Genomic DNA, 230,686 nt, shown 5'->3' on the forward strand with positions numbered 1-230,686 from the left:
CGGCACGTGGATGACGATCCGAAGCCCGCGCCCCGGATCGTTGGTCAGGACGATCCGGCCGCCGATCTGTTCGATATTCGCGCGGACCACGTCCATGCCGACGCCGCGACCGGACGTGGCGGTGACGGTATCGCGGCTCGAGAGACCAGGTGCGAAAATCAGGTCGAGCTTGCCGGTCGCGCTCATCGCAGCGAGTTCGGCTGGCGTATGCAGATTCTGCTCTGCTGCCTTGGCGACGATTCGCGCGACGTCGATGCCCTGCCCATCGTCCGCGATCTCGATCAGGATCTGGTTACCCGATTGGCGTGCGGAAACGACCAGACGCCCGGTCTCGGGCTTGCCCGCGGCACGGCGTACGAGCGGCGTTTCAATGCCGTGATCGATCGCGTTGCGGATGATATGGCCCAGCGGATCGCGCATCAACTCGATCATCTCGCGGTCGAGTTCGACGTCGGCGCCCTCGATCACGAGGTTCACCGCCTTGCACAGTTCCGCGCTGGTATCGCGCACCATACGCGGCAACGCGGAGAACAGTGCGTCGACCTTCTGCATGCGCGTGCGGGTGACGGTGTCGCGCATGTCGGCGACGGTCAGCGACAGCCGTTCCAGCGCCGCCTCGACCTTCGGATCGACGTCGCTGTCGCGCAGCCGCCGCGCCAGTTCGTTGCGCGCCAGCACCATCTCCGACATGCCGCTCATCATGTGATCGAGCAGATCGACGTTGAGCCGAACGCTGCGGCTGGCGGCCCGGCCGGCTGGCGTTGTCGCAGCAAGGACGGGTGCTGCCGCCGCCAGAGGCTGCGCATCCGGAGCGAGCGCGGCGATCAGCAGGTCCTCCCCCGAATCGTCGAGCGCCGAGCCCGCGTCGATCGCCTCGACGACCTCGGAAATTCGATCGACGATGCCAAGCACCGCGTTGACGAGCGCCGTATCCGGGGTTCGCTTCCCATCGCGAACCGCGGCCAGCACATCCTCCGCCGCATGGCTCAGTCGGGCGAGTCGCGGCAGATCGAGAAAACCGCAGCTTCCTTTGACGGTGTGAACGAAACGGAAGATTGCATCGAGACGGGCGCTGTCGGCGGGCTGCGCCTCCCATGCGACGATTTCGCCGGAGATCGCCCCCAGCGTCTCGCGCGTCTCGGCAATGAATTCCTGTAACAGATCGTCCATGCGTGCCCCGCGTTCGAGGCACCGTCATGCATGGCGGAGGTTAAGGGTGCGTTAGCTCTGACGAATGGCTCGCTTCGTCAGCGCGCGTTGAACACTGCGCCGAAGATCATGATGCCCTCCGCCGGCTCGGACACGATCACCGTACCGCCGGCATCGGTAACCAGCGTGTTGATCATGTAGGCGGCCGCCGCGCGGGGAGTGACATCATGCACGCCCGCGCCATCGACCAAAGTGCGCCGGATCTCCGGATCGAGCACGATGCGGCCACCCTCGATCTTCACGACGATCTCGAGCTGGCCCTCGTTATCCTCGCCGCCGACCTCCATCGTGCCACCACGAACCAGCGATTCGGTCGCGATCAGGACAAGGTTGAGCAAGACCTTCACGGCGGACTTCGGCATCGCTGCGGTCTCGACCGCCCATACGAAGGTGATACGCTTGTTTTCGGCGACCAGGCCCTCGATCGCGCCGCGCGCCTCATGCGTATCGACGAGTTCGCCGAACCCGCCCGCGGCCCCGAAAGCGAGTCGAAAGAATTTTAGCTTGCTGGCGGAAGCGCGTGCGCTGTCGGCCAGCAACTGCATGACGCGCTCGCGCATCGCCGGATCGGTCTCGTCGGCGAGCAGTTCGAGCCCGTTGTTGAGCGCTCCAACCGGCGACAGCAGGTCATGGCACAGGCGCGAACAGAGCAGGCTCGCGAAATCGACCGGGCTGACCGTCATGAAATTCCCCTAATTCTGGAGTGTCTTCTGGCGGTGGTGGGGGCGGTGCGCAAGAGCCGCGCGCGTGCCGTCTTTCACAACGGGCTGGCGCCGTTTTGACCATAGTCGATCGCCTGTTCGACGAATCCGCCAATCTCGACCGATCGCCACGCACGCGCCGCGCCGCCGCCGACGATCACCCAGACCGCGCCGTCGCCCATCGACTGCGCTGCATCACGGGGCGACGGAACGGGAATGCCGGATGGATGCGAATGATAATGACCCATCACCGCCGGCCCCCCGCCTCGCGCCCGTCGATGCGCCGCGAACAACGCGACCGGATCGATCTCAAACGTCCGCGCCGGATCCGCCGCAACGTTGGCACACGCCTCCGCCGCTTCGATCCGCCCTGCCTTCCCGAACAGCAGTCCGCAAACCTCCGCATCGGGCGAAGCCTGCGCCTCCGCCACCAATCGCAGCAGCAATTCGCTTGAAATCGTCACGCTCATCGCCACATCGGTAGAACATGGACCGGGGGGTTTCCATCGTCGAAGCATCGATCACGCCGGCCACCGATGGCTGGAGGCTCGATCGTGCGCTCGCCGAAGTGCTCCCGGACATGTCGCGCGAGCGGTTGAAGACGTTGATCGCCGCGGGCCAGGTGACGCTCGGCGGCAAGGAATGGCGCGATTCGGCGAAGAAGGCCGCGGCGGGCCAGGTGTTCTCGGTCGCGATCCCGCCACCGACGCCGCTGCACAACGAAGCGCAGGATATCCCGCTGGTCGTTGCGTACGAAGACGACGACCTGATCGTGATCGACAAGCCCGCCGGGCTCGTCGTCCATCCCGCGGCGGGCAATTTCGACGGGACGCTCGTCAATGCACTACTCCACCATTGCGCCGGCAATCTGTCGGGCATCGGCGGGGTGGCACGGCCGGGCATCGTCCATCGCATCGACAAGGATACGTCGGGCTTGATGATCGCGGCCAAGACCGACCGCGCGCACGAAGGCCTCGCCAAGCAGTTCCACGACCACAGCATCGACCGCCGCTATAAGGCAATCGTCGGCGGCATCCCGCGTCCGCCAAGCGGGACGGTCAACGCACCGCTCGCGCGCAGTCCGCAGAACCGCAAGAAGATCGCGATCGTCGAGGGCGGCAAGCGCGCGGTAACGCATTTCTCGACGATCACGACGCTGCGTGGTGCGGCGCTCATCGAGTGCCGGCTCGAGACGGGCCGCACGCATCAGGTGCGCGTGCACATGGCGTCGATCGGCCACGCCTTGCTCGGCGACCCGGTCTATGGTAGAACAAAGCAAGCTCAGAAGTCGCTGCTCGAAACGCTCGGTTTCCGTCGGCAGGCCTTGCACGCGGCGCATCTGGGGTTCATTCATCCGGTGAAAAGCATCGCTTTGGCGTTCGAAAGCGAAATGCCCGCAGACATGCAGGAACTGTTCACCCAGCTTCACGTATAGATACTCGATCTCATGCCGCAGCGCGGCAATCGGGATCAACAGAAAGGGATTACAACCATGGCAGCCCGCTCCAACGTTCCAGCGACGATTCCTGCGCTCGGCAGCGAGGCGGGTCTCAATCGCTATCTCGCCGAGATCAAGAAATTCCCGCTCCTGAAACCCGAGCAGGAATACATGCTCGCCAAGCGCTTCCAGGAGCATGGCGACACCGAAGCTGCGGCGCAGCTCGTGACGTCGCATCTTCGTCTCGTGGCGAAGATCGCGATGGGTTATCGTGGCTATGGCCTGCCGACGTCGGAGCTGATCTCCGAGGGCAATATCGGCCTGATGCAGGGCGTGAAGAAGTTCGAACCAGAGCGCGGCTTCCGTCTCGCGACCTATGCGATGTGGTGGATCCGCGCCTCGATCCAGGAATATATCCTGCGCTCGTGGAGCCTCGTAAAGATGGGCACCACCGCGGCGCAGAAGAAGCTGTTCTTCAACTTGCGCCGGATGAAGAGCCGACTCGATGCGTTCGAGGACGGCGATCTGCGCCCCGAACACGTCACCAAGATCGCGACCGATCTGGGCGTCGCCGAGACCGATGTCGTCAGCATGAACCGCCGCATGGCGATGGGCGGCGATACGTCGCTGAACGTGCCGATGCGCGAGGACGGCGAGGGCCAGTGGCAGGATTGGCTGCAGGACGACGCGCCGTTGCAGGACAAGATCGTCGCCGATGCGCAGGAGGCGGACGTTCGCCACTCGATGCTGGTGTCGGCGATGGACGACCTCAACGAGCGTGAGCAGCATATCCTCACCGAGCGCCGCCTGACCGACGATCCGAAGACGCTTGAGGAATTGTCGCAGGTGTATGGCGTTTCCCGCGAGCGGGTGCGGCAGATCGAGGTGCGCGCGTTCGAGAAGCTGCAAAAGGCGATGATGCGCATTGCCGGCGAGAAGCGCCTGCTGGCTGCGTAATATGGCCCGCACCGTCGTCATCGGCGGCGGTGCGGCCGGGATTGCTGCGGCACGGGCTCTGCACGATGCTGGGCGCGATGTCCTGCTAGTCGAGGCGAGCGACCGCCTAGGTGGCCGAGCCAAGAGCCTACCCCTCGCCTCCTTGTTCCCCCGCGAAGGCGGGGGCCCAGACTGGACCCCCGCCTTCGCGGGGGACCATGTCGACGCCGGTTGCGGCTGGCTACATTCCGCCAGGCGCAATCCCTGGACGTCGATAGCAGAGGCCACCGGCTTCACTGTCGATCGCTCCGATGCGAACTGGCGCACCCAGTGGCGCGACCTCGGCTTCTCGTCCGAGGACCAAGCGTCCTCGTCCTCCGCCTACCAAGACTGGAACGAGCGCGCGCTGGCGGATCTGAACGGCCCAGACCGCCCCCTTTCCGACTTCATCGACACCCACGACAAATGGCGCCCGAAGATCGACGCGATCTCCGGCTATGCCAACGGCGCGAACCTCAGCCAGGTCTCGCTCCATGACTGGGCGGCGTACGAAGAAGCCTCGACCGACGACAATTGGACGGTGAAGGAAGGATATGGCACGCTCGTTGCCAGCCACGCCGCCGGTCTGAACATCCGCCTCTCTACCCCGGTAACGCGCATCGACCACAGCGGCCACCGCCTCAAACTCGACACCCCCGCCGGCACGATCGAGGCGGAGCACGTCATCGTCTGCGTTCCCACCACTGTCCTCGCCAAGTCGCAGATCGTGTTCGACCCGCCACGCCCCGAAAAGCACGCCGCCGCAGCCGACCTCCCACTCGGTCTCGCCGACAAGGTGTTCCTCCACGTCGAGCGCCCCGAATGGCCGACCAACGCCCACCTGATCGGCAACCCGTACAGTGCCTGCACCGCCAGCCACCGCCTGTCGCCGTTCGGCTGGCCGATCATAGAGAGCTTCTTCGGCGGCGATTGCGCCGAGATGCTGGAGGATTGCGATGCGGCGCAGTTCGCGATCGACGAGCTGGTCGGCCTGCTCGGCAGCGACTGGCGCAAGCGCTTCACGCCGCTCGCCGCGACCCGCTGGCGCCACGAGCCCTATATCGGCGGCAGCTACAGCCATGCGCGCGTCGGCCGGGCAGGCCAACGTGCCGTCCTCGCCGCCCCGGTCGACAGCCGCATCCATTTCGCGGGCGAGGCGTGCCACCCGTCCGACTTCTCCACCGCACATGGCGCGTACGAAACCGGGGTATCAGCCGCCCGCGCGGTCATTGGCGGGGCCGGGACGATCGCATAAGGAACGCCGATGAGCTTCCTCCGCATCTTCGCCAAGATCGTCTTCACATTCGTGCTGGTCACGGTCGCTTGGGTCGGGCTGTACCGCTTCGTGCCGGTGCCGTTCACCTGGACGATGATGGGCGACCTGATGTCGGGGCGGACCATCACCAAGGACTGGATGCCGTTGTCGGAGATGGATCCCGACATGGCCCGCGCGGCGATCGCCGGGGAGGATTCACGGTTCTGTTCGCATCACGGCTTCGATTTCAAGGCAATGGCGGGGGCTGCGGCGCGCAATGCGCGGGGCGGACGCATCCGCGGCGGATCTACCATCAGCCAGCAGACTGCGAAGAACGCGTTCCTGTTCCAGGGCGGCGGCTATGCGCGCAAGGCGTTCGAGGCGTATTTTACCGTCTTGATCGAGACGCTGTGGCCTAAGCGGCGGATCATGGAGGTGTATCTCAACATCGCCGAGACCGGGATCGGGACATATGGCGCAAACGCCGGCGCGATCCGGTATTTCAACCATGACGCATCGAAGCTGTCGCCGACCGAGGCCGGGCGGATCGCAGCCGTCCTGCCGTTGCCGAAAAAACGCGCCGCGATCGCCCCGCATGGGTTCGTGCGGAAGCACGGGAACACGCTGTCGCGGCGGGTTTCGGTGGTGCGGAACGACGGGTTGGATGGGTGTTTGGGCACATCCTGACCCATTCCGTCACCCCGGACTTGTTCCGGGGTCCACCGTTCCGCAAACTCAGTAGCAGTTGTCACGTGGAAAGGTGGATGCCGGAACAAGCCCGGCATGACGGAGTGTTGGTGCGACCACTCCTCCCGCCATCTTGTTCTCCCGCGAAGGCGAGAGCCCAGTCTGGGTCCCCGCCTTCGCGGGGAACCACGCTAAGAGCAGTTACTGAGTCGACTTCTCGACCGCGTCGCCGGCCTTGTCGGCTGCACTACCGACGCTTTTCGCCGCCGAAGTGATCGCGGCGTCCTTGCTGTTCTGCGCGCCTTGGCGGCTGAACAGATAATAGCCACCGATCAGGACCGCGATCAGCAGCACGATGCCGATCAGCATGCCGCTGCCGCCGCTGCGGCGTTCGATGATCGTGGTGTGGGTGGTCGGCGTTTCGACGATGCGCTCTTCGGCCATTTCACTCTCCCTGATTACCGAAAGAGCGCAACGCCGGCCAAAGAGCGATTGTTCCCGCGCCGAAACGACCTAACCGAAGTGGTTTAAAACGGGAGCTTGAAGCCCGGTGGCAGTTGCAGGCCGCTGGTCATTTTCGACATTTCGCTGCCCGACACCGCATCGGCCTTGGCACGCGCGTCGTTGAACGCCGCCGTCAGCAGGTCCTCGAGCATCTGCTTCTCGCTCACCTGCATCAGCGAATCGTCGATCGCGATGTTGATGATGCGGCCCTTGGCGGAGGCCTTCACCTTGACGAGTCCGCCGCCGGACGCACCCTCGACCTCGATCGTGTCGAGATTGGCCTGCGCCTTTTCGAGTTCGCTCTGGACGTTCTGCGCCATCGCGAGGATTTCATCGATATTCTTCATGCGTTGCTCCTTTGACCGGGCCACGATTCGAGCTGGGCGTCCGGAAACGCAGCCACCGCGGCCCTCATGATGGGGGATTCGAGAATGGCCTGGCGCACCGCGGCGTCGGCGGCGTCCTGCGCCTCGCGCAGCGTCGGCTCGCCGGGGGCGTCGACGATCGACACTTTCCACGCGGTCCGCGTCACCGTCTTCAACAGCGTGTTGAGTTCGGCGAGCGTGTCGGCCGACACCGGGCGACTGCCGCTGAGCGCGAATTCAGGCGGTGCATAGCTGACTACGCGCGCGCCGTGGCGCAACCGCGCGGCAATCGCGAGGCCACCCGATTCGTCGAGCAGATCGACCAGCGCCTCGAAGGTCGGCGGCAGGATCGGACCGGTGGCCGCCGGCTCGGGAGCCTTCGCAGCAGATCCCGCCTTCCAAGGCGGCGCTTCGCCGGACGGGGGCGCAGGCGGCGGCAGAGACGTCGGTGCAGCCGCTGGTGCCGCGCCGCTGGCGATCTGACGCGCCAACTCGCCGGGATCGGGCAACGTCGAGGCGTAGATCGCGCGTAACAGCGCCATCTCCGCCGCCTCGATCGGCAGCGCGGCCTTCGCGACCTCGTCATGGCCCTTGAGGAACAGTTGCCACAGGCGGTGGAGCGCGGGATAGCCGAGCGATGCAGCCCATTCCTCACGCGCCGCGCGTTCCTCCATGGGCTGCGCGGCGTCGGGCGGCGTGCCGACCTTGGTCAGCGTGATGCCGTGCACGGTTTCGAGCAACGAGCGCAACACCGACAGCGGGTCCACGCCGTAATCATATTGTCGACGCATCGAGGCGAGCGCCCCTGCTCCGTCGCCCGCGAGAATCAGCGTCAACAGATCGCGTACCGCGCCACGGTCCGACAGGCCGAGCATCTGGCGCACCGCATCCGCCGTCACGCCGCCGCCTTCGAGGCCGGCATGCGCGATCGCCTGGTCGAGGATCGACAGGCCATCGCGCGCAGAGCCTTCCGCGGCACGGGCGATCAGCATCAGCGCCTCGGGATCGGCGACGACGCCCTCTTCGGTCGAGACCCAGGCGAAATGCTTAGCAAGCTGTTCGGCGGAGATGCGGCGCAAATCGAATCGCTGGCAGCGCGAGAGGACCGTTACCGGGACCTTGTTCACTTCGGTGGTCGCGAACAGGAATTTTACGTGGGGGGGCGGCTCCTCCAGCGTCTTCAGCAGCGCGTTGAACGCGTTCTTCGACAGCATGTGGACTTCGTCGATGATGTAGATCTTGAACCGCGCGGTGACCGCCGAATAGCGCGACGCATCGATGATCTCGCGAACGTCGTCGACGCCGGTGTGGCTGGCGGCGTCCATCTCGATCACGTCGATGTGGCGGCCCTCGGCGATCGCGCGGCAGGGTTCGCAGACGCCGCAGGGGTCGATGGTCGGACCGCCCTCGCCGTCGGGACCGATGCAGTTGAGTGCCTTGGCGATCAGCCGGGCGGTCGAAGTCTTGCCGACGCCGCGGACGCCGGTCATCAGGAAGGCGTGCGCGAGCCGGTCGCGCTTGATCGCGTTGCCGAGCGTCTGGACCATCGCGTCCTGGCCGATCAGCTCGGAAAAGGTCTGCGGCCGGTATTTGCGCGCGAGCACGCGGTAGGCAACGTCCGGGGCTTTGGCCGGCTGCGGGGGTTCGCCCAAGTCGAATGAATCTGACATTGCTGGCTATATAGGCGGTTTGTCGGCGCTGTCGAAGGGGCAGACCTTCGGTAAGCAGCGTCCGGAATCGAAGTGGCCGAAAACCACTCCCTCACCCCGGACTTGTTCCGGGGTCCACCGTTCCGCGTATTCCAGACCATGGAGCGTGCGGCAACGTGGATGCCGGAACGGGCCCGGCATGACGAGAGAGATGGATCATCGATCCAAAACCCGCTTCTTCCGTTCCCTTGCGAACGCGGGAACCAGGGTTGGGGGCGCTACGGATAGTTAGAAGTGGGAAAGTGCGCTGCGGCTAAGCCGCATCGTCAGTCAGCGCTCCCGCGCTGATGGCCGCGCTCACGTTTGCTTGCAAACGTTCGCGGTGGGAGCCGGGACGACCCGTAGCTGAGTCGTTGTGGCTGCTTCCTTCCGGATCTGACCAAGTTGGCGACGACCACGTCCGCCCGACTCCCGCGGCGCATATGGCGGGGTCGGGCGGGATGATCAAGCGTTAGCTTCGATCAGCCTTAGCGGTTGTAGCGGACCGTGCGGCAAACGCGCTGGCGGTGATGGTTGCGATAGACGTTGCGGCAGACCTGGCGCGTGCGGGCGCGGTGACGGTAGCCGGGACGGCGATCGTCGTGGCGAACGACGGTGCGCTCATGGACGACGGTGCGCTGTGCTGATGCTTCGGCGGCGATGCCGACGGGCGCGAGGCCGGTGAGGGCGACGAGACCGGCGGCGGCGAGGGTGAACAACTTCATGATACTACTCCTGTCGGGCGCGAGTGGTGATGCACTCTGCGAACCGGGTTACGAAACTCGAATGCTCTCGTTACGGTTCCGTATCAGCGACGGAAGCAGCGACGAACCGGGCCATAATAGCCACGCTCCATCCGGCATACGACGCGCGACCGGCCGTAACCGCGTGGTCCGCGATAGCCGTAATCGCCGCGGTATCCGCCGCCATAGCCCCGATAGCCGCGGTCGCCGCGATAACCGTGGCGCGGTCCATCCCAGCGGCGGCCCCCACGATCCCCATGCCAGCCGCGCCCGCCGCCACCACGTGGGCCGTCGTAGCCTCGACCGTCACGTTGGCCATCCCAGCCGTGGCGCTGCGCATCGGCGGGCGTTGCTGAAATCAGGGTTCCGGCAGCCAGGGCGCCGGCGGCGAACAATGCGATGATCTTCATGTTCGATACTCCTCTCAAGGCCCCGTACATTGGGGCGATGGAGGGATATTCTGCTCTTCGGCGTGGACGTTCGCTGAACCGGTGGTTGTCTTCTTGTAAGGTTTGTCGACCTACCCCGGAATACGCACCGTCAGGCCGTCGAGCGCATCGGTGAGACGGATCTGGCAAGCAAGCCGGCTGGTTCGTGTCGCGTTCCGGGCGAGATCGAGCATGTCCTCCTCGTCCTCGCTTGCGGGCGGGAGGCGGGCGAAGTCGTCGGGGTCGACGATGACGTGGCAGGTTGCGCAGGAGAGCTGGCCTTCGCAGGTGCCTTCGAGCGGCTGGTTGTCGGCTTGCGCGGCGTCGAGCAGGCGGTCACCGGGGTGCGCGACGATGCTGCTGCTCGAGCCGTCGCGGGCGATGAAGCGGACGATCATGGCCATTGCGCCTTGGCTGCGGCGGCGATCGCCTCGATGGCTTCGCGGAGTTCGATCTCGGTGGTGTAGCGGCCGAAGCCGAGACGGATGCTGGAGCGCGCCTGCGCTTCGGTAAGGCCGATCGCGCGGAGGACGTGGCTGGAGCGGCCCGATCCGCTGGCGCAGGCCGAGCCGGCGGAGAAGGCGATGTCGCGGAGGTCGGACATCAGGCGGTTCACGTCGAGGCCTTCGCGGCGGATGTTGAGGTTGCCGTGGTAGCGGTGTTCGGTGGCGCCGTTGATCGTCCAGCCGGGGCCGAGGCGGTCGAGCGCGAGCGACCGGAGGCGGTCGATGTGGGCGTCGTCCTGATCCTTGCAATCCGTCATGAGGCGCGCGGCGACGCCGAAGCATGCGCAGAGGGCGGGCGAGAGCGTGCCGGAGCGGCCAGCTGCTTCCTGCCCGCCGCCGTGCATCAGCGGAGCGAGGTCGACGCCGTCGCGGATCCAGAGCGCACCGATACCTTTGGGGCCGTAGATCTTGTGCGCAGAGATGGCGATCAGGTCGACGGTGGCGGGGATCGGGACGCGGCCGTAACCCTGCACCGCGTCGCAGAGCATCGACGCGCCGGCCGCATGGGCGATATCGGCAAGCGCGGCGATCGGCTGGATCACGCCGATCTCGTTGTTGACGAGCATCGCCGCGACGAGGCCGGTACCGGATGGGATCGCCGCGCGAGCGGCGGCGAGGTCGATCAGGCCGTCGGTGCCGACTGGGAGGATCGTGACGTGACGCCCCCTCGCCGCTTCGGCCGCGACCGTGTCGAGGACTGCCGCATGTTCGGTCGCAAGCGTGACGATCGGGCCGGTAGTACCCTTGATCGCCCAGTTCAGAGCCTCAGTCGCGCCGCTGGTGAAGGCGACGCGGCCGCCGGGGGGGAGCAGCGGGGCAGCCTGATCGCGGGCGACCTCGACGGCGGCTTTCGCGCGGCGACCTTCGCGGTGCGGCGAATGCGGGTTGGCGTGCTGCGATTCGAGCCAGGGGAGCATCGCGGCGAGTGCTTCGGGTGCGAGCGGGGTGGTCGCCTGGTAGTCGAGATAGGTCATGCCGCCGGCCTTATGGCGGTGGCGATGCGCGTCCAGGCTTCCGCGAAGCTCGCGACGTCTTCGGGTGTCGTGGTCCAGCCAAAGCTGACGCGGACGACTTCGGCGGCGGCTTCGGCGGAATAGCCCATTGCGGCGAGGACGTGGCTGGGACGCATGCTGCCCGACGAACAGGCGCTGCCGGCGGAGACTGCGAACCCGGCCATGTCGAGGCGAATCAGTTGGGCGGCAGAGCTCACGCCCGGCATGCGGTACGAGGCGATCGTGGGGATGCGGGGGGAGTTTTGCGCGACGACCTCACCACCGCCAGCGAGGATTGCGGCGTCGAGCGTGGCGCGCAGATCGGCCGTGCCGGCGAACCAGTCGCGGGGAGCCTCCAACGCGGCGGCGAAACCCAGCGCGCCGGGGAGGTTTTCGGTGCCGCCGCGATAGCCGCGCTCCTGCCCGCCGGTCGGGTCGAGCAGGCCGAGATCGCGGACGAGTAGCGCGCCTATGCCGGGAGGGCCGCCCAATTTGTGCGCGGAGACGATGATGAGGTCGGCGTCGGGGAGCGGGAGCTTGCCGGCGGTTTGGGCGCAGTCGGCTATCCAGAGGCCGGTGGCGGGGTTTTGGAGGACGCCGGTTTCGCTGTTGGCGGACTGGAGCGCGATCGCCTGCGCGCCCTCCCCGTTCGCGATGAGGCCGCCTGCATCGACCTTCAGTATCACCGCCTGTTCCGCAGCCCGGAGGATGGCGTCGTGCTCGACCGCCGCTATATCGATGTCGGGCCGTCCTCGCAGGGCAATTGCCCCGGACTCGCTTGCACCGCTGGTCAGGATCACGTGATGCGGCCACTCTAGCGCGGCGGCGATCCGCTTCCGCGCGTCCTCCAGCGCAGCCCTCGCCGCGCGGCCTTCTGCATGCGGCGAAGACGGGTTCGCCCAGCGTGCCATGCCCTCGCTCACCGCCGCTACAGCCTCCGGGCGCATCGGCGTGGTGGCAGCGTGATCGAGGTAGATACGGGCTTCGGTACGGGGCAGGATCGGTTCCAATTGCGAAAAGGGCCTCGTTCCCTATATAGCGTCGATAATCCGGCACTCCACCCGAGTGCGTATCCCAGCTCGCGAGTGCCTATGCCAGAAGTCATTTTTCCCGGTCCCGAAGGCCGTCTCGAAGGTCGTTTTGCGCCGGGCCCGCGTCCCCGCGCACCCGTCGCGATGATCCTGCACCCGCATCCGTCGGCCGGCGGCACGATGAACAACGCGATCGTGCAGCAGCTCTACAAGACCTTCCAGCGGCGTGGCTTTGCGACGCTGCGGTTCAATTTCCGCGGTGTCGGCAAGAGCCAGGGCGTGTTCGACAACGGCGTCGGCGAACTCTCCGATGCGGCGAGCGCGCTCGACTGGGTGCAGAGCTTCCATCCCGAGGCGCAGACGACCTGGATCGCCGGCGTCAGCTTCGGCGCGTGGATCGGCATGCAGTTGCTGATGCGCCGCCCTGAGATCCGCGGGTTCATCTCGGTGGCACCGCCAGCGAACCTGTACGACTTTACCTTCCTGGCGCCGTGCCCGTCGAGCGGGATCATCATCCAGGGCGAAGGCGATGAGGTCGCAACGCCGGGTGCCACGCAGAAGCTGGTCGACAAGCTCCGCACGCAGAAGCACATCACGATCCATCACGACACGATCCCGAAGGCGAACCACTTCTTCGAGCACGAGATGCCCGAGCTGATGGGGAGCGTGGACAAGTATCTCGACATGCGCCTCGATCCGAACTCGCCGATCAGGTGACGTTACCCTTCTCCCCTCGGTGAGAAGGTGGCGCGCCAGCGTCGGATGAGGGGAGTTGGGGATCGATACGCTCTCCCCAACTCCCCTCTCCCTTCCCCCGCAAGCGCGGCGAGCCCCGTCCCTCTCCCCGCAGGGGCGAGGGAGTCAGAGCGTCCAGATCGCCACGTTGCCCAGCAGCACCGCGGCCATCACCAGCATCAGCACGCCCTTCTTCGTGTCCTGCTTCTTCACGATCAGCACGATCCCGCCGATCAGGCAGGCGAACATTGCCAGCATGGCGATGGCGGGGGCTGCGGCGGCGATGCTTGTGAGGGCGGCGTTCATACCGCTCGATACGCCACCCCGGCCTTGGATTGAAGCGCGTTGACTTCGCGCAACACGCGGCAATAGCTTGATGACCTGGATCGGATACTCGGAGGTGTGATGCTGGCCTTTCTCGCGATGATCGCCGCGCAGACACCGCCGCCGTCCAATTGCCAATACGACAAGCCTGCGATGATGGCGCTCGACGAACGCGCGTTCGACCAGACCATGACCCGTGGCTGGCGCGCGCTTGCCAATGCCGGATGCGATGCGCAGGCGGCAGACCTTATTGCCGAATGGCGCGCCGCTCACCCGGCGAACCCGCGTACTGCCGGACTGTTGCAATGGCACGAAGGCCAGTTGCGCGCGAACGCCGGCCAGACGGCACGTGCAGTAGCGCTGTTCGAGGCCGCGCGGAACCGGCTGAGGAGGATGCGGGGTTCGGCTGGAACCTGTATGTCGACGGCAGCATCGCGTTTCTGCGCCGCGACCTTGCCGGACTCGACATCGCGCGTGCCAAGCTCGCCGCGCTCCCCCGCCCAGCCGGCTATGCCCCGGTCGGTGCCGACGGCAAGCCGCGCGCCTATGCTTGGCCGATGAACCTCAACATCCTCGACGGGTTCGTCGCCTGCTGGAACGGTAGTTACAAACAGGCCTATGCTTGCGCCGGGCCGCCCCGCACCATCGTGGCGCCCAAAAGTTAGATCAGCTCGCCATTGCCCTGGCATAGGCAGCGATGTCGACGTTGCCGCCGGAGAGGATGACGAGCAGGCCGGGTTCGAGCGTCACCTTGCCCGCCAACACCGCGGCTAGCCCGACTGCGCCGCCCGGTTCGATCACAAGGCGTAGTTTCTCCGCTGCCCAGCGCTGCGCCGCCGCGATTTCCGGTTCGCTGACTGCGACGCCGATCGCGTCACGCCGGGAGAGGACATCGAAGGTCAGCGGCGATACGCGCAACGTCTGGAGCGAATCGCAGGCTGTTGGTGGCGGGTTGGGACCGACGGGTTCGATCCACGATGCCTCCAGGGAGCGACGCATGTCGTCCCAGCCCTCGGGCTCGACGACCGTGATCGCGCTGTCCTTCAAGGCCAACGCTATGCCTGCCGAGAGGCCGCCGCCTCCGCATGGGATCACGACTCGGCTTGGCACGCCCATGCCTAGAGCCGCCATTTGCGCCGCCGCCTCGATCCCGGCACTCCCCTGCCCCTCGATGATCCACGGATCGTCGAAGCTCGGCACCAGCGTCGCGCCGCGCGCCTCTGCCAGCCCTGCGGCGATCGTCTCGCGGCTCTCGGTGGCGCGGTCGTAGGTCACCACCTCCGCCCCCAACGCCAGCGTCGACTCGCGCTTCAACCGCGGCGCATCCGATGGCATCACGATGGTCGCCGCAATGCCGAGCCGCTTCGCCGCCCAGGCCACGCCCTGCGCGTGATTGCCCGACGAGAACGCGACGACGCCTTTTTTCCGCGCGGCTTCGTCCAATGCGGTGAGCCGATGCCATGCGCCACGAATCTTGAAGGCGCCGATCGGTTGCAGCGATTCGGCCTTGAAAGCGACCGGTACACCCTTGATTTCGCTTATAAACAGCGGCGTCGGCGGCAGTATCCGCGCGATCTTTTCCGCGGCGTCCCGCACACCCGCCCGCGTCGGTTGTCGCAAAATCGTCACACACCGTCTCCTATCCGCCAAACGCTATTTACATGGGGGGCGCGTAACCCTAGATCGCGCTTCCGCTGCCCCATGGGACTTCCAACCGCAAGGCAGTGTTTTCGTAATTTGTCTCAGGACATTGGAGGTCCCTTGAATTGGTCAAGCATCATATCGCGCTGGGGTTAGCGAAAGCCCATTCGACCGCCGACACCTCCCACATCGGGAGCGGCATCGACATCGCTAAAGGGCGCCCGGTCAATCCGGTAACGCTCGTTCGTCCGCACGCTGCTGCGCGCGCCGCTCGGTTCTTCGTAGAGAAGTTCCCGGGCCGCTCGATGTATGCGGTGAAGGCGAACCCGTCTCCCGAACTCCTGCAGATCCTGTGGGACAACGGCATCACGCATTACGACGTGGCGTCAATCGCCGAAGTGCGCCTGGTCGCGCGGACGCTGCCGGAAGCGACCCTGTGCTTCATGCACCCAGTCAAGGCCGAGGAAGCGATCGCCGAGGCGTATTTCACGCACGGCGTCCGCACCTTCAGCCTCGACAGCCTGGAAGAGCTGGACAAGGTCGTTCGTGCCACCCGCGAAGCCACCGACCTGACACTCTGCGTACGTCTGCGCGTGTCGTCCGAGCATTCGAAGCTGAGCCTCGCGTCGAAGTTCGGCGCGGCGCCGCACGAAGCCAAGGAGTTGCTGTTCGCGGCTCGTCAGGCAGCGGATGCGCTCGGCATCTGCTTCCACGTCGGTTCGCAGGCGATGACCCCGGAGGCCTATTCGAACGCGATGGAGCGCGTCCGTGCGGCGATCGTCGAAGCGGCGGTCACGGTTGACGTGATCGACGTCGGCGGCGGATTCCCGTCGTCCTATCCCGGCATGGAGCCCCCGCCGCTCGAGCATTTCTTCGAGACGATCCACCGTGCGTTCGAATCGCTGCCCGTCAGCTATTCGTCCGAGCTGTGGTGCGAGCCGGGCCGGGCGTTGTGCGCGGAATACTCCTCGATCATCGTGCGCGTCGAGAAGCGTCGCGGGACCGAGCTGTATATCAACGACGGCGCGTATGGCGCGCTGTTCGATGCGGCGCATATCGGCTGGCGTTTCCCGACCGAACTGCTCCGCGAGCCGGACAGCCGGGCGAAGGACATGGAATTCAGCTTCTATGGTCCGACGTGCGACGACATGGATCACATGGCCGGCCCGTTCATGCTGCCCGCGGACACGCAGGCCGGTGATTACATCGAGATCGGCATGCTCGGCGCCTACGGCTCGGCGATGCGGACCGCGTTCAACGGGTTCGGATCGGACGAGACGGTGATCGTCACCGACGAGCCTATGGTGTCGTTGTATGACGAACGCTTCCAGGATCTCGCATCGAACGTCGTCAAGCTGTAACCAACACTAAGTAATCGTTCGCTCTTCGTCTTCCCCTCCCGCTAGCGGGAGGGGACCGAGGGGTGGGCGCGCGTTTTCCACATCCGGAGCGGTCGCGGTGAGCGGGCGCCCACCCCCTAGCCCCCTCCCGCAGGCGGGAGGGGGGATCAGGAGAAATTAGACATGACCGAAGCCCCCTCCGACACCCGCATCGACGCGCAGCGCAAGGCGGAACTCCTTTCGACCACCGTCGAGCATATCGACATCAAGAGCTTCGACGCGCGGCCGATCGTCGATGCGATGAAGAAGATGTCGTTCACCAGCCGCGACCTCGGCCGTGCGACCGACATCTACAACCAGATGCTGGCCGACAAGGACTGCACGATCTTCCTCGTGATCGCAGGCTCGACGAGCGCCGGCGGTTGCATGGATCTGTATGCCGAGCTGCTGCGCAACAACATGATCGACGGCATCGTCGCGACCGGCGCGACGATCGTCGACATGGATTTCTTCGAGGGCCTCGGCCACAAGCATTATCAGGCGCTCGAAGTGCCGCACGACGACGTGCTGCGCTCGCTGATGATCGACCGGATCTACGACACCTATATCGACGAGGAAGAGCTCCAGCACGTCGACCACACGATCTTCGAGATCGCCGAGACGCTGGAGCCGCGCGCCTATTCGAGCCGCGAATTCATCCGCGAGATGGGCAAGTATCTCGTCGAGCACGGCAAGAAGGAGAACAGCCTCGTCAAGCTCGCCTATGAGCATGACGTGCCGATCTTCTGCCCGGCGTTCGTCGACTCGTCCGCCGGCTTCGGCCTGGTCAAGCACCAGGTCGACGCGGTTAAGGCGGGCAAGCCGTACATGGTCCTCGACGCGATCGCCGACTTCCGCGAACTCACCGAGATCAAGATCAAGGCGGGCACCACCGGCCTGCTGATGATCGGCGGCGGCGTGCCGAAGAACTTCATCCAGGACACCGTCGTCTGTGCCGAGATCCTCGGCCACGACGACGTCCAGGTCCACAAGTATGCGGTGCAGATCACGGTTGCCGACGTGCGCGACGGCGCGTGCTCATCGTCGACGCTGCAGGAAGCGGCTTCGTGGGGCAAGGTGAACACGGGCATCGAGCAGATGGTGTTCGCGGAAGCGGGCTCGGTCATGCCGTTGCTGGCGTCGGATGCGTATCACCGCGGCCTGTGGAAGGATCGTCCGGTTCGCAAGTGGGGCGCAAGCTTCGACTGAAACTATGCAATCCTCCCCCGCTAGGGGGAGGTGGCGCGAAGCGACGGAGGGGGAGGCGACGATACCGTCGGTTGCGCTTTCCTCCCCCTCCGTCAGGCAAGTGCCTGCCACCTCCCCCTGGCGGGGGAGGATCAGAGATACCGTTGCCCCTTCCCGGCAATTGATGCAGCCTCCTCCGGATAACCGGGGGAGGCTTTTTCATGCACAGCGATATCCTGCGGCCGATGGTCGTGCTGATCGCGTGGACGCTCGTGATGCTGGGCTGGACGCTCGCGACGCGGTTGCCGGCGATGAAGGCGGCGGGCGTCGACATGGGCAAGCTCGTCGGCACCAAGGCGTCCGACGCGGATCGATCGCTGCCCCCGCACGTGCAGTGGAAGGCGCACAATCATAACCACCTGATGGAGCAGCCGACGCTGTTCTACGCGGTGTGCGCCGTTCTCGCACTCAGCGGCACGGGCGACGGCGTCAACGCCTGGATCGCCTGGGGGTATGTCGGACTGCGGATCGCGCACAGCCTCGTCCAAGCGACCAGCAACCGCGTCAGGGCCCGCTTTCTCCTGTTCATGCTGTCGAGCGTGATGCTCGTCGCATTGACCCTGCACGCCGCACTTGCCGTGTTCTAAGGGCTCCGCGGCCGCGGCGAATAATCACCGGTCGCGTTGCACGCCCTTCCCCGCACGTGGTCCGATCGTCTAGCATGCGGCATGACCTTCGATCGCCGCTCCCTCCTGTCGCTCCCCCTAGCCGCTGGCATCGCGCCCGCCGCGTTCGCGCAAGCCACCGCGCTGCCCGGACCTTCGGACATCCCGGTCTGGCCACCCGCCGAGCATTTTCTGCTCTGGCCAGGTATACCCGCTGGGGCGCCGAACCCGCTTCCTCGACCCAACCCCGAGATCGCGACCCGAGAGAATGGGTATCGCGATATCAAGATGCGCGGCGTTGCGCGGCCTGAGGTCGGTGTGTTCCGACCGCAGCGTCCCGATGGTCGCGCGGTGCTGGTCATGCCCGGCGGCGGCGATTACCTCACGTCGCTGCGCAACGAGGGAATCGATGTCGCGCGCGTCCTGAACGGATTCGGCATCACCGTGTTCGTGTTGAGCTATCGCCTGCCCTGTGAAGGCTGGGCCGACCGCGCCGACGTGCCGCTGGCCGATGCGCAGAGAGCAATGCGACTGATCCGCGCCAATGCCCGCGCTTATCGCATCGACGCTCGCAAGCTTGGCGTGCTCGGGTTTTCCGCGGGTGGCCATCTGGCGGGATCGGTGACGGTCCTCCACGACTACAAAGCATACAGCCCGATCGACGCCGCCGATCGCCATTCCGCGCGCCCTGCCTTTGCCGGACTGATGTATGCGGTGTCCAACGTCGATGCGGGCCGCAGCCACGGCGGGTCGCGCGCCAACCTGCTGGGTCCCGATCCGCTGCCGGCGGTGCAGGCGCGTTACGCGATCGATCGTCAGTTGCGCCCCGGGACGCCGCCGTTGTTCCTGTTACATGCAGAGGACGACAAGACCGTACCGGTTGCGAACACGGTGGATATGCTCGCCGCCGCTCGGCGCGTCGATATTCCAGCCGAGGCGCACTTCCTGCAACATGGCGGACATGGTTTCGGCACGCGCTTGTCGCCGCGGTCACCGGGATCGCTATGGCCGCAATTGTTCGATCGTTGGATGGGTGAATCGGTCGCCGGCTGAGGTACCACGAGGTTGGATCGGGGCGGCCGGGATCCGCCGCGCAGTTCGCACGTTCTCTTTCCATACGGGAGATCGCAGATGACCCAGCCGCACGCCGAACCGCGCACCGTTTTCTATGAAAATGGCGAGGTCGTCATCGATGGGCCAGACGGAGCAATCATCTCGCTGACCCCCGAGGCCGCGCTGAAGACGGCAGGTCGACTCGACGAAGCGGCGCTCGATGCACTGATCGAACGCGCGCGGGACGATACCGCGCGCTGAGGTTTTCAATGCCGCTTGCTTCGGCGGCTAGCGGGTTAGCCTCATGCTCCCGTCGTCACCCTTGATGACCGCAATATCGGTGTAATTGCGGATGCGTGGGTGGTCTACGCCCGGCAAATGCCCCGGCTGGTGGGTTTCGGTCAGAACGAGCACGTCCGCGCCTGCTGCCTCAGCAGAGGCGATACCGGCAGCGGCGTCCTCGAAAACGAGACAGTCGGTTGCTGAAAACCCGAGTCGTTCCGCCGCGAGCAAGAAGCAATCGGGCGCAGGCTTGCCGTTTGCAACGTCTTCGGCAGCGATTATGGTTGCGGGGATCGGCAGTTTGGCGGCCTTCAACCGCACTTCGGCAAGCGCACGGGGGGCAGAGGTCACGATCGTCCAGCGTTCGGGCGGCAGGCTGGCCAGGAACGCAGCCGCGCCCGCGATCGGCTTTATATCGTCGACGTCTTCCATTTCGGCTGCCGTGATCGCTGCGGCCTCCGCGACCGAATCGACGCCGGGGAGGCCGAGGCGGCGGATCGTCTCGACCGACTGCACGCCGTGGATCGTCGGCAGGAAGGTCGCGACGTCGAGGCCGTGGGCGATCGCCCATCTGGTCCAACTGCGCTCGGCGGAGGCGATCGAGGTGAGGATGGTGCCGTCCATGTCGAACAGGAACGCGGCATAGCTGCGGGTCGGGAGGGTCATGGGGGTGCTCGTGATGGGATTTGGGTCGTGGAGCAAGGAAGTTCGGTTGGACGCGCTGCACCACCCCGGCGAAGGCCGGAGCCCAATTGGCATGTCCGAGGTAACGACGCGATACCGCTAATCAAGGTCGTCCCCCAATTGGTCCCCGGCCTTCGCCGGGGTGGTCGTGGTCGCGGCACCCGGAATCGACCACGCAAAGAAAAGGCCGCTCCGGTTTCCCGAAGCGGCCTCTATTCCCACATCTAGCTAAAGCTTAGATGTCGTCGCCAAGTGCGCCCTTGACGCTGCCCTTGACGTTCTGCGCAGTGCCCTTGACTTGTTGCGCCTCGCCTTCGGCTACCAACCGGTCGTTATCGGTCGCCTTGCCGACGGCTTCCTTGACGTTACCTGCGACCTTGTTGCCGGCTGCTGCAACCTTATCGGTGAACTCGCCCATAAAGGCCTCCTTTGTTTCCGCGAACCCGACTGTCGGGCCGCTTGAACTTGCAGAGGTATAACGGTCGTCTTTACCGTGGGTTCCGTGACGTTTGCGTCATGACCCAGTTTGAAAACGGCCGAATCAGATCAGCCCTGCCAGCGGACTCGAGGGATCGGCGTAGCGGCGCTGCCCCATCCGCCCGGCGCGATACGCGAGCCGTCCCGATTCAACCGCGGCCTTCATCGCCGCCGCCATCATCAGCGGGTCCTTCGCCTCTGCGATGGCCGTGTTCATGAGCACGCCGTCGCAACCGAGCTCCATCGCCACCGCCGCATCCGACGCGGTGCCGACGCCAGCGTCGACCAGCACGGGCACCCCTGCCCCCTCGACGATCAGGCGGATCGTCACGCGGTTCTGGATGCCAAGCCCCGAGCCGATCGGCGCGCCCAGCGGCATGATCGCGACTGCGCCGGCGTTCTCCAGTCGCTTGGTGGCGATCGGATCGTCGACGCAATAGACCATCGGCTTGAAGCCCTCGTTCGCCAGGATCTCGGTCGCGCGCAGCGTCTCGACCATGTCGGGATAGAGCGTCTTCGCCTCACCGAGCACTTCGAGCTTCACCAGCTCCCAACCGCCGGCTTCGCGCGCCAGCCGCAGCGTGCGAATCGCCGATTCGGCATCGAAGCAACCGGCGGTGTTGGGGAGATACGTGATCTTCTTCGGATCGATGAAGTCGGTCAGCATCGGCGCGTTGCGATCCGAGACGTTGACGCGGCGGACGGCGACCGTGACGATTTCCGCGCCCGATGCCTCGACCGCAGCGGCGTTCTGCGCGAAATCCTTGTACTTGCCGGTACCGACGATCAGCCGCGACTTGAACGTCCGCCCTGCGACGGTCCAGCTATCCTCATGGTCGCCACCGCCGACGAAATGGACGATCTCAAGGTCGTCACCGTCCTCCACCATCACGTCCGCCAAGGTCGACCGCGGGACAACCTCCATGTTCCGTTCGACCGCGATCTTCTCGGGCACCAGACCCAGTTCGGTCGCGAGGGCTGCAAGGCTCAGCCCGGCGGACACGCGCTTGTGTTCGCCGTTGACGGTGATCGAGACGGTGCCATCGGAATGGGGCATGGGCATATGGTCCACTATATAGCGAAGGCGCGGCTCGACTTGTCGCGAGACGGGCCTGTAAGGAATGGCGTGAGGCGCATATAGAGACCGCTCCGCAGCACCCGCAACCGAAAGGCCACCCTTGCCCGATACGATATTCGTCCTGAACGGCCCCAACCTCAACCTGCTGGGAACGCGCGAGCCGGAAATCTATGGCGACGAGACGCTCGACGACATCGCCGGGATGCTGGAGGATCGCGCTCGCGAACTCGACCTGACGATCGACATGCGCCAGTCGAACCACGAAGGGCACCTCGTCGACTGGATCCAGGAGGCGCAGGCGCGCGGCGCGAAGGCCGTCATTCTTAACGCAGGTGCATTCACGCACACCTCGGTCGCGGTACACGACGCGATCAAGGGCGTGAAGACGCCGGTGATCGAAGTCCATCTTTCCAACCCGCACGCACGCGAATCGTTCAGGCATGTGAGCCTGGTCGGGCAAGCGGCGAAGGGTACGATCGCGGGTTTCGGTGCGCTTTCGTATGTGCTCGCGCTTGAAGCCGTCGCACGGTTCTGACAGGAGGCCCCGCCATGACCGATACACCAGAAACAACAGGCGCAATGCAGGTCGACGTGACCCTGGTGCGCCAGCTCGCCGAACTGCTCGACACCACACAGCTGACCGAGATTGAGGTTGAAGATGGATCGCGCCGCATCCGCGTCGCGCGCAAGGCCGCTCCGGCAGCACCCGTCGCGCATTATGCACAGGCCCCCGCTCCGGTCTCCGCGCCGCTGTCGATCCCGCAGGCCGAGGTCGGCGCGTCCGCTCCCGCGATCAGCGCGAGCGCAGTCAAGTCGCCGATGGTCGGCACCGTCTATCTCGCCGCCAACCCCGAGGCGAAGCCGTTCTCGACCGTCGGCCAGAAGGTCAACGCGGGCGACACGTTGCTGATCATCGAGGCGATGAAGGTGATGAACACGATCGTCGCGCCCTCGGCCGGCACCGTGACCGCGATCCTGGTCGAGAACGGCCAGCCGGTCGAGTTCGACCAGCCCCTCGTAGTCGTCGAATAATGCCGCAAATAAAGAAGCTGCTGATCGCGAACCGCGGCGAGATCGCGCTGCGGATCCACCGCGCCTGCCATGAGATGGGCATCAAGACGGTCGCGGTCCACTCGACCGCCGACGCCGACGCGATGCACGTCCGGCTCGCGGACGAGGCGATCTGCATCGGACCGCCGTCCGCCGCCGACAGCTATCTGAACATCCCGAACATCATCTCGGCCGCAGAAATCAGCGGCGCTGACGCGATCCATCCGGGTTACGGCTTTCTCAGCGAGAACGCACAGTTCGCCGAGATCGTCGAGCTGCACAACATCCTGTTCGTCGGGCCGAAGCCCGAGCACATCCGCACGATGGGCGACAAGGTCCAGGCGAAGCGGACCGCTGGCGCGCTCGGGCTGCCGCTCGTTCCCGGGTCGGACGGCGCGATCAGCGACATCGCCGAGGCGAAGCGGATCGCGGAGGACATCGGCTATCCGGTGATCATCAAGGCGGCGTCGGGCGGCGGCGGGCGCGGGATGAAAGTCGTCAACGATCCCGACGATCTCGAAACGCAGATGCAGCAGGCCGGCAGCGAGGCGAAGGCCGCGTTCGGCGATGCCACCGTCTACATGGAAAAATATCTCGGTAATCCGAGGCACATCGAATTCCAGATCTTCGGCGACGGTAACGGCAACGCGATCCATCTCGGCGAGCGCGACTGCTCGCTCCAGCGCCGCCACCAGAAGGTGCTCGAGGAAGCGCCCTCGCCGATCATCACCGCGGAAGAGCGCGAACGGATGGGTGGGATCGTCGCCAAGGCGATGGCCGACATGAGCTATCGCGGCGCAGGGACGATCGAGTTCCTGTGGGAAGCCGGCGAATTCTACTTCATCGAGATGAACACCCGGCTTCAGGTCGAGCATCCGGTGACCGAGATGATCACCGGGCTGGACCTGGTGCGCGAGCAGATCCGCGTAGCCGAGGGCCATCCGCTGACGCTCCGCCAGGAAGACGTGCAGTTCCGCGGACACGCTATCGAGTGCCGCATCAACGCCGAGGACCCGCGCACCTTCGCGCCGTCGCCGGGATTGGTGAAGGTGTATCACGCGCCGGGCGGGATGCATGTTCGCGTCGATAGCGGGCTGTATGCGGGCTACCGCGTGCCGCCTTATTACGACTCGATGATCGCCAAGCTGATCGTCTACGGGACGACTCGGCAGGGCGCACTCCGCCGGTTGCGGCGAGCGCTCGAGGAGATGGTGATCGAGGGGGTCACGACGACGATTCCCTTGCACCGTGCGCTACTCGACGATCCCGAGTTCCAAGAAGGCGCGTACACGATCAAGTGGCTGGAAGAGTGGCTGGCCAAGCAGGGGGTGTAGACTTCCCCCGTCACCGCGGACTTGTTCCGGGGTCCACGGTCCCGCGAACTCATGTCTATCGAGTGTGCGGAACGGTGGATGCCGGAACAAGCCCGGCATGACGGAGGTGCGTAAAGCACCGTCCTCCCAGCGAAAGCTGGGAGGACGGTGGCAAACGATAATAACGGAGCATTCGTGAAGGCGACGATCTACCACAACCCGCGCTGCTCCAAGTCGCGCGAGGCGCTCGCGCTGCTCCAAGAGGCCGGGGCGGACTTCACGATCGTCGAATATCTGAAAAACCCGCCGACCCGCGCCGAACTCGTCCGCCTCTACGACCGCGCGGGCATGACGCCGCGGCAGGGCCTCCGCATGGCTGAGGACGGCGCCAAGGCGGTGAAGCATGGCGACGCCGAGGCGATCCTAGATGCGATGATGATCGATCCGCTGCTGATCGAACGCCCGCTGGTCGAGACCGACAAGGGCGTCCGGCTCGGCCGCCCGATCGCACGGCTGCACGAAATCCTGTGATTTTGCGCCCTGCCCTCGCATTGCGCACGCACCAACCAAGTGCCGCAATTTCGGGCAGTGAAATCGACGATATTCCGCGGTTGCCCCAGCGCGCCGCGGCTGGCACGCTTGGTGCAAGGCGCCCTTCAGGGCGGACGGCTCGCTCGCATGAGCGAGGGTTTCAACAATCGGGGGCGTACCTGTGAAAAAGATCGAAGCCATCATCAAGCCGTTCAAGCTGGATGAGGTGAAGGAAGCGCTGCACGAGATCGGCGTGAGCGGCATCACCGTGACCGAGGCCAAGGGCTTCGGCCGGCAGAAGGGCCATACCGAACTCTATCGCGGCGCCGAATACGTCGTCGACTTCCTGCCTAAGGTAAAGCTCGAGGTCGTCGTCGAGGACGGCCTGGCGCAGCGCGTCGTCGAGGCGATCGCCGCAGCCGCGCAGACCGGCCGGATCGGCGACGGCAAGATCTTCGTCATCCCGGTCGAGAGCGCGCTCCGTATCCGCACCGGCGAGCGCGACGACGACGCAATCTAGTTTTCTCCCATACATACGGCGTTGACGACGGGTGACGACATCGTCATTTGACGCAGCGCAACATTGTGTGGAAATCCTGTTCCATACAGCAATTAGATTCCCCCGCACTGCGTGGGCAATCTCCTAAACGAAGGGCAAGCATCATGGCGAATTCGGCCTCCGACGTTCTCAATATGATCAAGGACCAGGAGATCGAGTGGGTCGATCTGCGGTTCACCGATCCGAAGGGCAAGTGGCAGCATCTGACGATGGTCGCCAGCCTGATCGGCGAGGACGAACTCACCGACGGTCTCATGTTCGACGGTTCGTCGATCGAGGGCTGGAAGGCGATCAACGAGAGCGACATGACGCTCAAGCCCGATCTCGACGCGATCTATATCGACCCGTTCTCGGCGACGCCGATGATGATCCTGATCTGCGACATCGCCGATCCAGTGACCGGCGAGTTGTACGCACGCGATCCACGTTCGACCGCCAAGCGCGCGGAGGCGTATCTGCTGACCACCGGCGTGGGCGACACCGTCTATGTCGGCCCCGAAGCCGAATTCTTCATGTTCGACGACGTTCGCTTCGAGAACAGCTATTCGACCAGCTACTACAAGATCGACGACATCGAGCTGCCGGGCAATTCGGGTCGCGAATATGAGGGCGGCAACATGGGGCATCGTCCCCGCGCGAAGGGCGGCTATTTCCCGGTCGCGCCGGTCGATTCAGCCGTCGACATCCGCGGCGAGATGGTCTCGACGATGATCGAGATGGGCCTGCCGTGCGACAAGCATCATCACGAAGTCGCGGCCGCACAGCACGAGCTAGGCCTGACCTTCGGCACGCTGACGCAGACCGCGGATCGCATGCAGATCTACAAGTACGTCGTCCACCAGGTCGCACACGCGTACGGCAAGACGGCGACGTTCATGCCGAAGCCCATCAAGGAGGACAACGGCTCGGGGATGCACACGCATTTCTCGATCTGGGAGGGCAAGACCCCGCTGTTCGCCGGCAACGGCTATGCGGGCCTCAGCGACATGTGCCTGTATTTCATCGGCGGCATCATCAAGCACGCCAAGGCGGTCAACGCGTTCACCAACCCGTCGACCAACAGCTACAAGCGCCTCGTCCCCGGTTACGAAGCACCCGTGCTGCTCGCATACTCGGCGCGCAACCGCTCGGCATCGTGCCGCATTCCGTACGGGACCGGCCCCAAGGCGAAGCGCGTCGAAGTGCGTTTCCCCGACGCGCTCGCCAACCCGTATCTCGCTTATGCGGCGCTGATGATGGCCGGCATGGACGGCATCCTCAACAAGATCCATCCTGGCGAAGCGATGGACAAGAACCTGTACGACCTGCCGCCGGCAGAGTTGGCGCAGGTCCCGACCGTCGCGGGTTCGCTCCGCGAGGCGCTCGAATGCCTGCTCGCCGACCACGACTTCCTGCTGAAGGGCGACGTGTTCTCGAAGGACCAGATCGAGAGCTATGTCGAGATCAAGTACGCCGAGGTCGCGCGCTGGGAGATGACGCCTAGCCCGGTTGAGTATGATATGTATTACAGCGGCTGAGCTGCCGTGCCGGCAGCGGTGCGCGAGAGCGCACAGCCGCTGTCGGCCGGCGTCGCGGACCGCGACGACCGACGGCGTGGCTTCGCCACGTCGCTGATTGAGACAAGGGCGCCCGGAGAAATCCGGGCGTCCTTTCTTCTTTCAGGCCAAACGAAATCCCTCCTCCTCGTCCCGGCGAGTTCAAATGGTAGGAGAGATCAGACCAACGCCCCCATTCGTCATTCCCGCGGAGGCGGGAACCCATACTGGCTGACCGCGCGATAGGAGCGCGAGCGGTCGAGGATATGGATCCCCGCCTTCGCGGGGATGACGATGGCGTTTTGGCTCGAGTGCGTCCGCGCCAAGCATGTTTCCCCGCGAAGGCGGGGATCCAGTCTGGGCTCCCGCCTTCGCGGGAGAACTGGAAGGGGTAGCTTCGGTTAACTTCGCGGGTGGGCTCCGATTGATCGACTGCTCCCGCCACCCATATCCCTCCCGAGACCTCCCCGAAAAACCAAGGAACATCCGTGACCGAAGACTGCGGCAACAGCGCCGGACGCGCGATCCCGAGCGGCCGCCTCGCCCGTCTCGGCGTCTTCGGCAAACTCGCAGGCGGTGTCGCCGGCGGCGTCGTAGCAGAAGGCGCCCGCCGTCTCGCAAACGGCGAACGTCCCAAGATCGGCGACCTGCTCCTCACTCCCGCCAACGCTACGCGCGTCGCCGATCAGCTTTCCCATCTCCGCGGCGCGGCGATGAAGTTGGGGCAAATGATCTCGATGGACGCGGGCGACATGCTCCCGCCCGAGCTCGCGACGATCCTCGCGCGCCTCCGCAACAACGCGAACCACATGCCCCCGCAGCAACTCGACCGCGTGCTCGCCGCCGAATGGGGCAAGGACTGGCGCCGCCGCTTCGCGCATTTCCAGGCGCACCCGGTCGCTGCCGCCTCGATCGGCCAAGTCCACCGCGCCCGCCTGCCCGACGGGTCAGAGCTGGCCATCAAGGTCCAGTATCCCGGCGTGAAGGAGAGCATCGAGGCCGACGTCGACAACGTCGCGACGCTGCTCCGCGTGTCAGGCATGCTTCCCAAGTCCCTCGATATCGCGCCGCTGCTTGCCGAGGCGAAGAAGCAGCTTCACGAGGAAGCCGATTACCTCCGCGAGGCGCAGATGCTCGCGCGCTACGGCGACCTGCTCGCCGACCAGCCGCAGTTCGTCGTGCCTATGCTCTATCCCGATCTCACGACGCCGCGCGTTCTCGCGATGAGCTTCGTCACCGGCGTTCCGGTCGAGACTCTGGAGACCGCGCCGCAAGGCGTCCGCGACCGCGTCATGCACGACCTGATCTCGCTCGTGCTGCGCGAACTGTTCGACTGGCGGCTGATGCAGACCGATCCAAACTTCGCCAACTACCGCTGGCAGCCCGAGACCGAAAAGCTCGTCCTGCTCGATTTCGGCGCCGCCCGCCCCCTCCCCACCGAAACCGGCGAAGGCTACCGCCGCCTGCTCACCGCGGCGCTGGCCGGCGACCGCGACGCGGTGCGCGAGGCCGCCATCGCCGCCGGGTTCCTGGGTGAAGCGGCCGTGCTGCAACACCGCGCGCTGGTCGACCGGATGATCGACGTGATCCTCGCCGAACTTGCCAAGCCTGGCCCGTTCGATTTCGGCGACCGCGCGTTCGTCGGAGTCCTGCGCGAACAGGGTACAGAGATCGCGCGCGACCGCGACACCTGGCACCTGCCCCCGATCGATACGCTGTTCGTCCAGCGCAAGATCAGCGGCACTGCCTTGCTCGCCGCGCGCTTGAAAGCCCGCGTCGACATCCGCACTATGGTCGCCGCCTATTGCGACGGCGTGCCATCGTAAAGATCAGCGCAGTTTCAGCGCGCGCTTCACGCCGGACCAGCTGACATATTTGAAGTTCTGTGTGGCGGGCGCGTTGTCGCCGTCCTGCGCGACGAACAGACCCTGAGGGTAGGCGGGGCCGAAGTTGCCGAGCATCAGGTCGACCCCGTCGGTGTCGCTGGTCCCGTCGATGCCGCCCCCGCCGATCCGGAAGCGACCGGCATAGGTGACGCCCGGCAGGCGATAGAGCGTGTAGGCGTTGTCGCCCTGGCTCGACACGACGAGATAGCCACCGTTCCTGCCCGACGGTGCGAGCGCGAGGCCTTCCGCGTCGGCGACCAGCGTCTTGCCGTCGACCTTGGCGATCGCGGTTGCCGTGACCGATGCGGATGGGTCGGCATCGAACCGCCAGAGGCCGAAATCTTCCTCGGCGACGTAGAGCTGACCGGTGCGATCGTCGACGACGCAGCCTTCGGACTGGGTACCCAGCTTCATCGAGCGGACCGTCGTGACCTTGGGCGACGCGCCGGAGAGGTCGATCGCGACCTGGTCGATGCGGCCGTCCTTCAGCACGACGAAGCCGAACAGCGCGTGGTCGCGCGCGCGGGTCCAGAGGCACATGCCGTACGCCTCGCCCGGCCCGACCGGGAAGCGGCCGAGCGGGACCAGCTTTGCCGCCGCGGTATCGAGCGTGAACAGCGAGACATGTGCAGTGGCAATGTCCGCCCGATCGCTCGCGGCTGCGATCACGCGTCCCCCGAGATCACGCAGATCGACGTTGTTGAGCCGCGCGGCCGGGGTAAAGCTCAACCGCTTGCCCGCCAGGCTGTAGACGTGGATCCCCGCCTTCTTGTCGGTGCCGATGACGAGGCTCTTTGCCGGATCAGCTGCGTTGCGCCAGATCGCGGGATCGTCCGCGGCATCGGCCGCGGTATCGACGGGGTCCGTTTCCGCTGACGCAGCGACCATCGGAGCCTCGACCGCCACCGGAGCCGAGGTCGTCGCACATCCCGCGAGCAACAGCGCCGCGAAGGGTAGTACCCGCATCAGAACGTCACCCGCACGCCGCCGGTATAACGCCGCCCGAACGTCTCATGCTCGATCGTGTATGCCGACGATCCGACATAGCGACGGCCCGGACCGTTCAGCAGATTGGCAAAATCGCCGTAGATCTCGACATTGCCGTTGATCGCATAGCGTACCGACGCGTCGAGTTCGTTGTCCTTGGCCCAGTAGAAATCGCCGCCATCCACGCCGCGGACGACGCCACCGATCGTGTCGACCGGGCCGATCGCATCGAGCCATGCCGAGCGGTTCTGATACGAAACGCGGGCCGAGAAGCCGTATTTCTCGTAATAGGCGATCAGATTGTAGATCGCATCCGATGCGCCAGGCAGGCGAACTTTCCGCGAGGGGATCGCGCCCGTTGCAGGCGTGTCGGCCCGGCTCTTGTTGATCGTCGCGTTGAGCTGGACGCCGAAGCCGCCCATCCATTCGGGCAGGCCGAGATCGGCGGTGAAGGGATCAAGCTGCTGCTGGATCGCGCCCTCGATCCCCATGATATAGCCTTTACCGCCATTGATGATGGTCGAATAGACATAGCCCGACCGATCGATCCCGGCGGTGTTGAGGTTCGTCTGGCCATAGGTCCGCGTGGAGTCGAACAGGACATCGGTGACGTCCTTGTAATACGCGCCGATCGACAGGAAACCGCGCGGCATCGTGTAATATTCGACGTAGACATCGACGCCCTTGGCCTTTTCGGGCTTTGCATCGGGATTGCCGCCAGAGATGGTCGCGTTCGCGTCGTTGAAGCTCAGATTAGGGCGCAACTGGTCGTAATCCGGCCGCGCAGCGCCGGTGTTGAACGACAATCGCGCCTTCATCCGGTCGTTGACGTCCCAGTTCACGTGGAGGCTGGGGTAGACGAGCGTCTGGCTCGACTTCACGTCGATCAAGCCGAGCGACGAGAAGGCGCGGGCGTCGTTGCGAATATGCTCGACGCGCGCGCCACCGATGACGCTGCCCCAGTTGGTCGTCGTCGTCGCCATCGCATAGGCAGAATAAACCTTCTCGCCGACATCGTAGAAGTTGGCGTCGGTGGACACGAAGGGGCTGACCGCCTTGGCTTGCTCGACCAGCGCCAGGACCTTGTCCCGATCGAAATACTGGAACTGGTAGCCGAGCGGGATCTCGCCCTGGAACCCGCCCGGCTTGGCGATGGCGGCGTACCCCGTCGCGATGCCGGCAGCGGCGAACTGGGCCGGCGTGCTCAGGTCGATCAGATACTCGTTCGCCGTCTTGGTACGATCGTCGTAGCGGAGACCGGCCGCGAACACCGTCTGCGCACCGAACACCGAGGCCTCGCGGCTGATGTCGAGCTTGGCGGTATAGGCCTCGGTCACATCCTTTGCTTTCAGCGAGCGCAGTCGCGACAGCGTACGCGGGAAGTCCTCGATCGAGGTTACCTGTGCGCCGCGCGAGAAGGTGCCGTCGGCGTTGCGGATGGTGCGGAACAGCTGGACCTTGGCGAGCTGTGGGTCGGTCAAATCATAGCCGACGGTCAGGCGGTTGGCGGCGTTCGCACCGTTCGTGCCGAACGACGGGCTATCATAATTGAGCTGAGCAGGCTGCGAGCGATCGTCGATCGAGCGCGTGAAATTGCCGCGCCATGCGACCTTCCACTCGCCCAATTCGTGATCGCCGCCGACCGTGTTGGTGAACACCGACTGCTTGTATTTGCGCACGGTGAAGTTCGAGTTGAGATCGATCCCGTAGACCGTGCCGAGCAGCGGCGTGTTGCCGGTGCACACATCGGCATAACCGGTCGTGCCAGACGCGGGCCGCGCGTTGACGGTGCAGGCGGCAGTGCCGTTGGGCGTGCGTGACTGCTGGTCGTCGAGATCGAAGATGTAGTTGTTGCGCTGTTCGTCGTCCTCGAACGCGGAATAGATCGTTTCGGCGAACAGCTTGTGGCCGGGCGCCGGGCGCCAGTCGAGCCGGGTCGACAGCGAGTAGTTCTTCCGCGTCAGGCGGTACAGCTTGTTCTCCGTCTCGCGCGCCCATTTGCGGTTCTCGAAGCCCGGGCGGCGATCGCGGTCGACCGCCTCGAAATCGGTCTCGAAATTGTCGGTGACCATGCCGCGGCGATACAGGCTGGCGGACGAGACGATGCCGAACTCGCCGATGCCGGTGTCGATCCGGTCGGAGATGACGAGCGAACCCTCATATTCGGTTTTCTTGCCGAGTTCGACATGGCCGAGACCACCCTTGGCCTGCACCTTCATGCCCGGATAATCGAACGCCGACCGCGTGATGATGTCGACGTTGCCCGCGATCGTCTCGCCGGTCATGTCGGGCGTGACGGCTTTCCGCACGATGATCTGCGAGGCGATAGCCGACGGGATCGAATCGAACCGGGCGTCGCGGCCTTCCGGGCTGACGACGTTGATGCCGTTGATCGACAGCGTGGTCCAGTTGATCGGTGCGCCGCGAAGCGTGATGTAGCGCGCCTGACCCTGGTCGCGCTGGACGCCGACGCCGGGCAGGCGGCTGACTGCCTGGGCGATGTTCTGGTCGGGCAGGCGACCGATCGAATCCGATGCGATGACCGAAACAAGCGAGGGGCTGGTCCGCTGGATCTGGAGCGCAGCGGCTTCGGATTCCGCGATCGGCCGCGAGCCGGAGACGACGATCTCGTCGCCCTCGCCTGCAGTTGCGCCGACATTGGTCGTCATCGCCACGTCGAGCGTCACTACGGCATCGGCAATCGTCACCGTCCGGCGCGCGTCGGGAAAGCCGACGTAACGGATCACGAGTTCGTGCGTGCCCGCAGGGACGCCGACCAGCGAGAACCGCCCGGTACGATCGACCACGGTCGACAGTTCGAGCGCCGGGATCGAGACCGATGCGCCATCGAGATAGTCGCCGCTGCCGGCCTGCGACACGGTGCCGCTGATCGCGCCGGGCGCGCGGGGTGCACCGACCGGCGTTGCAGCGTCGGGACGCGCATGGGCGCTCGCGATGGTCAGCGGGCTCAACGCGCAGCCGGCGAGCAGCACATGCGCGAGGACGCGACCGCGGACGCGGTTCGACAGGTTCGATTTCATGGTATTCCCCCGGGTGGTCCCGGCTTCTTCAGCCGGCTTGGGAGGCGCGGTAGCGGTCGCACATGGCACCGACGTTACTTTTGCATGACAGACGCGTGACAGCGGGATCAACAGAGATCTCCTCACGCGGGCGCGAGAGAAATCTCACATTAAACCAACGTTAAAATCGTCGGACACGGAATTCTTATATTCGTAACGGACGTGCCACGACCGCCGCCTATCGCGCCCTTCAAGGCAAGCACTGCCTCAAAAGGGAACTTCTCGATGTTGAATTCAGCAAGCCTGCGCTTGCGGCTGCTGGCCGGCGCCGCCCTGACGATCGCGATCGCGTCGCCAGTGTTCGCAGCCCCCGCACCGACCGCCGTTAAGGATGCGGCGCCTGCTACGGTAGCCCCGACCGATCCCCAGCCTGCGGCGGACCCAGCGCCCGCCGCGGACCAGACAGGGCTCGGCGAGATCGTCGTCACCGCGACCAAGCGCGAGACGAACCTGCAGAAGACGCCGATCGCGATCAACGTGCTGAGCAGCCAGGCACTGACTGACCGTCACGTCCAGAGCCTGTACGACCTTGCCGATGGTGCCGTGCCAAGCTTGCGCGTGGCGACGTTCGAAGCGCGCCAGTCCGCGCTGACGATCGGTATCCGCGGCATCGTGCCGCTCGACGCGAACCAGCCTGCGCGCGAGCAGGGTGTCGGCGTTTATATCGACGGCGTCTATCTCGGTCGCCAGCACGGCCTGAACGCCGCGCTGTTCGACGTCGACCGGATCGAAGTCCTGAAGGGCCCGCAGGGCACGCTGTTCGGTCGCAACACCGAGGGCGGCGCACTGAGCATCGTCACCAAGGGCCCGAGCGGCAAATGGGGCGGCAGCGCGACCGGCGGGATCGCGAACTACGGCAGCTATAACGGCGCGCTGCATCTCGACCTGCCGGAAACCTACGGCGTGTCGTTGAAACTCGACGGCGTGATTCAGCATCAGGACGCGACCACCAAGAACCCGCTCGCGGACCAGACCGGCTTCAACTATTATCATCGCCGCGGCTTCAAGGCGACGGCGCGTGTCCGCCCGATCTCCGGCATGACCGCCGATTTCAGCTACGATAACGGCTACGACTCGAACAGCCCGTTCTACAGCCAGCTGCTCAACGTGAACCCGAACGGGTGCAAAGCCGGTGCCCAAGCCGCCTCGCCGGCCTGCGCGCTGCCCGGCACCAACTACACGACGCTGACCGGCAACGTGAAGCCGCTGCCGAGCCAGGTCGTCGTCAACGGCAACAGCCGCATGAAGGTGGCCGATATCGGCGTGCCGCAGCAGCCGAGCATCGACAAGACGCACGGCTTCACCTCGAACATTCGCTGGGACGTCGCGCCCGAGATCGAACTCCGCTCGATCACCGCGTGGCGCGGCGTGAATGCGACGCAGTACGACAATAGCGGCGGCTATCACCGCGTCCCCGTCGTCGCCGCGGGCTGCACCGGCACCGCGTGCAACTTCAGCCGCTACAGCCTCGCCGACCTGCACCAGAACCAGTTCAGCCAGGAATTGCAGGCAGTCGGCACGGTCGGCCAGTTCGATTACGTCGCCGGGCTGTATTATTTCAACGAACATATCAGCGACGACGCGGCGACGCCGAACTCGCTGGCGTTCAACTCGACGCTGGGAACGATTTCAGTGCTCGACCCCTGCACCGGCTCGGGCGGATTCGGGTGGCAGGAGGGTTGCCGCTCCATCGACCGTGCCTCCGAAGTGCATTCGAAGAGCTATGCGGGCTACGGCCAGGTCACCTGGAACGCGACCGACCGCGTCCACCTGACCGCAGGCGGGCGCTACACGCGCGACGAGAAGCAGGGCGTGCTGCATTATTCGCGCAACCTGAACTACGACACTGCCACCGCAGCGCAGTTGACCGCGGCCGGCTATGCGCCGCTCGACGCGACCTGGAACCGGTTCAATCCGATGGCGACGCTAGCCTATGACGCCAGCGATTCAGTCCACGTCTATGCGAAATACGCGACCGGCTACCGCGCTGGCGGTGCCAGCTCGCGCACCTCGAACTACCAGACGTTCAACCCGGAAGACGTGAAGTCGTACGAGATCGGCGCAAAGACCGACTTCTGGAACCACCGCGCCCGCCTGAACCTTGCCGGCTACATCATGGACCGCAAGAACAGCCAGGTCGACATCAGCTCGATCCAGACGACCGCGTCGGGCAGCTTCAACAACCTGGTGACGATCAATGCGCCTGGCATCACCAAGATCCGCGGTATCGAGGCCGACCTGACCGTGCAGCCAGTCACCGGCCTGACGCTGGCCGCAGGGTATGCGTACACCTACACCAAGATCCCGCCCGTGCTGATCGCGTCGACCGGCGTGTACCAGGACTTCTACATCGTGTTCACGCCGCGCAACGCCGCCAACGGCTCGATCGATTACACGATGCCGGTCGGTGATATGGACCTGAAGTTCCACCTCGACGGCAACTATTCGCAGGCTACGCAGACCTTCGACCAGTTCGCCACCAAGAACGATCCGGCGTTCATCGCCAACGCCCGCATCGCGCTGGCCAACATCCAGGTCGGTGGCAGCAACGCGGTGACGATCTCGGCGTGGACGCGCAACCTGTTCAACAAGCAGTATGTGTTCCGTCGCGATCCGTCGAACAGCCTGCCGGGCGCACCGACCTCGGCCACGGCCACCTCTGGCAGCATCGGCAACATCCTAGGCGACTACGGCAATTTCAACGCGCCGCGCACCTACGGCATGGAGGCTTCGGTCAGGTTCTGATCGATCGGTAAGACTGCGGGACGACCCGAGCAGGCACCAGCCCGCTCGGGTCGTTTTGCGTTCAGCCCAGCGGCAGGCGGATGACGACGCGTAACCCTGGACCGGCATCTTCGAGCGTCACCGTGCCACGATGCAATCGCACGATCGCGACGACGAGCGACAGGCCAAGCCCATGCCCGGCATCGTGTCGGCTTGCGTCCAGTCGCCCGAACCGTCGTAGCGCGAGTTTCCGTTTGTCATCGGGAATGCCGGGACCATCATCGCGGATGGTGAGCAACGCCGCCCCCGTCGACGGCATCACGTCGATCTCGATCCGCGTGCCGACGGGCGTATGCCGTATCGCGTTTTCAATGAGATTGACGACGAGCTGCCCCAGCAGTTGCCGATCGCCCGTAATGCCGGTCGGAACCGCAGAGACCATGAGCGTTCGCCCGCTATCCGCAACCACCGGCTGCATCATCGCGCAGATCTCGTCCGCGAGCACAGCCAGATCGATCGGCGCGAACGCCGCGCGACGGTCACCGCCCTCGACTTCGGCGATCCGCAACATCGCAGCAAACATCGCCAGGAGTTCGTCGCTCATCGCGATCGCCGCGTCGAGGTCGTCACGTTGCGCCTCCGTCTCCGCCCGTCGCCATGACAAGGCAAGCTGGCTGCGCAGGCGTGCCAATGGCGTGCGAAGATCATGCGCTATATCATTGGAGACGTTGCTGATGCTCGCCATCAAGTCGGCGATGCGATCGAGCATCCGGTTGAACGCGATCGCCTGCTGCGCGAACTCGCCGCCCGATCGGTCGACCGGCACACGGCGCGTCATGTCGCCGTCGATGATCGCATCGACCGTCCGCCGCATCTCGCCGATCCGCCGACTGATGGTCACGACGAAGAACGACAGCCCGCAAACGACGATCAGCAGGATCGACCCGAACCCGATCAGGTAGATGCCGATCCGGGCGGGGACATAGTCGTCGAACGGCTCGGTCTCGGCGACCGTCGTCAGCGTCATGCCGCCACCGAGATCGCGAACCAGGGCGCGCCCGGCGGACAGGCCGATGATCCGATCGCGTCCCCGTAGCGTGGAGAAGCCCAGTGCCAGCCGGCGAGGCAGCCTGATATTGCCGGCTAGGCTCCGGCCATCCGCAGCGAGCAACAGGAAGCCGATATCGCCGGTGTCGCGTTGCCGCATCGCAGAGTCGATCCGACGAACGATATCCGCCGGCTGACGATCGGCTGGTACGCCGCCGACTTCGTCGTTCACCATCAGGATGCGGCGATCGACCAGCCGCTCGACCGTCCTGAGTGTCACCGAATAGATCGCGAAACCGGTGCCGAGCGTTGCCACGAGAAACGCCAGCAGAAAGGCCAACGTCAGCGTGCGCAGCGAGCGAAAGCGCATCAGCCGCGCAACATATAGCCGACGCCGCGTACCGTCATGATCGGGTCCTCGCCTCCCTCGGCGGTCAGCTTCACGCGCAGGTGGCGGACATACACGTCGACGATGTTGGTGGTCGGCGCGAAGTCATAGCCCCAGACCCGCTCGACCAGCATCGTGCGCGTCAGCACCGTATCGGCATTCGCGACGAACTCGCTCAGCAGCTTGAATTCGAGCTTGCCGAGGTCGATCGCGGTGCCGGCCCGCCACGCCCGGAACCGGGTCGGGCTGACGACGATGTCGCCCGCGCTGATCGTATCCGCGCTGCCTGCCGTCCACCCACGCGCACGCACCAGGGCGAGCAGCCGCGCGTTCAGTTCGACCGCCGCGATCGGCTTGACCACGTAATCGTCCGCGCCGGCCTCGAGTCCCTCGACCTTCTCGACCGAACGGCCGAGCGCGCTGAGCATGATAACCGGCAGCGTCATGTTCCCGCTCCGCAACCGTTCGAGGACCGAGATTCCGTCGATCCGGGGCAGCATGCGATCGAGCACAACCGCGTCGAACGGCTGGCTATCGATCGCGGCCAGCGCCTCGCGACCGTCGGGTGCGACCGTGACGACATGATCGAACCCGCGCAGTTCCTCGGCCATGCCTTGCGCGAACACGCCATCGTCTTCGACCAGCAGAATGTTCAGGCTCATTACGAGGTATCGCGCGCGACGAGAACCGGTTTCATTTCCACCGACGGCGCATCCTCGCCGGCGATCCGGGCGAACAGCGCGGCGACCATCGCCCGCGCGCCCGTGGCTACATCCTGTCGGACGGTGGTCAGCCGCGGCACGGTCTGCTCGGCGAACGGGAGATCGTCGAAGCCGGTCACCGTCCGCACTTCGCCGAAAAAGGCGAGCCGCCGACAGCAGCGCGCGATCAGCCGTTCGCCGGCGAGCCGGTTGGCGCGGGATACGGTGCCGGCGTGCACCCCGGCGAACCGCGCCAGTTCCGCGATGTTGCGGATACGCGCGGCGGGCGGAAGGATCGGTTCGCTCATCGACGGACCCTAGCGCGTCATGCTGGGCATGGCGACACCGGCGGCCAGCAGCGCTGAGCCTCAGGCCAGCAGGATCGTGCTGCCGCTAGTCTCGCCCGCCTCCACCGTGCGATGCGCGTCCGCCGCCTGTTCGAGTGGGAAGGTCCGGCCGATTTCCGGCGTGATCGCGCAGCTTTTCACCATCGCGAAAACACGGTCGAGCCCGGCGCGTTTCTCGTCCGGGATCGCATAATAGTCGAACAGCGTCGGCCTGGTGACGAACAGCGATCCATTGCGTGCCAGGATCCCGAGGTTGACGCCGTCGACCACCCCACCCGCATTGCCATAGCTGACGATCAGCCCGCGTCGCGCGGCACTGGCGAGCGACGCCGCCCAGGTCGCACCGCCGACGCCGTCGAGTATGACAGGCACGCCGTCGCCCCCGGTGATTTCACGCACGCGCGCCGCAATGTCCTCGGATTTGTGGAGGATGACGTGATCCGCGCCCGCTTTCCTGGTGCGTGCGGCCTTGTCCTCGTTGCCGACGCTGGCGATCACGGTCGCGCCGATATGCTTCAGCCAGCCAACCAGGATATGGCCGACGCCACCCGCCGCCGCGTGGACCAGAACGGTCTGTCCCGCCTCGACCTTCGCACAGCGCTCGACAAGAAACTCCGCAGTGCAGCCCTTGAGCAGGATCGCCGCAGCGGTGCGATCGTCGAGCCAGTCGGGCAGCGCGAACAGCTCGGCAGCCGGCACGTTGCGCTCAGTAGCATAGGCGCCGCGGGTTGGGCCGAAGGTGCCGACGCGGTCGCCGGGGGCAAAATCGACAACGCCTTCACCCACCGCCATCACCACGCCGACCGCCTCGCTGCCAAGCCCCGACGGCAGGTCGATCGGGTACACGCCGCTGCGGTGATAGGTGTCGATATAGTTCAGGCCGACGACGGTGTTGCGCATCCACACCTCGCCCTTGCCTGGCCCCGGCAGGGTGACGTCGTGCCACTGAATGACGTCCGGACCACCGGTCGTTTCGATTTTCGCCACTCGTGCCATGCCGGCCTCCCGTTGATTCAAGCCCACACCCTATAGAACGCGTTTCGGGTTGCAACCGATCGGCGGCGAGCCCATTCCTGCGCCCGATAAAACGTAGCGACAAGATGCGGAGAGGCACGATGAAAAGCTATCTGAACCAGTATATCGACGGCGCTTGGGTCCCGAGCGAAGGCGGCTCCGTCTATCAGGTGATCGACCCGTCGACCGAACAGCCGTGCACGGAGATCACGCTCGGCACCGCCGCCGACGTCGACAAGGCGGTGGCTGCGGCACGGTCTGCGTTCGAAAGCTGGAGCCAGACCAGCGTGCAGGAGCGTCTCGACGTGCTCGGCCGGATCATAACCGAATACAAGGCGCGGATGCCCGATCTGGCAAAGGCGATGTCGCAGGAGATGGGCGCACCGATGGCACTCGCGTCGATGGCGCAGGCGCCGACGGGGCTCGCGCATTTCTCCGCGACCGCGAAGGCGCTGGCGGCATTCGAATTCTCGGAAGTCATCGGCAAGGCGACCGTCGTGCATGAGCCGCTCGGCGTCGTCGCGATGATCACGCCGTGGAACTGGCCGTTGAACCAGATCTGCGCGAAGGTCGCCCCTGCCCTTGCCGCAGGCGACACCATGATCTTGAAGCCTTCCGAGGAAGCGCCGTCATGCGCAGTGATACTCGCGGAGATCATGGATGCGGCGGGCGTGCCAGCGGGCGTCTTCAATCTCGTCAACGGCGACGGGCCGGGCGTCGGGGCGGCGCTTTGCGCGCACCGCGACGTCGACATGGTCAGCTTCACCGGCTCGACGCGCGCCGGCATCGCCGTTGCTCTGGCCGCGGCGCCGACGGTCAAGCGCGTGCATCAGGAGCTTGGTGGCAAGGCGGCAAACCTCGTGCTCGAGGGCTCGGATCTCGCCACCGTGCTGCCGCCGACGGTCGCGGGCGTGCTCGCCAATTCGGGCCAGAGCTGCATCGCGCCGACGCGGCTGCTAGTGCATGCGAGCCAGGTGGCGGAAGCGACCGTGATCGTGAAGTCGATGATGGAGCAGACCAAGGTCGGCGATCCCGCCGAGATGGGCCAGCATATCGGCCCGGTCGTCAACAAGGCGCAGTTCGACAAGATCCAGGGGCTGATCCAGTCAGCGATCGACGAAGGTGCGACGCTGGTGACCGGCGGCGTCGGGCGTCCGGACGGGCGCAACGCGGGGTATTACATCCAGCCGACGCTGTTCACCGACGTACGGCCGGACATGCGGATCGCGCAGGAGGAAACGTTCGGACCGGTCGCTACGATCACATCGTATGCCGATCAGGACGAGGGCATCCGGATTGCCAATGCGACCGAATACGGATTGTCCGCTACGATTTCAGGTGATCCGGCGGCGGCGGCTAAGGTTGCGCCGAGGCTGCGCGCGGGATTGGTGACGATCAACTCGTGGAGCCCCGACATCGGCGCACCGTTCGGTGGCTACAAGCAATCGGGTAATGGCCGTGAAAACGGGCGGTACGGCCTGACCGACTTCATGGAAGTGAAGACGATCACCGGCCTGCCTGCCTGAATTTCACCCCCCGCGCGGGGGGATAAGCGTAATGACGTTCCGCTCGGTCTACCCGGCGGAACGTCATGAAGTGCGAATTACTTGCCGCGGAGCGTGTTGATCAGCGCGATACCGAGAACGCCGGCGACCGCCGCCGCAGCAAAGGGCCGCTCGCGCGAGAACTGCTGTACGTAACCGATCAGCGGACGGACGTTGCCCTCGACGACGTCCTTGGCCTGGCTGATGGTCTTCTGCACGGTGCCACCGAGCTGATCTGCAACGCCTTCGCTCTGCAACGACTTGTCGCCGACTGCGCCGCCGACGGTTTCCTTGGCCTTGCCGCTGAGGTCGGTCGCCGTGCCGCTGAGGGTGTCGCTGTTCACAGATCGTCTCCTTGAATGGAACCGGCGTCGCTGCCGATGAGCTTGCAGGAACAGGCGTCGGCCTATCTTGTTCCGCGACCGGGCGCAGCGCGTCAGTCGAGGTTCGGGCGCAACCAGCGCTCAGCGGTCGGCAGATCGACGGCCCGCCGCGTTGCGTACTCCTCCAGCTGGTCGCGTCCAACGCGCGCGACGCCGAAATACTCTGCCTGAGGATGCCCGAAATAGAAGCCTGAGACGGCCGCGGTCGGGAACATCGCGAAGCTCTCAGTCAGTTCCAGCCCTGTCGCGGTTTCAGCGTCGAGCAGATCGAACAGGATCGGCTTGAGGCTGTGGTCCGGGCACGCCGGGTAGCCCGGCGCCGGGCGGATACCGCGATACTGTTCCTTGATCATCGCCTCGTTGGTGAGCTGTTCGCCCTCCGCATAGCCCCACAAATCTGTCCGAACATGCTTGTGCAGCCGTTCCGCAAACGCCTCGGCGAAGCGGTCGGCGAGCGCCTTCAGCAGGATGTCGTTATAATCGTCATTGTCCGCTTTGAAGCGGGCGATGTGCGCGTCGATCCCGTGGATGCCGACGGCGAAACCGCCGAACCAGTCGCCCGCGGGATCGACAAAGTCCGCAAGGCACATATTCGCGCGGCCCTCGCGCTTGGCGATCTGCTGGCGCAGCATCGGCAGGCGAACGTCCTCGTGGGGCGCGTCATGATGACGGTTGTGCGTGACAACGACATCGTCGCCCTCGCGGCGCGCAGGCCACAAACCCGCCACGCCACGCGGCGTCAGCCACTTCTCCGAAACGATCGTGTCGAGCATCGCCTGCGCATCCGCATAGAGCGAACTCGCGCTTTCGCCGACGACCTCGTCGGTCAGGATCGCCGGAAAATTCCCGGCCAGTTCCCACGCGCGGAAGAACGGCGTCCAGTCGATATAATCGCGCAGGTCCGACAGGTCCCAGTCCGCGAAGACATGCACACCCGGCTTCAGCGGCGCACCCGGCTTCATCGAGAAGTCCGCTACGAACCCACGCTCGCGAGCGGTTTCCAAGGGCAGCAACGCGCTCTGTCCCTTGTTCGCGCGTGCGATCCGTACGGCCTCATACTCGTCCGCGGTCTTGGTCACGAACTCGTCGCGGATCGTGTCTGATACCAGAGTCGACGCGACACCCACCGCACGGCTGGCATCGAGCACATGCACCACCGGGCCATCATACGCCGGCGCGATCCGCAAAGCCGTATGCACCTTCGACGTCGTCGCGCCGCCGATCAGCAGGGGCATCGTCATCCCGGCGCGCTTCATCTCCTCCGCGACCGTCACCATCTCGTCGAGGGACGGCGTGATCAGCCCCGAAAGCCCGATCATGTCGGCATCATTCTCGTTCGCGGCCGCCAGGATCTTCGACCACGGCACCATCACGCCGAGATCGACCACGTCGAAGCCGTTGCACTGGAGCACCACGCCGACGATGTTCTTGCCGATATCATGCACGTCGCCCTTGACGGTCGCCATGATGATCTTGCCCTTGCCGCGCGCGCCGGGCTCCTTCATCGCCTCGATATACGGCAGCAGATGCGCGACCGCCTTCTTCATCACACGCGCTGACTTCACCACCTGCGGCAGGAACATCTTGCCCGATCCGAACAGGTCGCCGACCACGTTCATGCCGTCCATCAGCGGGCCTTCGATGACCTCGATCGGGCGGCCGTTGTTGCCGTCGATGATCAGCCGCGCTTCCTCGGTATCCTCGACGACGTGGAGGTCGATGCCCTTCACCAGCGCATATTCGAGCCGCTTGTTGACGCTCAGCGAGCGCCATTCCGCCGCGGCCTTCTCGGCGACCACGTCGGTGCCGCGGTAACGTTCGGCGAGCGCGACGAGGCGGTCGCCAGCCTCGGGATCCTTGTTGAGAACGACGTCCTCGACTGCCTGGCGCAGTTCGGGATCGATGTCGTCGTAGATGTCGAGCTGGCCGGCGTTGACGATCGCCATGTCCATGCCCGCGGGGATCGCGTAATACAGGAACACGCTGTGCATCGCGCGGCGGACGGGCTCGTTGCCGCGGAACGAGAAGCTGAAGTTCGACAGCCCGCCCGAAATATGGACGTGCGGACAGCGCGCCTTGATCTCGCGGCACGCCTCGATGAAGTCGACGCCGTAGTTGTTATGCTCCTCGATCCCCGTCGCGACTGCAAACACGTTGGGATCGAAGATGATGTCCTCTGGCGGGAAGCCGATGCCGACGAGCAGCTTGTAGGCGCGCTCGCAGATCTCGACCTTGCGCGCCTTGGTGTCCGCCTGCCCGACCTCGTCGAATGCCATCACGACGACCGCGGCACCGTACGCCATGCACTTGCGGGCTTGCGCGAGAAATTGCTCCTCGCCCTCCTTCATGCTGATCGAATTGACGATCGGCTTGCCGCTGACGCACTTCAGCCCTGCCTCGATCACGCTCCATTTCGAGCTGTCGACCATGAACGGGATACGCGCGATGTCGGGTTCGGCGGCGATCAGCTTCAGGAACGTCGTCATCGCGTGATGCGCGTCGAGCAGCCCCTCGTCCATGTTGACGTCGAGCACCTGCGCGCCGCTCTCGACCTGCTGGCGCGCGACCTCGACCGCGGCGGGGTAGTCGCCCGCCATGATCAGCTTCTTGAAGCGCGCCGAGCCGGTGACGTTGGTGCGCTCGCCGATGTTGACGAAACTGGTGGAGGAGGTGGTGATCATCTGTCGTTCTCTTCTAGCCCCCTCTCCCCTCCGGGGAGAGGGTTGGGGTGAGGGGCAGTTCCGGGCGGCAGCGCTTGTGGCGCCCCTCACCCCGGCCCTCTCCCCAACGGGGAGAGGGAGCAGTATGTTACGCGGCCATCGTGAACGGCTCTAGCCCGGCGAGCTTGGTCCGCACTTCGGGGCTCGCCACGACGCGCGGCTCAAGCCCCCGCACACCGTCAGCCATCGCCTTGATATGCGCCGGGGTCGACCCGCAGCAGCCGCCGAGCACGTTGACCTGCTTGGCCACCGCCCACTCGCCGACCAACCCGGCGGTCGTCGCGGGCTGCTCGTCATATTCGCCGAGTTCGTTGGGCAGGCCCGCATTCGGGTAGATCATGATCAGCGTGTCCGCGATCGCGCTCAACGTCTTGACGTGCGGCCGCAGCTGCTCCGCACCGAACGAACAGTTCAGCCCGATCGTCACCGGCCTGGCATGCCGCACCGCGTGCCAGAACGCCTCGACCGTATGCCCCGACAGGTTGCGCCCCGACAGATCGGTCAGCGTCATCGACAGCATGATCGGCACGTCACGGCCGAGATCGTCACCCGCCTCGATCGCCGCCATGATCCCGGCCTTGGCGTTGAGCGTATCGAACACCGTCTCGATCAGGATGAAGTCGACGCCGACCCCCTCGCCGCCTTCCAGCAGCGCGTCGATCTGCTCGCGGTACACGCCCTTGAGATAATCGAAGTCGATCTCGCGAAAGCCCGGATCGTTGACGTCGGGCGACAGCGACAACGTCTTGTTGGTCGGCCCGATCGCGCCCGCGACGAAGCGCGGACGGCCATCCTTCGCCTCGTATTCGGTCGCGAGCGCGCGGGCGATCCGGGCGGACTCGACGTTGATCTCGCGCACCAGATGCTCGGCGCCGTAATCGGCTTGGCTGATCACGTTCGCGCTGAACGTGTTGGTCGAGACGATGTCCGAGCCCGCGTCGAGATATTCGCGCGTGATCGTTTCGGGGACTTCCGGCTTGGTGATCGCCAGGATGTCGTTGTTGCCCTTCTGGTCGTGGCTCAGGCCGAGATTGCCCGCATAGGCGGCTTCGTCGAGCTTCCAGTTCTGGATCTCGGTCCCGAACGCGCCGTCGGTGATCAGGATGCGCTTGGCGGCTTCCGCGTTGAAACGTTCACGTAGTGTCATCGTCAATCTCCTCCCCTCCCGCAGGCGGGAGGGGTCGGGGGAGGGAAGTGTCGCAAACGAGCCGGTCGGGTTGGGCCAGCCCCTCCCCTAACCCCTCCCGCAAGCGGAAGGGGGATTACGCCGCGGCGACCTTTTCGCTCGGCTTCGCACGCACACCGAGCATGTGGCAGATCGCGTAGGCCAACTCAGCGCGGTTGAGCGTGTAGAAGTGAAAATCCTTCACGCCGCCCGCGTACAGCCGCCGGCACATCTCGGCCGCAATCGTCGCCGCGACGAGCTGCCGTGCGGCGGGGTGATCGTCGAGACCCTCGAACAGTCGGTCCATCCACGCCGGGATCTCCGCGCCACACGCGCCCGCGAACTTCCGCGTCTGCGCGACGTTCGACACCGGCAAAATCCCCGGCAGGATCTGCGCAGTGATCCCCGCCGCCGCGACCCGGTCGCGGAACCGGAAATACGCCTCGGGCGAGAAGAAGAACTGCGTGATCGCGCGCGTCGCGCCCGCATCAAGCTTGCGCTTCAGATTGTCGAGGTCGGCATCATGCCCCCCCGACTCCGGGTGGCACTCGGGGTACGCAGCGACCGAAATCTCGAACGGATGCAGCTTCCGCAAACCGGCGACCAGCGCTGCCGCGTTCTCATATCCGCCCGGATGCGCCTGATAAGGCTGCCCCAGCGTCGGCATGTCGCCGCGAAGCGCCACGATATGCCGCACGCCCGCCGCCCAATATTCCTCGGCAACCTGATCGATCTCAGCCTTGGTCGCCTCGACGCACGTCAGATGCGCAGCGGCATTCATCGACGTCTCGCGCTGGATTCGCGCCACCGTCGCATGTGTCCGCTCGCGCGTCGACCCGCCCGCGCCATAGGTTACCGACACGAAATCGGGACCGAGCGGCTCCAGCGTACGGATCGCCTCCCAGAGCTGCGCCTCCATCTTCTCGCTCTTTGGCGGGAAGAACTCGAAGCTCAGGCCGACGTCGCCCGCCAGATCGGCGAACAGCGGTTCTTCCAGCGCGCGGCGCGCCTCGGCCAATTGGGGGATCGAAATGTTCGTCATGCCGCCTTCACCTCACGCAAGCTCGCACCGATCTTCCGGCCAAGCCATAATTTCACCGTCAACTCACCGCCCTCGAGCGTCTCGACGCGTACCGTCTGCAAGCCCGCCGCCTCGAACCACGTCGCCATCTGCTCGTCCGCGAAACCAAGCCGCGTATGTGCGTCACGCAACCGCAACTCCTCACGGTCGTGGCTCGCAAAGTCGGCGATCAGCAACCGCCCACCGGGAGCCAGCACGCGTGCCGCTTCACGCACCGCCGCGCCCGGCTGCTGCGCAAAATGCAGTACGTGATGCAGGATCGAGACGTCCGCCGCGGCATCCGCCATCGGCAGCGCGTACAGGTCAGCCTGCCGCAATTCGGCGTGCGTCATGTCATGCAATTTCGCACGTGCCAGCCTGAGCATTTCCGAACTGCGATCGATCCCGAGCGCCACCGTCGCCCGACCGCCGAACAACTCGAGCATCCGCCCGGTGCCCGTACCGATATCGATCAACGTCCCCACGGGCGCTTCGCCCAGCACGCGCGCCATAGCCGCCTCGACCTCGCTGTCCGCGACATGCAGCGACCGGATCGCATCCCACTCGTCGGCATGCCCCTCGAACCACGCCGCCGCGCTTGCCGCCCGGTCCGCACGCACCGCCGCGAGCCGCGCCGCATCGGCGACCGCCCAGTGATCCGGCTCCGCCTTCGCCCAGACATCGAGCGCACTCGCGACCGGCTCGACAACGTCCGCAGCCCCCAGCGCGACGAACACCCAGCTTCCCTCCTTGCGGCGTTCGGCAAGCCCGGCATCGCACAGTATCTTCACATGCCGCGAGACGCGCGGCTGGCTCTGCCCGAGCACCTGCGCGAGCTCGCCGACCGACAGCTCCATCCGTCGCAGCAGCGCAAGAATTCGCAACCGTGTCGCGTCCGCCAAAGCACGGAATATTTCGAGCGCCATCGTCATGACCGGTCATATAAAGATTTCTTTATATGAGGTCAACGCGGCCGTCAGCGTCTTTGAAAATCGCCGTACATGTCGGCGGATCGTCGCAACGCGAAAAATCGTGACGGATCGGAAACGCTTCGTCCGCGTTCGATTGCGCTATGGGCCCGGCACCTGCTGGTCCACAAGACGACATCCACGGGAGTAGATACCTATGAAGACGTTCCTGATCCCCGCACTTGCCCTGACCGCCAGCCTCGCAGCCTGCAGCAACAACGCGCAGGACCAGACCGCGCAGGCTGCCAACGCGATCGCCGCCGATGCGAGCGCGACAACCGCCAACGCCGTCGATGACGTCAGCGCCGCCAGCGATCGCGCCCTGGGTTCGGCCGAGCGTTCGCTCGACAATGCCGCCGCTCGCTTCGACAACTCAACCGACAATCTCGACGCCAAGACCGACCGCGCGGGTGACCGGGTCGAAGCCGGTGCGGACCGTGCAGGCGCATCGATCGACAACGGTGCCGACCGCGCCGCCGACGCTACCGGCAACGCGCTGACCCGCGCCGGCAACGCGATCAAGGACTAAGCGTTGACCTGGCGCCCCCACTTTCCCGTCTCTCCAGCGAACGCTTGGGTCTCCCGGTTCGGGTCACTGCGACCCCTGCGAAAAGACACCAGCCCGCGCTGGCAAGGCGGCGTGGTGGTGGGGGCGCTGTTTGCCATCTCCGCGCTCGCGGCCTGCTCGCCCGCGCGCGAACCCGGCGCCGTTACCGCGGACGAAGCGCACCAGTTGAATGAAGCAGCCGCGATGCTCGATGCAAACAGCGTCGACCTGAATTCGGTCGCCGCCGCTCCTGACGATACCAATATACCCTCGAATCAAAGCGACCAGACCCGATGACCCTTCGCCGCCTTGGCTCGACCGATCTGAAGATCGCCCCCCTCGTCCTTGGCGGCAACGTGTTCGGCTGGACCGCCGATCGCACCGCCAGTTTTGCCGTGCTCGACGCGTTCGTCGCCGGCGGGGGCACGATGATAGATACCGCTGACGCCTATTCGGCATGGGTCGACGGCCACAAGGGCGGCGAGTCCGAAAGTATGATCGGCGAATGGCTGAAGGCCAGCGCCAAGCGCGACGACGTGCTGATCGCGACCAAGGTCGGCATGCTCCCCGGCGAAGGTGGCGAGAAACTCGCTCCCGCCCGCATCGCCGCCGCCGCCGAAGCCTCGCTCAAGCGCCTCGGCACCGACCGCATCGATCTTTATTACGCGCACCAGGACGACGAGGACGTTCCGCAGGATGCCGTCCTCGAAGCATTCGGCAAGCTCGTCGACGCGGGTAAAGTTCGCGTCATCGGCGCGTCGAACTTCCATGCGGCGCGCCTGAAATCCGCGGTCGATGCCGCCAAGACGTCGGACCTGCCGCGCTATCACGTTCTTCAGCCCGAATATAACCTCGTCAGCCGCACCAAGTTCGAAGGCGAACTGCAGGATTACTGCGTCACCGAGAATATCGGCGTGTTGCCCTATTATAGTCTCGCCTCCGGCTTCCTGACCGGCAAATACCGCACCAAGGACGACCTGAACCAGAGCGTCCGCGGCGGCCGCATGGGCGAACTGCTCGAAGGCACAGGCAAGACCGTCCTCGATGCAATGGACTCGGTGGTGGAGGCTACCGGCGCGACGCATGCACAGATTGCGCTCGCGTGGCTGATCGCGCAGCCGGGCGTGACGGCCCCGATCGCGAGTGCCACCAGCGTCAAGCAGATCGAAGACCTGTTGCCTGCGATGACGCTGGAACTGACGAAGGACCAACTGGAATCACTGATGGTTGCCGGCGCCTGACTACTTAATCCTCCCCCGCAAGGGGGAGGTGTCGCCGAAGGTGACGGAGGGGGCGGACACGGAACAGAGGTTCGCCGTTCCTCCCCCTCCGTCAGGCGAGCGCCTGCCACCTCCCCCTTGCGGGGGAGGATCAATTAGTCGCCCGCGAACGTCAGCGCCGAGGTCCGCCGCTCCCGCTCATTTATAAGCAGCGCCCGCCCCGCTGGCGCGACGGACCGCTGCGGGCAATCGTTGCGGAAACAGGCGCGACACCCGAGCCCGATCGGCATCGCCCTCCCCGCCAGATCGAACCCGCTCGCCGCCGCCAATACGCCTGCCTGCGCCGCCGCGACGCCGAGGCCGATCGCGAACTCGGCATGCACCGCCCCAAAGCGGCTACCCTGCGGCGTCACCGTCCGTGCCATGGTCAGCCAGCGCGCGCCGTCCTCCAGTTCGACAAGCTGCACCATCAGGCTGCCGGGCCGGTCGAACGCGTGATGCAGTCGCCACAATGGGCAACGCCCGTCAGCCTCGACCAGCGCCGCGCCGCTTGCACCGGGATAGCGCTTCGACGCCTGTCCAGCGCGGTCGATCCGGATCATGAAAAAGGGCAAGCCGCGCGCACCGACGCGCTGCAACGTCGTCAGCCGGTGCGCGACCTGTTCAAAGCCCGCGCCGAACCGGCGTTGCAACAGTTCGATATCATACCCCGTCGTCTCGCACCCGCGCAGGAAGCGGGCATACGGCATCATCAATGCGGCGGCGAAGTACCCGAGCAGATGGCGGCGGTAGAGTCGCTCGGCCGCGCGATCGGTGAACCCCGCGCCTTTCGCCAGCGCATCGATCTCCGCCTTCGCCTCGATCTGGCCGAGTTGGAATGCGACCGCGAACGTGCGCGAGGCGGGGTCGAGCATCTCGCTCAGCTGCAACTGGCGCGCGTGCAGATCGAGACGACGCAACGTGTCGGGCAGCACGTCGGCGGGCAACACCCGGATCGTCAGGCCGTGCTTCGCCCGCAGCCGTTCGGCGATCGCACCGTAGAGATCGCCCGCCCCCAACCGCAACTCGTCGGCCAGCGCTTCGGCCGTGGCGTCGAGGTCGGCGAAGTGATTACGCCAGCGCTCGATCTCGCGCCGAACGAGCGTTACCGGATCGTCACCCGCCTCGACGACCGCGCCGCCACCGATCCGGTCGAACACGCGCGCGAACGCAGCGGCACCGCCCGGCGCGCTGGCGAGCCATTCCTCCACCTCGTTGCGATCGATTTCGAGGTCTGCGAACATCGGGTCGGCCAACCGCCGCCGGATCGCGTCCGCGCCGCCGCCCGGCTCGGCCGCGGTGAGCGACCTTGGATCGAAGTCGAAGCTTTCGGCGAGCTTGATCAGCAAGGTCGCCGAGATCGGCCGCTGGTTGCGCTCGACGAGGTTGAGATAGCTCGGGCTGATCGACAGCATGTCCGCCATCGCCGCCTGGGTCAGCCCCGCCCCGCGCCGCAAGCGACGGATCGCATGCCCCGCCAGCAATTTACGTTCCGCCATCGCTACCCCCCCTGTCACAATGTTTACAGATCGACACACGCAACACAAGACCCGCGGACAGTGCGACCTTGCCACGTTGCGGTCTCGCCTTTCAACGCACCGGCATTGCTGGGTATTGAACGGGCATCGCCTCTCTCGGCACACGGACACTGTAAAGAGAGAGACAAGCCGATTGAGGAGGCAAGACATGCAGACGACCACCGAACAACCCCGCGCTCGCGCCGTCTTTTCGACCAATGATTTCGCGTTGATGAAGGAAGTGCTCGGCGAGATGATCAGCAAGACGTCGATCGACGACGAAAGGCTGACCCGGATGAGTGCGCTGTATCACCGCCTCGGTCGTCTCGGCTAAACCCGTTCAAGAGTTTCCTGGGGAGGAAAGGTACCCGCCGATGGCTCGTCCATCGGGGGGGGGTATTCCTGTTTAAAGGGACGGTGTGCCCCCGCCGCTCGTCATCCTGACGAAAGTCAGGATCCAGGATAACGGGCGCTGAAGCTCGTGGCTCTGGGTCCTGACTTTCGTCAGGATGACGGAGCGGGTGTGCCGGGTACGTCCGTCTACCAGAGCCGCCCCCGTCGACCTTGCACCCGACTAAGCTTCCACAACCCATTGCGAAGCCCACCTTTTCCAACTCCGCCGCCTCGTGTAGGACGGTGGCATGACCAAGACACTGACCGCTCGCATCAAGGACGACATGGTCCTCTACGGCGCCCTCGCTGCCAATCTGGGGATCGGCGTGGCGAAATTCGTCGCCGCCGGGATGACCGGATCGTCGTCGATGCTGACGGAAGGGTTCCACTCGGTGGTCGACAGCGGCAACCAGGTGCTGCTGCTCTACGGCCAGCGCAAGGCGAAGCGTCCTGCCGACGAGGCACATCCGTTCGGTTATGGCCGCGAGCTGTATTTCTGGGCGTTCGTCGTCGCGATCCTGATCTTCGCGATCGGCGCGGGCGTGTCGATCTTCGAAGGGTGGCGACATATCCAGCAGCCCGAGCCACTCACCAGCCCGATCATCAACTACGTCGTGCTCGCGATCTCGTTCGCGCTCGAGGGCAGCAGTTGGACGATCGCGGTGCGCGAATTCTCGAAGTCGAAGGGCGACATGGCCTGGTGGAAGGCTATCCACCGGTCGAAGGATCCTGCCGGGTTCATCGTGCTGTTCGAGGATTCTGCCGCACTCGCGGGTCTCGTCATTGCGGGCGTCGGCATCTGGGCGAGCCATGCGTTCAACGATCCGCGCATCGACGGCGCCGCCTCGATCGCGATCGGCCTGATCCTCGCGCTGGTCGCGGTGCTGCTCGCGCGCGAATCGAAGGGCCTGCTGATCGGCGAGCGCGCGGACCCGGCGGTGATCGCGACGATCCGCAGACTCGTAGCCGCACATCCGGGGATCGTCTCGGTCAATCACGTCCGCACGATCCACACCGCGCCCGAAAGCATCTTCGCCGCGATCAGCGCGGACTTCGACGATTCGGTGACGATGGGCGACGGCGAGACGATGATCGAGGCGATAGAGACCGAGCTGCGCGTTGCCGTCCCGAGGCTCTCCTCGATCTATATCCGACCCGAAAAGCGCGAGAACGCGACGCTTCCTCAAGCTTCCACGGCACCGGCCGGTAATGACGGAACTACCCCCTCAAACTGATCAAAATTATGCTCATCCCTCTGGTAAGGCTCGACATTTCTAAATAATATTGGGGGATGAGACCGCTATTTCGGCTGATAGCCCTGCTCGCCCTGTGCCTTGGATCCGCGCTTCCCGCACAGGCCGCCGTCACGATCACCTTCTGGAGCCATGAACTCGGCAACAGCTTTCCACATGCCTTCATCACCCTGCGCGGGGTGCCCGATGCAGGTGGCGCGCCGGTCGATACGAATGTCGGCTTCACCGCGAAATCGCTGACCCCCGCGCTGCTGTTCGGCCCGGTCGCGGGCAGGCTCGATATCGCCAAGCCGTCCTACGTCGGCAGCAGCGACGCGCAGTTCTCGGTGGTGATGACCGACGCGCAGTACAACGCCGTTCTGCGGCTGGTCCACGCCTGGAGCGAAGGCAAGCCAGACAGCGTCTATCGCCTTTCGGATCACAACTGCGTCACCTTCGTGAAGGAGGCGGCGCGTCTCGTCGGGCTGACCGGGCTGGATCAGCCCAGGCTGATGAAGAAACCGCGCTCGTATCTGAAGGCGGTCGTTGCCGCGAACGTCGGTCGGCTGACCGTCATCGATCTCCACGGCAAAGCCTATCTCGCGGGCCTGCGACCGATCGCGCCCGCGACCGTGATTACCGCGGCAGGTGCTCGATGCATCGTCACGTCCACCGCTCAGCCGCCAGTACCGGTCGTACCCCGCTAAGACGCGGGAACCAGTTCGACCACGTCGAGTACCGATTCGAACCGCGGATATGGCAGCACCACACGCCAGCGGCGCGTGCCGATCCGCTCGATCAGGCCAGCCATGTCGCGGCTGGCATCGCGGCCGTAGCGCATCGGGCGTTTCTCATCGCCCAGTTCCATCGTTCCCAGGAAGATCGCGCGGGAATCGGTATCGGCGAAGATCGTTCCAACAGGTCGCTGCGAACCATCGAGCTTGACGAGACTGACGACATCGCCATCGTCGTTCGCGTCGATCCGGCAGGCGAATGCCGTCGACGCCGCGAACGTCGGGCCGATGCCGCCACGTGCACCGAGCTTGAACGTCCGGCACCGATATGCGCCCGATGGTGGCAGTGCATCGGCTAGCGAGCGGTCCGGATTGAACAACTGAGGCTCCTTCGCGATCTCGCGGGGATCGACTTCGGCAAGCGCATCGACCCACGCCCCGCGCCATCCCCGCAAACGCCCGCGATCGGCGACGGTAGCGACCCGACGCCAGTCCTTCTCGCGAGCGTCCCCGCTACCGCCGTCATGCCGCAACGGAACCGCCGCGCAGGCCGCACCGACGCCACATCCAAGCATCATCATGCAGGCTGCTATTTCCAAAACACGCATTGCTATCGACCCCATCTACACGCCGAAACTACGCCAGTATCCCGCGGAAGAATAACACTTTTCCGTGCTCGATCAGGCTGCCGTCCAGCCGCCGTCCATCGACAGGTTCGCGCCGGTAATCGCCTTGGCTTCGTCGCGACACAGGAACAGCGCGAACGCCGCGACCTGTTCGGGCGTAACGAACTCCTTGGTCGGTTGCGCCGCCAGCAGCACGTCGTTCATCACCTGTTCGCGCGTCATCCCCCGTGCCGCCATCGTGTCGGGGATCTGGTTCTCGACCAGCGGTGTCCAGACATAGCCCGGCGAAATGCAGTTGACGGTGATCCCGTCGGTCGCGGTCTCCAGCGCGATCGTCTTGGTGAGCCCCGCGATCGCGTGCTTGGCCATGACGTAGGCGGACTTGTTCGGACTCGCGACCAGCGAGTGCGCCGACGCGGTCGAGATGATGCGACCCCAGCCCTTCGCGCGCATGTGCGGCACCGCGGCGCGCATCATGTGCCAGGCCGAGGACAGGTTGATCGCGATGATCGCGTTGAACTTGTCGACCGGGAAGTCGGCGATCCCTGCGACATGCTGGATGCCGGCATTGTTGACGACGATATCGACGCTGCCCGTCTCCGCCGCGGCGCGCGCGACCATCGCGGCGATCTCGTCGGGCTTGGTCATGTCGGCGGCATCGTAGAGCGCGGTCGCTCCACTGGTCGTCGCCAGCGCAGCTCGCTCCCGTTCGATAACGCTGGGATCACCAAAGCCGTTGAGCACCACCGCGGCACCTTCGGCGGCGAATGCCTTGGCATAAGCGAGCCCGATTCCAGAGGTGGATCCGGTGATGACCGCGGTCTTGCCCTTCAGGAACATGCACACTCCTTAAGCCTATCGCGCCGCAAGCATCCCGGCCGTGCAACTCTACCGCCACCTTGCGCATTTCGTTCCCAACCAGAAACGAAAAGGGGCATATCATGCGGCTCGACGATTACGATCCGAACATCAACGTCGAGGACCAGCGCGGCTCGGGCGGCGGTGGAGGCGGCTTCGGCGGCGGCGGAGGCCTGCTGATGGGGCTGTTGCCGATGATCGGCAGTCGCTTCGGGTGCGGCGGGATCGTCGTGGTGCTGATCCTGATGGCCGTGTTCGGCGGCATGGGCGGTCTCGGCGGACTGCTCGGCGGTGGGCAGACGTCCGCACCGACGACGCAAAGCGGGGCACCACGCGCCGGCACGGATACCGCGTCAAGCTGCAACCTGACGCCCGAGAGCAAAGCCGCCTGCAACGCGTTCAGCTCGGCGGACAATACGTGGGAGGCGATCTTCCAGAAGAATGGCCAGCGGTTCGAGGCGCCGAAGCTGGTGTTCTTTGACGGCAGTGGCCAGTCTGGCTGTGGCGCGGCGCAGTCGGCGATGGGGCCGTTCTACTGCCCGACCGACCAGGGCATCTACCTCGACACCAGTTTCTTCAGCGAGCTGTCGACTCGGTTCAAGGCCGAGGGCGACTTCGCGCAGGACTATGTGATCGCGCACGAGTTCGGCCATCACATCCAGAAGCTGCTCGGCACCAATGCACAGGTCCAGCAGGCACAGCGTCAGGCTAGCGAGACAGAAGGCAACGCGCTGTCGGTGCGCCTCGAACTACAAGCGGATTGTTACGCCGGCGTGTGGGCGGCGGCGAACAGGTCGCGGCTCGAGACCGGCGATATCCAGGAGGGCATGACCGCCGCACAGGCGATCGGCGACGACACGTTGCAGAAGCAGTCACAGGGTCGCGTGGTACCGGACAGCTTCACGCACGGCACATCGGCACAGCGCCAGTCGTGGCTGAAGCGCGGACTGGACAGCGGCGATCCCGCGCAGTGCGACACGTTCTCGGGTGCTATCTAGCGCCCTCGTCTCGATCCTCCCCCGCCAGGGGGGGGCAGCAGGCATAGCCTGAGGCAGCAGGCATAGCCTGACGGAGGGGGCGGAAAGGGAAACCTTTGTTCCGTGTCTTCCTTCTGCGTCGCCCCCGGCGACACCCCCCCTCTCGGGGGAGGATTGAAAGGCGCTCGCGCTGCCTTATTCGACCGTCACGCCCTTCCAGAACGCATATCGCCCCGCGATCTCGGCCGCCGCCGATTTCGGCGCCGGGTAATACCAGACCGCATCGACGTTCCGCTTCCCGCCGACGACCAGCGTCTTGTAGCTCGCCACGCCCTTCCACGGGCAGTTCGAGTGAGTCACGCTATCTTCCAGCAACGCCGGATCGACGCTGTCCGCAGGAAAGTAATGATTGCCCTCGACGACGACGGTATCCTCCGAACGTGCGATCTCGCGGCCATTCCAACTCGCAACCGGCATGCTGATCTCCTTCAGGCGCGCCCCAGCCCCGCCGCCTCATACGCCTCGGGCTTGAACCCGACCAGCAGCGTCGCACCGGTATCGAGCACAGGCCGCTTGATCATCGACGGTTGCGCCAGCATCAGCGCGGTGGCCTTCGCTGCATCCAGATCCGCGCGATCCGTTTCCGGAAGTTTCCGAAACGTCGTCCCCGCACGGTTGAGCAACACTTCCCAGCCGACCCGACCGATCCATTCGCCGAGATGCGCAGCATCGATCCCGGCTGCCTTGTAGTCGTGAAAGGCATACGCCACGCCGTGCGCGTCCAGCCATGTCCGCGCCTTCTTCATCGTGTCGCAATTCCTGATGCCGTACATCGTGATAGTCATTGCTGCTTCCTTCTGCTTCTCGCTGACTTGCAGATAACCGGCGTTAGTGAGAAGATCGAAATTCTTGCGGAGGCCCGTCATGACACTACCCCAACGCTTGATCCTGCGCGGCTTCAGCCACTGGCGCCCGCTTTTCTGGTCCGCGAGCCTGGCGCTGCTCGTGTCGCCACTATTTGCGATGCGGTTCACGCGAGAGGTCGCCTGGGACCGCTCGGATTTCCTTAGCGCCGCACTGCTGTTGGTTGCCACCGGTGTAGCGATTGAATTGGCCATTCGCGTGATACCCGGACTTGCGTTGCGCGGGATCGCCATCATCGCGGCGATCGCTTGCGCGGTCCTGGTGTGGGCCGATGCTGCGGTCGGCGTCTTTTAACGCCACACCTGCTGCAAACGTCTGGAAGCCGGTGGCGTGACCGGCCTGGGGCGTTTATCGGTGCACCATGACGCATCCATTCTACGCGATCCATAATCACGGGCTGATCCGGGTTGCCGCCGCCACGCCGCGCGCCTCGGTGGGGGATACCGGCGCGAATGCCGAGGCGACAGTCGCCTTGACGCGCGAGGCGGACGCGCGGGACGTCGACCTTGTCGTGTTCCCGGAACTGAACCTTACCTCCTACGCGATCGACGACCTGCATCTCCAGACGGCGCAGCAACGAGCGACGCTTACGGCAATCGCGACGGTGGTCGAGGCGAGTGCGACCTTGCGGCCCGTGTTGCTGGTCGGCGCGGCGCTGGTACGGAACGGGCGGCTGTACAACTGCGCGCTGGCGATCGGTCGGGGCAAGGTCCTCGGCGTAGTGCCGAAGACGTTCCTGCCCAATTACCGCGAGTATTATGAGAAGCGCTGGTTCGCCAGCGGCATCGGAATGACCGGGCTTACGATCGAGCTTGGCGGCAAGGAGGTGCCGTTCGGGACCGACCTGATCTTCGCCGCGCGCGACCTGCCCGGCTTCGTGTTCCATGCCGAGATCTGCGAGGATTACTGGGCTCCTACCCCGCCCTCGACCGCGGGTGCGCTGGCCGGGGCGCTGATCTGCTGCAACCTGTCCGCCTCGAACATCGTCATTGGCAAGGCGCGCGACCGGGCGATGCTGGCGGCGGCACAATCGGCCCGCGCGGTCTGCGCATACGTCTACTCCGCCGCGGGACCGGGCGAGAGCACCACGGAAGTCGCATGGGATGGCCAGGGCCTGATCCACGAACTCGGCCAACAACTCGCGGAATCGGAGCGGTTCGCGACCGAGCCGGATCTGGTGATCGTCGACGTCGACTGCGAACGGATCACACAGGAGCGCCTGCGGACCGGCACGTTCAACGACGCGGCAATATTTGCCGGCAATCCCGAAACACGCTTCCGACGGATCGCCTTCGATCATCCGCTGGTTCGTGAAGAGGGAGCAAACAGTCGAGCAAACGGTCTGGAGCGCGCCGTGCGCCGCTTCCCCTTCGTCCCGAACGATCCGGCGCGGCGGGACGACGATTGCTACGAGGCGTTCAACATCCAGGTGGAGGCGCTGTCGAAGCGGCTCGCCTCCGCGAATGCCGATACGATCGTCATCGGCGTATCGGGCGGGCTCGACTCGACCCACGCGCTGATCGTCGCGGCGAAGGCGATGGACCGGCTCGGACGCCCTCGTACGAACATCTTGGGCTTCACCATGCCGGGCTTCGCGACCGGCGAGGGGACCAAGGCGAACGCCTGGGCGCTGATGCGCACGCTCGGCATCACCGCGGAAGAGATCGATATCCGCCCGGCCGCCACACGGATGCTTGAGGATATCGGCCATCCCTTCAGCGAGGGCGAACCCGTCTACGACATCACCTTCGAAAACGTTCAGGCGGGGCTGCGTACCGATTACCTCTTCCGCCTTGCCAATCAGCGCCGCGGGATCGTGCTCGGCACCGGCGATCTCAGCGAGATGGCGCTCGGCTGGTGCACCTACGGCGTCGGTGACCAGATGAGCCACTACGCGGTCAATGCCGGCGTGCCGAAGACGCTGATACAGTTCCTGATCCGCTGGTGCATCCGCACCAACCAGTATGACGCGGCGACCGACGCCATCCTGGCGACGATCCTTGCGCAGGAGATTTCACCCGAGCTGGTCCCCGCAGGAGCGGATGGCGCGTTGCAGAGCACCGAGTCGATGATCGGCCCCTATGCGCTGAACGATTTCTTCGCGCACTACGTGATCCGCTACGGTCTCGCACCATCGAAGATCGCGTTTCTCGCCTGGCATGCGTGGCGCGATGCGAGCGTCGGCGACTGGCCGGAGGACCTGCCGGCCGACGCACGCGTTGCCTACGACCTGCCGACGATCCGGAAATGGCTCGAGAAATTCCTGTTCCGATTTTTCGCGACGAGCCAGTTCAAGCGATCGGCGATGCCCAACGGACCGAAGGTCTCAGGCGGCGGCGCGTTATCCCCGCGCGGCGATTGGCGTGCGCCTTCGGACGGGATCGCAACCGCTTGGATCGAAGAATTGCGGTCAAGCGTTCCGTAGGGTTAGCCACGCCATCTTGCATAATCTGTGTGTCGGGCGCATTGTGAAAATCCTATGACAGTGGCTCCACCGGATGGATCGCGCGATCGCCGGATCGAGATCCCATCTAACCTTTGGCTGATTCACCCGGCGGGACGCGCGTTGCTCCCGCTTGCGTTGGCGCGCGGGATTTCCGCGAATTCGGTGTCGGTGGCCGGGCTCTGCCTCGGCGGAGCGGCCGCGCTCGCCTATACGCAATGGGGCAATTGGGCGCTCACGCTGGTGGGTCTGGCGCTGTCGATCGGGTGGCTGATCGCCGACGGACTCGACGGCATGGTAGCGCGCGCGACCAAGACGGCGAGCCCGCTTGGCCGGATGCTCGACGGACTGTGCGATCACGGCGTGTTCGCGCTGATCTACATCTCGCTCGCGCTGACGATCGACACGCCGGATGGCTGGATTCTCGCTTTTGCCGCCGGTGGCGCACATGCGGTGCAGTCGAACATGTACGAAGGCGAGCGTTCGCGCTTCCATCGCCGCATCAGGGGCGTGGCGCTCGACGCGCTTCCCGTTCCCACCGGCAACGCGCTCGTCCGCTTCTATGATGGGGTCGCCAGCAGCATCGACCGTATCGCCATGCCATTCGAGCGGACGCTCGGTCAGGCTAGCGATCCGGTCGCGCTGGGCGCCAGTTACGGGGTCCGCGCCGTCGCGCCATTGCGCTTGATGGCCTTGCTTACCGCGAATGTCCGGGTATGGGCGATCTTCGTCGCCTGCTTCGTGGGCAACCCACGCATCTTCTGGTGGTTCGAGATCGTCGCCTTGACGCTCGTCGCCATCGTCGGGCTCGTCTGGCACCGTCGTGTCGAACGTGCTTTCGTCCGTAGCACAATGTCGCGACCGAAGACCGCGTCGCGCATGCATCTTTCGTAAGGAACAGGGTCAGTAATGAATAGCATTCGGATCGCCGTGGTCGGCATCGGCAACTGCGCGAGCTCGCTCGTCCAGGGTCTCGAGCATTATCGCGAGGGGGCAAACGACCAGGTTGGCCTGATGCATTTCGACATGGGCGGCTACAAGCCAAGCGACATCAAGGTCGTCGCGGCCTGGGACGTCGATCGTCGCAAGGTCGGCAAGGACGTGGCCGAGGCGATCTTCGCCAAGCCGAACTGCACCGCAGTGTTCGCACCCAACGTCGGCAACACCGGCACGATCGTGAAGATGGGCAAGAAGCTCGACGGCGTCGCCGAGCACATGGCCGATTTCAAGGACGACCGTACGTTCCTGGTCGCCGACGCGCCCGAGCCGACGCGTGAAGAGGTCATCGCCGAACTGAAGGCGTCGGGCGCCGACGTGCTGATGAACTACCTGCCCGTAGGGTCGCAGGAAGCCACCGAATTCTACGCCGAGTGCGCGATCGAAGCGGGCGTGGCGTTCGTCAACAACATCCCCGTCTTCATCGCGTCGAACCCCGTATGGGCGAAGAAGTTCGAAGACGCCGGCGTCGCGATCATCGGCGACGACATCAAGGCTCAGCTCGGCGCGACGATCGTCCACCGCGTGCTGACCGACCTGTTCGCCAAGCGCGGCGTGAAGCTGGATCGCACGTATCAGCTCAATACCGGCGGCAACACCGACTTCCTCAACATGTCGAACCATCGCCGTCTGGAATCGAAGAAGATCTCGAAGACCGAAGCGGTCCAGTCGGTCGCAGCCGAGCGGATGGACGACGACAACGTGCATATCGGTCCGTCGGACTATGTGCCCTGGCAGAACGACAACAAGGTCTGCTTCCTGCGCATGGAAGGCCAACTGTTCGGCGGCGTGCCGATGAACATCGAACTGCGTCTCTCGGTCGAGGACAGCCCCAACTCGGCGGGTGTCGCGATCGACATGATCCGCTGCGCCAAGATCGCCAAGGATCGCGGCATCGCCGGCGTGATCGACCCTGCCTCGGCGTATTTCTGCAAGCACCCGCGCACGCAGATGACCGACGATCTCGCGCAGATCGAAGTCGAGCGGTTCATCAAGGCCGCCTGACATGATCGACACGGCTGTCATCCTCGCCGCCGGGGAAGGCAGCCGCCTTCGTACGTCCGCCCCGTACAAGCCGCTCTGCGCGGTGGCGGGGCGGCCGTTGATCGCACACGCGCTCGAGGGACTGGCCGAGGCTGGTTTCGCGCGCGCGATCGTGACGGTCAGCTACGGGCGCGAGGCAATCGAGGCGTATCTCGCAAGCCGGCGCTGGCCGCTGGCAGTCGAGACGGTTCTGGCGGACCACCGCAAGCCGAACGGCGTTTCGGTACTCGCGGCGCGTGATGCACTCGCGGGCAGCGAAGCAATCCTCGCGATGTGCGACCACCTCGTCAGCCCAGACCTCTACGCCCGCATGGCGAAAGCCGGTGCTGGCGGCGGCCTCCGTCTCGGTATCGACCGGCGGCTCGGCCACGATTGGGTAGACCCGGAAGACGTGACCTGCGTCGCGACCGCAGGCGATCGCATCGTCGCGATCGGCAAGGGCCTCGAACCACACGACTGCTATGACACCGGCGTGTTCGCGATCGGGCCGGCGCTTTCGGACGCACTGGCAACGCTGGCCAGCCCATCGCTAACGGAAGGCGTCCGCTTGCTAGCCGCGCAGGGCCTGGCTCGCATCGTCGATTGCAGCGACATCGACTGGATCGACGTCGACGACGGCCCCGCACTCGCCAAGGCCGAAGCCTGGATGGCGACCAAGGCAGACGCGGTAGCAGCCTGAGACAGTGTTCTCCTGCGAACGCAGGAGTCCAGGATACCAAACGAAACGCTTCCGGCCCCGGACTCCTGCGTTCGCAGGAGAACACTGCCGAGGCATCCTGACTTTCGTCAGGATGCCGGAGCGGCCGTCAGGATGAAGCCAATTCGACCCGCGGATCGGGCACGTCGAGCGTCGCGCACGTCCCAACCGCCGCGTTCTCGATCACGATCGTCCCCCGCAACTGCCGCGCGAGGCTGCCGATCATCCGCATCCCGAGGCTCTTGCGCGACGCCGTCTTCAGGTCGAAGTCCGCCGGCAATCCGGCCCCGGTATCCGACACCGTCAACACGATCCGCCCCGCCGCACTGCGGATCGTCACCGCAATCGCGCCACCCGCATCGTCATACGCATATTTGATCGCGTTGGTGACGAGCTCGGTAACCAGCAGCCCGACCGGAATAGCCGTATCCGCGCTGATCAGGATCGCATCGATGTCGCACTCGATCCGGTGGTTGGGCGCCTGCTCGGCCAGTCCCGTCGCGATGCCGCACACCAGATCGTTCAGCGCGACGATCCCGACCTGCTCGCCGCGCCAGAGCTGATCGTGCGTCTGCGCGATCGCCGTGATCCGCGCCTGCGCATCGCCGAGCAGCCGCGTGATCCGCGGATCGTCGTCCTCCTGCATCTGCAGGTTGAGCATCGCCGAGACGAGCGCCAAGCTGTTCTTCACACGGTGGCTGGCCTCCCGCGTAAGCAGTTCCTGATGCTCCATCGCGTCGCTCAGCCGCTGTTCGGCCTGCTGCCGCTCGATCGCCACGCCGATCAGGTTGGCGAACCCCTGCATGAACGACAGGTCGGCTGGCTCGAACTTGCCCTCGTCCGGGCTGTCGACCTCGATCACGCCAAACCGCTTGCCCGACGTCTCGACCAATACGTTGATTGCACGGCGGATGTTGTGCTCGGCCATGAACGCGGGCGTGCGAAACCGCTCCTCGTTCTCCAGATGGTTCGAGATCACTGCCTCGCCCGTCTCCAGCGCAAACCCCGCGGGCGACGCGAGATCGATCCGCATCTCGGTCGAGCCCACAACGCCGGGCGCCCAACCAGTCCCCGCACGCACCAGCAAACTATCCTGCTCAGGCCGATATTCGAGGAACTTGCAGTATTTCGACCGCATCCCCTCGGCACACAATTCGGTTGCCCGCTGCAGCATGGGATCCAGATCCCGCGCGCGCAGGGCCTCGATCCCGAAATCGGCGAGGATAGACTGTTGGCGAAGCCGATACTGAAGCTCGCCCGCACCCGGGGGGGCATCACCACCCGGAGATTGCTCGATAACTGTCACGCCTGCTCCGTTCGTCGGAATTACGGGTCTCCCCTACCGGCCTCGGCTAGAGGATCAACAAGGCGGTTGCATGGCGGCCATTGGACCCACCTGCGATGCCGCGATATCTTCGCACACGCGGTCATTCAGCATCAGACCCAGATCCGCGATCCGATCACCTTACCCGTCATCCTGACGAACGTCAGGATGACGGGGTTTTTACCAAACTCACGAAGGCCTGTCCGCCGCAAGTCCGCCGCAGCCCGGCAATCCGGGCTCGCGGCAGGCTCCAGTCGATCAGCGAGTGAGCTTCTTGTACGCCAACCGCGTAGGCCGATCCGCAGCATCGCCCATGCGACGACGCTTGTCCTCTTCGTACGACGCATAATTGCCCTCGAACCACTCGACATGGCTGTCGCCTTCGAACGCCAGGATGTGCGTCGCAAGGCGATCGAGGAAGAAGCGGTCATGGCTGATGACCACCGCGCAACCCGCGAACGTCTCCAGCGCCTCTTCGAGCGCACGCAGCGTCTCGACGTCGAGATCGTTGGTCGGCTCATCGAGCAGGAGGACGTTGCCACCCTCCTTGAGCATCTTGGCCATGTGCACGCGGTTGCGCTCGCCGCCCGACAGCTGGCCGACCTTTTTCTGCTGGTCGGCCCCGCGGAAGTTGAACGCGCCGACATACGCCCGCGTCCCCATCTCCTGCTTGCCGAAGCGGAAGATCTCCAGCTCGTCGGAGATTTCCTGCCAGACGTTCTTGTTCGGATCGAGATCGTCGCGGCTCTGGTCGACGTAACCGAGCTTGACGGTCGAGCCGACCTCGATCGTGCCCTCGTCCGGCGTTTCCTGCCCGGTGATGAGCTTGAACAGGGTCGACTTGCCGGCGCCGTTGGGGCCGATCACGCCGACGATGCCGCCCGGGGGCAGCGTGAAGTCGAGACCGTCGAACAACAGCTTGTCGCCGTACGACTTGGTCAGGCCCTTGGCCTCGATCACCTTGCCGCCGAGACGGGCGGGCAGCTGGATCAGGATCGCGGCCTTACCGGCGACGCGATTCTCCTGCTTCTCCATCAGCTCGTCGAACGCGCGGATACGCGCCTTGGACTTGGTCTGGCGCGCCTTGGGAGTCTGGCGCATCCACGCCAGCTCGTCGGCGATCGCCTTCTGCTTGCCCTGCTCTTCGCGTTCTTCCTGGCTCAGGCGCAGCGCCTTCTTCTCCAGATAGCCCGAATAGTTGCTCTCGTAGGTGTAGTAGCGCCCACGATCGAGCTCGAGCACCCAGTTGACGACGTTGTCGAGGAAGTAGCGGTCATGCGTCACGAGGATGACGTTGCCGGTATATTCCTTGAGGTAGTTTTCCAGCCACGACACGCTTTCGGCGTCGAGATGGTTGGTCGGCTCATCGAGCAGCAGGATCTGCGGCTTTTCCAGCAGTAGCTTGCAGAGCGCGACGCGGCGCTTCTCACCGCCCGAGAGATTGACCACCGACGCGTCGCCCGGCGGGCAGCGCAGTGCCTCCATCGCCTGTTCGAGCTGACTGTCGAGCGCCCAGCCGTCGACCGCGTCGATCTTGGCTTGAAGCTCCCCCATCTCCTCCATCAGCGCGTCGAAGTCGGTGTCGTCCTGCGGATCGCCCATCTCGGCCGAGATCGCGTTGAACCGATCGACCAGATCCGCGACCGGACGGACGCCGTCCTTGACGTTGCCCATCACGTCCTTGGTCGGATCGAGCTGCGGCTCCTGCGCCAGATAGCCGACGTTGACGCCTTCCGCCGCCCAGGCCTCGCCGGTAAAATCGGGATCCATGCCGGCCATGATCTTCATCAGCGTGGACTTGCCCGAGCCGTTCGGGCCGATGATCGCGATCTTCGCCGACGGGATGAACTGCAGGTGGATGTTGTTGAGAACGGGCTTGTTGGCACCGGGGAAGGTCTTCGACAGACCCTTCATGACGTAGGTATACTGGACGGCCATGTGGGTGCCGAGCTCCGTTTTGAATAAGGGCAGGATTTGACGTGCGCAGATAGCGATGCGGCGAGCCGTTGGCAAACGGGGAGCGCCGACATACGCTGCGCCCATGATGAAACGCACCCTGCTCGCGGCGCTGGCCGCTTCCGCCCTCACCTCTCCTCTTGCAGGCCAGCGTACCGCCGCCCCGGCGACCACGGCCGACGCCAAGGTCGCTGCACTCCGTGACAAGGCGCTGACCGACGACACCGCCTACAAGATCGTCGAGGGGATCACGACCGAGGTCGGCCCGCGGATGACCGGCACAGAGGCGGCACCGCGCGCACGCGCCTGGTCGGTCGCCAAGCTGAAGGCGCTCGGGTTCAAGAACGTGCGGATCGAGACCTACCAGCTGCCGGTCTGGTCGCGTGGCACGGAGAGCGGGGACCTGGTCGCACCCTATACGCAGAAGCTGCACCTGGTCGGCCTCGGCAATTCGGGCGCGACGCCGCCGGGCGGGCTGACCCTGCCGATCGTGTATTTCCCCACATACAATGACCTGGCACTCGCCGCCGACGGCAGCCTGAAGGGCAAGATCGCATTCGTGTCGAACGCGATGCAGCCGACCCAGGATGGGTCGAGCTATGGATCGCAGGGCACCGCGCGCTTCGTCGGACCGAACGTTGCCGCCAAGAAGGGCGCAGCGGCGATCGTGATCCGGTCGATCGGCACCGATCACGGGCGCGGGCCACACGCGGGCAACACCAATTTCGAAGCAGGCGTAACGCCGATTCCCGCAGCCGCGCTGTCTGTCGCGGACGCCGAACATGTCGAGCGGCTGGTGAAACTGGGCAAGCCGGTGACGCTGAAGCTGGTACTCGAAGACAAGCAGGTCGGGATGCGGGAGTCGGGCAACGTCGTCGCCGAAGTCCCCGGCACCGATCCCAAGGCGGGCATCGTCCTCGTCGGTGGCCATCTCGACAGCTGGGATCTCGGCACCGGCGCGATCGATGACGGTGCCGGCATCGCGATCACCGCGGCTGCCGCCAAGCTCGTCATGGACAGCGGCCAGCGCCCACGTCGCACCATCCGCGTCGTCTGGTTCGGCGACGAGGAGAGCGGCGGATTCGGCGGGGTCGCCTACGCCAAGGCGCATGCCGGCGAGCGTCACGCGACCGCCGCCGAATCGGATTTCGGCGCCGATCGCGTCTGGCGGTTCGAAAGCAGCCTGCCCGCCGCCGCCAAGCCCATCGAAGATCGTCTAGCCATCGCGCTAGCACCGCTAGGGATCATCCGCGGGGCCGGCACCCCGCACGGCGGCACTGATGTCGGCCCGACGATTGCGACGGGCGTGGCCGGAATCGACCTCAACCAGTCGGGGCTGCGCTACTTCGACTATCATCACACGCCGGAGGATACGCTTGAGCGGATCGACCCCGAACAGCTCCGCCAGAACGTCGCGGCGTGGACCGCGATGATCGCGACTGTGGCCAATGCACCCGAGGAAATCGGGCCAATTGTGCCCCATAAGTGACGAGCTGCAGCAACTGAAACGTCATCGTTCTGCCGCAAACCTTGCGGGGAGATGAATTTAGCGGATTGACCGCCCGCCGAGGTCCGCTATTTGACGTGACTTCGCGACGGCAATCGGGTCGGCCGCGAGTGAAACTATGCTTGGGAGCATTCGAATGAAGAAGATCGTTCTGATCGCTGCTGCCGCCGGCCTGATGTCCGTCGCAGCATGCAGCAAGTCGCCAGAAGCAGCCGCAGTCGAGAACAACGCGGACATGCTGGCTGACAACATGGAAATGCAGGCTGACAACATGGACGCCATGGCGGACAACAGCTCGAACGCAGTCGCTACTGACGTGCTCGAGAATGCAGCTGACAACATGAATGCCGGTGCCGACAACGTCCGTGACGCTGCCGACGAAAAGACCGACAACATGAACTAAAATTCCGTCCGGCGTTCGCGCCCGATAGAGTTTTAATGTCGGAAAGGGCGTTCCTTCGGGAGCGCCCTTTTTCTTTGTGTCTTTTGCTTTGCAGATGCTTGCGCTAACGCAGGCGCCGGTGGGGCCTGTAGCTCAACGGTTAGAGCTGGCCGCTCATAACGGCTAGGTTGCGGGTTCGATTCCTGCCGGGCCCACCAACCCTCCCCTTCGATCGTCACCTGGAACGCGAACGCCCCAGGCGACGATCACGCAGTCAGCCGATCGGCAGGTCGAGCAGCAGTTCGCGGACGTAGCGCACCGGTGGCGAACCGTGGGCTAGCAGCGCATCGTTGTAGCGCTTGAGATCGAACGCCGCGCCCTGACGCTTCCTGGCCTCATCCCGCAGCGCCATATGCTCCGAATAGCCGGTAAAATAGCTCAGCAACTGTGTCGAACCGAGCGACGCGCGGACCCATTTACCCGCCGCCTCACGCTCCTGCTGGAACGCGGTGTGCGTCATCAGCTGCATCGCCTGCTCACGCGTCATGCCTTCGGTGTGGATTCCGATGTCGAGCAACGAGTTCGAGATCGACCGCAGCCGCATTTTCAGCACGGTCAGCTTGAACAGCGGATCGCCGTTCAGATACCCCTCGTCCGCCATCATGCCTTCGGCATACACCGCCCAGCCCTCGACGAACGGCCCTGAGCCGAGCACCGCGCGCAGCGTCGACTGCGTTGCGTTGGCGTGCGCGAGCTGCAGATAATGCCCCGGCATCGCCTCGTGCACCGCCAGGTCGTGGATCATGTAGTCGTTATATTCGCTGAGGAACGACGTCGCCTGCGCCTCGGTCCAGTCGTCGGGGATCGGCGACACGGCGAAGAACGTACCGAGGTTCTTCTCCAGCGGCCCCGGCGAATCGCAGTACGCGACCGCGACGCCCTGCTGGAACTTGGGCATGGTGATGATCTTCACAGGGCTATCGGGCATCCCGACGAGGCCCTTGTCGCGGACGAACGCGGTCGCCTGTGCCAGTGCCTTGGTCGAGGCGTCGATCATGCCGTCGCGTGGCGGACGCTTGGCGTAGGTGAGTTCGAGTGCGGCCTGGATCGCCGCCTGTTGCTGCGCGTCGGACGGCTTGTCGGGGAGCAACAGCGCGCCGGGCTTGGCGCCGAATATCTGGCGCGCGATCGCGTACATCTGCGCGCGCGTATCGACGATCGCAGCCTGTGCGCGACGCTTGATGTCGGTCCGCGTGAGGTCGGATTGCAGCGCGAAGCCGAGCTTCTTGTCGTACAGCGCCGCACCCAGGCGGAAGTCGCCCTTCGCCCCCGGCACGAGCGTCTTGTCGAGCCAGACCTGATGCTCGGCCACCGCCGCCTTCAGCTTGGCCAGCGCCGCGTCGAACCGCTTGGCATCTGCCGCCGACAACTCGCTCTTGTGCGGGGCGAGCATGCTCTCGGCGATGTCGACGATGCCGCTGTTCTGCTTCGCCACCGTCGTCGCGTAGATCGACGGCACGCGGGCGACCACGATGTTGGCGCGCGCCTGCGCCAGCAACGCGGGGAGCGCCGCCATGCGCGCGGTCGCCGCGTTCAGCCGCTGCGGCCAAGGCGCGAAATCACGTGCGGCGAGCGAATAGAGCGAGCTACCGGCGATGTCGTTATAGACCTGCGGGTCCCACGCCCACCCGGCGAGCGCCTCGGTATCCCAGATGTCGTAGCGCAGCGCATTGTCCAGCAACGCCGCATCGACCTGCTCCTCGCGCGACAGGGCTTTCCGGTCGATCCGCTGGAGATCGGCGAGCATCGCCTTCGAGAACGCCTCGCGCTTGGCGCGACCGGCAGCCGACATGTCGGTGACCTGCGCATCGAACCGATGATCGCCGAGTGACGTTGCCGACGACGGATTAAGCTGGGCGAGACCGTCGACATAGCGCTTCGACAGCGCGGCGAACGCGGTGTTCTGAACCTGCGCGGCAGCAGCGGGGACCGGGATGGACGAGACGGGCAGCGCAAGCATCGCGACGCCGAGCAAAAGACGGAAATTACGCATCATGAATTCCTGACGATCAGCGTTGTGGCGCAAGTTGCGCGTTAAGATAAACGGTGACGAGTGCCGCGCGCTTGGCGTCCTCGATCTTGTCGGCGCCGGCCGCGTGGCCGCCTTCGGGGTTCTCATAGTAGAAGAACGGGTCGTCATATTCCTCCAGCCGCGCGGCGAATTTGCGGGCGTGGCCGGGGTGGACACGGTCGTCCTCGGTCGAGGTGTAGATGAACGGCGTCGGGTATTTCACGCCGCGTTTCAGGTTCTGGTAGGGCGAGTATTGCGAGATGAACGCCCAATCCGCCGGCTTGTCCGGGTCGCCATATTCACCGATCCACGACGCGCCCGCGGACAGATGCGAATACCGCTGCATGTCGAGCAGCGGCGACCCCATCACGATCGCACCGTACAGATCGGGCCGCTGTTCCATCGCGACGCCGACCAACAGGCCGCCGTTCGAGCGTCCCGACACCGCGACCTTCCGCTTGGCACTGACTCCAGTCCGCACCAGATCGTCGCCGACCGCGTGGAGATCGTCATACGCCTTTTGCCGGTTTTCGCGCAGCGGCATCTGGTGCCAGCGCGGCCCGTATTCGCCACCGCCACGAATATTGGCGAGCACGAACGCATTGCCTTCCTCGACCCAGAACAGGCCGGCCGGGCCCGAGCGGTAGGGCTGGTCGACGAGATAGGTCGGCGTCTGCCCATTGCGGAACCCGCCATACGCGTGGACCAGCGCGGGCACCGGGCCCGTCGTGCCCTTCTTGCGCACGAGGAAATACGGGATTTTCGTCCCATCCTTCGACGTCGCGAACCGCTGCTCGACCTGCATCTTGGACGCGTCGAACCGCGCAGGCAGCGCGTCGACGGTCACCGGCTTCGCGTTGGGGCGGACCGCATAGAGCGCGGGCGGACTGAGGAAGCTCTCGACCATCGCGAAGGCGACGTCGTCCTTGCCTGCGGTCGCATCGAGGTGGATCGTCGACGCGGTTGGCAGCGCCGCGACGCCTTGCGTCCAGACGCCGTCCGCGCCGCGGGTCAGCGTCACGAGCCGGCCCGAGACGTCGTCGAGCATCTTCACCCACAACACCGATTTGCTCGAATCGACCTGCTCCACTGCCTGCGTCGCGGTCGGCACCAGCACACGCTCGATTGTCGGCGCGCGCCCCGCCAACACGTCGGCGATGCCGTACGCGACCACTGATCCGCTCGGAATACCGCGCCAATCGGACGCGAGCGTCGCGATCAGCCGGCTGTCGAGCACGGTGTTCACCACCGCATCGTCGGGTAAAGGCGACGGCACAAGCCGGCCATCCTCGGCGATATGACTGCGCTTCGAGTGGAAGAAATCGACGTTGCGGGAGACCAGCCCATAGCGCCGGTCGCCCTCGGTGAAGACGTTGGTGTCGATCCCCACATCTTCCGCCGTCGCACTCGTCACAGTGCTGGCCGCCGCGAGCGGCGTGCCACGCTGCCAGTGCTTTACCGTGCGTGGATAGCCGGACTTCGTGAGGCTGCCGGCGCCGAAATCGGTCGCGATGTACAGCGCGTCCGGCCCGGCCCAGTTCAGCCCGGTCTTGAAGCTCGGCACGACGAAACCGTCCGCAACGAACTTGCCCGAGGGGATATCGAACTCGCGCTCCTCGACCGCATCGCCACCGCCGTTCGACAGCGCCACCATGCAGCGATCGTATGATGGCGAGCGGCATGTCGCGCCCTTCCAGACCCAGCTCTTGCCTTCGGTCTTCCCGAGCGCGTCGACGTCGATCAGCGTCCGCCAAACCGGCTTGCCGCTGGTGAACGACGCGAGCGACGCGACTCGCCACAGACCACGCACGTTCGCCTTGTCCTGCCACAGGTTCAGGACCTGATCGCCGAGGATCTGGTCTGGCGTCGCGATCTGGCGGTCGGCCTGCAACAGGTCCAGCGCACGTTGGCGGTACTGCGCATAGCCGGGCTTGGCTTCGAGCGCGGCGAGCGAACGCGCGTTCCACCTCTTCACGGTATCGAGTGCACGCGCGCCGTGGATATCTTCAAGGTACGCGTTCGGATCGGCGGCGGGCGTCTGTGCCAAGGCAGTCGTGGAAAGGGCCAGCAGGGCTAGCAACGCCAGGCGTCTTTGCATCATCACTCTCTTCTCGTTCGATGATGCGACCTTAGGCAGCGCAGCCCGCTCTGCTAACCCCTTCTCTCCAGCCATTCCGCGATCAGTCGGCCTCCAGCGCAAGTAGCGCGAACGTCGCCAGCCAATGCTCGCCCATGTAATCGTCGGCGAGATGCGGCAGCGCCTCGGCCAGATGCGCGTCGGCGATCGCGCGAGCGGCTACCGGATCGGGCAAAGCATCGGCGATCGTCCGCCAGCACCATGCGCGCGACAGGTTCACGCCATCGAGATGCGCGAGGCGGCCGTCCGAACGGTCGCTGACGATTGCGGGAGAGCGCAGGCACGCGGTCGCCGGACCGAACGGATTGGGCAGGAACGCCGCCAGCCACGGCGCGAAATCGCCGCACAGCACGTCCTTCATCAACGCCGCCTCGCACAGCGTTGCCGACAGGAAATCCTCCCCACTCGGCTCGAACGGCCGGCAATCGCGATCGTCGCCATACCAGTCCCGCGCGCGCGTTTCGATCAGAGCTGCGAGTGACACGCCGTGCGTCCGCGCCCAGCGTAGCGCGTGGACGAGCGCGAACGCGGTACAGTCATGCTTCCCGCTCCGCACGGGGTAGGTCAGCTTCGGCAGATACGCCGCAAACCGCGCCGCAAACGCACGCGCCAGCGGCTCGACCGTCGCCGCCCATGGCCGATCGGGACGCAGCGCCAACTCGTCGTGCAGCGCCAGCAGCCATCCCCAGCCATACGGACGCTCGAACCCGCCCGTCATCGGCCGCTCGAGATACGCGATCTCGCCCGCGATCAACGCGGGCACCAGCATCCGGTCCGCCAACGCCTCGACCGCGCCGGCTTGCGCCATGGCCGGATACAGCCGCGCGAGGCGCATCACCTGCCACCAGCCATGTACGCAGCTATGCCAGTCGAAACTGCCGTGGAATACGGGATGCAACGTCTTCGGCAGCGCGAGATCGTCTGGTCCGGCCAATGTCTGGTCGAGCTTATACGGCCACTCCCGCGTCAGGTGCCCCAAGGTCAGTTCGGCAAACCGCGCTGCTGTCGCGCGGTCGAGCGTTTGCGTCATTTCATCATCCCGATATGCCTGTCCGCCACGCATCAACTGCTGTGGTCGGCGATGATCTGCCACGCCGCGCCCCGCCGCTCGAACACCAGCGTCGTCATACCGGATTCGGTGGTCGACGGCCCGGTCAGCGTCCAGCGCGCGAACAGGATCGCGTGGCGCGGATCGATGCCGCGCATCTCCAGGAACGCGAACGACAGCTTGCCCCGCGCATTGCCCGTGCCACGGAAGCTTGGCCGGTATTTGGCGGAGATCGCCTCCTTCCCGCGCAGCAACCCCTTCGGCGTTACGAACACCGCATCATCGGCGTACACGTCCATGAACCGCACGAGATCGCCTGCATTCCATCCGGCGGCGCTGGCCTCCATGCTTTGGCGGATCGCTGTTTCGGCTGGTGCCTGGGCGGGCGCGGCCGTTGCTATCGTCGCCGTTGCAATCGTCACCAGCGCGAGGGCCGGCATCAAGCTTCGCATCATCATTCTCTCGCCATCAGTTCGAGCAACGCCGCCTCGCCCACCGGTTCGGACAGAAGGAACCCCTGGTACAGGCTACATCCGCCCGCGGCGAGCAGTTCGAGTTGCGACGGTCGCTCGACCCCCTCGGCGATCACCGCGAGGCCGAGCGAGCGCGCCATCGTGATCGCGCCCGCCACCACCACGCGGTCCCGCGCGCTGCCGTCGATATCGCGTACCAGCGACTTGTCGATCTTCACGTAATCGAGCGGCAACGACTTCAGATACGCAAGGCTCGAATAGCCCGTCCCGAAATCATCGATCGCGACCCGACACCCTGCCCCACGCAACTCCGCCAGCAACGCCGACGCCGCCGTCAGATCCTCGATCAGCCCGGTCTCGGTAATCTCGACGGTCAGCCGCCCGCGCGGAAACCCGCTCTCGTCGATCCGCGCGAGGAACAGCGCGGCGAAGCCCGGGCGCGTGATATCGGCTGCAGTGAGGTTCAATGATACCCGCAATGTCCCCAGTTCCCCCGGCCATGCCACCGCACGCGCCAGCACGAGCCGCTGGATATGATCGGACAGTGCGATCCCCAGGTCCGCACGGTCGGCGGCATCGAACAGCGCGTCGGCGCCCAGCGGCCCCAGCTTTGGATGGCTCCACCGCGCCAGCGCCTCGACCCCCGTGATCCTGCCGCTCGCGATCTCGACCTGCGGCTGCCAGCGCAGGTCGATCTCGTCGCGCTCGATCGCATGGTGAAGATCGATTGCCAGCGCGTCGATCGGCGCGACTCCGTCGGGCAGCGCGACGTGCAGCACCGATCCGTCGCTCGCCTTCGCCTCCGCCAGCGCTTCGCTCGCCCGGCGCAACAACGCCGCGGCATCATCGCCCGGCTGACGCTGCGCCACGCCGAACCGGCAGCCGAGCACCGCGCGCGTATCCGCCACCGCGAACGGCCGGGCGAGCGCCGCATCGAGCGCGGTGATAGCCGCCGTCACCGCTGCGCCGGACGCTTCGATCACCAGCACGAATTCCGACCCGCCGAGCCGCGCGACCATCGCCTCGACGCCGATCGCCTCGCGCGCGACGGTTTCCGCCCGGCGGACGGCGGCCTCGATCAACCCGTCCACCGCGGGTCGGCCGTGCGCCGCATTGACGATATCGAGCCGCGACAACGCGATCAGTACGACTGCCACCGGCCGGTCCTCGGCGATCCGCCCGACGATCCAGCGCCGCGCTTCGCCCGTCTCCCTGTCATATTGCGACGCACCCGGTATCCCGCGCCGATCGATCGCCCCGCCGGACGCACGCGCAGCATAGCGCCCTGCGAACCGCAACGCCTGGACGAGTTCGCCTTCGCTCGCCGGGCTGGCGAGGAACTGCGTCGCGCCGGCATCGAAAAATTCGCCGATCGCCTCGACATCGCCGCGCGACACCAGCACCAGCAACGCGGCACCATTCGTGGCGACGAACCCGCCCAGCCTGCGCGTCGCCGACAGTCCGTCGTCGAGCGCACCGCGCGCGTCGATCAACGCCACCGCCGCACCGCTCGCCAGGAACCGGCTCTCCAACCCGCCGGCATCGCTCGCAACCGCCGCCTGCCACCCAGCACCCGCACCTGCGTTCGCCAAAATCTCCGCGATCTCATCACGTTGACGGAACGATACCGCGAACAGCGTCGTTGCGATCTGCATGTCTTCCATATCCGTCGCACCTCGCTCGATTGGTGCGAGCCTAGCCGCCGTATCGCCGCGCGCCAATCCAATACCAGCCGATCCGGCCTTGTTAGTGGGACAGTCACGTCTTAGCTCGGAGGGGATGACGATTGCACCGACTCTCGAGCAAAAGCCCTTACGCGATACGCATGGTCGCACGATCAAGTATCTGCGCATCTCGGTAACCGACCGCTGCGACCTGCGCTGTCGCTACTGCATGTCCGAAAAGATGACGTTCCTGCCGCGCAGCAAGCTGCTGAGCCTTGAAGAGATCGCGATCATCGCCGAACGCTTCATTGCGCGCGGCGTGACGAAGATCCGCCTTTCGGGTGGCGAGCCCTTGGTGCGCCGTGACGTCGCCGAACTCGTCCAGCGCCTCGGCCATAACATCGGATCGGGCTTGGAAGAGCTGACGATGACCACCAACGGCACGCGCCTCGCGCAGCATGCCGAGGCGATGGTCGATGCGGGGATCCGCCGCGTCAATGTCAGCATGGACAGCCGCGACCCGGAGAGGTTCCGCTACATCACCCGCCACGGCGACGTGTCGCAAGTGATCGGCGGCATCTACGCGGCGCGTGATGCGGGGCTCGCGATCAAGATCAACATGGTCGCGCTGAAGGGCTTCAACGAGGACGAGATCGCACCGATGCTCGCCTGGTGCCGCGACGAGGGCTTCGACCTGTCGCTGATCGAGACGATGCCGTTGGGCGCGATCGATGAGGATCGCACCGATCGCTTCCTCCCCCTCAACAAAGTGTTCGACGAACTCGGCCAGCAGTTCACGCTCGCCCGCGATGCGCACAAGACCGGCGGCCCGGCCCGCTACTGGAACGTCGACGGTACGCGTACCCGCCTCGGGCTGATCTCGCCGCTGACCGCGAATTTCTGCGAAGGTTGCAACCGGGTACGTCTGACGACCGAAGGCAAGCTCTATATGTGCCTCGGCCACGACGATCAGGTCGACCTGAAGGCTGCGTTACGCGAAGGCGGCACCGCCGGGCTCGACGAAGCGATCGACGCAGGCCTGTTCGCCAAGCCGAAGGCACATGATTTCCGCATCGGCCAGGGCGAAGGTCCTGCGGTCGCACGCCACATGAGCGTCACCGGCGGATGATCCGCTACGAGCGGCGGGCGCTGGTTGCCTCCAACACCCCGCCCGCTCGTGCAGCCGAAGCGGAACTTGCGGACATGGGCGATTGGGTGTCCGTCGAGGAGGCGGACGTCATCATCGCGCTCGGTGGCGATGGCTTCATGCTCCAGACGCTCCACACGATGCTGGAGCGTCGCAAGCCGCCCGTGCCGGTGTTCGGGATGAACCTCGGCACGGTCGGCTTCCTGATGAACGAATGGCGCCACCACGGCCTTACCGACCGTCTGGAGCGCGCGAAACCGTTCAAGGTCATTCCGCTCAGCATGACCGCGCTCGGCGTCGACGGCCGCACGCACACGCTGCCCGCGATCAACGAGGTGTCGTTCCTGCGCGAGACCCGCCAGACCGCCAATCTCGAAGTGACGGTGAACGACCGCATCGTCCTGCCCGAACTCGCCTGCGACGGCATCCTCGTCGCCACCCCGGCGGGCTCGACTGCGTACAACCTGTCCGCGCACGGCCCGATCCTGCCGCTCGGCTCGGGCATGATCGCGCTCACGCCGATCAGCCCGTTCCGCCCGCGGCGCTGGCGTGGCGCGATCCTGCCCGACAAGGCACGGATCGGCATCCGCGTTCTCGATCCCGGCAAGCGCCCGGTTTCCGCCGTCGCCGACCAGCGCGAGATCCGAAACGTCGCGCGCGTCGACATCTGCATGGACCGCGCCCGCGAACTGACGCTGCTGTTCGATCCAGAACACGCGCTCGACGACCGCATCACGATGGAACAGTTCGTCGCCTGAGCGCGGTTTGTCGCAGACTTTTCGTTTTTACGCTGAAACCCGCTTGCATCGTCCGACTGGCCGTTTATAGAGCCGCCTCCGGCAACGTTCCCTGATAGCTCAGCGGTAGAGCTCTCGACTGTTAATCGAGTGGCCGTAGGTTCGAATCCTACTCAGGGAGCCATTTTTCGTAAGCCAAGGCGACGAAAATCACCGACCATACCGGGGTCGGTCTCATATCAAATACCGCGTCGTTGTTACGCGCCGCCACGGCCAGCCATTCGCGTTACCGACTTATGCCGTCCGTTCGCTTATGACGCGTAACGTGGCGCGCCCCTCTGAGCGAAGCGCTGGTTCAGTCATGCCACGAGCCCTTCGGAACCCTGATAACCGGTTGGCGCTGATCGGTAACTGCGGCGGTTCAATCGCCCAAGAAACTTTCGAACGCCACTTGTCGGACATACGTGGCGCATGGTCTTAGGCGAAAAATCGCGGCCGCGGCTGGGCTCTATCCGACGCTGCTGACCGCCCGTGGTGTAGAAGGACAATGCCGATGATCGAACACGCCATGGTTCAGACGATGCGGTGGTTCGGTCCGTCAGACCCGACGTCGCTCGCCGATATCCGCCAGGCGGGGTGCACCGGGATCGTCACCGCGTTGCACGACATCCCCAACGGCACCGCGTGGCCGATCGAGGCCATCATGGCGCGCAAGGCGGTGATCGAGGCGACCGGGCTCACTTGGGCCGTCGTCGAAAGCGTCCCTGTGTCCGAGGCGATCAAGCGCAACACACCCGAACGCGCCGCCGCGATCGCCGCGTATCAGGAGACGATCGTCAATCTCGCTGCCTGCGGGATCACCACCGTCACGTATAATTTCATGCCGCTGCTCGACTGGACGCGGACCGACCTCGCCTATCCAATGCCAGACGGAGCCTTGGCGCTTCGCTACGAGGCGATCGCACTCGCGGCCTATGACCTGTTCATCCTGCAACGCCCCGGCGCCGGCGCCGAGTACGCACCCGACGTGCAGGCTGCAGCGCGCATGCGGTTCGAGGCGATGAGCGAAGCGGAACGCAATACGCTCGAAAACACCATCATCGCCGGGCTTCCAGGCAGCGAGGAGCATTTCACCTCCGTCGATTTCCGCGAGGCCATCGCCGGCTATGCGGGGATCGACGCCGCCGCCTTGCGCGCCAACCTGATCTCGTTTCTCGAAGAGATCTGCCCGGTTGCCGACGCGCACGGCGTCCAGCTCGCGTTGCACCCGGACGATCCGCCGTTCCCGCTGTTCGGCCTTCCGCGGATCGTCAGCACGCAAGACGACATCGACCTGCTGCTGGCCGCCGTCCCGAGCGCCGCGAACGGGCTCTGCTTCTGCACCGGATCGCTCGGCGTACGCGCCGACAATGATCTGCCCGCGATGGTGCGCCGCTTCGGCGAGCGCGTGTATTTCCTCCACCTGCGCAACGTCGAGCGGGACCAGGCCGGCAATTTCCACGAAGCGACGCATCTCGGTGGCAGCACGGACATGGCCGCCGTCATGCAGGCGGTACGCGAGATTTCGGTCCGCCATGGCCGCAGCATCCCGATGCGGCCCGATCACGGCCACCAGATGCTCGACGACCTGAACAAGCGGACCAATCCCGGCTATTCGACGATCGGTCGCCTGCGGGGGCTGGCGGAGTTGCGGGGGCTGGAACTCGGCATCGCCCATGCCGCGACATCGCAATTGCTCCTGCGGCCCGGTTGAGCGTAGCGTGCGGCAACGTTGTTACGGAGCCGTCCCGCATGAAACTCACGATCCTGCCCACGATCGCCCTCGCGTCGGTCGCACTGGCCACCGCTGCCATCGCCCAGACCACCACCGCACCGGCCGGCGGCGACATCCCCGCGAAATTCGTGCCGCCGACGACCGCCCGCGATTACGTGAAGCGCGAAGTGATGATCCCGATGCGCGACGGGACGAAGCTGTACACCGTCATCGTCTATCCCAAGGGCGTCACCAACGCGCCGATCGTGCTCACGCGGACGCCGTACGATGCTAAGAGCCGCGCGAACCGCTCCGACAGTTCGAGCATTCTCGCCACGCTGCCGCTCGCCGACGAGATGTTCGTGAAGGCGGGCTACATCCGAATCTATCAGGACATTCGCGGGAAATACGGCTCGGAAGGCGATTACGTCGTCACACGGCCGGTGATCGGCCCGCTGAACCCTACCAAGGTCGACCACGTCACCGACGCCTACGACACGATCGACTGGCTGGTGAACAAGGCGAACCTGCCCGAGAGCAACGGCCGCGTCGGCATGATCGGCTCGTCCTATGAGGGGTTCACGGTCGCGATGGCGCTGCTCGCCCCACACCCCGCGCTAAAGGTCGCGGCACCCGAGAGCCCGATGATCGACGGCTGGATGGGCGACGACTGGTTCCACTACGGCGCCTTCCGCCTCGCCAACATCGCGTGGCTCGGCAGCCAGACGGGGTACAAGGGCGCTGGGAAGGCACCACCGACCGGCGGCTATGACGATTACGAGAACTTCCGCGACGTGGGCTCGGCCGGCGATTGGGCGAAGAAGTCGGGCTACGACCAATTGCCTTATTGGCAGCGGATGGTTTCGCATCCTGCCTATGACGGCTTCTGGCAGGGTCAGGCGCTCGACAAGCTGCTTGCTGCCAACCCCTCGAACGTGCCGACGATCTGGGAACAGGGCCTGTGGGACCAGGAGGACATGTACGGCGCGATCACCGCGTGGGAGGCGCTGAAAGGCAAGGGGAAGCTCGGCAACAACCATCTCGTCATGGGCCCGTGGCGCCATAGCCAGATCAACCGCGAAGGCCGCAGCCTCGGGCCGTTCCAGTGGAATGGCGACACCGCGCAGCAATTCCGCGAGGACATGCTCCTCCCCTATTTCAACCAGTATCTGAAGGATGGCCCGGTAGTCACGCTGCCCGCCGCGGCGATCTACAACACCGGTGAGAACCACTGGGACAAGTTCGCAACCTGGCCGCTCGCCTGCGAGACTGGGTGCGCCGCGCCGCTCAAGCCGATCTACCTCCAGGAGGGTGGCGCACTCGGGTTCGGCAAGGCGGCGACCGGCGGTGACAGCTATGTCTCCGATCCGTCGAAGCCCGTGCCGCATCTGCCGCGGCCCGTGAACTTCGGCGACGGCCGCTGGGGCGACTGGCTGGTCAGCGACCAGCGCGGCGTCGATGGCCGCCCCGACGTGATGACCTACACCACCGAAGCGCTGACCGCGCCGGTGCGCGTATCGGGCGCGCCGATCGCCGACATCTTTGCGAAGACGACGGGCACCGACGGCGATTTCGTCGTCAAGGTGATCGACGTCTACCCTGCCGAAAACGCGAGCGATCCGAAGATGGGCGGCTATGAACTGCCGATCAGCCTCGACATCTTCCGCGGCCGCTATCGCCAGAGCTTCGCCAAGCCGACCGCGATCCCGGCGGGCAAGGTGCAGGAATACAAGTTCCGCCTGCCGACCGTGAACCACGTGTTCCAGCCGGGCCATAAGATCATGATCCAGGTCCAGTCGAGCCTGTTCCCGCTCTACGATCGCAACCCGCAGACCTTCGTCCCCAACATCTTCCTCGCGAAGAAAGCGGATTACCAGAAGGCGACCGTGACGATCGTCCGCGGCGGGGCGTCGGCGAGTGCGGTGTGGCTCCCGGTCGTTCCGCTCGATCAGTCTGCCGCGCTGGCGAAGTAAGCGCTATCCACGTCTGTCCCGTTCGCCATGACCTAGGTGAACGGGACATCGTAAACGCAGCCGCGATTCCGCATGCAAAACTATTTTTACATGTGAAGTTGGCATATTTTCGGCTAAGGAGCTGCTCGATAAGCTTTCAGGCGGTCGAGAAGGTTCGATATGGTCGATGCAGTGATAGTCCATGCCGGCGACAGCGTCGCGACGCTGTTGCATGACGGCGGTGCCGGCGCCCGTATCGATACGGGCGCCGCGGTCCTGACGCTCGCGCACGACGTGCCGCGCGGCCACAAGATCGCGCTCGCCCCGATCGCCGCCGGCACGGAGGTGATGAAATACGGCTATTCGATCGGTCGAGCGACGGACACCATCGCAGCGGGCGACCATGTCCATAGCCAGAACCTCTCGACAGGACTCGCGGGCACGCTCGATTACGGCTTCGACCCGGCGGACGACTCTCCCGCACTCGCCCCCTCACCTGCTCCAACCGCGACGTTCCGGGGCTTCGTCCGTCCCGATGGCCGGGTGGGTACGCGCAACGAAATCTGGATCCTGCCGACGGTCGGCTGCGTCGCGCGGACCGCCGAACGGATCGCCGCCAAGGCGAGCGCACGCCTCGCCGGCACGATCGACGGCGTCCACGCCTTCAGCCATCCGCACGGCTGTTCGCAGCTAGGCCACGATCTCGACGGCACGCGCCAGATCCTCGCGAGTCTGGCCTGCCATCCCAATGCCGGCGGCGTGCTGATCGTCGGGCTCGGCTGCGAGGAGAACCAGGTCAAGGCGCTGATCGAGGCGATCCCGGCGTGGCGGCGGCCGGCGATCCGGACGCTCACGGCACAGTTGAGCGCCGACGAGGTCGAGGAAGGCATCGCGCTGGTCGAGGAACTCGCCGCGCTGGCGGCGTGCGAGCGACAGGAGGTCGGGCTCGATCGTCTGGTGCTCGGCGTCAAGTGCGGCGGCTCGGACGGGCTGTCGGGGCTGACCGCCAACCCGCTCGTCGGCCGGATGAGCGACCGCGTCGTCGGTGCCGGCGGACGCGTCGTGTTCACCGAGATCCCGGAAATGTTCGGCGCGGAACAGGCGCTGATGAACCGCGCCGCCGACGTCGCGGTGTTCGACGCGATCGTCGGCGTGGTGAACGGCTTCAAACAGTATTTCATCGATCACGGCGAACCGGTCTCGGAAAACCCCTCCCCCGGCAATGTGGTCGGCGGCATCACCACGCTCGAGGAAAAGTCGCTCGGCGCGGTGCAGAAGGCGGGCCGCTCGACGATCGCCGACGTCATCCCCTACGGTGCGCGGGCGCGGATCGCCGGGCTGACGATGCTCGAGGCGCCCGGCAACGACGCGGTATCCTCGACTGCGCTGGCCGCCGCCGGCGCGACCATGATCCTGTTCACCACCGGGCGCGGCACACCGCTCGGTTTTCCCGTGCCGACGATCAAGATCGCCTCGAACAGCGACCTCGCGCAGCGCAAGCCCGGCTGGATCGATTTCGACGCCGGCCAGGTCCTCGACCAGGGCTTCGCCGCCGCCGAGACCGCGCTGGTCGACTGCATCCGGTCGATCGCCTCGGGCGCCGAGACCGCCGCCGAACGCAACGGCGAACGCGAGATCGCCATCTGGAAACGTGGAGTAACGCTGTGACACGACTGACGTACGCGACGCTCGATCGGCTGCCGACGACGATCCCCAGCCCGCTCGGCCGCACGCCGCCTGCGATCGGCATCGTTCATTTCGGGCCGGGCGCGTTCCACCGCGCGCATCAGGCGGCCTATATCGACGCGTTGCTGGCGGAGGATCCGCGCTGGGGGATCGCCGCAGTCTCGATGCGGAGCAAGGCGACCGTCGCCGCGCTCGCCGAGCAGGACGGGCTCTACACGCTCGCGGTGCGCGATGCCGACTCGTCGAACCGGGTGATCGGCGCGCATCGGCAGTTTCTCGGACCCGATGACGCCGCGCAGACGCACGCGCTGCTGGCCGATCCCGCGGTCCGGCTGGTAACCTCGACGGTGACCGAAAAGGGCTATTGCCTGGCTGCCGACGGGACGCTCGATCTGTCGCATGCCGACATCGTCCACGATCTCGCCGGCACCGCGACCCCGCGCAGCCTGATCGGCTGGCTGGTAGCGGGGCTCGACGCGCGACGCACCGGGGGGATCGCACCGTTCGTCCCAATGCCGTGCGACAATCTAGCGAACAACGGCGCCAAGCTTCACGCAGCTTTGGTCGCATTCGCCCGCGCGCGCGCCGCGGGGCTAGCGGACTGGATCGCAGGCGAAGTGCGCGTGCCATCGACGATGGTCGATTCGATCACCCCCGCGTCCGACGCCGCCCTCTACGCCGACGTGGCGGGAACGCTCGGCCTCGAAGACCAGGCGGTCGTGCAACGCGAATCCTTTGCGCAATGGGTGATCGAGGACATCGGCACGCCGCTCGGCCCCGATCTCGCGTCGGTCGGTGCGACGATCACGCGCGACGTCGCCAGCTACGAGAAGGCCAAGCTGCGGATCCTCAACGGTGCACATTCCACGCTGGCCTATGTCGGCCTGCTCCGCGGTGCGACGAGCGTGGCGGATGCGATGCGCGACGAGGATCTCGCCGGGTTCGTCGATGCCATGATCCGCGACGACATCATGCCGATGCTGCCGCCCACCGCCGGGCTCGATCTAGACGCGTATCGCGCCGCCGTGCTGCAGCGATTCCGCAACCCGGTCATCGTCCACCGGCTCGACCAGATCGCGCAGGACGGTTCGCAGAAGCTATCCTACCGGCTGGGCGATACGCTGATCGCCAACCGCCGCGCGGGCCGCATGCCGGCCGGCATCGTCACCGCATTCGGCGCCTGGGTTGCCTTCCTGATGCGCCAAGCACGCGCCGGGACGCCGATTGTCGATCCGGCTGGTGAGCGCCTCGCCGCGGCCGCCAACGACGGCACGCCCGCCGACGTGGTCGCGCGCCTGATCGATGCCGCGCTGGGCTTCCCCCCCGAACTCCGCGGCGACGACGCGGTTCGCGCAGCCGTCGCCGACGCAGCCGAACGCATCACGCGCGGCGACTGGTCCGCGCTGGGAGCGAGGCATGCCGGCTGAGGACGATCACGACGACGCGCCCCCTTCGGCGAACGGCAAGACGACCTACCGCGCGCCCGCGCTGGAAAAGGGGCTCGATATCCTCGAACTCCTCGCCACCGAGCACGCTCCCCTCACCCTGACCGCGATCGTCCAGCGCCTGCAACGATCGACCGGCGAGCTGTTCCGCATGATCCAGGTGCTCGAACAGCGCGGCTTCGTCGAGCAGACGATGGAGGGCTATTCGCTGACCTCGCGTCTGTTCGACATGGGCCTTGGTCGCCCGCCGATCCGCAGTCTGGTGGAAATCGCGCTGCCGGTTATGCGCAGCCTGTCGCTCGAGACCAAGCAATCCTGCCATCTGGTGTTCGCCTCAAGCGGCGACATGGTCGTCGTCGCGCGGATGGAATCGTCCGAACAGCTCGGCTTCTCCGTCCGCGTCGGTCATCGTCGTCCGATCCATCACGCCGCGTCGGGTATCGTCCTGTACGCGTTCCAGTCGGCGGACGTTCGCGCGCAATGGGAGACGCTATTCGTGCCGCGCGCCACGCCGGCCGAACTCGCCGACCTCCACGCCGAAGCGGACGCGACGCGCACGCGCGGACATTTCAACGCACCGAGCAGCTTCACCGAAGGCATCACCGAGCTTTCCGCCCCGATCCTGCGCGGCGACCACGCAGCCGCGGCGCTGGCGATACCGTTCGTGCGGACCAAGGTCGCGCCAATGGCGCTCGACGACGTCGTCCTGCGCCTATGCAGCGCCGCGGCGGCGATCTCGCAGATGCTGTCGCTCAACGACGGCCGTATTTGAGCGAAACTCGAGTCAGAAGTAGGCGGAATATGACGATCAGCGCTCGCAAGACGTAAATGGCAAGCTCCCCAGCACGGCGCGTGCGGTAGACCTCGATCGTCCTGAAACAAGCGTTCCGGTTGTCGGCAGACTTCAAGAAGATTGATGTCGGTGCTCTTCAGGTCGATCGGGAGGCCGAGGCCGGCTAACCGGCTCCCGTCGAGCGATCCTGTTTCCAGAATCGACGAGGATTGCTGCATGATCCTGTTTCCGTATGCCGGTCCGTCGTCGCAGACGCCAGCGTGCCGTCGGTATTACCGTGACGTCGATCCTTCTGCCGACGCCGCTGTGGTTGACGGCGTTCTCCATCTGGCACCCCGGTGCCTGGGCGATCCACACGCGTGCCCCGCGACCATCACGCGGTGTGCGCCCGTCGAAAGGCGCGATCGGTCTGCCCGATATCGGCATGCCGGCGGGGCGATCGACGCGACACCGTCGGCCGCGATCTAAACAAGATCGGACTGGTGCCGCGACATCCAGCGCGACGGTTTCCAGCTCGGTAAGTACCAGGACCTGCTTCACAATCCGGCCAGCGTATCCAGGTCGCCGCAAAGCGTCCTGCGCAACGCCGCGTCGTCCACCGCCTCGACGCGTAACCGCGACCGCGACCGCGACCGCTATCGGCGTTCGAAGTTCGTGCGCGGTAATCGGCAATGACTCGTGCCGCATCAGGCAGCTGCACGTCAGCCGTTCGAGCAGGGCGTCGACCGCGAGCACGAGCAGGCGGACCAGCATCGACCGGGTGGCCGCCTCGGGCGTCGCGGTCCGGCCGCTGACGGTCCGGAACGTCGCTGGCTCGCTAAGCGGTTGCCGATGCGCGGATGTTGGGCAAAAGGCGATGGCGCTGTGCCCGGTTACAGCACCCCCATTGTCTGCTAGTTCAAACATCGATGCGTAGGTTGCTGCCCTTCCTTGCCTGTCTGATGCTCGTCCTGACCGCGTGGGTCGGGGTGGCGCATGCGGCTGAAGTCGGCGGATGCATCGAGACTAGCCAGTACGACGTGGCGTCGGATGTCGATGGCGACGGGGATCAGGTCGCGGCTGACGCCGACAAGGGCTATCCGCACCATCATGGCAGCTGCCACGCGCACCACATGAGTGCGCCGGACGCCGACACGCTTTCCGACACGAGAACCCCGGCCGGCTCGATGCTCGCCTCCGTTGCCGACGCCACGCTCTTCGGCCGCGATGCCGACACCGCTCTGAGACCGCCACAGGCCTGACGCGTCGGTCGGGTGCGCCGTGCGCGCCCGCGTCCACCTCGTCAGGAGCATCCCAATGCATCGCATCATCGCGGCCGTCATCGCCGCAGGGGTCTGCGCATCGCCGCTGCAGGCTCAGACCAGTCCACCGTCCCCGGCGGAACCGGTCCTTACGCTCGCCGAGGCGCTCGCCCGCGCCGGCGCAACCTCGCCATTCCAGGATGCAGCATCTGCTGGAGTCCGCGCCGCCCAGGCGCAGCGCCGCGTTGCCGCGCTTCGACCGAACCCTTTGATCGTCGCCGAGACCGAGAACGTCGCCGGGTCCGGCATTTATCAGGGACTGCGTTCGTCAGAGACGACTGTCGGCCTCGCCCTGCCACTCGAACGCGGCGGCAAGCGCGGCGCCCGGATCGCGCTCGCCGAGGCGCAGATCGGCCGCGCCGGTCTGCAGGCCGACATCGCCCGCGCAGACCTCCGCCTGCGCGTCACGCAGACCTACGTCGTCGCCATTGCCGCGAAGCGCCGCCTCGCCATCGCCCGGGATCAGCTCGGTATCGCCGCAGAGGTCCTTCGCGCCGCCATGGTGCGGGTCCAGGCCGGTCGGGCGTCGCCGCTCGAGGAGCAGCGGGCCGATGTCGCGCGCGTGACCGCCGACAGCGCCTTGGAGCGCGCGGAGCGTTCCGCCGCCGTCGCGTCCGCGAACCTCGCCCGTCTTCTCGGCATACCCGTCGGAACGCTCGACGACGCCTGGTTCCAGCACGTGGATTCGATCCGCCAGTTCCCGGCTCCCGGCGGCGCGAGTACGCTGACCGCCGCCGCCGCGCGCGCCGATCTGGACACGGCCACGGCGCAGGTCCGCCTCGCGCGGAGCCAGCGCGTGCCGGATCTCACGCTCAGTGCCAGCGCCCGCAGGCTGGAGCAGACCAACGACATCGCGGCGGTCTTTGGCGTCTCGATCCCGCTTACCGTGTTCAACGGCGGCCGTTCGGTCGTCGCCGTGGCGGACGCGCAGCGCGACCAGTCGGACGCGCTGCGCCGCATCGCCCTGCTTGATGCCGAACAGGACATAGGGACCGCGCAAGCCGATGCCGCGAACGCTGCCACAACGGCACGCAACGCTGCCGGCCCTGCCCTTGCCGCCGCTCAGGAGGCCGCACGGATCGCGCGCATCGGCTACCGCGAAGGCAAATTCGGCCAGCTCGATCTGCTCGACGCCGAACGAACGCTCCTCGAAACCCGGACGGCCGCGATCGACGCGCTGGCCGCCTATCATGACGCACAGGCCCGCCTCGAGCGACTCACCGCCGACGCGCCTTCGCCCAAGGACACCGATCGATGACCATCATCACGCGGGCGATCGCGCCCTTCGCCATCGCCTTAGCGGTCGCCGGCTGCGGACGCTCGCCCGAACAGGCGACTAATGCCAGCGCCGAAGCGAGTGACGGAAAGGATGGAAGCGCCGGTGATCCCGCCGCCGCCACTCTGTCGGTTCGTCAAATCGCCGATGCCGGTATCGAGGTCACCCGCCCGACGGTGGGGGGCGTGGCAGGCGCCATCGAGCTGCCGGCGACGATCGAGGGCGATCCGCAGCGCGTGCAGATCGTATCCGCCACGATCGGCGGCCGGCTGGTCTCGCTCACTCGAAATCTCGGTCAGTCCGTGGGGCGCGGCCAGACGCTGGCGATCATCGAAAGCCGCGAGGCAGCCTCGCTCAATGCCGAGGTGGAGGCGGCCGGTGCTCGGTCAGCGCTTGCGCAGTCGAACCTTCGCCGCGAGCAGCGGCTCTTCGCAGAACGCGTTTCCCCCGAGCAGGATCTCGTCGCCGCCAGAACCGCCGCGACCGAGGCCAGCATCGCGCTACGTCTCGCGCGGCAGCAACTGTCCGCTACCGGCGGCGGCGGCGGTGCGCTCAACCGCATTGCGGTGCGCTCGCCCATTGCCGGTCAGGTGATCGCCCGGTCCGCCACGCTCGGCCAGCAGATCGCGGCCGATGCCGAGCTTTTCCGCGTCGCCAACCTCGGCAAGGTATCGGTGACGATGTCGCTCGTGCCTGCGGACGCCGGACGCGTAAAGCCTGGCGCACGCGTGGAGGTGACATCCGCCGGCCGCCGTCAGGATGGCCGCGTCACCTTCGTCTCGCCGATCCTCGACGAGACCACGCGCCTGGTCCCCGTGATCGCCACGATCGACAACGCCGGCGGCACGTGGCGCGTCGGCGAGAACGTCGGCGTCTCGGTCCTGCTTCCGGCCGGCGGCGACCGCAGCGTCGCCGTGCCCTCCGCCGCCGTGCAGATGATCGGCGACCGGCCGCACGTGTTCGTCCGCACCGCAACCGGCTTCCGAGCAACGCCGGTGACGCTCGGCCGCACCAATGGCGGTGCGGTCACCGTGACCGCCGGCCTGACCGGCGAGGAGAGCATCGCCTCCACCAACTCGTTCACGCTCAAGGCCGAACTCGGCAAGGGCGCTGCGAAGGACGAGGATTAAGTCATGCCCGTTCGCTCCCCACTGGCCCGTATCGTAACCTTTGCGGTCGAGAAGCGCTGGCTCGTCCTGCTGTTGACGCTCGCAGCATCGCTCGCCGGTGTCTTCGCCATCCAGCACCTGCCGATCGACGCCGTCCCCGACATCACCAACAACCAGGTCCAGATCAACGTCGTCGCGCCTGCCCTCTCGCCAGACCAGATCGAGAAACAGGTCGCGTTCACGGTCGAGACCGCGCTCGCCGGTATTCCCGGTCTCGAATACACGCGGTCGCTCAGCCGCAACGGGTTCGCGCAGGTCACCGCCGTCTTCGACGAGACAACCGACATCTACTTCGCGCGATCGCAGGTGGCGGAACGGCTGCGGACCGCAGAGGCCGATCTGCCCGATGGCGTGACCCCCGAGATGGGGCCGATCGCCACCGGCCTTGGCGACATCTTCATGTGGACGGTCGAATATCGCGAACTCGACCAGGTCAACCACCGGAACGGCGAGCCCGGCCTGCAGAAAGACGGCAGCTACATCACGCCGGAAGGCGATCATCTCGTCAGCGAGCCCGACAAGGCAACCTATCTGCGCACGGTGCAGGACTGGATCGTCACGCCGCAGCTGAAAAGCACCGCGGGTCTCGCTGGCGTCGACAGCCTCGGCGGCTACACCAAGCAATATCTCGTCGTTCCCGACATCCAGCGGATGGCTGCGATGAAGATCACGCTGAACGACCTCGCCACCGCGCTCGAACGCAACAATACGAGCGCGGGCGCGGGCATCGTCGACCGCAACGGCGAAGGTCTAGCCGTCCGCGCCGACGGCCGCATCCGCAACGCCGATGAACTCGCCCGCACCGTCGTCGCGACGCGCGAGAGCGTGCCGATCCTGCTCAGCCAGATCGCCACCGTCCGTACCGGGCAGGCGCTGCGCATGGGGTCGGCATCGGAGAACGGCCACGAAGTCGTGGTCGGCACCGCGGTCATGCGGATCGGTGAGAACAGCCGCACCGTCTCGACCGGCGTGGGCAAGCGGCTGGACCAGATCGGCCGCGCGCTGCCCGTCGATGTCGTGGTGAAGCCAGTGCTTAACCGCACCGAACTGGTCAACGCGACGATCGCAACCGTTGCCGGGAACCTTGCCGAAGGGGCCGTGCTGGTGATCGTCGTCCTGTTCGTGCTGCTCGGCAATTTTCGCGCGGCCTTGATCGCGGCGCTGGTGATCCCGGTAACGATGCTGCTCACCAGCATCGGCATGCTGAAGGCCGGGGTGTCGGCTAACCTCATGAGTCTGGGGGCGCTCGACTTCGGCCTCATCGTCGACGGGGCCGTCATCATCGTCGAGAACGCCCTGCGTCGGTTGGGCGAGGCACAGCATGGCAGGGACGGGCCGCTGTCGCTTCGAGACCGTCTGGACCTGGTCGCCGCGTCGGCACGCGAGATGATCCGGCCATCGGTCTACGGTCAGGCCATCATCATTCTAGTCTACGCCCCGCTGCTGACCTTCACCGGCGTCGAGGGCAAGATGTTCGAACCAATGGCGCTGACTGTGATCATCGCCCTCGTCTTCGCCTTCATACTGTCGATGACGTTCGTGCCTGCCGCGATCGCGATAGGGCTGAGCAGGCCGGTCGACGAACAGGAGAGCCGCATCGTCGGCTGGCTGCGTCGGCGCTATGAGCCGGAGCTGGGCAAGGCGATGCGCCGCCCGAGCGTGACGCTCGGGATCGCGGTCGGCGCGCTGGCGATCGCAGGCGTCGCCTTCGCCACGCTCGGCCAAGAATTCCTGCCACAGCTCGACGAGGGCAACATACTCGTCCAGGCGGTGCGTATTCCCGGCACGTCGGTCGACCAGAGCCAGGCGATGCAGTTCCAGGTCGAGAAGATACTCGCGCGACAGCCCGAGGTCCGCTTCGCCTTCTCGCGCACAGGCACGTCCGAGATCGCAAGCGATCCGATGCCGCCGAACGCCACCGACACCTTCGTCATCCTGAAGCCTAGGGCCGAATGGCCCGACTCGGGCCTCGCCAAGGAGGCGCTGGTCGAACGGATCGAACAGCGGCTCTCGACGCTGCCCGGCAACGCGTACGAGATCACCCAGCCGATTCAAATGCGCTTCAACGAGCTGATCGCCGGCGTGCGCGGCGACATCGCGGTCAAGGTCTACGGCGACGACATCGGCGGCATGAACGCCGCCGCCGACCGCATCGCCGACATCTTGCGCAAGACACGCGGCGCCGTCGATGTCCGCGTCGAGCAGACAGAGGGCCTGCCGATGCTCGACATCCGGCCGAACCGCATGGCGATGTCGCGGATCGGCGTCACGGCGGGGGACGTGCAGGATACTGTTGCGGCGGCGATCGGCGGGCGCGAGGCGGGCCTGATCTTCGAGGGCGACCGCCGCTTCCCGGTCGTGATTCGCTTGTCCGAGGCGTCGCGCTCCGACCTGACCCAAGTGGCGCAGGTGCCGGTGCCGACGTCCGCAGGCGGCTTCGTGCCGCTTTCGACCGTTGCCGACATCGCGGTCGTCGATGGCCCCAACCAGATCAGCCGCGAGAACGGCAGGCGCCATGTCGTCGTCCAGGCGAACGTCCGCGACCGCGACGTCGCCGGTGTTGTGGCCGACGCGCGCGCCGAAATCGATCAACAGGTGAAGATTCCGCCCGGCACCTATGTCGAATGGGGCGGGCAGTTCGAGAACCTCGCTTCCGCACGCGATCGGCTGCTCCTTGTCGTACCTGTCTGCTTCGCGGTCATCATGCTGCTGCTCTACGGTGCGCTCGGCTCGGTCCGCGACGCGGTGATCGTCTTCACCGGCGTGCCGCTCGCGCTGGTCGGCGGCGTGCTCGCGCTCGGGCTGCGCGGCATGCCGTTCTCGGTTTCGGCTGCGGTCGGCTTCATCGCGCTGTCGGGGATCGCCGTGCTCAACGGTCTGGTCATGGTGTCATCGATCCACGCCCTGATGGCAGAGGGCATGGACAGGGCACGCGCGGCGCATGACGGAGCACTCGCCCGACTGCGCCCCGTGGCCATGACGGCGCTGGTCGCCAGCCTCGGCTTCGTACCGATGGCGCTCGGCCACGGAGCCGGCGCCGAGGTGCAGAAGCCGCTGGCGACCGTCGTCATCGGCGGACTGATCTCAGCGACGTTGCTGACGCTCTTCGTCCTGCCGACGCTCTACGCACGGTTCGGCGGATGGAGGCCTCGGACGATATGATCACCCGGGGCCACGATCGATCGGAAAGACACTGAGTCGTTCTCGAAGTTCAAGGTGAACGCGGTGCCGCTCGACGAACGCTACGAACATATCGATGCGTTCCGGCAGCGTTGGCCAACGTTCCTCGCCGCTTAGGCGGACCACAACAGCGGTGTTCCGGAACTCGACAACCGTCCGTAACTGAAGGCCGGCAACCGGCCGCACGTGCCGACAACCGGCACGTGCGGAACGACGGGTGGAAGCGCCTAGTGCTTCACCCGCGCGGCCATCGGGGCGTTGCCCTGATCCGCCGCCACCGAGCTTGCCGAGCGCCCCGCAGCGTCCTTGATCGTGCGGTCGGCACCGGCGGCCAGCAGCATGTCGACCTGCCGCGTGCGGTTGAACAGCGATGCCATCATCAGCGCAGTCTGCCCGGCATTGTTGCGCGTGTCGACGTCGCATCCTGCCTTAAGCAGGCGCGCGGCGATTGCATCCTCGCCCTTGAAGGCGACGCCCATCTGCACAGTATTGCCCTGGTCGCGGTCCGGACGACACGCGTCCGCGCCCTTGGCGATCAGCACGTCGAGTGTGGCCGCCTGCCCGTTATACGCCGCGAGGATCACCGGCGTGAAACCGCGGTCGTCATACGCGTTGATGTCCGCGCCTCCCTTCAGCAGCGGATCGATCATGTCGGTGCGGCCGAGCCGGGCTGCATCGAACAGCAATTGCTGGCGGCGTTCCGGCGATGGCGCGGCAACCGGAGGCAATGCCGGGCGGTTGGCGGTCTCGGCTTGCGGTGCCACGGCGGCGGCGAGCGCCGCGAAGAATATCAGCATCGTCAGTCTCGTTTCTTGAAAGCCGAATTGAAGGGGGCACGGATGACCCCGCGCCCCCTGCCCGCTTTTAGCGACGGGCGGTCTGCGCCGGATTGGCAGCGCGGTACTCCGCAACGGCACGCGACACGTCGGCCATCGGCACGTTGACCGCAGTGGCGAGGCGCGTGCCGAACTCCTGGTCCGCCTGATAGAAATAGCTGACCATGATCGTCTTCGTCCGCGCCGACGTCACGACGTTCAGGTCGCCCGCAAGGTTGGTGACGAGGTCGGTCCGGTCCTGCGCCTTCAACGCACGGTAGAACGTACCCGCCTGGGCGAAATTGTCCGTCCTGGAGACCGGCTTCGCGTCAACCACCGCGTCGACCTTGTACGTCGACTGGCGATAGCCCGCCGCGGTCGTCTTTGCCGCAGTCTGTGCCGGGAAATAGTTCACGTCCGAAGAGCGCGTGCCGTGGTCGAGCTGGCCGTCCTGGTAGTTGTTGACGACCGGCGCACGCGGCCGATTGACCGGCAACTGGAGTGCGTTCGCGCCAAGCCGATAGCGCTGCGTATCGGCGTACGAGAACAGACGTCCCTGCAACATGCGGTCGGGCGACGCCTCGATCCCCGGCACCATGTTCGACGGCGCGAACGCCGACTGCTCGGTCCATTCGAAGAAATTGTCGGGCACCTTGTTCAGCACCATCTCGCCGACTTTCTTGAACGGCACGTCGAGCCATTCCTTGGTATCGTCGAACGGGTTGTACGACAGCTTGGCGAATTCCGACGCCTTCATCGTCTGCACCATCAGGTCCCAGGTGGGGAAATTGCCCTTGGCGATCTCGCCGTACAGGTCGTCGGTCAGGTAGTTCCACGATGCGGTCGCAACCTGCGCGCCGTTGAGGTTCTTGACGCCTTGCCGGCTGATCCAGCGGAATTTGGCGAAGATCGTCTCGCCTGCCACGTTGACCAGCTTGAATGCGTGCACGCCGTTGCCGTCCATCGTCCGGTACGACGCGGGCGTGCCGAGGTTCGAATAGACGTGCGCGAGCATGTTGGTCGCCTCGGGCGTGGCCGAGAAGAAGTCGAACAGGCGGTTCGGATCCTGCTTGTTGGTGATCGGCGAGGGCTTGAGCGAATGGATCATGTCCGGAAACTGGATCGCGTCGCGGATGAAGAAGATCGGCAGGTTGTTGCCGACCAGATCCCAATTACCCTGGTCGGTATAGAATTTGGTCGCGAAACCACGTGGGTCGCGCATGCCCTCAGGGCTGCCTGACGGGTGGATGACGGTCGAGAAGCGGACGAACACCGGGGTCTGCTTGCCCGGTACGAACAGCGAGGCGCTGGTGATGTCGGCGATGCTCGCGGTCGCGGTGAACTGGCCGAGTGCGCCGGTGCCGCGGGCATGGACGACGCGCTCGGGAATGCGCTCGCGGTCGAAGCGGGCGAGCTTCTCGATCAGCGTCGTGTCTTCGAGGACGACCGGACCGAGATCGCCGGCGGCCTTCGAATGACGGTTCTCGCCGATCGGTGCGCCGTTGTCGCGCGTCATCTGCGGCGCGGTGATGCTGCTGGAATTGCCCTTAGCATCGACGGTGCCGGCAACACCGGCCTGTGCGAGGGCGGGTTTACCGGCGCTGACCGGCGCGGCTGCGGTGGTCATCCGGGTCTCCGCCTGTGTGTCGGCTGGCGCTATCGTTTGCGCGGCGACCGGTTGGATCATTGCGCTGGCCGAGGCGGCGGTCAGCAACATGGCCACCAGCATCTGGCGGCTCGTCGAATTCGTCATGAATACCCCTAGTTCTCGCGTGCCGGCAATGCGGCACACCCGCACAGGACGTGCGGCCAGTGCCGTCCCTGAACGAGAAGCCGAACCGGGCGAAACGGGGGATCTTGATGACAGCGATCGACTGAGCCGATTGGACAGGCCACGGAGCTTGCCATCGCTTGGTATTAGGCCCCGTGCCGATCACGGCTTCTCTGAGGCGCGCGCCCGTAGGCGGTCAGACTCTACCGATTGGCATCGCACAAATGAACCGCCGCGTTGGCAGAATGATGCCGTGCAGGTTACCAACCAACCGCGCCGGAAGCATTGGTCCCGAACTAAGTCGTCAGTCGCCTGAAACAGATAAGCGCCGCCGACCTCAAGACACACGCCCCTGAAAGTGGTGCAAAAATGCAACGTCGTTACAGCTGAATGACATGCATTAACATTTTCAGTTGTTAAACGAGGTTCACTATGGCCGTCTGTTGCAAGATGACGGTGCGTGAAACGACACCGCCACGACATTCGCAGGGCTGATCAAAAAGCGTTTCGGCACGCCGAGCATAATCGACGGTCGAGAACGGGAACATCTGGAGAAGGCTTCTGAAGAGCCAGGTTTCTTACGGGGGTTTCAGATGATCAGATACACGACCTCGACCGTCGCATTGGCGGTTGCACTATTATCGGGTTCGGCCGCGTTCGCAGCCGAACGAAATGACCCTCAGGACGCAGCGACGGCGGTTGCGCAGGATACGAGTCCGCAAGCGGTAGCACCCGCCGAGGCCGCACCAGCAAGCGACATTCTCGTCCTCGGTACGCGCCGTACTGACCGTACGCTTGCCAACTCCCCCTCGCCCGTCGACATCATCAGTGCCGCCGACCTGACGACTCAACCCGCGGCGAACATGATCGATGCGCTGAAGAACATCGTCCCGTCGTTCTACGCCGGCCAGAACTCGATCTCCGACGCATCGACCTTCGTGCGGTCGCCATCGCTGCGCGGCCTGTCGGGCGACCAGGTGCTGGTTATGCTCAACGGCAAGCGCTACAATCGTTCGGCATTGGTGCAGGTGTATGGCGGCAGCGACACCGGGTTGGGCCGCGGTGCGCAAGGGCCCGACATCTCGGCGATTCCCTCGCTCGCGATCGGCAATCTCCAGGTGCTGCGCGAAGGCGCCACCGCGCAATATGGCTCGGACGCGATCGCCGGCGTGCTCAACTACGGCCTGCGCGAGGATCAGGGGATCGAACTGGTCGGCCGGGCCGGGCAATATTATGCTGGCGATGGCGAAAGCTACCAGATCGCGGGCAATGCCGGTCTGAAGGGCGACTGGGGCTTCATCAATGCGACCGGCGAATATGTCGACGAGGGACAGACCAGCCGTGGCCGGACCCGGCCATCGGCGGCGAACTTTGCGCAGAACTTCCCGGCGCTCGCGCCGCAGTTGCCCAATTTCCCCGGTCCGGTGCAGATCTGGGGCAATTCGCCCTCGCACGGATTCAAATCGGTACTTAACGCGGCGATCAACGTCACCCCCGACAGCAAGCTCTATTTCTTCGGCAACTTCGCGCAGAGCAAGGGCAACCAGAGCTTCAACTATCGTGCACCGGTGAGCAGCACGGCGGTCGATTCAGCCGGCGTGGTCCGCAATCAGGGTGCGAACGGCGCATTCAACAACACGTTCTTCCTGACTCCCTGCCCGGCTGGCAACGCGACCTGCCCGACTGGCGGTTTCGTGCGGGACGGCAACACCTTCCGTTTCGGCACGCTATATCCCGCCGGTTTCACGCCGCGCTTCGTCGGCAAATCTCAGGAACTCTACGGCGTGCTGGGGTACAAGGGCACCAGCGGCGATTTCAGCTACGACCTGTCGGGTACGCTGGCCCGCAACAAGCTGTCGCTGTCGATGTATGATTCGGCCAACTTCTCCTATGGGCCAGCGACGCAGACGAGCTTCGATTTCGGCGACCTGATCCAGAAGGAAGTGAACTTCAACGCCGACTTCACCTATGCGGCAGACCTCGGACTCGCAGCGCCGCTGACGATCTCGGCCGGCGGCGAATTCCGCAAGGAGACCTACGAGCAGACCGCGGGCGATACGCAGTCCTATGCGGCCGGTCCCTATGCGGTCGCGCAGCGGCTCTACACGCTGACCGCGCCGGGCGTGTACACCGCCTCCGGTTCGACCGCGGCGCAGGGCGTCGGTGCCAGCGGCTATGCCGGCACCAGCCCGGCCACCGCAGGCAAGTTCGACCAGAAGGCCTATGCCGCCTATGTCGGCCTCGAAACCGATCTCACCGAAGCGCTGACGGTCGGCGCCGCGGGCCGGTACGAGCATTACAACACGTTCGGCAGCGCCTGGGTCGGCAAGGTCAACGCGCTCTACAAGTTCGTCGAAGGGTTCTCGGTCCGCGGCAGCTTCGGCACCGGCTTCCACGCGCCGTCGCCGGGCCAGTCGAACGTCTCGATCGTCACGACCTCGTTCAACGGCGGCAACGCGTTCCAGGCGGGCACCTATCCGGTCAACAGCGCGCCCGCGCAATATTACGGCGCCGAACCTCTGACGCCCGAGAAGTCGACCAATTATGGCCTGGGCGTCATCCTGGAACCCGTCCGAGGCCTGACGATCACGGTCGACGGCTACCAGATCGACCTGCGCAACCGCATCGGCCTGACGTCACCCTTCATCGTCACCGCAGCAGCGGTCGCGGCGCAACCGGCACTACAAGCCGTTGGCGTCGACGGCCAGGTGCAGTATTTCACCAATGGCTTCAAGACACGGACGCGTGGCGTCGACGTCGTCGGCACCTACCGCACGAAATTCAGCGATGCGCAGCTGAATTTCTCGCTGGCGTATAATTACAACAAGACCAAGGTCACCGAATACGACGCGCGTGTCATCAATTTCCCCATCCTCATCGATGCGGAGAACCTGGCACCGAAGCACCGTATCGTCTTCAACGCCAATTGGTCGCTGGACAATCTGAGCTTCAACGTCCGAGAGAATTACTACAGTTCGTTCACCGCAGCGCAGGATTACGGTGTCACCAACATCCTTACCAATGGCGTCGTGACCGGGGCGACGCCGAACCAAGTGTTCGGCGGCAAGTTCGTCACCGATCTCGAAGTGAGCTATGTCTTCGCCGAGCATTTCACGCTGTCGATCGGCGCGCAGAACTTTACCGACGAACACCCCGATCGCCTTGCCGCGAACGGAACGGTCCAGATCTATCCCCTCACCGGCGGCACGTCCGACGGTCAGGTCTATCCGCGCGGTGGCGGCCCGTTCGGCTTCAACGGCGGCTTCTATTACACGCGTCTGCGGGTAAAATACTGACGTGAGTGGGGGGTGCGACCGCGCCCCCCACATTTTGTCTTCCGACACGACTTCGCTCGCTATGCTGTTGCCGCGCGACCTTCGCGCTTGACGCCGACATGGTCGGCTCCGACAGTCGAGGTAATGGCGCCGACACCAAACCATCGCTGGCCGAGCGACCTGATGCAGGCCGCGCTCGCGCTGCACGACAACCAGTTGCATGTCGCCGAACCGCTGCTCAAGACCTACCTGAAGCGCGATCCGTTCGATGCGCGGGCGATCCGGATGCTGGCCGAGCTGGCGGGTCGGATCGGGCGGTACAAGGATGCCGAGACGCTGCTGCGTCGTGCAGTCGAACTGGCGCCCGGCTTCACCGCGGCGCGCGCGAACCTTGCGCTCGTCCTGTACCGCCAGAACCGTGCGCCCGAGGCACTGACGCTGCTCGACGCCGTGATCGCCGACGAACCCGACAATCCCGGTCACGCCAATCTCAAGGCCGCGGCACTGGGTCGGCTGGGTGGATTCGAGGACGCAATCGCGCTGTATGAGAAGGTGCTGCACGATGCGCCAAGCCAGCCGCGCGTGTGGCTGAGCTACGGCCATATGTTGAAGACCGTCGGGCGACGCGACGACGGTATCGCCGCGTATCGCCGCGCGCTGTCGCTGCTGCCGACGCTCGGCGATGCGTGGTGGAGCCTCGCCAACCTGAAGACGGTGCGGTTCGACGACGCCGATATCACGGCGATGGAGGCCGCCCTTGCACGCGACGATCTGGACGTCGAAGACCGCTTCCATCTCGATTTCGCCCTCGGCAAGGCGTTCGAGGACCGGCGCGATCCGGTGCGGTCGTTCGCGCATTACGACGCCGGCAACGCGCTGCGCAGGACCCGGATCGTGTACGACGCCGACGAGACCACCGCGTTCGTCGATCGCAGCATTGCGCTGCTGACCTCAGATTTCCTCGGCGCACGCCGCGGCCAGGGGTGCACCGCCGCGGATCCGATCTTCGTCCTGGGCATGCCGCGCGCAGGCTCGACGCTGATCGAACAGATCCTCGCCAGCCACAGTCTGGTCGAGGGCACCACCGAACTCCCGGACATACCTGCGCTCGCCCGCCGCATCGCAGATTATCCGGATGACCTCGCCGCCCTCCCCGCGAACGCCCTGCGCGAGATCGGCGAGGAGTATCTGCGCCGCGCGGCGATCCAGCGCCGCACCGATCGCCCGTTCTTCATCGACAAGCTGCCCAACAACTGGGCGCATCTGCCGCTGATCCACCTCGCACTACCCAATGCCCGGATCATCGACGCCCGCCGCGATCCGCTCGACTGCTGCTTCTCCAACTTCAAGCAGCATTACGCGCGGGGGCAAACCTTCAGTTATGCGCTCGACGATCTCGGCCGCTATTATCGCGACTATGTCCGGCTAATGACGCATGTCGACGCGGTGTTGCCGGGCCGCGTTCACCGCGTCGATCATGAGGCGCTGCTCGAGAATACCGAGGTCGAAGTCCGTGCGTTGCTGGCCGCTTGTGGACTGGAGTTCGAACCCGCCTGCCTTGCCTTCCACGAGACCGAGCGCGCCGTTCGCACCGCCAGTTCCGAACAGGTCCGCCGGCCGATCAACCGCGACGGCGTCGATGCCTGGCGCCCCTATGATCAGTGGCTTGGGCCGCTACGATCGGCACTCGGACTCGCCGCTGTCAACTGACCCGTGACGAAAACGTCACGGATGCGTCATAAAATCTCTTTGCGCCCGAAGCTTCGTTTGACGTTTGTTGCGCCGCAACACAGGTTGCGGGCACAAATCGTCGTGGGGGCAACGAGCATGAACATAATCGATCGTGGCGTAGTGATCGCATCGCTCCTGGCGTCGTCTGCGATCATCATGCCGGCATTCGCGCAGACCGCCCCAACCGCCGCGCCAGCCCCGGACGCAGTTGCGCCACAGGCTGGCGAATATGAAGGCGACATCGTCGTCACGGCGCAGAAGCGCGACCAGAACATCCAGAATGTCCCGATCAGCATCCAGGCGATCGGCACCAAACGGCTCGACGATCTCAACATCTCGAACTTCAACCAATACACGCAGTTGCTACCCTCGGTGTCGTTCCAGACGACGCAGCCCGGGTCGACCGTCGTCTACATGCGCGGCGTCGCGTCGGGTGGCGACGGCAACCATTCGGGCCCGCTGCCCTCGGTCGGCACGTATCTGGACGAGCAGCCAGTCACGACGATCGGCGGTACGCTCGACGTCCATATCTACGATATCGCTCGGATCGAGAGCCTCGCCGGACCGCAGGGCACGCTGTACGGCGCCTCATCCGAAGCCGGCACGATCCGCATCATCACGAACAAGCCCGACACCAGCGGTTTCTACGGCCGCGTCGATGGCGAGGTGAACAGCGTCAAATCGGGCGGCATCGGCAGCAAGATCGAGGGCATGCTCAACATGCCGTTGTCGCAATCCGCCGCGCTGCGCGTCGTCGCATTCTACCAGCGCGATGCCGGCTTCATCGACAACGTCGCCGGGTGCCGCAGCTATCTGCCGGAACCGACCGCGACGTCGTGCAAGTCGGCCAATGGCGGTATCGTCGTCGACAATGCGGCCTTCGTGAAGAAGAACTACAACGATACCGAGACCTATGGTGGCCGCGCGGCGCTCAAGGTCGATCTCGACAGCAACTGGACCGTGACGCCGACCGTGCTGTACCAGGAACAGCGCAACCACGGCACCTATGGCTATGATCCCAAGGTCGGCGATCTCCAGGTCCAGCATTTCTTCCCCGAATTCCGCCGCGATCGCTTCATCCAGGGCGCGCTGACGATCGAGGGCAAGGTCGGCAACTGGGACGTGACCTATGCCGGCGCGTATCTCGACCGGAAGACCTATACGTCGAGCGACTATACCGATTACGCCGAAGCCTATGACTCGGCCTATTCCTCAGTCGGGGGGCTGGCGGGCTATTTCTATTACCAGGACAATGCCGGCCGGACGATCGACCCGCGGCAGAAGATCATCGGCACCGATCATTTCAAGAAGACCAGCCAGGAACTGCGCGTCGCGTCGCCAGTCGAGGACCGGTTCCGGATCGTCGCCGGCGCGTTCTACCAGCGGCAGACCAACGCGATCTTCCAGGATTACCAGATCGCCAATCTCGGCACGGCGGTATCGGTCAACGGCTCGCCGGGCACGTTATGGCTCACTAAGCAGGAGCGCGTCGACAAGGATTACGCGATGTTCGGCGAGGCGAGTTTCGACATCCTGCCGAACCTGACGGCAACCGCCGGCGGCCGCGCCTACATCTACGACAATTCGCTGATCGGCTTCTACGGGTTCGGGCGCAATCCCGCGGTCGATCCGGACGATGGTCGCCCCTTCACCGCAACCCCGTTCAACGCCGCGGGTAGCAGCCAGACCGGCGTCGCGGGTTGCTATCTCGCGAACGGCCAGACCTTGCGCGAAGCGTATCTGAACGGCGGCGACACCTCCACACTTCTGCCGGCGGCGGTATCGGGCTCGCCTTGTACCAATCTGGCGACCTACACCACGACCGGCCTCGTGCCGAAGAAGACGCAGGGACAGGGCGCGACCTACCGCTTCAACCTGACCTTCAAGCCGAGCGATCGGGTCATGGCCTATGCCACCTTCTCGCGCGGCTTTCGGCCGGGCGGGATCAACCGCCGCGGCGACGTTGCGCCGTATGATGCAGACTTCCTGACCAATTATGAGCTGGGCTTGAAGACGACGCTGTTCGATCGTGTCCGGTTCAACGCATCGATCTATCAACAGGCATGGGACAAGTTCCAGTTCTCGTTCCTTGGCTTGAACAGCTTCACGATCATCCAGAACGGGCCGAACGCGCGAATCCGGGGTGCGGAGGCCGATGCCAACGTCTCGCTAGGCGGCTTGTCGCTGACCGCGGCCGCCGCCTACACCGACGCTAAAACGCGCAACGATCTCTGCGCGACACAGACCTGCAGCGGGGACGGCACCGATGTGCTCGCGCCAACGGGCACGCGTTTGCCGATTACACCGCGCTTCAAAGCAAGCGGAACGGCGCGCTACAGTGTCCCCATCGGCACGGCAAAGGCCTATATCCAGGGGCTCGTCGCGCATCAGAGTTCGGCGGCAGCGGATATCCGACTGGCGCAGGCCGCGAGCTTCGGGCGGCTCAAGGCGTACACGACCGCCAACGCCTCCATCGGTGCGGACCTGTCCGGTTATACGCTCGAACTGTTCGTCCAGAATTTGTGGGACGAACGCGCGCAGCTTTCGCGCTTCCAGCAATGCGGAACGTGTTCGCAGCGCACCTACATCGTCAGCAGTACGCCGCGCACGATCGGCCTGCGCGCGGGCGCTAAGTTCTAGTCGAAAATACCACTTGCGGCCAATGGGTCGCAGGCAGATCAGGTACGGGCAGATGCGCCCCTAGGGAAGACGACGATGACACCGATGTTCAAGCTGCTCCTGACAGGCGCCACGTTGATGGCCGCAATCCCTGCAACGGCCCAGACCCAGGCCCAGCCCCGAACCGCCGCCGCCGCCGCCGCCAACGGTCTCGAAATCGCCAAGAAGATGATCGCCTTCCGCAGCGTGCGTGGACCCGGCAACCAGACTCCTCAACTCGCCGCGTATCTGAAGGCGACGCTGGTCGCAGGCGGCTTTGCGGCGGACGACGTGACGATCACCCCGGTCGACGATACCGCCTACCTGATCGCGACCTGGCGCGGCAGCGATCCGGCGCTGAAGCCGATCGTCGTCTCCGGCCATATCGACGTGGTCGAGGCCAAGCCCGCCGATTGGCAGCGCGATCCCTTCACCGCGGTGGTCGAGAACGGCTATCTGTACGGCCGCGGTGCGACCGACATGAAGCTTGACGCCGCGCTCGTGATCGCCACGCTGCTCGACATGAAGAAGGCGGGCTACACCCCCAAGCGCGGCATCGTCCTCGCGCTGTCGGGTGACGAAGAAACGGTGATGAAGACCTCGTCGCTGATCGCCGAAAAACTGAACGCCAGCGAGATGGCGCTCAACATCGACGGCGGTGGCGGGCTGTACGCGGAGAACGGCAAGGCCGAGTATTTCACGATCGGCGCCGCCGAAAAGACCTATGCCGACTTCCAGATGGAGATGACCAACCCGGGCGGCCATTCGTCCGCACCGCGCAAGATCAACGCGATCAACGAGTTGTCGGCGGCGCTCGTGAAGATCGGCGCCTATCGCTTCACGCCGCAGCTGTCGCCGATCACCAAGGGCTATTTCGAGGGCGTCGTACCGCGCCAGACGCCCGAGCTCGGCGCCGCCATGCGCGCGTTCGTCGCCAATCCCGCCGACCCGAAGGCAATCGAGACGCTCGCCGCCAACACGGGGTATGTCGGCCAGATCGGCACGACCTGCGTCACGACGATGGTCAACGGCGGTCACGCGCTGAACGCCCTTCCCCAGCGCGCGACCGCGAACATCAACTGTCGCATCTTCCCGGGCGTGAAGCCTGCGGCAGTGATGGCCGAACTCGCGAAGGTCGCGGCCGACCCCGGCGTCAAGTTCAGCGACGTCACCGAAGGCTCGAACCCGACCGACGCCTCGCCGCTACGCGCCGACCTGACCGGCGCAGTCAAGGCGGCGATGGGCAAGATCCGTCCCGGCGTGCCGGTCTTCCCGAGCATGTCGGCGGGCGCGAGCGATTCGATGTGGTATCGCTCGGTCGGCGTGCCGAGCTACGGCGTCAGCCCGATCTTCATCAAGCAGTCCGACGATTTCAGCCACGGCCTGAACGAACGCACGCCGATCGACAACATTCCGCTCGCAGTCACCTATTATCGCTCGCTTTTCACCGACCTGACACAGTAGCGCCGCGGCCGCAAACCGCAGCAGTGCGCAGTTGAATGCCGACATTTGCGGTTGCGATGCTGGCGCGAAATGCGTGTCGTCGGCGCAGGTGATCGATGCCGCCGACGCGACCGCGGCGATATTCCAGCAAACCGGTCAATCGGCTTGGTGGCGAACGCCATCCGCGACTGGAATCGAGCAGGACCAGGACGTGCTCGTGCGGCGACAGCAACGATGCCGCGTCGGTTTCCGACCGCTTAACGTCCGGCTACCAGCTCGCGAACGTCGTCAGTTGGCTGACGTACGGACGTCCCTCCTTCGGGAGAGGCAGATTGCACGAACTGACCTCGCACCACATTCTCGCCTCTTCTGGAAAGGCTCGAGCTACGGGGCGCCAAGTCGCTAGCGACCAGTTTTGACAGGGCAGCGGGAAAAGCCAGCTTTGACAGCGAGTTTTGCGTTAGCTGACGTCATAAGCGCAGAATCTCTTTTCTCGCCTCGGCCCACGATACCAATGACACCAGCACCGGTTCAAGGGCTCGACCTAGATCAGTCAGCGTATATTCGACCTTTGGTGGAACCACCGGATAAATTGTTCGCGAGATTATCTGCTCGTCCTCGAGCGATCTCAACTGCTGGATCAGCATCTTTTGCGAGACGCCATCAATATCGCGCTTGAGTTCCGATAGTCGCATCGGCCGCGCCGAATAGTAGAGATGTGATAATATCATCATTTTCCAACGACCTTCGATCGACCGGATCGCAGCCTGCATCGTGGCTCCGCAATGACCGCGTATCGTGGAATCGCAGGTTGGACGATCAAGCATAAGACAGGCACCTTTTGGTATGTATGGCACTTTTTCGTAAGTTCTTGCCATTAATTCCAGCGCTCCGATATCCCGGTCACGAACACTGAGGATTATCACATGAAAATTGGTATCATCGGCGCGGGCTATATCGCTCGTGCGGTTGCGGGCGTTGCTACACGCGCCGGCTATGACGTCATGATTTCGAATACCCGGGGGCCGCGGAGTTTGTTTACCGCCGTCAATACCATCGGCTGCAAGGGCGGGACGGTGGACGAGGCTGCGGCGTTCGGCGATGTCGTGCTGGTTGCGATCCCGCTGCATGCCTACGATACGATCCCGGCCGAGCCCTTGATTGGAAAGATCGTGCTCGACGCGGGCAACTACTATCCCGACCGCGATGGCGCGATTGGTGCACTCGACCGCCACGAGATCACAACCAGTGAGATCCTCGCGCAGCGTCTTCCGGCGTCGCATGTGGTCAAGGTGTTCAACGCAGTCATGGCGGGCGACATCGAACGCGATGGAACGCCGACCGGCACGCCCGACCGCCGCGCCTTGCCAATCGCGGGAGACGATGCCGCTGCCAAAAAGGTGATCGTCGGCCTTCTGGATGCGATCGGCTACGATGTCGTAGATGCGGGCGCGTTGTCGGAAGGATGGCGGTTCGAACCCGATACTCCGGTCTATTGCGTGCCCAAGACGGTCAAGACTTTGCTCGAAGGTCTGCAGGCCGCCGTCGGTAGCCCAGGGGTATCCGCATAGCGACCTCCCCCTCCGTTACCTCACTTCCGAGCAGTCAGATCCACCACCTGACAACTTAGCCATCGTGCCTCCATCCATGACGCACTCGCTGTCTTAGTCGACGCTGGTGCGGGAGGCATCTACTCGTGCTAGCTCGGAACCCGGTCAAACGCGGTGTCCAGTCTTCGACCCGTCGCGTTTCCAATCTGCGCTGAGCGCATTTGCGCCACCCTTCCGCAAGATGCGTCAGCGCGGTAACCTTCGCGAGTTCGTCGGGACTGAATGGATCGACATAGAATAGTCGGTGCGGACGATCGATCGTCCACTCGGGCGGTTTTGGGTCATCACCGTTTAGCCCCCCCCTGTCCGCAACGTGCGTACTGCACGACCTGACGATCAAAGCAGTGACTTGCCGTAGATCGTGTACATCTTGTTGACGCGGCCATTGAGCGTTTCGGCGATCGATCGCATTCCCTGATTGTCTTCGAGGATCCAGCCTATTGAGCGGCGATCTGGATGAGACAGTAGCGGCGATCAGGATGAGACTCTGCGGCCGTGACGGGAGCGAGATTGTCGCGGCGCGACAGGCAATGCAAGGCCAACTTTGGTCTTGATCGCCGCTCCGCGACAGACGGTGTCTCAGCTTGATTGTCGCTGGAGGGCTGCGCGGCGTCGGTAGCTCTCGACGTTCATCTCGAAGATGGTGGAATGATGAACGAGGCGATCGACAGCGGCGAGCGTCATGGCGGGGTCAGGGAATACGCGCGACCAGTCGCCGAATGGCTGGTTGGCGGTAATGAGGGTTGATCGGCGTTCGTAGCGGGCGCTAATCAGTTCGAAGAGGACGGAGGTTTCGGCCTGGTCCTTGGTGACGTAGGCGAGATCGTCGAGCACGAGCAGGTGATATTTGTCGAGCTTGGCGATCGCACTTTCGAGGGCGAGCTCACGGCGCGCGATCTGCAGTTTCTGGACGAGATCCGAGGTACGGGTGAACAGGACGCGCCAGCCCGCCTCGATGAGTGCCATGCCGATTGCAGCGGCGAGATGGCTCTTCCCGCCGCCCGGTCCGCCAATCATGATGAGGTTGGCCCCCTTCTCGAGCCAGCTGTCGCCGGCGCAGAGCGCCATGATGTGAGCCTTCGAGATCATCGGCACGTTGGTGAAGTCGAAGGTGTCGAGGGTCTTGCCTGGTGGCAGGCGTGCTTCTGCCAGGTGCCGCTCGATGCGTCGCCGGTCGCGTTCGGCGATCTCATGCTCGGCGAGCGCGGCGAGGAAGCGGGTGGCCGGCCACGCCTCCTTGTCGGCGCGTTCAGCGAACTGGAGCCAGGCCTGCTTGATGGCAGGCAGACGCAGTTCGTTGAGGATGAATGCGAGGCGCTGGGTGTCGACAGCGGGGTTCATGCGGCCGCTCCCGTCAGCAGAGTGTCGTAGACGGCAAGCGAGGGCAATTGCACCGAGACGACCGGCAAGCTGGCCGGGTCTGGTGAGAAGCGTGCTCGTAGCTGCGTGAGGTCTGGCAGGCGCCTGGCGTCCAGATCCGCTGCCAGAACATCTGCCAGCTCTGCTTCGCAACCCCGCTCATGCGCGAGCGAGAGCAACTCGACCATGATCTTGCAGGCGACGCGCTCGGGCAGTTGTTCGATAAGACGGTCGAATGTCCGGCGATACGCTTCGCGCGGAAAGATCTGGTCGCGGTAGACGAGGTTCATCAGCGCCATAGGTTTGCGCCGCAGGCTGTGAATGACGTGCCGGTAGTCGACGACGTGTCCGTGCTTGCCGTCGCTGGGCGTTCGTCCGCGACGGAGCGTCATGAGACGCGTCGCGCCGAGGAAGATATCGAGGCGGTCGTCATACAGGCGGACCCTCAGCCTGTGGCCGATGAGGCGCGACGGGACCGTGTAGAAGACCTTCTTCAGCGTGAAGCTGCTGGTCGAGGTGACGGGGACAATGCTCTCCTCATAGTCGCCGGTGCGAAGCTGCGGGAGCGGCTGCAGCGTTGCGCGCTCGGCATCGATACGAGCCGCGTTGCGTCGGTTCTTGCGCGCGACGATCTCGTCGATGAAGGCGCGATAGGCGGTCAAATCGTCGAAGTCGCCGGATCCGCGCATCAACAGTGCGTCGTTTACGGCATATTTGAGATGGCCGTGGGGGCTTTCGATAGCGCCGTTCTCATGGGCGACACCGCGATTGTTGCGCGTCGGCTCCATCGCATAATGCTCGCAAAGCGCATCATATCGCCGCGTCAGGTCAACTCTGGCGTCAGCGTCGAGATTGCGGAATGCGGCCGACAGGCTGTCACTGCGGTGTAGGCGTGGCGCGCCGCCTACCGCCCACAGGGCGTTCTGCAGTCCCTCGGCCAAGGCGACATAGCTCTCGCCGCCGAGGATGACATGGGCGTGCTCGAAACCCGACCAGACCAACCGGAAGTGATAGAGGAGATGCTTGAGCGGCTCGCCGGCGACCGTGACGGGCACATCGAGGTCGCCCATATCGGTGAAGTCCGACAGGCCCATGTGGCCGGGCTCGTGGGTCTGACGGAAAATGACTTCCTGGTCCTGACCATGCCGCGCACGCCATGTCCGGATGCGCCGCTCCAGGGTCCTCCGGATACCGGGCGACAGATCCGAATGCCGGCGAAGCATCTCCTCAAATATGGCAACGGCCCGCAGGCCGGGAGCCGCCTGGAGAAGTGGGACAATCTCGGTGTCGAAGATCTCTGCCAGCGGGTCTGGTCGGCGCCGACCTCGCGGCTCCGCCTTCTGGGACGGGAGTTTGCCGCCCTTGAGCAGTCGATAGGCGGTCGCCCGGCTGATACCGGCCTTGGCCGCTGCCACGGGCACCGGGTCGCTTTGACGATGTTTCATAAAGAGCCTCGTTTGATGATCGTTGACGTGTCGACCGCTCACCTGCGCTCTTCCCCCAAGGAAAAGCCCAGATGTAGGCCGGTCACGACCACCAAAGCCCTTCGAAAGGGCTTCCGTTTGGGGCTGTCGGCTCCGGGCTACGCCCTACGCCGACAGCCCCAAACGGAGTCTCATCTTGATTGACGCTGCTGTCTCACCTTCATCGCCGCGCAGCACCAGCCAATCTCGGCACGCGCGGCCCCGTATCTCTCGACTGCGGCACGACGGATATATTCGATCATCATGAAAGCCAGCTGGCTTGCCATGCGAGACGACTGCAGGTCCTTGACTACGCCCATCAGCGGCACGCGCATCGTCCGGACCTTCGGACGGCGCAGCCACAGCAACAGCTTCGCCCAGCCGAACGGCAACAGCGATCCGTTCAGCGGCTTGATCGCCTCGTTGAGATCGGGAAGCGTGATCATGAACGCGACCGGCTTGCCGTCCAGTTCGGCGATGCGGATCAGGTCGTTGAACACGATCGGTTTCAACTTTACCCCAACGTCGCGGATCTCGGGCTCGGTAAGCGGTACAAAACCCCAATTCTCGGACCACGCATCATTCAAAATCGCCAGGATGATCGCTGCTTCCTGGACGAAGTTGGATTTGTCGACCTTACGAATGCGGATGCGGCGGTTCGCCTCGCCCGACGTGATGATCCGCTGGACGATCTTCGGAAACGCCTTTGTGATATCAAGGTCATAGGTCAGCAATTGCTTGGTTGCTTGATATCCCGCCCGCTCGATCCAGCCCTGATACGCTGGTCGCGCATGCCCCATCATGATTGTTGGGGAATGATCGAAGCCGTGGACAAGCAGCCCCGGCTCCTCCCAGATCGACATGCTGATAGGGCCGAGAGCATGCGTCATCCCCCGGCTTCGCAACCAGCTCTCCGCCTGAGCGAGAAGGGCGACGAATACGTCTTCACGTTTGGCGTCCATCAGCCCCCATTGACCGACACCTGGTCCGAAGCCGTGCTCGGCCGGCATCGTCAGCGCCAGGGTATCGATGTGCGCCGAGATCCGGCCGACGACGCGATCGTCCTCATATGCCAGGAATAGTTGCGCTTCGGCATGGCTGAACCATCCGTTCTTGGCAGGCGTGATGAGGCCGAGCGCTTCGTTTTTGAGCGGCGGTACCCAGAACGGATCGTCGCGATAAAGGTGAAACGGCAGATCGACGAAGCGCTTTCGATCGTTCTTCGACGTCACGGGCGCAATTTTCAGCTCGGGCAAGAAATGTTCCGATATGTCGGGGCGATGAGGCGGCAAGCGAGAAGACATCCGGCCGGCCAATGTTTCGCGGAACGACCACAGCCCGTTTGATCGTAGAGAACGACCTGCCGATCGATGGCTAGCCCTACATACGGTCTCATGTAGATTTCGCCGGCCGCCGGGCCGCCGTGCAGGACTATCAGCGGCGTGCCACCCGCCTTGCCATAAACCCGGTAGTAGACGGGGCCATTCGGGCCGGGCGCCATTCCTTCACGCTCGGGCCGGGTTCCCATATGCCATAATCTGGCATCCGGATATGATGAGGCCGCTGCTCGTGCCGATGCTGGAATGGCAGCAGCAGCCAGCAACCCCGCGCCAAATTCTCGGCGGTCAATATCGTGCATATCATGTCTCTATTATTCAGGAGCCCAGGATCAGGCGTTTGCGATCTGAGTGAGCTTGAACCCAAGGATAAGGAATACTCCACCGGTTACGCGGTCGAGCCCTTTCGCTACCCGTGCGCTTTTAAGCCAAGGCCTGATAGCTGCGGTTATACTTGCAAGAAGTGTAAACCAAACAAGGGCAATAGCAGCAGCACTACACGCTAGCCAAAAAGCATAGTTACTGCCAACTTCCGCCCGTGGAACAAACTGTGTCAGGAAGGAAACGTAGAACAAACCGACTTTCGGGTTTAGGATATTCGTAGAAAATCCCCGCAACATGGATGATCCATATTTTGGCGAGGGAGACGCTGCGACGTGGCCGGGGACAATCACCGCGCGTGGACGGAACAGGAGTTGCGCGCCCAGCCAAGCAAGATACGCGGCACCGCCCCATTTCAGAGCCAGGAATGCCAGAGGCCAAGCCTGCAACAATGCCGACAGACCCAGCACCGCAGCGCTCCCCCAGCATAGACAGCCGGCCGCAACGCCTACGGCCGTCAAGGCTCCATGGCGACCGCCGTTAGCGAGCGCAGATCGACGGACCATCGCGGTGTCGAGGCCAGGCGCCATGGTCAGCGCCGTCGTCGTAATGACGAACGCGATGATGTTTTCAGCGAACATTGAACGTCTCAAGTTTTGCAGGTTTTTGCGTCGGCACAGGGAAGACGCAGAATTGGAAAGGCGGCGGTCCTGATGTCGATCGCAACAGGTCAAACGGCGGTTGCCGGGTATTTGCGCAACGCTCGATACCGATGGCAGCAGCGCCATGGTGGGCGACCGATCAGGCCGCGTACCCACCGTCGATCGTGTGCATAGCACCGGTCACGAAACCGGCTTCCGGGCCCGCCAGCCACGCAACCATTCTGGCGATTTCAGCAGGCCGGCCGTGACGTTTGACGGCCATGAAACCGTGCATCAGTTCCTTCATCGGCCCATCTTCGGGGTTGAACTCGGTGTCGGTCGGGCCCGGTTGCACGATGTTGATCGTGATGCCGCGTGGCCCGAAATCGCGAGCCAGTCCGCGGGCCATGCCTTGCAACGCGGATTTGCTCAGGGCGTAGGAAGCTGCGCCGGCAAACGGCATCCTGTCGCCGTTCACCGAGCCGATCACGATGATCCGTCCGCCTTCGGGCATATGCCGGGCGGCCTCGACCGCCGCGTGATACGGGGCATGGATGTTGACCCGGAACAGGCGATCGATCGCATCCGGATCCTGGTCCAGTGCATCGCCCACGATGGCGACGCCGGAACTCACCACCAGCACATCAAGGGGCCCGCTCTCGCGCACTCTCGCGATTACCGCGTCATGGTCGGCGCTGTCGGTTAGGATCGCCGTGCTGCCGGTCTCGGCCGAGAGTTGCTCCGCTGCCTGGCGGGACGCGGCATAGGTGAATGTCACCGTCGCGCCGTCCGTCGCAAAACGCCGCACGATCGCTGCGCCGATGCCGCGGCTACCGCCAAGCACGAGAACAGACTTTCCTTGAAACATGACCATCAGGGTTTCCTTGAATTAACGCACCGCAACGCAGCCGTCGAAGCGCCTTGGTGGAGGGCTCCGATCCGACACCAGACCTTGGGGAATCCGGTGCCGGCGTGGCCGATCAGTGCGCGAAGTCGAGCGCTTCGTCGCTCGCATGACGCAGTGCGGGGTTACGCCGCGCATGCGGGACATCAGCGGACCGTCGGGAAACGGTGAGCAAGGCCGCGAGCCGTTCGCCGATCACGACGCAGGGTGCCATGGTGTTGCCGGTCGTCACCCGCGGCATGATCGAGGCGTCGGCTATCCGGAGGTTCGCAATCCCGTAGACGCGGAGTTCGGAGTCTACGACGGACATGCCGTCCGTCCCCATTTTCGCGGTTCCGGATTGATGCCACACGCTCGACGCGGTGCTGCGGACAAACGCACGCAACGCCTCGCCGGTGAGATTGCCCGGCATGATCTCGCGCTTTGCGAACGAGCGTAGAGCCGCCCCGTTGCCGATATCGCGACATAGCTCGACGCTGCGGACAAGTGCCGTCAGATCATCGGGATGCGAGAGCACGTTAGCGTCGATCGCCACGGGATCGCTGGGGTCAGGACCGGTCAGCCGGACGCAACCCCTGCTTTTCGGCCTAACCAGCCCCGGCAGCAACGCCCATGATGCAGCAGGCGGTGTTCCATATTGCTCGAGCGCATCGGGCGCAACGATCGGAACCTCGATCAGGAACGTCTGGATATCCGGCGTGTCGAGCTTATCGTCACTCTTCCAGAAAAACGTGGCCTCACCCAGATTATTGCGCGGCACGATCGGAACCGGAGCCTCCCAGACACAGCCGGCCACCATCACATGGTCCTGGAAGTTGCTGCCGACGCCAGGGAGATGTTCCACGACGTCGATGTCATGCTGCCGCAGCATGGCGGCATCGCCTATGCCGGACTGCATGAGGACCTTGGGCGTGTGGATTGCCCCAAGCGAAAGGATCGTCTCGCTTCGTGCGCGCAACTGCATATGCTCATTCCCGAGCATTACCTCGACACCTGTCGCCCTGCCCCGTTCGACGATAACGCGGTTGACGGTCGCATGCGTCAGCACCGTCAGATTGGGCTGATCCATGACCGGCCCGACGTAACGCTGAAACACTGACGATCGCCGACCGTCTCGAACCGCAAGGTTGCAGAGTGCAGCGCCACCCGCGCCTTCCATCAATGCGCCGTTATGATCGCTGAACGTCGGGATGCCGGCCGCAGCCGCCCCCCTGAGCATGGCGCTCGCAATCGGATGCGCGTTCTGCGCAGGCTCGACCGGGAACAGACCATTTCGGCCACGTCGCTGCCGGTCGGGAGCACCACTCCAGTCCTCAATGCGGCGATAGATATCGAGGACGGCGGCATAATTCCACGCCGGATCGTTCGCTTGGTCAGCGAAGAAGTCCCAATCGTTCGCGTGCCCCCTCGCCCAGATCATGGCATTGACCGACGATCCGCCACCCAGGCCCTTGCCCATGGAAAGTGGCATCGACCGTCCGGCCAGATGGGAACTCGGTTCCGCGACGAAGCCCCAGTCGCGTTCGCTGCCGAGATTGGTCGGCCAAAGCGAGGGCTCGGAAACGCTCGCAGCGTCGTCATCTCCGCCCGCTTCGATCAACAAGACGGAAATATCGAGGTTTTCGGCCAGACGCCGTGCCACGACCGACCCTGAAGATCCTGCGCCGCACACGATGAAATCGTACTCGCTGCACAGGTTGATACGGCGTTCCGCCTGATTGGCACTCACCCGCATGGCAAACGCAGCGGTGCTTTCGCCGTCATGCTTCATGAGCTAATCCAGAAGCAGGTGAAGAGGCGACGGCCAGCGGTTTGTCCGCTACGGGTACCGCCGTGAACGCTGGTCGGTCGGGGCGATCGGACACGCGGGCGGCAGAACGCGCAGCGACCAAGGCTTGCCACTGTGGCAGCAGGCCGAAGCCGGCGAGGCTGTAATTATCCAAGACGCTTACTCGTGAAAAGCGGGGGCGCTCTTAATGCATCCTGGCATATATTGGCCAAGACCTTGATCACCTGTGAAGCGTATAGCTTCAGGTATACTGCGTTCATTGATTTTCTTCCTGATCTATATAGCAGCGCGGAGAAGATCGGCGTTGCGAAAAGGTGATCCTATCTTTTCAGAATAACTAGCCGTTCATCTGCTCGCTGAGGGAAATGGACCTAATCGCTTAGTGGGAGTTAACTTTGGTAATTACGTCTCCGCTCCAATTTCGTCGGATATCGAATCGTCTTGGGCCGGCGGCCGTGCCTCTGGCCAATTGAGCCGATCGAATTTGCGCGATGTGATCGAGGGTCGGCGCGACACGCGAGCGAGCGGCGCAGCGTCGGTCGCGGTGCCGTTGACGCCAAGGCGTACGGCGTACTTAGTGGAACGCTTCGCCAATCGGACACGATCTCTCGGCGCAATCCTCGTTCTCCCCGGCAACGACAGCTGATGCTGTCCAGCGCCGTGATGCCGTTGATGAGCGGGCCGTCGAGCGAATGCTTAAAGGTCAAAAGTGTAGTCCTCTGGAAAACGGGCCAGTCCTGCCCGCTATGTCTCTGCGTCGATGCCGGCCTTAAAGCAGGGTGCGCGCGCTGCGGCTTTCACCTCCCGGGCGAGCTGTCACGAAAATGCTATTCGTTACATCTGGCGAATGATGGTTTTGGTGCTCGCCGAACGCGTCAATATTCGTCGGCGTCACTATTCGTACCCGCATGGCGGCAATGCGACGTATATGGGGCTCCGCGTCAGGCCGGATGGTAGCGCTCACGCAAGGAGCGGTGTCGTGACGGAGTTGATTGCAAAAACCCCGGTAGATACGATGCTAACCGCCGCGACATTCGGCGGACAAGAAACCTCGTCGATCACGCGCGCAGGCGTGCTGGTCGAGCGGCGTCACGTTCCGGCGCTCGAACGTGGTAACGCGGTCCTGAACTTCTACCACATTCTGTCGTGGGAGAATGTGCCGGTCGTCACTGAGCAATCGTATAACGGGCGCCAGGCCACGCGGACGATCAAGGTCCCCGGGACGGTATCGCTTGGCCTTGCGGGTGATCTCGTTCCGGTGCGTTTCCACTCGCCGTTCCAGGTTGTCGCGTGCCTGATCGATCCAGTGCAAATTGCCAAAGTGATGGCGGAACAGGACCGCCCGAGCCGAGAACCCTTGCACCCGCACCTTCTCAGCGAGGACGATGCGCTGGCGACTTTGGTCCGGCTGCTGATGGCGGAAGCAGATATCGACGGTGGTTCCGGACGACTATATGGCGAGTCACTGGCACTCGCCATTACAAGCCGGTTCGTGACGAATGCCCAGAAGCTGCCGCTCGGCCCGGCGGAGGGCGTCGCGCACGCCCTATCCGCGGTACGGCTCCGGCGGGTCGTTGATCTGATGACGTCGGACCTGTCGGACGATCTTTCGCTCGAGACGCTGGCCCAGGAAAGCGGTTACAGCAGCGCGCACTTCCTGCGAATGTTCCGCGCCGCGACCGGCAGCACTCCGCACCGCTACCTGAGGGAGAGGCGCCTCGAATATGCGCGCGACCAACTGGTGTCTGGTCGCGGTTCGATCACGGAGATCGCCCATGCCGCCGGCTTCTCCAGTCACTCGCACCTGACCAAGTTATTTCACGAGCGGTTCGGCGCCACGCCCAGTGAGTTCCGACGGGGTAATTAGCTTTCTTGGATTGCGATGTGCCGCGACGCTCAGCCGACCGACCGCGCGACATTGGACGTGCAACGCCATGACGACGTCGAGGTGGGATCGGAGTTTGCTAGAGCCTTGCGGCGTACGTCGTCCCGGAACCAAACCCATGGCGGGACAGCGATCTTACCGACCGCAGCAGCGGCCGTCCGTTTATCCGCTTTCCCGTAATCCGTCCCCAGTCACCTGTTCTTGAAATAATCGCTCGGAGACAGGAAACCAGAACGGTCGCGTTGAACGATGGCTGCTCTGGCAATCTGAAATATTAACTGAGCGTCTTTGCGCGGTCCGTGCTTTCAACGACACGAGCTTTGGCGCCGTTTACCCACGTTGTTCGCAGCGTCTTCCAGACTCACGCTCCAGTCAGGTCGTTGAGGCGCCCCCGATTTGTTGAAGTTACGCAATTCTCGCTGGCCGATCGAGATCGAGCGCGATCAGTAAACCGGGTTGCATCGACAACCCCTTCGCGGACGTTCAACCCGCGTCTAGCGCTTCCTGACTTCGGCCCTTCGTCAATATCGGCTGATGACGGGGTTTCGCTTCGCCGACCTGGCAGCCAAGCGTGCAGAATTGTTGGACGAATGTCATGATATGCGATCTTCAAGCGTCTAGCCTACTCAATCCATGCCAAGGGCATTCCGGATGATGTAGTGCAGATCCGTCTGGTCGAGCAGCCCTGAAACGTTGACCGCTTGAGGACCATAGGCTGCGATGCGCAGCTGTGTGCCGGTATGTTCCTGCGAGCCTTGCTCGGCCGTGCCGTAACTTACCGTCATGACGCCCCCCTCGCGAGTATTGAGCGCGGCGGTCAGGCCCGGCGCGCGTGCGCCGTTGCCAATGATCTGGCTGGTATGTGCGTGATCGGCGGTGACGATCACCAACGTGTGCCCGTCGGCCTTGGCGAATTCCAGCGCGACCTGCACCGCCTCGTCGAGGTCGACCGTCTCGCCGATCTGGCCGCACGGATTGGCGGCATGGTCTTGCTTGTCGATCGATGCGCCTTCGACCTGGAGGAAGAAGCCCTTGGGTCGGCTCTTGAGCAAAGCGATCGCCTTGCGCGTCATCGTCGCCAGATCGGGAGCCGAGGCGGAACGTGCCGGGTTGGGCTGACAGGTGATGGCGGGCTTGTCGATGTTGCCGTGGTGGCTGGCGCGCGGACCGGTCCAGCGCACCGCCATGTTGCCTTCGGCGAACACCCCGATCAGCGGCTGCGTGTCGTCGGCGCGGGGTACGGCATCGAGCTCGGCGGCATTGCGCACGATGCGATAGCCCCTCGCCTGCGCCTGCTCGAACAGCGTCTTGCCCTTGTACCGGCCTGCCGTTGCCGCCTCGGCGAAGCTTGCCGCGCCGCCGCCCAGCACTAGGTCGGCGCGGGTATCGAGCAGCTGTTCGGTGATCGAACCGGCACCGCCATTCTCAAGCGCGTTTTGCGGGCAGAGCGTGCTCGTCGCGGCCGGCGCGTAGCATTTGCGCTGCACGACATGGGCAATCTGCGCGCCCGGCGTGGCATCCTGGATTTCCGAAGTCGATACATCGCCGGTGGCGAGCCCGGCCGATTTGGCGCGCTCGAGCAGCGTCTTGTGCGGCTTGCCATAGATATCGACGCCGATCGCGCCGTTATAACTCTTGACCCCCGAGGCCCATGCGGTCGCAGAGGCTGCGCTATCGGTCACGTAATTGGGTTTGCCGGTCTCCCGGTCGAGCGAATAATGGGTGTACTGGCCGGTGAAGGGCAGCGCATCGATACCCTTGAAATAGCCGCCGGCGCCCTCGGCATAGTTGCGCGCGATCGTGATTTCGGAATCGCCCATGCCATCGCCGATCAGCAGGATGACGTTGCGCACCTCGCCTTTGGTGGCGAGCGTACGATAGGCCTCCTGCATGTCACCGGGCAGCCGTCGCGCGCCGCCGGGCGCGCGCACATCGCCCCGCGCCGCGCGCGACAGATCGGGTGCTGCCCGCTGGGCAACCGCGGGCTGGACGGACGCGGCGAGCAGCGCGGCAAGCGCGATATGCGAGATCATGGGGATACTCCGGAACTGAATATTACGTGGCAGGCCCCGCCCAGCGGCAGGGCCTGCGGAGGATCAGAGCTGCGCGCGGATGCCCAGGCTGATGCGGCTACCTGAGGATTCGTAGGTCGTCGGGAAGGACGGATCCATCGTATAGCCGGTGGTCTTCGCGTTCCCCACGTTGATGCCTTGCAGCTCGACGCGGAAGTTGCGCGTCACCTGATAGCTGGCGGCGACATCGAACTGACCGTACGCATCGCGGTACACCGGATACATGTTACGCTCGATCCGCTCCACATAGGCGCCCTTGCGGTTGTACGAGACGCGCAACGACAGCGGCCCCTTATCGTAGAAGGCCGTGGCATTGTACGTCTTGTCGGCAAGACCGATCGGCGAGGTATCGATGCCAAGGTCGGATTCACCCGTAAGCGAACTATCGAGGAAGGTGGCGTTGGCGTTGATGCCGAAGCCGTCCGCCCAGTCCGCGACCATCCCGAACGGGATCACCGCGTTCACCTCGATGCCGCTGACCTTGTACGATCCCTCGGCGTTGACGGGCTGGTAGACGTCGAACTCATAGACGCCGTTGATCGAGCCGTTGGCATTGTACACCGTCACATCGGGTACGACGCCGGTCAGCTGGCTCTGCACCACGCCCTTGATCTTCTTCCAGAAATACGACGCTGCCAGAATGCCGCCGCGGGGGAGATATTTCTCGACGCCGACTTCCCACTGATCGGCAAGCGTGGGCTTCAGGCCCGGATTCCCATCGGTGTAGCGGAAATTACCGATGCTGGCGGTTCGCTTGTAAGCGAGATCGGTCAGCGCCGGGCGGATCAGCGTCTGCGAAGCCGCGGCGCGCAGGAATAGGCTGTCGGTCAGCTCGGCATGCGCGTTGAGAGACGGCAGAAACTTCTCATACTTGCCCTCGCTGGACACCGGCGCGGGGGTCAGCCCGGTCGATCCGTTCGGGTTCTGGACCTGGTGGAAACCTTCCGAATGGATGCTGGTGCGCAGATAGCGACCGCCAAAATTGACGAACACCGGCACGGCCAGTTTGAATTCGAGGTCGACCATCGCATACCCGGCGATCGTCTCTTCCTGGACCTTGTAATAGTTCGCGTCGCCGAACGGCGTGACGAACCCGTCGGGCCGAAAGAAGTCGCGCGCATATTCGTTGGAAACCTGCGCCCAGCTAAGGTCGCGTGCCTGATAGCTCTTGCCGCCTGTGATGTCGGTCACGTTCTCAAGCGGGCTGTCGCCCAGCTTGCGGACATTGACATAGGCCGTGCTGCCGCGCGTCGGCCCCTGGATCTTCTCCTCGCCATATTCACGCTCATTGCTCTTGTCGGTGTAGCGACCGCCGAAGTTGAATCGCTTGAGCACCGAAGATTCGAACTGGTAGCTCAAATCGATCTGCGCGGCATATTTGTCGTCCTTGATCTGCTCGCGCGTGGTCTCATAGGCTTCGAACAGATAGGAATTCGGCGCATTGTACATGTCGATCGTACGCGGATTGGCGCTTGGGATCGTCTCGCCGCCATTCTCGGTATAGCGCGTGCGTGACGGGGCGTAGGCGACGTGCTTCAGGTTGGCGAAATCGAGTGACTTCTTGGCGCCGGAATAACCGCCCAGCGCATTGATCTTCCAGTTCCCCGTGGTCCAGTTCATCTCGCCGCCAAACTGGCGATAGTCGGTCTCGTTGATGTATTGCTTGCTCAGGAATTCATGCTGCGTGTTGGTGTACGAGACATCGCGCAGTACGACGATGCCGCTGTCAGCCAGCGTCGTGGCGTCGAATTCGTGGATCGTGTCGAGCGTCGAGTTGCTCGATGCCGCATAGCCGGCAGCGTCATATTCGTCCTCGGTCGTGTCGTATGATCCAAGGAAGGCGTCGAACGCGAGGCTGAAATTGTCACTCGGCTTGTACTGCACCGAGCCCGACAGGCCGAGGCGATCCTGATCGTTCTGATAGACGCGGTCGCCGACCTTATCGAGAAACACGATCTTGTTCTTGTCGGCATTGGTGAAGGCAATGCCGGCGTCGCGCTGCAGCACGGCGATCGCCTGGTTGCGATAGACCGTGCCGGTACGATCGGTCCAGCGCGCGATCGGGCGGAAGTTTATGCCCGAGTTGGAGTCGGTGCGGTTGCTGCGCTGCTGCCTGGCGACCGAGACCAGCACGCCGAAGTCGCCGAAGGTCTTGCTGCCGAGGAACGAGAAGTTGGGGTCGACCTTCTCGGAGATCGAATTGTACGCGCCGTCGGCGCTGCCCACCAGGCGCAGCCCGGGATTATCGAAAGGCCGCGCGGTGCGGATCAGTACCGAGCCGGCGATGCCACCTTCCTCGTCCGCCGCCACCGGGGACTTCTGCACGGTGACGGACTGGATCAGTTCGGAGGCGAAGATGTCGAACTCCACGTCACGTCCGCCGGAGCCCGAGGCGGTCGCCAGCTTGTTGATCGACACGAAGGTGAATTCGCTCGGCAGGCCGCGGATGTTGACGCGCGTGCCAAGGCCTCGTTCGCGCTCGATCGTTACGCCGGGCACGCGCTGCAGCGCTTCAGAGAGGTTCTGCTCGGGGAAGTCGGCGATATCGGTGGCGATGATCGAATCCGAAAAGCCGATCGTGTTGCGCTTCATGTCGATCGCTTCTTCAAGGCTGCGGCGATAACCAGAGACGACGATCTCCTCACCCGTCTCGGTCTCCTCGCCGACTGGCGCCGGTACGGTTTGGGCGGCGGCTGGCGCCACGGATAGTGCTGCGATCGCGGCTCCGAGTAAAAGGTGCGTCATGCGGTCGACATGCTTCAAATTACGGATCATTATTCTGCTTCCCCCGGTACTTATATGTCAGTTGCACTTCCCGAGCTAAGCTCCAGACGTGCGACTTCGCGCCCGAACTGGATGAGTTCGAGATATTGGTAGATATTATTCAGTTAAACGGCAGTTCACCTGCGACGACGCGTTGGCTCTTGCACTATTTCCCAACTATTTATCGAGCAGATCAGATACTGATGCTCGCAAGCGCACGGCAACGGCAAGCATAAGCCTTTCAGGATTTTGCCCTTCTTATCTGTCCGTACAGTGCCGAACGTCGGCAACCAGCCAATATTCAGCACATCGCCTCCAACCACCGTTATCTGGCTGGAGGTTGAATGCGTTAAACTTGTGACGTGCATGTTACGATGCAGCATAAACTGCGCGTTTTCTGTATGCCCGAACCGCTGCGCCGGTTTTCTTGGCAAGCGCGTTCCACCTGTTCGAGACTGATGGCAGGCGCGCTTGTCGCCGTGATCCGCTGGACGGTCGCTGCCTTCAAGACGCCGTCTGGCCAGCAGGTCTCCCCAAGCCGCGACCGCATGTCGCTCGTCTTGATCCGCAAAGGTGATCAACTCGTGATCGCTCACGGCTCGAATGTTGAGATTGACGAGATGGCGCAACGGCAAACTTGGTTTCGAAGGCCTGTCGATCGGCTCGCCGTGTGGTAGGGGAAGGCTCGCTGCCGGTTCCTCGACCGGCGGGCTTTACCTGATTGCTCAGGTTGGCGTACCTCCTGTCAGGTAGGAGGCTACCGACGGAGCAAAGACGACGTGCCATTGAGAAACGACTTTGCCGCCAACGAGACGTTGCACCCACTGTCAGGCGGGGCGTCCGCCGGTGCAACCCTGGATGCTGCGGCATGGCTCGGCGCGATCGTGGAAAACAGCGACGACGCGATCCTCAGCAAGACGCTAGACGGCATCATCACGTCGTGGAATCCTGGTGCCGCACGCCTATTCGGGTTCACCGCGGACGAGGCGATCGGGCAGCCGATCACAATCATTATCCCAGAGGATCGCCGCTCTGAAGAGACGACTATCATCGGCAAGATACGGCAGGGCGAGCGGGTGGAACATTTCGAGACGGTGCGTCGCCGCAAGGATGGTACGGCGGTCGACATTTCGTTGACGGTCTCGCCGGTCCGGGATCGCGAGGGGAGCATCATAGGCGCTTCGAAGATCGCCCGCGATGTGACCGAGACCCGCAGGGCGGCCGAACGGCAGATGCTGCTGCTTCGAGAGATGAACCACCGCATCAAGAACCTGTTTGCGTTGACGACGGGACTTGTCACGTTGAGCGCTCGGGGGGCGGGGAGCGTCGAGCAGTTGAAGACCGATCTGTCGGAACGTATTTCGTCGCTCGCGCGTGCACATAATCTGACGCTGCCCGAGGTCGGGGGCGATCCGGCAGCGAACGTGACCACATTGCGGGCGCTCCTCGAGACGATCCTCGCTCCTTATGACGAGATCGCCGCGCCGCGTGTCGAGATCCATGGTTGCGACGTCCCGGTCGGTTCGGGCGCGCTGACCTCGCTTGCCCTGCTGTTCCACGAACTGGCGACAAATGCCGCCAAATATGGTGCACTCTCGCCCGATGGCGGCAAGCTCGTCATTCACGTCACTACGGAAGACAAAGGCCTGACGTTGCAATGGGAGGAGACGTCGGCGGCTAAATTAAGCGGCGCCCCGGAACGCGAGGGTTTCGGCAGCCATCTCGAACAGGCGTCGATACGCGGTCTTCGTGGCACGATCGAGCGCGCGTGGCGACCCGAAGGGCTGGCGATCGACATCCGTGTGCCCCTTGCTCAACTGATGAGCTAAGCGACCTACATTGTTGGGCCTATTCCTCCTGTCCTGAACGAAGGACGTTAAGCCATCTTCAAGGTGTCATCCGGCTGCCTGGTTGCAGCGTTCGCGGGATCGCATCGGTCGCGATACAGGATCGCCAAATCATGGAGCCATCGTCGGTCGATCTGCGTTGAACGAGGCAAAGCAGCACTTTGGATAGAACTCTATGACCCGTGCACGTTGGCCGTCACGCCTCTGGATTGTCCGTCATGGAGAGAGTGCCGGAAACGTAGCGCGCGACGCCGCCCATGCGGCTGGAGCCGAACGGATCGAACTTTCGCATCGCGATGTCGATATTCCACTTTCGCCACTCGGGGAGGATCAGGCCCGTGCACTCGGGAATTGGTTCGCCAGCGCGGTTCCGGACGACCGCCCGGACATCCTGTTGGTCTCGCCCTATGTCCGCGCGCGCCAGACCCTCAGCCTTTTTCGTGAACAGGGCGGCGCGACCGGCGACGAGCCGATCGGGATCGACGAACGCCTCCGCGAAAAGGAGTTCGGCATCCTCGACGGGTTGACGACCAGCGGCGTCGCCTCGGTATACCCGGACCAAGCCGAGTTCAGACGCATTCTTGGAAAATTCTACCATCGGCCGCCAGGCGGGGAGAGCTGGTGCGACGTCATCTTCCGCCTGCGATCGCTGATGGACACGATCGCATTGCACTATGCCGGACGCCGCGTGATGATCGTCGCGCATCAGGTCGTCGTCCTGTGCCTGCGCTACGTCATCGAGAACCTGACCGAAGACGAGATCGTGGCGATCGACCATCAGGGCGATGTCGCAAACTGCTCGGTCACCGAATATCGGTTCGATCCCGACGGACCACAGGGCGGCGCGCTCAAGCTCGTTCGCTACAACGACGTCCTAGATCACAAAGGGTCCGCCCCGGTCACTGCCGAGCCGGACCGGACCACCGGAGTACGAGGATGACCGATACCATTCCGCTCGACAGCAACTGGATCGCTGCCAATCCGCCCCCCGTGCATGGTAGCGGAACGACCAAGAACAGCCGGGGACGCGTGTTGGCGATCGGTGGCTCGACGATGGTGCCCGGCGCACTTTGTCTGACGGGTGAGGCGGCGCTTCGGGTGGGCGCGGGCAAGCTCCAGATGGCCACGATTGCATCGGCGGCGATCGGACTCGGCCTGCTCGTTCCGGAGGCAGGTGTTCTCGCGCTGCCGCAAGACGACGACGGCGAGATCGACGGCGCAGCCGGTCCCTTCCTCGAAAAGTCCCTGAATGGTTGCGATACGCTGGTGGTCGGGCCCGGCATGGGGTCCACCGACGCGGCCGAGGCGCTCCTGCGCCTGATCCTGACACAGCCTTGCGACGAGGTGACGCTGGTGGTCGATGCCTTGGCCATAGGCTCCGCGCGGAATCTGCGCGAAGCACTGGCGGCGTTCGACGGCCGCATGGTGTTCACGCCGCATCACGGCGAGATGGCCATGCTGACGGGCCTCGAAGAAGACGTGATCGCGCAGTCCCCGGAAAAGATCGCACGAGATGTCGCCGCGCAATACGGGGCCGTCGTAGTCCTTAAGGGCAGCGATACCGTCATTGCGGCCCCAGACGGAACGACGTTGCATTATGGCGGCGGGGGCACCGGACTCGCTACGGGCGGATCGGGGGATGTCCTAGCCGGGGCGATCGGCGGCCTATTGTCCCGCGGCGCCTTGCCGATCATCGCGGCCGGTTGGGGCGTCTGGCTGCACGGACAGAGCGGACGACGCGTCGCAACTACAAGAGGCCCTATCGGTTTCCTTGCACGAGAAGTTCCAGCCGAGTTCCCTCGCCTGCTTCCGCAATAACGACGTTTGCAAAAGCCGGTCGCTCAAAGCCAAACTACGCCTGCCAACCATGATCTTGCCGGGCGTAGCCTTGGCCGATTAACGGGTGATCGGTAGCTTAGCGGGCTTTGATTTTGCTGTACGGAACGAACTCACCGAGCGAGACGAAGCCGCGTGGAAAACGGGACCCACGATCGATCAGTCGGACCGTATCGATACTACAGAGCTGCGATCCGATGGTACGCGTGACAAGGATGTCATCGCGCCGCAGCGATTCCGCGCCAGATCGTGGTTCATTGACGTATAGCCGGCTCCCAACCCTGTAGACGATGGCTTTGCGGTCTATGATCTCGGACGAGTTCGAGCCAGACAGGCTGATACAGTTGACGGGCTTGCCCGCAACACGGCCAGCCAGCATTTTCTGCAATCGTACGTCGGGAGTATCGCGATGCGCTGCGACTGCGGGGCTCGCGAAAACCGCCGCTGCCAGAAGCATTGTTTTGACCATGGATCTTCTTGCACTTTCGTTGCTGAACGGCCGCTGATCAAACGAACTCGCTGGGATGCGCCGATGCGCGTCGACTCCCCCCTTGGAGCCTTCGTCCAAACCCGCGTAAACGGACTTGAGATCGGTTACTCACTTCGACTGTTGAGTCTGGCGGACCTCGCCACCTCCTCCAGGCGTATCGGCATCATAGTCTTCGGTAGCGTTTCCCCCACCGGCTCCGGCGCCGCTACCGTGCACTTCGCCCGTCTTCTCATCGATATACGCGCGCCTGCCCGCATCAGGCGGGATGTCCTCGCCCGGAGCCTTGTTCGGCGCTGCGACATCCGCTTCCCGATTGTCCCGGCTTACCCCGACCTCGACGTTGCGTGGCTGATCCTTCTGATAGCTGTCATACTCTTCGCCGGAGTAATGACCGACGGTACCGTCGTCATTGCCATGAAACGCGGGATTTTCGTCCGTTTCCGGCGGCGGTAAGGGGTCCGCGGTCATTGGTTCACTCCAGCTAGCTTGGTACGATCTCGGATTAACCGCGACATCGTCGGGAGCGGAGCGCCGGTCACGGCGCCCCGCCCGCTTTCACATGCCCGACATGTTCCCCATCGGCTTACCCGCCTGCATCTTCATCGCGGCATTCAGATGCTGCTGCACGATTGGCACGGCGGCCTTGGCCGACGTGCGGAGTGGCGCCTGATCCCCACCGGTCGAATAGCTCCGATGGAGATCCAGTGCGGCCTGGTGAGCCGGAATCTGCTGACCAATGTACAGGCGGTCGAAATCCGCGGCGGATGCGGTTTGCAATTCGTTGATCGATGCTGTTGCACCGGCGTCGAGCACAGGGGGCGTTGGCGTCAGACCCGCCTTCGTCGCCGCCTTGACGGTCGCCGCAGTCGTCTTCTGATGGTGCTTGATCAGCATCGTCGCGAATTTGCGGATCGCCGGCGTCTGCGTCTTCTGGAGCGCGACCTGACTCGAGTTGATCTCGTACAGATCGCTCCTTCCGGCAGCCATGACATAGGGCATCGCGGACGTCTTTGCCTCGGGCGGTGGTGGTGGTGGTGGCGTCTGCGCAAACGATGCCGTGCCAATCGTCGCTGCGAGCACCATGCCGATATGTTTGATAGTCATTGCTTCTCTCCTGCTGAATTTTTCACAAGGTTTGCGCTCGACACGTCGCTGCCGACGACCGCGGTTAACGATCCGTCGGAATTACGACCATCGCGAGCAAGGGCGGCTTCCTGCTGCGCTTGTCGGACGTCTTGTGGACTGCCTTCTCGCGCGGCCGGGATCGCAACCTCGGCAATCCCACCGACGTTAGCGGAGCCATGCAGCGCACCTGCTATCTCACGATCGAATTCGCCTGCTTCGATGGCGGACCGCATGTTCACGAGGTAATCCGCGAAGCGGTCTGCGGGGATGAAGTTCGTCGACTGACCGCCGATGGTCAATGTCGCGCCGTTTCTCGTAGTGGGTGTGAAGGCGACATGCGCACCGTCACGCACGAACCACGTACCTGAACGAACACCGTCGGTAGCCCATGCCTTTTCGGCCAGATGCAGGTCCTGCAGCACGTCTTTGCGGTCCGAAACCGGGTCGGCAGACGACGGTGAGACGACATCGCGCAAAACGGACTTGGCGGCGGTAACGATGCTTTCCAGTGCCACGTTGCTTCTCCGATACTGCTGGATCCTACCGATGCGAGGCGCACTAACGCGCGCCTCGCATGGTCGCTCAGCCGATCTGCTGGCTCTGTGCGCCGCTATCGGGGCGTGCCGGTCCCATCACCGGTTCGTCGCCGAGCGGTTCGTTGCGGAACACGGTGAACTCGCCCTTGCCGTCCACCGAGGGGCCCGACGTCCAGCGACCTTCCGGGAACGTCCCGTCGACCGAGGTCGCATAGAAGTTATAGTTGTTCTGCTGATCTTCCATGTCTTGCGGGAAGCTGTTCGGGATCGGCAGGTTCATGGCTTCGGCGCCGAGTTCTTCGATCACCGCGAGCCACTGCTGCTGGTGCATCGTGTCGCGCGCGATCATGTAGTGGAGCATCTTCTTCATGCCCTCGTCATGCGCGGCATTGAACAGTCGCACTGCGAGAACACGACCGGTGCTTTCGGCTGCAACGTTGCAATACATATCCGCCGCGACGTTCCCGCTCGCGTAGATGTGGCTCATGTTGAACGGCACGCCGTCGGAATCCATCGGCATGGCGGCCATCCCGCTCGACAACAGGTTCTTGTGGATGATGCCCTCGATGCTCTGACGGGGGTTCTCTCCGCCCATCACTGCGCCAACAATGCTGTCCTTGACGCCTTCTTCCTGAAGATGCGCGGGCGCCTTGTCGAGGTTCAGTGCGACCGCCGTTGCCAGCATCTCGATATGGCCGATTTCCTCGGTCGCCGTATGCAGCAGCATGTCGCGATATTTGGTGGTCGGCGCACGGTTGCCCCAGGCCTGGAAGAAATACTGCATGCAAACACGGATTTCGCCTTCGACACCGCCGATCGCCTGCTGAAGCATGCGCGCGAATGCAGGATCGGGCTTCGTAACCTGAACCGGGTACTGCAACCTCTTGTCATGATAGTACATGTTAGGCTCCGATGTGTTTGATATGACCAAGGGATAACGACACCGGAACGCGCCCCCTGCCGGATTGATCCGAAAAAACAGAGCAGTTGATTTGAGTTAATCAATCAGCAGTTGGCGCCGATGATCAAGGACCCCGCCCAGTGAGCAATTGCACTGATTTACATTAATGTACTGCGACCAATACTGATACGGCGCGTTTTGGGTCTTGTCTCCGGCGGCCTGTCCTACGAATTGGCGAACTCGCTGTTATGCCTCCTCTGGCGAACGTGGGCCCGTCGGCCAGATAGATTGCCGAGACGGGAATTCGGAGGGCCAGGACCTGGTGAGAATACATCATTTGAATTGCGGCACCTGTTGCCCGGTGGGTGGACGGCTGTTCGACGGCTACAGCCGCGGCATTTCGGCGCATCTGGTTTGTCACTGTTTGTTGATCGAGACGAATGACGGTCTGGCCTTGATCGATACCGGCTATGGCCAGCAGGACGTTGCGCGACCGCGGGATCGACTGTCGGATTTCTTCCTGGCGCTCAACCGGCCGCAGCTCCGCCCGGAGGAAACCGCGGTCGCGCAGATACGCCGATTGGGCTTCGCGCCAACCGACATCCGCCACATCGTCGTGACGCATCTCGACTTCGACCATGCTGGCGGGATCGAGGATTTCCCGAACGCGCGCATCCATGTCACGGCGCGGGAAAAGGAAGTTGCCGACCAGCGTCGCGGCGGGGCGTTCGTTTCCCGAAAACGCTATCGTCCGCAGCAATGGGACGAGGCCGCCAACTGGTCGCTCTATCCATTCGGCGGCGGCGAACGCTGGTTCGGGTTCGATGCCGTTCGTGACCTCGAAGGCTTGCCGTCTGAAATCCTGATGATCCCGCTCGCCGGCCATACCTGGGGGCATGCTGGCATCGCGGTCCAGGAGGACGACGGCCGCTGGCTGTTCTATGCAGGCGATGCCTATTTCCACCACGGCGAGATCGACCGCGAGCGCCGCAGCTGCCCTCCAGGCCTGCGCGGCTATCAGCGACTGATGCAGGTCGACGCCGACGCGCGCATGGCCAATCAACGCCGCGTGCGCGCGCTGTCGACCGACCACGGTGACGCCGTCCGCATCTTCTGTGCGCATGATCTGATCGAGTTCGAGGCGATGGCAGGCTTGCCCTGAACCATTCTTCCAACCTCACGTTATTGCAATCTTCGAACAGCTTGGGAGCAAGTCCATGGCTACGCATTCGAACGAGGGGACTGGAAGGTCATGGCGCTGACGTCTCTGCCCTGGCTCCTACCGGTCGAGCTGACGCCCGATGGCGCACAGCGGGTCGCGATCCACTCCGACAATCCGGCCCACTCCGACAATCCGGCCCACTCGGACAATCCGGCCCACTCGGACAATCCGGCGTAGCGGACCTAACGTGCCGGATCACGCACATCCCAAAGGTGCTTTCGGGATATCACCCTAACCTGCGGCAAGTACGGGAACATCCCCGACGCCGACCGATTGTCTTTGCAAGCCAGGAATCAGGAGCAGCTTCATGTTGGCGATGAATTACCGGGGGCCATACCGGGTCCGTGTTTCGGAAAAGCCCATGCCAACGATCCTTCATCCCGAGGATGCCATCGTTCGCGTGACACGGTCGTGTATCTGCGGATCGGACCTGCATCTGTATCACGGCATGGTCCCCGACACGCGCGTCGGCATGACGTTCGGCCATGAATTTTGCGGGATCGTCGAACAGGTCGGCCCTGAAGTTCGCAACTTGAAGGTCGGCGATCACGTGCTCGTGCCCTTCAACATCGCGTGCGGCAAATGCCAGTTCTGTCAGCAGGGACTGTTCGGCAATTGCCACGAGAGCAATGCGCAGGCGACCGCCGTCGGGGGCATCTTCGGCTATTCGCACACGGCAGGGGGATATGATGGCGGCCAGGCGCAATATGTCCGCGTGCCCTATGCCGATGTCGGCCCGATGGTGATCCCCGACTGGATGGACCCAGACGATGCGGTACTGCTGACCGACGTCGTGCCGACGGGCTATCAGGCGGCGGAGATGGGCGGAATTCAGCCCGGCGACACCGTCGTAGTGTTCGGCGCCGGCCCGGTCGGACTCATGGCGGCGCGCTCGGCGTGGCTGTTCGGCGCCGGCCGCGTGATCGTGATCGATCACATTCAATATCGCCTCGAATTTGCGCGGGAATTCTGTCCCGCCGAAGTCTACGACTTCCGCGAGATCGACGACATGGTCGTCTTCCTCAAGAAGCAGACCGACTCATTGGGCGCCGACGTCTGCATCGACGCCGTGGGCGGCGACGCTGCCGGCAACGCGCTGCAGACGCTGATCGGCACCAAGCTGAAGCTCGAGGCGGGCAACGCGATCGCACTTCACTGGGCGATCAATTCCGTCAAAAAAGGTGGCGTGGTGTCCATCGTCGGCGTCTACGGGCCGACCGGAAATATCATTCCCATCGGCAACGTCGTGAACAAGGGCATCACGATCCGCGCCAACCAGGCCTCGGTAAAGCGCCTGCTGCCGCGCCTGATCGACCATATCCAGGCGGGACATCTCAACCCAAAGGCGATGATCACCCACCGCGTGCCGCTGGCCGATATCGCGGATGCCTATCACCTATTTTCGGCGAAGCTCGATGGTTGCATCAAGCCGGTGGTCCTTCCCAATGGCGCATGAAGGAGAAATGGTCGTGAACAAGCCCTTGGTCGATACGGCTGCGATCCCTGGCTGGGGTGTGGATGCCGACACACGCAACGACCCGACCTTTCCGATCCGCCACCGGGAGGACCTGGAGACGCGCGGTCTAACGTGGGAACGGCCGACGCAGCAGGATTCAGACGTCGAAATCCTGACCTCGATCGAGCACAACCGCCTGCCCGCGGTGATCGGCACCTCGACGCCACCCAGCGGCTTCAGCGGCATGATCCGCCGTTACGCGTTTCGGCGCAGCGAGTCCGATTGGTGGCACTGGTTGCTGCTGATGGGCGCGGATCGGATCAACGTGGTAGAAGGCGTGATCGAGGATCTCGGTCATGGCAAAATACCAAACGTCCCGGCGGAGATGGGCGCGCGCGCCGAGTGGGCGCATAACAAGAAGGGCTTGGCGACCAAGGTAGGAGTCGTCGCGGGCCTTTCGCTGGGATTGTTCCTAGTTTTCAAAAGACGCGGGACCAAAGGCGGATCGATTCCAACTACCCCCATCCTAATCACGGCGGGCACGCATGAAACGGCGCTCGGCACAGCGTTGCAGAGTCGAACAGAAGACGCTCCCTGAACTTATCCGTCACTCTGGGTTAGGTACCAGGTGTCGGGGGGCGTTACTGCGACCAGCCACGTGAACGCGTGTTGACGTTACAGGGCATAGAAGGTGTGCGGAATCATGTTGGTCGGCTAGCGCGCGCTTTAAGGGCGCGCGCCTGTTACTCGCACGGGTGCGTCGACTTCAACATCGCTATCAATGTTAAGCGTCGCCAAGCGGCCAAGGCAGCCGCGTTGTCGAACACGCGCCAGACCGATCAGCCCCCCGCCCTGTCGTCCGCTGAATCGAGGTGCTCTACACGTTCTTCCGTGGTGCCTTCGACAAGCTCGCGGGGACGACGGCTCGCAGTCTTGACGGCAACTATGATCGGTGCGCCGGCCAAAAGGAACGTGGCACCTGCACGAACACGATTTCTGTTCGTAAGGAACTCATCAAGACGGCGACCCTCGCCTTCCTGCAGGTGCTGGCGGACGGACTGCGTTTCCTTTCCCCGCGATCATTGCGCACGATGCGTTCGACCGGATTGCGGGGACCGACGCCAGCCGGGCCATCGCCTTCCAAGCGCAGACGCGACATGGCTGACGATGCGCGCCGGCTCGCCTCGACTGGATGGACCGGAACCACCTGATGACGCTCGCCGACCATGATGGGCGGTTGTTGCGGTTCAGCTTTGTCGAGCCGTCGCGCGGCCGTCTGTTGGCTCTCGACGTACTCGCCCCGCGTTTTTCGCGCTTCTGCCGCTTGCGCTCGCAGCGCTCCGCCTTCGGCGTGACGCATCCCTGTTGGCAATGACGATGGGTGCGGTCACATCAGACGAAACGAAGCAATAGAGCTCTGTGGAACGTGAGACGGCCTCACCTGTTGACCTATTAAGGAGAGCGACGATGACCGATCCGAACAAGGCGACGACAACGGAAAAGCCAAACCTGTCTACCGAACACCAGAATGACGGCGACGCTCGCCGCCCGAGCGATACGCTCAATAAGGACACGCCGAGCACTGAGGGTCAGAATGCTCCAAAGAGAAAGTCGTCTCTTACATAAGCGATCAGCGATGACTCGAGCCGTTGACGAGCAGATCAGGTCGCGCACTGTCGCCCCGCCCGGTCCGCAGGAATGAGCCTATCAGCTGCGTAAAACTCCTGTTCTCTGCCGCCACGCTATAATTTCGAACCGGTGCGCCCGCACTAGCCGCGCCGGTTGTGCGATCGTCAAGGACGAGCGCTATCCCTCGACCGCCTGGACGACCGGCAAGACCGTGCGGATTAGCGGCGCGCCCCGGCTGCTCGGTCCCTATCCCGAGCCGGGCCCGCCTCTCAGCCCTGATTTCCACGAGGCTCCGACGATCATCCGTACGCCGAACGGCGTCGACTGGCTGCTTTATTACGAACAATATGCCGGCACGAGCTACGGCCTGTCGACCGCTCCCAGTCTCGAGGGACCCCGGTATCAGGTCTCGGGGAACAGCGGCGTGCCGGAATGGAACCGCTACGAAATGCCCTCGGGAACGCGCCACGGATCGATGATCGGCATCTCGCGCGCGCAATATAACTCAATCCTCGCCGCCTTTCCTGGAGACAGTCAATGATCGCAGATCAGTCAGCGCCGCCAGCTCGGCCAACGTCGCGGCCGGCGGCTTCGAGCAGCACGTAAAGTCCCGAGGCTATCGCCTCGCGCGCGATCTTGCCCGCGCCGATAATCGCGAGCGGACGGCTTACCATTCACGGGCCAGCCCATCGGGGCCGCGCCATACCGGGTTGCGCCAGCCCTCGCTGGGGCGGCTTGCAGCATCGCGGACCTTCGCCTCATCGATCTCGATGCCGAGGCCGGGGCCCGTCAAAACATCGACCATCCCGTCGGCGACATCAAATACCGCGGGGTCGCGCATATAGGTCAGCAGATCATGCTCGCCGACATTGTAGTGGATGCCGAGCGACATCTCCTGGATCACGAAATTCGGCGTGGCGGCCGCGATCTGCATGCACGCAGCCAGCGCCAGCGGTCCAAGCGGGCAATGCGGCGCGACTGCGACGTCATAGGCTTCCGCCATCGCTGCAATCCGCCGGCATTCGGAGATGCCGCCAGCGTGGCTGAGATCCGGCTGGATCACGTCGACGCAGTTCGCCTCGAAGACGCGCTTGAAGTCCCATCGGCTGTAGAGCCGTTCGCCAAGAGCGATCGGTGCGCTCGTATGCTTGGCGAAGTCGACGATGCCTTCGAGATTTTCAGACAGCAACGGCTCTTCGATGAACAACGGCCGCAACGGCGTGACCGCCGCGGCGAGTTGCTTCGCCATGGGTCGATGCACGCGGCCGTGGAAATCAAGTCCGACATCGAGCCCCTGAGCCTGGACCGCAGCGACCCGTTCGACCGTTTCGTCGAGCGCCTTCGGGCTATCAAGCCATCCGAGATCCGCGGTGGCGTTCATCTTCACCGCCTGAAAACCCTGCTTCAGCCGCTCCGCGGCCGCCTCGGCCACTTCGGCGGGACGATCGCCGCCGATCCAGGCGTAGACCGGTACGCGGTCGCGTACCTTGCCACCGAGCAGCTGCCACACCGGCACGCCCAGTAACCGGCCCTTCAGGTCCCATAGCGCCTGATCGAGCCCCGACAGCGCGGACATGAGGACCGGCCCCCCGCGATAGAAGCCCAGCCGATAGGCGATCTGCCAGATATCCTCGATCCGTGCGGGGTCGTGCCCGATGAATCGATCGCGCAGAGATGCGAAGGCGCCGTCGACGGCCTCGGCATGCCCCTCGAGACTCGCCTCACCCCAGCCGACCGCGCCGTCGTCGGTCTCGACGCGAACGAACAGCCAGCGTGGCGGCACGACGAAGGTCTCGATCCGGGCAATGATGCTCATATGTACGTGGTCCTGTGCAGGATAAGCGTCGAGGTTGCAGGCAGCGGACGCAGGCATCCGGTTTCGAATGCGGGACCAGCACCCTAGCGCCGACCGGACGTCCAGATCGGCGCGTTCGCATTATCAGTCATGCGTACCGGCGCGATACCGCCGTCTTGCGTGTAACGCACCCGGTCGATCGCGATTACGCGCTCACCCTTGAACGGCGCAGGGCCCGCCTTGCGCTCCCAGCGGTGATAGACGATCAGCCAGCCGCCATCGGGCCCGCGGACGAAGCTGTGATGTCCCGGCCCCTGGTGGCGCGCATCGCTACTCAGGATCTTGCCCCGATACTTCCACGGTCCCACCGGCGAAGACGCAGTCGCATAATGCACCGAATAGTCCGGCCCGTTGAAGCGCCCGTGGCTGTACGACAGGTAATAGCGTCCAGCGCGTTCATGCATGAACGCGCCCTCGGTGAACTGCGGCGGTTGGGCGACCGGCACCTCGCGCGCGATCTCGGTCATGTCGGATTTCAGCTCCCACACGCGCAATCGTGCCCCCGCGCTGCCTCCTGCATACAGATAGGTACGCTGCGACTTGGGATCGACAAAGACCATCGGGTCGATCGCCTCGAACCCTTTGCCGCCGGTCACCAGCGGACGGCCGCTGTCGCGATAAGGTCCTCCCGGCCGGTCGGCCACCGCGACACCAATGCGGCTGGGCGTCGGATTCTGCGGTCCCACCGAATAATAGAGATACCATTTGCCGCGGCGCGTCGCGACCGTGGGCGCCCAGAGGAAATGCTCCTTTGCACCATCAGCGCCGATCCAGCCGATCTGGTCGCGCCGGATCAGCACGCCGCGCGGGCGCCAAGCGCGCAGATCACGCGACGAGAATGCACCGAAGCGATCTGCTTGCCAGCTGCCGCCCGGCCCCCCGGTCGGGAAAACCCACAGCTCGCTGTCGATAACGATCGCATGCGGATCGGCCCCCTCGAACTGCGGGTTGCCCCGCCCCGCCGGCGCGTCTGCGGCAGTAAGGAATACGACGGAGGCTGCAAGTGCGCAGGCGGTTGCGATACGCCGCATCAGAACCGCGTCCGGATGCTGACGGCATACACGCTGTCGTCAGTGCGCGTGTCCCGCCAGATATAATCCTCGCCAATGTAGCTCTGGTAGCGCGAGCGCAGGATGTTGCTGCCTTCGACCGTAAACGTCACGTTCTTGTTCAAGTCATACCCCACACTGAAATCGAGCCGTCCGTTGGGCCGCACATAGTTGAGCCAGGCGGGGCTGCCGACCGGGCGGACGTCGCCCGTTCCTGAGCGATCCTCATCGAAGTATTTCGAACGATAGGTGTAGACCAGCCGCGCGGAGATGCCGCTGCGATCATAAAGCAGGCCGACATTGTAATTGTATTTCGACACTCCCTGCAGCGAATAGCCCGCAAGCGGATCGTCACCGCCGACTTCTGAGTCCGCGAGCGTGAAATTGCCGAACGCGCCTAACCCGGCCAGGTCGCCCGGCAGGAACGAGAAAAACGTCTGGCCGCTGACTTCGATGCCTTTCAGCTTCGCGCTGCCGACGTTGCGCGGACGCGAGATATTGTAGACGATGCCGTCGATGGTCTCCGCCGTCACGCCATTGACTACGCGGTTCGAGATGTTGCGGTAATAGCCCGCGATCGCGAAATACCCGTCCTTCCAGTAATACTCGGCCGTCGCGTCGAAGCTGTCCGATTTCTGGGGCTTGAGGTCCGGATTGCCACCCGACCCGCCGTTGCGGATATTGGGGTTGGTCGAGACGATGTAGTTAAGCCCCGGGTTAAGCGATCCGAACGACGGACGTGCGAGCGTTTTCGCATAAGTCCCGCGGAACTGTAAGCCGCCACCCAATTGCAGACGGGCGCTGGCGTTGGGCAACCAGTCGGCATCCGTTTTGCCGACCGTCGTCGTCACCGGCGCACCGCTGACGATCCCGGTGCCAGTGATGTCGCGCTCGGTACGCGAATAGCGTACACCAAGCTTGCCATCGAGCGTGACCGGTCCGCTGCCGAACGGGATCTCGTAGCCGGCCTGCGCATACCCGGCATAACTCTTTTCCGCGACGTCGAAGCGGCGCGTCGGATCGAAGGCGGGACGTCCAGCCGGCGCGCGGAAAAAGCTCCGCAGTGCCTCCTGCCCCCCGCTCGACAACAGATAGTCACGCGACGGCAGCAGATAAGGCGCGCCGTTGTTGATCTGGGGAATGCCGGGCCCACGCGTCAACGGCAGGTTCGCCGCGGTGATCGGCGTAGCGAACGAGCCCCCCGGCGGAGCGACGCCAAGTTGGACCTGTTCGAACAGCGCGGTACGATCGGCATAGCGCCCGCCCAGTTCGATCGACTTGAGCACCGTATCGAAATCGTAACTGACATCGCCCTTGATCGCGAGCAGCCCGCCGCTTGAGCGGACATAGTCCTGGAACAGGGCGTTGATGTACGTGAACCCCGCCGCGTCGATCATCGGATTGCCGGGTGCCGTCACGCTCGGCGTCTTGTTGTCGTCCAGCCCGATCGTCACCGACGGAACGCGCTTGCCGATATCGACGATGAAATTCTCGTTGTTGGCGATCGAACGTTCGTAACTGACGTCGAGATTTGCCTTCAGCTGGTTACGGTCGAACTTCAGCCCCGTTGCCGCAAGCCAGGTGTCGGTGCGGTTGTTGTGCGCCTGCGTGGACGTGAAGGCTTCAGGATTGTTGAACGTCGCGCTACTGAAGTTGCACAGTTGTTGCTGTGTTATACTAGCCGGATTGGTGGTCGCGTTGGGATTGAACCCGTCGGGGCCGACGTTCGCCGTAAAGCAGTCGTCGGTCGGCGTGACGCCCGTCACACTCGACGCAGTGCCGAGCCGATACTCGTAAAAGCCGGTCGAGTATTTGCTGCGATACGCCGAATACAGTCCGTCGACATACAGCTCGAGGTTCGGCGTCGCCTGCCACTGCAGCGATCCGTTCGCCTGCGGCCGCTGGTATCGCCCGAATTCGTTGAGTCCGCCCGCCGCGATCGGCAGCAGCAGACCGTTTGCCCCCGCCGGTCCGGCATTGCCCGATCGGCGATCCGCTACGTAATTTGACGGACGATTATACGGCATGTCGTACCACGACACGTTAATCAGCGCGCCGACTTCGCCGATGCCGGTATCCCAACGATCGGTCGCGAGGAAACTCACCTGCGGTCCGATCTTCTCCGCGTTCGAAGGATAGTTCAGCTTGCCACTGAGTGCCACGGTCGGCTTCGTGTAATTGAACGCTTTGTTGAGCCGCAGGTCGATCGAACCTGCAACGCCGCCCTCGATCAGATTGGCGGTATTCGACTTGAACACGTCGACGCGGGCGATCGCCTCGGCAGGCAAATCCTGGAACGCAAAACCGCGTCCTTCGGCAGTGAATATCTCGCGACCGTCCAGCGTGGTCAGGATGTCGGACAAACCGCGCACCAGCGGGCTTACGATCTCGTTGTTGCCGCCGACCGTCACCTGTACGCCAGGCACGCGTTGCAGTGCAGCTGCGGTGGTCGGATCCGGAAATTTGCCGATATCTTGCGCGATGATAGAATCGACGATCTGCGGCGCGTTCCGTTTGATCTCGGCTGCCTTGGCGAGGCTGGCGCGGATGCCGGTGACGACGATCTCTGCGCCGTCCTCGGGCAGGACGGCCTGCGGCGGCGCGGCGGCGGTGTTGGGCAGCGGGCTCGTATCGCTGCCGGCGAGCGCGGTGGCGTCGTTGGCAGGCGGCGCGGCCTGGCCGTTCGGTGCGGTCGCACCGTCCGGCGTAGACTGTACTTGTGCCTGCGCTTGTGCCGCGACGACAAGCGCGACGATAGACGCGGAAAGCGCGAAGGACCTGCGCATCATAACCTCTCCTTGATGTTCCGGCCCACGATACAAAGCGTTCGGCGCCGGTTACGTGGCCACGTGATATCCGTTTGAAATCAACGCATCAAGCCATTTATCTTATTAATGGCTTGCGTGCGTAAAACCGATCTCGTACCCCATCTGCCAGCAGCATCCGGGCGTCACGCGACGCGGATGCCCTGTATAAAGACAGGCCCGCATGACGGGCCGGAGATCGATGGAGGGAGATACCGGATGCACCACGTCATCATCGCTACGCTGCTCGCCGCGACCTGTGCCACGCCTGCGCTCGCGACACGGACAAATCGCGCGACGTTCGGCACCATGCCCGGCGGGCGCGCGGTCGAACGCGTCACGCTAACCAACGCGCACGGCGTCTCTGCCACCGTGATCGCGCTCGGCGCGGCGTTGCAATCGGTGACGATGCCCGACCGCGCAGACAAGGTCGCCGACGTGCAACTCGGCTACGACACGCTCGACGGTTATGTGTCGAAGCCCGAATTCTTCGGCGCCACCGTCGGCCGCGTCGCGAACCGCGTCGCCAACGGCCGCTTCACCCTCGACGGCAAGGCCTATGCGACCCCGGTCAACGACGGCCCCAACTCGCTCCACGGCGGAACCAAGGGTTTCGACAAGGTGCTGTGGCAGGTCGTCGCGGTGAAGGACGGCCCCGTCGCCTCGGTAACGCTCCGCTATGTCAGCCCCGATGGCGACATGGGCTATCCGGGCACGGTGACGACCATGGCGACCTATTCGCTCGACGAGGGCGGCGCGCTGACGATCGAGTACCGCGCGACCACCGACCGTCCGACCTATGTCAACCTGTCGAACCATGCCTATTGGAACCTCGCGGGGCCGGGCATGAGCGCGATGGGGCATGTCGTGACGATCCCGGCGGACCGCTACACGCCGACAGACGCATCCTCGATCCCGCTTGGCCGCCATGCCAGCGTCGCGGGCACGGCCTTCGATTTCCGCAAGGCCGCCCCGGTCGGCGAGCGCGTCCGCGACGCACGCGACGAACAGATCGTCTTGGCACGCGGCTATGATCACAACTGGGTCATCGGCGACGCGGTGACGCCCCACCAGCACCGCATGGCGCGTGTCGTCGACCCGGTGTCAGGACGCGGTTTCGAACTTTGGTCGAACCAGCCGGGCCTGCAATTCTATTCGGGCAATTTCTTCGACGGAACGGTGAAGGGCAAGGGCGGGCAGGCCTATCGCATGGGTGACGCGATAGTCATGGAGCCACAGGTCTTTCCAGACGCGATGAACCAGCCCGGCTTCCCTTCGATCCGGTTGGACCCCGGCCAGACCTACCACAACGTCATGACGTACCGGCTCTTCACCGAGAAAAGCTGACAGGGGAGGAAAACATGAACAAGTTACTGTTAATCGCACTCGCGGCGACGAGTGCGCTCACCGCCGGCACCGCCGACGCCCGTCCGCGCTGGACCGAGGCACAGGCCACCGCCTGGTACGCCAAGCAGCCCTGGCTGGTGGGCGCGAACTACACCCCCGCCTCCGCGATCAATCAGCTTGAGATGTGGCAGGCGACGACCTGGGATCCCAAGCGGATCGATTACGAACTCGGGCTCGCCCAAGGCATCGGCATGAACACGATGCGCGTGTTCCTCCACGACCAGCTATGGGTTCAGGATCCGGAAGGCTTCAAGCGCCGGGTCGACGAGTTCCTGACGATCGCGCGCGCGCACGGAATCCGTCCGCTGTTCGTGCTGTTCGACAGCTGCTGGGACCCTGACCCCAAGCTCGGGCCGCAGCATCCTCCGATTCCCGGTGTGCACAATTCGGGCTGGGTACAGGGCCCGGGCCTGCCGGGCCTCCGTGACAAGGGTCGCTACCCGGCGTACAAAGCCTATGTGCAGGGCATCGTCAGCGCGTTCGCCAACGACGACCGCATCCTCGGCTGGGATGTGTGGAACGAACCCGACAACGGCGCCGACCAGTATAAGGGCCAGGAGGGCAAGGAGCCGCTGGTCCGGGCGCTTCTGGCGCAGGCGTTCGATTGGGCACGCGACGCCGACCCGTCGCAGCCTTTAACGTCGGGCGTGTGGCAGCATGACGACTGGACCCCGACGGGTGGCAAGTTGTCTCCAATGGAGAAGCTTCAGCTCGGACAGTCCGACGTCATCACGTTCCATGACTATAGCTGGCCGGAAACGTTCGAGGCGCGCGTGCGCCAGTTGCTGCCGTACAACCGCCCGATCCTGTGCACCGAATATATGGCGCGGGGCAACGGATCGACGTTCGACGGCTCGCTGCCGATCGCCAAGCGCTACAATGTGGCGATGATGAACTGGGGGTTCGTGGATGGGAAAACGCAGACTCGACTACCCTGGGACAGCTGGAAAAAGCCGTATGTGATGGAGGAACCGACGATCTGGTTCCACGAGGTCTTTCGCAACGACGGAACGCCGTACCGCAAGGCGGAAACCGATCTGATCCGCGATCTGAGCGCCGCACCGAAGGGCGTGGTACCAACGATGTCGTCGTCGCGTCGCCGTTCTCGCAACTGACGCTACCGGAAGCCGGGAGACCCCCGGCTTCCTTTTCATATCCCGGAACTCTACGCCTTGACGCGTGTCGCGCGCGCCTCGGCGGTCAGCACGAGCTCGGCCGCGAGCAGCGCACCCTCCTGATCCTGCGCGACCGACGTGTGTTCGACGATATCCGTCACGAACTGCGGCCCGAACGGCAACGGCACCTTCGAGCAATCGAGGTAGCGCGTCCCCATCTTGTCGGCGATCAGCAGGTGGTTGCCACCCGGCCGCCCTGCGATGTCCACATATTTACGAAGCTCGATATAGCCCTCGGTGCCGAGGATGAAGAGGCGGCCGTCGCCCCAGGTCGGCAGGCCGTCGGGCGTGAACCAGTCGACGCGGACATAGCCGGAGCCGCCATCGCCGCTCAGCATCATGTCGCCGAAATCCTCGAACTTGGGATGCGCGGGATTGCCGAAATTGCCGGTCTGCGAGGCGAGCACCTGCGCGCGCTTGCTGCCCGTCAGGTAGACGAACTGGTCGGCCTGATGACTGCCGACATCGGTCAGGATACCGCCGTTTCGCGCCGTGTCCCAGAACCAGTCGGGACGGCTCGCGGCGGACAGCCGGTGCGGTGCCAGGTTCACGGTCTGGATCACGCGCCCGATCGCGCCGTCATGGACGAGTTGCCCCGCCATCACCGCGGCAGGCACTTCGAGCCGTTCGGAATACATGATCCCGTATTTGCGCCCGGTCTCCTTGATCGCGCGGCGGACGTCGGCCAGCTGCTTCAGCGTCGTCACCGCCGCCTTGTCGCTGAGATAATCCTTGCCCGCACGCATCACCCGGATGCCCAGCGGTGCGCGCAGGCTTGGGATCGCCGCGCTGCACACCAGCTTGATCGTTCGGTCGTCGAGGATCTCCTGCTCGGATCGCGCAAGCTTCACGTCGCCGTAGCGCTTCCTGAACATCGCGATCTGCTTCGGATCGGTTGCGTAGAAGGTCGTGAGCACGCCGCCGCCGCGGATGATCGCATCGGTGATGCCATAGATGTGGTTGTGGTCCATCCCGATCACCGCGAACGGCACGCGGTATTTGGCCTCGGGGACCGGATGCGGGACCGCGCTTTCGGTCGGTGCGTCGCCGCGCGTGGCGGATTGCGCGAACGCATCGGCGGCAAACCCGGCGGCGATGCCGGCGGTCAGGCCAAGTCCGAGTATCCCGCGTCGGTTGGTATCGGTCACAGTCAATTCCCCTTGTCAGATCGCAACCAGATTCGTCGGCCAGGTCATCGCCTCGCCGCGGTCCATCGCCTGTTCGCCGAGCAGCGAGGCGACGCTCGCCTGATAGGCCTGGCGCAGCAGGCCGGGCAGCGGCTTGCCCGCACGCACCGCAGCGCCGAACCCCTCGAACTGCAGCATCGTCTCGTCATATTCGCCCCAGCCGAGCGACTCGCCCTGCGTCGTCACGGGCAGCTCGGGAAACCAGGTGGCGCCACCGATCGGCACAGTGCGCTTGTGCCCCCGCGCGACATCCTTCTGCATCCGCTGCAGCGCCAGCACCTTGGCCGGCACTTCCTGATAGATGCGGCCGAGTTCGGGCTCGATCGTGCCCTTGCTGCCCTGGATCTGCTCCTCGCATCCATAGCGCGCGTTGTTCAGCAGCGAGGTGTAGATGAACTTCCGCCCGCCCGAATATTCGTAGATCAGCGCGACATGGTCGTAGACCTCGCGGCCGTCCTTCCAGAAACAGATGCTGCCCGACCCGATTACGCGCGTCGGCGCCGCGTCGAAGAACCAGTTGCCGACCTGAAGCTGGTGCGTCGCCAGTTCGGTCATCAACCCCGCCGAGCTGTCGCGGTACAGGCGCCAGTTGATCTGGCGATCGGTCGCATCGGCGGGCACCGCGCGACGCCAGGCATTGTTGCGGTGCCAGCTCGCACGGATCTGGGTCAGCGATCCGATCTCGCCGGCCTTGGCGCGCTTCAAGGCGTTGAGATAGGTCGGGTGGAACATCCGCTGGTGGCCGATCTGGAGCACCTTGTTCGCCGCCTGCGATCGGGTCACCATCGCGCCGCAATCCGCGATCGTGCGCGCCATCGCCTTTTCGCACCACACATGCAGCCCCGCATCGAACGCGTCGAAGCTGTGCCGCGCGTGCAGGTGCAGCGGCGTCGCGATCACCACCGCATCGATCCCGCCCGCGTCGAGCATCGCGCGGTAATCGCTGAAGACGCGCGTCGTCGGGCTTACCCACTGGCGTGTCTTCGCAAGGTTCGGCGCATAGGTATCGCAGATAGCCGCGACCGTGCAGTTGCGCGTCTTGGCGATGTTCTGGATCAGCGCGCGGCCGCGATCCCCGGTGCCGATCACGCCGAGCCGAACCGGGTTCGTCTTCACCGGATCGGCACCCGCCGCCGACGCCGCGGACACGGCCCAGGGCGCCGCGGCCGCCATTCCCGCGCCAGCGGTCGCCATCATCACCCGATCGATGAACGATCGCCGCGTGAGGTCGAAATCCTTGTCGGTCATGCCGCTTGCATCCTCACTACGTCGACGGTCGGCGCCGCCTCTTGGGAAAGATCATACAGAAAACGCCGGGTCGGCCCACCCTCCAGCAGTCGTCGCGCGCCAGCATCATCCGCGACCAGCAGCGCCGTGCTCAGCGCCTCGGCACGGCCGCCGCTGCGATCGACCGCCACCGCACAGCGTGCCGCGATGACGATCGCGCCGTCGCTCGGCCGGATCATCGCCGCACGCTCGGGCGCGTGCGTCCCCGCGCCCACCGTCGTCGAGATCGACAGCGCCTCGTCGATGAGGTCGAGCTCGACCAGCACGGCGTCCGCCCGGGACGGATGCGGTATCGCGAACGGCCAGCCACCCCCAAGCGGATGCTCACCGATCACCGCGAGCGAGCTCTCGCCTGCCGAGAGACATGCCGAGACGACGCCCGCATCGCGCAACGCCGCGCACGCCCGGTCGAGCGCGAACCCCTTGCCGAAGCCGCCGAAATCCAGCGCGAGCGGTCGCGTCGCCGCGATCCGCGCCGCGCTCCTATCGAACACGACATCGCCCCACCCTGCCCCGCCGAACCGGTGATCGACGGCAGGATCGAACAGCCCGTCGGTCAGCGCATGCACGTCCTGGATCGCGATCAGCGCTTCGATCAGCACCGGATCGTCGATCGCGACGGCCCGCCCGGCGAGAAGCTCGTCGTTGACCGCGGTCGTCGGCGACGGTCGATGAATCGTCAACGCATCGTCGACGCCCTCGATCGCGCGCCGCGCCGCGATCAAGGCATCCGCAAATCCGCCGCCGAACACGTGCAGTTCGACCCGCGTTCCCATCGCAACGAAGCGCTCGACCTGCGCGACGATGCTCACGTCAGGCCTTGACCTCCCAGCCCGGTTCATACGCCACCGACCACAGCTTCATCGCCTCCGCGCTGCTCGGCTTCCCGGTCGCCGGATCGACGGTCAGCACGCTGTCGGTGCGATAGGCCATGTTGCCCAGATGGCAGAGCGTCGTGCTGATATGCCCCTCGGCGATCGGCGAATTGAGCACAGAGGCGCTGCCGCGGATCACGTCGACGAAATTGCCGGCGTGATAGACGTCGAGGATGCCCTCGCCGACCGTACCGGTCGTCTCCGACGTCGCCTTGGCCATGACCTGCCGGATCGACTTGCCTGCCAGATCGTAGAGCTCGAACCCGTTGCGATCGACCACCGCGGATCCCTTGGTGCCGAGCAGCAGCACGCCGCGCCCACGCCCATAGGTCAGCATCGCATTGCAGCTCTGGCCGTTCCAGCGGATCACCCGGTCGTTGTCGTAGTTCAGGTCCAGCGCGAGCGAATCATACATCTCCCAATCGTCACCGGCGTGGAAGCGCTTGGCACCCTGTGCCGAGACGGTCTTCGGATAGGTCAGCCCCATCAGCCAGCGCGCGACATCGAGTTCGTGCATCGCGTTGTTGCAGAGTTCGCCGGTCCCATATTGCCAGAACCAGTGCCAGTTATACGGGACCAGGTTCGACCGGTACGGCGCGCGCGGTCGTGGCCCCTGCCACATGTCCCAATTGAGATTTGCCGGCGGCGTCGTCACCTGCCCCTTGCCGATCGTCTTGCGATTGTTCGCGTACCAGGTCTGTGCCTCGTACACGTCACCAAGCTCGCCGGCCTGGACGAGCGCGAGCAGCTGCCGCGTCTCGGGGCTCGATCGCTGCTGGTTGCCGACCTGCAGGATGCGCCCGGTGTTCTTCTGCGCCGCGATCATCGCCTCGCCCTCGGCAGGCGCGATGCCGATCGGCTTTTCGCAATACACGTGATGCCCGGATTTCATCCCGTCGACCGCGAGCTTGGCGTGCCAATGGTCCGGCGTCGCGATCGTGATGATGTCCAGCGCCTTGTTGTCGAACAGGCGGCGGTAATCGCCTTCCGTCTTGGGCGCCGGGTTGCCGCGCGCCGCAAACTCACCCGCACGCTTGGCCAGCACGACCGAATCGACGTCGCAGAAATGCGTGATCTCGACGTTCGGCACCTTGGTGAACGCGCCCATATGCGCCTGGCCACGCCCGTTCACGCCGACCACGGCGACGCTGAGCCGATCGTTCGCGCCCTTGATCCGCGCATAGCTGCGCGCACTCATCGCCATGCCGAGCCCAAGCCCCACCGTGGCACCCGCACCCTTGATCATCGTCCGACGGTCCATCGATCCATCCCCCTCAGAGTTCGCGCAGCTTGATCGACCGGAATTCGACCCGGTCGCCGTGATCCTGCAGCAGGATCGGTCCTTGCTTGCCTTCGCCGAAACCGGGCACGCCAGCGTATTTGCTCTGTGCCACCAGCGCATGGAACGCCGGGGATCCGCGGTCATACTCGACCATCTTGAAGCCGTTCAGCCAATGCTCGACATGCGCACCGCGCACGACGATCACCGCGCGGTTCCAGGAGCCCGGCGGATTGATACGCTTGCCCGGGCTGTCGGGATCGGACAGGTTTTTCGCGGCGATCAAGTCATATAGCGACCCGAGCGTCCGGTTGCCGTCGCGCCCCATCTTGGCATCGGGATGCCGCTCGTCGTCGAGCAACTGATATTCGAGCCCGATCGACTCGCCCTTTTTGAGCAGGCCAGCATCGACGAAATACTTGATCCCGCTATTGGCGCCGGGCGTCAGCTTGAAATCGATCGACAGTTCGAAATTGCGATAGTCGCGAGTGGTGGCGATATCGCCGCCGCCGCCCTCGACGCGCAATGCACCATCGGCCATCGACCAGCCCGATGCCGGAAACTTCTGGCCTTTGACGCTCCGCCAGCCGGCACCGGTCTTGCCGTCCCACAGCAGCTTCCAACCGGCGCGCTGCTCACTCGCGGACAGGCGATTGGTCAGCCACCCCTGCTCGGCAAGCGCCGTCGCAGGCATCGCGAACCGAGCCGGCGAATCCGTGATCATCCGCACGTTGCGGAACCGCACTTCAGGATGCCGTGCGGCCTCCGCATCGGGGATCGCATGGACCTGGAAGGCGATGAACCCGCGTGCGTCGACGTCGTCGACCACATCGGCGGCAGGCACGCCGTTGATCCACGTCCGCAGCCGCGTGCCGATCGCCTCGACACGGTAGTGATTCCAGTCGCCCGAGCGGAAAGTCTGGCGCGCCGCCTCGTTACGACCCAGCGTATAGAGCCATTGCCGGCGTTGCTCGTCGTACAGCCCGGCACTCCAGCGGCGCGACGACGGGTCGATCTCGGCCTGATATCCGTGCACCACGCCGTCACGGTAATCCGGTCGGCTCTGACCGCGGATCATCATGCCGGAATTGAGCGCCGGATCGGTCTTCGCATCGAATTCGATGATGAAGTCGCCATACTGCGCCTCGGATACGAGCCAGCTGTTGGTCTTGCCCGGCTCGGCGCGCCCGATCAGCTCGCCATTCTCGAAAGCATAGCTCGCCTTGCCGCCCGTCGCGCGCCAGCCGGCCAGCCCTTCGCGCGGCGTCACATCGCGCCACGGCGCCTTTGCCTGGTTGGCGGAGGATTGCTGCGTCGGTGCAGCTTGGGCCCCAGCATCGACCGATGCCTGCGCCATCAACGGCACGGCCGCCAAGGTCAGAATTGCGAGCGCTCGAGCCATTCGCCTCCCCTTTTCTCTTTTCTGCGAGCGTGGGTTGGGCAACCCTCTCCGGACAGGTCCGGTCGTCTCGCATCATTTTACCGCCGACATGTCGCTGTCGTACGGCCTCTCCTGAACCACGTCTTAAATAGTGGTCGGGCCACATGCAACATGATTGTAAGGCATTTTTATCCGACCATTGCGCGGTTTTGGGCTGCGCTAGGCTTGACGATGCTTTACGCAACGCGATGTAAAGCGGCGCCGACGCTCGGCCGGGCGCGCGCGCATCCAATGAGGACTATAATGCAAGGCACTGAAGGCGGCGGTAAACTCTATCGCAAGATCGTCCAGGCGATCATCACCGATATCGCCAACGGCGTGTATCAGGTCGGCGCGCGCCTGCCTGCCGAACGCGACCTGACCGAGCGGTTCCAGGTCAGCCGCCCAACCATCCGGGAGGCGATGATCGCGCTCGAGATGAAGGGCATGGTCGAGGCCCGCAAAGGATCGGGCGTGTTCGTGCTCGCCTCCTCTTCGAACGACTCGGAAAAAGAACTCGACATCGGCGCGTTCGAAATCACCGAGGCGCGCCGCATGCTCGAAGGCGAGGTTGCCGCCGTCGCTGCGACGGAGATAACCGAACAGCAACTGGTCGAATTACGCAGCCTGTTGGCGCAGATGGATCAGGACGATACGCTGGTGGCGGAGGACGCGGACCGTCGCTTTCACATCGCGATCGCGGAGGCGACGGGCAATGCCGTCATCATCTCTGCCGTCACCGACTTCTGGGACATGCGTTTCCGCTCGCCGCTTGCGCGCGAAGTGCTGGCAAAGGCGGGAAGCCTTGGCACCGAAAACCGCATGATCGAACATGGCCGGATCCTGAGTGCGCTCGAGGCGCGATCGCCGATCGACGCGCGCAATGCGATGCGCGATCATCTTGCGCGCGTGATCGACCACCTGCTCGACGTTACCGAGACCGAGGCCGTCGAGCGCGCGCGCGCAGCTACCGACCAACGACGCCGTGCACTGGCCCGACGTTCGGTCTGATCTGACCGGAGGACCCGTCGCTTCCGCAGTCAAGTACGCTGCCATTCATGATTCCAGCCTATCACAGCATGATAGAGCCAAACCGGAAACTCAGTGGTCAAACAATCTGCCTGACCAAATGATTCAGTATTGTCATATTAAAATAGCAATGATACCTGACGAATTACGCCGACCTTAGAAAACTAGGGCGGCAAAATGTCGGGAAGCGTTAACTCAGCGCACCCGGCCTATCGGGAGAGGGTCTTTGAGCCGTAAGAGCTTTGATAAGCGGAAACTGCTTATCTCGACGAGCGTCGTCAGCCTATTTATCGCCGCGCCTGCCACGGCCCAGCAGACTGCGGGCAGCCAGATGCCACAGCCTGCGGACAGTCAGACGAGCCCGCCCGATCCTGCCAACCCGTCCCAGGTGCCACCGGAGGCCGACAACGCGGATATCGTCGTTACCGGCTTTCGTGCGGCGTTGAACAACGCACTGAATCAGAAGCGTAACGAGACCGCCGCGATCGACAGCATCGTCGCGGAGGATATCGGCAAGTTTCCCGACTCCAATCTCGCTGAATCGATGCAGCGCATTCCCGGCGTCGCGCTCTCGCGCGGCGATGGTGGCGAAGGCCGCAACATCTCGGTCCGCGGCCTCGGCTCGCAGTTCACGCGCGTCCGCATTAACGGCATGGAAGGCGTGTCGCAGGTCAGCGGCAGCGACATTCGCGGTGGCGTCGCGACGGGTCGCTCGTTCGACTTCGTGACCTTCCCGACCGAAATCTTCTCCGCGCTTTCGGTCCGCAAGACACTGTCGGCGGATGTCGAGGAAGGCTCGCTGGGTGCGACGGTCGATCTTCGCGCGCCCAAGCCGTTCGACCAGAAAAAGGATTTCGTCCTCACCGGTACGGCGCGCGGCATCTATAACGACATCAGCAAAAAGGCCGATCCGCGGCTGTCCGCGCTCGTCTCCAAGAAGTTCGGCGACACGTTCGGTATCCTCGGCAGCATCGCCTATTCGAAGCGCCATATCGACGAATATGCCTATTCGGCGGTCGATGTCGTGCCGACCACGGTCTATGGCCAGGCGCAGCCCGCCGGCACCGCGAACGCAGGCGTGACCTTCCCGTTCTGCACACCCGTCGGCTACAGCTATCGCGGGGCCGCGACGAACAGCCCTGTCGGAGGATATACGCAGCCCAACGGCACGCCGATCGGCGCCGACGCCAACAATTGCAGCACCGGCAATCCGCGTACCGGCACGGCGGCGGCCTATGACTATATCATGAGCCGTACCGGGGTGAACGGTCGCCCGGGTGGCGGCGTCTATCTGCCGCGCCTGCCCCGCCCCGTGAAGAGCAGTCAGGATCAGGAACGTCTCGCCGGTACCTTGACGCTGCAGTGGAAGCCCAGCGCCAATACCGACATATCGCTCGATGGTCTTTATTCGCGCTTCAAGGTCGACCGGCTCGACCAGATGTTCGACGCACGGTCCTTCGGTCGAGCGATCTCAAACAACGGACAGCCGCTTACCTCTGTTCGCGAGATCGAAGTCGACGACAACGGCTCGCTGGTCCACGGCCTGTTCGACGGCGTCGACCTGCGATCGGAGATGCAGCAGGAGAAGTTCACGTCGACCTATCGCCAGGTCAATCTGAACTTCGACCAGCGCTTCTCGGATACCGTTCGGGTCTATGGCCTGGCCGGCATCAACCAGTCACGGCTCGACGTCGACCGCCTGCAAGTCGCGATCGATTCAAACGACACGCGCAATTTCTCGATCGATTTTCGCGACAATCCCGACATTCCGAAGATCGGCTACGGGATCGACACGACCAATCCCGCGCTATTCCAATACGGACCTCCGCTCGCGAACGGCGACCAGCGCGGGCAATTGTCGAATTTCATCCGCCGCAACACGATCACCAGCAAGACATTCGAGCTCAACGGCGAATGGGAGGCGGCGCCCGACTTCACGCTTCAGGTCGGCGGCCAGTATCGCACGAACAAATATACCGCGCGTGAGCGGCAGCTTGCCACCAATACGCCGCTCGCCCTGCCGACGGGCGTCACGCTCGCCAGTTTGACCACCGTGACGAAGGGCGTCGGCAGCAATCTCGACGGGTTGCTGCAGGATTTCGTCTCGATCGATCCGGAAAAGTTCCGCGATGCGGTCGGCCTCGACAGCTACGTCTATTGCAGCATCGAATGCGCAAAGGGCACGTTTGGCGGCGTCGAGGAGAAATACGGCTCGGGCTACGCCATGGTCAAGTTCAACACGGCCAACTCCCTGCCCTTCGCGCTGCGGGGTGATGCCGGCGTACGCTACGTCCATACCAGCCTGGACACCTATGGTCCGATTACCTCGGCGGCGCCCGCCGGGTCGCTCTATCCGTCGCGTTTCGTGATATCGGAGGTCAGCCGCAGTTATGCCGACTGGCTGCCGTCGGTGAATCTCGCGCTGGACATCACGCCCGATCTGATCGCGCGCGCGTCGGTGGCGCGTGTCATGTCACGACCAGCTTACGGCCAGCTGATTCCCGCAGGCTCCGCGAACCTCGTGATCCAGACCGCATCCTTCAGCAATCCGTTCCTCGAACCGATCCGCGCCAATACGTTCGACGCGGCGCTCGAATGGTATTTCGCCAAGGGCTCGCTGATCTCGGTCGCCTATTTCTATAAGAATATCGAAAGCTACATCCAGACGACAAGCCAGGCGGTCGCGTTCCAGGACATCGGCCTGCCGCTGACGCTGCTCAACGGTACGCAGTTGCGCCCCACCGACGTGTTCACGGTCCAGCGCAGCAACAATACCGAGGGCGGGCCGCTGCGCGGGTTCGAGGTGAACGTCCAGCTGCCCTTCACCTTCCTGCCCGGCGTGCTGCGCAATTTCGGCGCGCTCGGCAACTTCACGCGAGTTCGTTCGAACATCGATTACGTCATATCGCCCACGCTTTCCCGGACCGCGCCGCTGGTCGGGCTGTCGCCGGAAACGGCAAGCGGGACGCTGTATTACGAAGACGACAAGTTCAGCATCCGCTCGACGGTGAACTACCGCGCGGCGTTCCTGACGGCGGTTCCCAGCGGCTCGGTCGATGCGGATTCGACATCGAACGCGAGTTCGATCTTCGTCGACGCATCGGCATCGTACAATCTGAACGAACATATCAAGCTGATCGCCGAGGTTTCCAACATCACAAACGAGACCAACCGCCTGACCGTCGACACGACACGCCAGGACCCCCTCTACACCTCCTATTTCGGCCGCACCTACGCCTTGGCGGTCAATTTCCAGTTCTGAATTCTTCCTTCCCTCCATCGACATCGGCGCTCCCAATTGCCGATGTCGACCAACCTAAGGGTGCGCCGCACGTTATTCCGGCGCACCCATTTTTCGTTCCGAGCGAGACCCGGCGGATTGCGCGAACCCGGAGAAGTCATTGCGAAGCGTTCGCCTTCACCGGTTAATCTCCGCCCGACAAAATGGCCTGACCACTTTATTGCATCTGGCCTATTAGATTTGTGTTCGCTAAACAGGCATGAACTGCAGCGAGGCCAGAAGGTCCGCGCAATCGAGGGAGGACGCTGGGTGCCGATGATCGAGACGATGCGCTGGTTCGGCCCCTCCGATCCGGTAACGTTGCGCGATATTCGCCAGGCCGGCGCAACCGGCATCGTAACCGCGCTGCACGAGATCGCGAATGGCGCCGTCTGGCCGCAGGACGCGATAGCGACACGCCGAGCCGAGATCGAGGCGGCCGGGCTCGTCTGGTCGGTGGTCGAAAGCCTGCCGGTGCACGAAGCGATCAAGACATGCGGCGCCGACCGGGACGTGCTGATCGACAATTACCGGCAGAGCCTGACCAACCTGGCCGCGTGCGGAATCCGGACGGTCACCTATAATTTCATGCCGGTTATCGACTGGACGCGCACCGACCTGGCTTGGACGATGCCCGACGGCGCGCGTGCGCTTCGCTTCGAACTGGAGGCCGCCGCAGTCTTCGACATCCACATTCTACGGCGTGCGGGGGCAGAACGCGATTACTCCCCTGCGCTTGTCGAAAGCGCCGAGCGCCGGTTCGCAGCCATGGATACAGACTCACGCCGCCTGCTCGAGAAGACCATCATCGCAGGACTGCCCGGCAGCGAAGAGACCTTTACCGCCGATCGGTTCCGCGACGCCTTGGCGCAGTATGACGCGATCGATGCCGAGGGACTTCGCGCCAATCACATCGCGTTCCTGGAGGCGGTCTGCCCGCTGGCCGACGAACTCGACATGCGGCTGGTGGTGCATCCCGACGATCCGCCCTTCGCGCTGTTCGGCCTGCCCCGCGTGGTCAGTACCGAGGCGGATGTCACGACGCTTTTCGCGCGGGTACCGAACCGCTCCAACGGTCTGTGCTTCTGCGCCGGCTCGTTCGGCGCCCGTGCGGACAACGACCTGCCCGGCATGATCGAGCGGCTGGGCGACCGGATCGGCTTCCTCCACCTGCGATCGGTCCAACGCGAGCCCGATGGTGCCTTCCACGAGGCCGCGCATCTCGCTGGTGATGCCGACATGGTTGCGCTGGTCGCCGCCATTCATACCCTCCAGACGCGCGAGGGACGCTCGATCCCGATGCGCCCCGATCATGGCCACCAGATGCTGGACGATCTCTCGAAGCACACGCTGCCCGGCTATTCGCTGCTCGGGCGGATGCGCGGTCTCGCCGAACTGCGCGGTCTCGAGCGCGGGATCGCACATATGGCCGCGCACGCTTGAGCCGTCCGCTTCGCCTCTCGCCCGATCGGCTGTTCTCCAGTGATCCGGACCAGCGGTCGATCGCCCGCGCGCTGTATGCCGAGATCGCCACGCTGCCCATCGTCTCGCCGCACGGCCATACCGATCCGCGCTGGTTCGCGACGAACGAACCGTGGCGCGACGCGACCAGCCTGCTACTGGCGCCAGATCATTATCTGTTCCGGATGCTCTACAGCCAAGGCATCGCGCTCGATCGGCTCGGGGTACCGTCACGGCAGGGCGTACCCGACACCGACCCGCGCGAGGCGTGGCGCACGCTCGCCAGTCATTACCATCTGTTCCGCGGCACACCGTCACAGGCGTGGCTGGATCACGTCTTCGCCGAGGTGCTTGGGTTCGACGTGGCGCTGGATGCCTCGACGAGCGACCTGTATTTCGACGGCATCGCCGAGAGGCTAGCGACCGAGGCGTTTCGCCCGCGGGCACTGTTCGAGCGGTTCGGGATTGAATTCCTCGCGACCACCGAGGGCGCCGACGATCCGCTCAACGCGCACCGTGCGATCCGCGACTCCGGCTGGACGGGCCGCGTCGTGACGACCTACCGACCCGACGGCGTCATCGACGTCGAGCACGAGGCGTTCCGCCCGACGATGGAGCGGTTCGCCGCGTTGACCGGCGAGGATGTCTGGACCTGGCCCGGCTATCTCGCCGCGCATCGCAAGCGCCGCGCGGACTTCCGCGCCGCAGGGGCGACCGCGACCGATCACGGCCACCCGACCGCGCAGACCGCGAACCTCGATGTGGGCGACGCTGCGGCGTTGTTCGCACGCGTCATCGGTCCGGACCCGACGCCGGCCGATGCCGAACTGTTCCGCGCGCAGATGCTGACCGAGATGGCGCGCATGTCGATGGAGGACGGGATGGTCATGCAGATCCATCCTGGCAGCGTCCGCAATCACAACGCACGCCTGTTCGCCAGCCACGGACGCGATCGCGGCGCGGACATCCCCGGGCGGGCCGATTTCGTAAACGGCTTGCGCCCGATGCTCGACGAGGTTGGCAACGATCCGAGCCTCACCATCATCCTCTTCACGCTCGACGAATCCACCTATGCGCGCGAACTGGCGCCACTCGCCGGCCATTATCCTTGCCTGCGTCTCGGCCCCGCCTGGTGGTTTCATGATTCACCCGAAGGCATGCGCCGCTTCCGCGAGATGACGACCGAGACGGCAGGCTTCTACAATACGGTCGGGTTCAACGACGACACACGGGCCTTTCTGTCGATCCCCGCGCGCCACGACGTCGCGCGCCGCGTCGACTGCGCGTTTCTCGCGCGTCTCGTCGCCGAGCACCGGCTGGCGGATTGGGAGGCGGCCGACCTCGCTCACGAGCTGACCGTCGGACTTGCGCGCCGAGCCTACCGCCTGTGAAGCTGTCCGCCCCCACGGTCGACCGGCTGCCGGCGAATGTCGCGCGGCCGGACTATGACCGGATGGACCGGCGTATCGGCATCGTCCATCTCGGCATCGGCGCCTTCATGCGCGCGCACCAGGCGGTCTTTACCGATCGCGCCATGTCGGCGGGAGACCGGGACTGGGGCACCGTCGGCGCGTCGCTGCGATCGCCGGCCGTCCGCGACGTGGTGGCCGCATCGGCCGCGAACGACGCTCTTCACCGCGCGCTCGTATCGCCAGACACGGCGATTGTGACCGTGACAGTGACCGAAAAAGGCTATCATCGTCGCGCCGACGGATCGCTCGACCTTGCCGCCGTGGAGCGGGCGGGCGGCACGCTCTACCACCACCTCGCGCGCGCATTCGCCGGTCGCCGTGATGCCGGGATCGGTGGAATGACGTTGTTGTCGTGCGACAACCTCGCAGACAATGGCGGCATGCTCGCGGCCTCGCTCGGCGCTTGGCTCGATCATGTCGATCCCTCGCTCGGCAGCTGGTTCGCAGGCGAGTGCACCTGCCCGTCGACGATGGTCGACCGCATCGTGCCTGCCGTCACGCCCGCCGATCTCGACACAGCCGAGGCGATGCTAGGCATCCGCGACGAGGCGGCGATCCTGACCGAGCCCTTTGCCCATTGGGTGATCGAAGACGACTTCGCGGGCCGCCGTCCGCGCTGGGACGCTGTCGGCGCACAGATCGTCGCCGATGTCGCGCCGTATGAGACGGCCAAGCTGCGGATGCTCAACGGCGCGCATTCGGCACTTGCCTATCGGGGCCTGCAAGCCGGCCTGCGCTACGTTCACGAAGCGATAGGCGATCCCGCGATCGGTCCAACCGTGGAGCGACTGATGCGCGACGAGGCGGCGGCAAGCCTCGATCCTGCGCCGGGGCAAGACCTTACCGCTTATGCCGACGCGTTGCTGGCCCGCTTCGCCAATCCAACGCTGCGCATGCACTGCGCCAGATCGCGAGCGACGGATCGCAGAAGATCCCTCAGCGCTGGCTCGCCTCGCTCGAAGCCAACCGAGGGCGCGGACGGACCTGTCCGGAAACGCTGTCGGCGCTCACCGCGTGGATGCGGCATGTCCGTGGCGCTGGCAACATTCGACAGACGATAAAAGCGGACAAACCGCGAGGGGAGAGCGAGCGTGGACGGTTCAATACAGGCGACGAATCCCGGGCCCCAAAAGGCCGGCGGCAACGTCCGCTGGGTCATCTGCGCGTTGCTGTTCTTCGCGACGACGATCAATTACATCGACCGCCAGGTTATCGGCATCCTCAAGCCCACACTGCAGGGCGAACTCGGCTGGTCCGAGGTCGACTATGGCATGATCGTATTCTGGTTCCAGGCAGCCTATGCGATTGGCCTGCTCGCCTGCGGGCCGATCATCGATAAGGTCGGATCGAAGATGGGCTATGCCTCGGCGATAACGGTGTGGAGCCTCGCCGCGCTGGTTCACGCCTTTGTCCGCAGCCCCGGCGGCTTCTCGGTCGCGCGCTTCGCGCTGGGGCTCGGCGAGGCTGCGAACTTCCCGGCGGCGATCAAGTCGGTCGCCGAATGGTTTCCGAAGAAGGAACGCGCGCTCGCGGCCGGCATCCTGAACGCCGGCGCGAATGTCGGCGCGATCGCCACACCGATCGTCGTGCCGATCATCACGCTCGCCTATGGCTGGCGCGCGGCGTTCCTGGTTACGGGGATGCTCGGCTTCGTCTGGCTGGTGGCATGGCTGATCTTCTACCGCGCACCCCAACACCACCCGCGGGTCTCGGCGCAGGAACTCGCCTATATTGGCGCCGATCAGGACAATGATGCGGGCACGACGCCGATCCCGTGGCGTCGCCTGTTCCGCTATCGCGGCACCTGGGCCTTCGTTACGGCGAAGTTCCTGACCGATCCGGTCTGGTACCTATTCCTGTTCTGGCTACCGGATTTCTTCGCCAAGCGCCACGGCCTGGACCTCAAGACCTTCGGCCCGCCACTGATCGCCGTCTATCTGCTGGCGGACGTCGGCAGCATCGGCGGCGGCTGGCTGTCGTCGGCACTGATCAAGCGCGGGTACAGCGTCAACGCCGGCCGTAAACTGGCCCTGCTCGCCTCGGCCATACTGGTACTGCCGATCATGCTGGCCAGCACCGTCTCCAGCCTGTTCGCCGCGGTTGCGATCATCGGCGTTGCTGCAGCCGCGCACCAGGGATGGTCGTCGAACCTGTACACGATGGTCTCCGATACCTTTCCCAAGAGTTCGGTCGCCTCCGTCATGGGTATCGGCGGTGCAGCAGGAGCGGTCGGCGGGATGATCATGGCACGTTATGTCGGGCACGTGCTCGAAACGGTCGGCAGCTACGTCCCGGTGTTCATCTGGGCCGGCATCGCTTATTTCATCGCCCTCGCCATCGTCCATCTTCTGCTTCCAAACTTGGAAGATTCAAAACCTAGCTGAGGTGGCGCAGATCGCGCAGAAGATCGTCCTATTGTCGGTTCGTGGGATCATACGTGCTTCGAGGATCTTACTTATGATTGTTTGTTCCGTTCTACTTACTTTGGCAGCGCCGCAGACGACGGTTGGTGCTACGGTGCGTGCAGAACATATTGCAATCCAGGCGGCCGACATTGATCGGAGCGCTGCCTTTTACCATGAGGTCTTCGGTTTGCGGTTAATCCCGACGCCGCTGAAAAACCGCCGTTGGCTAGACCTTGGCAATGGACTGGCCCTGCACATCCTTGACGGACGAACCATGCCAAAACCGTCGAACCGGAATGAGCATTTGGCGTTGCACGTCGATGATCTTGGCACCGTTACTGCTTGGTTAGACCGACATGGACTTGTCTGGACCGATCTGGCCGGAAAGCCGCGCACCATGCAGATCCGGTTTGACGGTGTCCGCCAAATCTACGTTCAGGATCCCGATGGGTATTGGCTGGAGATTGGGGACTCGCGTGGCACTGCAACACGATGACTCAAACGTCGCTTCCGCCTTGCTCGCGGCTATGAGGCACACATCGATGCTCGACGTGTCGGCGCTGAACGATCTGCTGGGAAAAACTGACCCGGTCTGCCGAGCGCTACGCTGCGGTGGAGAAGCTGATGGCCGATCACGGCTTCGCGGAAGCGTCGCGCCTGCAGGCTGATCGGGGTCAATCGGTCGGCATGGCGATATGAGCCGCTTCGCGGGCAGGATGATGCTGTCCGCGAGCGTATGCGCGCGATCGCCGAACAGTGCGGGCTGCCGTGCATGGTGGTCAGCGACAATCCTGTCCTGAGCGGAGCCGAAGGGGGCACCGAGCTGACCAGTCATGCCGTTTTGGCTTGGTGCCAGGACACCGGGATCGAGTGGCATTACATCACGCCCGGCAAGGCTCTCCGAGCTCGTCGAAGGGCCCCAGCAGAACGGCTTTGTGGAATCGTTTAATGGTCGCTTGCGCGACGAGTGCCTGAACGAACACCTTTTCCCAACGCTGGCTGCGGCGAGACGGATCATCGAGTCATGGCGGACGGACTACAACACCGTGCGTCCGCATAGCAGCCTCGGCGGGTTGGCACCCGCCGAGTTTACGAACCGCCCCCGCCAAGGACATATGGATACCGATGTTAAGTTATCAGCGGCCTGAAATGGGGAGCACGTCAAGGTACAGGCGGCTTTCAATCGCACATCGGTTCTCATCACCGAATTAGATCCACTCGCCACAGCCCCGGCCTGCGCTGATCGTCTAAGAACCCATCATCACATGGGCAGACTTCTAAGAGCTCGGGCTAGCAGACTATGCCTCATTTTTTGAGCTGACAGACAAAGCTAAGGAAATTCCCGCTTCGGCCCCATGTTCACACCCATATCTACGCTCGCGCCGGCACAATTGCGCCCAATAAATGGGCACAGTGCCGACAAATGATCAATATTTGGGCACAGCACTGGGGAACGACTTCGCATTTGTGGCATTTACGCGACATATTCTTTGCAAACTGTACGTCCGATAAATCATTGCTTTACATTAACAGGTCAGATTGTTCACGTTAGCGTCATGTTTCCGAAAGCCGACGCTTAAACGGGGTTGTCGGAAACGCACCATACTCGAACGTCAACGGCAAAAGTCGGGGTTCTCGAGTTTACCGGGGGAAATGCGAATGATCACGATCTCGAATTATCTGCGTGGCGGTGCGGCGCTACAGGCACTCGCTTTGATGGGTGCCGGTCTGACCGGAACGTCATTTCTAATCACCCCGTCTACGGCGCAAGATTTCACCAACGTGACAGCGACCGGACGTGTTGTGGATTCGTCAGGTAAGGGAATTAGCGGCGCGACCGTGACCGTTACGTCGAACGCACAAGGGTTCACCCGCACAGCAACCACCGACTCTGGAGGCTCCTACCGCGTTCCGGCGCTTCCCCAAGGCGCCTATACCTTCACGATCGAAGCGCCCGGTTTTCCGACCTTCACCGATGCCAATGTCAACCTCACCCAATCGACCGCTGGTAACGAATTCCAGCTTACCGCCGCCGGTACGGCCAGTAGTGGCGACATCGTTGTCACCGGGCGTCGCGTTCAGGTTTCGGATTTCGACCGCACCACGACCGGCGCGGTAATTCCGATCGGTGAACTGGCGAGCCGAGTTCCCGTCGCACGCGATCTCACGTCGGTCATCCTGCTCGCACCGGGCACTGCTGCCGGCGACAGCGCGTTCGGCAACTTGGCGTCGGTGTCGGGTTCGTCGGTTTCGGAGAACATCTTCTTCGTCAATGGCTTGAACATCACAGAATTTCGCGAGGGTCTCGGCGCGGTCGGCGTCCCATTCGAGTTTTACAACACGATCGAAGTCAAAAATGGTTCGATCCCTGCAGAGTTCGGTCGCTTCACCGGCGGCTTCATTAACGCTACGACGAAATCGGGCGGCAATGACTTCCATGGCGGCATGTTGTTCAGCTACGAACCGAACGAACTGCGCGAAGATTCCCCCAATGCACTGACCAACTATAACAAGCAGGACGACCAAACTCGCCTTCAGACCAATTTCTACCTGTCGGGCCCGATCATCAAAGATCATCTCTTTTTCTATGGTCTGGCGCAGTTCAACGACAATTCTCGCGGCGATACGTTGCTGACCTCGAGCGTCGCGACGGCAGTAACCGGCAGCACCGGGCTGCGTCGTGAAAATCAGTCTACGAGATCGCCGTTCTTCGGCGGAAAGATCGATGCGATCATCACCGACGGTCAGCGACTGGAGTTCACGTATTTCGACTCCTCGCAGAAGACGACGCGAAACAGCTACGGCCTGCTCGATTCGAACGGGCGCACCTACAATACGGTCCGCGCCGCCAACCCTAGCACCGGCGCGCCGGTCATCGGCGCCTACCAGAATACGGTCGTAGAACGATTGGGCGGCGAGAATTACGTCGGCCGCTACACCGGGCAATTTACCGATTGGCTGACCCTTTCGGCCGCATACGGCAAGAACAAGAACCAGGATATCGCGGGGTCAGCCGACGATGACTACCCGTTCATAAGTGATACACGCCCGGGTGGCGGCGTGACTGGCAACCCGCTGAACGGGATCGGAACGTCGAGCGACGAGCGCGAATTCTATCGCGGCGATGCCGAAGTGTATTTCAACCTACTCGGCAAGCATCATATCAAGGGCGGCTACGATCGGGAAAACCTGACGTCGGATACGACCACCAGCTATACCGGCAATGTCGCCTACACATATGTTCTTGCTCAAAACGGCGATCCGTTTGCCCCCGCCGGGACGCAATATGTGTCGGCACGCACTTTCGTGAACGGTGGCATCTTCAAGTCGAAGAACGAAGCCTATTATATCCAGGACGCATGGTCGTTGTTCGACAACCGGCTGACACTGAATCTCGGCGTGCGTAACGATCGGTTCGAAAACAAGAACGTCAATGGCGAAACCTATTTCAAATCCGGCAACCAATGGGCGCCGCGCTTGAGCTTCTCCGGCGATCCGATGGGCGATGGCCTGACCAAGGTCTATGGTTTTTACGGCCGATATTTCCTGCCCGTTCCCGCCAACACCAACATCCGTCTGGCTGGCGCCGAACTTGATTATACGCGCTACAACGTCTTGAACGGCGTCGGTGACCGGGGCCTGCCCAATATCGGCGCGGCGCTTCTTTATGCCGGCGGTTCGGCCTGTCCAGATACGGGCACTTTGAACTGCGATGTTACCGGCGACGGGACTGCGACGCCGACAGGTGCCACCGTTTCCCAGAACCTGAAGCCACAGTCGGTCGACGAGTTCGTTCTTGGCGTCGAGCGCAATCTGGGTGGCGGCGTCCGCGTCGGCATGTTCGGCCAGTATCGCAAGTTGAACGAGTCGCTTGAGGACGTCGCGATAGATGCCGCGGTCAACCAGTTTTGCGTCGACAACAACATCGGCGGTGTCGGCGAGGCTGCCCGCACGGCCTGTTCGTCGATCTATAGCGGCTTCCACCAGTATGTGCTGACCAACCCGGGTGCTGCCGCGACGATCCAGTTGTCGGACGTCCTGCCGGGCGAGACCACGGTTCGCACGATCGATTTTACCGGCGAGCAGCTTGGCTATCCTAAGGCACGCCGGACGTACAAGGCCCTCACCGTCACGTTCGATCGCGACTTCGACGGCGTCTGGAGCCTCAATGGCTCGTACACCTATGCGAAGAGCAAAGGGAACATCGAAGGCGGAATACGATCCGATAACGGCCAGACCGACTCCGGTCTCACGACCGCCTTCGACCAGCCCGGTCTGACCAACGGTGCATATGGCTATCTGCCGACCGACAACCGTCACAAATTCAAGCTGTATGGTTCTTATGCGCCGACCAGTTGGTTGACCCTGGGGGCGAACTTCTCAGCCCAGTCGCCGCGCCGCTTTGGCTGTCTCGGGCGTGTTCCGACCAACGTCGATGCGTTCGCGGGTGCTTATGGGGCAGCAGGCTTCTATTGTAACGTCAACACCGATGGGTCGATCCGGACTACCCCTTTCGCCGCCGGCGAGGTTGCGCCCGACCGTCAGTTGACGCCGCGCGGTTCGGTCATCAAGTCGGATTGGCAGACCACCACGAACATCACGGCGGCTATCAAGGTTCCGTCCGATCTGTTCAGCGGGACGTTCCGTATCGACGTCTTCAACGTGTTCAACGAGAAGGCGGTGTTGGATCTCAATGAGGTAGGAACCCAGGCAAACGGCGCTCCGCGTGTTGATTTTGGCGCCCCGACGAGTTTCCAGGCACCGCGCTACATTCGCTTCCAGCTCGGGTTCGACTTCTAGGTTGAAGACCGTCTAGGCGGCAGGAAGGGAGTCGACTTCGGTCGGCTCCCTTTTGTGCAACCATCGTTCCAGATATTGAGAGGCTATCGCCGATAGTGACCCCCGCCACCTTTATCGCTGCGCTCAACCGCCGCGATCGCGCCGCAGCTGTCGATGCGGCCTGCAGTCTGCTTGCCCAGAATGCGGCACTAGGCGATCAGTGGCAGGCGATTGCTCGGTTTGCCGTACGCGTGGCCGAATGGCCGCTCGCAATCGCCGCGATGCGTCGTTTCGTGGCGCGCAAGCCACATGACCTCGATCGCATATTGCAACTCGCCGACGTCCTCGCCAACGCCGGACGCCTTGACGAAACGATTGCACTTATCGCTCCGCTTGCGGCGCGTGCTCCAGATGACGCGCGATTGCGCCATTTGCTTGGTACCGCGTACATACAAACGGGTGACATTTCGCTGGCGCTGACCCATCTTCAGGCTGCCGCTCAAATATGGCCAGCGTCTGGGATGACGTGGCTCGCGCTCGCCAATGCTCAAAAACTAACGGTTGAACACTCGATTTGGCAGGCCTTATTCGCCGCCGATCACGCAACTCGTACGGCTACGCCCGCAGCGAGAGCAGCCTTTCTGTACGCCACCGGCAAGGCATGGGACGATATCGGCGAGTACGACCGGGCATTCGCCGCATTCGACGCCGGTGCGGCTCTCATGCGGACTGAGCGGTTATGGAACTGTGACGCGGACGAAGCCGAAGCCACCGCATTGGTCCGTAAACTCGACCGTGCATGGCTTGATCGTGCGGCTTTGCCCCACCGCGAACCTACCGGGCCGATCTTCGTTACTGGCCTTCCGAGATCAGGAACGACGCTGGTCGATCAGATGCTGGCAAGTCATTCACAGGTATCGAGTGGCGGCGAACTGAATTTGCTAGAAGTCGCAACTGGTAGCGGAGGCGGAACCGTGGCTGAAACGATACGTCACCATTTCGCCGCCTGCCTCGACGCAGAAAGCGCTTGGGGCCAGGTTGGTTCACTATACGAGCATCTTGTGAAGCAGCGCGAACCGGATGGGAAACGCTTTGTCGACAAGAGTCTTGATACCAGCCGCTATGCTGGGCTGATCCGCCTTGCCATGCCAGATGCTCGCTTGGTATGGATTCGTCGCGATCCTCTCGATACAGCATGGTCGTGTTTCCGTACTTACTTCAGCCAGGGATTGGGCTGGACCTTCGATCTAAAGACCATTGCTCGGAAATTCAAAATCGAGGACCTGTTGTTCGAGCACTGGAGGACAACACTCGGTCCGCAATTGCTCGTCGTACCATACGAAGCGTTTGTTAAAGACATCGGTCGATGGGCCCCGCGGATTGCCCATCACATAGGGCTGTCCTTTGAGACGGCTATGTTAGAATTCGATCGGTTGAAGCGTCCCGTGACCACGGCAAGCGTCGCACAGGTTCGCCAACCTCTTTATCAGACATCAGTGGGCGCCGCAGCACCGTACGCTGTTCATTTGGCACCCTTCACCGACGCTTACTCCCCAAACCGTTCGACACTGGTATCGGACTGAAGTCGGGGCGTTAAATTCGGTGGTCGCGGGCAACCTTACTCTATCGGGTCTGGAATGAGCCGGGCGGAGTATACACCCAGATATTTCGCCACCAGTAAAGAACTCCTTTATACTCGTCGCAAAGGCTCGGGCATTCTTTGAACCGTTGCAAATAGGTGAGAACCGGAGCCATGGAAATATTCGCCCGTCGGGTTCGGCACGCACACGAAATGACCCAGAAGCCGACATTCAGGAGCGGTTTTCGACTCCCCCGTTTCGGCCATTCGTTCATGTCGGCAGCAAGGGCGGCGTTAGGCGCGGACCTTCGCCCCCAGTCGGCGATCGCATCTCCTGCCAGTCCCATGGTTTCGATCTCGTCGCGTAACGCTAATAAATTGGTATTTTTTTGGTTTTGCAATTCAAACTGTAACATTTGTGCCCCAACGGAGCCGGGTTGCCATCTTTGCCAAGTTAAAGTTCCTGTGGGGGATCCATGCTCAAATCCATTCTCGCAAGCGGTGCCGCGCTCGTTGCAATGAGCGCAGCAATCGCCGCGCCTGCCTATGCTCAGACGGCTGACCCTGCCTCAGCGACCGCGGCCGATCCAGTGGATGCCATTGCCTCCACCGCCACACCGGACGACGCAAAAAGCGACATCATCGTCACGGGTTCGACACGTGCGCAGCGCCGCTTCGACGCGTCTTATGCGATCAATGTCATCTCGCAGGCCGACATCGAGAAGATCGCCCCAGTCAACTTCGCCGATCTGATCGGCCAGCTGCCCGGCTTCCAGACCGAGATCACGGGCGGCGAAGTGCAAAACATCTACCGCATCCGCGGCCTGCCGAACGATGGCGGCTTCGTCAGTTTCCAGCAGGACGGCCTGCCACTGTTCCACGAGAATGACGGCGTGTTCTTTCGCGGCGACGCGATCCTGAAGCCCGATCTGATGACCGAGCGGGTCGAGGTCGTCCGCGGCGGCCCTGCCCCCGTCTATGCCAGTTATTCGGGCGCGATCATCAACGCGATCGAGGTGACGGGGCGTGACGAGGTGCGCGGCAAGGCGCAGGTGACGATTGGCGATACCGGCCTTTATCGTGCCGATATCGTCCAGTCCGGTCCTCTCGGCGGCAAGACCTATTACGCGGTCGGTGGCTTCGTGCGCTATCACGACGGCTACCGCGACAACGGCTTCCCCAACGACAAGGGCGGGCAGTTCCGCGCCAACGTCAAGCATGACCTGGACAACGGCTCGCTCCGATTGAGCGTCAACTACGTCAACGATCACAACGTGTTCTATTTGCCGATCCCGACCGCCGACCCGCGTAATCCGGCGGTCTCGCTCGATCGCTATATCGACTATTTCTCCGGCACGATGAACTCGCCGGCGTTGCGCAACGTCAACCTGCGCTTCCGTGACGGCGGGGGCGTGGTCCAGAACCAGGCGAGCGACCTTGCCGATGGTCGCCACATGCGGATGATCAACATCGGCACGCAATATGATGCTGACTTCGACGGCTGGCTGGTGTCCGCCAAGGCTGGCTTCACGATGGGCAAGCTCGATTTCAATGCGTTCTACTCGACCACCAACCCGGTCGACGCGAATGCCTTTGCGAGTGGCTATCGCGCCCGCGCGACGACCGCGTTCGGTCCGGTCGCGTCGTTCGGCTATGTGCTCGCCGGCACCAACACCGTCTACGACCCCTATGCCGCCTCCGGCCTGGTCGTGCAGGGCCAGTACCGCGACGTCCAGTCGAAATTCTATTCGAACCAGGTCAATCTGTCGGTCGCCAAGAAGTTCGAGACGGGCTTCGGCAGCCACGATCTCAAGCTCGGCGTGTATGGCAGCCTCTACGGCGAGGATAGCCGGACGATCTATCAGAATTACCTGATCGAGGTGGCGGGCAAGCCGCGGACGCTCGACCTGATCGCTTATAACGCCGCCGGAACGCGGATCGGCTCCGTCACTGACAATGGCGTACTTAACTATGCCGCGACGCTGACCGGCGGCAATTCCGACGCGAAGATGATCGCGGTGTTCGCCAACGATACGTGGGAAATCCTGCCGGGCCTTCGGTTCGACGCAGGCATCCGCCATGAGCGCTACAGCTACAAGGGCTTTGCCTTGCTGACGGGCGAAGCCAATCTCGGCGACCGGACGACGCTGGCTGACGACACCACGCGTGCCTTTACCGGCGACATCATCAACCAAACGGGCAAGCCGCACGTCACCAACTGGACCGCGGGCGCCAATTACGACTTCAACCGGCACATCGGCGTCTATGGTCGTGCCTCGCATCTCGAGACGCCACCAAGCGTGCAGACGGTGATGAGCATCAGACCGACGATCCTGACGACGATCGCCGATCAGTTCGAGGCCGGGCTTAAGCTGGCGGCAGGCCGTTCGTACCTGTACGTCACGGGGTTCTATACAAACTTCGACCCGCTCAACGCCTCGTTCCTGGCGTTCGACCCGAGCACCGGGCGCAACGACGTCAACATCCCCTTCATCGGCGAAGCGCAGGTCAAGGGCATCGAGTTCGACGGATCGCTAGCCCTGACCTCGTGGTTCTCGCTCAACGGCGCGCTGACGATCAGCGATCCCAAATACAAGAATTTCCAGAGCTCGACCGGCGCCGACCCGAGCCAGGCCGAGGGCAATCAGATCGTCCGGCAGCCCAAGATCTATGGTAATATCCGCCCGAGCTTCGACTTCGATCTCGGCGACAATGCCGTCTCGGTCTATGGTCGCTATACCTATATGGGGAAGCGCTTCGTCGACCTGTACAACAACACGGCACTGCCGGCGTACGGCACGACCGGTGCCGGCGTGACGCTGCGCCACGGCACGTGGCAGGTTCAGGTCGTGGGCGATAACCTGTTCAACGCGCACGGGCTGACCGAAGGCAACACGCGTACCGACCAGTTGAGCGGCCAAGGCAGCTCGGAGGCGATCTACGGACGGCCGATCTTTGGTCGCAACGTTCGCCTCGTGGTCGGCAAATCCTGGTGAGATACGGCTTGGCTCTTGCCACGGCGATCGTCGGCTTTGCGAGCGTGCCTGTAGGCGCCGAGCCGGTGATCGCGCAGGCAGTGGCCAAGCCGGTCGGCGACCGCGTCATCGGCGCCTTGTCGCATCGGCTGTTCCCGCTGCTCGACGCGATCGGCGCAGATCAGGGCGCTATCGAGCGGGTGAAAGCGAGACCCGGTGTCGCGGCCATGCTGGCGGCGCGCTCAGCACGGCGGACGGCCTGTGCCGACGATTTGGCCTGCATCGCGCAGGCGCTGATCTGGACGCCGTCCGAGTCCGCGATCCTCGCCGATGCAGTGCCGGAAGGCATCTCGTCCACCGACGACGGCGCTTCGGCGCAGGCCAAGCGGGAGATCGAGGGGATCAACGTGGTCCTCCGTACCTTCGGTCTTGGTCAGGTGGCGCGATATTCACAGATCGATGGGGCCGGGCCGATCGATCCGTTGGAGACGCGTGCGCGATTGCAAGCCGCCGACTGGCTGTCCCGCACGCCTCGTGCGCTGTCGGTACAGGCGCTCGACCCGAGCGTGGACTTCGCTCTCGCGCTGCTGGACGCCAGCGACCGAACCGATGCGATCGGCTTCGATCCGCTGACCGGCGGGCTGAACGCGGCGGCAACAAAGCGGGCGCGGTCGCTCGACTGGAAGCGGTGGCGCTACAGCGCGATGATCGTCACCGGGGTTGGCCCAGAGACTCCCGACACTGCGCTCAGCCCGTTCGGTAAATACCACATCCGCCTCGCCGCGGATCGGTTCGCGCGGGGCGACATCGCGCTGATCATCGTGACCGGCGGACGCGCACATCCCCGCGCCACCCGGTTCACCGAAGCGGAGCAGATGCGCGCCGCGCTGATCGAACGCTACGGCGTACCGGCGGACGCGATCGTCATCGAGCCTTATGCGCGGCACACCACGACCAACCTGCGCAACGCGACCCGCGTGCTCGCCACGCTGGGCGCGCCGCTCGACCGTGATACGCTGATCGTCTGCAATCCGGGCCAGAGCGAGACGATCGGCAGCGCCGCATTCGTACAGCGCAACCTGACCGAGTTGGGCTATGCTCCCGGGCAGGTCGGAAGGCGATTGTCGCCGACCGAGCTCGAGTTCCGGCCTTCGCCCCTGTCGCTGCGCGTCGATCCGCGCGATCCCCTCGATCCCTGATCCCGTCTGGAGCCTGTGATGCGCCCTGCCCTGTTAGCCACGATCGCCGCTCTTGCCGTATCCTGGATGTCGTCCTCGGCGCTGGCATGGGGTGGCACCGCACATGCCGTGATCGACCGCGCGGCGATCGAGGCGATCCCCGACGACGGCCCGGTCTTCCTGCGGCGTCATGTCGACTATATCGCCGGATCGGCCTCGCTGCCCGATGCGTGGCGCGGTTCGTCCGAGAACTTCTCGAAGATCGAGGAGGATCCGAACCATGGCTGGTTCCGCGAGCAGTTCACGTTCCTGAAACCGATACCCCGATCGCGCTACGAATTCGTCATCGCGGTCTTCAAACAGCACGAGAAGATCAAGCGCACCGACCCCGCCACCGCGGCGCGTACCAACGTGCGCTGGACCGGCACGCTGCCCTATGCCGCGATCGAAGCCTATGAGCGGATCGTCGTCTGCATGCGCGACGTTCGCGCCGCGAAGGCGGCCGGCCGGGACGCCGCATTGGCCGAGCAACACTGCGCCTTCGATGTCATTCGCTTGGGTCATTATATCGGCGATGGCGCGCAGCCTTTGCATGACTCGGTCAACAGCGATGGCTGGCGCGGGCCCAACCCCAAGGGCTACACCACAGACCGATCGATCCACGGCCGGTTCGAAAGTCGGTTCGTCGACGGGATGAAACTGACCGCGTCCGACATCGCGCCGCGGATCGGGGCGCCAAGCCACCGCGAGGGCGACATGTTCGACGGGGTCCTCGCCTTTCTCGACGACGCCGGCGACAAGATGGAGCGCGTCTATTCCCTGGAAAAGCGCAACGGCTTCGCTGATTTTGCGGACAAGGACGTGCGCGCGCTCATCTACACGCAAACTACGGCGGGTGCAGCGATGCTTCGCGACATGCTCTGCCGTGCGTGGACGGAAAGCGCCACCGCACCTGCGGAAGTTCACCCCTCGCCGATCGATTTCGCGAACCCCCGGTTCAATTCCGAAACGGGGTCGGCGCCTGACTTGCCGCAGCGAGACACGATTATGGATACGGGTCAGGACTAGGCTTTGCCGCTTTCGCGGATCACTATAATCGTTTGTGATGAGTCGATCGGTCTTACTCAATCGCAAGGACCCAGTTGCGGACGTTCAGCACACTCCACTCACTCCCCGGCTTCGGACATCTATTCAGGTCGAGGCTGCAGCCAATTACATGAAAAGATAATCCGCGCCGGCCCAGTGGAGCCGCCACGGATTCTCGATCATCCAGCCTGGGCTAGCGCCACGGCGTCCGGACCCGCGGGGAACCGAAGCCGACCTTCGGTATCGTGGACGGCGTCCCAGATGCCCAAAGCGACATCAGTCTCCGTCGTCGTCAGCGTAGGCTTGGCAAATGCTTCCATGATCGGTTTCGCAAAATCCGCATATTTACCCGGGATGAGCTGGTCGAACGGGATGATGGCGTTGGCGCCAAAGCGTGTCGTGGGCGCGTAGCCCGGCTCGACCAGCTTTGCGCGGATGCCAAAATAGGCAAGCTCGTGCGCCAGCGAACCGGTAAATCCTTCGATCGCCTGCTTGCTCGCGGTATAGGCGGCGGCAAGCGGAAATTGGCCGAGTGTAACGCTCGATGTCACGTTCACGATCGTACCGGAACGGCGCGCCCGCATCTGCGGAATGACGGCTTGGCACATCGCCATGACGCCGATCATGTTGGTCTCGATGAGCTGTCGTACCAGCGCCATCGGGGTCACTTCAAAAGCACCGACCGCGCCGACACCCGCATTGTTGACGAGCACGTCGATCGGCCCAGCCGCCGCCATCAACTCTGCGATGCTCGCCTCGTCCGTGACATCGAGCGGCAGAACCCGGAGCCGACCCGTCTCGCCCTCGAACGATGCAGCTTCTGGATGCCGCATGGTGGCGATCACGTTCCAGCCGTTCACGAGAAAATGCTCGGCTATGGCCTTGCCGTAGCCCGAAGAGGTGCCGGTGATCAGAATGGTCTCGGTCATGGTCGATCTCCTTGGTGTCGTTGCCAGCGAGATAGACACAAGGCGAGATACGATCCATAATAGATGCTCCATAATTAATTACGGATCGTCCATATATGGATCCCCTCAGCGACCTGATCACATTGCTACAGCCCAGCGCCGCCGTCTCGAAACCCATTTCGGGCAAAGGCGAATGGGGAGTGCGATACGCGGCCCATGACGCTCCGGGGTTTACGATCGTGCTCGCGGGGGAGGCATGGCTGACCCTGGATGGGCAGGAGCCACTCTGCCTCAGTCGAGGTGACTTCCTCCTCCTGCCAACCACCCCTCCCTTCTCGCTCGCGAGCGCGCCCGGTGCCTCCTGCAACCCCGTCGAGCCGGTCGCCGAACCCGTGCGTCATGGCGATCAGGAGGGTGACCCCGATTTTGTGGCACTCGGCGGCAGCTTCGTGTTCGAGCAGGTGAACGCCCCGTTGCTCGTCTCGCTGCTGTCCGATCGCATCCATGTTCCGGCGTCCGAGAAGGCCGGGCGCCTGGGTCTGCTGATCGAGATGCTTTCAGAAGAATGCTCGAGCGATTATCCCGGCAAGGCACTCGTTCTCAAACGGATGCTCGAAATGCTCCTCGTGGAGGCGCTACGCTGGCGCAGCTCAGGCAGTCAGCCGGCCCCGCAAGGCCTGCTTAACGGGATGCGCGATCCAGCGCTCGCGCGGGTGCTTCAGGCCGTTCACACCGATGTCCGCAGCCATTGGACCGTTGCCGGACTCGCCAGTATAGCCGGTATGTCGCGCTCGGCATTCTCGGTCCGCTTTGGTGAAATCCTGGGCTGCGCGCCTATCGAATATATCGCGCGTTGGCGAATGGCGATTGCGAAGGATGCGCTGGTGCGAGGCACCAAGTCGCTCGAGCATATTGCCGAGGAGATTGGGTATGAATCAGCAAGTGCGTTCAGCACTGCATTTCGAAAGCGGCTCGGCTGCCCGCCAGGCAGGTTCGCGCGCGCAGCCGCCTGACGAGCGCTCCAATTGCAGTTGCTCCTCACAGACCGGTACACGCTGGCACCGCCATGCCACAGGCCAGCGCGCCCGGCGATGCTCGCGCGGAATCGGAACATTCCTTGAGATCCCTGTCGATCTCTTGCCTGCCGATCTAAAGGCGTGTCAATCAACGTCCCATGCCACGCGCCGCATCTCTCCTGGCTATACCGTCGCTGCTCGTTGCCACACCTGGGTTGGCGCAGACACAGGATGTGCAGGCTTGGGAGCAACTGAACCTTGTTATCCCGGTCGCTTCGAAACTGCGGGTAACGTTAGAAGAGATCGCGCGCACCAGCGATCGCCAGGACGGACTCTACACGACTGAGTTCGGCGTGCTTCTCGGGTACCGAGTGGCAAACGGGGTCGAGCTCGGTTTTGGATATCGCCACGTAGGCTTCTACAACGGCAATACCGGAGCCGACGAGGAGCGCTTGCGACAGCAAGCCATCTTTACACACGGTCGCTTCGCAGGACGCCTACGCCTCGACGAACGGTTTAATCCCAGAGGATCCGAAGTAGGTTTCAGAATTCGCCCGCTGTTTCGCTACAATCTGCCGCTGGGGCCAGATCACGTCGCACTGTTCGCCAGTCACGAGAGTTTCATCCTGCCAAACAGTACAAGTTGGGGCCAACGCGCCGGTTACGAGCGGATGCGCAATAATGTCGGTTTGGCCTTCCCGCTTACGAAAGCTGTCAGCGCAGATGTCGGGTATCTCAACCAATATCGCCCCGCTCGAGGCGGCGCGCGTGGACAAATGGATCACGCTTTAAACGTGCAGTTCACCGTGAACCTTGGGACAATGGGCGTCGCAGGACTGCACGATTAGCTACCGTCAAAAAGGAAATGGTAACCGATTCGTCCCACCGAGTTAGTCGGCCGGTGGCGCATACCGCGCAAATGTTACGATCAAGACTCAATTCCAAACACTCAAAAGACGTCTTGGGCTTGCCGGAATCGGACATTTGTTAACGTAGCACGATAGAGGTTCCTGAAGCCCGCCAGTAGCGACATCGCGGGGTGGCCCTGTCAAAAATCACCACCTTTCTAAAGGTTTGCCTTACGAGCGCGCGCGAGCCTTGGCACGCCTCTCTCAATCCAATTGAGCCGATCCATTCTGAACCGTCGCAAGCACCCCCTTGCGCAACGCACAAACTGCCCATAGGCAAGACGATATATTATATCGCAACGTTCCGAGGGGGGATTTGTTGAACCGTACGTCCATCTGGGCTGGCCTGATCATAGGCCTGCCATGTTTCGCCATGCCCGCTTTTGCCCAGACGACGGAGGAGACGGCTCAGCGCCGTTCCGACATCGTCGTTACCGGCATCCGCGATGACGACAGCTACGCTCCTGCAGAAGCAACGGTCGCGGGCAAGAGCCCGACACCGCTGATCGAGATCCCACAATCGGTAAGCGTCGTTACCCGACAGCAGATCGAGGATCGCAACATGTTCACCATCGGCGATGCTTTGCAGCAGGTGACGGGCGTTACGGTAATGCCGTTCGACGGCTCTTATCCCGATTACCGCGCGCGCGGCTTCGTACTCGATTATGCCTATGACGGCATTCCCTCGACCTTTTCCTCGGGCGTGCCCGAATTCGATCTCGCCATATACGAACGGCTGGAGATCCAGCGCGGGCCAACCGGCTTGTTTCGCGGTTCGGGATCGCCCGGCGGCACGATCAATCTGATCCGCAAGCGCGGGCTTGAGAAGTTTGCGGTGTCCGGCGCGCTTTCGGCAGGATCGTGGAACAATTATCGGGGCGAATTCGACATCGGCGGCCCGGTCGATGCGGCGGGACGGTTGCGGGTCCGCGCCGTCGCCAGCTTGATCGATCGCGATTACTTCCAGGCGAAGTCGCACACGCGCCGCATGCTCGCTTACGGCGCGATCGATTATGATCTGACGCCGACGACGACGATCGGCGGGTCGGTGACGTATCAGGATAACAAGGCGGATACGCCCATGAGCGGGCAACCGGCCTACGGGCTCCTGACCGACGGGAAGCCCCATCCCCTTACCGGTCAGTTTCTAAACTTTCCGCGCGATTTCCAACATCTTCCTAACTGGAATAGTTTCGCGGACACGATGACCGAATATGCCGGGGAAGTTAAGCAGCGGATCGGTGCCTGGTCGCTCGTGGTGCGCGCGGTCGATCGAGTCATTCCGCGCAACTGGGTGGATGCATTCGTCATGCCCGGCACCGGCGTCGACCCTGTCACGCTGACCGCAGTTTACGTCAATCGGCGCAGCGAGGTGGAGAATGGCAAGCGCGCGCTGGACGCCTATGCCACCGGCCCATTCACGGTGTTCGGCGGCGAGCAGGAATTGGCGATCGGCTACAGCTACGACCAGCGGACCTCGACCTCGCTCGCGCGCACCCAGATGTCGCAGGGCAGATACTCGATCTATAATCCGGATGCGATCCCGTACACGCCGGGCGCATTTACCAGCGGCAGCGAAACCGATCTGCGGCAAAGCGGTTTCCACGGCCAATTGCGGTTGCGTCCGCTTGACCCGCTCACGATCGTGCTGGGCGGGCGGATAAGCGACTATACCAACAAAAGCCGCACTATCGCACCGTCGGTTCCCACTCCGTGGACCGTCACGCAGAACTCGCGCGTCCGCGGCAAACTGACCCCGAGCGTGGGCGCGGTGCTGCACCTTGCCGACAACGTCACGCTGTACGGAAGCTATTCCGACATCTTCAACCCGCAGACGCAGCTCCGCAGCGACAACACGCCGCTCGATCCGCGCATCGGCGAGCAATATGAGGCAGGGCTCAAAGGCCGCTTCCTCGATGGCAAGCTCAATGCCACGGCAGCGGTGTTCCGCAGCAAGGACAAGAACCGCGCGCTTGCGGACACCGCAAACCCCGGCTTTTCCGTTCAGGCCGGCGTGGTACGCATCGAAGGGTTCGAGTTCGAAGTGACGGGTACGCCCATTCCGGGGCTCGATCTCACCGCCAGCTACACCAACGTCAAGACCGAGTATGACGTGGGGACAGCCGCACAGACCGGCGCGACGTTCGATCTCAATACGCCGCGTCACCAGTATAAATTCTATGCGCGTTACGAACCGGCTGCGCTGGGCGGTGCATTCGTCGCAGCCAGCCTGAACGGACAAAGCGGTGTCATCGCCGGCGGTACGGCGGGCCTGCGCGAGCAGGCGGCATTCGCCATAGCCGGCGCGCAACTTGGCTGGCGTTTCAGCCAAAACCTGCGCGCGTTCGTGTCCGCCAACAATCTCTTAGACAAGGTTTACTATCAGCGCGTCGGCTCGATCAACACGTACAACTTCTACGGCGAGCCGCGTAACGTCCTGCTGACGCTACGGGCTAGCTACTAGAATGTCCGGGGGGCTCGTCTCCGTTGTCGCGAGGCACCAGTGGCGGCTGTTGGTGCGCGACCGGCGGCTCGCATTATTGGGCTTGGCGCTGTTGCTGGTCCTGTGCACCGTCTCGATAACGGGCGCGGCGCTACAGGGTGCGCGCAATGCCGAACGACATGCGGCGCAAGCTGATGAGGCGCGGGTTTGGGCGAGCCAAGGCGCGGCCAACCCGCATAGCGCCGCGCATTTCGGTCGCTATGTGTTCAAGCCGCTGTTGCCGCTCGCAGTGATCGATCCGGGCCTGCTGCCCCAGCTCGGCACTTCGCTCCGGCTCGAGGCACATGCCAACAACCCGGCGCGCAACCGCGCGATCGACGGCGGCACCGCGCTTACCCGCTTCGGGGGACTTAGTCCGGCGACGATGCTCCAGGTGCTGGCCCCGCTACTGATTATCCTGGCCGGTTTCGCCACCTTCTCAGGTGAACGCGCGCGCGGGCTGCTACGTCAGGAACTTGCTGCCGGGGCCGCACCCAGCGCGCTGATGGCCGGACGGCTCGCGGGCCTCGCGGTTGCGGTCCTTCTGCTGCTCGTCGTCGCGACGGCGGCGAGCCTCGGCGCATTGGAGTTCGCCGGCGGCATGGCGGGCCAGTTCGCGCCGCTGCTGTTGATGATGCTCGGCTATGGGCTGTACCTGTTCGCCTTCGCCGCGCTGACGCTCGCGGCCTCGGCCGCATTCGCCTCCGCGCGCACGTCGCTGGTGGCGATGCTCGCGTTCTGGGCGTTGGCGACCTTGTTCGTGCCGCGCATTGCGCCATCGATCGCCGAGGCCACCGCACCGACGCTCTCCGGCCCGGCGTTCGAGGCGTCTGTCACGCGCGAAGTGATGGAAGGGCCAAGCGGACACGATCCTCGCGATGCGCGGCTGGATCGGCTGCGGCACGATACGATGCGCCGCTACGGCGTGACCAAGCTCGAAGATCTTCCGTTCGATTTCAACGGGATCGCGTTGTTTCACGGCGAGGCACTGTCGAGCGCGATCTACCGCCGTCATTTCGCGGCACTATACGATGGTTATGATCGGCAGGCGGCGATCCAGCGCGCCTTCGCGATACTCAGTCCCTATCAAGCCGTTCGTCCTTGGTCCGCCGCGATGGCGCAGAGCGACCAGCACGCACATCGGCGCTTTCTCGAGCAGGCCGACGACTTCCGCTACACGCTTGTCCAGCAGCTCAATCGCGCGCTGATCCACCAGGCAGTGGGTGGCGCGGGGCCGTATATGACCGATGTCGCGGCGGTCACGCGCGACACGAAGTTCGGGAGCCGGCCGCAGGAGTTGCGCGAGGCGCTGGCGCGACACTGGATCGACCTTGCGATCCTGGCAGGCTGGGCCGTCGGTGCCACGCTGATCGCGTTCGCCGCCGCGCGTCGTCTCGGAAGGACGAGCACATGAGCAACGGCACGGGAATAGCCCGGCTCGAATGGATCCGCACCTGGCGCGACCCGGTGATGCGGGTGATGCTCGTCCTGTTCGCGATCGCCGCCGGCTATGCCGCATTGACCGGCACGCGCTGGGCGACCCAGCGCCAGATCATGGTCAGCCAAGTGGCCTCAGAGGCGGACGAGGTCAGAGCGACCCGCCGCGAGCGGTTCGCGACGATGACAGCCAAAGGCGAGCAGCCCAAATTCGATCTGATCTACGCCACCGCCGCGCAGTACGGTGCCGCCTTGCCCGGCACGCCGCTCGCAGCGCTTTCGGCAGGACAGGCGGAGGGATATCCCGCCGCGGCCAATGTCACCCCGTTCGGTGATCCGTATGCGATGTTCGATACCTATGCGACCGGGCTCGAAAACCCGTCGGTGCTCGCGGCGGGCCGGTTCGACCTAGCCTTCGTCCTCGTCGTATTGCTGCCCTTGCTGCTGATCGCCGCGACCTATGATTTCTGGTCGCGCGACGTCGAGAACGGCAGCGCCCGCTTCCAGCTTGCTCAGCCAGTGCGGCCGGCTCGCCTGATCCTGACGCGCGCGGCGACCCGTGGCGGATCGCTGCTCGTCGCGGCGGTGTTTATCGCCTTGGGGTGGCTGGTTGCCTTGGGCGCGCGAGATCTCGCCGGCCTATCGCTGCTCGCGCTGGTGGTGCTGGCCTATGGCATATTCTGGATTACGCTCACGACGCTGATCAACCTGTTCGTCCGCGCGTCCACGACTGCCGCGCTGGCCAGCGGGACCGCCTGGCTCGCAATCGTCATGCTGCTTCCGGCCGCTGGTGCCGCGATTGCTGACCTCGCCGCACCGCCACCTTCGGCAATGGCTCATGCCAACACGCTGCGCGGCGTCGGACTCGAAGTGCGCGCAGCCAACCAAGCGGCCGCACGCGCCGCCGCCACCGCCGATTCCGCTCGCGCTTATCCGGCAACACTGTGGCATCGACGTGCCGAAATCCAGCAGCGCGAGGCGCGGCTCGGCCCCTTGTATCGGTCGTATGCCGCGGACGCGACGCGCCACCGGGCGCTGGCGGACGGACTGCGCTTTCTTTCGCCCGCGATCATTGCGCAAGATGCGCTCGACCGGATCGCCGGGACCGACGCCAGCCGCGCCCTCGCCTTCCAAACGCAGACGCGCGCCTTGGCCGGCGATGCGCGCAGCCTCGCCTTCGACTGGATGGACCGGGACCGCCTCATGACGCTCGCCGACCATGATGCGCCGTTGCTGCGGTTCAGCTTTGCCGAGCCGTCGCGCGGGCACCCGCTGGCTCTCGACATACTCGCTCTCGCGTTCTTCGCGCTTCTGCCGCTTGCGCTCGCCGCGCTCCGCCTGCGGCGCGGCGCGTCGAAGCTGCTCTAAGGATCTCGCCGATGCTCGAAGCCAAAGCACTGACCAAGCATTTTGGGTCTCACCGCGCGCTCGATGCGCTCGACCTCCGTGTCGATCCGGGCGAGATCGTCTGCCTGCTCGGCGCCAACGGTGCCGGAAAGACCACGACGATCAACCTGTTCCTCGGCTTTCTCGAGCCGACGTCGGGCGAGGCGCGCGTCGATGGCGTCGATGTCCGCGCCGATCCCTTGGGCACCAAGCGCAAGCTGCTCTACGTACCCGAACAGATCGCGTTGTTCGGGGAACTGACAGGTCGCGAGAACCTTGCATATTTCGCTGCGCTATCGGGAGTTGAGGATCGCTCGCCGGGATATCTGCGCCAGTGCTTGTCGCAAGCGGGACTACCCGAGGCCGCGATGGATCGTCGCGCGTCAAACTATTCGAAGGGGATGCGCCAGAAGGTTGGCGTAGCGCTCGCCATCGCCAAGCACGCGCGCGCGCTGCTGCTGGACGAGCCGACCTCGGGCCTCGATCCGCAGGCGTCGGCCGAGTTCCACGCGCTGATCGTCCGGCAGCGTGACGCGGGCGCTGCTGTGCTGATGGTAACCCACGACCTGTTCCGCGCACGCGAAGTAGGCACACGGATCGGCCTGATGCGCCAGGGTAAGCTGCGCCGTATGATCGACGCCGCCGACGTCACCGCATCGGAGCTGGAAAGCCTGTACCTGGAAGAAATGGGACAAGTGGCTGGCTGACCCGATGCGGCCCGCTGATTAGAGCAACGCCAATGCCGAAAGTCAGCCGCGCGAAAAGATTGGTGCTCGGCATCATCCTGAAAGCGGGGTCGAACGGCAGTCTATCAAACAGGACATTATCTCAGCCCGTTCCACGGGCGTCGAGGAGCGCCCATCCCGGCCACTTTTTCATTCGCGAGCGGCGTGCCCACTTCCAGACACTTGGACTACGTCAGCGCGATGAGGCCAAAACTTTGAACGTGGTTGAGGAACGGAATAGGCTCCTGAGCGCATTGATCCAGATCCGGGGAGGTAACTGCATCATGCATAGGAACGTCCCTTACCCGAGGCGATCGCGGATCTAGGCGCATCGTCTAGATGCAGGTAGGCGGGGTTGAAGTCCGCGACACTGGACAGCGCCTTCCAGTTTTCAATCGTAATGGACCGCTTGTCGCGGGTAATCAGGCCATCGCTGTGCAGTTTCTGAAGCGTACGGTTGACGTGAACAGGCGTAAGGCCCGTAGCGTCCCCCAGTTGCTCCTGCGTCATCGGAAGCTCGTAGCGGTTTTCGGTGATCAACCCGGCAGCATGCAGGCGGACGGCAATCTCGCAGAGTAGATGCGCGACGCGGCTCCTGGCATCGCGTCGTCCGATATTAGCGATCCACTCCCGGAAGATCGACCCTTCGGCAAGGGTTTCGAGCCACATGGCCCGACCGATAACTGGATGCGCAACGACGATGTCATGAATGGCCTCAGCTGCGACAAAGGCAACATCCCCGTCCGTCAGCATTTGAATGCTGTGGTCAGCTATACCAAGGAAGGCATGCTGGAGATCAAGCACTTCGCCTGGAATGTGAACGGACAGGATTTGGCGCCCGCCATTACCGACGATCTTACTTCGAAAGGCAAAGCCCGAAATAAGGACGCAGCAATTCTTTGTCAGGTCCTGTTCGCGTATTATATAGTTCGATGGCGACATGCTCTTGATCACGAACGGTAGAGCTAGAAATGCTGAGCGGTCTACTTCAGAAAATGTGGATCGCCGTTCCAGCATTTTCAAAGCTGGTGCAAGGATGTCTTCTGATAATGCGGGCATGACGGTTACACCGTTGCGGTAACGCGCAACCCATGCAGTTCAATATTTGGCTGCCCGCAAAGTTTTAGACAAGGTTACGCGGGAAATCCCTGCGCTAGATCACACCATGATCAATTTTTTGATCCAGCTTCGGCACTTGGCCCCAAGCCGACGATTGCCTTTTCGTCCCAAAATCTCATGCGTTGCGTCAGTAGCTCCGCTCGTGCGTTTCGTCAGCAACAGTTGGCATTCCGCCACCACCGGATCGAGGCGGCAATGAGTAACCCCTGGGCAACAAAGATGGAGCAATTCACCCCGTTCACGGCGGATGAACGCGTCCGTCTTGATGCGTTATTAGCGTTCAAGCAGCGAGAGTTTCATGCCCAGGAGGATATCATCGCTGACGGCGCGCACTCGGAATACTGCCATGTCCTGCTCACCGGACTCGCCTGTCGGTACAAAATTCTACCGGACGGCGAGCGCCAGATCATGGCCTTTCTGGTTCCGGGAGATCTGTGCGATGCCGAAATTTTCATACTGAAAAAAATGGATCATGCGGTTGGAACGCTGACCGCCAGTACGACGGCAATGATCCATTCCAGCGAGATGAAGACGCTCTTGCGTGAAGCCTCACCGATCGCCGAGGCATTGTGGTGGGGCACGATGACGGACCTTGGGGTTCTACGCGAACGGATCATCGACCAAGGCAGGCGTGACGCCACTGAGCGCCTTGCTCATTTGCTCTACGAAATGCTGGTTCGCTACCGGGTCAGTGGGGCAACCGAGACCAACGCTATCGACTTCCCCATCACCCAGACCGACCTTGCCGATGCTACCGGAATGACGCCGTCCCACGTCAATCGCGTACTTCAGCGCTTCCGCGAAGATGGGTTGATCGAACTGCGTAGCAGAACGCTGACTATTACGAACCCTGGACGCCTAAGATCTCTTGCACAGTTCAACGCGACGTATCTACACCTGGACAGGACAGAGGCCAGAGACCCGTCCGTCTTCGGTCGAGCAGGAGAATTGATATAATTTTCGAATGACCCACTTCCGGTCGTTCAATGGCCGGAATGCGCGTCCCAACTTCATCCATTCGTTCACCATACGCTATGAAGCTGTTCACCAAGTAGGAAAATGCCTTCGGCGATCATCCCGCGACGTCCTCCGCAACGTCCTGAAACAGGCGACGCTCAGCCATGTGCTGCAATATCCGAAAAACGTAAGTCGCTGCGGGACGAAGCGGCAAACCGACGCCGGTGCTGTGAGTGCCGCATGACCGACACGTCGATCGAGCTACCAAACTGTCAAAACGAAACCTGTACGCGCCCTATCAACCTGTCGCCTGCGTTGCGCCGATCGGCAAACCTGCCGGCGGTGCTCATGCGGGAAACGTCGGTCCCGATATAATCGACTCCAATCGTCAGACGGTCGCGACGATGTTCGAGACCGAGACGCCAGTTGCTGTAACTGCCGCCCGGACGAAGACGCTCCGCCCGGACGGGGTCGCGGACGCTGCCGGACGAGTGGCCGAGTTCGGCAAGGATCGTGAACGGCGTACCGGGAATACCGGCATTGGCGTTCGCATAGACATGCACGTTGCTGCCGCCGATCGCACGCTGCGACGGCGCACCGATCACACCGATCGTGGCGTAGAGCGGACCATAGGCATAGCTTGCCGATACGCCCGCCTCGACATAGTCCATCCGTCCCCGCGCGCCCGCAAACGCGTGGCCGGTGGCGTCGGTGCGTATCCGCACGCCACCGAGATCCCAGCCGGTTCCCACCGAAAGGTCGACGACCGCATCGGCCCCGCCGTGTCGCACGCTGTTCCGAAGCGTCACCGTTCGCGCCGACGCATCCAGCCGCCCGCGCGAGACACGCAGATCGCCCCCCAACGCGGCACGTCCCTCAGTCCAGCTCAGTCCACGTCGCTCCTCCTCGCTCATCACCTCCAAGGTTACCGACCGAGCATCCTGTGCAAACGCAGGCGTGATCAGGCCGCAACTCGCGGCACCGAGCACACCCGCCAATCTAACGCGCCGGATCATCCAGCGCGCTGCGGACCGTGGATCCGGTCGAGCTCGACACGCAGCATCCGCTCGTCTTCCTGAGCCAGCATTACCAGATGCTGCTGCAAGTCAGCCGTCTTTGCCGCGACCTCCTTCTTGATCGCGCCATGGCTCGCGACGCACCAGCCGGGCCGGGTGCCCGAGACCACGGGTTCGCTGTCGATGCTGCGCACCAGCCTGGTACCCGACGCCGCGACCGCGTGGCGCGCGACCGACATGCTTGCCGCCCAGTCGCAGCGTAGCGACGACGCTCTTCCGCCGGGTGCAACCGCGCCCACCTGTTTGTGCGTGATGACGACGTCCCCGCGATATTTGACGGCGACCGGACCGCTGCGATGATCCACCTCGTTCTGGTGATCCACGGTCATGCCGAGGGCAGCACCGGTGGCGGCAAGCACCAAACCCGCGGTTAGAAAATAGGCCATATTCGTTCTCCTGTTGCCATTCCGATTCATTCTGATCGGTGAAGCTGATCCTTGCGGACGATGATTCCATAACGACGCTGCGGCGCGTCGGTTCAGTTCAATTGCAGCTGTAACGTGCGGGCACGCAGCCGATCCTTCACGTCGAGACGCAGCCGTTTCAGCCGAAACAGCCGCAAGGCATTGGGGACGCGCCGCTTTATCTCGGCGCGAATCTGCTCGTCCAGCCGCGCGTGCAACTGGGTCAGTTTGTAGGAAAATATAAGCAAAGCCGCTCTCCAACCAACGATTGAACGATCGGATCAGTCGCGATGAAAGCAGGCAAACAGGCCAGGCCTAGACATCGAGATAACCCGATGCGGTCCGACATCACGTTCGTCCGAGGACGACCGCCAGAGGGGCCCGGCCCGCTTACTCAAACTAGGGTTTCGGCAGTCGAGGTCAATATGGTTGCGACGGAATTTCGCACGCGTCGACATTACGTCGCGCCCCCCGATGTTACTGGCACGTACGCTCCTGCGACACATAAGCGTTTTCGCGACCACGCCGGCCAACTCGCCGCACGCGGTTAGCCCGAGCTCGCGGCCATTGCCGTTCGAGTTCGAGCCTTATTCGATCTGACCTTCGGTGGCTGCGTAACCTCAGGCAGCATCGCCATGGGCTTACCTTGAGCAGACCAGTAAATTCGGGCCCGTTTCCGCCAGTCGCGTACCGCTACCTGGATGAAGAGTCTCGATCGGTAGCCAATCCGCGATCCTCGCTGGAATTTGATCGCACGATGGGTACCGCTGCAAGGTGTTTCCACGGGATAAACTCCCGTTACCACGGCTAGATCGACGGGCGTATCGACGGCGCCCCGACATTGCCACTTGGTGCCACGCGGAGCTGCGTGCGCATTAACCCCTGAGCCGGATCCCCGAACGCTCCGGTTACGACTTGGAAAAACAGATATGCATCTCCCCTCAAGAACGGGTGTCGCGCGCGCGATGATCGTTACCGCCGCTACCGCGTTTTGCACGACGCTTTGCCTGCTGGCAGTCTGTGGCCCCGTCTACGAACGGTCCGCTCAGGCAGCGTCGCTTGCGCCTTGGACACGACCGAGCGGCCTCGCTTAACGAAGCGAAACTGGCGTCGACAGAAACTGCCGGACATGGGCGACGAACGCGCGTGACGCCGGTTCGCGGCCGAGCAGCAGGTGATTATCGCTGTCCAGCGTGACAAACTCCGCCCCCGGTATCTCGGCCGCCAGTTTCCCGCCAACGCTCAACGGGATCCGCTGATCGCCGCGGGCATGCATGACAAGGGTCGGCGTCTGCACGTCTTTGAGTATCCCGCGGACGTCGATATCCGCGAACACTTCGAGATATCGTGCAGCGTTCAAAGCCCCGACGGTCTGTCGTTGAAAAATATTGAACCAGTCGAGCTCTTCCGGGGTAGCGCTGGGCATGAAGGTAGCCGTCACCACCTGTCGGTAAGCGGCGTCGGTCCTGCCCCAGCCCTGCCTCACGAGCGTGATGATCGCCTCGCGCTCCTCGATCACGTCGGGCGTAGCATCGATCCGCCACCCCGCCGCATAGCCGCCCCACAATATCAGGTGGCTCACACGCTCCGGATGGCGAACGGCGTATTCGATCGCAACCGCACAGCCCTGCGAAATGCCGAGCAAAGGGAAGCGCTCGATACCGGCAGCATCGACGACCGTCTCGAGATCACGGACGAAGGCATCGAAGCTGATGTCGGCAACCTTGCACTGCGACATGCCGTTGCCGCGCTCGTCATAGCGGACGAACATATGATCGCGTGCCAGTTCCTGGAACAGCGGCGCCCAGATCGGCGCGTCCCAATCCAGTTCGAGATGGTTGAGCCAGTTCGCCGCCTTCACGAGCGGCGGTCCGTCGCCCACACACGCATAGGCCAGCCGCACACCATCGTTTGCCTGGCAAAACTGGATTTTCTGGCGTTGCAGCATGTCATGGGGAGCGACTGCTGCGATAGGGAACAGCGCGGCGGGATGGAGTAGTGCTTGCACGGGCGGTAGCCCTGCGTCGCTGATCGCATTGGCGAAGCTTCGTTTCGCCACCTCGGCATCGTCCTGACGCCCCAGTTGCCGCAACGTCGACTGAAGCTGCGCGGCCGCGTCGGTGTTGAACGGGTCGGCATCCAGCCATTCGCGTACCCAGGGAAGCCGATCCTGCGGCGACATGGCGGTCGAAATGACGTGGCGGTGGAGCAGTGAGCAGCGCAACCGCGCGGCTGCTGCCCTCTCAGCGGCAAGCCAGACCGCAAACCGCTCATGCCGAGGCAGGTCGAGCCCTGCCAACAGCGGCTCACGCAAGGCCACCAGCGCAGCGATCGTGGCATCGACGTCCGCCGGCTCCGCGCCGAGCGCCTGGTGTGCCCGGTGGAGATCGACCGAGACATCGTCGCGGTTGATCACGACCACCTCACGGTCCGCGACGAGGCGACGTCGGTCACGATCGATGATCGGCCGCAACTTGCTGAGCGACCAGCGCAACGCTCCACGTGGGTCGTCCGGCCCTTCGTCCCACAGGAGATCACACAAGTGTTCGCGACGCTGGGGGCGATCCGCGATCAGAAGATATGCAAGAAGCGCTCGCGTCTTTCTCGACGCAGGAAGGTCAATGCTGCTGGATTCAGACGTTATCGTCAATGAACCCAGTATGTTGATGGTCAAGTCTGTCGAATGATCGATGGATTCAGCCTCTCGACGTGAAAGTATATTTACCACGGCGATGCACGCAATGTCCACGCATGCTCAACCGCTCACCTCCACGATGACGATCGATAGCCTGATCCTCGAACCTCCGCGACGCAAGCGCGCAACGAATGGAACACGGCTTTGGACGATCGCTCTCTCCCCCGGCGGGTATCACCATGACGTTTTGGCTGGATCTCGGTGGCATCGCGGCGCGAACCGATCGCCCCTGCGGGCAAACGACCGCAGCAGCGACTGGTATGCTGCCGTTCGCCAAATGGATGGGTCGCACGCTGAGCGCGATCGTCATCGGTCTGCTGGTCGCTGACGGCGCGGCGCAACTTGTCTCGCTGCCGATGTTACGCGCGGAAATGAAAGCGAGCGCTTTCCCGTTCGCGCTGTCACCTGTGATTGGAGCGATCACGATGACGTGCGTCGTGCTGTATGCGATCCCCCATACGGCAATGCTCGGCGCGATCCTGCTCAGCGGGTTCCTTGGCGGCGCCATCTGCCTTCATCTGCGGCTCGGCGAGATCGGTTCACCGCCGCAGATCATCTGCCTGGTGCTCGGCATCATGGCGTGGGGTGGATTGTACCTGCGCGACCCCCGGCTACGCGCGCTGTTGCCCCTGCGCGCCTGAATCCACCGCGACCTTTCACCGTTGATACCGGCGCGTCGGTGCCGGCGAAGGACCCATCATGACCATTACGATGCAGACGATCCCCGCCCCTTTCACCCGCGCGGCGACCCTCGACACCACGAAATTCTACATGGGCGGCCTGATGAGCTTCCTGACGACCGGCGCAGACACCGGCGGATGCTTTGCGCTCATGGAATATCGCGGCAAGCCGGGCAACGAGCCACCGCCACACACCCATCTGTGGGAGAACGAGATCATCTATGTGCTCGACGGCATCATGGAACTGTATTGCGGCGAGCGGATCCTGCGCCTCCACGCCGGCGAGATGGGATTCATCCCGCGCGGCCAGCCGCACGCATTCTACATCCGTACGCCGGACTTCCGGGCGTTGGCTGCGGTGCAATCCGTGGGAGAACGGCCCGTCAGTCTCGACAGCTTCTTCCTGCGGATGAGTAGTCCCGCCACGACGATGGCGTTGCCGACCGATCCCGTGACGTATCAGATGGAGGATCCTGCGCATGTCGTCGCGGTCGCTGCCGAGTACGGTATGCAGATCCTCTCGCCTGAAGAGACAGCAATCGCGCTGCCGCTGTACCCCGGCTTCGGCAACGCACCTGCTGCCCCCACGCACGCGCCGCAACGCAACCAGTCGCTCGCAGCGTTTGGAGCGGGTGCCGGGCTTTGGCCGGTTGCTCCTTCGACGGCTGTGCTGTGACGATGACCGCTCCTGCAACCGACCGCTCCAACAGAGATGCCGCCGCCCTGAAATTATACGAAGGCCTGACCGATGGCGGCGGGGACCGGTCGAGGGACGCGATCGAGCGCAGGCTCCGCGAAAACGGCCTCGCGATCGACGACCCGCGATTGCGCGATCTCGGCGCACTCATGCATCGGTATGCGCAGTCGGTCGACATTCCGTTCGAGGCGATCGCGCCAGCTCTTGGCGGGGCAAACCAGACGCTGCTCAGCCGGGCGTTGATGGGTAATCTGGTGATCCCGGACTTTACCGCCTTCTGTGACGAACTGACCCGATTGTTCGAGGAGGTCCGCCAGCACCGTGGCGGCGAAGTCGCCTCCTACATTCCCCAGCTGGCGCGGGCCGACGCGGACGGTTTTGCGGTCGCCGTCTGTACGATCGATGGCCAGCGTTTCTCGATCGGCGACACAACCACGCGCTACTGCGTGCAATCGACCTGCAAGCCGATCAACTACGCGATAGCGCTCGACCAGCTTGGCATCGATACCGTTCACCGTCATGTCGGTCGCGAGCCCTCGGGCCATTCGTTCAACGAGATCACGCTCAACGCCAGGGGCTTGCCGCACAATCCAATGATCAACGCGGGTGCGATCATGTGTGCATCGCTGATTGCCCCCGACCTGTCGGCCGCGGATCGGTTCGATACCGTCGTGCAGACCTGGGGGAAGCTGGCCGGGCAAGCATCCGTCGGCTTCGACAACGCCGTCTTTCTGTCCGAGCGCGACACCGCCGATCGCAATTTCGCACTCGCCTATTTCATGCGCGAGAACGGGGCATTCCCCGACGGTACCGATCTGAAGGCGACGCTCGACCTGTATTTCCAGTGCTGCTCGATCACCGTAGACGCACCGGGCATGGCAACGATCGCTGCGACGTTCGCGAACGGCGGCGTCTGCCCGCTGAGTAACGAGCGCGTTTTCACTGCGGACACGACCAAGAACTGCCTTTCGCTGATGGCCTCATGCGGCCTGTACGATTTCTCGGGCGAGTTCGCGTTTACCGTCGGTCTGCCCGCCAAGTCGGGCGTATCGGGGGCGCTGTTCATCACCATACCCGGCGTCTGCGGCATTGCCATATGGAGTCCACGGCTCGACGCGCTCGGCAATTCCGTGCGCGGCGTCGAGTTCGCGCGCAGGCTGGCCAAGACCTTCGCCTTCGATGGCTTTTCAGAAACGAGTGACCAGATCGATCCCCGTCGCCGGATTACCGAAGCGGCTATCGACCAGGCGACCTACTTCTGCGCGGCAGCGGCCAAAGGCGATCTGACCGAATTGCGGCGGTTGGTCGCGCGGTCGATCGACGTAAACCTTGCCGATTATGATGGTCGGACCGCACTCCATCTTGCCGCAAGCGAAGGCCACGCGGACGTGCTGCGCTACCTGCTTCCGCTCGGCGCAGCGGCAGATTCGACCGATCGCTGGGGTAATACACCGTTGGACGACGCGATACGAAATGGCGACGGGGAAAGTATCGCGCTGCTGCAGCCAACAATGTCTGAGGTTGGCGAACATCAGCAGGGAGAAGTTTCCATGCACGGATCGATCGAAGCCCTGGCGTTTCTACCGACAACTAAGGCTGCATGATGCTGCGATCGTTGGGCAACCGCGTTTAGGGTCTCTAAAGCCGACAATCCGCCGCTAGTTTGCGACCAAACGGGCGAGGCGCTTACCATAATGGTTAGAAGTCTGTCTTTCGACGACTCTTTCGTTCGATAACTCCGTATATTACTCGGCCCACAAGCGGACATTCGCGAATGGTTTCGGTAACTCAAGTTCGGTCATTCATTAATGTCCGAAGCGGAGATGATTGTGCAACATAAGGTCTGGAAATTGCCCCGGGGCGTGATCACCCATTCCGGCATTCCCATTTGATATAGGCCTTGGTGTCGGAGGCCCATGTTTCGTCGATCTCGACGAGAACAGCGGAGACGAGGCGCAGTAGCGCCTGGTCGTTGGGGAAGACCCGGACCTTGACGGTGCGCCGCTTGAGCTCTTGCTGGACGGCGCGCTCGATGAGGTTCGAAGTGCGCAGGCGTCGGCGATGATGCTCCGGCAGCGTGAATACAGCCAAGCCTTCGGGAACGGCGTTTTCCAGCCATGACGCGAGACTGGGGGCCGTGTCGCGGTAGCCGGCAACAAGCTCGTCGAGCGCGACCTGGGCCTTGGCGAGCGTGGCTGCGTTCCAGACGCTGCGCAGCTCCGCACCGATGCGCTCGCGGATTGCAGTGTTGGGAGCGTGGTGGACAGCGTTTGCGGCGAGATGGAATTGGCAGCGCTGCCAGGTAGCGGCACCGAGCACAGCGCGGCGGGCGGCACGCAGGCCAGCGTGGTCGTCGGAGACGATGAACTCGACGCCGCGCATGCCGCGTGCGACCAGGTCGTCGAGGAAGCCACGCCAGTGGACCTCGGCTTCCGACAGGGCGACGCTGACGCCCAGCACCCGGCGCCGTTCGTCCGGGCCGATACCGATCGCCGAGAGGACGGCTGCGTCGCGCACGACGCCGCCTGCGCGCATTTTCTCGTAGCGGGCGTCGAGGATCAGGTAGCGGATCTCACCGAGTGGGCGGTTGCGCCATGCCTCCAGCTCCTCATCGAGCAGGGCCGCGGCGCGGCTGACCTGGGATGAAGACAGATTCTCGATGCCGAATTCGCGCAGCACCGCTTCGGCCTGGCGGGTCGAGACGCCCTTCACGTACATCTCGGCCACCGCCAGCATCACCGCGCGGACCGAGCGACAGCCGCGCTCCAGTGATTGCGGGAAAAACGGCTCAGCGCCGTGGCCGGCGGTCTTGGGCACCGCCACATTCACCGTGCCCGCCGGCGTGTCGATCCGCTTGGACTTGTAGCCATTGGCATAGCCCCGCCGGTCGGTCGTGCGCTCATAGTGCCCTGCGCCCAGGAAACGTTCCCGCTCGATCCGCATCGCCATCTCGAAGGTCCGCGCGAACACTGCGGCGATGCCCTCGGGGCCGTGTTCGATCAGCTGTTCCAGTACCGCCTCAATCGCCGTATCATGCCTGCTGTCCATTCGTTCTCTCCACGGTTGTGTTGCAACTCCATGGAATGCCGAAGATGGGCAGCTGGTGCCGGGGCATGCCCCGGCACCAGCTTACAGATCCCGACCCGATCGAATTTCCAGACCTCGCGTTACACAACCGCGGAGATGCCACGGCGGAACCCGTTTCAGGTCGAGCGGCGTGCGATACACCACCATCAACGGTATCCGCATTTGACATGGCCGGTCGCGAGGCGCTCTATTGCTTCTACCGAATGGCGCAGCGCGTCGCGGCGGGTACATGCGTACGAAATCGGCTCCAACAGGAACGCGATCATGGCCACGCGCTACGCCGCATCTCGCCGAAAATTCGAACACCGTTTCTTCGTCGCGACAGCTGTGATCATGACCGTGGTGATCGTTGCAGGCTTCTCGATGCAACTTGCCATGGGGCGATCCACATTCCGCGCACCCGTAATGGTCCACGTTCACGCGGTACTTTTCTTTGGCTGGACCGCCTTCTACCTCCTTCAGAACCTGCTCGCTGGAACAGGTTCTGTAACACTGCATAAGCGGCTGGGTTGGTTTGGTACGGTATGGGCCGCTCTCGTCGTCGTCGTTGGGATATACACGACAGTGAGCATGGTCCGACGGGGTGCTGCGCCCTTCTTCTTTCAGCCGGCCTACTTCCTGTTCATGAACTCATTAGGCGTTCTTTGCTTTGGCGGGCTGGTTGCCGGCGCTGTCGTAATGCGACGCCAAACGCTTTGGCATTCGCGTCTGATGCTCTGCGGTATGGCGACGCTCACAGGTCCGGCGGTCGGGCGGCTTCTGCCTATGCCGCTGATGATCCCATGGGCGGGATGGGGCGTTTTTGCGGCGATAATCTTGTTTCCGCTTGCGGGCATGGTCGCCGACATACGCAGCCGAAAGGCCATTCATCCTGCTTTATGGTGGGGCGCCGGCGCGATGATCTTCACCCAGGGAGCTATCGGACTCCTCGCGTCGAGTTCCATAGGTGATGGGATCTACCGAGCGATCGTTGCCGGAAGCGCGGGCGAGGGCGTACCAGGGATGGTTTTCCCAAGCGGCTGAATAGTTGAGTGCGCCGTCTTGAAGTGGGTGAGCTGACACAGAGGCGGTCATTTGCGAAAGCATGACCGCCCCCCGACTTCTGCCATTCGTTCAGCGTACGTGACCTCCTATACAATGCGGCAAGGCGGTAGTCAGAAGTCGACCGTCGCGGACAGCCATAGGCGGCGGCCTTCCTGTGGGTTGGCGTATTCGCCGGCATACACCGTCGTCGCGCCACTACGATATGGCAGGTAGTCGACGAAATTCTTGTCGAACAGATTGAACAGTGTTGCGCTGAGCTTGAACTTCTGCGTCACTTCGAGCGCACCGCCGAGGCTGAACAACGCATATCCCTTGAAGCTGCCAAGCGCGGTCTGGGCAGCGCCAACGCCGCGATACCGGTCCGACCGGATCTCGGAACGCAGCCACGTGCTGACCTTGTCGACCGGGCGCCAGCGCAAATTACCGTTGATCATGTGCTTGGGCGTATTGACCAGCGGCTGGCCGCGCTCGGTACCACTCTTCTGCTCGCTTTCAGTGTAGGTGTAATTTAGTCCCAAGGACAGTCGCCGGGTGAATTCGAACCGTGCGGCAACCTCGCCACCGCGTGTCACCGCCTCGTCGATGTTGATCGATTGGCCGAAAAGATCAACATTGGGAAACGCGCCTACATCGAGGCAGCCCGGGCGATCGGGATTGCCAACGAAACGGCAGTTGAACACGCCGGGACCGCCAGCGATCTTGTCCTTGAACTCGTTGTTGAACACGGTGACGTTGCCGCTGAAGAACCCGCCATTGTCGAAATACAGTCCCGCTTCGTAGCTGGTACTCGTCTCGGGCTTCAGGCCAGGGCTGCCGATCAGCGGTATCGTCCCCTGCCCGCCAAAGCCGGTGATGCCTTCCGCGATCTGTTCGAGCCGCGGCGTCTTGAAGCCTCGGCTGACGCCGCCCTTCATCGTCAGCGCAGAACTCGCATTCCATACCAGATAGGCGCGCGGCGAGAGCTTGCCGCCGAAGGTCGAGTGATCGTCGTAGCGCGCACCGAGCGTCAGCCGCAGCGTCTCGGCGATCTTCAGTTCGTTTTCGACAAAGCCCGCCCATTGCTGGAACTTGTACGGTTCGGGAGCGACCGCATCGATCATCTTGGCGTCCCAATATTGTCCGCCGATCGTGAAGGTGAACGGGCCGCTCGAACCAATGAACCGCGAATCGACGATGCTGTTGGTCGCCTCCAGCGTGCGCGGCGATCCCGCCACAACGCCGGGCGTACCTCGTGGCACGGTACGGCCGATCGTCTCTGTCGTGTTGCGCGTCAGCGTCGTCTCGAGCGTGCCGATTCCTGCACGCCACGTGTGTGCGGCAACGTAATTGTCGCGATTGAAACGCTGCATCGGACCATAGCCGCCCGCGACCGTCGCGGTGCCGAGCTGCCCCGCCGAGTTGTCGTAGGTCTGCTCGGAGCGATCATATTCGATCCACAGATCGTGGTCAGGACTCGGCGTGACGCTGATCCGCCCACCATAGGTATAGATGTTGGCCTTCACCGGGCTCGGCCCGCGCGTCGACAGTGGCACCAGCGTACCAGCGACATTCTCGTACTTCAGCGCCGACGCATCGCGGTGATACAGGCTGCCGCGCACCGACAAGCCGATCAGGTCGCGCACGACCGGTCCCTGCGCATAGCCGTTCAGCGACTGGATATTGCCGAAGTCACCATTCCCCTGGACGGTGCTTTCAGCGCCGACGGTGCCGAGCCAGTGCGTACCCACTTTCCGCGTAATCAGGTTGACCACGCCGCCCATCGCGTCAGAGCCGTACAGCGTCGACATTGGTCCACGGACCACCTCGATCCGCTCGATCGCCGAGAACGGGGGCAGGAACCCTGACGAGGTTTCGCCGAAGCCGTTCGGGGTGACACTACCCGGCGCGTTTTGGCGGCGGCCATCGAGCAATACGAGCGTGTAGTCCGCCGGCATGCCGCGGATCGAGATGGTCAGCCCCCCGGTCTTGCCCTGGGTTTGCCCGACATCGACGCCCTCCACATCCCCCAGCGCCTCAGCGAGACTGCCGAAGCGCTTTTCCTGAAGTTCAGCCCGGCTGATGACGCTGATCGAGGCGGGAGCGTTGACGATTTTCTGTTCGAAGCCGGCAGCGGTGACGACGATATCGTCGGCGGTGCCTTCGACCTCGGCGGTGGCGGACGTCGACTGCGTCCCCGCCTGCCCATACGCGGGCTGGCTCAGCACCAGCGACGCCATCATGCACGCGGCGCTGCCGGCCAGCCGCGCGCGGCTGTCACGAAAATACCCCATTGAAACCCCCGGTTAATATTGCGAATGATTAGCAATCTCTGGGCGCGATTGGTTCGCGGGGCCGGAATCGTCAATTCGGAAACCGCACATGGACGTCGACTGCAACGCTTCGTTACAATCCGCACCTGTTGCGGGGGCAGCTGCCCAGCTCCCATTCGCCGACCGCGACACGCCGCCGCATATCGTCGTGGTCGAGGACGAACCGGCACTCCGGGCGCTATTGTCTCGGATTCTGAGGGAATGCGGGTACGACGTGACCGGTGCGGCGGATGGGATCGAACTGCAGCGCGCGTTGATAGAGCGGCCGATCGACCTGATCCTCCTAGACATCATGCTGCCCGGTCCCAGTGGACTCGAACTCTGCCAGACGATCCGCGAACGCAGCCGCGTGCCGATCATCATGGTCAGCGCACGCGGCGAAGAGGGAGACCGCGTCACCGGCCTCGATAACGGCGCCGACGATTATATCGCCAAGCCGTTCGGACGCGCCGAATTGCTGGCTCGCGTGCGTGCTGCCCTGCGTCGTGCCAGCGATACGCATGTGCCGCTCGACATCCCCGTGCCAGATCGGTTCGACTTCGCGGACTGGAACTATCATGCGCGTCGCCGCGAACTAATCTCGCCACGGGGCGCGGAGGTCGAGCTTACCGCCGCCGAACACGAATTGCTGGTCACGTTCCTGCGCAACCCGCAGCGGACGATCGGCCGCGAGCGCCTGCTGGAGATGTCGCGCAGCCGGATCGGCCATTCGAGCGACAGGAGCATCGACGTCATGATCAGTCGTTTGCGGGCCAAGCTAGGCGATGGACGACGCGCACAACCAATCATCCGCACGATCCGGGGCGTCGGCTACATGTTCGCGCCCGATGTGACGTCGTCCTGATGACGATCCGCCCGCGCGGGATGGTCAGCCGGATCTCGCTGGTGCTGCTCTTGGCGCTGTTGCTCGAACTGCTGGGGAACGTCGCGCTCGATCGCTGGGCGCAACAGAAATATGTGACGGCAGCCGATACGCAGCGACTGGCCGCAACGCTCGCCGACGCCGACAGCATCGCCAGTGGCGCGCCGACCGCGCGGCGCGCCCGATTGATGGCCGCGCTTTCCGCGCCCGGTATGAAGCTGAACTGGGTGCCCCACACGGTGATCACCGACTTCTCGAGTTCGCGCGAGCATCTGAGCGCGATGAAGCAGCGCTTGGTCGACGCCGCCCCCGCGTTGGAACGGCGTCCGCTGCGGCTCAGCATCCTGCCGTCCGAGCTGGCGGGACGACGCGATCTGGTCGGTGCGATGCGCCTTGCGGATGCCTCGTTCGTCACCTTCCGCGTAAGTCCCTATATCGCATCCGCGCCTGGGCTGGGCATCACGACGACCGCGCATCTGGCGCTGACCGGGCTGGTGCTGTTGATCGCGCTAATGATGATCCGAGCCCTGATCCGCCCGCTCGGCGATCTGGCCGACGCTGCCGACGCTACGCGCCCCGGCCAGCCTGCTACCGTCCGCATCCAAGGGCCCAACGAGGTGCGCCGGGTCGCGACGGCCTTTGCAGCCATGCAGGCCCGCCTGCTGCACATGGTCGAGGATCATACGCAGTCGCTGATCGCGGTGTCGCACGATCTACGGACGCCGATCCAGCGGCTCCGGCTGCGGACGGCACTGCTCAGCGATGACGAGCCCCGCGACGCGATGGCCGACGACCTGATCGAGATGGAGCGGATCATCGAATCGACGCTCGCCTATATCCGTCACGATCAGCAGGAAGCCGCGCGCCTCGTCGATATCGCGGCGATCGTCGCGACCGCCGTCGACAACGCCGCCGATACCGGTGCCGCGATATCCTTCAACGGCTGCGAAGAACTGCTGGCCACGACCCGACCAACCATGCTGCGTCGTATCCTGGCAAACCTGATCGACAACGCCACGCGGCATGCCACCCGGATCGAAGTCACGCTCGCGCTCGACGGACAGAACTACGTGATCGCCGTGGACGACGATGGTGCCGGTATCCCGCTGGATCGTCGTGCCGAAGCGTTGCTGCCGTTTCGCCGCCTCGAAGACGCTCGGGGCTGCACAAGTGGCGGCGCCGGTCTCGGCCTCGCGACCAGCAGCAAAGCGGCATCTGCACTTCGCGGCACACTGTTCCTTGGGGATGGGCGACTTGGCGGCTTACTTGCCGGGGTGACGCTCCCCATAGGATGACGACATCGCGCGATACGACTGAATCGTCTTGCGCTGGGGCGGAGACCCACAACCCAACATTCCAGGGCCGCTATACGCTCCCCGATGTTCAATCGGGGAAATTAAGCGCGGTCTGGATTGTACTGCAAGGATCGTGATGGCCGCGACTTTGAACGGGCCTCAGCGTAGTTATCCCGGCAACGGCAAGCAGCAGCAACGCTGCCCATGGCAATACGCCCGCGCCAAACCCGTCTAGTAGATAGCCACCGAGAACCGCACCGCCGGCGATCGCCAGGTTCCAGGCGGTGACGATCATGGCCTGCGCGATATCCGCCGACGCACCCGCTGCACGTGCGGAGGCGGTCTGCAACACGGTCGCCGCGCCGCCGAAGCCCAGCCCCCAGGCCACTGCAGCCGCGTAGACGCCGATGGGTCCCACAGAAGCGGTTAGCAGCATCGTGGCGCTGGCGAACAGCACGATGCCGATGCCTTTCGGTGCTGACACCACAATCACCTTGACGCGCCTACGCGGATCGGTGGCACAACTGACCCAGTTGTGGACGATTTGCAGACGGCCTTTCACCCTCGACAACCAGTCCGGGCACGCAGAAGTCTGCCCGGACCAAGTTGCGCAATCCGCCTACATTCCGGCTGCGGTCGGGCGAACGATGACCTCGTTGATGTCCACCCCCTCCGGCTGCTCCAATGCGTAGCGGATCGCTCGCGCGATCGCGTCGGGAGTCAGCGATTTCTGCCGCCACGTGGTCAGCGCCGAGGCGATGTCCGGGTCAGTGATGTCGTTGCCAAGTTCGGTTGCCACGACCCCGGGTGAAATGATCGTCGTCCGGATGTCGTCATGCTCCTGGCGCAACCCTTCCGTGATCGCCCAGACCGCGTATTTGGTTGCGCAATAGACGGCGGCGCTCGGCATCACGAAATGCGCGGCGATGGATGCGACATTCACGACGTGGCCGGCCTTCTGTGCCACGAAACGGGGCAGCACGGCGGCGATCCCGTTCAGCACGCCATGAACGTTGACGTCGATCATCCGCGTCCACTCGTCCTGCTTCAGCGCGGCGAGGGGCGACAGCGGCATCACGCCGGCATTGTTGACAAGCACGTCCACCCGCCCGAACCGCGCTTCCGCCGCATCGGCGAAGGCGGCGAAGTTTGCCGCGTCGGTCACGTCCAGTGCGTGCCACGCGACATTCGCGCCGAGCTCTGCCGCGAGCGCTTCGAGGCGACCAGTCCTGCGCGCACCGATAAAGAGGCGCGCGCCCCTGCCCGCCAGTTCACGCACGGTGGCCTCGCCGATACCGCTCGAGGCGCCGCTGATCAGCACTGTCTTGTCGATGACGTCGTTCATGATGGTTCCTGTCCCGTTGCCATGAAGGCTGAGCACAGATGAAGCCAAACTGTCGGCAGGCGTGAGACCGATCGGCCGCAATCCTTGCACGATTCTCCGAGATGACGCTGCCTACGCTTGCGAGATCGGGTAACAGCGGACACAGTCCCTTGATGAGCACGATCGCAGACCTAGCCGCGCTGGTTGCGCGCCATGTGACCAGAACGGGAATGGTAAGCACTCCAATCGATCGATTGTCACTTTTCCGCGCTGATGAGCCGACCGTGCCCTTGCCGGCTGTGTATGACGCGTCGCTTTGCATAATTGCCCAAGGTGCCAAGCGGGTTTCGCTCGGCGGGCAGAGCCTTCTCTACGATGCCGCGCATTATCTGCTGGTATCAGTCGACCTGCCGCTCGTCGGACACGTCATCCAGGCGGACCATGACGCCCCGTACCTCTGCTGCAAGATCGACATCGACCAAGCGGTGCTAGCGGACCTTATCCTGGCGGAAGGCGTCGGGGCGCCCAAGGCCGATCTACCAGCGCTCGCGGTATATCGCAGCGACGGCGATCTGGTCGACGCAGCGTGCCGGCTGATGCGTCTGCTGGACCAGCCCGGCAATATCGCTGCGCTGGCGCCGCTGATCGAGCGGGAAATCCTGTATCGTTTGCTCAAGGGCCCCCACGGCCCTGCCCTTCGCTACATGGCGGTCGCCGACAGCCACCTCAACCAGGTTAGCCGCGCTATCGCGACGATCCGCACCGCGTTCGACCAACCGCTACGCATCGGCGACATTGCGACCGCTGCCGGCATGAGCACGTCCTCCTTGCACGAACACTTCAAGGCAGTGACAAAAATGACGCCGCTGGAGTATCAGAAACAACTGCGCCTACAAGAGGCACGGCGCCTGATGCTGTCGGGAGGCACGACCGCAAGCGGTGCAGGCTTCGCCGTGGGGTATGAAAGCCCATCGCAGTTCAATCGCGAGTATGCCCGCCTCTTTGGCGCGCCGCCTCGGCGGGACATCGAACAGCTACAGCGCAGCGGCAATTTACTGACGCCAGTGTAGCCTCTCTCGCTTTCGACTGGCCCCACAAGCAGACGTTCGCGCGCCCTCCCCCGCGTCCCAACTTGAGACGCTCGTTCATATCCGCGATATGACTGCTTTTCGCACCCGGTTTCCCGGTCGCGAATGCCCCAATGTGGCGGAATGGAAAACGGTCGTTAAGATGCCGGTGCGAAGTTCGTATCCCGCGTGTGTGCCCGATTGCATCGTACGAAACGTTCTTGCCAATGTCTCAATTGCCGCCCAGCGCCGCAGATAGCGCCGCGATCGCCTGTTCAGCTTCAAGATTGTCGAGGCTGGCAAAGCCGATACGCAGACCGCGGGGGGCGTCGTTGCGAACCATGAAGGATCTTGAGGCAGCGAAGCGCAGGCCAATGGCGCGTGCTCGCGCCTCGATAGAGTCGATGCATTGGCCGGGGAAACGCAGCCAGAAGGCAAGGCCGCCGTTGGGAATGTCGAACTGAACGCGATCTCCCAGTCGAGCCCGCAATCGCTCCGCGAATTCGAGCCGTCGGCCGGCATAGATCTGCAACACCTTTCGCGCATGGCGACGCAGTTCGCCGCTCGATACGAGCTCGGCGGTCGCGCTTTCGGTGATCGTATTGCCCATCCCGTCCGTGAGCGACACGGCATGCGCGAGCGTGCGGATTACCGCCTCGGGTGCGACGATATAGCCAATGCGCAACGCAGGCAGCAGCAGCTTGGAAAGCGATCCGATGTAGATGACGTGCTGTGGCGCGTAGGCGGCCATCGGCAGCAGCGGCTGCGAGGCGAAGTGAAATTCATGGTCATAATCGTCCTCGATGATCGCAAACCCGAATTGGCGGGCAAGATCGAGCAGTCGCAACCGTCGCTCGGGTCGAAGCGCGACGGTAGTAGGAAACTGATGATGCGGCGTCAGGAACACGGCACGGGTCGGATGCCTTCGACATGCCGTCTCGACCGCAGAGACATCGATGCCCTGCTCGTCCAGCGGAACGGCGATCACGCGTGCGCCCAGCGCCGTGAACGCGGCCACCGCCGGTTCGTAGGTCAGAGCCTCGACGAGTACGCAGTCGCCTGGGCGTAACAGCGCCTGTGCGGTAAGGAAGATGCCGTTCTGGCTGCCGCGGGTTATACAGATCTGCTCGGGCGTCACCGCGAGCCCCCTCTGGCTGCGCAGCATCTCCGCCAAGCTATTGCGTAATTCAGGTGCGCCAAGCGGATCGCGATACTGGAGCTGATTGGAAACCGCCGCCGCGCGCACGGCTCTACGATACGCGTTCCCTAGAATCTCGGCCGGGAACAAGCGGCCATCGGGCGCGCCCTCGTCGAGCTTCAGGCCATCGCCGCCAGGCATTGCAAGTGGGCGAGCCGGTGCGGGAACGAGGCGATAGAGTGGCTTGAGTTCATCCTGCGACACGGATGTGGCACGCGGCGTTTTCTGGATGGGATCCGCCAAGTCCGACGATACCAGCGTGCCGCGCGTGCCTGCCGACGTAAGCCACCCTTGCGCGATCAGCTCATCATAGGCGAGCACCACTGTCTTGCGGTTGATACCCAGATCCGCGGCCAGCTCGCGACTGCTCGGTAGATAGGTGCCGGAGGTCAGCCGACCACCTTCGATGTCGCGCACGATCGCAGCGATGATCTGCATATAGACCGGCGTCCGCCTCGCAGGATCAATCCGATCCCCCAGCGTGAGTGGCAATTTCCGCAGCATTGGACCCGCCTCTTTCGTCGATCAACGTCTTGTCAGGACCAGTCTATGGCGGCGATCCACTGCGGGCAACACGGTATTGGACCCATCGACTAATCCAGAATTGGAGGTTTTTGGGGCCGGGCAAGTCATTCAAGAGGGACATCGGTAGCAAGAAAGTACGTCGACCGGTGTCCAGCCCATTCACGCAGTTTGATGCTCGCGACGTTCGCGCGTTGGTGGCGGAACATGCGTTGGCCTGGGTGCTCACACCGGGTGCGGACATCGCCGACGCAAGCCAGCTCCCGCTGGTGGGCGAATATGACGATGCCGGCCGACTGGTGGCGCTGATCGGCCATCTGTCGCGTGGCAATCCGCTGGCGACGAGCCTGTCGGAAACGCGGCGCGCGACCATCCTCTTCAGCGGCCCGGAAGGCTATGTATCACCCGAGCATGCCGGACGTCGCGACTGGGCGCCGACCTGGAACCATGCGCACGTAAAGGTCGCTGCGGATATCGAGATCGATGCAGCACTGACCGATCACTCGCTCGCCGTACTGATCAACGCGATGGAGGCCAAGCGCGCCGACCCGTGGCACGCGGGCGAAATCGCCGACCGGTCTGCGCGGTTGCGCGAGCAGATCATCGGTTTCCGCGCGACGGTGACGGCGTTGGAAGCCCACTTCAAACTCGCCCAGGACGAGCGGCCCGAGACGTTGCACAATATCCTCCAGAGCCACCCCGATCGCGAGTTGGTGCGCTGGATGCAACGGTTCAACGCAGGGCGATGAGAGTGGCCCGCCCCTTCTGCCGAACACTTCCGGCCGAGCACCTCTGGCATCGCAGCCAATTACTCGGTGTTGCGATCCGGCAACTCGATCAGCCGCCGCTCGAAGAAGCGTCGTCCCCGAGCAAGAGGTCACAGACCCCGATCGGTTGCGACGAAGCGAAGCGGGCAATGTGCCCAGATAACATCCTGGCGGTTCAGGGCCGCCGACTTCAATTACTTAGGGGAACTACCATGCCTTACACCTTCAGCCGATTCTTGATGGCGGCTTCCGTCCCCGTCATCACTGTAGCACTGCTGCAGTCGGCAGCCGCTTTTGCGCAGACTACGGGTGGCAACGCTATCCACGCCAACGATCCGATGGCGGAAACGCAGGGCGAAATCGTCGTCACCGCGCAGAAGCGCGAGGAATTTCTCAACAAGGTGCCGATCTCGATCGCGGTGCTGTCGGGCGCGACGCTCGATGCGTCGTCGGTCGAAGGTGTCGCCGAAGCGCTCCGTACGGTGCCGGGTGTCACGACGAGCCAATATTACCAGGGTGGCGGCACCGGAGTTACCGTGCGCGGCGTCACCGCCAATGCCCCGACGCTCAACGGGTCCAATCCCGTCAGCTATTATCTCGACACGGTCCCGTTCAGCTTCGTCAAATCGGCGATCGCGCCGGACTCGAACGCCTTCGACCTCCAGCGCGTTGAGGTTCTCCGCGGTCCGCAGGGGACGTTGTACGGGGCCAGCGCGCTGAACGGCGTGGTCCGCGTCCTCACCAACGATGCCAACCTTAATGCAACGGACTTCAAGGCCAGAGCCTCGACGTCCTACACCGAGGAAGGGTCGCTCAACTACCGCGCCGATGCGATGGTCAACATACCCATCGTCGAGGACAAGCTCGGCGTCCGTCTTGTCGCCGGCTATACGGACAATGACGGCTGGCTGGACCGGCCGAACAAGGACAATTTCAACAGCTCGAAGAACCTGTCGCTGCGCGCCAAGGTCGGCTTTCAGCCGATCGACGATCTACGGATTGATTTTTCCTATTGGCTCGCCCGCGACAGTTACGGCGGCCCTTCGGTCGGCACCGTCGACTATACCCGCGGCACCCGCGTGCCCGAGCCGATGTCGATCGACTACGACGCGCTCGGCCTCAAGGTCGCCTACGACCTTGGCGGCGTGACGTTCACCAACTCGACGGGGTATCTGACCCTCAACAATGACGGCATCTTCGATTATGCGGGAACGATCTTCAACACGACGCTGACCAGCCAGTTTAAGACCAGGATTTTCAGCAACGAAGCCACCTTCAGCTCGAACGGGTCCGGTCCGCTCAGCTGGAGCGTCGGCGGCAGTTATCGCTCGGCGCGCGATGAGTTGATCCAGGCCACCGATCCTAATTTCTTCAACTATACCGGTATCGACAAGTCGAACGCGTTCGCGGTGTTCGGCGAGGCGACGCAGGCGATCGGGCAGTTCCGCCTGACCGGTGGCCTGCGCTACTTCAAGGATCATGTGTCGGCACGTGCAGAAGTGCCGGTCGCCGCGCCAGTGAAGGCCAATTTCAACGCCTGGACCCCCCGCGCCGTTCTCACCTGGCTGCCAACCGAACGCACCACCGCCTACCTCTCTTATTCGCAGGGGTTCCGCAGCGGCGCGATCCAGTTCCAGGGGCTGGTCCCCGCAAGCTTCCCCACGTTGAAGCCCGATCGGCTGCACAATTACGAGGTCGGCGTGAAGACAAGCCTGTTCGACAACCATATCCAGTTCGAGAGCGCCGTGTATTATATCGACTGGCAGGACGTGCAGCAGTCGCTCCGCATCCCGTTCAATCAGGCCGTGGTGACGGCGCTGGTCAACGGCAGTTCGGCAAGCGGCATCGGCATCGATGCCAAGATCTCGGCACGCGTCACGCCGGCACTCACTTTGTCGGTGGCCGGAAACTGGAACGACCTGACGCTGGACTCTCCGGTCGTCTCGCAGGGCTTCACGCTGTTCGAGAAAGGGGATCGTCTGAACCGGTCGCCAGCCACGACGATCGCGGGGTCGGCGGACTATGCCTTCTCGATCGGCGATCGGACGGCCCATTTGTCGGGAGCGTTGAACTATACCTCGCCGCAGCAGGATCGTACCGTCAGCGGTGGCCTGTTGATTTCGCGCGGGCAGAGCCAGCTGATCGGCGGATCGCGCCTCTCGGTCGAGGCGACCGACCATGTCCGCGCCACGCTCTACATCGATAACATCACCAATCAGAACCACTTCATCGTCGGCGCTGCCGGAATCTCGACGCGGGACTTCGACGCTCGCGTCCGCCCGCGCACCTTTGGCATCCAGCTCGAAATTCGTTGATGGAAGGGGTTGCGGACATCGCAACCCCGCAAGCGTATCAGTACAGACCAGGAGGAGGCCGACGATGCCCTGTGAGATCACGCGACGCGGGTTCGTCGCTACCGGTGCGGCCGCCATGCTGTGCGGTCCAGCGTTCGGAACAGCTCGCGTGCTCGATATCGCGCTGGTCAACGCACAGGTGTGGACGGGAGACCGCGGCGTGCTGTCCGACGCTGTCGGTATCGCCGGTAACCGCATAGCGGCGCTGGGCGACCGGGCGGTTCGTTCCGTGATCGGCCGAGGCACGCGCGTGATCGATTGCGGCAGCGCGTTCGTCATGCCGGCCTTCACTGATTGCCACACCCATTTCCTGCGTGGCTCGCCCAACCTGACCCAACCCGATCTGTTGGAAGTGCGTTCGCGCACAGAGTTCATCGAACGGGTCGGAGCGGCGGTGCGCGATGTGCCGAAGGGCCAGTGGCTCACCGGCGGTCCGTGGGACGAGCAGAGGTTCGGTGGCCAATTGCCGCGCAAGGACTGGGTGGATGCGGTCTCGGCCGACACGCCGATCGCAATTCCTCGCACCGACCTGCATTCGCTGTTCCTGAACTCCGCCGCGCTGCGGCTGGTCGGGATCGACCGCAACACGCCTGACATTGCAGGTGGAGTCATCGTGCGCGACGAGCGCGGGGAGCCGACCGGCGTACTGAAGGACAATGCGACGCACCGCGCGTTCGCGGCGATCCCGCCGCCGACCGAGGCGATCATCGATCAACAGATGCGGCGAGGCATCGCCCATGCGCTCAGCAAGGGCGTCGCGCAGGTCCATAATACCGAAATCGACTGGTCGGTGCAGGACGCCGCACGGCGGCTGCGGCGCGCTGGGCCGACGGGCTTGCGCTTCTATTCCTTCGTACCGCTCGCCGATTGGGAACGCATGGCCGCTTTGGTCAAGGCGGAGGGGCGTGGCGACGATTGGGTACGCTGGGGTGCACTGAAATGCGTGTCGGATGGATCGCTTGGCGCACGCACCGCCCGATTCCATCAGCCCTATCTCGACGACCACGCAACCCGGGGCGTGTGGACCACGCGCGTCGAGGACATGAAGGCATGGATCCCCGCGGCAGACGCTGCGAAGATGCCGATCACCACGCACGCGATCGGCGACGAGGCGAACGACGTCGTGCTCGACATCTATGCCGACACCGCGCGCCGCAACGGCTCGCGTGACCGACGCTTCCGCATCGAGCATGCCCAGCATCTCAGCCCCGGCGCCTGGTCGCGCATGGCGCGGCAGAAGGTGATCGCCTCGGTCCAGCCCTATCATGCGATCGACGACGGACGTTGGGCGGGGAAGCGGATCGGCGAGGAGCGGTTGAATCGCACCTATGCGTTCAAGACCATGCTCGATGCCGGCGTCACCACCTGTTTCGGATCGGACTGGCCGGTTGCGCCGATCGATCCGCTGACCGGCATCGACGCAGCGGTCCTGCGCCGCACGATCGATGGCGCCAATCCGAACGGCTGGCATCCCGAACAGCGCATCCTGGTCGAGGCGGCGCTCACCGCCTACACCCGCACCGCGGCCTTTGCCGGCTTCCAGGAGGATCGCCTGGGCAGGATCGCACCGGGATATCTCGCCGATATCGTCGTGCTCGACCGCAACCTGCTGACCGCGCCGTCGGATCAATATCTCAAGACCAGCGTGCTGCGCACCTTCGTCGATGGGCAGGAACGCTATACAAGTGCCGCGGCGCCGCGCGGATGACGTTCGCTGCTTGCTGGAGAATAGAATGACCTTGCCCTTGAGCCGCCGCGCCGCCCTGACCGGGCTGGCCGCCCTGCCCCTGCTCGGCATCGCCGCAACGGCCCCCGCCGCGACGACGATCCTGATCCGCAACGGCTATCTGTTCGACGGCACCGGTAGCGCGCGCACCCCGCGCAACGTGCGGATCACGGGCGACCGGATCGACGCCATCTCTGCCGGCGACATCCCCGTCCCCGCCGGGGCGACCGTGATCGACGCTGCTGGCCATACGCTGATGCCGGGCCTCACCGACGCGCATTGGCACATGTCGGCGGTGAAAGGCGCATCGTGGATGGGCCCGGAGGATGCGGTCTCGGTCGCGCTGATCTTCAAGGATGCCGAGCGGCAGCTGATGCGCGGCTTCACCACGGTGCGTGACACGGCCGGATCGATCTTCGGCATCCGCGACGCGATCGAGCACGGCATCATGCCCGGCCCGCGCTGCTATCCGAGCGGTGCCGCGATCTCGCAGACGTCCGGGCATGCCGATTTCGATCCGGTCGACGAACTGCCCCCCACGCTGGGCGGCGGCGCATCGCGCTATCGTCGATCGGGAATGACGGCAGTCGCGAACGGCGTCCCCGAAGTGCTCGCCGCCGCCCGCCAGCAGTTCAAGCGAGGCGCCACCCAAATCAAGATCATGGCCGGCGGCGGTGTGACGTCGGATTTCGATCCCATCGACACGCTGCAGTTCACACCGGACGAACTGCGCGCGATCGTCCAAGCGGCGACCGACTGGGGCACCTATGCCTCCGCGCATGTCTACACGGCCGCCGGCGTGCAGCGATGCCTCGATGCCGGGGTGCTGTCGATCGAGCATGGTCATCTGATCGACGACGCGGCGGCGGCACGCATGGCCGAAAAAGGCGCATGGCTGTCGACCCAGCCGTTCGAGAACGGCGACAACATCCTTAGCCCCGCTCAGATGGTGAAGGCCACCGAGTCGCTCGGCACCGCCGGCTGGCAGTCCAGCGTAAGGCTGGCAAGGAAGCACGGCGTCAACGTCGCGTTCGGCACCGATCTTTTTTCACGCACGCCCGGCTCACGCACCGAGAACGCGATGTTGCCGCGGCTCGGGACGGTGTTCTCGAACGCGGAAGTGCTGCGCATCGCGACCTCCGGCAATTGCAGCCTGTTCGCGCACAGCGGCAAACGCAACCCGTACCGCGCCGCGCCGCTCGGCGTGGTCAAGCAGGGCGCCTGGGCAGACCTGCTGCTGATCCGTGGCAACCCCCTGGACGACCTGCACCTGCTCGAGGATTACGAACGGAACCTGCTGCTGATCGTCAAGGACGGCGTGATCCACAAGAACCTGATGGTCTGATCGCGACCGCAAGATACGAGGAATTCCGATGCCCACACCTGCACGAACCGCGCTCCGCCTCGCGGCCCTGGGACTCGCGTTGTGCGGCGCAACCACCGCTACCGCACAACAGGCCGCGCCGCCGGTCCCCGGCTACACCTTGCCCAACACCCAGGTGTTCGACGTCACGGCCAACGACGATGGGCAAGTATACCGCATATTCGTCTCCGCACCCTCGCAGCCTGCGCCGGACGGCGGCTTTCCCGTACTCTACGTGCTCGACGGCAATGCGTTCTTCCCGGGCTTCGCGGGCGAACGCCGGCTCGAGGAATTCGCCAAACAGGCCGGCGGCGGGCTGATCGTGGTCGGCGTGGGCTATCCGACCGATCAGGCGTACGACATGAAGCGTCGGCTCTACGATCTCACTCCAGCCTGGCCGGCCGCGATGCCACCAGCCGCCACAGGCGGGTTCAAGGCCGGCGGCAATCAGCATTTCGCGCGCTTCCTGCTCGATCAGCTACGCCCCGAGATCGCGAGACGATACAAAATCGCGCCCGATCGCCAGTCGTTGTTCGGCCATTCGCTCGGCGGACTGTTCGCGCTGCACCTGTTCTACGCCCGCCCCGACGCGTTCGAGGCGATCATTGCCGCCAGTCCGTCGCAATGGTGGAACGACCAGTCTCTGCTGGCCGAAGAGCGCGCCTTCGCCAATCGGCTGACGACCGGCAAGATCGCCACCCGCATCAGCCGCCTCCTGTTGTTGACCGGCGAACGCGACGCTGCCGCCACGATCACTTGGGATGTTGAGGCGCTGGTTCGGCGCCTCCAGCCGCTCTCCGGCTATGGGCTGCGTACCCGCTTCGCCAATTTCGATGGCGAAACGCATATCTCCGTACCCTATCGCGCGATTACGCCGACGCTGCGTTTCGTGGTTGGTGTTCCCTGACCCGGGCTCGACGCGGCAAGCACCGCATGTCAAACAGATCGGGTGGGTCGTTCGGTTCGGCTAGGACATTGATATCCTGATTGAACTCAGTAGCCGATTCCGGATCCTCGATATATCGCCCTTTAGCGATACTCGAGTGTGACGAGCCGATTAAACGCCTTATCTACCCCGATCCTTTATCGTCTCCATTGTGACGAACGTGGACGTGCTCGCCACATGCGGCAGGCTGGAGATCTTTTCGCCGAGCACCGCACGATAGCGACGGATATCGGCTGTACGGACCTTTAGCAGATAATCGAAGCTGCTGGCGATCATGTGGCACTCCTCAACCTCCGCGATGCGCAGGACCGCCGCGTTAAACGCCTTCAGCGCATGTTCGCGCGTATCGTCGAGCTTCACTTCGGCAAAGGCGACGTGATCCATCCCCATCTTTTCCGCATCGACGATCGCGCAGAACCCGCGGATCACGCCGCTGGCGATCAATTTGCGCAGGCGTACCTGGCACGGCGTCTTCGACAGTCCGACAACGCGTGCTAAATCGGTTACCGTCATCCGCCCGTCGCCGAGCAGCGCCGCCACGATCCGGCGATCGAACTCGTCCATTTCGACTAATGATGCCGGTTTCTCCATGCCATCCGCCTGTTTGAGAAGTTCAAATAGGGCAGATCGCCCGTTCCAACTCCATATATAAGTCTGATCGGTTTTCGGAAGCGATCTATGATCTGTTATGACCAGCCAGCCGTTCGCCGCCTTCGCCCCTGCCATCCGCGCACCATCGGCGCTGCGTATGGCGATCACCGCCGCGTATCGCCGCGACGAGGCCGAGGCGCTGGCCCCGTTGATCGCCGCGGCTACGCTCGACCCGCGGACACGTGATGCAGTGCGCGAAACAGCCCGCGAACTTGTCACGCGGTTGCGCGCCGATCACCGCGGCACCGGCGTCGAGGGGCTGGTCCAGGAATATTCGCTGTCGAGCCAGGAAGGCATAGCGCTGATGTGCTTAGCCGAGGCACTGCTGCGGATTCCCGACCATGCGACGCGCGATGCGCTGATCCGCGACAAGATCGCCGGCGGCGACTGGAGCGCACATCTCGGCGGCGGGAAGTCGCTGTTCGTGAACGCTGCGACGTGGGGGCTGGTCGTGACCGGTAAGCTGGTCGGGAGCGTCGACGATCGCGGGCTCGGAGCGGCGCTCTCTCGGCTGGTCGCGCGGGTCGGCGAACCCGTCATCCGGCGCGGCGTAGATCTCGCGATGCGGATGATGGGCGAACAGTTCGTCACTGGTGAGACGATCGCCGAAGCTCTGAAGCGCGCCAGGGAGATGGAGAGCAAGGGGTTCGGCTACAGCTACGACATGCTCGGCGAAGCAGCGACCACGGCGGCCGACGCCGCGCGCTATTATGCCGACTACGAGAACGCGATACACGCGATCGGCAAGGCATCAGCGGGGCGCGGCGTCTATGGCGGGCCCGGCATCTCGATCAAGCTGTCCGCGCTCCACCCCCGCTATGTACGTGGTCAGGCGGTGCGCGTGATGGAGGAACTGCTCCCCGCCCTTAAGCGGCTCGCGCTGTTATCGAAGCGCTACGACATCGGCTTCAACATCGACGCGGAGGAAGCCGACCGCCTCGAACTGTCGCTCGACCTGCTCGAAGAGCTTGCGCTCGATCCGGAACTGGCGGGCTGGAACGGGCTTGGCTTCGTGGTGCAGGGATATGGCAAGCGCTGCCCGTTCGTGATCGACTGGATCGTCGATCTCGCGCGCCGTGCGGATCGCCGGATCATGGTCCGGCTGGTCAAGGGTGCCTATTGGGATGCCGAGATCAAGCGCGCGCAGGTCGACGGGCTGGCCGATTTCCCGGTCTATACGCGCAAACTCCACACCGATATCGCCTATGTCGCCTGCGCACGGAAGCTGCTTGCCGCGCCGGATGCTGTGTTCCCTCAGTTCGCGACGCACAATGCGCAGACCCTGGCGACAATCTACCGTCTTGCCGGACCGGATTTCGAGATCGGCAAATACGAGTTCCAGTGCCTGCACGGCATGGGCGAGCCGCTGTACGAACAGGTGGTCGGCAAGGACAAGCTCGATCGGCCGTGCCGTATCTACGCGCCGGTAGGCACGCATGAGACCTTGCTCGCGTATCTAGTGCGGCGCCTGCTTGAGAACGGGGCCAACTCGTCGTTCGTCAACCGGATCGCCGACCCTGCGGTATCGATCGACGAGATGATCGCCGACCCGGTCGAGATCGTGTCGGCGATGCCGCACCCTGGCGGGCACCACGACGCGATCGCGTTGCCGGGCGACCTGTATCCCGATCGCCGCAATTCGGACGGCATCGATCTCAGCGACGAGACGGCATTGGCGACGCTCACCGGATCGTTGGAGGACAGCGCCGCGATCGCGTGGACTGCCGCGCCGTCGGATGGATTGGGCGAGCCGCGTCCGGTGCTTAATCCCGCCGATCACCGCGATGTCGTGGGCCACGTCACGGAAGCCTCGTCCGAGCAGGCCCGCGCCGCGGTTGCCCGCGCGAACGCCAGCGACTGGCACGCGAAGCCGGTCGCCGATCGCGCCGCGGCGCTCGATCGAACGGCCGACGCGATGCAGGCGCGGATGCCGGTGCTGATCGGGCTGGCGGTGCGCGAGGCCGGCAAGTCGGTGGCGAATGCGATCGCCGAAGTGCGCGAGGCGATCGATTTCCTGCGCTATTATGCCGAGCAGGCGCGCGCGAATGCCGCCTCCCATCAGCAACCGCTGGGGCCGGTCGTCTGCATCAGCCCGTGGAACTTCCCGCTCGCAATCTTCGCCGGACAGGTCGCCGCCGCGCTGGTGGCAGGCAATCCGGTGCTGGCCAAGCCGGCCGAGGAGACGCCGCTGATCGCCGCCGAAGCCGTGCGACTGTTTCATGCCGCTGGCATCCCGGCGGACGCGGTGCAACTCGTTCCGGGCGATGGCGCGATCGGCGCCGCATTGGTCGCCGCGCCCGAGGTGGCGGGCGTCATGTTCACCGGCTCGACCGACGTTGCACGACTGATCCAGCGCCAGTTGGCGACGCGTGTGTCCGCAACGGGTGCGCCGATCCCGCTGATTGCCGAGACCGGCGGCCAGAATGCGATGATCGTCGATTCCTCGGCGCTGGCCGAACAGGTCGTCGCGGACGTGATCGCCTCGGCATTCGACAGCGCCGGCCAGCGCTGTTCGGCGCTGCGCATCCTGTGCCTCCAGGAAGAGGTCGCCGATCGCACGCTGACCATGCTGAAGGGCGCGCTGAAGGAGTTGCGGATCGGACGGACGGACCGGCTTTCGGTCGATATCGGCCCGGTCATCACCGCCGAGGCAAAGGCGGGGATCGATGCGCATATCGAACGGATGCGTGCCGACGGTCACCGCATCGACCAGCAGGCCTTGCCGGCGGAGTGCGCGCACGGGACGTTCGTGCCGCCCACGATCATCGAGATCGACTCGATCGCCGATCTCGACCGCGAAGTGTTCGGCCCCGTGCTGCACGTCGTCCGGTTCCGTCGCGAGCGCCTGGACGCGCTGGTCGATGCGATCAACGCGACCGGCTACGGCCTGACGTTCGGCCTGCACACGCGGCTCGACGACACCGTCGCGCAGATCACCGCGCGGGTGAAGGCGGGGAATATCTACATCAACCGCAACGTCATCGGCGCGATCGTCGGCGTGCAGCCGTTCGGCGGGCGTGGCCTTTCGGGCACAGGTCCGAAGGCGGGTGGGCCGCTGTATCTGGGGCGGCTCGGCACCGGAGCCGCAGCGTCCAGATCGTATGGCGAGCAGCCGAATCCACACCTTGCCGCGTTCGTCGCATGGCTGGACGAACGCGGCGACGCCGATGCGGCGGCGACTGCGCTACGCTATGCCGAAGCCGTTGCGCCGAGCGTCGAGCGTGAACTTCCCGGCCCGGTCGGCGAGCGTAACCTCTATGCATTGCACCCACGCGGGCGGGTCCTGATGAAGCCCACCACGCCCGCCGGCCTGCTGGAGCAGATGGCCGTGGTGCTGGCGACGGGAAATACCGGAACGGTCGACGGCATGGCGCTGCCGGACGGGCTGCCCGCCAGCCTCGCCGCGTCGTTTGCGGAACAGCCCGGTGCACCGTTCGCCGTCGCGCTGGTCGAGGGGGATGCGGCCGCCGTGACGGCGCTTACGCAAGCGATGGCGGCGATGTCCGGCCCGATCGTGTCGGTCCATGCCGCCAACCCGAACGCGCCTCGCGCCTATGCGGCGGAAGGGTTGCTGGAAGAGGTGTCGACCTCGATCAACACCGCCGCGGCAGGGGGTAACGCCAGCCTGATGATGATCGGCTAGGAGTAAGACGCCGACGGGGTCAGATCGACGACAGCAGGATACTCGTCTCGCTGTTCAGGACCCCGTCGATGCCCCGCACTTCCCGCAGCACGCGGTCGAAATCGGGCAGGCTGTCGGCGCGTAGTTCCGCCACCAGATCCCACGCGCCGTTGGTGGTGTGCAGCGTGTGGAGTTCCGGCAGCCCGTGCAGGTTGCGGATGACTGCACTGGTAGACCGCCCCGCGACCTCGATCAGCATGATCGCGCGGACTGTTGACACGGCGGCATCCGACGCGCGCACGGTGAAGCCCAAAATCACGCCGCCATCGATCAGCCGAGCAAGGCGTTTCTCCACCGTGCCGCGGGCGATGCCTAGATTAAGTGCGATCTTCGATACCGGCCTGCGCGCGTCGGCACGCAGTTCCGCGATCAACCGCCGGTCGATCGCGTCGATGGTCAGCGCGGGGTGAGTCGGAGATCGATTCATGCCGTCAGTGTATCCGGAGCAAAACGCCATACCAGCGGGAATGTGCAATCTGCTCGCCAAGCCTATGCAAGGTGTACGACCGGCCTCTCGAATTGCAACGTTCTTCCGGTTTCGCCTATCGACCTTCGCTGCGCATCATCCGGCATCGGGGAGACTGTGACGATGCGATTGGTCGAAGTGGAACATGTGATCGCGCTGGTGCGCCAACGGGGGCTCGAGAGCATTCTCGTCGAACTGGTCGAACAAATTGAGCGGGATTATCGTCGCTGGGACGCGTTCGATAAATCGCCGCGCTACGCCGCGCATTCGCCACACGGCGTGATCGAATTGATGCCGATCGCCGACGCCGAACGGTTCGGCTGCAAATACGTCAACGGCCATCCTGCCAATCAGGCAAAGGGATTGCAGACGGTCACCGGCTTCGGCGTGCTGGCCGACGTCGCGACGGGCTATCCGCTGATGATCGCCGAGATGACGCTGATGACGGCGCTGCGCACGGCGGCGATGTCGGCGCTCGCTGCCAAGCATCTGGCGCGGCCGGGCATGCGGAGCATGGCGATCATCGGTCTCGGCGCGCAATCCGAATTCCAGGCGACGGCGTTCAAGGCGGTGTTGGGGATCACCGACCTCCGCGTGTTCGACGTCGATCCGGCGGCGACCGCCAAGTTCATCGCCAACATGCGCGACGTTATTCGCGACGGGGGGCTGCGCATCGTCGCTACCGACACGGCCGGCGAAGCAGTAGAAGGCGTCGACATCGTCACGACCGTCACGGCGGACAAACGTGCGTCGACCGTGCTGTCCGACAACATGATCGGCAGCGGAATCCACATCAACGCGGTCGGCGGCGACTGCCCAGGCAAGACCGAGTTGCAGGCGGCGATCCTCAACCGGTCACGCGTCTTCGTCGAGTATGAACCGCAGACCCGGATTGAGGGCGAGATTCAGCAGATGCCGGCCGATTTCTCGGTCACCGAGTTGTGGGAGGTCATCGCCGGCATCGCAGCGGGCCGCGAGCACCGCGACGACATAACCCTGTTCGACTCAGTCGGCTTCGCGATCGAGGACTTCTCCGCGCTTACGTATCTGTTCGACGCAACGAACGATGTCACGCTGCACCGCGAGATCGATCTGCTGGCGCGTCCGGCGAACCCCCGCGACCTGTATGGCATGCTACGCCAGCCCGAACCGCATGGCGCCCTGCCCGCGGTCGCCTAGCCGGTTACCCCGAATAATCGGACTTCACCCATCCCATCGCTGGCTCGGCGATCGAAGCCTCCTATCCTTGCGGCAGGGAGTAAGCGGATGCGCAGGGTCTGGAAGCTTTTGGCAAGTGGCGCGGCGATCGCGATTGCGCTGCCCTCGCCTGTCACGGCACGGGAGGTCGCCCCCCCGTCGCAGGCAGCGTCGGGCTACACCATGCCCAACACCCAGTCCTGGGAACTGCGCTCGGATACCGGCGAAGCCTATCGCATTCTCGTCTCCTATCCGACAGCGCCTGCCCCGCCCGAGGGGTTCCCGGTGCTGTACGTGCTCGACGGCAACGCGGTGTTCGCCGGCTTTGCGGAGGCGCGGCGGATCCAGGAGGCGGCCGACGTCGGCAAGTCGATCATCGTCGGTGTCGGCTATCCCGGCGACCACACGTATAATACGCGGCGGCTGTACGATTTAACCGGCGGGCCGATGCCGCAACCCTGGCGGGATCGGTTCACGAAGGAACGCGTCGGCGGGTGGAATTCCTTCCTCGACTTCCTGACCGGCACGCTGCGAACCGAAATCGGCAAGCGCTTCAAGATCGACCTCGATCGCCAAGCGTTGTTCGGCCATTCGCTCGGCGGCCTGTTCGCGGTCCACGCGCTGTACGAGCGGCCGGGTGCGTTTCATGCGATTATCGCGGCCAGCCCGTCGCTGTTCTGGCACGACCGCGAGATGCTTGAGGCAGAGCGCGACTTTGCGGCGTGGCTGCAGGCTGGCAAGATTCCGAAGGTTGCACGCCTGATGGTCGTTGCAGGCGAGCGGGAGGAAACCGCGCTCGAACGCTGGGATGCCGAAGCGTTCGCCCAGCGGCTCGGGCCCTTGTCCGCGTTCGGGCTGCGCACCCGCTTCGAAATTTACGCTGGCGAAGGCCATATGACGGTGCCGAGCCGCGCGGTCTCCGAAACCTTGCGCTTTGCCTTCGCATGGCCTTGAGCACCGCTTCTCTTCCAGCATTACCGTATCGTGCAGGGTATGACATATGATTGAGGAAAAGCCGGCCGCGCCCTTTGCGGATCAGGTTGCGCGTGGCCCGTTCGAACGGTTCGACGATGTCGACGTGCACGCGTTGATCACGGAATATCCGCTGGCCTGGGTGACCGCGCGGCATGATGGCGCCGTGGCGAGCCTCTTGCCGCTGATCGCCGTATATGACGAAGGCGGACGGCTGACCGAATTGATCGGCCATCTGGCGCGATCGAACCCGCTCTACGCGACGTTGAGCCGCAATCCCGAGGCGACGCTGCTCTTCCGCGGCCCCGAGGCGTATATGTCGCCCGAGCATGCCAAGCTCGACGACTGGGCGCCGACCTGGAATTACGCGCAGCTCGTGATCAAGACGGACATCCGTTTCGATCCTGCGCAGACCGCAGACGCGCTGGACGTGTTGATCGACGCGATGGAAAATGACCGTGCGGCACCCTGGACGACGGCGCAGATGGGCCTGCGCTATCATGGCATGCTGGAGGCGATCATCGGCTTCCGGGCGCGGGTGATCGACGTGCAGGGCAAGTTCAAGCTGGCGCAGGACGAGCGTCCCGAGGTGTTGCGCGCGCTGCTCGCCAACCATCCGGATCCAGCGATGCGACGCTGGATCCGGCGGTTCAACGCGGACCGGCTATAGCCCGTCGTCCAGAAGGCCGTCGTTCAGCGCGCGGCACCGTCCAAGCTGCCAAATACCGGCTTGCCCTGGAACAGCGTCACCAGCACCTTGGCATTGTGGATGTCGGTCGCCGGGATCTTGAACAGGTCGCGATCGAGCACGATCAGGTCGGCGCTCTTGCCCGGCACGATCGATCCGGTCTCCTTGTCGAGATGGTTCACATAGGCGACGTTGAGCGTGTAGGCGCGGATCGCCTGCGCAAGCGTGATCCGCTCGTTCTCGTTCAGCGGCGCCAGTTTCGAATCCGGCCCGACTCGGGTCAGCGCGACCTCGATCCCCTCGAACGGGTTGGCCGAGGCGACCGACCAGTCGGCACCATAGGCGATCCGGCCGCCGGACTTGATGATGCTGTTGCTGGGATAGATATAGCCCGATCGCACCGGCCCGATCCGTTCCATCGTCAGCCGCATATAGGGCTCGTCGCACGCCCAGAGCGGCTGGAAGATCGCAGTGACTCCGAGCGCGCCGAAGCGGGGCTGGTCGGCCGGGTCGATCACGTTCATGTGCGAGATCATCGGCCGTGTGTCACGCAGGCCATCGTGCTTGCGGGCGATCGCGACCGCGTCGAGTGCCTCGCGTACCCCGGCATCGCCGATCGCGTGGAAATGCGACTGCATGCCGCGGGCGTCGATCTGCGACACCGCGTCCCCCAGCGCGGCAAGCGTGATCTGGGCCGCGCCCTTGACCTTGGTGCCCTCATAGGGAGCGAGCATCGCCGCGGTCTGCTGCGGAATGACGCCGTCGATGAAGAACTTAACGCCGTTGGCGGTCAGCCCGCTCGCTTTCGCGCGCGCGGAAACCTGGAGCAGGTCGGGCAGCTGATCAATCCCGCGGTCATTGTTCCAGCGCAGGTCCATCACGGTATGCATGGTCAGTGCGCCGCTGTCCTTGACGACCTTGTAGGCGTCGATCGCCTTGCTGGTGCCGCGCTTGTCCCATTCGACCGCAGCATCGTGCCATGATGTGATGCCCATGCTGTTGAACAGCCGGACCGTGTAGAGGATCGCACCCTCCAGGTCCTTGGCGCTCGGCGGCGGCACCAGCGGTTCGACCAGGGCCATCGCGGATTCCTCGAGCCCACCGACCGGCTCCCCGTTCGCGTCGCGGTCGATCGTCCCGTTCTTCGGATCGGGCGTGTCGCGCGTGATCTTCGCAAGTTCGAGCGCCTTGGAATTGACCCACAAGGTGTGGCCGTCCGCTTCGAAGATCAGCGGCCGGTCTTTCGAGATCGAATCCAGCAGCGCCTTATCCGGGATGCCCTTGGGCGGGAACAGGCTCTGGTTCCAGCCCGAGCCGAACACGGTGCCGGTGCCCGGCGTCTTCGCGACACACTCGGTGATGATCCGGCGATAGTCGTCGAGCGTCTTGCCTTCGTGGAGCGCGCAGCGCGCATAGCTCATGCCGCCGAAGATCGGGTGCGCATGCGCATCGCCGAACGCCGGCATCAGCAGCTTGCCGTGCATGTCGAGCGTACGCGTGCCCGCCCCAGCGCGCGCCGCGACCGCGGCGTTCGAGCCGACCGTGAGGATCCGGCCGTCCTTGATCGCCACGGCCTCCGCCCATTTGCCGTCCTCGACGGTATAAATGCGGGCATTGCGCAGGATCAGGTCGGCGACGACCTTCGGCGCAGCATCCTGCGCGACTGAGGTACTGCTGGCTACGGCAGCGAGAACAAGGCCGAGTGCGACGGTGCGGACGTGTCGGGTCATCATGGGCAAAACGATCCTGCCAGAATTGAAAACGGCCGGGGCACCCGTGCGGTACCCCGGCCAGGACGCCGGTTCAAAAGCGGCGGCGCAGCGAGGCGAGGACGGTGCGATCCTTGCCGAGGTAGCAATAGCCTTCGTTGATCGGCGCCGCGGTGTAGGTGCAGTTGGTATAGACCCGCGTGTCGAAAATGTTCGAGCCGTTCACCGAGAACGACCATTTGTCGTACGCCAGCTCGATCATCGCGTCCGCCAGCGTCACTGGATCGACGCGGTAGAGCTGGTCGAAGCTGACCTTGTTGCCCTGATAGCGGACGCCGGCGCCGACCTTCACGCTCAGGTCGCCGCCAAGGTCGAAGCGCTTCGACGTCCAGGCCGATGCCTGATGCTCGGGCAGATTCTCGCGCCGGTCGCCACGCAGGCGGCCATCGACCTTCAGATATTCGGCCTTGGTGTAGCTGTACGACGCGGTCAGGTCGAAATTACCCGGCAGCTTGATATTGGCTTCCGCCTCGATGCCGCGCGACCGGGTCGAGCCGCCCTGGATGAAGTTCTGCAGCTCGTTTGGGTCGGCGATCAGGACATTCTGTTCCTTGATGTCGTAGGCCGCGAAAGTGAACAGCATCCGCGGGGTTGGCTGAACCTTGATACCTGCCTCATACTGGCGTCCGGTGCGCGGCACATAGGCGACACCGAAGAAGTTCGATCCGAACACCGGCAGGAACGATTCGGAATAATTGAAATAGGGCGACACACCCTTGACGACATCGGCGATAATGCCGCCGCGGAACGTCCAGGCCTTGTTCGATTCCAGATCGACGCCGTTGACGTTCGATTTGACGTTGTCGTGGCGCGCGCCGAATACCAGCGAGACGCGGTCCCAGGCCCGGATCTGATCCTGGAAATAGAAGCCGGTCTGCGAGTTGCGGGTATCCGTCGCCCATTGCTCGCCATTCGCGAACGGCACGCCATAGACGGGATTGTAGAGGTTGAGGCCGGGTGCCGCGCCAAAGCCCTCGCGCTTGTTCTCGCGAAACTCGGTATAGTCGAAGCCGGCGAGGATCTGGTGGACCAGCGGGCCGGTGCCGACGCGCAGCACCAGGTTATTGTCGCTGTTGAGGCCGGTATATTGGGCGCGGTTCAGATACCAGGCGCGCTGGGCGATGGTGCGGCCTGCATCGGCATAGGCGCCGCCGGGGAAGCCGGTATAGCCGAACACCTCCTGATAGTCGGTGTCCTGCTCGAACGTCCGGTTTCGCGTGCTGAACGTCAGATTATCGCTAAACTTGTGCGTCGCGAGGATCGACAGTGCGTAATGGCTCGCGAACGTGTGGTTATAATCCGGCTCGCCGAGATAGAAATCGTTGGAGATGCGTGTGGGGCCGCTGCCGTCGATCGTCTTGCTGGTCGGCAGATATGTCTGGCTACCTAATTTATCGCGCTGGTACAGACCGATGAACGTCACCTCGGTCCGCGGACCGGGCCGGAGCGTGACGGCGGGCATGACGACGGTGCGATCGTTCTGCTGCCCCGATTGCTGCAGCTCAGCATCACGGTACAGGCCGACCAGCCGCGCCGACACGCCGTCGACGATCGGGCCGGTGACGTCGATCTGCGTCTGCTTGAAGTCGTCGGTGCCGTAGGTGACGCCCATCTCGCCGCCGAACACAGTCTGCGGCCGCTTGCTGATCGAATTGAGGATGCCGCCCGCACCGCCGCCGCCGTACAGCGTCGAGGAAGGCCCGCGCAGCAGTTCTGCGCGCTCGACGGTAAAGATCTCGAGACGACCGCCATAGATGAAGCCCGGCATGCGGTTCAGGCCGTCGAGATACTGCTCGGCGCCGGTGCCGCGCACTGCGAGGAAATCGCCGCGGGTATCGACGCCGTTCAGTTCGCTGGTCGCGCCCGCGCTGTAGCGGATAACGTCCTGCAGATTGACTGCAGCGCGGTCTTTGAAATCTTCGGCGGTGATGATGCTGATCGACTGCGGAACCTCGTTCAGCGGCGTATCGGTCTTGGTGCCCGACAGCGCACGCGTGCCAGTCACCGTGATCTCGTCGCTCGTGCGGACCTCAGTGTCCTGGTCACGCGCCTGTGCGAAGGCCGTGCCGGCCCCGCCGGCCATTATACAAGCCGTCATCAGCGCCAGCCGGAATTGCTGCCTGCGTGACGTTTCGTGTTCGAACCGCTTCGTCATGTCACCACCCCATTGCTCGTCGATAAGATCCGCCGACGCGCTTTTGCGCTATCGACACCACGATCTCCTGCCGGTGCATTGAACATGCTCCGGGAGACAGGCGTCACGCGGTTTTCAGGGTAAGCCCGGGCAAAGACGGGTAAGGCCGGCGGGCACAGCCGTTCAGGCCGCCGGAACCTCGTTATCGGCGGCGTCATGGGCGGCGATCAGGCCGCGTTCGTGCGACACGCGCACGGCATCGCGCCGTTTCGTGACACCAATCTTACGAAACACCGATTTCAGGCGATATTTTACCGTATCGGGTGACATCCCGATCAGCCGCGCGATCTCCTTGTTCGAATAGCCTTGGCTAAGATGCGCCAGGATCGCCGCCTCCGCCTCGCTAAGCTGGTCGGGCGCGGGCAGTTGCACCGCAGCCTTGCTTTGCGCGCGCGCGATGCTGCGGAGGAACTGTGCGCGGAAACGATCGAGCCGCGGCGCCGCGATGGCCTCGTCGATCGCCTGCTGGACGAAGCGGCGTGCGTCGATGAACGGCCGGACGATGCCCTGGAACATAGCCGTGCCGACCGCCTCGTCGAAACATGCCTGCGCCCTGCTTGCGTCGCCGATCACCCGGTAGCCGTGGTAGCGCAGCAGGTTGAGTTCGATCAGGAGGCGTCCCGCGCCGTGCTGCCGGGCATAGTGTTCCAGCGCGTCGAGTTCCTGGAGTGCGGTCACGGTTTCGCCGCCAAGGAGGTTGAAGCTGGCACGGCACAGCGCGGCGGCGATCGCGACCGGGCGGTAGAGCGGCGACTCCTCCGCCATCGTATCGGCCAACGTGTCGAGCCCGATCGACTCCGCCAGCGTCCGCGCCTGTTCGATCGAGGGTTCGCGGAGAAGCAGTTCCAGTTCGCACAAGTCGGCGAGCAGTTCGAGCTGGCGAAACCGGCGCGTGCTCGCGATACGCCGCGCGCGATCTAGCACGCGGCGGGCGTCGTCGAGCGCGCCGTCCGCTGCGGCAACGCGCGCGGCGGTAAAGTACGCGGCGGCATAGACGTCGACCCAGCCATCGGACTGTTCCATGTGCAGCATCGCCCAGTCGAGCAGCGCCATCGCCTCGCCGGTGCGGTCCTGGTCGTAAAGCGTCTCCGCCTCGAACGCCGCGCAATTGGCGGCGAGATCAGAGCGGTCGCCAAAATTGGCGTGGATATCGCTACGTGCCGCTGACAGTACGGAAACCGCGTCGTTGAGCCTGCCCTGCGCATGCCGGATCCGCGCCTCGTGAAAGCGCGTGAACACCTCGCTGTAGAGCGATCCCATCGCCTGATAATGGTCGCGCGCGGCAAGCGTCGGTTCCATCGCCCGCTCCAGCCAGCCGCCTTCGTAATATTTGGCGCCGAGGGATTCATTGACGTTGGCGAGCGCGAAATGATCGTCGCCGGGCAGCGTGCGGAGCAACGCCTCGCGTGCGAGCAGATCCTCCAGCGGCATCGGCACGTTCTCGTATTCGAGCAGGATATCGCCGACGATGCGAATCTCGGTCCACACATCGGGCGCGGTCTCAGCCTGGTCGGCGTGCTGCACCAGCCGGTCGTAGTCGATCCGCGCGGCGTCCATCCGCCCGCATTTAATCTCCAGATAGACGCGCGCCAGCACCAGCCGGGGCCGCGCCTCGATCACCGCCGCGGGCAGTTTGGCAAGCGCGCGTTCGACCAGCCCCTGCTGGCCCTGCGGGATCAACCGCCAGCCGCTTGCCGCCTCGACGATGTCCGCCAGCAGCGCGTTATCATCGGCCTCGATCGCATGGCCGACCGCCTCGGCGATCTCGTCGCGCGTCGCATACCAGTCCGCGAGCCGCCGATGCAGCATCCGCAACTGCGTCGCATCTCGCCGTGCCAGCCGCTCACGCAGGTACTCGGCGAACAACTGGTGATAGCGATAGGCGTCGCGCTCCGGCGTCAACGGGGTGAGCAGGACACCTTGCTGTTCGAGCCGTTCGAGGATCAGCCAGCCGTCCTGCCGATCGCACAACAGATTGACCGCTTCGCCAGTGACACGGTCGAGCAGCGCGGTACGGATCAGGATTTCCTGCGTCTCCGGCGGTAGCGACATCAACACCTGTTCGGAGAGATAGCGCGCCAGTTCCGCGCTCGACCCCGTGAAGCCGCCGACGAACAGCCGTCGGTCCATCCCCCGCTTCAGCGACAGGAAAGTCAGTTGCAGCGCGATCGGCCAGCCTTCGGTGCGCTCGACCAGGCTCTGGATATAGTCGCCGGCAAGATCGGCGCCATCCGCCCGCGCCAGCATCGCCTCGGCCTCGGGCAGCGAGAACCGGAGATCCTCGGACGTGAATTCGAGCAATTGCTCCTCGGCGGCAAGGAGCGACTGCCCGAGCCGCGGCGTATCACGCGACGAGATCATGAAATGGCAGTTGCGCGGCGCGAGCCGGATCAGGGCCTGGAGGAAATCACTCGCCTCGACGCCTTCCGCACAATGCCAGTCGTCGAGGATCAGCACGACCGCGCGGGGCTCGCGCGCCAGACGGTTGACGATCACGGACAGGGCCGCGCGCGCCGGCAGGTTCGCGGGGACGGTATCGTCGTCGTCCTCGTCACCGCCCTGGTCGGGACCGTTCAGCGCGAGCGCGATATATTGTGCGAGGCGGCTGGGATCGGCATCGTCGCGTTCGAGCGACAGCCAGGCGACCAGCACCTCTGCGGGATCGAACCGGTCGCGCCACTGCGCCAGCAAGCTGGTCTTGCCGTATCCGGCCGGCGCATGGAGCAGCGTCAGCCGCCGATCGAGCGCCCCGTCGAGCCGCGTAAGCAGGCCATCGCGGCGGATCTGGTCGCCCATCCAGATCGGCGGCGCAATCTTGGTCGGGATCAGTTCGTCCAACAGTCACCCCTTTGGCCGGACCATGATGTTGCGAAGCAATACCGGTTGGCTCGTCCATGTATAGGAGCAGTCGCGCGTTCGGCTCAAGCTTACCCGTTCGCGACCCGGCTTACCCGTCCGCCATGTTGCGCAGGCGACACAGCCACCCTTAGCTCATGTCGTTACCGGGGGCGTCAGGGGAGTAGTTGGTGCGGATTGGTGTCGATGTCGGGGGTACGAATACCGACGCGGTCTTGATGGATGGCGACACTGTCGCCGCCTGGACCAAGCAGCCGACCACGGCGGATGTCGGCGCGGGCGTCGCCGCGGCGATCACCGCCGTGCTCGATCAGGCGGGCGCCGCGCCGGATGCGATCACCTCGGTGATGGTCGGCACGACGCATTTCACCAATGCGCTGGTCGAACGTAACGCGCTCGATGCGGTCGGCATCCTGCGGCTCGCCAGCCCGTCCGGAGAGGCATTGCCGCCGATGACCGGCTGGCCGCCCGAACTCGCCGCGCGGATCGGCGCGCATGTCTATCTGCTGCCCGGTGGCTATGAGGTCGACGGCCGCGAGATCGCCCCGCTCGACGAGGCCAGGGTACGCGCTGCAGCCCGCGAACTGCGCGTCAAGGGTATCGAGGCGATCGCGATCGGCAGTGTGTTCGCGCCGGTCAATCCGGCGATGGAGGAGCGCGCCGCCGCAATCGTGGCGGAGGAACACCCGCACGCGCGCATCACTGTATCGCATGCGATCGGCCGGATCGGCTTCATCGAGCGCGAGAACGCCGCCATCCTCAACGCCGCTCTTGGCAGTCTCGCAGCGCGCGTGATGGCCGCGTTCGAGCGCGCGTTGGTAGAGATCGGCGTCCATGCGCCGCTCTATATCTCGCAGAACGACGGCACGTTAATTTCAGCAAGTCAGGCGGCGGCTTATCCCGTGCTGACGATCGGCTCCGGACCGACCAATTCGATGCGCGGTGCGGCGTTCCTCACCGGAGTACGCGATGCGATCGTGCTCGATGTCGGCGGCACCACGACCGATGTCGGCGTGCTCGCCAACGGCTTCCCGCGCGAATCCTCGGTCGCGGTCGATATCGGCGGCGCGCGGACCAATTTCCGTATGCCCGATATTCTCGCGCTGGGCCTTGGCGGCGGTACGCGCATCCATCTCGATGAGGCGCTGTACGGCGCAGCCTCGCTCGCGGAGGACGCGTTCCGGATCGGCCCGGATTCGGTCGGCTTTCGTATCCTGGAGGACGCGCGACTGTTCGGCGGGACGACGCTCACCGCCAGCGACGTCGCCGTCGCCGCCGGCCGCGCCAGTTTCGGCGATCCCGCGCTGCTTCCCGTACTGTCGAAGCCGGTCATCGACGCAGTCTGGGCGCGCAGCCAGGCGATGATCGAGGAAGCGATCGACCGCATGAAGACGAGCCGCGGCGACGTCGTGCTGCTCGCGGTCGGCGGCGGCAATTTCCTTATTCCCGACAGCATCCGCGGCGCCGCAAAGGTAATCCGCCCCGAACATGCCGCCGTCGCCAACGCCGTCGGCGCGGCGATCGCGCAGGTCGGCGCACTCGTCGAGCAGGTCGTGTCCTACGACCGCGAACCGCGCGAGACAGCGCTCGGCCGGCTGCGTACCGAAGCCCGCGATCACGTCGTCGCGGCAGGCGGTGTGGCGGACAGCATCGAGATCGTCGAACTGGAAGAGGTGTTTCTCAGCTACCTTCCCGGTCGCGCCGCGCAGGTGAGGATCCGCGTCGTCGCGGATCTGGCCGAACAAACCCGTGGGAAACTGACCGAAAGCCTCCCCATTCATGCGCATTGATCGCCAGGCGCTGCTCGACCTCGCCACCGGTGCAGCTTTTCTCGGCTCGGGTGGCGGCGGCGACCCCTATTATGGACGCCTGCTCGGTGAAGCCGAGATCGCCCGCACCGGCCCGTTCGACCTGGTGTCGCTCGACTCGCTGGCCGACGACGCGCTGATCGCGCCGTGCGGCTGGATCGGCGCGCCGACGGTGTCGATCGAGAAACTGCCCAACGGCAACGAAGCGCTTGCCGGCCTGCGCAAGCTCGCCGAGATCGCCGGTCGCCCGGTCGATGCCGTGATGCCCATCGAGATCGGTGGCGGCAACGGCCTTGCACCCTTGCTCGCCGCCGCGGCGCTCGGCGTACCGGTGGTCGACGCAGACGGCATGGGCCGCGCATTTCCGGAGTCTCAGATGGTGGTGTTCAACATCGCCGGCCTCTCCGCGTGCCCGTCGATCGTCACCGCGTCGTGCGGCGCGCTGTCGGTGATCGACACGCCCGACAATCTCGAACACGAACGCATCGCGCGGCAGTTATCGGTCGATCTCGGCGGCAACGCGCACATGGTTGAGTATCCGCTGACCGGCGCCCAAGCCAAGGAGCATGCGATCGGCGGCAGCATCTCCGCCGCGATCGCGATCGGCGCCGCCGTCCGCACCGCGCGCGAAGCTGGCGAAGACCCGTTCGCCGCGCTCTACACAGCGCTGCGGGGCACAGGGCTGTATCCACACGCGGGTGAAATCTTCGACGGCAAGATCGTCGATCTCGAACGCGAGACGCGCGGCGGCTTTTCGGTCGGTCGCGTGATTGTCGAGGGCTTCAACGGCCGGGGCCGAATGGAGATGGAGTTCCAGAACGAGAACCTCATCGCCCGCGTCGACGGCGTGGTCCGCGCGATGGTGCCGGACCTGATCACCGTGATGGACCGCGAGACCGCCGACAGCATCACTACCGAACGCCTCCGCTTCGGCCAGCGCGTCAAGCTGGTCGGGGCCGCGGCCCCCGCGGTGTTGCGCACCGAACGCGCGCTTGCGTTCGTAGGCCCGGCGGCGTTCGGAATCGCCGAGACCTATGTGCCGATTGAGGCGCTCAACGACTGGGGTACGGCATGAGCCAGAACGTCGGCGACGATCACGCGCATGGCCCGGTCCCCGAGGGCGTTACCGTCCCCGGCTGGCGCGTCGGGCTGATCGTCGCCAGCTTCTCAATCGGGCTGCCCGACTTCCTCAACGGCGCGCACAATGCGCTGGCGCTCGGGTTCGCCCAAGCGGTGCTCGCCGCAGTGGTCGCCGGCGCGATCCTATGCGTGTTCGGGTCGTTCACCGCGGTGACCAGCGTCCGCACGCGCCTGTCGACCTATCTGCTGGTCCGTCGGTCGTTCGGAACGGGCGGCGCTGCGCTCATCAATACGGTGATCGCGCTGATCCATTTTTGCTGGTTCGGCGTCAACGCATCGTTCTTCGGCGAAGCGATGGTCGAGGCTGCGGCGGCCAACGGCCTGCCAGGTAATTTCACGGTCTTCGTCGTGCTCGGCAGCGCGTTGATGACTATCTCGACGATCTTCGGTTTCCGTGCGCTCGATCGGCTGGCGCTGGTCGCGGTGCCGGTGCTCGCCGCGATCCTGATCGCGCTGGTGGTCGCATCGATCCACGCCAACGGCTTCGTCACCGCCGCCGCACCCAATCCGCCCGAGCAGATGCGCTTCGGAATCGCCGTATCCGCGCTGCTCGGCGCATACATGCTCGCGGTCGCAACGATGCCCGATCTGTCGCGCTATACCAGGACGGCGCGCGGCGCGATCGGCAGCATGGCATTGTCGTTTCCGATCGCGACCCCGCTGATGATGGCCGCCGCCGCGATCCCTGCGCTGGCGATGCAGCAGACCAGCATGATGAAGCTGGTGGTCGGTTTCGGCTTCGGCACGCCGGTACTGTTCCTCCTCGTGCTGCCGACCTGGACGGTCAACTCGCTCAACCTCTATTCATCCAGCCTGTCGCTGAGCAGCACGTTCCCCCGCGTGCGGCCGTGGATCTTCACGGTGCTGGGCGGCACGCTCGGCGCGATCTTCGCGCTGATGGGAATCCTCGGAGCATTCATCCCGTTCGTGCTCTTCCTCGGCCTGATCATCCCGCCGATCGCGGCGATCTACGTGATCGACAGCTCGACGCGCTTCCGCAGTACCGATTCGGCCGGCTCGCTGCTGCATCTCCCCGCCTTCCGCTGGTACGCGCTCGGCACATGGGCGGCGTCGATCCTGGTCGGTGCGCTTGCGGCGTATCGTGGCGTGACGCTGACGACCGTGCCCGCGCTGGATGCAACGCTGTTCGGCGGATCGCTCTACGCATTGCTCACCTACCGCCGACGCCGCGCCTAGCGGACCACGCCGCCGGCGATCAGCGCATCTATCGCCGCCTCGTCATACCCGCAGTCGCGCAGGATCGCGCGGCTGTCGGCGCCAAGCGCATGCGGCGGGGTATCGCCGCTCCTCTCGAGCCCGGGAAACGCCACCGGCTGCGGGATCGCCCGGGCGACGCCTTCGGGAAAGCCTTCAGGCACCTCGAAGAAACCGATTTCACGGAGATGCGGGTCGCTCAGCAGGTCGGCGGGCAAGGCGACCCGCGAACAGGGAATGTCGCGCGCCTCGAGCGCCACGATCCACGCCTCGGTAGTCCGCGCGGTCAGGCTCTCCGCGACGATCGCGTAGAGTTCGCCGATATGCGCCTGCCGCTGTTGCGGAATGCCGAACCACGGCTCGTCGCAGACCGCCTCGCGCCCGATCTCGGCTAGGAATCGCCGCCATTGCGGTTCGGTATAGGGCAACACAGCGATCCAGCCGTCCGCGGTCCGGAACGGGCGCCGATCGGGCGACAGCAGCCGGGGATAGCCGGTCGCGCCGTCGGTCGAGAACGTCGCGGCAGCAAGATGCTCGTTCATCAGGAACGCGACCATCGTCTCGAACATCGGCACCTCGACCTGGAACGGCCCGTCCGCGCCCCGTTCCCGCGCAAACAGCGCGGCCAGGATACCGTAGACGACATGCAGCGCGGCGGTCTTGTCGGCGAGGATCGTCGGCACGAACCGCGGCGTACCGTCATGCAGCGCGCCAAGCCCTGCCAACCCACTCGCCGCCTGGATGATGTCGTCAAAGGCCGGGCGGTCGCGGTACGGCCCGGCGCTACCGAATCCGGTTGCGGCACAATGCACGATACGGGGATTGATCGCCGCCACCGCCGCGTAGTCGAGCCCGATCCGATCGGCCGCACCGAGCCGCATATTGTGCAGCAGCACGTCGGCCGTACCGATCAGGCGTGTCATCGCCGCGCGTCCGTCCGGGTGCTTTAGGTCGATCGCCAGCATCCGCTTGTTGCGGTTGTTGTTGACGAACAGCGCGCCGCCCCCCGCCCCCTGTGGATGGGCGTGGCGCGCGATGTCGCCTTCCGGCGGCTCCACCTTGATCACCTCGGCCCCGAGATCCGCCAGAATCTGGCCGGCATAGGGGCCGAGCACCACTGCCCCGACTTCGATCACGCGTATCCCGTTGAGCAGCCGAAGCAAGCAGACCTCCCAAGTTTCGTTTGACTCTAATTTCCATATAGGAACAGATATGTCCAGCAACAGAAATTGGAGGATGCGTGGAGTATCAGTTCGACAAGCTGTTCATTGGCGGCGAATGGGTTGCGCCGATCGACGGCGGCGTCCGCCCGAGCATCGATCCCGCAACCGGCCAGCCTTGGGGTGACGTTGCCTATGGTGGCCCGCGGGATATCGACCGTGCCGTCGCTGCCGCGCGCGCCGCGTTCGAAGGGCCCTGGCGGACGATGGCACCGTGGGAACGCGCCGCGATCATCCGCAGGTTCGCGGAATTATACGCCACCCAGATCGACGCGCTTGCCCGCATCGAATCGCAGGACAACGGCCGTGCCATCCGCGAATCGCGCGGCGACATCGGCATGCATCCGCAATATTATCAGTGGTTTGCGAGCCTCGCCGACAAGCAGCACGGCACGACCATTCCGACGGATGCCAGCGTCCACGCCTTCACCTCGCGCGCACCGGTCGGCGTGGTCGGCACGATCACCCCGTGGAACGTTCCGCTGATGGCGGTGGCGTGGAAGGTCGGCCCAGCGCTGGCTGCCGGCTGCACCGTGGTACTCAAGCCCGCCGAACAGACTCCAGCCTCATCGCTCGCGCTCGGGAAAATCTTTGAAGCCGCGGGCTTTCCGCCCGGCGTCGTAAACATCGTGCCCGGCGACGGCGGGACTGCGGGCGCACATCTGGTTGCGCATCCGGACGTCCACAAGATCGCGTTCACCGGCGAAGGCGCAACCGCAAGGACGATCCTGAAGACCGGCGCCGACACGCTCAAGAAATTCAGCTTCGAGCTCGGCGGCAAGGCACCCAACATCCTGTTCGCCGATTGCGATATCGAGAACGCGGTAAACGCGGCCACCGGCTCGGCCTGGGCGTTGTGCGGCCAGAGCTGTGCGCTGGGCAGCCGTATCCTCGTCGAGCGCCCGATCTACGATCAGGTCGTAGACCGCTTCCGCCACAACGCCGGCCGGGTCCGCGTCGGCAATCCGCTCGATCCTGCTACGCATATGGGTCCGCAGGCGCATCAGCAGCAGCTCGACAAGACGCTGTCCTATGTCGCCATTGGCCAGGGGGAAGGCGCCGAGCTGATCACCGGTGGTACCCGTATCGAGCGCGACGGCTTTGCCGGTGGCTATTTCGTCGAGCCGACCGTGTTTGCAGAGGTCGACGCCGGCATGCGGATCGCGCAGGAGGAAATCTTCGGCCCGGTCGCCGCCATCATCCCGTTCGATGGCGAGGACGAGGCGGTCGCGATCGCCAACGGCACACCCTACGGCTTGGCAGCGGGGTTGTGGACCGGCGATGTCGGCCGCGCCCACCGTGTCGCGGCGCGGATCGAGGCCGGCATGGTCTGGGTCAACACCTATCGCTACATCCGCTGGTCGACCCCGTATGGCGGCGTCAAGCAGAGCGGCTGGGGCCGCGAGAACGGCGTCGACGCGCTCGCTGATTATCTCGAGACCAAGACCACGGTCATCTCCACCACCGGCGTCTTCGCCGATCCGTTTGCCAATTGAGGAACACACCATGCGCCTGCAGGGTAAACTCGCCATCGTCACCGCTGCCGCATCGGGCATGGGCCGCGCCGGGGTCGAGCGCTTCGTCCGCGAAGGCGCGCAGGTCGCCGCGATCGACATCAACGCTCAAGCGCTGGACGCGCTCGCCGAGGAGTTTGGTCGTGACCGCGTCCATGTCATCGCCGCCGATCTTTCTACCGACGACGATGCGCTGACCAGCATCGACCAGGCGGTCTCAGCCTTGGGCGGTGCCGATATCCTCTGGGCGCATGCCGGCATGCCCGGGCCGTCATCGGTCGAGAATCTCGACATGGCCGCCTATCGGAAGGCCATCGATCTCAACATCACCTCGGCCGCGCTGGGCGCGGGCCGCGTCGCACCCGCCATGCGCGCGCGCGGCGGCGGCGCAATCATTTTCACCGCATCGATCTCGGGGCTGGTCGGCTCGATGATGAGCCCGATATACTCAGCGGCCAAATTCGGCGTGGTAGGCCTTGGCAAGTCGCTTGCACTGGCGCTCGCAGCCGACGGCATCCGCGTCAACGTCGTATGCCCGGGGCTTGCCGATACGCCCATGAAACTCGGCTTCACGGGCCGTAACGGCGATCCTGCCGAGGCAGCTGCAAACGAGGCGAAGGTGGTGGGCGCGGTGCCGATGGGTCGCCTGGTCAGACCCGGCGAGGTCGCAGACGCGGTGTTGTGGCTCGCCTCGGAGGAAGCCAGTTTCGTCACCGGCGTCGCGCTGCCGGTGGATGGCGGTTTCACCGCGCGGTGATCGGCCCGAGAACCACGCCGTTGATTGAACCGAGCCTCGGGTGCGTTGCCCCTATCGCGGTTAGCTCATATCCGCATCTCTCCAATCATCTTACGGGCAGTCGCGAACATGACGGTGCGGCAAGCGGCGAACACACTGCAGATCCTCGAATATTTCGCCGAGCGCCTGCGCCCTGCGACGGCGGCAGAGATTGCGGACGATCTCGTCTGGCCGCGTTCCAGCACGTTCAAGCTGGTCGGCACGCTGGCAGCGCTCGGCTATCTCTACGAGCCCGAGGGGCGCGGCGGCCATTATCCGAGCCCGCGGTGGCTCGAACTGGCGGAGAAGGTCGCGCAGGCCGATCCACTGCCCGCGGGCTTGCAGGCGCTAGTGCGCGCGGTTGCCGCCGAAACGCGCGAGACCGTCGCGATCTCGGCGCCGGCCGGCATCTTCGCAATGTTCGTCACAGTCGCGGAATCGCGCCAGCCGGTGCGCTATTCGGCGCGGATCGGCGACCGGGTACCAATTCATGCCAGTTCGGCCGGCCGCGCCCTGCTTGCGCAGATGTCGGCCGACGAACGCCAAGGGCTCTATCGCAAGATCGACTTCACCGCATTTTCGCCGACCACGCCGATGACGCCCGAACGGATCGAAGCGGACCTCGCGGTGGCGGCTGCGCGCGGCTATCACCAGAGCAACGCCGAATACACACCCGACCTCGCTGGCGTGGCGATGCCGCTGCCGATCGTGGCGCGGCGTCTGTCGATCGTCGTGGTGGGACCGATCTCGCGCTGCCTCGATCGACGCCCGGCGCTGGCCGAAACTCTCACGCGGCACGTCGCGACCCTCGATCTGCGCTGAACCCGGAGCCGCTTCCCGGCCGACACGAGTCGTCGAAAGGACAGTCATGACCGAGGATCCCCGCGCGACGATCGCCGCCGAGCCGATGCGTGCGATCCAGATCGTCGTCGTCACCATGTGCATCGCGCTCAATGCACTCGACGGCTTCGACGTGCTCGCGATCAGCTTTGCCGCGCCCGGCATTGCTGCCGAATGGGGCATCGATCGCGCCACCCTCGGTATCGTCCTGTCGATGGAGCTGATCGGGATGGCCGCCGGATCGGTGCTGATCGGGAATATCGCGGATCGCATAGGCCGCCGCCCGACCATACTCGCCTGCCTGATGGTGATGGCGGTCGGCATGTTCGGTGCTTCGCAGGCCGGCAGCGTCGCGGTGCTGTCGGCGATCCGGCTGTTCACCGGGATCGGGATCGGCGGGATGCTGTCGGCCACCAGCGCGATGGTTGCCGAATTTTCGAACGACCGTCGCCGCGGGCTGAACGTCGTCCTCAACATTGCTGGCTATTCGACTGGCGCTATCCTCGGTGGGCTAGTCGCTTCGGCGCTGCTCGCAGGCAGCGGCGAATGGCGCTCCGTGTTCCTGTTCGGTGGCACGATGACCCTGATACTGCTGCCGTTTGCCTGGTTCCTGATGCCCGAGTCGATTGAATCGCTGATCGCCCGGCGCCCGGTAAATGCGCTTGCAAGCGTCAACCGGACGCTCGCCCGCCTGCGGCGTGCACCTCTCACCGAACTCCCGCCACCGCCGCTTATCTCGGCTAAACCATCGCTGTTCAGCCTGATCTCACCTGCGTACCGCATCCCGACCATCCTGTTGACGATCGCCTATTTCGCGCAGATCACCTTGTTCTACTTCATTCAGAAGTGGGTGCCTAAGATCGTGGTCGACATGGGCTTCGACGCGGCCCAGGCGGGGCGGGTGCTAGTCGCCGCCAATGTCGGCAATCTGCTCGGTGCACTCGTCATCGGCTTGGCCAGTCAGCGCCTGCCGCTCCGCCCGCTCGTCGGTGGCGCGATGCTGATCGGCTTCGGCGCGATCGGCGTGTTCGGTCTGGGTCCGCGTGATCTGACGGTCCTGGCCGCAACGGTTGCGGCAGCTGGCTTCTTCGTCAATGCCGGTGTCGTCGGCCTGTACCCTCTCCTCGCGCAGACCTACCCCGCGGCATTGCGCGCCACCGGGACCGGCTTCGTGATCGGCATCGGTCGCGGCGGATCAGCGGCAGGGCCGTTGGTCGCCGGAGCGCTCTTTGCCGCCGGTAGCACCTTGTTCACCGTGTCTATTATCATGGGGCTGGGTGGCCTTATCGCTGCAACAATGGTTGCTTTCTTGCCGAGCGCCTCACACCGCGAGAGTCCTAAAGTGGCAGACGAATTGGTTGGCGCTGGACAGAGCACCTAATCAACGGCTTCTCTGGGGGATGATCGAGCTCTGCCGACCATAACGGCACAGTACGGCAAGTGAACTGCTCAGCCGAGGTCGACCCCAGCCGCTCGTCTCGTCGAACGAACCTGCAACCGATACCATCGCCGACGGTCGCTATGTGCGCGGAACCAACGCTGGTGTCTTAGCGCCACCAAGCCGTATCCTCTCCGAGGAGCAATTGCATGAGCGCATGTTGCTTCGCGCTCACGCTGCTACGTAACCCCTTGCCTGTTGGATCGGCTTTCAAACCGCCCGGCTGAACATCGCAACGCTGGCAGCGACCGGGTCCAATCTGACCCACAATGCGATCCCCAGTGCCACTAACACCGCTACTAGCACCGGCCCTCCTGCTGCCATCAGCGCCTTCCGCCGACCCATCGGCGGCATGAGGGGCCACATCAGGACCGCAGAGAGAGCCAGCGGCAGTGCCGCCACGGATGGCACGTTTGCACCCACGGCCTGAAGCAGGAAGAAACTCGATGTAAGCAGGAAACCGACGCCAATCGCGCTTGCTACTATTCCTATGGCGACACCCATTCGCTCTCCGCCAAACGCGACCGCTGCTGCCGCGATCCCGGCCAGTAGCAAGGGGTACAGGATCACGCCGGAAACGGTCGGCGCGACCCATTGCGCGAGTGCGCCCAGTATGAGCAACGGCAACGCCGCCCCCGCAGCCAGCCCGGCGGCGGAGCGCCGCCCCGCGCATACCGCCGACCACACCGCCATTAGTACCGCACCGCACAGCAACGCCGCCTGCACCTGCAAGCGTGGGATCGCCGCCAAGCGGTCGTAATAGTTAACTGGCTGGTCGGCCCCGGACACCAGATTGGCAAGATACAGTAGTCCAGCTGAAAGCATAATCAGCGCGCATGTCGCCACCGCCCCTCGCAACACATCCCGTCCGGCTCGATCACGACACACTGCGGCGGCAAACAGCAAGATCGCCGCCGTAAGCAACACCCATCCGAACCTCGCCGGATGCGCCACCAACACAAGCCCGAACGCATCGAAGAAGCTCAAATTCGGCGCCTTGCCCGGCAATGAAGGCACGGTCAGCAAAGCGTTTGTCAGGGCCAGCACCTGCCCGCCCATGTCCTGCACCGATCCTTGATCGAGCGCCTCGGGCGTCGCTAGCGGCGAATGATATAGTCCCGGTCGTCCGATAAAAGCGAAGTTGAACCCGGGATAGCCTGCGCGCTTGGCCGGAGTAAAGTCGGTCGAATTCGGCAGATACTGGTAAATGAACACACTGAGAGACGTACCAACCGGCCGCGGCACCGACCTTTGAAACAGACGCATCATCGCACCATTATCACTGCCCGTCTCGAACATAGAGGCGCGCCCGCCGCCGCCCCGCGCTTCCATGTTGACGATGACACCGACCCGCTTCGCGAGAGGATCGCGCCCAAAAAAAGCATTCGCGCCTTCCAACCCGGCTTCCTCGCCATCGGTGAACACCACGATCAAATCCCGCTGCGGCCGCCCGACCGCTAGGATCGCGCGGGCAACCTCTAGCGCGGTGGCAACGCCGGCACTGTCGTCCGCCGCGCCAGGCGATCCCCAGACGGTGTCGTAATGCGCCATCAGTAGCACCGCCGGCCGCGTGCGGTCGCGCCCGGCCAGTATGGCAACGACGTTGACCACCTCTGGTCGCACGAGCGCCGTGCGGTTCCACGCCGCTATCCGTTCCGCTACCAGAGGGGTCATCAACGTGCGGCTCGCGCGCACCGCAAACCCCATTTCGGTGAGCCGCGTCGTTAAGTAGGCACGTACCGCCGCGTTTTCTTTGCTGCCTGTCGGATGGGGCGCCCGTCCGATCTTCCGCACGTCCGCCATAGCACGGCCAGCGGAGAACATTGACGGGTGAGCGTCCGCCGCGCGAGCCGCGGGTGGCGTTGTGCCGATCACGGTCAGCACAATCGCGCTGGCTAGTGCAGCAAGCGTCGCCAACCATTTGCTCACATATTAATCCCTACTGATCCATCTAGACTGTGGCATCATGCCGCAATACACAAGAACAATACTCTGCATAGTTTTTTGCCTAGGCTGGCATGCCATCTTTTTCGGGTGAAATTCTATTATTAACGGGTAAGCTCAATCGAGAACCCGGTTGACTGCGACCCTGTATTTGCCTGACCGAACTAGACTTTTTTTCCTGGATGCAGCGACGTCCATGGATCATTCACGCGAATGCACGTAGTTAAGCAATGCGTTCAAATTGAAATTGTCACCCCAGCTGAAATTATCGTTCTCAAGGGGTACGCCGATGTCGTTTCGGCGCCTCTGGAACAGTTTGATTGTCCTTTTTAACCGCTAGAGAACGGCAAATCCGTTGTGACTGGCGATTGCTAGCCGTGCGACAGACGTCAGATCAAAGTGAAATATTTTGAGCAACCATTCATGACCGCTTGGCGGCCGGTGAGCCTTACCGCAACGTGATCGCTTTCACGCTGGCACGCTGGACCCAGAAGCCGCCACTCCCGGCACTTTTTCGCCTTCCCAACTTCCGATGTTCATTCATCGGCTCGCGATCAATCTGTAGCGCCAACGCAATGGCGCAAACTAGGATTTTGCGGTCTTTTCGGCGCCAGGGTTGAGCAGCATCTTCTGACAGACGCCGGCGTTAGTGATTTCGGCCATGCAACGGCATTAAACTAGCAAGAGTGACTGCAATCGGACCTGCGGCAACGGGCGAGTGCTGCCTGCCGTTATGGCCCCACTCGCAGACGGTCGACGCTCAAGAAAGTGGTCGCGCTAGCGACGCCTCACCGCGCGGGTGTTTTGGCACCCACGTCGATCGCGCGCAGCGCATAGCGCCCCGGCGGTAGCAGCAGCGCGATGTCCTCGCCCGGGCGGATCGCGACGCGGTCCATCGGTACCGACAGAGCGGGCTCCCCCACCGGGCGCGCCTCGATCACGCGCCAGCCGTGCAGCGGGCGCAGCGCGCGCGGAATAGCGACAATCCGGTCGCCCGCCGCCCGGCGCCATTCGGGCCGGCCCTGAACGAAGCGCGCGCTCGGATGGTCGACCATCAGGTCAAAGCTCCCGGCGGGCTGTCCGGCGGGCAACACCGCAAGCCGCGTCGTGGCGCCGCCGCCACGGCAGGTCGTCTGCGAGATGGTCAGCGGGTCAATCCCGGTCTTCTGCTTCAGCCGTGCCGCCATCCAGCGCGCGACTTGCGCCTGCGGCACTTCGGCTGCGTGCGAATAGCCGACATGAACGAGCAGGCGCGCGCGCGGGTGCGTCGCGACGAACGCCGCCAGCACGGTCGCCTGCGCCTCCTCGCGCGTCGCAATCTGCTCGGCCGGGGTCGCGCTAGGGCTGGGCTGGCGCACGTCCTCATAAGCGAACAGCGTGTAGCCCAGTGCTTTGGCCGCGCGCCCAAACCGCCCATAGCCTGCCTCGGACAGATAGTGCCCGTCGTCATCGGCCAAATAGCCGCGTTTGGGGTGGACGCGGAACGACGGCAGGTACCGCGCCGGTACGTCCGCCGGCGGGTTTGACAGAGTCTCGAGCGCAAGCACGTTGTAGCCGAGCGGTCGCAGCGCGCGCGCCACCTGGGCGCTAAAGCCACGATGTTCCGAGCGTTCGTGGCTTTCGTTGATGATGACAATTCGCGTCTGGTGTGCGCGCCGTGTGATCTCCACAAGCACTGGTGTTGCCGGCGCGAGCGGCGCGCAGTGCGTCGGCGTGTAACTTGGGCTCGACGGCGCGATCAGGTCCTCGCGCCCAAACAGGCTGAGCGTTTGTAGATCGCTGTCGGGGCCGACCGGATGATCGGGATCGATCTGCGCAAGATTTTCGACCTTGCCCCTTAGCATCCCCGGAAGCTGCGCCACGGCGGTGACCGCGACCGGTTCGGCCAGGAACACGTGCTTTTCGGCTGACGAACGTCCGGTCGCCGACGCAGCGAGGGTCAGCAGGAACAGCACGATCGAACGCGAGGCCCGACGAGGAGGTAAGCAAGGCATGCGACCATCGTATCGCGCCGGCTGCGTGTATTCCATAGGACTGGTGGACGCCAGTTATGTGCCGAACCATATCTACAGCATGAGTGTCAAAAACTGGTCGAGCCGCCGCCAGCTTCGCGGCGGCGCTGACCCGCATCTAGACGTTCAGTCCATTCCCGCGGCATCCCGGAACCGGGCGTTGGTTCAGGTGCCGTCTCCAGCTTGAACTGAGCCGATAGCAGATCGGCAACTATGACGTTTGAGCAACGATACACACGCCGTCGCACCGATCGGTGACGCGGATGATCGCTTCACGACTACAGCCGATAAGAAGACGATTGGTCGTTCCCGGACGCTGCGGGAAAACTATGTTCTTCGTAGCGCAGCCGGCAGTGAAAGCTCAGCTTGACGGCCACAAAGCATCACAAGGTATGAATTCCTATTCGATTGATGGGATAAGCCGGCGTCATCGTCCCTCCGGACGATCACCATGGATGCGCCGATGCCCGTTAACCTGCCGACCAATTTGCTGCGCAGCTTCGTTGCAATCGTCGATACCGGATCGATGATAAATGCGTCCGAACAGGTTTTCGTTACGCAATCCGCGCTCAGCTTGCAGGTCAAACGGCTCGAGGAGATGGTGCAGCAGCCGTTGTTCACGCGCGAAGGGCGGCGGCTCATCCTGACTGCGGCCGGTGAAACGCTGATCGAGTATGCGCGGCGATTGCTGGCGCTGCACGATGAAGCCGTCAGCGCGGTCGGCACGGGGCATTTCGCCGGGCCGATCCGCATCGGCATGGTTCAGGATTTCGCTGAAACCCTGCTTGGGGGTATCCTCGCGCGGTTCGCCGATCTGCATCCTGAATCGCAGCTCTACGCACGGGTTGCAGGGACAGCGGAATTACTAGCTCTGCTTGAGACCGGGCAACTCGACATCATAGTCGGCTATGCCGGAGCAGACGATCCCGGCGCTATCGTGGTCGCGCCGATGGCTTGGTACGGCAAGGACCGCCTCGCCGCGCAGGACGAGGTCGCGCTCGCCGTGCTGGAGAAACCGTGCCGCTTCCGCGAGGCGGCGATCGCCGCGCTGGAAGCGGCGGAGCGGCCATGGCGTATCGCGATCGAAACGCCCAACCTCTCGACGCTTCGTGCCGCGGTCGAGGCCGGGCTCGGCGTCACCTCGCGCACGCACCTGTTCCTGCCGGATTCGGCACCTTTGATGACCGACGACCTGCCGCCGCTGCCGCAGGT

The 230,686-nt window shown here is 64.2% G+C and carries 192 protein-coding genes, 2 tRNA genes, 1 other RNA gene and 2 pseudogenes (2 of these 197 cut by a window edge); 110 read left to right on the plus strand and 87 right to left on the minus strand.

Annotation, left to right across the window (positions count from 1 at the left end):
* From AC1MLZ_RS02720 to AC1MLZ_RS02730, 3 genes are all read right to left on the minus strand, one after another.
* Nucleotides 1–1,170, minus strand: partial view of a chemotaxis protein CheA gene (locus tag AC1MLZ_RS02720; RefSeq protein ID WP_480960333.1) — the 5' portion only. The gene continues 1,149 nt to the left of window position 1, outside the view; 1,170 of the gene's 2,319 nt are visible here — the first part of the coding sequence; its start codon is at nt 1,168–1,170; its stop codon lies off the left edge, out of view.
* A 77-nt stretch (nt 1,171–1,247) separates the two neighbouring features.
* Nucleotides 1,248–1,892 carry a histidine phosphotransferase family protein gene (locus AC1MLZ_RS02725; protein WP_480960334.1) on the minus strand — a complete coding sequence of 215 codons (645 nt, stop codon included), beginning with the start codon at nt 1,890–1,892 and terminating at the stop codon, nt 1,248–1,250.
* Between the two features lie 74 nt (nt 1,893–1,966).
* Nucleotides 1,967–2,380 (minus strand): M67 family metallopeptidase, encoded by a 414-nt coding sequence (locus tag AC1MLZ_RS02730; RefSeq protein ID WP_480960335.1) that lies wholly within the window; start codon nt 2,378–2,380, stop codon nt 1,967–1,969.
* 17 nt (nt 2,381–2,397) lie between these two features.
* Between AC1MLZ_RS02730 and AC1MLZ_RS02735 the strand changes: the two genes are divergently transcribed.
* The 4 genes from AC1MLZ_RS02735 to mtgA are packed head-to-tail and all read left to right on the plus strand — an operon-like array spanning nt 2,398 to nt 6,265.
* Nucleotides 2,398–3,345 (plus strand): RluA family pseudouridine synthase, encoded by a 948-nt coding sequence (locus tag AC1MLZ_RS02735; protein ID WP_480960336.1) that lies wholly within the window; start codon nt 2,398–2,400, stop codon nt 3,343–3,345.
* Nucleotides 3,346–3,402: 57 nt separating this feature from the next.
* The gene (rpoH, locus tag AC1MLZ_RS02740) at nt 3,403–4,305 is read left to right on the plus strand and encodes an RNA polymerase sigma factor RpoH (protein ID WP_056048373.1); all 903 of its coding nucleotides are present in this window, start codon (nt 3,403–3,405) and stop codon (nt 4,303–4,305) included.
* A 1-nt stretch (nt 4,306) separates the two neighbouring features.
* Complete coding sequence (locus AC1MLZ_RS02745) at nt 4,307–5,578, plus strand: flavin monoamine oxidase family protein (RefSeq protein ID WP_480960337.1); 1,272 nt, start codon at nt 4,307–4,309, stop codon at nt 5,576–5,578.
* Between the two features lie 9 nt (nt 5,579–5,587).
* Nucleotides 5,588–6,265: a monofunctional biosynthetic peptidoglycan transglycosylase gene (gene mtgA / locus AC1MLZ_RS02750; RefSeq protein WP_480960338.1), complete on the plus strand. Its 678-nt coding sequence runs from the start codon at nt 5,588–5,590 to the stop codon at nt 6,263–6,265.
* A gap of 201 nt (nt 6,266–6,466) precedes the next feature.
* On the opposite strand, the gene AC1MLZ_RS02755 is transcribed toward mtgA, so the two are convergent.
* The 9 genes from AC1MLZ_RS02755 to AC1MLZ_RS02795 all read right to left on the minus strand — a co-directional run bounded on the left by AC1MLZ_RS02755 (nt 6,467) and on the right by AC1MLZ_RS02795 (nt 12,438).
* Nucleotides 6,467–6,709 carry a hypothetical protein gene (locus AC1MLZ_RS02755; protein ID WP_333922819.1) on the minus strand — a complete coding sequence of 81 codons (243 nt, stop codon included), beginning with the start codon at nt 6,707–6,709 and terminating at the stop codon, nt 6,467–6,469.
* A gap of 83 nt (nt 6,710–6,792) precedes the next feature.
* Nucleotides 6,793–7,116, minus strand: coding sequence for a YbaB/EbfC family nucleoid-associated protein (locus tag AC1MLZ_RS02760; protein ID WP_187502311.1), 324 nt, complete (start codon nt 7,114–7,116; stop codon nt 6,793–6,795).
* On the minus strand, nt 7,113–8,804 hold the full coding sequence (locus AC1MLZ_RS02765; protein WP_480960339.1) for a DNA polymerase III subunit gamma/tau: 1,692 nt from the start codon (nt 8,802–8,804) through the stop codon (nt 7,113–7,115). Before AC1MLZ_RS02765 ends, AC1MLZ_RS02760 begins: the two co-directional genes overlap by 4 nt.
* 359 nt (nt 8,805–9,163) lie before the next feature.
* An RNA gene (ffs, locus tag AC1MLZ_RS02770) (signal recognition particle sRNA small type) lies at nt 9,164–9,257 on the minus strand.
* A gap of 53 nt (nt 9,258–9,310) precedes the next feature.
* Nucleotides 9,311–9,547: a hypothetical protein gene (locus AC1MLZ_RS02775; protein ID WP_480960340.1), complete on the minus strand. Its 237-nt coding sequence runs from the start codon at nt 9,545–9,547 to the stop codon at nt 9,311–9,313.
* Between the two features lie 83 nt (nt 9,548–9,630).
* On the minus strand, nt 9,631–9,975 hold the full coding sequence (locus AC1MLZ_RS02780; RefSeq protein ID WP_480960341.1) for a hypothetical protein: 345 nt from the start codon (nt 9,973–9,975) through the stop codon (nt 9,631–9,633).
* Between the two features lie 110 nt (nt 9,976–10,085).
* Nucleotides 10,086–10,391 carry a 2Fe-2S iron-sulfur cluster-binding protein gene (locus AC1MLZ_RS02785; protein ID WP_480960342.1) on the minus strand — a complete coding sequence of 102 codons (306 nt, stop codon included), beginning with the start codon at nt 10,389–10,391 and terminating at the stop codon, nt 10,086–10,088.
* A complete protein-coding gene (locus AC1MLZ_RS02790; RefSeq protein ID WP_480960343.1) occupies nt 10,388–11,473 on the minus strand; it encodes a cysteine desulfurase family protein in 1,086 nt (361 codons plus the stop codon). The genes AC1MLZ_RS02785 and AC1MLZ_RS02790 overlap by 4 nt, the downstream gene beginning before the upstream one ends.
* On the minus strand, nt 11,470–12,438 hold the full coding sequence (locus AC1MLZ_RS02795; RefSeq protein WP_480961457.1) for a cysteine desulfurase family protein: 969 nt from the start codon (nt 12,436–12,438) through the stop codon (nt 11,470–11,472). The genes AC1MLZ_RS02790 and AC1MLZ_RS02795 overlap by 4 nt, the downstream gene beginning before the upstream one ends.
* Nucleotides 12,439–12,582: 144 nt before the next feature.
* Here AC1MLZ_RS02795 and AC1MLZ_RS02800 point away from each other — a divergent pair, with 144 nt between their 5' ends.
* Nucleotides 12,583–13,239: an alpha/beta hydrolase gene (locus tag AC1MLZ_RS02800; RefSeq protein WP_128453102.1), complete on the plus strand. Its 657-nt coding sequence runs from the start codon at nt 12,583–12,585 to the stop codon at nt 13,237–13,239.
* A gap of 144 nt (nt 13,240–13,383) precedes the next feature.
* Here AC1MLZ_RS02800 and AC1MLZ_RS02805 read toward each other — a convergent pair whose 3' ends face one another.
* Nucleotides 13,384–13,854, minus strand: coding sequence for a hypothetical protein (locus tag AC1MLZ_RS02805; RefSeq protein WP_480960344.1), 471 nt, complete (start codon nt 13,852–13,854; stop codon nt 13,384–13,386).
* A 32-nt stretch (nt 13,855–13,886) separates the two neighbouring features.
* Between AC1MLZ_RS02805 and AC1MLZ_RS02810 the strand changes: the two genes are divergently transcribed.
* Nucleotides 13,887–14,246, plus strand: a complete 360-nt coding sequence (locus AC1MLZ_RS02810) for a hypothetical protein (protein ID WP_480960345.1) — start codon at nt 13,887–13,889, stop codon at nt 14,244–14,246.
* Nucleotide 14,247: 1 nt separating this feature from the next.
* On the opposite strand, the gene AC1MLZ_RS02815 is transcribed toward AC1MLZ_RS02810, so the two are convergent.
* Entirely contained in the window at nt 14,248–15,210 is a 963-nt protein-coding gene (locus AC1MLZ_RS02815) for a threonine ammonia-lyase (RefSeq protein ID WP_480960346.1), read from the minus strand.
* Nucleotides 15,211–15,347: 137 nt separating this feature from the next.
* On the opposite strand from AC1MLZ_RS02815, the gene AC1MLZ_RS02820 reads away from it, so the two are divergent.
* The 5 genes from AC1MLZ_RS02820 to AC1MLZ_RS02840 all read left to right on the plus strand — a co-directional run bounded on the left by AC1MLZ_RS02820 (nt 15,348) and on the right by AC1MLZ_RS02840 (nt 19,768).
* The gene (locus tag AC1MLZ_RS02820) at nt 15,348–16,583 is read left to right on the plus strand and encodes a type III PLP-dependent enzyme (protein WP_480960347.1); all 1,236 of its coding nucleotides are present in this window, start codon (nt 15,348–15,350) and stop codon (nt 16,581–16,583) included.
* A gap of 162 nt (nt 16,584–16,745) precedes the next feature.
* Nucleotides 16,746–17,810: a 1,9-bis(guanidino)-5-aza-nonane synthase gene (locus AC1MLZ_RS02825; protein ID WP_480960348.1), complete on the plus strand. Its 1,065-nt coding sequence runs from the start codon at nt 16,746–16,748 to the stop codon at nt 17,808–17,810.
* A gap of 200 nt (nt 17,811–18,010) precedes the next feature.
* Nucleotides 18,011–18,436 (plus strand): MAPEG family protein, encoded by a 426-nt coding sequence (locus AC1MLZ_RS02830; protein ID WP_480960349.1) that lies wholly within the window; start codon nt 18,011–18,013, stop codon nt 18,434–18,436.
* 81 nt (nt 18,437–18,517) lie between these two features.
* Nucleotides 18,518–19,507, plus strand: coding sequence for an alpha/beta hydrolase (locus tag AC1MLZ_RS02835; RefSeq protein ID WP_480960350.1), 990 nt, complete (start codon nt 18,518–18,520; stop codon nt 19,505–19,507).
* A gap of 78 nt (nt 19,508–19,585) precedes the next feature.
* On the plus strand, nt 19,586–19,768 hold the full coding sequence (locus AC1MLZ_RS02840; protein WP_480960351.1) for a hypothetical protein: 183 nt from the start codon (nt 19,586–19,588) through the stop codon (nt 19,766–19,768).
* A 27-nt stretch (nt 19,769–19,795) separates the two neighbouring features.
* Here AC1MLZ_RS02840 and AC1MLZ_RS02845 read toward each other — a convergent pair whose 3' ends face one another.
* The 3 genes from AC1MLZ_RS02845 to thiS form a co-directional block, all read right to left on the minus strand.
* Entirely contained in the window at nt 19,796–20,455 is a 660-nt protein-coding gene (locus AC1MLZ_RS02845; protein ID WP_480960352.1) for an HAD-IA family hydrolase, read from the minus strand.
* A gap of 253 nt (nt 20,456–20,708) precedes the next feature.
* Nucleotides 20,709–20,891 carry a CsbD family protein gene (locus AC1MLZ_RS02850; protein ID WP_480960353.1) on the minus strand — a complete coding sequence of 61 codons (183 nt, stop codon included), beginning with the start codon at nt 20,889–20,891 and terminating at the stop codon, nt 20,709–20,711.
* A 123-nt stretch (nt 20,892–21,014) separates the two neighbouring features.
* Complete coding sequence (thiS, locus tag AC1MLZ_RS02855) at nt 21,015–22,007, minus strand: sulfur carrier protein ThiS (protein ID WP_480960354.1); 993 nt, start codon at nt 22,005–22,007, stop codon at nt 21,015–21,017.
* Between the two features lie 121 nt (nt 22,008–22,128).
* Between thiS and aroQ the strand changes: the two genes are divergently transcribed.
* The 7 genes from aroQ to AC1MLZ_RS02890 all read left to right on the plus strand — a co-directional run bounded on the left by aroQ (nt 22,129) and on the right by AC1MLZ_RS02890 (nt 28,842).
* The gene (aroQ, locus tag AC1MLZ_RS02860) at nt 22,129–22,563 is read left to right on the plus strand and encodes a type II 3-dehydroquinate dehydratase (RefSeq protein ID WP_480960355.1); all 435 of its coding nucleotides are present in this window, start codon (nt 22,129–22,131) and stop codon (nt 22,561–22,563) included.
* A 14-nt stretch (nt 22,564–22,577) separates the two neighbouring features.
* Entirely contained in the window at nt 22,578–23,060 is a 483-nt protein-coding gene (accB, locus tag AC1MLZ_RS02865) for an acetyl-CoA carboxylase biotin carboxyl carrier protein (protein ID WP_480960356.1), read from the plus strand.
* Complete coding sequence (accC, locus tag AC1MLZ_RS02870; protein ID WP_480960357.1) at nt 23,060–24,412, plus strand: acetyl-CoA carboxylase biotin carboxylase subunit; 1,353 nt, start codon at nt 23,060–23,062, stop codon at nt 24,410–24,412. The genes accB and accC overlap by 1 nt, the downstream gene beginning before the upstream one ends.
* A 174-nt stretch (nt 24,413–24,586) precedes the next feature.
* The gene (locus AC1MLZ_RS02875; protein ID WP_480960358.1) at nt 24,587–24,922 is read left to right on the plus strand and encodes an arsenate reductase family protein; all 336 of its coding nucleotides are present in this window, start codon (nt 24,587–24,589) and stop codon (nt 24,920–24,922) included.
* 181 nt (nt 24,923–25,103) lie between these two features.
* On the plus strand, nt 25,104–25,442 hold the full coding sequence (locus AC1MLZ_RS02880; protein WP_055875939.1) for a P-II family nitrogen regulator: 339 nt from the start codon (nt 25,104–25,106) through the stop codon (nt 25,440–25,442).
* 143 nt (nt 25,443–25,585) lie between these two features.
* Complete coding sequence (gene glnA / locus AC1MLZ_RS02885; protein WP_480960359.1) at nt 25,586–26,998, plus strand: type I glutamate--ammonia ligase; 1,413 nt, start codon at nt 25,586–25,588, stop codon at nt 26,996–26,998.
* A gap of 506 nt (nt 26,999–27,504) precedes the next feature.
* Entirely contained in the window at nt 27,505–28,842 is a 1,338-nt protein-coding gene (locus AC1MLZ_RS02890) for an ABC1 kinase family protein (protein ID WP_480960360.1), read from the plus strand.
* A gap of 3 nt (nt 28,843–28,845) precedes the next feature.
* Here AC1MLZ_RS02890 and AC1MLZ_RS02895 read toward each other — a convergent pair whose 3' ends face one another.
* A complete protein-coding gene (locus AC1MLZ_RS02895; RefSeq protein ID WP_480960361.1) occupies nt 28,846–29,868 on the minus strand; it encodes a phytase in 1,023 nt (340 codons plus the stop codon).
* Complete coding sequence (locus AC1MLZ_RS02900) at nt 29,868–32,930, minus strand: TonB-dependent receptor (RefSeq protein WP_480960362.1); 3,063 nt, start codon at nt 32,928–32,930, stop codon at nt 29,868–29,870. The genes AC1MLZ_RS02895 and AC1MLZ_RS02900 overlap by 1 nt, the downstream gene beginning before the upstream one ends.
* Nucleotides 32,931–33,194: 264 nt before the next feature.
* Between AC1MLZ_RS02900 and AC1MLZ_RS02905 the strand changes: the two genes are divergently transcribed.
* Entirely contained in the window at nt 33,195–35,714 is a 2,520-nt protein-coding gene (locus tag AC1MLZ_RS02905; RefSeq protein WP_480960363.1) for a TonB-dependent receptor, read from the plus strand.
* Nucleotides 35,715–35,775: 61 nt separating this feature from the next.
* On the opposite strand, the gene AC1MLZ_RS02910 is transcribed toward AC1MLZ_RS02905, so the two are convergent.
* The 4 genes from AC1MLZ_RS02910 to AC1MLZ_RS02925 are packed head-to-tail and all read right to left on the minus strand — an operon-like array spanning nt 35,776 to nt 39,172.
* The gene (locus AC1MLZ_RS02910; protein ID WP_480960364.1) at nt 35,776–37,110 is read right to left on the minus strand and encodes a sensor histidine kinase; all 1,335 of its coding nucleotides are present in this window, start codon (nt 37,108–37,110) and stop codon (nt 35,776–35,778) included.
* On the minus strand, nt 37,110–37,790 hold the full coding sequence (locus AC1MLZ_RS02915; RefSeq protein ID WP_480960365.1) for a response regulator transcription factor: 681 nt from the start codon (nt 37,788–37,790) through the stop codon (nt 37,110–37,112). The genes AC1MLZ_RS02910 and AC1MLZ_RS02915 overlap by 1 nt, the downstream gene beginning before the upstream one ends.
* Nucleotides 37,790–38,137, minus strand: coding sequence for a substrate-binding domain-containing protein (locus AC1MLZ_RS02920; RefSeq protein WP_480960366.1), 348 nt, complete (start codon nt 38,135–38,137; stop codon nt 37,790–37,792). Before AC1MLZ_RS02920 ends, AC1MLZ_RS02915 begins: the two co-directional genes overlap by 1 nt.
* 60 nt (nt 38,138–38,197) lie before the next feature.
* Nucleotides 38,198–39,172, minus strand: coding sequence for a quinone oxidoreductase family protein (locus tag AC1MLZ_RS02925; RefSeq protein WP_480960367.1), 975 nt, complete (start codon nt 39,170–39,172; stop codon nt 38,198–38,200).
* Between the two features lie 119 nt (nt 39,173–39,291).
* Between AC1MLZ_RS02925 and AC1MLZ_RS02930 the strand changes: the two genes are divergently transcribed.
* Nucleotides 39,292–40,716 (plus strand): aldehyde dehydrogenase family protein, encoded by a 1,425-nt coding sequence (locus AC1MLZ_RS02930; RefSeq protein WP_480960368.1) that lies wholly within the window; start codon nt 39,292–39,294, stop codon nt 40,714–40,716.
* A gap of 77 nt (nt 40,717–40,793) precedes the next feature.
* Here the strand turns inward: AC1MLZ_RS02930 and AC1MLZ_RS02935 are convergent, their stop codons facing one another.
* The 5 genes from AC1MLZ_RS02935 to AC1MLZ_RS02955 form a co-directional block, all read right to left on the minus strand.
* The gene (locus AC1MLZ_RS02935) at nt 40,794–41,078 is read right to left on the minus strand and encodes a CsbD family protein (protein ID WP_480960369.1); all 285 of its coding nucleotides are present in this window, start codon (nt 41,076–41,078) and stop codon (nt 40,794–40,796) included.
* 92 nt (nt 41,079–41,170) lie between these two features.
* On the minus strand, nt 41,171–43,798 hold the full coding sequence (gene metH / locus AC1MLZ_RS02940) for a methionine synthase (RefSeq protein WP_480960370.1): 2,628 nt from the start codon (nt 43,796–43,798) through the stop codon (nt 41,171–41,173).
* A 127-nt stretch (nt 43,799–43,925) separates the two neighbouring features.
* Nucleotides 43,926–44,984 (minus strand): homocysteine S-methyltransferase family protein, encoded by a 1,059-nt coding sequence (locus AC1MLZ_RS02945; protein ID WP_480960371.1) that lies wholly within the window; start codon nt 44,982–44,984, stop codon nt 43,926–43,928.
* Between the two features lie 115 nt (nt 44,985–45,099).
* Complete coding sequence (gene metF / locus AC1MLZ_RS02950) at nt 45,100–46,044, minus strand: methylenetetrahydrofolate reductase (RefSeq protein WP_480960372.1); 945 nt, start codon at nt 46,042–46,044, stop codon at nt 45,100–45,102.
* On the minus strand, nt 46,041–46,994 hold the full coding sequence (locus tag AC1MLZ_RS02955) for an ArsR/SmtB family transcription factor (RefSeq protein WP_480960373.1): 954 nt from the start codon (nt 46,992–46,994) through the stop codon (nt 46,041–46,043). The genes metF and AC1MLZ_RS02955 overlap by 4 nt, the downstream gene beginning before the upstream one ends.
* Nucleotides 46,995–47,187: 193 nt before the next feature.
* Between AC1MLZ_RS02955 and AC1MLZ_RS02960 the strand changes: the two genes are divergently transcribed.
* The 3 genes from AC1MLZ_RS02960 to AC1MLZ_RS02970 are packed head-to-tail and all read left to right on the plus strand — an operon-like array spanning nt 47,188 to nt 48,818.
* Nucleotides 47,188–47,559, plus strand: a complete 372-nt coding sequence (locus AC1MLZ_RS02960) for a hypothetical protein (protein WP_480960374.1) — start codon at nt 47,188–47,190, stop codon at nt 47,557–47,559.
* Nucleotides 47,560–47,562: 3 nt separating this feature from the next.
* Nucleotides 47,563–47,874, plus strand: coding sequence for a hypothetical protein (locus AC1MLZ_RS02965; RefSeq protein WP_480960375.1), 312 nt, complete (start codon nt 47,563–47,565; stop codon nt 47,872–47,874).
* Nucleotides 47,871–48,818, plus strand: coding sequence for an aldo/keto reductase (locus AC1MLZ_RS02970; RefSeq protein ID WP_480960376.1), 948 nt, complete (start codon nt 47,871–47,873; stop codon nt 48,816–48,818). The genes AC1MLZ_RS02965 and AC1MLZ_RS02970 overlap by 4 nt, the downstream gene beginning before the upstream one ends.
* A 134-nt stretch (nt 48,819–48,952) precedes the next feature.
* On the opposite strand, the gene AC1MLZ_RS02975 is transcribed toward AC1MLZ_RS02970, so the two are convergent.
* Nucleotides 48,953–50,335: a helix-turn-helix domain-containing protein gene (locus AC1MLZ_RS02975; RefSeq protein WP_480960377.1), complete on the minus strand. Its 1,383-nt coding sequence runs from the start codon at nt 50,333–50,335 to the stop codon at nt 48,953–48,955.
* Between the two features lie 187 nt (nt 50,336–50,522).
* Between AC1MLZ_RS02975 and AC1MLZ_RS02980 the strand changes: the two genes are divergently transcribed.
* From AC1MLZ_RS02980 to AC1MLZ_RS02990, 3 genes are all read left to right on the plus strand, one after another.
* Nucleotides 50,523–50,687: a hypothetical protein gene (locus tag AC1MLZ_RS02980; RefSeq protein WP_164913371.1), complete on the plus strand. Its 165-nt coding sequence runs from the start codon at nt 50,523–50,525 to the stop codon at nt 50,685–50,687.
* A 307-nt stretch (nt 50,688–50,994) separates the two neighbouring features.
* Nucleotides 50,995–51,981, plus strand: coding sequence for a cation diffusion facilitator family transporter (locus tag AC1MLZ_RS02985; protein WP_480960378.1), 987 nt, complete (start codon nt 50,995–50,997; stop codon nt 51,979–51,981).
* 56 nt (nt 51,982–52,037) lie between these two features.
* Complete coding sequence (locus AC1MLZ_RS02990; protein WP_480960379.1) at nt 52,038–52,685, plus strand: hypothetical protein; 648 nt, start codon at nt 52,038–52,040, stop codon at nt 52,683–52,685.
* Here AC1MLZ_RS02990 and AC1MLZ_RS02995 read toward each other — a convergent pair.
* Together AC1MLZ_RS02995 and AC1MLZ_RS03000 are read right to left on the minus strand one after the other, a co-directional pair.
* A complete protein-coding gene (locus AC1MLZ_RS02995; protein ID WP_480960380.1) occupies nt 52,682–53,290 on the minus strand; it encodes a DUF4893 domain-containing protein in 609 nt (202 codons plus the stop codon). The genes AC1MLZ_RS02990 and AC1MLZ_RS02995 overlap by 4 nt on opposite strands.
* Before the next feature lie 102 nt (nt 53,291–53,392).
* Nucleotides 53,393–54,178 carry a 3-hydroxybutyrate dehydrogenase gene (locus AC1MLZ_RS03000; RefSeq protein ID WP_480960381.1) on the minus strand — a complete coding sequence of 262 codons (786 nt, stop codon included), beginning with the start codon at nt 54,176–54,178 and terminating at the stop codon, nt 53,393–53,395.
* Nucleotides 54,179–54,279: 101 nt separating this feature from the next.
* On the opposite strand from AC1MLZ_RS03000, the gene ypfJ reads away from it, so the two are divergent.
* Nucleotides 54,280–55,194: a KPN_02809 family neutral zinc metallopeptidase gene (ypfJ, locus tag AC1MLZ_RS03005; RefSeq protein ID WP_480960382.1), complete on the plus strand. Its 915-nt coding sequence runs from the start codon at nt 54,280–54,282 to the stop codon at nt 55,192–55,194.
* 174 nt (nt 55,195–55,368) lie between these two features.
* Here the strand turns inward: ypfJ and AC1MLZ_RS03010 are convergent, their stop codons facing one another.
* Complete coding sequence (locus AC1MLZ_RS03010) at nt 55,369–55,650, minus strand: DUF427 domain-containing protein (protein WP_480960383.1); 282 nt, start codon at nt 55,648–55,650, stop codon at nt 55,369–55,371.
* Nucleotides 55,651–55,661: 11 nt separating this feature from the next.
* Nucleotides 55,662–56,018: an ArsC family reductase gene (locus tag AC1MLZ_RS03015; RefSeq protein WP_480960384.1), complete on the minus strand. Its 357-nt coding sequence runs from the start codon at nt 56,016–56,018 to the stop codon at nt 55,662–55,664.
* 79 nt (nt 56,019–56,097) lie between these two features.
* On the opposite strand from AC1MLZ_RS03015, the gene AC1MLZ_RS03020 reads away from it, so the two are divergent.
* The 5 genes from AC1MLZ_RS03020 (at nt 56,098) to AC1MLZ_RS03040 (ending at nt 61,259) form a co-directional block, all read left to right on the plus strand.
* Entirely contained in the window at nt 56,098–56,391 is a 294-nt protein-coding gene (locus tag AC1MLZ_RS03020) for a hypothetical protein (protein ID WP_480960385.1), read from the plus strand.
* A 67-nt stretch (nt 56,392–56,458) separates the two neighbouring features.
* Nucleotides 56,459–58,522, plus strand: a complete 2,064-nt coding sequence (locus AC1MLZ_RS03025) for an NAD(+) synthase (protein WP_480960386.1) — start codon at nt 56,459–56,461, stop codon at nt 58,520–58,522.
* A 54-nt stretch (nt 58,523–58,576) separates the two neighbouring features.
* Nucleotides 58,577–59,434: a CDP-alcohol phosphatidyltransferase family protein gene (locus tag AC1MLZ_RS03030; RefSeq protein ID WP_480960387.1), complete on the plus strand. Its 858-nt coding sequence runs from the start codon at nt 58,577–58,579 to the stop codon at nt 59,432–59,434.
* A gap of 15 nt (nt 59,435–59,449) precedes the next feature.
* Nucleotides 59,450–60,541 carry an inositol-3-phosphate synthase gene (locus AC1MLZ_RS03035; protein ID WP_480960388.1) on the plus strand — a complete coding sequence of 364 codons (1,092 nt, stop codon included), beginning with the start codon at nt 59,450–59,452 and terminating at the stop codon, nt 60,539–60,541.
* Between the two features lies 1 nt (nt 60,542).
* Nucleotides 60,543–61,259, plus strand: a complete 717-nt coding sequence (locus AC1MLZ_RS03040; protein WP_480960389.1) for a phosphocholine cytidylyltransferase family protein — start codon at nt 60,543–60,545, stop codon at nt 61,257–61,259.
* 127 nt (nt 61,260–61,386) lie between these two features.
* On the opposite strand, the gene AC1MLZ_RS03045 is transcribed toward AC1MLZ_RS03040, so the two are convergent.
* Both AC1MLZ_RS03045 and ettA read right to left on the minus strand, forming a co-directional pair.
* Nucleotides 61,387–62,583: a sensor histidine kinase gene (locus AC1MLZ_RS03045; protein WP_480960390.1), complete on the minus strand. Its 1,197-nt coding sequence runs from the start codon at nt 62,581–62,583 to the stop codon at nt 61,387–61,389.
* A 276-nt stretch (nt 62,584–62,859) separates the two neighbouring features.
* Nucleotides 62,860–64,539 carry an energy-dependent translational throttle protein EttA gene (gene ettA / locus AC1MLZ_RS03050; RefSeq protein WP_480960391.1) on the minus strand — a complete coding sequence of 560 codons (1,680 nt, stop codon included), beginning with the start codon at nt 64,537–64,539 and terminating at the stop codon, nt 62,860–62,862.
* 103 nt (nt 64,540–64,642) lie between these two features.
* Here ettA and AC1MLZ_RS03055 point away from each other — a divergent pair, with 103 nt between their 5' ends.
* The 3 genes from AC1MLZ_RS03055 (at nt 64,643) to AC1MLZ_RS03065 (ending at nt 66,664) form a co-directional block, all read left to right on the plus strand.
* A complete protein-coding gene (locus tag AC1MLZ_RS03055; protein WP_480960392.1) occupies nt 64,643–66,046 on the plus strand; it encodes a M20/M25/M40 family metallo-hydrolase in 1,404 nt (467 codons plus the stop codon).
* Between the two features lie 154 nt (nt 66,047–66,200).
* A complete protein-coding gene (locus tag AC1MLZ_RS03060; protein WP_480960393.1) occupies nt 66,201–66,467 on the plus strand; it encodes a hypothetical protein in 267 nt (88 codons plus the stop codon).
* A gap of 121 nt (nt 66,468–66,588) precedes the next feature.
* Nucleotides 66,589–66,664, plus strand: a tRNA-Ile gene (locus AC1MLZ_RS03065).
* A gap of 56 nt (nt 66,665–66,720) precedes the next feature.
* Here AC1MLZ_RS03065 and AC1MLZ_RS03070 read toward each other — a convergent pair.
* From AC1MLZ_RS03070 to AC1MLZ_RS03090, 5 genes are all read right to left on the minus strand, one after another.
* A complete protein-coding gene (locus tag AC1MLZ_RS03070; RefSeq protein ID WP_480960394.1) occupies nt 66,721–68,499 on the minus strand; it encodes a DUF885 domain-containing protein in 1,779 nt (592 codons plus the stop codon).
* Nucleotides 68,500–68,515: 16 nt separating this feature from the next.
* Nucleotides 68,516–70,618, minus strand: coding sequence for a prolyl oligopeptidase family serine peptidase (locus AC1MLZ_RS03075; RefSeq protein ID WP_480960395.1), 2,103 nt, complete (start codon nt 70,616–70,618; stop codon nt 68,516–68,518).
* 79 nt (nt 70,619–70,697) lie between these two features.
* On the minus strand, nt 70,698–71,684 hold the full coding sequence (locus AC1MLZ_RS03080) for a DUF2891 domain-containing protein (protein WP_480960396.1): 987 nt from the start codon (nt 71,682–71,684) through the stop codon (nt 70,698–70,700).
* Between the two features lie 32 nt (nt 71,685–71,716).
* Complete coding sequence (locus AC1MLZ_RS03085) at nt 71,717–72,124, minus strand: YybH family protein (protein WP_480960397.1); 408 nt, start codon at nt 72,122–72,124, stop codon at nt 71,717–71,719.
* Nucleotides 72,125–72,156: 32 nt separating this feature from the next.
* Nucleotides 72,157–73,830, minus strand: a complete 1,674-nt coding sequence (locus AC1MLZ_RS03090) for a putative bifunctional diguanylate cyclase/phosphodiesterase (protein ID WP_480960398.1) — start codon at nt 73,828–73,830, stop codon at nt 72,157–72,159.
* A 124-nt stretch (nt 73,831–73,954) separates the two neighbouring features.
* Here AC1MLZ_RS03090 and moaA point away from each other — a divergent pair, with 124 nt between their 5' ends.
* The 13 genes from moaA (at nt 73,955) to AC1MLZ_RS03155 (ending at nt 90,260) form a co-directional block, all read left to right on the plus strand.
* Complete coding sequence (gene moaA / locus AC1MLZ_RS03095; protein ID WP_480960399.1) at nt 73,955–74,968, plus strand: GTP 3',8-cyclase MoaA; 1,014 nt, start codon at nt 73,955–73,957, stop codon at nt 74,966–74,968.
* Entirely contained in the window at nt 74,965–75,744 is a 780-nt protein-coding gene (locus tag AC1MLZ_RS03100; RefSeq protein ID WP_480960400.1) for an NAD kinase, read from the plus strand. Before moaA ends, AC1MLZ_RS03100 begins: the two co-directional genes overlap by 4 nt.
* An 88-nt stretch (nt 75,745–75,832) precedes the next feature.
* A tRNA-Asn gene (locus AC1MLZ_RS03105) sits at nt 75,833–75,907 on the plus strand.
* A 369-nt stretch (nt 75,908–76,276) separates the two neighbouring features.
* Nucleotides 76,277–77,476 carry a mannonate dehydratase gene (gene uxuA, locus AC1MLZ_RS03110; protein ID WP_480960401.1) on the plus strand — a complete coding sequence of 400 codons (1,200 nt, stop codon included), beginning with the start codon at nt 76,277–76,279 and terminating at the stop codon, nt 77,474–77,476.
* 38 nt (nt 77,477–77,514) lie between these two features.
* The gene (locus AC1MLZ_RS03115; RefSeq protein WP_480960402.1) at nt 77,515–79,449 is read left to right on the plus strand and encodes a CocE/NonD family hydrolase; all 1,935 of its coding nucleotides are present in this window, start codon (nt 77,515–77,517) and stop codon (nt 79,447–79,449) included.
* Between the two features lie 159 nt (nt 79,450–79,608).
* Nucleotides 79,609–81,096, plus strand: coding sequence for a UxaA family hydrolase (locus AC1MLZ_RS03120; protein ID WP_480960403.1), 1,488 nt, complete (start codon nt 79,609–79,611; stop codon nt 81,094–81,096).
* Complete coding sequence (locus tag AC1MLZ_RS03125; protein ID WP_480960404.1) at nt 81,093–82,541, plus strand: mannitol dehydrogenase family protein; 1,449 nt, start codon at nt 81,093–81,095, stop codon at nt 82,539–82,541. The genes AC1MLZ_RS03120 and AC1MLZ_RS03125 overlap by 4 nt, the downstream gene beginning before the upstream one ends.
* A complete protein-coding gene (locus AC1MLZ_RS03130) occupies nt 82,531–83,331 on the plus strand; it encodes an IclR family transcriptional regulator (RefSeq protein WP_480960405.1) in 801 nt (266 codons plus the stop codon). Before AC1MLZ_RS03125 ends, AC1MLZ_RS03130 begins: the two co-directional genes overlap by 11 nt.
* A 237-nt stretch (nt 83,332–83,568) precedes the next feature.
* Complete coding sequence (locus AC1MLZ_RS03135) at nt 83,569–83,820, plus strand: hypothetical protein (RefSeq protein WP_480960406.1); 252 nt, start codon at nt 83,569–83,571, stop codon at nt 83,818–83,820.
* Nucleotides 83,821–84,293: 473 nt separating this feature from the next.
* Complete coding sequence (locus AC1MLZ_RS03140; RefSeq protein ID WP_480960407.1) at nt 84,294–84,593, plus strand: hypothetical protein; 300 nt, start codon at nt 84,294–84,296, stop codon at nt 84,591–84,593.
* Nucleotides 84,594–84,648: 55 nt separating this feature from the next.
* Nucleotides 84,649–85,911 (plus strand): TolC family protein, encoded by a 1,263-nt coding sequence (locus AC1MLZ_RS03145; RefSeq protein ID WP_480960408.1) that lies wholly within the window; start codon nt 84,649–84,651, stop codon nt 85,909–85,911.
* Nucleotides 85,908–87,059, plus strand: coding sequence for an efflux RND transporter periplasmic adaptor subunit (locus AC1MLZ_RS03150; protein ID WP_480960409.1), 1,152 nt, complete (start codon nt 85,908–85,910; stop codon nt 87,057–87,059). Before AC1MLZ_RS03145 ends, AC1MLZ_RS03150 begins: the two co-directional genes overlap by 4 nt.
* A 3-nt stretch (nt 87,060–87,062) precedes the next feature.
* Nucleotides 87,063–90,260, plus strand: coding sequence for an efflux RND transporter permease subunit (locus tag AC1MLZ_RS03155; RefSeq protein WP_480960410.1), 3,198 nt, complete (start codon nt 87,063–87,065; stop codon nt 90,258–90,260).
* A gap of 245 nt (nt 90,261–90,505) precedes the next feature.
* On the opposite strand, the gene AC1MLZ_RS03160 is transcribed toward AC1MLZ_RS03155, so the two are convergent.
* Together AC1MLZ_RS03160 and AC1MLZ_RS03165 are read right to left on the minus strand one after the other, a co-directional pair.
* Nucleotides 90,506–91,075 carry an ankyrin repeat domain-containing protein gene (locus AC1MLZ_RS03160; RefSeq protein WP_480960411.1) on the minus strand — a complete coding sequence of 190 codons (570 nt, stop codon included), beginning with the start codon at nt 91,073–91,075 and terminating at the stop codon, nt 90,506–90,508.
* A 67-nt stretch (nt 91,076–91,142) separates the two neighbouring features.
* Nucleotides 91,143–92,846: a catalase gene (locus tag AC1MLZ_RS03165; protein ID WP_480960412.1), complete on the minus strand. Its 1,704-nt coding sequence runs from the start codon at nt 92,844–92,846 to the stop codon at nt 91,143–91,145.
* A gap of 611 nt (nt 92,847–93,457) precedes the next feature.
* On the opposite strand from AC1MLZ_RS03165, the gene AC1MLZ_RS03170 reads away from it, so the two are divergent.
* From AC1MLZ_RS03170 to AC1MLZ_RS03185, 4 genes are all read left to right on the plus strand, one after another.
* On the plus strand, nt 93,458–96,160 hold the full coding sequence (locus AC1MLZ_RS03170; RefSeq protein WP_480960413.1) for a TonB-dependent receptor plug domain-containing protein: 2,703 nt from the start codon (nt 93,458–93,460) through the stop codon (nt 96,158–96,160).
* Nucleotides 96,161–96,283: 123 nt separating this feature from the next.
* A complete protein-coding gene (locus AC1MLZ_RS03175; RefSeq protein WP_480960414.1) occupies nt 96,284–97,849 on the plus strand; it encodes a sulfotransferase family protein in 1,566 nt (521 codons plus the stop codon).
* Between the two features lie 117 nt (nt 97,850–97,966).
* On the plus strand, nt 97,967–100,510 hold the full coding sequence (locus AC1MLZ_RS03180; protein WP_480960415.1) for a TonB-dependent receptor: 2,544 nt from the start codon (nt 97,967–97,969) through the stop codon (nt 100,508–100,510).
* Nucleotides 100,511–100,585: 75 nt separating this feature from the next.
* On the plus strand, nt 100,586–101,992 hold the full coding sequence (locus AC1MLZ_RS03185) for a M20/M25/M40 family metallo-hydrolase (protein ID WP_480960416.1): 1,407 nt from the start codon (nt 100,586–100,588) through the stop codon (nt 101,990–101,992).
* A gap of 449 nt (nt 101,993–102,441) precedes the next feature.
* On the opposite strand, the gene AC1MLZ_RS03190 is transcribed toward AC1MLZ_RS03185, so the two are convergent.
* Entirely contained in the window at nt 102,442–102,744 is a 303-nt protein-coding gene (locus tag AC1MLZ_RS03190; RefSeq protein ID WP_480960417.1) for a winged helix-turn-helix transcriptional regulator, read from the minus strand.
* A gap of 153 nt (nt 102,745–102,897) precedes the next feature.
* Between AC1MLZ_RS03190 and AC1MLZ_RS03195 the strand changes: the two genes are divergently transcribed.
* On the plus strand, nt 102,898–103,542 hold the full coding sequence (locus AC1MLZ_RS03195) for an NADPH-dependent F420 reductase (protein ID WP_480960418.1): 645 nt from the start codon (nt 102,898–102,900) through the stop codon (nt 103,540–103,542).
* A 55-nt stretch (nt 103,543–103,597) separates the two neighbouring features.
* Here AC1MLZ_RS03195 and AC1MLZ_RS03200 read toward each other — a convergent pair whose 3' ends face one another.
* The 7 genes and pseudogenes from AC1MLZ_RS03200 to AC1MLZ_RS03230 form a co-directional block, all read right to left on the minus strand.
* Nucleotides 103,598–103,921: a 3-alpha domain-containing protein gene (locus AC1MLZ_RS03200; protein ID WP_480960419.1), complete on the minus strand. Its 324-nt coding sequence runs from the start codon at nt 103,919–103,921 to the stop codon at nt 103,598–103,600.
* 245 nt (nt 103,922–104,166) lie between these two features.
* Nucleotides 104,167–104,922, minus strand: a pseudogene (gene istB, locus AC1MLZ_RS03205) (IS21-like element helper ATPase IstB); the annotation flags it as partial.
* Entirely contained in the window at nt 104,919–106,427 is a 1,509-nt protein-coding gene (istA, locus tag AC1MLZ_RS03210) for an IS21 family transposase (RefSeq protein WP_151989758.1), read from the minus strand. The gene istA and the pseudogene istB, both read right to left, overlap by 4 nt.
* Nucleotides 106,428–106,555: 128 nt before the next feature.
* Entirely contained in the window at nt 106,556–107,659 is a 1,104-nt protein-coding gene (locus tag AC1MLZ_RS03215; protein WP_480960420.1) for an N-acetyltransferase, read from the minus strand.
* A gap of 413 nt (nt 107,660–108,072) precedes the next feature.
* Complete coding sequence (locus tag AC1MLZ_RS03220; RefSeq protein WP_480960421.1) at nt 108,073–108,849, minus strand: LysE family translocator; 777 nt, start codon at nt 108,847–108,849, stop codon at nt 108,073–108,075.
* 13 nt (nt 108,850–108,862) lie between these two features.
* On the minus strand, nt 108,863–109,576 hold the full coding sequence (gene bdcA, locus AC1MLZ_RS03225) for an SDR family oxidoreductase (protein ID WP_480960422.1): 714 nt from the start codon (nt 109,574–109,576) through the stop codon (nt 108,863–108,865).
* 106 nt (nt 109,577–109,682) lie between these two features.
* Nucleotides 109,683–111,377 (minus strand): GMC family oxidoreductase, encoded by a 1,695-nt coding sequence (locus AC1MLZ_RS03230; RefSeq protein ID WP_480960423.1) that lies wholly within the window; start codon nt 111,375–111,377, stop codon nt 109,683–109,685.
* Nucleotides 111,378–112,155: 778 nt separating this feature from the next.
* Here AC1MLZ_RS03230 and AC1MLZ_RS03235 point away from each other — a divergent pair.
* Entirely contained in the window at nt 112,156–113,262 is a 1,107-nt protein-coding gene (locus AC1MLZ_RS03235) for a helix-turn-helix domain-containing protein (RefSeq protein WP_480960424.1), read from the plus strand.
* A 644-nt stretch (nt 113,263–113,906) separates the two neighbouring features.
* Here AC1MLZ_RS03235 and phoA read toward each other — a convergent pair.
* The 3 genes from phoA to AC1MLZ_RS03250 all read right to left on the minus strand — a co-directional run bounded on the left by phoA (nt 113,907) and on the right by AC1MLZ_RS03250 (nt 118,744).
* Entirely contained in the window at nt 113,907–115,313 is a 1,407-nt protein-coding gene (gene phoA, locus AC1MLZ_RS03240) for an alkaline phosphatase (RefSeq protein WP_480960425.1), read from the minus strand.
* 63 nt (nt 115,314–115,376) lie between these two features.
* Nucleotides 115,377–118,127 carry a TonB-dependent receptor gene (locus AC1MLZ_RS03245; protein WP_480960426.1) on the minus strand — a complete coding sequence of 917 codons (2,751 nt, stop codon included), beginning with the start codon at nt 118,125–118,127 and terminating at the stop codon, nt 115,377–115,379.
* Nucleotides 118,128–118,252: 125 nt separating this feature from the next.
* Nucleotides 118,253–118,744, minus strand: a complete 492-nt coding sequence (locus tag AC1MLZ_RS03250) for a hypothetical protein (protein WP_480960427.1) — start codon at nt 118,742–118,744, stop codon at nt 118,253–118,255.
* A 150-nt stretch (nt 118,745–118,894) separates the two neighbouring features.
* On the opposite strand from AC1MLZ_RS03250, the gene AC1MLZ_RS03255 reads away from it, so the two are divergent.
* From AC1MLZ_RS03255 to AC1MLZ_RS03265, 3 genes are all read left to right on the plus strand, one after another.
* Nucleotides 118,895–119,944 carry a PAS domain S-box protein gene (locus AC1MLZ_RS03255; RefSeq protein WP_480960428.1) on the plus strand — a complete coding sequence of 350 codons (1,050 nt, stop codon included), beginning with the start codon at nt 118,895–118,897 and terminating at the stop codon, nt 119,942–119,944.
* 193 nt (nt 119,945–120,137) lie between these two features.
* Nucleotides 120,138–120,902 (plus strand): histidine phosphatase family protein, encoded by a 765-nt coding sequence (locus AC1MLZ_RS03260; RefSeq protein ID WP_480960429.1) that lies wholly within the window; start codon nt 120,138–120,140, stop codon nt 120,900–120,902.
* Entirely contained in the window at nt 120,899–121,780 is an 882-nt protein-coding gene (locus AC1MLZ_RS03265) for an NAD(P)H-hydrate dehydratase (protein ID WP_480960430.1), read from the plus strand. The genes AC1MLZ_RS03260 and AC1MLZ_RS03265 overlap by 4 nt, the downstream gene beginning before the upstream one ends.
* Nucleotides 121,781–121,877: 97 nt before the next feature.
* On the opposite strand, the gene AC1MLZ_RS03270 is transcribed toward AC1MLZ_RS03265, so the two are convergent.
* The 5 genes from AC1MLZ_RS03270 to AC1MLZ_RS03290 form a co-directional block, all read right to left on the minus strand.
* Nucleotides 121,878–122,267 (minus strand): hypothetical protein, encoded by a 390-nt coding sequence (locus AC1MLZ_RS03270; protein WP_480960431.1) that lies wholly within the window; start codon nt 122,265–122,267, stop codon nt 121,878–121,880.
* A 129-nt stretch (nt 122,268–122,396) separates the two neighbouring features.
* A complete protein-coding gene (locus AC1MLZ_RS03275; protein ID WP_480960432.1) occupies nt 122,397–122,756 on the minus strand; it encodes a hypothetical protein in 360 nt (119 codons plus the stop codon).
* Nucleotides 122,757–122,843: 87 nt separating this feature from the next.
* Nucleotides 122,844–123,392 carry a DUF4142 domain-containing protein gene (locus AC1MLZ_RS03280; RefSeq protein WP_480960433.1) on the minus strand — a complete coding sequence of 183 codons (549 nt, stop codon included), beginning with the start codon at nt 123,390–123,392 and terminating at the stop codon, nt 122,844–122,846.
* The gene (locus AC1MLZ_RS03285; protein WP_480960434.1) at nt 123,389–123,928 is read right to left on the minus strand and encodes a hypothetical protein; all 540 of its coding nucleotides are present in this window, start codon (nt 123,926–123,928) and stop codon (nt 123,389–123,391) included. The genes AC1MLZ_RS03280 and AC1MLZ_RS03285 overlap by 4 nt, the downstream gene beginning before the upstream one ends.
* Before the next feature lie 67 nt (nt 123,929–123,995).
* A complete protein-coding gene (locus tag AC1MLZ_RS03290; RefSeq protein ID WP_480960435.1) occupies nt 123,996–124,850 on the minus strand; it encodes a manganese catalase family protein in 855 nt (284 codons plus the stop codon).
* Nucleotides 124,851–125,172: 322 nt separating this feature from the next.
* Here AC1MLZ_RS03290 and AC1MLZ_RS03295 point away from each other — a divergent pair, with 322 nt between their 5' ends.
* The 7 genes from AC1MLZ_RS03295 to AC1MLZ_RS03325 all read left to right on the plus strand — a co-directional run bounded on the left by AC1MLZ_RS03295 (nt 125,173) and on the right by AC1MLZ_RS03325 (nt 129,698).
* Entirely contained in the window at nt 125,173–126,012 is an 840-nt protein-coding gene (locus tag AC1MLZ_RS03295) for an MBL fold metallo-hydrolase (protein ID WP_480960436.1), read from the plus strand.
* 421 nt (nt 126,013–126,433) lie between these two features.
* Entirely contained in the window at nt 126,434–127,528 is a 1,095-nt protein-coding gene (locus tag AC1MLZ_RS03300; protein ID WP_480960437.1) for a zinc-dependent alcohol dehydrogenase, read from the plus strand.
* Nucleotides 127,529–127,541: 13 nt separating this feature from the next.
* On the plus strand, nt 127,542–128,126 hold the full coding sequence (locus tag AC1MLZ_RS03305; protein WP_480960438.1) for a hypothetical protein: 585 nt from the start codon (nt 127,542–127,544) through the stop codon (nt 128,124–128,126).
* A gap of 274 nt (nt 128,127–128,400) precedes the next feature.
* A complete protein-coding gene (locus tag AC1MLZ_RS03310; RefSeq protein ID WP_480960439.1) occupies nt 128,401–128,739 on the plus strand; it encodes a hypothetical protein in 339 nt (112 codons plus the stop codon).
* Nucleotides 128,739–128,903, plus strand: a complete 165-nt coding sequence (locus AC1MLZ_RS03315) for a hypothetical protein (protein WP_480960440.1) — start codon at nt 128,739–128,741, stop codon at nt 128,901–128,903. Before AC1MLZ_RS03310 ends, AC1MLZ_RS03315 begins: the two co-directional genes overlap by 1 nt.
* A 92-nt stretch (nt 128,904–128,995) precedes the next feature.
* Nucleotides 128,996–129,154, plus strand: a complete 159-nt coding sequence (locus AC1MLZ_RS03320) for a hypothetical protein (protein ID WP_480960441.1) — start codon at nt 128,996–128,998, stop codon at nt 129,152–129,154.
* 214 nt (nt 129,155–129,368) lie between these two features.
* The gene (locus AC1MLZ_RS03325; RefSeq protein ID WP_480960442.1) at nt 129,369–129,698 is read left to right on the plus strand and encodes a glycoside hydrolase family protein; all 330 of its coding nucleotides are present in this window, start codon (nt 129,369–129,371) and stop codon (nt 129,696–129,698) included.
* 7 nt (nt 129,699–129,705) lie between these two features.
* Here AC1MLZ_RS03325 and AC1MLZ_RS03330 read toward each other — a convergent pair whose 3' ends face one another.
* The 4 genes from AC1MLZ_RS03330 to AC1MLZ_RS03345 all read right to left on the minus strand — a co-directional run bounded on the left by AC1MLZ_RS03330 (nt 129,706) and on the right by AC1MLZ_RS03345 (nt 134,850).
* Nucleotides 129,706–129,831 (minus strand): hypothetical protein, encoded by a 126-nt coding sequence (locus tag AC1MLZ_RS03330; RefSeq protein ID WP_480960443.1) that lies wholly within the window; start codon nt 129,829–129,831, stop codon nt 129,706–129,708.
* Nucleotides 129,825–130,973, minus strand: coding sequence for a galactonate dehydratase (gene dgoD, locus AC1MLZ_RS03335; RefSeq protein WP_480960444.1), 1,149 nt, complete (start codon nt 130,971–130,973; stop codon nt 129,825–129,827). Before dgoD ends, AC1MLZ_RS03330 begins: the two co-directional genes overlap by 7 nt.
* Nucleotides 130,974–131,056: 83 nt before the next feature.
* Nucleotides 131,057–132,043 (minus strand): family 43 glycosylhydrolase, encoded by a 987-nt coding sequence (locus tag AC1MLZ_RS03340; protein ID WP_480960445.1) that lies wholly within the window; start codon nt 132,041–132,043, stop codon nt 131,057–131,059.
* Entirely contained in the window at nt 132,043–134,850 is a 2,808-nt protein-coding gene (locus AC1MLZ_RS03345) for a TonB-dependent receptor (RefSeq protein WP_480960446.1), read from the minus strand. The genes AC1MLZ_RS03340 and AC1MLZ_RS03345 overlap by 1 nt, the downstream gene beginning before the upstream one ends.
* 234 nt (nt 134,851–135,084) lie before the next feature.
* Between AC1MLZ_RS03345 and AC1MLZ_RS03350 the strand changes: the two genes are divergently transcribed.
* Complete coding sequence (locus AC1MLZ_RS03350) at nt 135,085–136,212, plus strand: aldose epimerase family protein (protein WP_480960447.1); 1,128 nt, start codon at nt 135,085–135,087, stop codon at nt 136,210–136,212.
* A gap of 14 nt (nt 136,213–136,226) precedes the next feature.
* Nucleotides 136,227–137,387 carry a cellulase family glycosylhydrolase gene (locus AC1MLZ_RS03355; protein ID WP_480960448.1) on the plus strand — a complete coding sequence of 387 codons (1,161 nt, stop codon included), beginning with the start codon at nt 136,227–136,229 and terminating at the stop codon, nt 137,385–137,387.
* 50 nt (nt 137,388–137,437) lie between these two features.
* On the opposite strand, the gene AC1MLZ_RS03360 is transcribed toward AC1MLZ_RS03355, so the two are convergent.
* The 5 genes from AC1MLZ_RS03360 to AC1MLZ_RS03380 are packed head-to-tail and all read right to left on the minus strand — an operon-like array spanning nt 137,438 to nt 143,477.
* Entirely contained in the window at nt 137,438–138,595 is a 1,158-nt protein-coding gene (locus AC1MLZ_RS03360; RefSeq protein WP_480960449.1) for a Gfo/Idh/MocA family protein, read from the minus strand.
* A gap of 15 nt (nt 138,596–138,610) precedes the next feature.
* Nucleotides 138,611–139,882, minus strand: coding sequence for a Gfo/Idh/MocA family protein (locus AC1MLZ_RS03365; RefSeq protein WP_480960450.1), 1,272 nt, complete (start codon nt 139,880–139,882; stop codon nt 138,611–138,613).
* Nucleotides 139,879–140,733 (minus strand): FAD:protein FMN transferase, encoded by an 855-nt coding sequence (locus AC1MLZ_RS03370; RefSeq protein ID WP_480960451.1) that lies wholly within the window; start codon nt 140,731–140,733, stop codon nt 139,879–139,881. Before AC1MLZ_RS03370 ends, AC1MLZ_RS03365 begins: the two co-directional genes overlap by 4 nt.
* A 1-nt stretch (nt 140,734) precedes the next feature.
* Nucleotides 140,735–142,057 carry a Gfo/Idh/MocA family protein gene (locus AC1MLZ_RS03375; protein ID WP_480960452.1) on the minus strand — a complete coding sequence of 441 codons (1,323 nt, stop codon included), beginning with the start codon at nt 142,055–142,057 and terminating at the stop codon, nt 140,735–140,737.
* A gap of 13 nt (nt 142,058–142,070) precedes the next feature.
* Entirely contained in the window at nt 142,071–143,477 is a 1,407-nt protein-coding gene (locus AC1MLZ_RS03380; RefSeq protein ID WP_480960453.1) for a 3-keto-disaccharide hydrolase, read from the minus strand.
* 282 nt (nt 143,478–143,759) lie between these two features.
* On the opposite strand from AC1MLZ_RS03380, the gene AC1MLZ_RS03385 reads away from it, so the two are divergent.
* The 10 genes and pseudogenes from AC1MLZ_RS03385 to AC1MLZ_RS03430 all read left to right on the plus strand — a co-directional run bounded on the left by AC1MLZ_RS03385 (nt 143,760) and on the right by AC1MLZ_RS03430 (nt 159,504).
* Nucleotides 143,760–144,506, plus strand: coding sequence for a FadR/GntR family transcriptional regulator (locus AC1MLZ_RS03385; protein WP_480960454.1), 747 nt, complete (start codon nt 143,760–143,762; stop codon nt 144,504–144,506).
* Nucleotides 144,507–144,750: 244 nt separating this feature from the next.
* Nucleotides 144,751–147,786, plus strand: a complete 3,036-nt coding sequence (locus AC1MLZ_RS03390; protein ID WP_480960455.1) for a TonB-dependent receptor — start codon at nt 144,751–144,753, stop codon at nt 147,784–147,786.
* Between the two features lie 294 nt (nt 147,787–148,080).
* Nucleotides 148,081–149,247, plus strand: a complete 1,167-nt coding sequence (gene uxuA, locus AC1MLZ_RS03395) for a mannonate dehydratase (RefSeq protein ID WP_480960456.1) — start codon at nt 148,081–148,083, stop codon at nt 149,245–149,247.
* Nucleotides 149,244–150,656 carry a glucuronate isomerase gene (uxaC, locus tag AC1MLZ_RS03400; RefSeq protein WP_480960457.1) on the plus strand — a complete coding sequence of 471 codons (1,413 nt, stop codon included), beginning with the start codon at nt 149,244–149,246 and terminating at the stop codon, nt 150,654–150,656. The genes uxuA (AC1MLZ_RS03395) and uxaC overlap by 4 nt, the downstream gene beginning before the upstream one ends.
* A complete protein-coding gene (locus AC1MLZ_RS03405) occupies nt 150,653–151,798 on the plus strand; it encodes a mannitol dehydrogenase family protein (RefSeq protein WP_480960458.1) in 1,146 nt (381 codons plus the stop codon). Before uxaC ends, AC1MLZ_RS03405 begins: the two co-directional genes overlap by 4 nt.
* Before the next feature lie 30 nt (nt 151,799–151,828).
* The gene (locus AC1MLZ_RS03410; protein WP_480960459.1) at nt 151,829–153,121 is read left to right on the plus strand and encodes an MFS transporter; all 1,293 of its coding nucleotides are present in this window, start codon (nt 151,829–151,831) and stop codon (nt 153,119–153,121) included.
* Nucleotide 153,122: 1 nt separating this feature from the next.
* Nucleotides 153,123–153,638 carry a VOC family protein gene (locus tag AC1MLZ_RS03415; protein ID WP_480960460.1) on the plus strand — a complete coding sequence of 172 codons (516 nt, stop codon included), beginning with the start codon at nt 153,123–153,125 and terminating at the stop codon, nt 153,636–153,638.
* A gap of 228 nt (nt 153,639–153,866) precedes the next feature.
* Nucleotides 153,867–154,290 (plus strand): annotated as a pseudogene (locus tag AC1MLZ_RS03420) (integrase core domain-containing protein); the annotation flags it as partial.
* 511 nt (nt 154,291–154,801) lie between these two features.
* Nucleotides 154,802–157,942, plus strand: coding sequence for a TonB-dependent receptor (locus AC1MLZ_RS03425; protein ID WP_480960461.1), 3,141 nt, complete (start codon nt 154,802–154,804; stop codon nt 157,940–157,942).
* 95 nt (nt 157,943–158,037) lie between these two features.
* Complete coding sequence (locus tag AC1MLZ_RS03430; RefSeq protein WP_480960462.1) at nt 158,038–159,504, plus strand: tetratricopeptide repeat-containing sulfotransferase family protein; 1,467 nt, start codon at nt 158,038–158,040, stop codon at nt 159,502–159,504.
* 40 nt (nt 159,505–159,544) lie between these two features.
* Here AC1MLZ_RS03430 and AC1MLZ_RS03435 read toward each other — a convergent pair whose 3' ends face one another.
* Nucleotides 159,545–159,916 (minus strand): hypothetical protein, encoded by a 372-nt coding sequence (locus tag AC1MLZ_RS03435; protein ID WP_480960463.1) that lies wholly within the window; start codon nt 159,914–159,916, stop codon nt 159,545–159,547.
* A gap of 60 nt (nt 159,917–159,976) precedes the next feature.
* On the opposite strand from AC1MLZ_RS03435, the gene AC1MLZ_RS03440 reads away from it, so the two are divergent.
* The 3 genes from AC1MLZ_RS03440 to AC1MLZ_RS03450 are packed head-to-tail and all read left to right on the plus strand — an operon-like array spanning nt 159,977 to nt 164,721.
* Complete coding sequence (locus AC1MLZ_RS03440) at nt 159,977–162,496, plus strand: TonB-dependent receptor (RefSeq protein WP_480960464.1); 2,520 nt, start codon at nt 159,977–159,979, stop codon at nt 162,494–162,496.
* Between the two features lie 8 nt (nt 162,497–162,504).
* Nucleotides 162,505–163,674, plus strand: coding sequence for a YdcF family protein (locus tag AC1MLZ_RS03445; protein WP_480960465.1), 1,170 nt, complete (start codon nt 162,505–162,507; stop codon nt 163,672–163,674).
* An 18-nt stretch (nt 163,675–163,692) separates the two neighbouring features.
* The gene (locus AC1MLZ_RS03450; protein WP_480960466.1) at nt 163,693–164,721 is read left to right on the plus strand and encodes a phospholipase C/P1 nuclease family protein; all 1,029 of its coding nucleotides are present in this window, start codon (nt 163,693–163,695) and stop codon (nt 164,719–164,721) included.
* A 197-nt stretch (nt 164,722–164,918) separates the two neighbouring features.
* Here AC1MLZ_RS03450 and AC1MLZ_RS03455 read toward each other — a convergent pair whose 3' ends face one another.
* Entirely contained in the window at nt 164,919–165,668 is a 750-nt protein-coding gene (locus tag AC1MLZ_RS03455; RefSeq protein WP_480960467.1) for an SDR family oxidoreductase, read from the minus strand.
* Between the two features lie 95 nt (nt 165,669–165,763).
* Between AC1MLZ_RS03455 and AC1MLZ_RS03460 the strand changes: the two genes are divergently transcribed.
* The 6 genes from AC1MLZ_RS03460 (at nt 165,764) to AC1MLZ_RS03485 (ending at nt 173,583) form a co-directional block, all read left to right on the plus strand.
* Nucleotides 165,764–166,660 (plus strand): AraC family transcriptional regulator, encoded by an 897-nt coding sequence (locus AC1MLZ_RS03460; protein ID WP_480960468.1) that lies wholly within the window; start codon nt 165,764–165,766, stop codon nt 166,658–166,660.
* Between the two features lie 218 nt (nt 166,661–166,878).
* The gene (locus AC1MLZ_RS03465; protein WP_480960469.1) at nt 166,879–167,511 is read left to right on the plus strand and encodes a DUF2490 domain-containing protein; all 633 of its coding nucleotides are present in this window, start codon (nt 166,879–166,881) and stop codon (nt 167,509–167,511) included.
* Nucleotides 167,512–167,890: 379 nt separating this feature from the next.
* Nucleotides 167,891–170,035, plus strand: coding sequence for a TonB-dependent siderophore receptor (locus AC1MLZ_RS03470; RefSeq protein WP_480960470.1), 2,145 nt, complete (start codon nt 167,891–167,893; stop codon nt 170,033–170,035).
* Between the two features lies 1 nt (nt 170,036).
* Nucleotides 170,037–171,467, plus strand: a complete 1,431-nt coding sequence (locus AC1MLZ_RS03475) for a DUF3526 domain-containing protein (protein WP_480960471.1) — start codon at nt 170,037–170,039, stop codon at nt 171,465–171,467.
* Nucleotides 171,464–172,858 carry an ABC transporter permease subunit gene (locus AC1MLZ_RS03480; RefSeq protein ID WP_480960472.1) on the plus strand — a complete coding sequence of 465 codons (1,395 nt, stop codon included), beginning with the start codon at nt 171,464–171,466 and terminating at the stop codon, nt 172,856–172,858. Before AC1MLZ_RS03475 ends, AC1MLZ_RS03480 begins: the two co-directional genes overlap by 4 nt.
* 11 nt (nt 172,859–172,869) lie before the next feature.
* Nucleotides 172,870–173,583 (plus strand): ABC transporter ATP-binding protein, encoded by a 714-nt coding sequence (locus tag AC1MLZ_RS03485; RefSeq protein ID WP_480960473.1) that lies wholly within the window; start codon nt 172,870–172,872, stop codon nt 173,581–173,583.
* A gap of 300 nt (nt 173,584–173,883) precedes the next feature.
* On the opposite strand, the gene AC1MLZ_RS03490 is transcribed toward AC1MLZ_RS03485, so the two are convergent.
* Nucleotides 173,884–174,660 (minus strand): Crp/Fnr family transcriptional regulator, encoded by a 777-nt coding sequence (locus AC1MLZ_RS03490; RefSeq protein WP_480960474.1) that lies wholly within the window; start codon nt 174,658–174,660, stop codon nt 173,884–173,886.
* A 279-nt stretch (nt 174,661–174,939) separates the two neighbouring features.
* On the opposite strand from AC1MLZ_RS03490, the gene AC1MLZ_RS03495 reads away from it, so the two are divergent.
* A complete protein-coding gene (locus tag AC1MLZ_RS03495) occupies nt 174,940–175,677 on the plus strand; it encodes a Crp/Fnr family transcriptional regulator (RefSeq protein ID WP_480960475.1) in 738 nt (245 codons plus the stop codon).
* Between the two features lie 272 nt (nt 175,678–175,949).
* On the opposite strand, the gene AC1MLZ_RS03500 is transcribed toward AC1MLZ_RS03495, so the two are convergent.
* The 4 genes from AC1MLZ_RS03500 to AC1MLZ_RS03515 all read right to left on the minus strand — a co-directional run bounded on the left by AC1MLZ_RS03500 (nt 175,950) and on the right by AC1MLZ_RS03515 (nt 179,699).
* Nucleotides 175,950–176,591, minus strand: coding sequence for a TorF family putative porin (locus AC1MLZ_RS03500; RefSeq protein ID WP_480960476.1), 642 nt, complete (start codon nt 176,589–176,591; stop codon nt 175,950–175,952).
* 98 nt (nt 176,592–176,689) lie between these two features.
* The gene (locus AC1MLZ_RS03505; RefSeq protein ID WP_480960477.1) at nt 176,690–177,139 is read right to left on the minus strand and encodes a hypothetical protein; all 450 of its coding nucleotides are present in this window, start codon (nt 177,137–177,139) and stop codon (nt 176,690–176,692) included.
* Nucleotides 177,140–177,231: 92 nt separating this feature from the next.
* Complete coding sequence (locus tag AC1MLZ_RS03510; RefSeq protein WP_480960478.1) at nt 177,232–177,405, minus strand: DUF465 domain-containing protein; 174 nt, start codon at nt 177,403–177,405, stop codon at nt 177,232–177,234.
* An 842-nt stretch (nt 177,406–178,247) separates the two neighbouring features.
* Nucleotides 178,248–179,699 (minus strand): bifunctional AfsR/SARP family transcriptional regulator/alpha/beta hydrolase, encoded by a 1,452-nt coding sequence (locus AC1MLZ_RS03515; RefSeq protein ID WP_480960479.1) that lies wholly within the window; start codon nt 179,697–179,699, stop codon nt 178,248–178,250.
* Nucleotides 179,700–180,112: 413 nt separating this feature from the next.
* On the opposite strand from AC1MLZ_RS03515, the gene AC1MLZ_RS03520 reads away from it, so the two are divergent.
* The 3 genes from AC1MLZ_RS03520 to glsA are packed head-to-tail and all read left to right on the plus strand — an operon-like array spanning nt 180,113 to nt 182,833.
* The gene (locus AC1MLZ_RS03520) at nt 180,113–180,493 is read left to right on the plus strand and encodes a DoxX family protein (RefSeq protein WP_480960480.1); all 381 of its coding nucleotides are present in this window, start codon (nt 180,113–180,115) and stop codon (nt 180,491–180,493) included.
* A gap of 58 nt (nt 180,494–180,551) precedes the next feature.
* Nucleotides 180,552–181,208, plus strand: coding sequence for a cupin domain-containing protein (locus AC1MLZ_RS03525; RefSeq protein WP_480960481.1), 657 nt, complete (start codon nt 180,552–180,554; stop codon nt 181,206–181,208).
* Between the two features lie 2 nt (nt 181,209–181,210).
* On the plus strand, nt 181,211–182,833 hold the full coding sequence (gene glsA, locus AC1MLZ_RS03530) for a glutaminase A (RefSeq protein ID WP_480960482.1): 1,623 nt from the start codon (nt 181,211–181,213) through the stop codon (nt 182,831–182,833).
* 262 nt (nt 182,834–183,095) lie between these two features.
* On the opposite strand, the gene AC1MLZ_RS03535 is transcribed toward glsA, so the two are convergent.
* Complete coding sequence (locus AC1MLZ_RS03535) at nt 183,096–184,277, minus strand: IS256 family transposase (protein ID WP_480959735.1); 1,182 nt, start codon at nt 184,275–184,277, stop codon at nt 183,096–183,098.
* A 303-nt stretch (nt 184,278–184,580) separates the two neighbouring features.
* Between AC1MLZ_RS03535 and AC1MLZ_RS03540 the strand changes: the two genes are divergently transcribed.
* Entirely contained in the window at nt 184,581–185,339 is a 759-nt protein-coding gene (locus AC1MLZ_RS03540; protein WP_480960483.1) for a hypothetical protein, read from the plus strand.
* Between the two features lie 131 nt (nt 185,340–185,470).
* Here AC1MLZ_RS03540 and AC1MLZ_RS03545 read toward each other — a convergent pair whose 3' ends face one another.
* Nucleotides 185,471–187,630 (minus strand): TonB-dependent receptor domain-containing protein, encoded by a 2,160-nt coding sequence (locus AC1MLZ_RS03545; protein WP_480960484.1) that lies wholly within the window; start codon nt 187,628–187,630, stop codon nt 185,471–185,473.
* Between the two features lie 88 nt (nt 187,631–187,718).
* On the opposite strand from AC1MLZ_RS03545, the gene AC1MLZ_RS03550 reads away from it, so the two are divergent.
* A complete protein-coding gene (locus AC1MLZ_RS03550) occupies nt 187,719–188,513 on the plus strand; it encodes a response regulator transcription factor (RefSeq protein WP_480960485.1) in 795 nt (264 codons plus the stop codon).
* Complete coding sequence (locus tag AC1MLZ_RS03555; protein WP_480960486.1) at nt 188,513–189,826, plus strand: ATP-binding protein; 1,314 nt, start codon at nt 188,513–188,515, stop codon at nt 189,824–189,826. Before AC1MLZ_RS03550 ends, AC1MLZ_RS03555 begins: the two co-directional genes overlap by 1 nt.
* A gap of 88 nt (nt 189,827–189,914) precedes the next feature.
* On the opposite strand, the gene AC1MLZ_RS03560 is transcribed toward AC1MLZ_RS03555, so the two are convergent.
* Nucleotides 189,915–190,310 carry a hypothetical protein gene (locus AC1MLZ_RS03560; protein WP_480960487.1) on the minus strand — a complete coding sequence of 132 codons (396 nt, stop codon included), beginning with the start codon at nt 190,308–190,310 and terminating at the stop codon, nt 189,915–189,917.
* Between the two features lie 135 nt (nt 190,311–190,445).
* On the minus strand, nt 190,446–191,171 hold the full coding sequence (locus AC1MLZ_RS03565; RefSeq protein ID WP_480961458.1) for an SDR family oxidoreductase: 726 nt from the start codon (nt 191,169–191,171) through the stop codon (nt 190,446–190,448).
* Between the two features lie 152 nt (nt 191,172–191,323).
* On the opposite strand from AC1MLZ_RS03565, the gene AC1MLZ_RS03570 reads away from it, so the two are divergent.
* On the plus strand, nt 191,324–192,220 hold the full coding sequence (locus AC1MLZ_RS03570; protein ID WP_480960488.1) for an AraC family transcriptional regulator: 897 nt from the start codon (nt 191,324–191,326) through the stop codon (nt 192,218–192,220).
* Between the two features lie 229 nt (nt 192,221–192,449).
* On the opposite strand, the gene pdxR is transcribed toward AC1MLZ_RS03570, so the two are convergent.
* On the minus strand, nt 192,450–193,853 hold the full coding sequence (gene pdxR / locus AC1MLZ_RS03575) for a MocR-like pyridoxine biosynthesis transcription factor PdxR (protein WP_480960489.1): 1,404 nt from the start codon (nt 193,851–193,853) through the stop codon (nt 192,450–192,452).
* A 233-nt stretch (nt 193,854–194,086) separates the two neighbouring features.
* On the opposite strand from pdxR, the gene AC1MLZ_RS03580 reads away from it, so the two are divergent.
* From AC1MLZ_RS03580 to AC1MLZ_RS03600, 5 genes are all read left to right on the plus strand, one after another.
* The gene (locus AC1MLZ_RS03580) at nt 194,087–194,686 is read left to right on the plus strand and encodes an FMN-binding negative transcriptional regulator (protein WP_480960490.1); all 600 of its coding nucleotides are present in this window, start codon (nt 194,087–194,089) and stop codon (nt 194,684–194,686) included.
* Nucleotides 194,687–194,943: 257 nt separating this feature from the next.
* Complete coding sequence (locus tag AC1MLZ_RS03585) at nt 194,944–197,019, plus strand: TonB-dependent receptor (RefSeq protein WP_480960491.1); 2,076 nt, start codon at nt 194,944–194,946, stop codon at nt 197,017–197,019.
* 64 nt (nt 197,020–197,083) lie between these two features.
* On the plus strand, nt 197,084–198,766 hold the full coding sequence (locus AC1MLZ_RS03590) for an amidohydrolase (RefSeq protein ID WP_480960492.1): 1,683 nt from the start codon (nt 197,084–197,086) through the stop codon (nt 198,764–198,766).
* Nucleotides 198,767–198,791: 25 nt separating this feature from the next.
* Nucleotides 198,792–200,129, plus strand: a complete 1,338-nt coding sequence (locus tag AC1MLZ_RS03595) for a metal-dependent hydrolase family protein (protein ID WP_480960493.1) — start codon at nt 198,792–198,794, stop codon at nt 200,127–200,129.
* A gap of 28 nt (nt 200,130–200,157) precedes the next feature.
* Nucleotides 200,158–201,054, plus strand: coding sequence for an alpha/beta hydrolase (locus AC1MLZ_RS03600; protein WP_480960494.1), 897 nt, complete (start codon nt 200,158–200,160; stop codon nt 201,052–201,054).
* 159 nt (nt 201,055–201,213) lie between these two features.
* On the opposite strand, the gene AC1MLZ_RS03605 is transcribed toward AC1MLZ_RS03600, so the two are convergent.
* Nucleotides 201,214–201,684, minus strand: a complete 471-nt coding sequence (locus AC1MLZ_RS03605) for an Lrp/AsnC family transcriptional regulator (RefSeq protein ID WP_480960495.1) — start codon at nt 201,682–201,684, stop codon at nt 201,214–201,216.
* 97 nt (nt 201,685–201,781) lie between these two features.
* On the opposite strand from AC1MLZ_RS03605, the gene putA reads away from it, so the two are divergent.
* Nucleotides 201,782–205,387, plus strand: a complete 3,606-nt coding sequence (gene putA, locus AC1MLZ_RS03610) for a trifunctional transcriptional regulator/proline dehydrogenase/L-glutamate gamma-semialdehyde dehydrogenase (protein ID WP_480960496.1) — start codon at nt 201,782–201,784, stop codon at nt 205,385–205,387.
* A gap of 19 nt (nt 205,388–205,406) precedes the next feature.
* On the opposite strand, the gene AC1MLZ_RS03615 is transcribed toward putA, so the two are convergent.
* Entirely contained in the window at nt 205,407–205,853 is a 447-nt protein-coding gene (locus AC1MLZ_RS03615; protein WP_480960497.1) for an Lrp/AsnC family transcriptional regulator, read from the minus strand.
* A gap of 162 nt (nt 205,854–206,015) precedes the next feature.
* Here AC1MLZ_RS03615 and AC1MLZ_RS03620 point away from each other — a divergent pair, with 162 nt between their 5' ends.
* From AC1MLZ_RS03620 to AC1MLZ_RS03630, 3 genes are all read left to right on the plus strand, one after another.
* Nucleotides 206,016–207,071 carry an ornithine cyclodeaminase gene (locus AC1MLZ_RS03620; protein ID WP_480960498.1) on the plus strand — a complete coding sequence of 352 codons (1,056 nt, stop codon included), beginning with the start codon at nt 206,016–206,018 and terminating at the stop codon, nt 207,069–207,071.
* Between the two features lie 87 nt (nt 207,072–207,158).
* Nucleotides 207,159–208,043, plus strand: a complete 885-nt coding sequence (locus AC1MLZ_RS03625; protein ID WP_480960499.1) for an alpha/beta hydrolase — start codon at nt 207,159–207,161, stop codon at nt 208,041–208,043.
* 46 nt (nt 208,044–208,089) lie between these two features.
* On the plus strand, nt 208,090–208,731 hold the full coding sequence (locus AC1MLZ_RS03630; protein ID WP_480960500.1) for an FMN-binding negative transcriptional regulator: 642 nt from the start codon (nt 208,090–208,092) through the stop codon (nt 208,729–208,731).
* 23 nt (nt 208,732–208,754) lie between these two features.
* Here the strand turns inward: AC1MLZ_RS03630 and AC1MLZ_RS03635 are convergent, their stop codons facing one another.
* The 3 genes from AC1MLZ_RS03635 to AC1MLZ_RS03645 form a co-directional block, all read right to left on the minus strand.
* Nucleotides 208,755–210,482 carry an amidohydrolase gene (locus tag AC1MLZ_RS03635; protein ID WP_480960501.1) on the minus strand — a complete coding sequence of 576 codons (1,728 nt, stop codon included), beginning with the start codon at nt 210,480–210,482 and terminating at the stop codon, nt 208,755–208,757.
* Between the two features lie 70 nt (nt 210,483–210,552).
* Entirely contained in the window at nt 210,553–212,673 is a 2,121-nt protein-coding gene (locus AC1MLZ_RS03640) for a TonB-dependent siderophore receptor (RefSeq protein ID WP_480960502.1), read from the minus strand.
* 162 nt (nt 212,674–212,835) lie between these two features.
* Nucleotides 212,836–215,550, minus strand: coding sequence for a helix-turn-helix transcriptional regulator (locus tag AC1MLZ_RS03645; RefSeq protein WP_480960503.1), 2,715 nt, complete (start codon nt 215,548–215,550; stop codon nt 212,836–212,838).
* A 188-nt stretch (nt 215,551–215,738) separates the two neighbouring features.
* Between AC1MLZ_RS03645 and AC1MLZ_RS03650 the strand changes: the two genes are divergently transcribed.
* From AC1MLZ_RS03650 to AC1MLZ_RS03660, 3 genes are read left to right on the plus strand one after another with little or no spacing between them, the layout of a single operon-like run.
* Nucleotides 215,739–217,358: a hydantoinase/oxoprolinase N-terminal domain-containing protein gene (locus tag AC1MLZ_RS03650; protein ID WP_480960504.1), complete on the plus strand. Its 1,620-nt coding sequence runs from the start codon at nt 215,739–215,741 to the stop codon at nt 217,356–217,358.
* The gene (locus tag AC1MLZ_RS03655; protein WP_480960505.1) at nt 217,348–218,451 is read left to right on the plus strand and encodes a DUF917 domain-containing protein; all 1,104 of its coding nucleotides are present in this window, start codon (nt 217,348–217,350) and stop codon (nt 218,449–218,451) included. The genes AC1MLZ_RS03650 and AC1MLZ_RS03655 overlap by 11 nt, the downstream gene beginning before the upstream one ends.
* Nucleotides 218,448–219,713 carry a purine-cytosine permease family protein gene (locus tag AC1MLZ_RS03660; protein WP_480960506.1) on the plus strand — a complete coding sequence of 422 codons (1,266 nt, stop codon included), beginning with the start codon at nt 218,448–218,450 and terminating at the stop codon, nt 219,711–219,713. The genes AC1MLZ_RS03655 and AC1MLZ_RS03660 overlap by 4 nt, the downstream gene beginning before the upstream one ends.
* Here the strand turns inward: AC1MLZ_RS03660 and AC1MLZ_RS03665 are convergent.
* Nucleotides 219,710–220,894: a CaiB/BaiF CoA transferase family protein gene (locus AC1MLZ_RS03665; protein ID WP_480960507.1), complete on the minus strand. Its 1,185-nt coding sequence runs from the start codon at nt 220,892–220,894 to the stop codon at nt 219,710–219,712. The two genes, AC1MLZ_RS03660 and AC1MLZ_RS03665, sit on opposite strands and share 4 nt — an antisense overlap.
* A 77-nt stretch (nt 220,895–220,971) precedes the next feature.
* On the opposite strand from AC1MLZ_RS03665, the gene AC1MLZ_RS03670 reads away from it, so the two are divergent.
* The 4 genes from AC1MLZ_RS03670 to AC1MLZ_RS03685 all read left to right on the plus strand — a co-directional run bounded on the left by AC1MLZ_RS03670 (nt 220,972) and on the right by AC1MLZ_RS03685 (nt 225,461).
* Nucleotides 220,972–222,447, plus strand: a complete 1,476-nt coding sequence (locus AC1MLZ_RS03670) for an aldehyde dehydrogenase (protein ID WP_480960508.1) — start codon at nt 220,972–220,974, stop codon at nt 222,445–222,447.
* 10 nt (nt 222,448–222,457) lie between these two features.
* Entirely contained in the window at nt 222,458–223,222 is a 765-nt protein-coding gene (locus tag AC1MLZ_RS03675) for an SDR family NAD(P)-dependent oxidoreductase (protein WP_480960509.1), read from the plus strand.
* A gap of 108 nt (nt 223,223–223,330) precedes the next feature.
* Nucleotides 223,331–224,062 carry an IclR family transcriptional regulator gene (locus AC1MLZ_RS03680; protein ID WP_480960510.1) on the plus strand — a complete coding sequence of 244 codons (732 nt, stop codon included), beginning with the start codon at nt 223,331–223,333 and terminating at the stop codon, nt 224,060–224,062.
* A gap of 46 nt (nt 224,063–224,108) precedes the next feature.
* Complete coding sequence (locus AC1MLZ_RS03685) at nt 224,109–225,461, plus strand: MFS transporter (protein WP_480960511.1); 1,353 nt, start codon at nt 224,109–224,111, stop codon at nt 225,459–225,461.
* Between the two features lie 267 nt (nt 225,462–225,728).
* Here AC1MLZ_RS03685 and AC1MLZ_RS03690 read toward each other — a convergent pair whose 3' ends face one another.
* Together AC1MLZ_RS03690 and AC1MLZ_RS03695 are read right to left on the minus strand one after the other, a co-directional pair.
* Nucleotides 225,729–227,321: a M20/M25/M40 family metallo-hydrolase gene (locus AC1MLZ_RS03690; protein WP_480960512.1), complete on the minus strand. Its 1,593-nt coding sequence runs from the start codon at nt 227,319–227,321 to the stop codon at nt 225,729–225,731.
* Between the two features lie 929 nt (nt 227,322–228,250).
* On the minus strand, nt 228,251–229,417 hold the full coding sequence (locus AC1MLZ_RS03695) for a hypothetical protein (protein WP_480960513.1): 1,167 nt from the start codon (nt 229,415–229,417) through the stop codon (nt 228,251–228,253).
* Between the two features lie 520 nt (nt 229,418–229,937).
* On the opposite strand from AC1MLZ_RS03695, the gene AC1MLZ_RS03700 reads away from it, so the two are divergent.
* Nucleotides 229,938–230,686, plus strand: partial view of a LysR substrate-binding domain-containing protein gene (locus AC1MLZ_RS03700; protein WP_480960514.1) — the 5' portion only. It continues 103 nt past the right edge of the window; the window shows 749 of its 852 coding nt (coding positions 1–749); the start codon lies at nt 229,938–229,940; its stop codon lies beyond the right edge, outside the window.

The organism is Sphingomonas sp. PEI4 (assembly GCF_056679955.1).

Coding starts and splice junctions, on each gene's coding strand:
- AC1MLZ_RS02725 (WP_480960334.1), bottom strand. CDS start 1,892: ATGACGGTCAGCCCGGTCGATTTCGCGAGCCTGCTCTGTTCGCGCCTG.
- AC1MLZ_RS02730 (WP_480960335.1), bottom strand. CDS start 2,380: ATGAGCGTGACGATTTCAAGCGAATTGCTGCTGCGATTGGTGGCGGAG.
- AC1MLZ_RS02735 (WP_480960336.1), top strand. CDS start 2,398: ATGGACCGGGGGGTTTCCATCGTCGAAGCATCGATCACGCCGGCCACC.
- rpoH (WP_056048373.1), top strand. CDS start 3,403: ATGGCAGCCCGCTCCAACGTTCCAGCGACGATTCCTGCGCTCGGCAGC.
- AC1MLZ_RS02745 (WP_480960337.1), top strand. CDS start 4,307: ATGGCCCGCACCGTCGTCATCGGCGGCGGTGCGGCCGGGATTGCTGCG.
- mtgA (WP_480960338.1), top strand. CDS start 5,588: ATGAGCTTCCTCCGCATCTTCGCCAAGATCGTCTTCACATTCGTGCTG.
- AC1MLZ_RS02755 (WP_333922819.1), bottom strand. CDS start 6,709: ATGGCCGAAGAGCGCATCGTCGAAACGCCGACCACCCACACCACGATC.
- AC1MLZ_RS02760 (WP_187502311.1), bottom strand. CDS start 7,116: ATGAAGAATATCGATGAAATCCTCGCGATGGCGCAGAACGTCCAGAGC.
- AC1MLZ_RS02765 (WP_480960339.1), bottom strand. CDS start 8,804: ATGTCAGATTCATTCGACTTGGGCGAACCCCCGCAGCCGGCCAAAGCC.
- AC1MLZ_RS02775 (WP_480960340.1), bottom strand. CDS start 9,547: ATGAAGTTGTTCACCCTCGCCGCCGCCGGTCTCGTCGCCCTCACCGGC.
- AC1MLZ_RS02780 (WP_480960341.1), bottom strand. CDS start 9,975: ATGAAGATCATCGCATTGTTCGCCGCCGGCGCCCTGGCTGCCGGAACC.
- AC1MLZ_RS02785 (WP_480960342.1), bottom strand. CDS start 10,391: ATGATCGTCCGCTTCATCGCCCGCGACGGCTCGAGCAGCAGCATCGTC.
- AC1MLZ_RS02790 (WP_480960343.1), bottom strand. CDS start 11,473: ATGACCTATCTCGACTACCAGGCGACCACCCCGCTCGCACCCGAAGCA.
- AC1MLZ_RS02795 (WP_480961457.1), bottom strand. CDS start 12,438: ATGCGCCCGGAGGCTGTAGCGGCGGTGAGCGAGGGCATGGCACGCTGG.
- AC1MLZ_RS02800 (WP_128453102.1), top strand. CDS start 12,583: ATGCCAGAAGTCATTTTTCCCGGTCCCGAAGGCCGTCTCGAAGGTCGT.
- AC1MLZ_RS02810 (WP_480960345.1), top strand. CDS start 13,887: ATGGCACGAAGGCCAGTTGCGCGCGAACGCCGGCCAGACGGCACGTGC.
- AC1MLZ_RS02825 (WP_480960348.1), top strand. CDS start 16,746: ATGACCGAAGCCCCCTCCGACACCCGCATCGACGCGCAGCGCAAGGCG.
- AC1MLZ_RS02830 (WP_480960349.1), top strand. CDS start 18,011: ATGCACAGCGATATCCTGCGGCCGATGGTCGTGCTGATCGCGTGGACG.
- AC1MLZ_RS02835 (WP_480960350.1), top strand. CDS start 18,518: ATGACCTTCGATCGCCGCTCCCTCCTGTCGCTCCCCCTAGCCGCTGGC.
- AC1MLZ_RS02840 (WP_480960351.1), top strand. CDS start 19,586: ATGACCCAGCCGCACGCCGAACCGCGCACCGTTTTCTATGAAAATGGC.
- AC1MLZ_RS02845 (WP_480960352.1), bottom strand. CDS start 20,455: ATGACCCTCCCGACCCGCAGCTATGCCGCGTTCCTGTTCGACATGGAC.
- AC1MLZ_RS02850 (WP_480960353.1), bottom strand. CDS start 20,891: ATGGGCGAGTTCACCGATAAGGTTGCAGCAGCCGGCAACAAGGTCGCA.
- thiS (WP_480960354.1), bottom strand. CDS start 22,007: ATGCCCCATTCCGATGGCACCGTCTCGATCACCGTCAACGGCGAACAC.
- accB (WP_480960356.1), top strand. CDS start 22,578: ATGACCGATACACCAGAAACAACAGGCGCAATGCAGGTCGACGTGACC.
- accC (WP_480960357.1), top strand. CDS start 23,060: ATGCCGCAAATAAAGAAGCTGCTGATCGCGAACCGCGGCGAGATCGCG.
- glnA (WP_480960359.1), top strand. CDS start 25,586: ATGGCGAATTCGGCCTCCGACGTTCTCAATATGATCAAGGACCAGGAG.
- AC1MLZ_RS02895 (WP_480960361.1), bottom strand. CDS start 29,868: ATGCGGGTACTACCCTTCGCGGCGCTGTTGCTCGCGGGATGTGCGACG.
- AC1MLZ_RS02900 (WP_480960362.1), bottom strand. CDS start 32,930: ATGAAATCGAACCTGTCGAACCGCGTCCGCGGTCGCGTCCTCGCGCAT.
- AC1MLZ_RS02905 (WP_480960363.1), top strand. CDS start 33,195: ATGTTGAATTCAGCAAGCCTGCGCTTGCGGCTGCTGGCCGGCGCCGCC.
- AC1MLZ_RS02910 (WP_480960364.1), bottom strand. CDS start 37,110: ATGCGCTTTCGCTCGCTGCGCACGCTGACGTTGGCCTTTCTGCTGGCG.
- AC1MLZ_RS02915 (WP_480960365.1), bottom strand. CDS start 37,790: ATGAGCCTGAACATTCTGCTGGTCGAAGACGATGGCGTGTTCGCGCAA.
- AC1MLZ_RS02920 (WP_480960366.1), bottom strand. CDS start 38,137: ATGAGCGAACCGATCCTTCCGCCCGCCGCGCGTATCCGCAACATCGCG.
- AC1MLZ_RS02925 (WP_480960367.1), bottom strand. CDS start 39,172: ATGGCACGAGTGGCGAAAATCGAAACGACCGGTGGTCCGGACGTCATT.
- AC1MLZ_RS02930 (WP_480960368.1), top strand. CDS start 39,292: ATGAAAAGCTATCTGAACCAGTATATCGACGGCGCTTGGGTCCCGAGC.
- metH (WP_480960370.1), bottom strand. CDS start 43,798: ATGATCACCACCTCCTCCACCAGTTTCGTCAACATCGGCGAGCGCACC.
- AC1MLZ_RS02945 (WP_480960371.1), bottom strand. CDS start 44,984: ATGACACTACGTGAACGTTTCAACGCGGAAGCCGCCAAGCGCATCCTG.
- metF (WP_480960372.1), bottom strand. CDS start 46,044: ATGACGAACATTTCGATCCCCCAATTGGCCGAGGCGCGCCGCGCGCTG.
- AC1MLZ_RS02955 (WP_480960373.1), bottom strand. CDS start 46,994: ATGACGATGGCGCTCGAAATATTCCGTGCTTTGGCGGACGCGACACGG.
- AC1MLZ_RS02960 (WP_480960374.1), top strand. CDS start 47,188: ATGAAGACGTTCCTGATCCCCGCACTTGCCCTGACCGCCAGCCTCGCA.
- AC1MLZ_RS02970 (WP_480960376.1), top strand. CDS start 47,871: ATGACCCTTCGCCGCCTTGGCTCGACCGATCTGAAGATCGCCCCCCTC.
- AC1MLZ_RS02975 (WP_480960377.1), bottom strand. CDS start 50,335: ATGGCGGAACGTAAATTGCTGGCGGGGCATGCGATCCGTCGCTTGCGG.
- AC1MLZ_RS02980 (WP_164913371.1), top strand. CDS start 50,523: ATGCAGACGACCACCGAACAACCCCGCGCTCGCGCCGTCTTTTCGACC.
- AC1MLZ_RS02985 (WP_480960378.1), top strand. CDS start 50,995: ATGACCAAGACACTGACCGCTCGCATCAAGGACGACATGGTCCTCTAC.
- AC1MLZ_RS02990 (WP_480960379.1), top strand. CDS start 52,038: ATGAGACCGCTATTTCGGCTGATAGCCCTGCTCGCCCTGTGCCTTGGA.
- AC1MLZ_RS02995 (WP_480960380.1), bottom strand. CDS start 53,290: ATGATGCTTGGATGTGGCGTCGGTGCGGCCTGCGCGGCGGTTCCGTTG.
- AC1MLZ_RS03000 (WP_480960381.1), bottom strand. CDS start 54,178: ATGTTCCTGAAGGGCAAGACCGCGGTCATCACCGGATCCACCTCTGGA.
- ypfJ (WP_480960382.1), top strand. CDS start 54,280: ATGCGGCTCGACGATTACGATCCGAACATCAACGTCGAGGACCAGCGC.
- AC1MLZ_RS03010 (WP_480960383.1), bottom strand. CDS start 55,650: ATGCCGGTTGCGAGTTGGAATGGCCGCGAGATCGCACGTTCGGAGGAT.
- AC1MLZ_RS03015 (WP_480960384.1), bottom strand. CDS start 56,018: ATGACTATCACGATGTACGGCATCAGGAATTGCGACACGATGAAGAAG.
- AC1MLZ_RS03020 (WP_480960385.1), top strand. CDS start 56,098: ATGACACTACCCCAACGCTTGATCCTGCGCGGCTTCAGCCACTGGCGC.
- AC1MLZ_RS03025 (WP_480960386.1), top strand. CDS start 56,459: ATGACGCATCCATTCTACGCGATCCATAATCACGGGCTGATCCGGGTT.
- AC1MLZ_RS03030 (WP_480960387.1), top strand. CDS start 58,577: ATGACAGTGGCTCCACCGGATGGATCGCGCGATCGCCGGATCGAGATC.
- AC1MLZ_RS03035 (WP_480960388.1), top strand. CDS start 59,450: ATGAATAGCATTCGGATCGCCGTGGTCGGCATCGGCAACTGCGCGAGC.
- AC1MLZ_RS03040 (WP_480960389.1), top strand. CDS start 60,543: ATGATCGACACGGCTGTCATCCTCGCCGCCGGGGAAGGCAGCCGCCTT.
- ettA (WP_480960391.1), bottom strand. CDS start 64,539: ATGGCCGTCCAGTATACCTACGTCATGAAGGGTCTGTCGAAGACCTTC.
- AC1MLZ_RS03055 (WP_480960392.1), top strand. CDS start 64,643: ATGATGAAACGCACCCTGCTCGCGGCGCTGGCCGCTTCCGCCCTCACC.
- AC1MLZ_RS03060 (WP_480960393.1), top strand. CDS start 66,201: ATGAAGAAGATCGTTCTGATCGCTGCTGCCGCCGGCCTGATGTCCGTC.
- AC1MLZ_RS03070 (WP_480960394.1), bottom strand. CDS start 68,499: ATGCGTAATTTCCGTCTTTTGCTCGGCGTCGCGATGCTTGCGCTGCCC.
- AC1MLZ_RS03075 (WP_480960395.1), bottom strand. CDS start 70,618: ATGATGCAAAGACGCCTGGCGTTGCTAGCCCTGCTGGCCCTTTCCACG.
- AC1MLZ_RS03080 (WP_480960396.1), bottom strand. CDS start 71,684: ATGACGCAAACGCTCGACCGCGCGACAGCAGCGCGGTTTGCCGAACTG.
- AC1MLZ_RS03090 (WP_480960398.1), bottom strand. CDS start 73,830: ATGCAGATCGCAACGACGCTGTTCGCGGTATCGTTCCGTCAACGTGAT.
- moaA (WP_480960399.1), top strand. CDS start 73,955: ATGACGATTGCACCGACTCTCGAGCAAAAGCCCTTACGCGATACGCAT.
- AC1MLZ_RS03100 (WP_480960400.1), top strand. CDS start 74,965: ATGATCCGCTACGAGCGGCGGGCGCTGGTTGCCTCCAACACCCCGCCC.
- uxuA (WP_480960401.1), top strand. CDS start 76,277: ATGATCGAACACGCCATGGTTCAGACGATGCGGTGGTTCGGTCCGTCA.
- AC1MLZ_RS03115 (WP_480960402.1), top strand. CDS start 77,515: ATGAAACTCACGATCCTGCCCACGATCGCCCTCGCGTCGGTCGCACTG.
- AC1MLZ_RS03120 (WP_480960403.1), top strand. CDS start 79,609: ATGGTCGATGCAGTGATAGTCCATGCCGGCGACAGCGTCGCGACGCTG.
- AC1MLZ_RS03130 (WP_480960405.1), top strand. CDS start 82,531: ATGCCGGCTGAGGACGATCACGACGACGCGCCCCCTTCGGCGAACGGC.
- AC1MLZ_RS03135 (WP_480960406.1), top strand. CDS start 83,569: ATGATCCTGTTTCCGTATGCCGGTCCGTCGTCGCAGACGCCAGCGTGC.
- AC1MLZ_RS03140 (WP_480960407.1), top strand. CDS start 84,294: ATGCTCGTCCTGACCGCGTGGGTCGGGGTGGCGCATGCGGCTGAAGTC.
- AC1MLZ_RS03145 (WP_480960408.1), top strand. CDS start 84,649: ATGCATCGCATCATCGCGGCCGTCATCGCCGCAGGGGTCTGCGCATCG.
- AC1MLZ_RS03150 (WP_480960409.1), top strand. CDS start 85,908: ATGACCATCATCACGCGGGCGATCGCGCCCTTCGCCATCGCCTTAGCG.
- AC1MLZ_RS03155 (WP_480960410.1), top strand. CDS start 87,063: ATGCCCGTTCGCTCCCCACTGGCCCGTATCGTAACCTTTGCGGTCGAG.
- AC1MLZ_RS03160 (WP_480960411.1), bottom strand. CDS start 91,075: ATGCTGATATTCTTCGCGGCGCTCGCCGCCGCCGTGGCACCGCAAGCC.
- AC1MLZ_RS03165 (WP_480960412.1), bottom strand. CDS start 92,846: ATGACGAATTCGACGAGCCGCCAGATGCTGGTGGCCATGTTGCTGACC.
- AC1MLZ_RS03170 (WP_480960413.1), top strand. CDS start 93,458: ATGATCAGATACACGACCTCGACCGTCGCATTGGCGGTTGCACTATTA.
- AC1MLZ_RS03175 (WP_480960414.1), top strand. CDS start 96,284: ATGGCGCCGACACCAAACCATCGCTGGCCGAGCGACCTGATGCAGGCC.
- AC1MLZ_RS03180 (WP_480960415.1), top strand. CDS start 97,967: ATGAACATAATCGATCGTGGCGTAGTGATCGCATCGCTCCTGGCGTCG.
- AC1MLZ_RS03185 (WP_480960416.1), top strand. CDS start 100,586: ATGACACCGATGTTCAAGCTGCTCCTGACAGGCGCCACGTTGATGGCC.
- AC1MLZ_RS03190 (WP_480960417.1), bottom strand. CDS start 102,744: ATGCAGGCTGCGATCCGGTCGATCGAAGGTCGTTGGAAAATGATGATA.
- AC1MLZ_RS03195 (WP_480960418.1), top strand. CDS start 102,898: ATGAAAATTGGTATCATCGGCGCGGGCTATATCGCTCGTGCGGTTGCG.
- AC1MLZ_RS03220 (WP_480960421.1), bottom strand. CDS start 108,849: ATGGCGCTGCTGCCATCGGTATCGAGCGTTGCGCAAATACCCGGCAAC.
- bdcA (WP_480960422.1), bottom strand. CDS start 109,576: ATGGTCATGTTTCAAGGAAAGTCTGTTCTCGTGCTTGGCGGTAGCCGC.
- AC1MLZ_RS03230 (WP_480960423.1), bottom strand. CDS start 111,377: ATGAAGCATGACGGCGAAAGCACCGCTGCGTTTGCCATGCGGGTGAGT.
- AC1MLZ_RS03235 (WP_480960424.1), top strand. CDS start 112,156: ATGCCGGCCTTAAAGCAGGGTGCGCGCGCTGCGGCTTTCACCTCCCGG.
- phoA (WP_480960425.1), bottom strand. CDS start 115,313: ATGATCTCGCATATCGCGCTTGCCGCGCTGCTCGCCGCGTCCGTCCAG.
- AC1MLZ_RS03245 (WP_480960426.1), bottom strand. CDS start 118,127: ATGATCCGTAATTTGAAGCATGTCGACCGCATGACGCACCTTTTACTC.
- AC1MLZ_RS03260 (WP_480960429.1), top strand. CDS start 120,138: ATGACCCGTGCACGTTGGCCGTCACGCCTCTGGATTGTCCGTCATGGA.
- AC1MLZ_RS03265 (WP_480960430.1), top strand. CDS start 120,899: ATGACCGATACCATTCCGCTCGACAGCAACTGGATCGCTGCCAATCCG.
- AC1MLZ_RS03270 (WP_480960431.1), bottom strand. CDS start 122,267: ATGGTCAAAACAATGCTTCTGGCAGCGGCGGTTTTCGCGAGCCCCGCA.
- AC1MLZ_RS03275 (WP_480960432.1), bottom strand. CDS start 122,756: ATGACCGCGGACCCCTTACCGCCGCCGGAAACGGACGAAAATCCCGCG.
- AC1MLZ_RS03280 (WP_480960433.1), bottom strand. CDS start 123,392: ATGACTATCAAACATATCGGCATGGTGCTCGCAGCGACGATTGGCACG.
- AC1MLZ_RS03290 (WP_480960435.1), bottom strand. CDS start 124,850: ATGTACTATCATGACAAGAGGTTGCAGTACCCGGTTCAGGTTACGAAG.
- AC1MLZ_RS03300 (WP_480960437.1), top strand. CDS start 126,434: ATGCCAACGATCCTTCATCCCGAGGATGCCATCGTTCGCGTGACACGG.
- AC1MLZ_RS03315 (WP_480960440.1), top strand. CDS start 128,739: ATGACGCTCGCCGACCATGATGGGCGGTTGTTGCGGTTCAGCTTTGTC.
- AC1MLZ_RS03320 (WP_480960441.1), top strand. CDS start 128,996: ATGACCGATCCGAACAAGGCGACGACAACGGAAAAGCCAAACCTGTCT.
- AC1MLZ_RS03330 (WP_480960443.1), bottom strand. CDS start 129,831: ATGGTAAGCCGTCCGCTCGCGATTATCGGCGCGGGCAAGATCGCGCGC.
- dgoD (WP_480960444.1), bottom strand. CDS start 130,973: ATGAGCATCATTGCCCGGATCGAGACCTTCGTCGTGCCGCCACGCTGG.
- AC1MLZ_RS03340 (WP_480960445.1), bottom strand. CDS start 132,043: ATGCGGCGTATCGCAACCGCCTGCGCACTTGCAGCCTCCGTCGTATTC.
- AC1MLZ_RS03345 (WP_480960446.1), bottom strand. CDS start 134,850: ATGATGCGCAGGTCCTTCGCGCTTTCCGCGTCTATCGTCGCGCTTGTC.
- AC1MLZ_RS03350 (WP_480960447.1), top strand. CDS start 135,085: ATGCACCACGTCATCATCGCTACGCTGCTCGCCGCGACCTGTGCCACG.
- AC1MLZ_RS03355 (WP_480960448.1), top strand. CDS start 136,227: ATGAACAAGTTACTGTTAATCGCACTCGCGGCGACGAGTGCGCTCACC.
- AC1MLZ_RS03365 (WP_480960450.1), bottom strand. CDS start 139,882: ATGACCGACAAGGATTTCGACCTCACGCGGCGATCGTTCATCGATCGG.
- AC1MLZ_RS03375 (WP_480960452.1), bottom strand. CDS start 142,057: ATGGACCGTCGGACGATGATCAAGGGTGCGGGTGCCACGGTGGGGCTT.
- AC1MLZ_RS03380 (WP_480960453.1), bottom strand. CDS start 143,477: ATGGCTCGAGCGCTCGCAATTCTGACCTTGGCGGCCGTGCCGTTGATG.
- AC1MLZ_RS03385 (WP_480960454.1), top strand. CDS start 143,760: ATGCAAGGCACTGAAGGCGGCGGTAAACTCTATCGCAAGATCGTCCAG.
- uxuA (WP_480960456.1), top strand. CDS start 148,081: ATGATCGAGACGATGCGCTGGTTCGGCCCCTCCGATCCGGTAACGTTG.
- AC1MLZ_RS03425 (WP_480960461.1), top strand. CDS start 154,802: ATGATCACGATCTCGAATTATCTGCGTGGCGGTGCGGCGCTACAGGCA.
- AC1MLZ_RS03435 (WP_480960463.1), bottom strand. CDS start 159,916: ATGTTACAGTTTGAATTGCAAAACCAAAAAAATACCAATTTATTAGCG.
- AC1MLZ_RS03440 (WP_480960464.1), top strand. CDS start 159,977: ATGCTCAAATCCATTCTCGCAAGCGGTGCCGCGCTCGTTGCAATGAGC.
- AC1MLZ_RS03450 (WP_480960466.1), top strand. CDS start 163,693: ATGCGCCCTGCCCTGTTAGCCACGATCGCCGCTCTTGCCGTATCCTGG.
- AC1MLZ_RS03455 (WP_480960467.1), bottom strand. CDS start 165,668: ATGACCGAGACCATTCTGATCACCGGCACCTCTTCGGGCTACGGCAAG.
- AC1MLZ_RS03460 (WP_480960468.1), top strand. CDS start 165,764: ATGGATCCCCTCAGCGACCTGATCACATTGCTACAGCCCAGCGCCGCC.
- AC1MLZ_RS03475 (WP_480960471.1), top strand. CDS start 170,037: ATGTCCGGGGGGCTCGTCTCCGTTGTCGCGAGGCACCAGTGGCGGCTG.
- AC1MLZ_RS03480 (WP_480960472.1), top strand. CDS start 171,464: ATGAGCAACGGCACGGGAATAGCCCGGCTCGAATGGATCCGCACCTGG.
- AC1MLZ_RS03485 (WP_480960473.1), top strand. CDS start 172,870: ATGCTCGAAGCCAAAGCACTGACCAAGCATTTTGGGTCTCACCGCGCG.
- AC1MLZ_RS03490 (WP_480960474.1), bottom strand. CDS start 174,660: ATGCCCGCATTATCAGAAGACATCCTTGCACCAGCTTTGAAAATGCTG.
- AC1MLZ_RS03495 (WP_480960475.1), top strand. CDS start 174,940: ATGGAGCAATTCACCCCGTTCACGGCGGATGAACGCGTCCGTCTTGAT.
- AC1MLZ_RS03500 (WP_480960476.1), bottom strand. CDS start 176,591: ATGAGCGAGGAGGAGCGACGTGGACTGAGCTGGACTGAGGGACGTGCC.
- AC1MLZ_RS03505 (WP_480960477.1), bottom strand. CDS start 177,139: ATGGCCTATTTTCTAACCGCGGGTTTGGTGCTTGCCGCCACCGGTGCT.
- AC1MLZ_RS03520 (WP_480960480.1), top strand. CDS start 180,113: ATGCTGCCGTTCGCCAAATGGATGGGTCGCACGCTGAGCGCGATCGTC.
- AC1MLZ_RS03525 (WP_480960481.1), top strand. CDS start 180,552: ATGACCATTACGATGCAGACGATCCCCGCCCCTTTCACCCGCGCGGCG.
- glsA (WP_480960482.1), top strand. CDS start 181,211: ATGACCGCTCCTGCAACCGACCGCTCCAACAGAGATGCCGCCGCCCTG.
- AC1MLZ_RS03535 (WP_480959735.1), bottom strand. CDS start 184,277: ATGGACAGCAGGCATGATACGGCGATTGAGGCGGTACTGGAACAGCTG.
- AC1MLZ_RS03540 (WP_480960483.1), top strand. CDS start 184,581: ATGGCCACGCGCTACGCCGCATCTCGCCGAAAATTCGAACACCGTTTC.
- AC1MLZ_RS03545 (WP_480960484.1), bottom strand. CDS start 187,630: ATGGGGTATTTTCGTGACAGCCGCGCGCGGCTGGCCGGCAGCGCCGCG.
- AC1MLZ_RS03550 (WP_480960485.1), top strand. CDS start 187,719: ATGGACGTCGACTGCAACGCTTCGTTACAATCCGCACCTGTTGCGGGG.
- AC1MLZ_RS03555 (WP_480960486.1), top strand. CDS start 188,513: ATGACGATCCGCCCGCGCGGGATGGTCAGCCGGATCTCGCTGGTGCTG.
- AC1MLZ_RS03565 (WP_480961458.1), bottom strand. CDS start 191,171: ATGAACGACGTCATCGACAAGACAGTGCTGATCAGCGGCGCCTCGAGC.
- AC1MLZ_RS03570 (WP_480960488.1), top strand. CDS start 191,324: ATGAGCACGATCGCAGACCTAGCCGCGCTGGTTGCGCGCCATGTGACC.
- pdxR (WP_480960489.1), bottom strand. CDS start 193,853: ATGCAGATCATCGCTGCGATCGTGCGCGACATCGAAGGTGGTCGGCTG.
- AC1MLZ_RS03585 (WP_480960491.1), top strand. CDS start 194,944: ATGGCGGCTTCCGTCCCCGTCATCACTGTAGCACTGCTGCAGTCGGCA.
- AC1MLZ_RS03590 (WP_480960492.1), top strand. CDS start 197,084: ATGCCCTGTGAGATCACGCGACGCGGGTTCGTCGCTACCGGTGCGGCC.
- AC1MLZ_RS03595 (WP_480960493.1), top strand. CDS start 198,792: ATGACCTTGCCCTTGAGCCGCCGCGCCGCCCTGACCGGGCTGGCCGCC.
- AC1MLZ_RS03600 (WP_480960494.1), top strand. CDS start 200,158: ATGCCCACACCTGCACGAACCGCGCTCCGCCTCGCGGCCCTGGGACTC.
- AC1MLZ_RS03605 (WP_480960495.1), bottom strand. CDS start 201,684: ATGGAGAAACCGGCATCATTAGTCGAAATGGACGAGTTCGATCGCCGG.
- putA (WP_480960496.1), top strand. CDS start 201,782: ATGACCAGCCAGCCGTTCGCCGCCTTCGCCCCTGCCATCCGCGCACCA.
- AC1MLZ_RS03615 (WP_480960497.1), bottom strand. CDS start 205,853: ATGAATCGATCTCCGACTCACCCCGCGCTGACCATCGACGCGATCGAC.
- AC1MLZ_RS03620 (WP_480960498.1), top strand. CDS start 206,016: ATGCGATTGGTCGAAGTGGAACATGTGATCGCGCTGGTGCGCCAACGG.
- AC1MLZ_RS03625 (WP_480960499.1), top strand. CDS start 207,159: ATGCGCAGGGTCTGGAAGCTTTTGGCAAGTGGCGCGGCGATCGCGATT.
- AC1MLZ_RS03630 (WP_480960500.1), top strand. CDS start 208,090: ATGATTGAGGAAAAGCCGGCCGCGCCCTTTGCGGATCAGGTTGCGCGT.
- AC1MLZ_RS03635 (WP_480960501.1), bottom strand. CDS start 210,482: ATGATGACCCGACACGTCCGCACCGTCGCACTCGGCCTTGTTCTCGCT.
- AC1MLZ_RS03640 (WP_480960502.1), bottom strand. CDS start 212,673: ATGACGAAGCGGTTCGAACACGAAACGTCACGCAGGCAGCAATTCCGG.
- AC1MLZ_RS03655 (WP_480960505.1), top strand. CDS start 217,348: ATGCGCATTGATCGCCAGGCGCTGCTCGACCTCGCCACCGGTGCAGCT.
- AC1MLZ_RS03660 (WP_480960506.1), top strand. CDS start 218,448: ATGAGCCAGAACGTCGGCGACGATCACGCGCATGGCCCGGTCCCCGAG.
- AC1MLZ_RS03675 (WP_480960509.1), top strand. CDS start 222,458: ATGCGCCTGCAGGGTAAACTCGCCATCGTCACCGCTGCCGCATCGGGC.
- AC1MLZ_RS03680 (WP_480960510.1), top strand. CDS start 223,331: ATGACGGTGCGGCAAGCGGCGAACACACTGCAGATCCTCGAATATTTC.
- AC1MLZ_RS03685 (WP_480960511.1), top strand. CDS start 224,109: ATGACCGAGGATCCCCGCGCGACGATCGCCGCCGAGCCGATGCGTGCG.
- AC1MLZ_RS03690 (WP_480960512.1), bottom strand. CDS start 227,321: ATGGCGGACGTGCGGAAGATCGGACGGGCGCCCCATCCGACAGGCAGC.